General features: G+C 50.0%; 211 protein-coding genes, 1 tRNA gene and 1 pseudogene (1 of these 213 only partly in view). 108 read left to right on the forward strand and 105 right to left on the reverse strand.

The window, feature by feature from the left end; genetic code table 11:
- Positions 1-377 precede the first annotated feature (377 nt).
- The 3 genes from rplS to rimM all read right to left on the reverse strand — a co-directional run bounded on the left by rplS (position 378) and on the right by rimM (position 2,270).
- Positions 378-839, reverse strand: a complete 462-nt coding sequence (rplS, locus tag ACYSNS_RS01740) for a 50S ribosomal protein L19 (RefSeq protein WP_461721399.1) — start codon at positions 837-839, stop codon at positions 378-380.
- Between the two features lie 178 nt (positions 840-1,017).
- Positions 1,018-1,716 (reverse strand): tRNA (guanosine(37)-N1)-methyltransferase TrmD, encoded by a 699-nt coding sequence (gene trmD, locus ACYSNS_RS01745; RefSeq protein ID WP_461721400.1) that lies wholly within the window; start codon positions 1,714-1,716, stop codon positions 1,018-1,020.
- Positions 1,713-2,270, reverse strand: a complete 558-nt coding sequence (rimM, locus tag ACYSNS_RS01750; RefSeq protein WP_461721401.1) for a ribosome maturation factor RimM — start codon at positions 2,268-2,270, stop codon at positions 1,713-1,715. Before rimM ends, trmD begins: the two co-directional genes overlap by 4 nt.
- Before the next feature lie 232 nt (positions 2,271-2,502).
- Between rimM and ACYSNS_RS01755 the strand changes: the two genes are divergently transcribed.
- The 5 genes from ACYSNS_RS01755 to ACYSNS_RS01775 all read left to right on the forward strand — a co-directional run bounded on the left by ACYSNS_RS01755 (position 2,503) and on the right by ACYSNS_RS01775 (position 6,870).
- A complete protein-coding gene (locus ACYSNS_RS01755) occupies positions 2,503-3,306 on the forward strand; it encodes a SapC family protein (RefSeq protein WP_461721402.1) in 804 nt (267 codons plus the stop codon).
- 49 nt (positions 3,307-3,355) lie between these two features.
- Positions 3,356-4,312 (forward strand): tyrosine recombinase XerC, encoded by a 957-nt coding sequence (locus ACYSNS_RS01760; RefSeq protein WP_461721403.1) that lies wholly within the window; start codon positions 3,356-3,358, stop codon positions 4,310-4,312.
- Positions 4,313-4,338: 26 nt separating this feature from the next.
- The gene (locus ACYSNS_RS01765; RefSeq protein ID WP_461721404.1) at positions 4,339-5,205 is read left to right on the forward strand and encodes an arginase family protein; all 867 of its coding nucleotides are present in this window, start codon (positions 4,339-4,341) and stop codon (positions 5,203-5,205) included.
- A gap of 37 nt (positions 5,206-5,242) precedes the next feature.
- Positions 5,243-5,875, forward strand: a complete 633-nt coding sequence (locus ACYSNS_RS01770) for a hypothetical protein (RefSeq protein ID WP_461721405.1) — start codon at positions 5,243-5,245, stop codon at positions 5,873-5,875.
- Positions 5,876-5,970: 95 nt separating this feature from the next.
- Positions 5,971-6,870: a HEPN domain-containing protein gene (locus ACYSNS_RS01775; protein WP_461721406.1), complete on the forward strand. Its 900-nt coding sequence runs from the start codon at positions 5,971-5,973 to the stop codon at positions 6,868-6,870.
- Between the two features lie 25 nt (positions 6,871-6,895).
- Here ACYSNS_RS01775 and ACYSNS_RS01780 read toward each other — a convergent pair whose 3' ends face one another.
- On the reverse strand, positions 6,896-7,177 hold the full coding sequence (locus ACYSNS_RS01780; RefSeq protein WP_461721880.1) for a BolA family protein: 282 nt from the start codon (positions 7,175-7,177) through the stop codon (positions 6,896-6,898).
- A gap of 136 nt (positions 7,178-7,313) precedes the next feature.
- Here ACYSNS_RS01780 and ACYSNS_RS01785 point away from each other — a divergent pair, with 136 nt between their 5' ends.
- From ACYSNS_RS01785 to ACYSNS_RS01805, 5 genes are all read left to right on the forward strand, one after another.
- A complete protein-coding gene (locus ACYSNS_RS01785) occupies positions 7,314-7,928 on the forward strand; it encodes a J domain-containing protein (RefSeq protein ID WP_461721407.1) in 615 nt (204 codons plus the stop codon).
- Between the two features lie 173 nt (positions 7,929-8,101).
- The gene (cobS, locus tag ACYSNS_RS01790) at positions 8,102-9,088 is read left to right on the forward strand and encodes a cobaltochelatase subunit CobS (protein WP_461721408.1); all 987 of its coding nucleotides are present in this window, start codon (positions 8,102-8,104) and stop codon (positions 9,086-9,088) included.
- Between the two features lie 14 nt (positions 9,089-9,102).
- Positions 9,103-10,971: a cobaltochelatase subunit CobT gene (gene cobT / locus ACYSNS_RS01795; RefSeq protein WP_461721409.1), complete on the forward strand. Its 1,869-nt coding sequence runs from the start codon at positions 9,103-9,105 to the stop codon at positions 10,969-10,971.
- 457 nt (positions 10,972-11,428) lie between these two features.
- Positions 11,429-12,739, forward strand: a complete 1,311-nt coding sequence (locus ACYSNS_RS01800) for an MFS transporter (RefSeq protein ID WP_461721410.1) — start codon at positions 11,429-11,431, stop codon at positions 12,737-12,739.
- Between the two features lie 337 nt (positions 12,740-13,076).
- The gene (locus tag ACYSNS_RS01805) at positions 13,077-13,841 is read left to right on the forward strand and encodes an HpcH/HpaI aldolase family protein (RefSeq protein ID WP_461721411.1); all 765 of its coding nucleotides are present in this window, start codon (positions 13,077-13,079) and stop codon (positions 13,839-13,841) included.
- On the opposite strand, the gene ACYSNS_RS01810 is transcribed toward ACYSNS_RS01805, so the two are convergent.
- Complete coding sequence (locus tag ACYSNS_RS01810) at positions 13,829-14,479, reverse strand: queuosine precursor transporter (RefSeq protein ID WP_461721412.1); 651 nt, start codon at positions 14,477-14,479, stop codon at positions 13,829-13,831. The two genes, ACYSNS_RS01805 and ACYSNS_RS01810, sit on opposite strands and share 13 nt — an antisense overlap.
- Before the next feature lie 78 nt (positions 14,480-14,557).
- Positions 14,558-14,851 (reverse strand): 50S ribosomal protein L28, encoded by a 294-nt coding sequence (gene rpmB, locus ACYSNS_RS01815; protein ID WP_461721413.1) that lies wholly within the window; start codon positions 14,849-14,851, stop codon positions 14,558-14,560.
- Between the two features lie 216 nt (positions 14,852-15,067).
- On the opposite strand from rpmB, the gene ACYSNS_RS01820 reads away from it, so the two are divergent.
- Both ACYSNS_RS01820 and yddG read left to right on the forward strand, forming a co-directional pair.
- Positions 15,068-15,838, forward strand: coding sequence for an SURF1 family protein (locus ACYSNS_RS01820; protein ID WP_461721881.1), 771 nt, complete (start codon positions 15,068-15,070; stop codon positions 15,836-15,838).
- Positions 15,831-16,703, forward strand: coding sequence for an aromatic amino acid exporter YddG (gene yddG / locus ACYSNS_RS01825; RefSeq protein ID WP_461721414.1), 873 nt, complete (start codon positions 15,831-15,833; stop codon positions 16,701-16,703). Before ACYSNS_RS01820 ends, yddG begins: the two co-directional genes overlap by 8 nt.
- On the opposite strand, the gene cysQ is transcribed toward yddG, so the two are convergent.
- Entirely contained in the window at positions 16,648-17,475 is an 828-nt protein-coding gene (gene cysQ / locus ACYSNS_RS01830; protein ID WP_461721415.1) for a 3'(2'),5'-bisphosphate nucleotidase CysQ, read from the reverse strand. The two genes, yddG and cysQ, sit on opposite strands and share 56 nt — an antisense overlap.
- Positions 17,476-17,589: 114 nt before the next feature.
- Here cysQ and ACYSNS_RS01835 point away from each other — a divergent pair, with 114 nt between their 5' ends.
- Entirely contained in the window at positions 17,590-18,507 is a 918-nt protein-coding gene (locus tag ACYSNS_RS01835; protein ID WP_461721416.1) for a DMT family transporter, read from the forward strand.
- A gap of 128 nt (positions 18,508-18,635) precedes the next feature.
- Here the strand turns inward: ACYSNS_RS01835 and ACYSNS_RS01840 are convergent, their stop codons facing one another.
- From ACYSNS_RS01840 to htpX, 6 genes are all read right to left on the reverse strand, one after another.
- Complete coding sequence (locus ACYSNS_RS01840; protein WP_461721417.1) at positions 18,636-18,779, reverse strand: DUF1127 domain-containing protein; 144 nt, start codon at positions 18,777-18,779, stop codon at positions 18,636-18,638.
- 746 nt (positions 18,780-19,525) lie between these two features.
- A complete protein-coding gene (gene purH, locus ACYSNS_RS01845) occupies positions 19,526-21,142 on the reverse strand; it encodes a bifunctional phosphoribosylaminoimidazolecarboxamide formyltransferase/IMP cyclohydrolase (protein WP_461721418.1) in 1,617 nt (538 codons plus the stop codon).
- Positions 21,143-21,528: 386 nt separating this feature from the next.
- Positions 21,529-23,226 (reverse strand): heparinase II/III family protein, encoded by a 1,698-nt coding sequence (locus ACYSNS_RS01850; RefSeq protein ID WP_461721419.1) that lies wholly within the window; start codon positions 23,224-23,226, stop codon positions 21,529-21,531.
- A 60-nt stretch (positions 23,227-23,286) separates the two neighbouring features.
- Positions 23,287-24,207 (reverse strand): HEPN domain-containing protein, encoded by a 921-nt coding sequence (locus ACYSNS_RS01855; protein ID WP_461721420.1) that lies wholly within the window; start codon positions 24,205-24,207, stop codon positions 23,287-23,289.
- A 48-nt stretch (positions 24,208-24,255) separates the two neighbouring features.
- Positions 24,256-25,608 (reverse strand): RsmB/NOP family class I SAM-dependent RNA methyltransferase, encoded by a 1,353-nt coding sequence (locus tag ACYSNS_RS01860; protein WP_461721421.1) that lies wholly within the window; start codon positions 25,606-25,608, stop codon positions 24,256-24,258.
- 10 nt (positions 25,609-25,618) lie between these two features.
- The gene (htpX, locus tag ACYSNS_RS01865) at positions 25,619-26,575 is read right to left on the reverse strand and encodes a zinc metalloprotease HtpX (RefSeq protein ID WP_461721422.1); all 957 of its coding nucleotides are present in this window, start codon (positions 26,573-26,575) and stop codon (positions 25,619-25,621) included.
- A gap of 83 nt (positions 26,576-26,658) precedes the next feature.
- On the opposite strand from htpX, the gene ACYSNS_RS01870 reads away from it, so the two are divergent.
- Positions 26,659-26,871, forward strand: coding sequence for a DUF1674 domain-containing protein (locus tag ACYSNS_RS01870; RefSeq protein WP_461721423.1), 213 nt, complete (start codon positions 26,659-26,661; stop codon positions 26,869-26,871).
- Between the two features lie 513 nt (positions 26,872-27,384).
- Here ACYSNS_RS01870 and rpsP read toward each other — a convergent pair.
- Genes rpsP through ffh form a run of 3 tightly spaced genes read right to left on the reverse strand, consistent with a single transcriptional unit; the run spans position 27,385 to position 29,769 of the window.
- A complete protein-coding gene (gene rpsP / locus ACYSNS_RS01875) occupies positions 27,385-27,819 on the reverse strand; it encodes a 30S ribosomal protein S16 (protein WP_461721424.1) in 435 nt (144 codons plus the stop codon).
- A gap of 55 nt (positions 27,820-27,874) precedes the next feature.
- Positions 27,875-28,216, reverse strand: coding sequence for a chorismate mutase (locus tag ACYSNS_RS01880; protein ID WP_461721425.1), 342 nt, complete (start codon positions 28,214-28,216; stop codon positions 27,875-27,877).
- A 5-nt stretch (positions 28,217-28,221) separates the two neighbouring features.
- Positions 28,222-29,769 (reverse strand): signal recognition particle protein, encoded by a 1,548-nt coding sequence (gene ffh / locus ACYSNS_RS01885; RefSeq protein WP_461721426.1) that lies wholly within the window; start codon positions 29,767-29,769, stop codon positions 28,222-28,224.
- Positions 29,770-30,078: 309 nt separating this feature from the next.
- Here ffh and ACYSNS_RS01890 point away from each other — a divergent pair, with 309 nt between their 5' ends.
- Positions 30,079-30,897 carry a lytic murein transglycosylase gene (locus ACYSNS_RS01890; protein ID WP_461721427.1) on the forward strand — a complete coding sequence of 273 codons (819 nt, stop codon included), beginning with the start codon at positions 30,079-30,081 and terminating at the stop codon, positions 30,895-30,897.
- Positions 30,898-30,940: 43 nt separating this feature from the next.
- Here the strand turns inward: ACYSNS_RS01890 and ACYSNS_RS01895 are convergent, their stop codons facing one another.
- Both ACYSNS_RS01895 and pdxY read right to left on the reverse strand, forming a co-directional pair.
- Positions 30,941-31,600, reverse strand: coding sequence for a carbonic anhydrase (locus tag ACYSNS_RS01895; protein ID WP_461721428.1), 660 nt, complete (start codon positions 31,598-31,600; stop codon positions 30,941-30,943).
- Positions 31,597-32,484 (reverse strand): pyridoxal kinase, encoded by an 888-nt coding sequence (gene pdxY / locus ACYSNS_RS01900; RefSeq protein ID WP_461721429.1) that lies wholly within the window; start codon positions 32,482-32,484, stop codon positions 31,597-31,599. The genes ACYSNS_RS01895 and pdxY overlap by 4 nt, the downstream gene beginning before the upstream one ends.
- A 426-nt stretch (positions 32,485-32,910) precedes the next feature.
- On the opposite strand from pdxY, the gene ACYSNS_RS01905 reads away from it, so the two are divergent.
- Entirely contained in the window at positions 32,911-37,707 is a 4,797-nt protein-coding gene (locus ACYSNS_RS01905; protein WP_461721430.1) for an NAD-glutamate dehydrogenase, read from the forward strand.
- Positions 37,708-38,201: 494 nt separating this feature from the next.
- On the opposite strand, the gene ACYSNS_RS01910 is transcribed toward ACYSNS_RS01905, so the two are convergent.
- Entirely contained in the window at positions 38,202-39,221 is a 1,020-nt protein-coding gene (locus tag ACYSNS_RS01910; protein WP_461721431.1) for a DUF2125 domain-containing protein, read from the reverse strand.
- A gap of 148 nt (positions 39,222-39,369) precedes the next feature.
- Between ACYSNS_RS01910 and ACYSNS_RS01915 the strand changes: the two genes are divergently transcribed.
- Positions 39,370-39,906, forward strand: a complete 537-nt coding sequence (locus tag ACYSNS_RS01915; RefSeq protein ID WP_461721882.1) for a gamma-glutamylcyclotransferase — start codon at positions 39,370-39,372, stop codon at positions 39,904-39,906.
- A 300-nt stretch (positions 39,907-40,206) separates the two neighbouring features.
- Here the strand turns inward: ACYSNS_RS01915 and ACYSNS_RS01920 are convergent, their stop codons facing one another.
- The 5 genes from ACYSNS_RS01920 to ACYSNS_RS01940 all read right to left on the reverse strand — a co-directional run bounded on the left by ACYSNS_RS01920 (position 40,207) and on the right by ACYSNS_RS01940 (position 45,629).
- Positions 40,207-40,989 (reverse strand): glutamine amidotransferase, encoded by a 783-nt coding sequence (locus ACYSNS_RS01920; protein ID WP_461721432.1) that lies wholly within the window; start codon positions 40,987-40,989, stop codon positions 40,207-40,209.
- A 14-nt stretch (positions 40,990-41,003) separates the two neighbouring features.
- Positions 41,004-41,474, reverse strand: a complete 471-nt coding sequence (locus tag ACYSNS_RS01925; protein WP_461721433.1) for a tellurite resistance TerB family protein — start codon at positions 41,472-41,474, stop codon at positions 41,004-41,006.
- Positions 41,475-41,904: 430 nt separating this feature from the next.
- Positions 41,905-43,467 carry a heme biosynthesis HemY N-terminal domain-containing protein gene (locus ACYSNS_RS01930; protein WP_461721434.1) on the reverse strand — a complete coding sequence of 521 codons (1,563 nt, stop codon included), beginning with the start codon at positions 43,465-43,467 and terminating at the stop codon, positions 41,905-41,907.
- A 13-nt stretch (positions 43,468-43,480) separates the two neighbouring features.
- Positions 43,481-44,827, reverse strand: a complete 1,347-nt coding sequence (locus ACYSNS_RS01935; protein ID WP_461721435.1) for a COG4223 family protein — start codon at positions 44,825-44,827, stop codon at positions 43,481-43,483.
- Between the two features lie 115 nt (positions 44,828-44,942).
- Positions 44,943-45,629, reverse strand: coding sequence for a uroporphyrinogen-III synthase (locus ACYSNS_RS01940; RefSeq protein ID WP_461721436.1), 687 nt, complete (start codon positions 45,627-45,629; stop codon positions 44,943-44,945).
- Between the two features lie 151 nt (positions 45,630-45,780).
- On the opposite strand from ACYSNS_RS01940, the gene tsaD reads away from it, so the two are divergent.
- From tsaD to ACYSNS_RS01980, 8 genes are all read left to right on the forward strand, one after another.
- Positions 45,781-46,860 carry a tRNA (adenosine(37)-N6)-threonylcarbamoyltransferase complex transferase subunit TsaD gene (gene tsaD / locus ACYSNS_RS01945; protein ID WP_461721437.1) on the forward strand — a complete coding sequence of 360 codons (1,080 nt, stop codon included), beginning with the start codon at positions 45,781-45,783 and terminating at the stop codon, positions 46,858-46,860.
- Positions 46,857-47,843, forward strand: coding sequence for an NAD(P)H-dependent glycerol-3-phosphate dehydrogenase (locus ACYSNS_RS01950; RefSeq protein ID WP_461721438.1), 987 nt, complete (start codon positions 46,857-46,859; stop codon positions 47,841-47,843). Before tsaD ends, ACYSNS_RS01950 begins: the two co-directional genes overlap by 4 nt.
- Before the next feature lie 3 nt (positions 47,844-47,846).
- The gene (locus ACYSNS_RS01955) at positions 47,847-48,137 is read left to right on the forward strand and encodes a YciI-like protein (RefSeq protein WP_461721439.1); all 291 of its coding nucleotides are present in this window, start codon (positions 47,847-47,849) and stop codon (positions 48,135-48,137) included.
- A 4-nt stretch (positions 48,138-48,141) separates the two neighbouring features.
- Positions 48,142-48,570 (forward strand): EVE domain-containing protein, encoded by a 429-nt coding sequence (locus ACYSNS_RS01960; protein WP_461721440.1) that lies wholly within the window; start codon positions 48,142-48,144, stop codon positions 48,568-48,570.
- Complete coding sequence (locus ACYSNS_RS01965; RefSeq protein WP_461721441.1) at positions 48,522-49,208, forward strand: class I SAM-dependent methyltransferase; 687 nt, start codon at positions 48,522-48,524, stop codon at positions 49,206-49,208. The genes ACYSNS_RS01960 and ACYSNS_RS01965 overlap by 49 nt, the downstream gene beginning before the upstream one ends.
- Before the next feature lie 257 nt (positions 49,209-49,465).
- Complete coding sequence (locus ACYSNS_RS01970) at positions 49,466-50,362, forward strand: L,D-transpeptidase family protein (protein ID WP_461721442.1); 897 nt, start codon at positions 49,466-49,468, stop codon at positions 50,360-50,362.
- A gap of 133 nt (positions 50,363-50,495) precedes the next feature.
- A complete protein-coding gene (locus ACYSNS_RS01975) occupies positions 50,496-51,680 on the forward strand; it encodes a L,D-transpeptidase family protein (protein ID WP_461721443.1) in 1,185 nt (394 codons plus the stop codon).
- A complete protein-coding gene (locus ACYSNS_RS01980) occupies positions 51,673-51,894 on the forward strand; it encodes a sulfurtransferase TusA family protein (RefSeq protein ID WP_461721444.1) in 222 nt (73 codons plus the stop codon). The genes ACYSNS_RS01975 and ACYSNS_RS01980 overlap by 8 nt, the downstream gene beginning before the upstream one ends.
- A 164-nt stretch (positions 51,895-52,058) precedes the next feature.
- On the opposite strand, the gene ACYSNS_RS01985 is transcribed toward ACYSNS_RS01980, so the two are convergent.
- Positions 52,059-53,150 carry a CobW family GTP-binding protein gene (locus tag ACYSNS_RS01985; RefSeq protein WP_461721445.1) on the reverse strand — a complete coding sequence of 364 codons (1,092 nt, stop codon included), beginning with the start codon at positions 53,148-53,150 and terminating at the stop codon, positions 52,059-52,061.
- A complete protein-coding gene (locus tag ACYSNS_RS01990) occupies positions 53,147-54,232 on the reverse strand; it encodes a D-alanyl-D-alanine carboxypeptidase family protein (RefSeq protein ID WP_461721446.1) in 1,086 nt (361 codons plus the stop codon). Before ACYSNS_RS01990 ends, ACYSNS_RS01985 begins: the two co-directional genes overlap by 4 nt.
- Positions 54,233-54,592: 360 nt before the next feature.
- Between ACYSNS_RS01990 and ACYSNS_RS01995 the strand changes: the two genes are divergently transcribed.
- Positions 54,593-55,042, forward strand: a complete 450-nt coding sequence (locus ACYSNS_RS01995) for a universal stress protein (protein ID WP_461721447.1) — start codon at positions 54,593-54,595, stop codon at positions 55,040-55,042.
- Positions 55,043-55,129: 87 nt separating this feature from the next.
- Here ACYSNS_RS01995 and ACYSNS_RS02000 read toward each other — a convergent pair whose 3' ends face one another.
- From ACYSNS_RS02000 to ACYSNS_RS02030, 7 genes are all read right to left on the reverse strand, one after another.
- Complete coding sequence (locus ACYSNS_RS02000) at positions 55,130-55,693, reverse strand: biotin transporter BioY (RefSeq protein ID WP_461721448.1); 564 nt, start codon at positions 55,691-55,693, stop codon at positions 55,130-55,132.
- 94 nt (positions 55,694-55,787) lie between these two features.
- Positions 55,788-56,399: an energy-coupling factor transporter transmembrane component T family protein gene (locus ACYSNS_RS02005; RefSeq protein WP_461721449.1), complete on the reverse strand. Its 612-nt coding sequence runs from the start codon at positions 56,397-56,399 to the stop codon at positions 55,788-55,790.
- Positions 56,396-57,070, reverse strand: a complete 675-nt coding sequence (locus tag ACYSNS_RS02010; protein ID WP_461721450.1) for an energy-coupling factor ABC transporter ATP-binding protein — start codon at positions 57,068-57,070, stop codon at positions 56,396-56,398. Before ACYSNS_RS02010 ends, ACYSNS_RS02005 begins: the two co-directional genes overlap by 4 nt.
- Before the next feature lie 97 nt (positions 57,071-57,167).
- Complete coding sequence (locus ACYSNS_RS02015; RefSeq protein WP_461721451.1) at positions 57,168-57,974, reverse strand: lysophospholipid acyltransferase family protein; 807 nt, start codon at positions 57,972-57,974, stop codon at positions 57,168-57,170.
- 118 nt (positions 57,975-58,092) lie between these two features.
- Complete coding sequence (locus tag ACYSNS_RS02020; RefSeq protein ID WP_461721452.1) at positions 58,093-59,394, reverse strand: c-type cytochrome; 1,302 nt, start codon at positions 59,392-59,394, stop codon at positions 58,093-58,095.
- An 11-nt stretch (positions 59,395-59,405) separates the two neighbouring features.
- Complete coding sequence (locus ACYSNS_RS02025) at positions 59,406-61,175, reverse strand: GMC family oxidoreductase (RefSeq protein WP_461721453.1); 1,770 nt, start codon at positions 61,173-61,175, stop codon at positions 59,406-59,408.
- Positions 61,176-61,178: 3 nt separating this feature from the next.
- Positions 61,179-61,895: a gluconate 2-dehydrogenase subunit 3 family protein gene (locus tag ACYSNS_RS02030; protein ID WP_461721454.1), complete on the reverse strand. Its 717-nt coding sequence runs from the start codon at positions 61,893-61,895 to the stop codon at positions 61,179-61,181.
- 181 nt (positions 61,896-62,076) lie between these two features.
- Between ACYSNS_RS02030 and ACYSNS_RS02035 the strand changes: the two genes are divergently transcribed.
- A complete protein-coding gene (locus ACYSNS_RS02035) occupies positions 62,077-62,493 on the forward strand; it encodes a hypothetical protein (RefSeq protein ID WP_461721455.1) in 417 nt (138 codons plus the stop codon).
- A complete protein-coding gene (thiD, locus tag ACYSNS_RS02040; protein ID WP_461721456.1) occupies positions 62,477-63,325 on the forward strand; it encodes a bifunctional hydroxymethylpyrimidine kinase/phosphomethylpyrimidine kinase in 849 nt (282 codons plus the stop codon). Before ACYSNS_RS02035 ends, thiD begins: the two co-directional genes overlap by 17 nt.
- 4 nt (positions 63,326-63,329) lie before the next feature.
- Here thiD and ACYSNS_RS02045 read toward each other — a convergent pair whose 3' ends face one another.
- Positions 63,330-64,343, reverse strand: a complete 1,014-nt coding sequence (locus ACYSNS_RS02045) for a GlxA family transcriptional regulator (protein WP_461721883.1) — start codon at positions 64,341-64,343, stop codon at positions 63,330-63,332.
- 63 nt (positions 64,344-64,406) lie between these two features.
- Between ACYSNS_RS02045 and ACYSNS_RS02050 the strand changes: the two genes are divergently transcribed.
- Positions 64,407-65,105 carry a DJ-1/PfpI family protein gene (locus ACYSNS_RS02050; protein WP_461721457.1) on the forward strand — a complete coding sequence of 233 codons (699 nt, stop codon included), beginning with the start codon at positions 64,407-64,409 and terminating at the stop codon, positions 65,103-65,105.
- Between the two features lie 170 nt (positions 65,106-65,275).
- Here ACYSNS_RS02050 and ACYSNS_RS02055 read toward each other — a convergent pair whose 3' ends face one another.
- The 5 genes from ACYSNS_RS02055 to ACYSNS_RS02075 form a co-directional block, all read right to left on the reverse strand.
- Positions 65,276-66,367: a glycerol dehydrogenase gene (locus ACYSNS_RS02055; protein ID WP_461721458.1), complete on the reverse strand. Its 1,092-nt coding sequence runs from the start codon at positions 66,365-66,367 to the stop codon at positions 65,276-65,278.
- A gap of 88 nt (positions 66,368-66,455) precedes the next feature.
- A complete protein-coding gene (locus ACYSNS_RS02060; protein ID WP_461721459.1) occupies positions 66,456-67,988 on the reverse strand; it encodes a DASS family sodium-coupled anion symporter in 1,533 nt (510 codons plus the stop codon).
- A gap of 412 nt (positions 67,989-68,400) precedes the next feature.
- A complete protein-coding gene (locus tag ACYSNS_RS02065) occupies positions 68,401-68,931 on the reverse strand; it encodes a YagU family protein (RefSeq protein ID WP_461721460.1) in 531 nt (176 codons plus the stop codon).
- A gap of 266 nt (positions 68,932-69,197) precedes the next feature.
- Positions 69,198-69,743, reverse strand: coding sequence for an RNA 2'-phosphotransferase (locus ACYSNS_RS02070; protein ID WP_461721461.1), 546 nt, complete (start codon positions 69,741-69,743; stop codon positions 69,198-69,200).
- 122 nt (positions 69,744-69,865) lie between these two features.
- Positions 69,866-69,940 (reverse strand) — tRNA-Gly (locus tag ACYSNS_RS02075).
- A gap of 188 nt (positions 69,941-70,128) precedes the next feature.
- On the opposite strand from ACYSNS_RS02075, the gene ACYSNS_RS02080 reads away from it, so the two are divergent.
- The 4 genes from ACYSNS_RS02080 to holA are packed head-to-tail and all read left to right on the forward strand — an operon-like array spanning position 70,129 to position 73,875.
- Positions 70,129-71,088: an ABC transporter substrate-binding protein gene (locus ACYSNS_RS02080; protein ID WP_461721462.1), complete on the forward strand. Its 960-nt coding sequence runs from the start codon at positions 70,129-70,131 to the stop codon at positions 71,086-71,088.
- 58 nt (positions 71,089-71,146) lie between these two features.
- Complete coding sequence (locus ACYSNS_RS02085; protein WP_461721463.1) at positions 71,147-72,043, forward strand: ABC transporter permease; 897 nt, start codon at positions 71,147-71,149, stop codon at positions 72,041-72,043.
- Positions 72,036-72,830 carry an ABC transporter ATP-binding protein gene (locus tag ACYSNS_RS02090; RefSeq protein WP_461721464.1) on the forward strand — a complete coding sequence of 265 codons (795 nt, stop codon included), beginning with the start codon at positions 72,036-72,038 and terminating at the stop codon, positions 72,828-72,830. The genes ACYSNS_RS02085 and ACYSNS_RS02090 overlap by 8 nt, the downstream gene beginning before the upstream one ends.
- A gap of 4 nt (positions 72,831-72,834) precedes the next feature.
- Positions 72,835-73,875: a DNA polymerase III subunit delta gene (gene holA, locus ACYSNS_RS02095; protein WP_461721465.1), complete on the forward strand. Its 1,041-nt coding sequence runs from the start codon at positions 72,835-72,837 to the stop codon at positions 73,873-73,875.
- A gap of 308 nt (positions 73,876-74,183) precedes the next feature.
- Here the strand turns inward: holA and ACYSNS_RS02100 are convergent, their stop codons facing one another.
- Positions 74,184-75,029, reverse strand: coding sequence for an aminotransferase class IV (locus ACYSNS_RS02100; RefSeq protein ID WP_461721466.1), 846 nt, complete (start codon positions 75,027-75,029; stop codon positions 74,184-74,186).
- 264 nt (positions 75,030-75,293) lie between these two features.
- Between ACYSNS_RS02100 and ACYSNS_RS02105 the strand changes: the two genes are divergently transcribed.
- The 5 genes from ACYSNS_RS02105 (at position 75,294) to modC (ending at position 79,713) form a co-directional block, all read left to right on the forward strand.
- Positions 75,294-76,238: a 2-hydroxyacid dehydrogenase gene (locus tag ACYSNS_RS02105; RefSeq protein WP_461721467.1), complete on the forward strand. Its 945-nt coding sequence runs from the start codon at positions 75,294-75,296 to the stop codon at positions 76,236-76,238.
- Positions 76,239-76,343: 105 nt separating this feature from the next.
- A complete protein-coding gene (locus ACYSNS_RS02110; RefSeq protein WP_461721468.1) occupies positions 76,344-77,135 on the forward strand; it encodes a TOBE domain-containing protein in 792 nt (263 codons plus the stop codon).
- A 12-nt stretch (positions 77,136-77,147) separates the two neighbouring features.
- Positions 77,148-77,900, forward strand: coding sequence for a molybdate ABC transporter substrate-binding protein (gene modA, locus ACYSNS_RS02115; RefSeq protein WP_461721469.1), 753 nt, complete (start codon positions 77,148-77,150; stop codon positions 77,898-77,900).
- A 2-nt stretch (positions 77,901-77,902) separates the two neighbouring features.
- Complete coding sequence (gene modB / locus ACYSNS_RS02120) at positions 77,903-78,589, forward strand: molybdate ABC transporter permease subunit (RefSeq protein ID WP_461721470.1); 687 nt, start codon at positions 77,903-77,905, stop codon at positions 78,587-78,589.
- Positions 78,586-79,713 carry a molybdenum ABC transporter ATP-binding protein gene (gene modC, locus ACYSNS_RS02125; protein WP_461721471.1) on the forward strand — a complete coding sequence of 376 codons (1,128 nt, stop codon included), beginning with the start codon at positions 78,586-78,588 and terminating at the stop codon, positions 79,711-79,713. Before modB ends, modC begins: the two co-directional genes overlap by 4 nt.
- Here the strand turns inward: modC and ACYSNS_RS02130 are convergent.
- From ACYSNS_RS02130 to metX, 3 genes are read right to left on the reverse strand one after another with little or no spacing between them, the layout of a single operon-like run.
- Positions 79,640-80,677: a phosphotransferase enzyme family protein gene (locus tag ACYSNS_RS02130; RefSeq protein ID WP_461721472.1), complete on the reverse strand. Its 1,038-nt coding sequence runs from the start codon at positions 80,675-80,677 to the stop codon at positions 79,640-79,642. The genes modC and ACYSNS_RS02130 overlap by 74 nt on opposite strands.
- A complete protein-coding gene (gene metW, locus ACYSNS_RS02135; RefSeq protein ID WP_461721473.1) occupies positions 80,632-81,264 on the reverse strand; it encodes a methionine biosynthesis protein MetW in 633 nt (210 codons plus the stop codon). Before metW ends, ACYSNS_RS02130 begins: the two co-directional genes overlap by 46 nt.
- Positions 81,261-82,445: a homoserine O-acetyltransferase MetX gene (gene metX, locus ACYSNS_RS02140; RefSeq protein ID WP_461721474.1), complete on the reverse strand. Its 1,185-nt coding sequence runs from the start codon at positions 82,443-82,445 to the stop codon at positions 81,261-81,263. The genes metW and metX overlap by 4 nt, the downstream gene beginning before the upstream one ends.
- A 133-nt stretch (positions 82,446-82,578) precedes the next feature.
- Between metX and hisC the strand changes: the two genes are divergently transcribed.
- Both hisC and ACYSNS_RS02150 read left to right on the forward strand, forming a co-directional pair.
- Positions 82,579-83,685, forward strand: a complete 1,107-nt coding sequence (gene hisC / locus ACYSNS_RS02145) for a histidinol-phosphate transaminase (protein WP_461721475.1) — start codon at positions 82,579-82,581, stop codon at positions 83,683-83,685.
- Between the two features lie 5 nt (positions 83,686-83,690).
- On the forward strand, positions 83,691-84,632 hold the full coding sequence (locus tag ACYSNS_RS02150) for a prephenate/arogenate dehydrogenase family protein (protein WP_461721476.1): 942 nt from the start codon (positions 83,691-83,693) through the stop codon (positions 84,630-84,632).
- 160 nt (positions 84,633-84,792) lie between these two features.
- On the opposite strand, the gene mnhG is transcribed toward ACYSNS_RS02150, so the two are convergent.
- From mnhG to ACYSNS_RS02185, 7 genes are all read right to left on the reverse strand, one after another.
- Positions 84,793-85,197 (reverse strand): monovalent cation/H(+) antiporter subunit G, encoded by a 405-nt coding sequence (gene mnhG / locus ACYSNS_RS02155; protein WP_461721477.1) that lies wholly within the window; start codon positions 85,195-85,197, stop codon positions 84,793-84,795.
- Positions 85,194-85,475, reverse strand: coding sequence for a K+/H+ antiporter subunit F (locus ACYSNS_RS02160; RefSeq protein ID WP_461721478.1), 282 nt, complete (start codon positions 85,473-85,475; stop codon positions 85,194-85,196). Before ACYSNS_RS02160 ends, mnhG begins: the two co-directional genes overlap by 4 nt.
- Positions 85,472-85,957 carry a Na+/H+ antiporter subunit E gene (locus ACYSNS_RS02165; RefSeq protein WP_461721479.1) on the reverse strand — a complete coding sequence of 162 codons (486 nt, stop codon included), beginning with the start codon at positions 85,955-85,957 and terminating at the stop codon, positions 85,472-85,474. Before ACYSNS_RS02165 ends, ACYSNS_RS02160 begins: the two co-directional genes overlap by 4 nt.
- Entirely contained in the window at positions 85,954-87,576 is a 1,623-nt protein-coding gene (locus ACYSNS_RS02170) for a monovalent cation/H+ antiporter subunit D (RefSeq protein WP_461721884.1), read from the reverse strand. The genes ACYSNS_RS02165 and ACYSNS_RS02170 overlap by 4 nt, the downstream gene beginning before the upstream one ends.
- Entirely contained in the window at positions 87,576-87,917 is a 342-nt protein-coding gene (locus tag ACYSNS_RS02175; protein WP_461721480.1) for a Na+/H+ antiporter subunit C, read from the reverse strand. Before ACYSNS_RS02175 ends, ACYSNS_RS02170 begins: the two co-directional genes overlap by 1 nt.
- Positions 87,917-90,838, reverse strand: a complete 2,922-nt coding sequence (locus ACYSNS_RS02180) for a monovalent cation/H+ antiporter subunit A (protein WP_461721481.1) — start codon at positions 90,836-90,838, stop codon at positions 87,917-87,919. The genes ACYSNS_RS02175 and ACYSNS_RS02180 overlap by 1 nt, the downstream gene beginning before the upstream one ends.
- 241 nt (positions 90,839-91,079) lie before the next feature.
- The gene (locus tag ACYSNS_RS02185; RefSeq protein ID WP_461721482.1) at positions 91,080-91,532 is read right to left on the reverse strand and encodes a BA14K family protein; all 453 of its coding nucleotides are present in this window, start codon (positions 91,530-91,532) and stop codon (positions 91,080-91,082) included.
- 179 nt (positions 91,533-91,711) lie between these two features.
- On the opposite strand from ACYSNS_RS02185, the gene ACYSNS_RS02190 reads away from it, so the two are divergent.
- The 3 genes from ACYSNS_RS02190 (at position 91,712) to ACYSNS_RS02200 (ending at position 95,191) form a co-directional block, all read left to right on the forward strand.
- Positions 91,712-92,809, forward strand: a complete 1,098-nt coding sequence (locus ACYSNS_RS02190; protein ID WP_461721483.1) for a carboxynorspermidine decarboxylase — start codon at positions 91,712-91,714, stop codon at positions 92,807-92,809.
- 60 nt (positions 92,810-92,869) lie between these two features.
- Positions 92,870-94,108 carry a saccharopine dehydrogenase family protein gene (locus ACYSNS_RS02195; protein ID WP_461721484.1) on the forward strand — a complete coding sequence of 413 codons (1,239 nt, stop codon included), beginning with the start codon at positions 92,870-92,872 and terminating at the stop codon, positions 94,106-94,108.
- 108 nt (positions 94,109-94,216) lie between these two features.
- Positions 94,217-95,191 (forward strand): TraB/GumN family protein, encoded by a 975-nt coding sequence (locus tag ACYSNS_RS02200; protein WP_461721485.1) that lies wholly within the window; start codon positions 94,217-94,219, stop codon positions 95,189-95,191.
- A gap of 74 nt (positions 95,192-95,265) precedes the next feature.
- On the opposite strand, the gene ACYSNS_RS02205 is transcribed toward ACYSNS_RS02200, so the two are convergent.
- From ACYSNS_RS02205 to ACYSNS_RS02255, 11 genes are all read right to left on the reverse strand, one after another.
- Complete coding sequence (locus ACYSNS_RS02205; RefSeq protein ID WP_461721486.1) at positions 95,266-95,547, reverse strand: hypothetical protein; 282 nt, start codon at positions 95,545-95,547, stop codon at positions 95,266-95,268.
- Positions 95,548-95,724: 177 nt separating this feature from the next.
- Positions 95,725-97,131: a dihydrolipoyl dehydrogenase gene (gene lpdA, locus ACYSNS_RS02210; RefSeq protein ID WP_461721487.1), complete on the reverse strand. Its 1,407-nt coding sequence runs from the start codon at positions 97,129-97,131 to the stop codon at positions 95,725-95,727.
- Between the two features lie 50 nt (positions 97,132-97,181).
- Positions 97,182-97,820 (reverse strand): LysE family transporter, encoded by a 639-nt coding sequence (locus ACYSNS_RS02215; protein WP_461721488.1) that lies wholly within the window; start codon positions 97,818-97,820, stop codon positions 97,182-97,184.
- A gap of 3 nt (positions 97,821-97,823) precedes the next feature.
- Complete coding sequence (locus tag ACYSNS_RS02220; RefSeq protein ID WP_461721489.1) at positions 97,824-98,219, reverse strand: MAPEG family protein; 396 nt, start codon at positions 98,217-98,219, stop codon at positions 97,824-97,826.
- An 18-nt stretch (positions 98,220-98,237) separates the two neighbouring features.
- On the reverse strand, positions 98,238-99,458 hold the full coding sequence (gene odhB / locus ACYSNS_RS02225) for a 2-oxoglutarate dehydrogenase complex dihydrolipoyllysine-residue succinyltransferase (protein ID WP_461721490.1): 1,221 nt from the start codon (positions 99,456-99,458) through the stop codon (positions 98,238-98,240).
- Positions 99,459-99,491: 33 nt separating this feature from the next.
- Complete coding sequence (locus tag ACYSNS_RS02230; RefSeq protein ID WP_461721491.1) at positions 99,492-102,488, reverse strand: 2-oxoglutarate dehydrogenase E1 component; 2,997 nt, start codon at positions 102,486-102,488, stop codon at positions 99,492-99,494.
- Positions 102,489-102,622: 134 nt separating this feature from the next.
- Positions 102,623-103,525, reverse strand: coding sequence for a succinate--CoA ligase subunit alpha (gene sucD, locus ACYSNS_RS02235; RefSeq protein ID WP_461721492.1), 903 nt, complete (start codon positions 103,523-103,525; stop codon positions 102,623-102,625).
- A 4-nt stretch (positions 103,526-103,529) separates the two neighbouring features.
- Complete coding sequence (gene sucC, locus ACYSNS_RS02240) at positions 103,530-104,726, reverse strand: ADP-forming succinate--CoA ligase subunit beta (protein ID WP_461721493.1); 1,197 nt, start codon at positions 104,724-104,726, stop codon at positions 103,530-103,532.
- A 91-nt stretch (positions 104,727-104,817) separates the two neighbouring features.
- On the reverse strand, positions 104,818-105,780 hold the full coding sequence (mdh, locus tag ACYSNS_RS02245; protein ID WP_461721494.1) for a malate dehydrogenase: 963 nt from the start codon (positions 105,778-105,780) through the stop codon (positions 104,818-104,820).
- Positions 105,781-106,102: 322 nt separating this feature from the next.
- The gene (zapE, locus tag ACYSNS_RS02250; RefSeq protein WP_461721495.1) at positions 106,103-107,263 is read right to left on the reverse strand and encodes a cell division protein ZapE; all 1,161 of its coding nucleotides are present in this window, start codon (positions 107,261-107,263) and stop codon (positions 106,103-106,105) included.
- Positions 107,264-107,338: 75 nt separating this feature from the next.
- Complete coding sequence (locus ACYSNS_RS02255) at positions 107,339-107,872, reverse strand: AprI/Inh family metalloprotease inhibitor (protein WP_461721496.1); 534 nt, start codon at positions 107,870-107,872, stop codon at positions 107,339-107,341.
- Between the two features lie 490 nt (positions 107,873-108,362).
- Here ACYSNS_RS02255 and dapF point away from each other — a divergent pair, with 490 nt between their 5' ends.
- The 7 genes from dapF to ACYSNS_RS02290 are packed head-to-tail and all read left to right on the forward strand — an operon-like array spanning position 108,363 to position 114,716.
- A complete protein-coding gene (gene dapF / locus ACYSNS_RS02260; protein WP_461721497.1) occupies positions 108,363-109,211 on the forward strand; it encodes a diaminopimelate epimerase in 849 nt (282 codons plus the stop codon).
- On the forward strand, positions 109,211-110,494 hold the full coding sequence (gene mtaB / locus ACYSNS_RS02265) for a tRNA (N(6)-L-threonylcarbamoyladenosine(37)-C(2))-methylthiotransferase MtaB (RefSeq protein ID WP_461721498.1): 1,284 nt from the start codon (positions 109,211-109,213) through the stop codon (positions 110,492-110,494). Before dapF ends, mtaB begins: the two co-directional genes overlap by 1 nt.
- A 12-nt stretch (positions 110,495-110,506) precedes the next feature.
- Positions 110,507-111,913 carry a signal recognition particle-docking protein FtsY gene (ftsY, locus tag ACYSNS_RS02270; protein WP_461721499.1) on the forward strand — a complete coding sequence of 469 codons (1,407 nt, stop codon included), beginning with the start codon at positions 110,507-110,509 and terminating at the stop codon, positions 111,911-111,913.
- On the forward strand, positions 111,910-112,584 hold the full coding sequence (locus ACYSNS_RS02275) for a septation protein A (protein WP_461721500.1): 675 nt from the start codon (positions 111,910-111,912) through the stop codon (positions 112,582-112,584). The genes ftsY and ACYSNS_RS02275 overlap by 4 nt, the downstream gene beginning before the upstream one ends.
- A gap of 34 nt (positions 112,585-112,618) precedes the next feature.
- Positions 112,619-113,380 carry a hydroxyacylglutathione hydrolase gene (gloB, locus tag ACYSNS_RS02280; RefSeq protein ID WP_461721501.1) on the forward strand — a complete coding sequence of 254 codons (762 nt, stop codon included), beginning with the start codon at positions 112,619-112,621 and terminating at the stop codon, positions 113,378-113,380.
- On the forward strand, positions 113,381-113,863 hold the full coding sequence (locus ACYSNS_RS02285; protein WP_461721502.1) for a hypothetical protein: 483 nt from the start codon (positions 113,381-113,383) through the stop codon (positions 113,861-113,863).
- Positions 113,864-113,894: 31 nt separating this feature from the next.
- Entirely contained in the window at positions 113,895-114,716 is an 822-nt protein-coding gene (locus ACYSNS_RS02290; RefSeq protein WP_461721503.1) for a PA3715 family protein, read from the forward strand.
- Between the two features lie 165 nt (positions 114,717-114,881).
- Here ACYSNS_RS02290 and ACYSNS_RS02295 read toward each other — a convergent pair whose 3' ends face one another.
- The 8 genes from ACYSNS_RS02295 to hemE all read right to left on the reverse strand — a co-directional run bounded on the left by ACYSNS_RS02295 (position 114,882) and on the right by hemE (position 124,177).
- Positions 114,882-115,763 carry a ParB/RepB/Spo0J family partition protein gene (locus ACYSNS_RS02295; protein WP_461721504.1) on the reverse strand — a complete coding sequence of 294 codons (882 nt, stop codon included), beginning with the start codon at positions 115,761-115,763 and terminating at the stop codon, positions 114,882-114,884.
- Between the two features lie 36 nt (positions 115,764-115,799).
- A complete protein-coding gene (locus ACYSNS_RS02300; RefSeq protein ID WP_461721505.1) occupies positions 115,800-116,594 on the reverse strand; it encodes a ParA family protein in 795 nt (264 codons plus the stop codon).
- The gene (rsmG, locus tag ACYSNS_RS02305; RefSeq protein ID WP_461721506.1) at positions 116,591-117,247 is read right to left on the reverse strand and encodes a 16S rRNA (guanine(527)-N(7))-methyltransferase RsmG; all 657 of its coding nucleotides are present in this window, start codon (positions 117,245-117,247) and stop codon (positions 116,591-116,593) included. Before rsmG ends, ACYSNS_RS02300 begins: the two co-directional genes overlap by 4 nt.
- Positions 117,247-119,115: a tRNA uridine-5-carboxymethylaminomethyl(34) synthesis enzyme MnmG gene (gene mnmG, locus ACYSNS_RS02310; RefSeq protein WP_461721507.1), complete on the reverse strand. Its 1,869-nt coding sequence runs from the start codon at positions 119,113-119,115 to the stop codon at positions 117,247-117,249. The genes rsmG and mnmG overlap by 1 nt, the downstream gene beginning before the upstream one ends.
- 182 nt (positions 119,116-119,297) lie before the next feature.
- Entirely contained in the window at positions 119,298-120,605 is a 1,308-nt protein-coding gene (gene mnmE / locus ACYSNS_RS02315; RefSeq protein ID WP_461721508.1) for a tRNA uridine-5-carboxymethylaminomethyl(34) synthesis GTPase MnmE, read from the reverse strand.
- Between the two features lie 589 nt (positions 120,606-121,194).
- Positions 121,195-122,460, reverse strand: coding sequence for a transcription termination factor Rho (rho, locus tag ACYSNS_RS02320; RefSeq protein ID WP_461721885.1), 1,266 nt, complete (start codon positions 122,458-122,460; stop codon positions 121,195-121,197).
- A gap of 149 nt (positions 122,461-122,609) precedes the next feature.
- Positions 122,610-123,134, reverse strand: a complete 525-nt coding sequence (gene hemJ, locus ACYSNS_RS02325; protein WP_461721886.1) for a protoporphyrinogen oxidase HemJ — start codon at positions 123,132-123,134, stop codon at positions 122,610-122,612.
- Between the two features lie 17 nt (positions 123,135-123,151).
- Positions 123,152-124,177 carry a uroporphyrinogen decarboxylase gene (gene hemE / locus ACYSNS_RS02330; RefSeq protein WP_461721509.1) on the reverse strand — a complete coding sequence of 342 codons (1,026 nt, stop codon included), beginning with the start codon at positions 124,175-124,177 and terminating at the stop codon, positions 123,152-123,154.
- Between the two features lie 295 nt (positions 124,178-124,472).
- On the opposite strand from hemE, the gene ACYSNS_RS02335 reads away from it, so the two are divergent.
- From ACYSNS_RS02335 to coaE, 4 genes are read left to right on the forward strand one after another with little or no spacing between them, the layout of a single operon-like run.
- Complete coding sequence (locus ACYSNS_RS02335) at positions 124,473-125,402, forward strand: pyruvate, water dikinase regulatory protein (protein WP_461721510.1); 930 nt, start codon at positions 124,473-124,475, stop codon at positions 125,400-125,402.
- A gap of 29 nt (positions 125,403-125,431) precedes the next feature.
- Positions 125,432-126,028 (forward strand): Maf-like protein, encoded by a 597-nt coding sequence (locus ACYSNS_RS02340; RefSeq protein WP_461721511.1) that lies wholly within the window; start codon positions 125,432-125,434, stop codon positions 126,026-126,028.
- A complete protein-coding gene (locus tag ACYSNS_RS02345; protein WP_461721512.1) occupies positions 126,021-126,893 on the forward strand; it encodes a shikimate dehydrogenase in 873 nt (290 codons plus the stop codon). Before ACYSNS_RS02340 ends, ACYSNS_RS02345 begins: the two co-directional genes overlap by 8 nt.
- An 8-nt stretch (positions 126,894-126,901) precedes the next feature.
- On the forward strand, positions 126,902-127,501 hold the full coding sequence (gene coaE / locus ACYSNS_RS02350) for a dephospho-CoA kinase (RefSeq protein WP_461721513.1): 600 nt from the start codon (positions 126,902-126,904) through the stop codon (positions 127,499-127,501).
- A gap of 44 nt (positions 127,502-127,545) precedes the next feature.
- Here the strand turns inward: coaE and ACYSNS_RS02355 are convergent, their stop codons facing one another.
- Positions 127,546-130,497 carry an autotransporter outer membrane beta-barrel domain-containing protein gene (locus ACYSNS_RS02355; protein WP_461721514.1) on the reverse strand — a complete coding sequence of 984 codons (2,952 nt, stop codon included), beginning with the start codon at positions 130,495-130,497 and terminating at the stop codon, positions 127,546-127,548.
- A gap of 352 nt (positions 130,498-130,849) precedes the next feature.
- Here ACYSNS_RS02355 and dnaQ point away from each other — a divergent pair, with 352 nt between their 5' ends.
- Positions 130,850-131,554 carry a DNA polymerase III subunit epsilon gene (gene dnaQ, locus ACYSNS_RS02360; RefSeq protein ID WP_461721515.1) on the forward strand — a complete coding sequence of 235 codons (705 nt, stop codon included), beginning with the start codon at positions 130,850-130,852 and terminating at the stop codon, positions 131,552-131,554.
- Between the two features lie 207 nt (positions 131,555-131,761).
- On the opposite strand, the gene ACYSNS_RS02365 is transcribed toward dnaQ, so the two are convergent.
- On the reverse strand, positions 131,762-132,223 hold the full coding sequence (locus tag ACYSNS_RS02365) for a hypothetical protein (RefSeq protein WP_461721516.1): 462 nt from the start codon (positions 132,221-132,223) through the stop codon (positions 131,762-131,764).
- Between the two features lie 455 nt (positions 132,224-132,678).
- On the opposite strand from ACYSNS_RS02365, the gene ACYSNS_RS02370 reads away from it, so the two are divergent.
- The 3 genes from ACYSNS_RS02370 (at position 132,679) to ACYSNS_RS02380 (ending at position 137,997) form a co-directional block, all read left to right on the forward strand.
- Entirely contained in the window at positions 132,679-133,104 is a 426-nt protein-coding gene (locus ACYSNS_RS02370) for a helix-turn-helix domain-containing protein (RefSeq protein ID WP_461721517.1), read from the forward strand.
- Between the two features lie 1,447 nt (positions 133,105-134,551).
- Entirely contained in the window at positions 134,552-137,485 is a 2,934-nt protein-coding gene (gene polA, locus ACYSNS_RS02375) for a DNA polymerase I (protein WP_461721518.1), read from the forward strand.
- 365 nt (positions 137,486-137,850) lie between these two features.
- On the forward strand, positions 137,851-137,997 hold the full coding sequence (locus tag ACYSNS_RS02380; RefSeq protein WP_461721519.1) for a hypothetical protein: 147 nt from the start codon (positions 137,851-137,853) through the stop codon (positions 137,995-137,997).
- 36 nt (positions 137,998-138,033) lie between these two features.
- Here the strand turns inward: ACYSNS_RS02380 and ACYSNS_RS02385 are convergent, their stop codons facing one another.
- The 3 genes from ACYSNS_RS02385 to ACYSNS_RS02395 all read right to left on the reverse strand — a co-directional run bounded on the left by ACYSNS_RS02385 (position 138,034) and on the right by ACYSNS_RS02395 (position 143,176).
- The gene (locus tag ACYSNS_RS02385; protein WP_461721520.1) at positions 138,034-141,330 is read right to left on the reverse strand and encodes an autotransporter outer membrane beta-barrel domain-containing protein; all 3,297 of its coding nucleotides are present in this window, start codon (positions 141,328-141,330) and stop codon (positions 138,034-138,036) included.
- Positions 141,331-141,678: 348 nt separating this feature from the next.
- Positions 141,679-141,882 carry a YgaP family membrane protein gene (locus ACYSNS_RS02390; protein WP_461721521.1) on the reverse strand — a complete coding sequence of 68 codons (204 nt, stop codon included), beginning with the start codon at positions 141,880-141,882 and terminating at the stop codon, positions 141,679-141,681.
- A 277-nt stretch (positions 141,883-142,159) separates the two neighbouring features.
- Positions 142,160-143,176 carry a HEPN domain-containing protein gene (locus ACYSNS_RS02395; protein WP_461721522.1) on the reverse strand — a complete coding sequence of 339 codons (1,017 nt, stop codon included), beginning with the start codon at positions 143,174-143,176 and terminating at the stop codon, positions 142,160-142,162.
- 280 nt (positions 143,177-143,456) lie between these two features.
- Here ACYSNS_RS02395 and ACYSNS_RS02400 point away from each other — a divergent pair, with 280 nt between their 5' ends.
- A complete protein-coding gene (locus tag ACYSNS_RS02400) occupies positions 143,457-145,040 on the forward strand; it encodes a KAP family P-loop NTPase fold protein (protein WP_461721523.1) in 1,584 nt (527 codons plus the stop codon).
- A gap of 63 nt (positions 145,041-145,103) precedes the next feature.
- Here ACYSNS_RS02400 and ACYSNS_RS02405 read toward each other — a convergent pair whose 3' ends face one another.
- Positions 145,104-146,324, reverse strand: a complete 1,221-nt coding sequence (locus tag ACYSNS_RS02405; protein WP_461721524.1) for an argininosuccinate synthase — start codon at positions 146,322-146,324, stop codon at positions 145,104-145,106.
- A 169-nt stretch (positions 146,325-146,493) separates the two neighbouring features.
- On the opposite strand from ACYSNS_RS02405, the gene ACYSNS_RS02410 reads away from it, so the two are divergent.
- The gene (locus tag ACYSNS_RS02410; protein WP_461721525.1) at positions 146,494-147,135 is read left to right on the forward strand and encodes a LysE family translocator; all 642 of its coding nucleotides are present in this window, start codon (positions 146,494-146,496) and stop codon (positions 147,133-147,135) included.
- Between the two features lie 134 nt (positions 147,136-147,269).
- On the forward strand, positions 147,270-147,956 hold the full coding sequence (locus ACYSNS_RS02415; RefSeq protein ID WP_461721526.1) for a fumarylacetoacetate hydrolase family protein: 687 nt from the start codon (positions 147,270-147,272) through the stop codon (positions 147,954-147,956).
- Between the two features lie 377 nt (positions 147,957-148,333).
- Here ACYSNS_RS02415 and ACYSNS_RS02420 read toward each other — a convergent pair whose 3' ends face one another.
- Complete coding sequence (locus ACYSNS_RS02420; RefSeq protein WP_461721527.1) at positions 148,334-148,894, reverse strand: SH3 domain-containing protein; 561 nt, start codon at positions 148,892-148,894, stop codon at positions 148,334-148,336.
- A gap of 146 nt (positions 148,895-149,040) precedes the next feature.
- On the opposite strand from ACYSNS_RS02420, the gene ACYSNS_RS02425 reads away from it, so the two are divergent.
- From ACYSNS_RS02425 to ACYSNS_RS02440, 4 genes are all read left to right on the forward strand, one after another.
- Positions 149,041-150,048 carry a 2-hydroxyacid dehydrogenase gene (locus tag ACYSNS_RS02425; protein WP_461721528.1) on the forward strand — a complete coding sequence of 336 codons (1,008 nt, stop codon included), beginning with the start codon at positions 149,041-149,043 and terminating at the stop codon, positions 150,046-150,048.
- Positions 150,049-150,758: 710 nt separating this feature from the next.
- A complete protein-coding gene (locus tag ACYSNS_RS02430; RefSeq protein WP_461721529.1) occupies positions 150,759-152,039 on the forward strand; it encodes an MFS transporter in 1,281 nt (426 codons plus the stop codon).
- A gap of 2 nt (positions 152,040-152,041) precedes the next feature.
- Positions 152,042-152,908 (forward strand): amidohydrolase family protein, encoded by an 867-nt coding sequence (locus ACYSNS_RS02435; protein ID WP_461721530.1) that lies wholly within the window; start codon positions 152,042-152,044, stop codon positions 152,906-152,908.
- A 235-nt stretch (positions 152,909-153,143) separates the two neighbouring features.
- Complete coding sequence (locus ACYSNS_RS02440; RefSeq protein WP_461721887.1) at positions 153,144-154,295, forward strand: alpha-hydroxy acid oxidase; 1,152 nt, start codon at positions 153,144-153,146, stop codon at positions 154,293-154,295.
- Between the two features lie 219 nt (positions 154,296-154,514).
- Here ACYSNS_RS02440 and ACYSNS_RS02445 read toward each other — a convergent pair whose 3' ends face one another.
- Together ACYSNS_RS02445 and ACYSNS_RS02450 are read right to left on the reverse strand one after the other, a co-directional pair.
- Positions 154,515-155,387, reverse strand: coding sequence for a 3-hydroxybutyryl-CoA dehydrogenase (locus ACYSNS_RS02445; RefSeq protein WP_461721531.1), 873 nt, complete (start codon positions 155,385-155,387; stop codon positions 154,515-154,517).
- Between the two features lie 27 nt (positions 155,388-155,414).
- Complete coding sequence (locus tag ACYSNS_RS02450) at positions 155,415-155,975, reverse strand: cob(I)yrinic acid a,c-diamide adenosyltransferase (RefSeq protein ID WP_461721532.1); 561 nt, start codon at positions 155,973-155,975, stop codon at positions 155,415-155,417.
- A 139-nt stretch (positions 155,976-156,114) separates the two neighbouring features.
- Here ACYSNS_RS02450 and ACYSNS_RS02455 point away from each other — a divergent pair, with 139 nt between their 5' ends.
- Positions 156,115-157,044, forward strand: a complete 930-nt coding sequence (locus tag ACYSNS_RS02455) for a YihY/virulence factor BrkB family protein (protein ID WP_461721533.1) — start codon at positions 156,115-156,117, stop codon at positions 157,042-157,044.
- A complete protein-coding gene (locus tag ACYSNS_RS02460; RefSeq protein ID WP_461721534.1) occupies positions 157,007-157,510 on the forward strand; it encodes a YaiI/YqxD family protein in 504 nt (167 codons plus the stop codon). Before ACYSNS_RS02455 ends, ACYSNS_RS02460 begins: the two co-directional genes overlap by 38 nt.
- A gap of 48 nt (positions 157,511-157,558) precedes the next feature.
- Here the strand turns inward: ACYSNS_RS02460 and ACYSNS_RS02465 are convergent, their stop codons facing one another.
- Entirely contained in the window at positions 157,559-158,263 is a 705-nt protein-coding gene (locus tag ACYSNS_RS02465; protein ID WP_461721535.1) for a TlpA disulfide reductase family protein, read from the reverse strand.
- A gap of 31 nt (positions 158,264-158,294) precedes the next feature.
- Between ACYSNS_RS02465 and argH the strand changes: the two genes are divergently transcribed.
- The 7 genes from argH to grpE all read left to right on the forward strand — a co-directional run bounded on the left by argH (position 158,295) and on the right by grpE (position 167,152).
- Positions 158,295-159,695 (forward strand): argininosuccinate lyase, encoded by a 1,401-nt coding sequence (gene argH, locus ACYSNS_RS02470; RefSeq protein WP_461721536.1) that lies wholly within the window; start codon positions 158,295-158,297, stop codon positions 159,693-159,695.
- A gap of 68 nt (positions 159,696-159,763) precedes the next feature.
- Complete coding sequence (gene lptM, locus ACYSNS_RS02475; protein WP_461721537.1) at positions 159,764-159,943, forward strand: LPS translocon maturation chaperone LptM; 180 nt, start codon at positions 159,764-159,766, stop codon at positions 159,941-159,943.
- A gap of 10 nt (positions 159,944-159,953) precedes the next feature.
- Positions 159,954-161,228 (forward strand): diaminopimelate decarboxylase, encoded by a 1,275-nt coding sequence (gene lysA, locus ACYSNS_RS02480; protein WP_461721538.1) that lies wholly within the window; start codon positions 159,954-159,956, stop codon positions 161,226-161,228.
- 122 nt (positions 161,229-161,350) lie between these two features.
- Positions 161,351-163,795 carry a TIGR02302 family protein gene (locus tag ACYSNS_RS02485; protein ID WP_461721539.1) on the forward strand — a complete coding sequence of 815 codons (2,445 nt, stop codon included), beginning with the start codon at positions 161,351-161,353 and terminating at the stop codon, positions 163,793-163,795.
- A gap of 399 nt (positions 163,796-164,194) precedes the next feature.
- Positions 164,195-164,563: a CopM family metallochaperone gene (gene copM, locus ACYSNS_RS02490; protein ID WP_461721540.1), complete on the forward strand. Its 369-nt coding sequence runs from the start codon at positions 164,195-164,197 to the stop codon at positions 164,561-164,563.
- Between the two features lie 808 nt (positions 164,564-165,371).
- The gene (hemC, locus tag ACYSNS_RS02495; RefSeq protein WP_461721541.1) at positions 165,372-166,325 is read left to right on the forward strand and encodes a hydroxymethylbilane synthase; all 954 of its coding nucleotides are present in this window, start codon (positions 165,372-165,374) and stop codon (positions 166,323-166,325) included.
- Between the two features lie 155 nt (positions 166,326-166,480).
- Entirely contained in the window at positions 166,481-167,152 is a 672-nt protein-coding gene (gene grpE / locus ACYSNS_RS02500; protein ID WP_461721542.1) for a nucleotide exchange factor GrpE, read from the forward strand.
- A gap of 542 nt (positions 167,153-167,694) precedes the next feature.
- On the opposite strand, the gene ACYSNS_RS02505 is transcribed toward grpE, so the two are convergent.
- From ACYSNS_RS02505 to ACYSNS_RS02520, 4 genes are all read right to left on the reverse strand, one after another.
- Positions 167,695-169,014 (reverse strand): SPOR domain-containing protein, encoded by a 1,320-nt coding sequence (locus ACYSNS_RS02505; protein WP_461721543.1) that lies wholly within the window; start codon positions 169,012-169,014, stop codon positions 167,695-167,697.
- Positions 169,015-169,762: 748 nt separating this feature from the next.
- Positions 169,763-170,896 (reverse strand): Fic family protein, encoded by a 1,134-nt coding sequence (locus tag ACYSNS_RS02510; protein WP_461721544.1) that lies wholly within the window; start codon positions 170,894-170,896, stop codon positions 169,763-169,765.
- Positions 170,897-171,649: 753 nt separating this feature from the next.
- Positions 171,650-172,768, reverse strand: a complete 1,119-nt coding sequence (gene aroB, locus ACYSNS_RS02515) for a 3-dehydroquinate synthase (RefSeq protein WP_461721545.1) — start codon at positions 172,766-172,768, stop codon at positions 171,650-171,652.
- 2 nt (positions 172,769-172,770) lie between these two features.
- Positions 172,771-173,346: a shikimate kinase gene (locus ACYSNS_RS02520; RefSeq protein WP_461721888.1), complete on the reverse strand. Its 576-nt coding sequence runs from the start codon at positions 173,344-173,346 to the stop codon at positions 172,771-172,773.
- A gap of 93 nt (positions 173,347-173,439) precedes the next feature.
- On the opposite strand from ACYSNS_RS02520, the gene ACYSNS_RS02525 reads away from it, so the two are divergent.
- The 6 genes from ACYSNS_RS02525 to ACYSNS_RS02550 all read left to right on the forward strand — a co-directional run bounded on the left by ACYSNS_RS02525 (position 173,440) and on the right by ACYSNS_RS02550 (position 178,306).
- Entirely contained in the window at positions 173,440-173,733 is a 294-nt protein-coding gene (locus ACYSNS_RS02525) for a hypothetical protein (protein ID WP_461721546.1), read from the forward strand.
- Positions 173,730-174,668, forward strand: a complete 939-nt coding sequence (locus ACYSNS_RS02530; RefSeq protein ID WP_461721547.1) for a site-specific tyrosine recombinase XerD — start codon at positions 173,730-173,732, stop codon at positions 174,666-174,668. The genes ACYSNS_RS02525 and ACYSNS_RS02530 overlap by 4 nt, the downstream gene beginning before the upstream one ends.
- Positions 174,669-174,767: 99 nt before the next feature.
- Positions 174,768-175,724 carry an acetyl-CoA carboxylase carboxyltransferase subunit alpha gene (locus tag ACYSNS_RS02535; protein WP_461721548.1) on the forward strand — a complete coding sequence of 319 codons (957 nt, stop codon included), beginning with the start codon at positions 174,768-174,770 and terminating at the stop codon, positions 175,722-175,724.
- 202 nt (positions 175,725-175,926) lie between these two features.
- The gene (locus ACYSNS_RS02540) at positions 175,927-176,430 is read left to right on the forward strand and encodes a DUF2938 domain-containing protein (RefSeq protein ID WP_461721549.1); all 504 of its coding nucleotides are present in this window, start codon (positions 175,927-175,929) and stop codon (positions 176,428-176,430) included.
- A gap of 41 nt (positions 176,431-176,471) precedes the next feature.
- Positions 176,472-176,915, forward strand: a complete 444-nt coding sequence (locus tag ACYSNS_RS02545; protein ID WP_461721550.1) for a VOC family protein — start codon at positions 176,472-176,474, stop codon at positions 176,913-176,915.
- A 626-nt stretch (positions 176,916-177,541) separates the two neighbouring features.
- On the forward strand, positions 177,542-178,306 hold the full coding sequence (locus ACYSNS_RS02550) for a hypothetical protein (protein WP_461721551.1): 765 nt from the start codon (positions 177,542-177,544) through the stop codon (positions 178,304-178,306).
- A 138-nt stretch (positions 178,307-178,444) separates the two neighbouring features.
- On the opposite strand, the gene ACYSNS_RS02555 is transcribed toward ACYSNS_RS02550, so the two are convergent.
- Positions 178,445-179,008 (reverse strand): L,D-transpeptidase family protein, encoded by a 564-nt coding sequence (locus tag ACYSNS_RS02555; RefSeq protein WP_461721552.1) that lies wholly within the window; start codon positions 179,006-179,008, stop codon positions 178,445-178,447.
- Between the two features lie 73 nt (positions 179,009-179,081).
- Here ACYSNS_RS02555 and ACYSNS_RS02560 point away from each other — a divergent pair, with 73 nt between their 5' ends.
- Complete coding sequence (locus ACYSNS_RS02560) at positions 179,082-179,765, forward strand: response regulator transcription factor (RefSeq protein ID WP_461721553.1); 684 nt, start codon at positions 179,082-179,084, stop codon at positions 179,763-179,765.
- A gap of 94 nt (positions 179,766-179,859) precedes the next feature.
- Positions 179,860-180,315 (forward strand): Crp/Fnr family transcriptional regulator, encoded by a 456-nt coding sequence (locus ACYSNS_RS02565; RefSeq protein ID WP_461721554.1) that lies wholly within the window; start codon positions 179,860-179,862, stop codon positions 180,313-180,315.
- A 370-nt stretch (positions 180,316-180,685) separates the two neighbouring features.
- Here ACYSNS_RS02565 and ACYSNS_RS02570 read toward each other — a convergent pair whose 3' ends face one another.
- Both ACYSNS_RS02570 and ACYSNS_RS02575 read right to left on the reverse strand, forming a co-directional pair.
- Entirely contained in the window at positions 180,686-181,447 is a 762-nt protein-coding gene (locus ACYSNS_RS02570) for a class I SAM-dependent methyltransferase (protein WP_461721889.1), read from the reverse strand.
- Positions 181,448-181,759: 312 nt separating this feature from the next.
- A complete protein-coding gene (locus tag ACYSNS_RS02575; RefSeq protein WP_461721555.1) occupies positions 181,760-182,023 on the reverse strand; it encodes a hypothetical protein in 264 nt (87 codons plus the stop codon).
- Between the two features lie 308 nt (positions 182,024-182,331).
- Between ACYSNS_RS02575 and ACYSNS_RS02580 the strand changes: the two genes are divergently transcribed.
- Positions 182,332-183,288, forward strand: a complete 957-nt coding sequence (locus ACYSNS_RS02580; protein ID WP_461721556.1) for an aldo/keto reductase — start codon at positions 182,332-182,334, stop codon at positions 183,286-183,288.
- 331 nt (positions 183,289-183,619) lie between these two features.
- Positions 183,620-184,609: a cysteine synthase A gene (gene cysK / locus ACYSNS_RS02585; RefSeq protein ID WP_461721557.1), complete on the forward strand. Its 990-nt coding sequence runs from the start codon at positions 183,620-183,622 to the stop codon at positions 184,607-184,609.
- Positions 184,610-185,090: 481 nt separating this feature from the next.
- On the opposite strand, the pseudogene ACYSNS_RS02590 reads toward cysK, so the two are convergent.
- The 5 genes and pseudogenes from ACYSNS_RS02590 to hrcA form a co-directional block, all read right to left on the reverse strand.
- A pseudogene (locus ACYSNS_RS02590) lies at positions 185,091-185,216 on the reverse strand (transposase); the annotation flags it as partial.
- A 172-nt stretch (positions 185,217-185,388) separates the two neighbouring features.
- Positions 185,389-186,156, reverse strand: coding sequence for an ABC transporter permease (locus tag ACYSNS_RS02595; protein WP_461721558.1), 768 nt, complete (start codon positions 186,154-186,156; stop codon positions 185,389-185,391).
- 172 nt (positions 186,157-186,328) lie between these two features.
- Entirely contained in the window at positions 186,329-187,177 is an 849-nt protein-coding gene (locus ACYSNS_RS02600) for an ABC transporter ATP-binding protein (protein ID WP_461721559.1), read from the reverse strand.
- Between the two features lie 20 nt (positions 187,178-187,197).
- Positions 187,198-188,340, reverse strand: a complete 1,143-nt coding sequence (locus ACYSNS_RS02605) for an ABC transporter substrate-binding protein (protein ID WP_461721560.1) — start codon at positions 188,338-188,340, stop codon at positions 187,198-187,200.
- Positions 188,341-188,368: 28 nt separating this feature from the next.
- A complete protein-coding gene (gene hrcA / locus ACYSNS_RS02610; RefSeq protein WP_461721561.1) occupies positions 188,369-189,439 on the reverse strand; it encodes a heat-inducible transcriptional repressor HrcA in 1,071 nt (356 codons plus the stop codon).
- A 107-nt stretch (positions 189,440-189,546) separates the two neighbouring features.
- On the opposite strand from hrcA, the gene rph reads away from it, so the two are divergent.
- From rph to ACYSNS_RS02650, 8 genes are all read left to right on the forward strand, one after another.
- Positions 189,547-190,266: a ribonuclease PH gene (rph, locus tag ACYSNS_RS02615; RefSeq protein WP_461721562.1), complete on the forward strand. Its 720-nt coding sequence runs from the start codon at positions 189,547-189,549 to the stop codon at positions 190,264-190,266.
- A 12-nt stretch (positions 190,267-190,278) separates the two neighbouring features.
- The gene (locus ACYSNS_RS02620; protein ID WP_461721563.1) at positions 190,279-190,923 is read left to right on the forward strand and encodes a non-canonical purine NTP pyrophosphatase; all 645 of its coding nucleotides are present in this window, start codon (positions 190,279-190,281) and stop codon (positions 190,921-190,923) included.
- Positions 190,924-191,170: 247 nt separating this feature from the next.
- Positions 191,171-192,334 carry a radical SAM family heme chaperone HemW gene (gene hemW, locus ACYSNS_RS02625; RefSeq protein ID WP_461721564.1) on the forward strand — a complete coding sequence of 388 codons (1,164 nt, stop codon included), beginning with the start codon at positions 191,171-191,173 and terminating at the stop codon, positions 192,332-192,334.
- Between the two features lie 643 nt (positions 192,335-192,977).
- On the forward strand, positions 192,978-193,964 hold the full coding sequence (locus ACYSNS_RS02630) for a 2-keto-3-deoxygluconate permease (RefSeq protein WP_461721565.1): 987 nt from the start codon (positions 192,978-192,980) through the stop codon (positions 193,962-193,964).
- Between the two features lie 14 nt (positions 193,965-193,978).
- Positions 193,979-195,235 (forward strand): four-carbon acid sugar kinase family protein, encoded by a 1,257-nt coding sequence (locus tag ACYSNS_RS02635; protein ID WP_461721566.1) that lies wholly within the window; start codon positions 193,979-193,981, stop codon positions 195,233-195,235.
- Positions 195,235-196,227 carry a 4-hydroxythreonine-4-phosphate dehydrogenase PdxA gene (gene pdxA, locus ACYSNS_RS02640; RefSeq protein ID WP_461721567.1) on the forward strand — a complete coding sequence of 331 codons (993 nt, stop codon included), beginning with the start codon at positions 195,235-195,237 and terminating at the stop codon, positions 196,225-196,227. Before ACYSNS_RS02635 ends, pdxA begins: the two co-directional genes overlap by 1 nt.
- A 228-nt stretch (positions 196,228-196,455) precedes the next feature.
- Complete coding sequence (locus tag ACYSNS_RS02645) at positions 196,456-197,211, forward strand: DeoR/GlpR family DNA-binding transcription regulator (protein WP_461721568.1); 756 nt, start codon at positions 196,456-196,458, stop codon at positions 197,209-197,211.
- A gap of 233 nt (positions 197,212-197,444) precedes the next feature.
- Positions 197,445-197,714 (forward strand): hypothetical protein, encoded by a 270-nt coding sequence (locus ACYSNS_RS02650; RefSeq protein ID WP_461721569.1) that lies wholly within the window; start codon positions 197,445-197,447, stop codon positions 197,712-197,714.
- Between the two features lie 17 nt (positions 197,715-197,731).
- On the opposite strand, the gene mce is transcribed toward ACYSNS_RS02650, so the two are convergent.
- Genes mce through ACYSNS_RS02670 form a run of 4 tightly spaced genes read right to left on the reverse strand, consistent with a single transcriptional unit; the run spans position 197,732 to position 203,855 of the window.
- Positions 197,732-198,139, reverse strand: a complete 408-nt coding sequence (gene mce, locus ACYSNS_RS02655; protein ID WP_461721570.1) for a methylmalonyl-CoA epimerase — start codon at positions 198,137-198,139, stop codon at positions 197,732-197,734.
- Positions 198,140-198,164: 25 nt separating this feature from the next.
- Entirely contained in the window at positions 198,165-200,306 is a 2,142-nt protein-coding gene (gene scpA / locus ACYSNS_RS02660; RefSeq protein WP_461721571.1) for a methylmalonyl-CoA mutase, read from the reverse strand.
- Entirely contained in the window at positions 200,306-202,312 is a 2,007-nt protein-coding gene (locus ACYSNS_RS02665; RefSeq protein WP_461721572.1) for an acetyl-CoA carboxylase biotin carboxylase subunit, read from the reverse strand. The genes scpA and ACYSNS_RS02665 overlap by 1 nt, the downstream gene beginning before the upstream one ends.
- Before the next feature lie 10 nt (positions 202,313-202,322).
- Complete coding sequence (locus tag ACYSNS_RS02670) at positions 202,323-203,855, reverse strand: acyl-CoA carboxylase subunit beta (RefSeq protein ID WP_461721573.1); 1,533 nt, start codon at positions 203,853-203,855, stop codon at positions 202,323-202,325.
- A gap of 274 nt (positions 203,856-204,129) precedes the next feature.
- Between ACYSNS_RS02670 and ACYSNS_RS02675 the strand changes: the two genes are divergently transcribed.
- Positions 204,130-205,548, forward strand: a complete 1,419-nt coding sequence (locus ACYSNS_RS02675) for a helix-turn-helix domain-containing protein (protein WP_461721574.1) — start codon at positions 204,130-204,132, stop codon at positions 205,546-205,548.
- Between the two features lie 11 nt (positions 205,549-205,559).
- Here the strand turns inward: ACYSNS_RS02675 and ACYSNS_RS02680 are convergent, their stop codons facing one another.
- Positions 205,560-205,937: a DUF4260 domain-containing protein gene (locus ACYSNS_RS02680; RefSeq protein ID WP_461721575.1), complete on the reverse strand. Its 378-nt coding sequence runs from the start codon at positions 205,935-205,937 to the stop codon at positions 205,560-205,562.
- A 137-nt stretch (positions 205,938-206,074) separates the two neighbouring features.
- Positions 206,075-207,064 (reverse strand): aldo/keto reductase, encoded by a 990-nt coding sequence (locus tag ACYSNS_RS02685; protein ID WP_461721890.1) that lies wholly within the window; start codon positions 207,062-207,064, stop codon positions 206,075-206,077.
- Between the two features lie 99 nt (positions 207,065-207,163).
- Between ACYSNS_RS02685 and ACYSNS_RS02690 the strand changes: the two genes are divergently transcribed.
- Positions 207,164-208,057: a LysR family transcriptional regulator gene (locus ACYSNS_RS02690; protein ID WP_461721576.1), complete on the forward strand. Its 894-nt coding sequence runs from the start codon at positions 207,164-207,166 to the stop codon at positions 208,055-208,057.
- A 123-nt stretch (positions 208,058-208,180) separates the two neighbouring features.
- Here ACYSNS_RS02690 and ACYSNS_RS02695 read toward each other — a convergent pair whose 3' ends face one another.
- Positions 208,181-209,413 (reverse strand): cupin domain-containing protein, encoded by a 1,233-nt coding sequence (locus tag ACYSNS_RS02695; protein ID WP_461721577.1) that lies wholly within the window; start codon positions 209,411-209,413, stop codon positions 208,181-208,183.
- A gap of 203 nt (positions 209,414-209,616) precedes the next feature.
- Here ACYSNS_RS02695 and ACYSNS_RS02700 point away from each other — a divergent pair, with 203 nt between their 5' ends.
- Positions 209,617-209,769 carry a hypothetical protein gene (locus ACYSNS_RS02700; RefSeq protein ID WP_461721578.1) on the forward strand — a complete coding sequence of 51 codons (153 nt, stop codon included), beginning with the start codon at positions 209,617-209,619 and terminating at the stop codon, positions 209,767-209,769.
- Positions 209,770-210,075: 306 nt separating this feature from the next.
- Here the strand turns inward: ACYSNS_RS02700 and ACYSNS_RS02705 are convergent, their stop codons facing one another.
- Complete coding sequence (locus ACYSNS_RS02705) at positions 210,076-212,013, reverse strand: AMP-binding protein (protein ID WP_461721579.1); 1,938 nt, start codon at positions 212,011-212,013, stop codon at positions 210,076-210,078.
- Positions 212,014-212,227: 214 nt separating this feature from the next.
- On the opposite strand from ACYSNS_RS02705, the gene argB reads away from it, so the two are divergent.
- The 3 genes from argB to ACYSNS_RS02720 are packed head-to-tail and all read left to right on the forward strand — an operon-like array spanning position 212,228 to position 214,735.
- The gene (argB, locus tag ACYSNS_RS02710; RefSeq protein WP_461721580.1) at positions 212,228-213,133 is read left to right on the forward strand and encodes an acetylglutamate kinase; all 906 of its coding nucleotides are present in this window, start codon (positions 212,228-212,230) and stop codon (positions 213,131-213,133) included.
- Complete coding sequence (locus ACYSNS_RS02715) at positions 213,130-213,810, forward strand: pyrimidine 5'-nucleotidase (RefSeq protein WP_461721581.1); 681 nt, start codon at positions 213,130-213,132, stop codon at positions 213,808-213,810. Before argB ends, ACYSNS_RS02715 begins: the two co-directional genes overlap by 4 nt.
- Entirely contained in the window at positions 213,803-214,735 is a 933-nt protein-coding gene (locus ACYSNS_RS02720) for a DMT family transporter (protein ID WP_461721582.1), read from the forward strand. The genes ACYSNS_RS02715 and ACYSNS_RS02720 overlap by 8 nt, the downstream gene beginning before the upstream one ends.
- Positions 214,736-214,815: 80 nt before the next feature.
- Here ACYSNS_RS02720 and ACYSNS_RS02725 read toward each other — a convergent pair whose 3' ends face one another.
- Positions 214,816-216,210 (reverse strand): aminotransferase-like domain-containing protein, encoded by a 1,395-nt coding sequence (locus tag ACYSNS_RS02725; protein ID WP_461721583.1) that lies wholly within the window; start codon positions 216,208-216,210, stop codon positions 214,816-214,818.
- 239 nt (positions 216,211-216,449) lie between these two features.
- Here ACYSNS_RS02725 and ACYSNS_RS02730 point away from each other — a divergent pair, with 239 nt between their 5' ends.
- On the forward strand, positions 216,450-217,262 hold the full coding sequence (locus tag ACYSNS_RS02730) for a DMT family transporter (protein ID WP_461721891.1): 813 nt from the start codon (positions 216,450-216,452) through the stop codon (positions 217,260-217,262).
- A gap of 11 nt (positions 217,263-217,273) precedes the next feature.
- Here the strand turns inward: ACYSNS_RS02730 and ACYSNS_RS02735 are convergent, their stop codons facing one another.
- Positions 217,274-217,789, reverse strand: a complete 516-nt coding sequence (locus ACYSNS_RS02735) for a hypothetical protein (protein WP_461721584.1) — start codon at positions 217,787-217,789, stop codon at positions 217,274-217,276.
- A 392-nt stretch (positions 217,790-218,181) separates the two neighbouring features.
- On the opposite strand from ACYSNS_RS02735, the gene ACYSNS_RS02740 reads away from it, so the two are divergent.
- The 4 genes from ACYSNS_RS02740 (at position 218,182) to ACYSNS_RS02755 (ending at position 221,249) form a co-directional block, all read left to right on the forward strand.
- Positions 218,182-218,802, forward strand: coding sequence for a hypothetical protein (locus ACYSNS_RS02740; protein WP_461721585.1), 621 nt, complete (start codon positions 218,182-218,184; stop codon positions 218,800-218,802).
- Positions 218,780-218,932: a hypothetical protein gene (locus ACYSNS_RS02745; RefSeq protein ID WP_461721586.1), complete on the forward strand. Its 153-nt coding sequence runs from the start codon at positions 218,780-218,782 to the stop codon at positions 218,930-218,932. Before ACYSNS_RS02740 ends, ACYSNS_RS02745 begins: the two co-directional genes overlap by 23 nt.
- A 62-nt stretch (positions 218,933-218,994) precedes the next feature.
- Positions 218,995-220,800 (forward strand): translation elongation factor 4, encoded by a 1,806-nt coding sequence (gene lepA, locus ACYSNS_RS02750; RefSeq protein WP_461721587.1) that lies wholly within the window; start codon positions 218,995-218,997, stop codon positions 220,798-220,800.
- Entirely contained in the window at positions 220,800-221,249 is a 450-nt protein-coding gene (locus tag ACYSNS_RS02755) for a lysozyme inhibitor LprI family protein (RefSeq protein WP_461721588.1), read from the forward strand. The genes lepA and ACYSNS_RS02755 overlap by 1 nt, the downstream gene beginning before the upstream one ends.
- A 738-nt stretch (positions 221,250-221,987) precedes the next feature.
- On the opposite strand, the gene dapD is transcribed toward ACYSNS_RS02755, so the two are convergent.
- Entirely contained in the window at positions 221,988-222,836 is an 849-nt protein-coding gene (gene dapD, locus ACYSNS_RS02760; RefSeq protein WP_461721589.1) for a 2,3,4,5-tetrahydropyridine-2,6-dicarboxylate N-succinyltransferase, read from the reverse strand.
- Positions 222,837-222,934: 98 nt separating this feature from the next.
- Here dapD and ACYSNS_RS02765 point away from each other — a divergent pair, with 98 nt between their 5' ends.
- Positions 222,935-223,777 carry an LOG family protein gene (locus tag ACYSNS_RS02765; RefSeq protein WP_461721590.1) on the forward strand — a complete coding sequence of 281 codons (843 nt, stop codon included), beginning with the start codon at positions 222,935-222,937 and terminating at the stop codon, positions 223,775-223,777.
- 73 nt (positions 223,778-223,850) lie between these two features.
- On the opposite strand, the gene ACYSNS_RS02770 is transcribed toward ACYSNS_RS02765, so the two are convergent.
- Positions 223,851-224,144: a hypothetical protein gene (locus ACYSNS_RS02770; protein ID WP_461721591.1), complete on the reverse strand. Its 294-nt coding sequence runs from the start codon at positions 224,142-224,144 to the stop codon at positions 223,851-223,853.
- 545 nt (positions 224,145-224,689) lie between these two features.
- Here ACYSNS_RS02770 and dnaK point away from each other — a divergent pair.
- The 4 genes from dnaK (at position 224,690) to pmtA (ending at position 229,771) form a co-directional block, all read left to right on the forward strand.
- Positions 224,690-226,597: a molecular chaperone DnaK gene (dnaK, locus tag ACYSNS_RS02775; protein WP_461721592.1), complete on the forward strand. Its 1,908-nt coding sequence runs from the start codon at positions 224,690-224,692 to the stop codon at positions 226,595-226,597.
- 319 nt (positions 226,598-226,916) lie between these two features.
- Entirely contained in the window at positions 226,917-228,062 is a 1,146-nt protein-coding gene (gene dnaJ, locus ACYSNS_RS02780; RefSeq protein ID WP_461721593.1) for a molecular chaperone DnaJ, read from the forward strand.
- Positions 228,063-228,158: 96 nt separating this feature from the next.
- Positions 228,159-228,539, forward strand: a complete 381-nt coding sequence (locus ACYSNS_RS02785) for a hypothetical protein (protein WP_461721594.1) — start codon at positions 228,159-228,161, stop codon at positions 228,537-228,539.
- Positions 228,540-229,171: 632 nt separating this feature from the next.
- Entirely contained in the window at positions 229,172-229,771 is a 600-nt protein-coding gene (gene pmtA, locus ACYSNS_RS02790) for a phospholipid N-methyltransferase PmtA (protein ID WP_461721595.1), read from the forward strand.
- Positions 229,772-230,001: 230 nt separating this feature from the next.
- On the opposite strand, the gene ACYSNS_RS02795 is transcribed toward pmtA, so the two are convergent.
- Positions 230,002-230,364, reverse strand: coding sequence for an antibiotic biosynthesis monooxygenase family protein (locus tag ACYSNS_RS02795; protein WP_461721596.1), 363 nt, complete (start codon positions 230,362-230,364; stop codon positions 230,002-230,004).
- Positions 230,365-230,463: 99 nt separating this feature from the next.
- Positions 230,464-230,686 carry the final stretch of a succinyl-diaminopimelate desuccinylase gene (dapE, locus tag ACYSNS_RS02800; protein ID WP_461721597.1) on the reverse strand. The gene runs 959 nt beyond the window's last position, so 223 of the gene's 1,182 nt are visible here — the last part of the coding sequence; the start codon falls outside the window, past its right edge — the gene reads right to left on this strand; its stop codon occupies positions 230,464-230,466.

A 230,686-nucleotide genomic window follows, 5' to 3' on the forward strand; every position in this document is an offset into this window, starting at 1 on the left:
TAAAGTTTTTTGAACGTTTTATTATTCTCGCGCTTTGTCAAAAGTCAATTCGCTATCCATTAGATAGGAAAGCCAAAGCCATTTACAAAGCGCCAGAAAGCAAAACAAATAAAAAGGCGGCATGGAGCCGCCTTATCTCATATTCGCCGGAACTTTTAGTTCCAGTGGATGTCGCTTAATATCGCAATTCTTATCCGATAGAAGCCGGACAAAGAATTGATCCTGTGAATCAATTCTCTGGCGGATGCGGTTCCCACTTTTCGGGAATTGCAAGAATTATTCGTTGTCGCAATTCTTATCCGATAGAAGCCGGATTAAGAATTGATCCTGTGAATCAATTCTCCGGCGGATGCGGTTCCCGCTTTTCGGGAATTGCTTTATTCAGCCGCTTTATCAGCTGCTGGCGCAGGTGCAGCAACGGTTTCAGCGGTAACCGTTTCAGCCTTACCAGTGGTTGGTACGGCAACACCCTTCTTACGATAATCTTTCTTTTCAGCAATACGTGCTGCTTTACCGGTCAGGCCGCGCAGATAATAGAGCTTCGCACGACGGACCTTACCGCGGCGAACAACTTCCACACCTTCAACCAGCGGCGAGTAGACCGGAAATACACGTTCCACGCCTTCACCGTAAGAGATTTTACGCACGGTGAATGTTTCATTGAGACCACCACCCGAACGGGCAATGCAAACGCCTTCATAAGCCTGAACGCGGGTACGTGTGCCTTCTGTCACGCGAACAGAAACACGCAGCGTATCACCAGCCTGAAAATCAGGAAGCTTGCGCTTTTCTTCAATCTTAGCGCGCTGTTCAGCGTCGAGCTGTGCAATAATATTCATGTCATCAATCCTTCATGTTCTTCTCGAACAGTCAGAGCGCTCGACGCTTGCCGCAGAAATCCTTGTTCCTTCGGCTATGCCTTGCGGCAGGAGCGGGTTCACCATCCATTGTTTTCCGGATGCAGAGGGCGTACCTTCTGAAAACGTCGCTTGGCCATACACTATCACAAAAAGTGAATCAAGCTTTCGCGTTATTTTTCTGGTAAAGCGCAAAAAGATCCGGGCGTCTTTCGCGCGTCAACTCTTCTGATTGACGTTTACGCCAATCGGCGATCGCCTTATGATTGCCCGATGTCAAAACATCGGGAATAGATCTGCCCTCAAATATTTGCGGTCTTGTATAATGGGGGTGTTCCAGAAGGCCGGTCTCAAAACTCTCCTGTTCGCCGGAAAGACTGTTTCCCATCACACCCGGCAGTAATCGCACAATGGCGTCAAGCATCACAAGGGCCGCAGTTTCGCCGCCCGAAAGGATGTAGTCGCCGATTGAGACCTCAACAAGATTGCGCGTTTCGATCACGCGTTCATCAACACCTTCAAAGCGGCCGCAAATCAGCGTTACACCATTGCCCTCTGCCAGTTGTCGCGCCATTTGCTGGTCAAAAGGGCGACCGCGCGGGCTCATTAAAAAACGCGGCGCATCATCGGCAACGCTGTCGATCGCCGAGCTGAGAACATCGGCTTTCATCACCATTCCCGCGCCACCGCCGGCGGGCGTATCGTCGACACTATGATGGCGATCTGTGGCAAAATCCCTGATCTGGATGGCATCAAGCGACCATATCTGTTTTTCAAGCGCCCGCCCTGCCATAGAATGCCCAAGGAACCCCGGGAACATCTCCGGATATAAAGTCAGTACGCGCGCGCGAAAGCTCATCGTTGCTCTTCGGCCTCGCATTCATCTTCATCTTCATCGGCAACAAGACCTGCCGCGACAGGATCAATGACAATATAGCCCTCTTTGACAAAAAGCTGCGGCACGGCGGCTTTTGTAAACGGAACGAGAACCGGTTTTTGTCCTGCCAGACGAAGCTCCAGAAGATCGCCGCCGCCAAAATCGAACAGCGCATTGACCTTGCCTAGGTCTTGACCGTCAATATCCTTGACTTTCAGTCCGATCAGATCGGTCTGATAAAACTCATCTTCCGGCAAATCGTCCGGCAATTGCTTGCGGTCTATGTACAGCGCTGTGCCATTGAGCGCTTCGGCCTCGTTGCGCCCTGGAATGCCCGCAAAACGCACAACCACGACGTTTTTCTGGACGCGAATGTCATCAATCTCGAAAGCGCGGCCGTTTTTATCGTGTAGAGTTCCATAGGATGCCAAATCCAACGGATCCGCAGTAAAAGATTTTACCCTCACCTCGCCCTTGGTACCATGCGCAGCACCAATGACTGCAAGCTGTACAGGCGTATCGATCTTCACAGACATTTCATCCAACCGTTCATCCCAACTGTTCAACAAGGTGTTCAATTGTCAAACTTCTGACAATAAAAACTGGAAAATTGCATCAATGCGCTTCATTTGCCACATTCAATGCGATATGAAAAGCGCGCGGCGGTAAAAATGCCGATTGCGTTTTTAAAAACAAGCCGGTTTTCGGGGTCATAACCATCTAAATTCTCGGCAATGATAACACCGATAAGACCAGAAGGACTTTTTTATGACAACGGTTATGCTTTTCTACAAAAATATTCAGCCTATTTCACGCGAAGGCCATAAAAAGCTGAAATTCAACCCGCCATCCCATGCGGCTTTCGCTGCCAATACCCATTGGGTTCCGCTGGCTGGTGAAGAATTCTATCAGGCCGCATTGACCTATCCTATTCTTTTCATGGGAGTCGAAAACGGTGAAGGCAAGATGTCCTATACGTCCGTTGCTTTGCTCGGACTTGCCAATAACAGCAATGATTTTCTGGATAAGGAGAAAAGCTGGCAGGTGGACACTTATATTCCTGCTTTTGTCCGCCGTTATCCTTTCATTCTGGCCGGCGCGCCCGACCAACAGGAATTGTCCGTCTGTATTGATACAGAGTCCGGCATGTTCAACGAATTGACCGGTGTTGATCTGTTCAATAGCGACGGTAGCATTTCGCCATTGATGGAAGAGCGTATCAACTTTCTCAATAGTTTCAAAAACAGCATGGAACAAACATCGCAGTTTGTCGATATGCTGGCAAAAATGGACTTGCTGGTTAAAGAATCGGTCAATATCCGCAACACCGCCGGCCAAAGCGCGCGTCTGGAAGATTTCTGGGTTGTCGATGCCAAGAAATTCAACAAATTATCCGGCGATCAGTTGGCAAAACTGCACAAGCGCGGCTTCCTCGGCTGGATTTTCTCCCATCTCATGTCGATGAATAATCTTCCGCATTTGTTGAGCTTGCGGGTTGCCCATCAGCGTAGCGATGCCAAGCTGAACGAAGATAAACAATCGCCGGAAGCAGGAAAACCGGTCAAGCACTGAACCTTTTGGCTGAAACCGGATGTTAAACTCTGTCATGCTATCGAAAAGCATGACAGAAGCTCCATCCCAACAGGCTGCCCTGCTACCCGCATCAGCGGAAATTTTGGCAGCACGCAAAGACTGGCTTGATCAGCTGCGGCAAACACGGCGAATGGCGGCGCTGACAGTCGAAGCATATGAGCGCGACAGCCGACAATTTCTTATTTTCCTTTCAAACCATCTTGGACAGGCCCCGACACTGGCCGATCTGAATGCCTTAAGAGTGGCTGATTTACGTTCCTATCTTGCTCATCGACGCAATGAAGGCGCGGGCGCACGTTCACTGGGACGCGGATTAGCCGGCGTAAGATCGTTTTTTGGCTACCTGTCGCGACAGGGCTTGGCAGATATTCCGGCAGCGCGAATTATCCGCACACCCAAACAGCCGAAATCCTTGCCGAAACCCCTTGCCGTCGATGATGCCCTGCATCTGGTTGACGAAAAAACCCAGCTTGCCGAAGAGCCGTGGATCGCAGCACGCGATGCTGCCGTTTTGACGTTGCTTTATGGCTGCGGGTTGCGCATCTCGGAAGCATTGGCGCTTACCCCCCAAGACTTTTCCGACAAAACCGCCAACAGCCTTTACATTACCGGCAAGGGTGGAAAAACCCGCCTTGTTCCGCTCATTGCCGCCGTTCATGACGCGGTGGAAGATTATCTGCAGCGCTGCCCTTATGTGTTGAGCGCCGATCTGCCGCTATTTCGCGGCGCCCGTGGCGGAACACTGCAACCCGCCATTATTCAACGTGCCGTGCAGAAATTACGGTCAAGTCTTGGCCTTCCGGACACCGTAACGCCCCATGCGCTTCGCCATTCCTTTGCAACGCACCTCTTGTCTCGTGGCGGCGATCTGCGTACCATTCAAGAGTTGCTCGGCCATGCCAGCCTTTCAACGACACAGATCTATACCGGCGTCGACACGGACAAGCTGCTGGACATCTATCAAAAAGTACATCCACGGGCTTAATGGCAAAGCCCAGACTGTGAGGCAAAATGTCAAAACAAGCAAAAACCATCCGGCTCGTCATGCCGCAATGGCAGGGCGGCAACAATCCGCTCTATCAACTGGGTGCCGAGCTGTTGGCATGGCTTGCTCCACAGACCGACATGCCGACATTCAACATTCCGGTTTCAAACCCGAAAGCACCACTGCAAAATGAGGACGGCATTATGGGCCGCGGCCAGATCGGGCAGCAGCTTGATGCGGCCTATCGGCTGTTGGATGAACAAAAGCCGGACAAAATCGTGATGTTGGGTGGGGATTGCCTTGTTGATCTGGCACCATTTTCCTATCTGAGCACGCTTTATGGCAACGACTTTGGTATTTTATGGCTCGATGCCCACCCCGATGTAATGACGCCGAAAGAATTTGCCCATTCCCATGCCCATGTCCTCGGCGCATTGATGGGCAATGGGGATGCGGCCCTGACACGCGACGTCAAGCATCCCGTTCCTGCCGACAAGATTATGATTGCCGGCATGCATAGCCCCACAGCTTATGAGGCGACGTTTCTGCATGACCACGCGATAAAAACTTTGTCACCGGAAGCATTGAAAGCCGATATGGAAGCGGTGACAGAATGGATAGCACAACAAAAGATCAAGCATCTGGCAATCCACTTTGATCTCGACGTTCTTGACCACCAGCTTTTCCGCGCATTGTTAATGGCGGAACCCGGTGTCGATGCCGCCAGATATGCCGGCATTGCAGAAGGACGTTTGACGATGGATGATGTTGTCAGCTTGATAAAAAAAGTTGATGCGGCAACGGATGTTGTTGGCCTTGGCATAACCGAACACCTGCCTTGGGACGCTCTGAACTTAAAGAACATGCTCGCACAATTGCCACTCATTGGTTGAAACGGGTGATACGGTTTTGTTTATGGGAAACAAATCAATGGCGGAAAAACAACAATTCAATTTTTGCTACAAACCCGATATGAACCAGTTGGATGACTGGGTATATGGATATCAGTACCAGCAGTATGATAATTCTCGGATGATTTATGCTGATAGCTGGTACAAATATCTTCAGGATCGCCGAGGTTTTATATCATTATGCGCGGCGGCGGCAGCCGGTTTGCTTACTTTTATATTCAACCTTTATTTTTCAGCAATAAATAATACGCCATTCTTTATTGTTCTCACGCTTACCTTTGTCATTACCTTTACCGTCTGGGTTGTGTTGAATTATGGTGAAAAGAAAACCAATGCGGTTGTTCTTTCAGCATTTGTGCGATGGCAAATTGAATTTGAGGCAGACCACGCGAAAACCTATAATGTTCATATTAGCGAAGAGGGATTCACACAACGCACCAATTGCGACGAGATTAAATTGTCCTGGCTGCGTTATCACTGTGCTTTGTTGCAACCCGCAAATCTTATTTTGGTTTTCCAAGGCACCATTGTTGTTATTCCCAATGAAGCGTTGGCGCCATTCGATGCCCAAGAAGTTGGCGAGCAGATTAATGCTTGGGTTAATCAATTTAATCAACGGTATACTCTCGAACGAAAAAACGACACGCAATAGCCACGATGAACCAGCTTTGCCAAAGCGGCAAACATTCGAGACTGGTAAAATAACCAGCACTTTTGTTTTTTTGTCTCATCGTTTAAAGCTAAACTATGATGGATGAAAAGCTAGAGCATTTGCCACCTTCCAAACGCCGCACGATTGCGCGAGCCGTGGAAATTATCTTGCGTGAATTTGATGCGCAATTTATCGGCAAGCCTATTCATCAAAACCAGAAGCGCCGTCCGCAAATCGTCAAGATCATCCTGTTTGGCTCCCATGCCCGCGGCGGCTATGTGAATGACAACACATCAGGTTACCATTCCGATTATGATTTCTGCGTGCTGGTCAATTATGCCCGATATACCGATTTTGATTATTGGTTTGACGTGAATGCCAGTCTGGAAAAGATGCGTTTTACCAGCGAGGCCGACCAGTCACGACCGACTTTGGTCGTGCATAGTTTTCCCGACATGAATGGCAAACTACGTGATGGCTGGCCATTCTTTGTCGATATTGTTGAAGATGGCATCACGCTTTATGAGCTGCCCGGTTATGACTTCGGTGCAATAGGCCCAATGACAGCGGAACGGCGCAAGGAAATGGCCACCAAGTGGTATCACGAATGGCTGCATGATGCAGACGAGTTTTTCGTCGTTTATAAATTTCTTCGTGATCGCGACAATCTAAAATTGGCAGCTTTCAACCTGCATCAAACGACGGAATGTCTTTACAACTGCCTGATACTGACATTGTCGCTTTATTCGCCCAAGCAGCATGATTTGCGCAATTTGCACCAGCGGGCTGTTGGTTTTGTACCTGAACTGAAAGACCTTTGGCCAGCCAATGACCGCTTTGCCAAACGCGCCTTTGAGCGGCTGCGCGATGCCTATGTCAAGGCACGCTATTCGCCCAAATATGAAATCACCAATGAAGAATTGGATTGGCTCGAAACCCGTATCAAAATTCTGCGCGAAAAGGTCGTTGCCGCCTGTAGCCGGATCATCGCATAAAGTTTAAGCAAGCGATCGCAATATTTTAAACAGCCTTAGCTTCAATCGCCAGCGCATGAACGCCATTGTCCAGTTCATGTTTGAGCACATGGTTGATGGCGCGGTGGATGTCCACACGTTTCATGCCGTCAAAATCTTTTGCTACGATTTTCACCCGAAAGTGGGTTTCCCCACTGCCGTCAAAAGACCGCCCGTCATCATGGTGATGGCCGGCGTGCAAATGGCTTTCATTGATGACTTCCAACGCTTTCGGTGAAAACGCGGCGTGAAGCTTTTTCTCAATTGTTTCTGCGACTGTGCTGGACATTTTTGCCTTTTCACCCCATATGAGAGCCATAAGTTTGCCCCGAATCTTTCGTAGATCATGGGTGAATAGAAGATGGGAACAAAATTTCCTAAAGTCAATTCTTGTCAAACATGTCTGTTTTGCGTAAGTCGGAGCCATGGCGACCACATCGAAATTATTTGACTCTATCCGTATCAGCTCGAACAAAAAGAAGCAGGCCGAGCCGCAAGCTCAGCAGTGCCAATGGGAAGGCTGTGAAAAACCCGGAACCCATCGCGCACCCGCAGGGCGTAATCGCGAGGGGCAGTATCTGCATTTTTGTATCGACCACGTGCGCGAATACAATAAAAACTTCAATTATTTTTCTGGCTTGAAAGATGAAGACATCGCCAAGTTCCAGAAAGATGCGCTGACTGGCCATCGGCCAACCTGGTCCGCAGGTGTCAACGCGGCTGCCAAAAAGACATCCGCCGATTTTTCAAAAATCCGCTCCGGTTCAGCCGCCTATCAAAACCGCGTCCGTGACCCGTTCAACGTATTCAACCAGCGCCGTACGGCTGCTGCTCCACGCAAGTTGAAAACGCTGGAAGCGAAAGCCTTTGTTACTTTGGGGCTTGAGGCAGGCGCAACGAGTGATGACATCAAGGCGAAATATAAAGCGCTGGTTAAAATGCATCACCCTGATGCCAATGGTGGCGATCGTTCGTCGGAAGAGCGCTTTCGTGAAGTGCTTCAGGCTTATAATCTGCTGAAAACAGCCGGCTTCTGCTGACAGGAAATTGAAGGTTGGTGAATATTTCTTTGCAATAAGGCATTGAATTTCTTCTCCAACAGTTTGATAACAAAACATACAGCCATGTTTTAACATGGGCCGGTTGTGTGCGCTTGACGCATGCAGCAGAGTTTTAATTCAGACAGCGGGCATTTTGCCCGTGTGGAGGCATGATGACAAAGGATAATCTGGGCATCGGGAATATGCCGGATATTACAGTTTCAGCGCGTGAGGTTTTCGGTATCGATACCGACATGCAGGTTCCGGCATTCAGCAAAAGCGATCCTTATGTGCCGGAACTCGACCCTGATTATCTGTTTGACCGCCAAACAACCTTGGCAATTCTTGCAGGCTTTGCCTTTAATCGCCGTGTGATGGTTTCAGGCTATCACGGTACCGGCAAATCCACCCATATCGAGCAAGTGGCAGCACGGTTGAACTGGCCATGTGTCCGTGTCAATCTGGATAGCCATGTCAGCCGTATCGATCTTGTTGGCAAGGATGCAATTGTCGTCAAGGACGGTATGCAGATTACCGAATTCAAAGACGGCATTCTGCCTTGGGCCTACCAGAACAACGTGGCCTTGGTTTTTGACGAATATGATGCCGGGCGGCCGGACGTGATGTTTGTTATCCAGCGTGTTCTGGAATCTTCGGGTCGTTTAACCCTGCTCGACCAAAGCCGTGTCATTGCCCCGCATCCGGCATTCCGTCTGTTTGCCACAGCCAACACTGTCGGCCTTGGCGATACAACCGGTCTTTACCATGGCACGCAGCAAATCAATCAGGCACAGATGGACCGTTGGTCCATCGTTACCACGCTGAATTATCTGCCGCACGACAATGAAGTCGATATTGTTCTGGCGAAAGCCAAACATTTCCAGACCAAAGAAGGCAAAGAAACGGTCTCCCGCATGGTGCGTGTGGCTGATATGACGCGTCAGGCCTTCATCAACGGTGACCTTTCCACGGTTATGAGTCCGCGTACTGTCATTACATGGGCGGAAAACGCAGAAATATTCAAGGATCTTGCTTTTTCCTTCCGGCTTACATTCCTTAACAAATGTGACGAGTTAGAACGCCCGACCGTGGCAGAATTCTATCAACGTGCATTTGGTACGGAACTGCCCGAGTCGGTCGTCAACACCGTATTTGCCTGAAGAAAGCCTGCTCCATGACCGCAGAATCGGGAGATAACAGCCGCGAACGCCCAACCGGGCCGATAGACAGTGAACCGTTCAAGAGAGCGGTTTCTGCCTGTATGCGTGCTGTTTCCGGTGCGCGTGAATTGGAAATTGCCTTTGGCAATGACCGCCCGTCAATGGTTGGAGACCATGCACGCCTGCCGGATTTGCCCCGTCGACCAACGCTGCATGACGTGGCTGTAACGCGTGGTTTGGGCGATTCCATGGCTTTGCGGCGGGCTTGGCATGATGCCCGTATCCACGCCAGCCTGGCCCCGCAAGGGCCGGATGCCCGTGCAGTGTTTGACGCTGTGGAACAGGCCCGTGTTGAAGCAATTGGCGCCTTGGCGATGGATGGCATGGCCGAAAATCTGGATATGATGCTTGCCGATAAATACAGCCGGGCAAACTATCCCTCTATCACAGCCCAGGATGAAGCGCCGTTGCAGGAAGCGATAGCACTTCTGGTGAGAGAAAAAGTTACCGGACGAAAGCCTCCTAAAGAAGCCGGATCGGTACTGGATTTCTGGCGTGATTGGATTGAGGAAAAGGCCGGAAGCGATCTCGATGCTTTGGCAGACAATCTGGACAATCAGGACAAATTCGCCCGCCTCGTGCGCAATATGCTTGTTTCCATGCAAATGGCCGAAGACTTGCAGGAAAACAGCATTGATGAAGACGGTGAGGACGAACAGCAGGACATAGATCCTCAGGATGACGAGGATGGTGAGGCTCAGGATCAGGAAGGTTCTGATTCCGCCGAGAGTGAGTCGTCCGAAGATGCCGGCGACGATGTTGATGATGGGGAAATGGAAGCCGCCGATTCAACAGATGATGATGGTGAGGAGTCCGAGGACATCGATTCCGAGCAGACCCCCGGTGAGACGACGCGTCCCCCGCAACCGTTTTCCGACATGGATCATCTGGGGGATTACAAGGTTTTCACCCGTGAATTCGACGAAGAGGTTGAAGCGACGGATCTTTGTGATGATTCAGAGCTGGAAAAGCTTCGTGCCTTTCTCGACAAGCAGCTTGCCAATCTACAAGGCGTCGTCGGCAGACTGGCAAATCGTTTGCAGCGCCGGTTGATGGCACAACAGAACCGGTCGTGGAATTTCGATCTCGAGGAAGGTTATCTCGATTCCGCACGGCTACCGCGGGTTATCATCGATCCGACACAGCCGCTTTCTTTCAAGATGGAACGTGATACGGATTTCCGCGATACGGTTGTCACTTTGGTTATCGACAATTCCGGTTCCATGCGTGGGCGCCCCATTACCGTTGCCGCCACATGCGCTGATATTCTGGCACGGACATTGGAACGTTGCGGCGTTAAAGTTGAAATACTTGGCTTTACCACCAAAGCGTGGAAAGGCGGCCAGTCGCGCGAAGCGTGGCTTTCGCGTGGGAAACCCGCAAGCCCGGGACGGTTGAACGATCTGCGCCACATCATTTACAAAAGCGCCGATACGCCTTGGAGAAGAGCGCGCCGCAATTTGGGCCTGATGATGCGTGAAGGATTGCTGAAAGAAAATATTGATGGCGAAGCGCTTATCTGGGCCCATCAAAGGCTATTGGGAAGACGTGAACACCGCCGCATCCTGATGATGATTTCGGACGGGGCACCGGTCGATGATTCCACACTTTCTGTCAATCCCGGCAATTATCTGGAAAAGCATCTACGCGCTGTCATTGAAGAGATCGAGACCCGATCACCCGTCGAACTGATCGCCATCGGTATCGGACATGATGTGACCCGTTATTACCGTCGTGCTGTGACAATTGTCGATGCCGAGGAACTTGCCGGTGCCATGACCGAGCAACTTGCCAGTTTGTTTGACGAGAAAAAATCCCGTTAGAATATTTCCAACAAAAACTGACAGACTTTTGTGTCAGGAGAATCCTGATAAAACAAAGCATTAGAGTAAATCCTCGCCTCAATCAAAGACGGATTCACTCTAGAGCAAATCTTCTTTTTGTTGGGGGCATGGATTTGCTCCAGATTTTTTATTTGTCGCATTGTCCAACGAAAAAGCCGATTCAACTTTTTCTGGAAATGCTCCAGAGCGGTTCCCGATCGATGTGAATCATCAAGCCGCGACAGATCAAAAGCTTGAGACGCACCGACCGGATAGCATCTGGTCAAAAAGCGCTCTCATGTAAACATTGATCGCAAAAGCGTCGGCACTCAAATTTTTGTGCGCGTAAAAAATAGATATATCAGTGATCGATCAAATGATATAATCTGTATGCGGTGTCATCGGGCGGCATATTCAACCCGGTGAGCCGCATTGGGATATGTCATTGGAGGAGACCATGACGGAGATAACTGCCACGCCAAAAGTGCGCAAAAGACAACGTATTGCATTAATTCTTCTGGTTTTGATTGGGACTGTCAATTATATCGACCGCTCTACCTTGGCGGTCGGTGGTTCGCTCATCCGCGAGGATCTAGGTTTATCGCTGACCGAAATGGGCTGGCTTCTTTCAGCATTCTTATGGGCTTACGCTTTTTCGCAACTGCCTTGCGGTCTGCTTGTGGATAAATTCGGCTCACGGAAAGTCTTGGGTATCGGCCTTTTTGTCTGGTCGCTGGCGCAAGCAATCTGCGGCATGGTGCACAGCTTCTTCCAATTTATTATAGCGCGCATTTTCTTAGGCGTCGGCGAAGCACCGATGTTTGTTTCCAATGCGCGTACTGTACGGGATTGGTATCCTGTAAAGCAACGTGGCAAGCCGACAGGCATCTATAACTGCGTCTCGACATTGGGGCCGACAATTGCACCACCGCTACTGACCGCGCTGATGTTGGCATTTGGCTGGCGTTGGATGTTTATCATCATGGGTCTTGTCGGCATTGCTGTTTCGCTCATTTGGTTCGCTGTCTATCGTGAACCGAAAAACCTTGATCTAACTGAAGAAGAACAGGCTTATCTGGTTCAGGGTGAAGAAAACCAGGAAGACAAGGACACGACTTTTGCTGAATGGATCAGCCTTTTCCGCTTCCGCGTGACATGGGGCCTGATGCTGGGATATTTCGGCACCATTTATCTGATGTGGCTTTTCATGAGTTGGTTGCCGGGCTATCTCGAAATGGAACGGGGCATGAGCTTGCAAAAGACCGGTTGGGTTGCAGCCATTCCCTATGCGTTTGGCGTTATTGGCAGTATCGGCACCGGATATATCGTCGATTGGGCTTCTTCAAAAGGTGTTGCCCCCATTGAGGCCCGCAGATATCTCGTATCGTTCTGCCTGATCTTGATGTCCGTATTTACCGTTTTGTGCGCATTCACCGCGAGCAATTTATGGGCAGTCATTTTCATTTGCATTGTCATGTTTGGTGTCGGGGCGGCAACGGCGATGGCATGGGCCTTGGTTTCTGTTATGGCCGCACGCAGCGTCACCGGTTCACTGGGCGGTGTCATGAGTGCCTTTGGTTATGTTGGCGGGGCATTGGCACCGGTAATTACCGGCCATATAGCAGATCTGACACACAGCTTTATCCCTGCCCTTCTCACCGGTGCCGGTATCGGCATTGTTTCTGCGTTGATCTATCTCTTCTTTTTACCCAAAAACGCGTTGACGGAAGAAGACATCGACAAAGCTCTGGCAAAAGCCGGTCGTTAAATCACGACCGGCCTTGTGGGGCGGAATGCATATCCGGCAATGTGTATCAACGCGATAGGCGTTCACCCCTTACGAAGGCAGACTTGGTTTGCATTTGACCTATAAATCAAAAAGCATCCAGTCCGCACGGTTTGTGGACTGGGTTTACGAATGATGATAGCGTTTGTGATGTTTTTAGAGCGTTTTCCGAAAAGTGTGAAGCGCATCCGCAGGAAAATTGATTCACCGGATCAATTTTTATCCTGCTCCTATCGGGTAAAACGTTTTGTAAACAACGGATTAGGGCTTGAATATGCACGCTAGTTGCGCGATGCGGCACGCTTCATTGGAGGATAAAATGAGCAAAAGTGTAAAAACTACAATCTCAGAAAACGGCCATATGTTTTCCGGCTGGAGTAATCTTGCCGATCCGGTGGCGGTTTCAACACTGGCCGAAGCGGGTTTCGATGCTGTCGTTCTTGATATGCAACACGGTGCCCATGACGAAGCAAGCATACTTCATGCCATTGATCGTTTGAAAGCCCGCAACAAGGCAGCGATCGTCCGCATACCGGTGGGCCGCTTTGATACGGCAAGCAAAGCATTGGATTTTGGTGCCGATGGCATTATTGCACCAATGATCAATTCACCAGAAGAAGCGCGGCAATTGGTCGATTTTGTAAAATATCCGCCGCTTGGCGGCCGTTCATTCGGCCCGTTACAGCCCAAAACACAATTTGGCGCTGTTGGCTCCCATGAGTATCTCACAGGCTGCAACGAACATATTACGATTTTTGCGATGATTGAAACACGGCAGGCATTTGAAGCTCTTGATGAGATTTTAGAGGTTGATGGATTAGACGGTGTTTTTGTCGGGCCATTCGACTTTTCGGTCGGTTGGAGCAATGGTAAAGAAGCCAATACATCCAGCCCCGACATCATCGAGCCACTGACTATCATCGCGCGCAAAGCGCTGCGTGCGGGAAAGTTGACTGGCGCCTACTGCCCGGATGCGGCCTTCGCCAAACGTTATCGCGCGCTTGGCTACCAATTTATGACACTCGGAAACGATAAGGCAATGATTTTACAGGGTGCCCAAGCCATTCTGGCTCAAATGGCCTGATCACCCTTGTGGTCGCCTTTGCTATTGTAAATAGCCGGCATGAAGATTGCCAGAATAGCGCCATAGGGCAAAAGCATGAAAAGCCCCATGGCGATTTTCACCCAGAAATCGCCAAATGCGAGAGAAAACCATACGGGCACATCAAATCCGAACAAGCTAGCCATGGCCGGAATCGAGCCATCCTGATACCCCATTGCCGTGTCGATAAAAGCGAAATGGGTGGAGAAGGCGATTGCAAAAAACAGCACCGTATCGAGTGCCGATCCTGTCACTGCGGCCGCTAGCGGAGCTTTCCACCAGGTTTTGCGGCGTAGCGGATTAAATACCGCGATATCGAGCAACTGCGCACATAAAAATGCCACCCCAGATGCGATTGCCAATCTCGGGCTTGCCAAAATCCACGATACGACGAGACCTGATACAAAACCGGCATATACTATGCGACGCGCTGCACGCGGCCCATATCGGCGGTTTGTGAGGTCGTTTATCAAAAAAGCGAAGGGATAAATAAAAGCGCCATATGTCAAAAGATGGTCAAGACCAAACCAATGAAATGGATACTGCACCAAAATATTCGACGCGGTGACAGCGATACACATGGCAAGAATTGCCAATAACAAATGTCTATTTTGTTTCATTTTTTTTACCTGGGTGATGGAACCAGAAAAAAGGCCGGTTAAACCGGCCCTTTAACCTAAAACGATGATGCAATATGCTTAAGCAGCTTTTTCAGCCAGCTTTTTAGCAATCTGACGTTTCAACAAACGTGCACGCTGTGACAATTCCTTGTCATCTGCCTTGACGAGGAAAGCGTCAAGACCACCGCGATGCTCAACCGAACGCAAAGCGTTGGCCGAAATACGCAAACGGTAGCTTTGCTCGAGAGTTTCCGAAATCAAAGTAACATTGCAAAGATTCGGCAAAAAGCGGCGACGCGTTTTGTTGTTTGCGTGGCTGACATTATTGCCGTACTGGACCGATTTTCCGGTCAATTCGCAGGCGCGGGACATAGGCTTCACCTTTAAACTCTAATACAACCAATCAACAGGTCTGCGTGCTATCTAAGCATAAATACGCGCAGCCTTAGACCGGCCAAAATTGGATAAGTTGCGTTTCTATAGGGGGCTATAGCGCAAAGGTCAAGAGTTTTTCCATCCTGCTTATTCGCCAAAAACGTCACAAAGCTGCTTTTTTTCAACCACAGCTGTGTTAAAACAGCTTTCATGATGACAAAAGTTGCTTCAAAGTCCACATCCGCCGGCCGACGTTCACCGATCTTTTTGGGCATTTTCGGCTTTTTATGCGTATTCTTTTTCTGCGCGTTTTCTGCGCTCGGCATTTGGCAGGTCGAAAGGCTTGGCTGGAAAAAAGATCTTATCCAGCGTGCCGATACACGTGTACACCTCTCACCCGTGGCAGCGCCGCCAAAAGATACATGGGCCGACGTCAGCTTTGATAAGGATGAATATAGGCCGGTTTTTCTTGAAGGAAAATACCTCAACGACAAGGAAATTCTGGTGACGGCTGTCGCCGAAGAGACGACCGGCTATTGGGTTGTCACACCTTTCGAGACGCGTGATGGCGCCATAACATTCATCAATCGCGGCTTCGTACCGATGGACAAACGTGAAAGAAGCAGCCGGGAATCCGGTGAGATTGCAGGCGAAACCAAAGTCGTCGGCCTTTTGCGCATGGGTGAAGGCGGCGGTTTCTACCCGCGAAAGAATAATCCGCAAGCAGACATATGGTACACACGGCAGTTGCCCGCCATGGCTGCGAAGCTCGGCATTGGCGAGGTTGCGCCATATTTTATCGATGCCGACAAAACACCCAATATTGGCGGGTTTCCGATCGGGGGCCTGACCGTCGTAACATTCCGTAACAACCATCTGAGCTATGCGATCACCTGGTTTACACTGGCGACCGGCGTTTTAGCCGCTTCAATCTTCCTCTTTGTGACCGAAAGACGCAGGCGGCGTGGGCTCATCGATGAATAAGGCCACTGCTGTCGGATTTTTAGCCATTCTCATGTGGGCGCTTCTGGCCACATTGACGACATTTACCGGCAGGGTTCCCTCGCTTCTATTGACTGCAATGACCTTTTTTATTGGGGCGCTGCCGGGCATCATATTATGGATAAAGAAACCGGAAACCTTGAGGGATCTCAAGCAACCCCTCATCGTATGGCTGATCGGTATTGGCGGCCTTTTCGGCTATCATTTTTTATATTTTACAGCATTGCGCAATGCTCCACCGGTTGAAGCCGCATTGATCTGCTATTTGTGGCCTCTTTTTATCGTTTTAGGCTCGGCGCTTATGCCGGGTGAAAAGCTGCACTGGTTCCATGTTGTGGGTGCGCTTTGTGGTTTTGCCGGTATGGTTTTGGTTGTAACCGGTAAAGGCGGTCTGGCGCTTGATGCCAAAAACAGCTTCGGCTATCTGGTTGCTTTGGCCAGTGCTTTTACCTGGGCAACCTATTCGCTTTTATCACGGCGTGTATCGAAAGTTCCCACCACCGTTGTGACAGCATTTTGCCTTGCAACATCGTTTCTGGCTTTGGGGGCGCATTTCCTCTTTCAAGAACCCCGTATCTTGCCCGCAGATGGTGGGCAATGGCTGGCGGTCCTGCTGCTCGGACTGTTCCCGGTTGGAATGGCATTCTATTGTTGGGATTACGGCGTTAAACGCGGCAATATACAATTGTTGGGCGTTGCAAGTTACAGCGCGCCTCTGCTTTCCACCTTACTCATGGTTGCCACAGGCTTGGCAGAACCGACATGGCGGCTGTTGATTGCCTGTTTGCTCATTACCGGTGGAGCCATTCTGGCATCAAAGAATCTGCTTTTGCGCCCAAAGCGATAAAATAATCCTGCGTGAAATCGGCAAGACCGGCCCGATGCCGCTTGCCATATAGCAATGGTTTGCCATCAAGACCACAAACAGCACCACCTGCTGCGCGCAAGAGCGCATCGCCGGCGGCGGTATCCCATTCCATGCATCGTTCAAAACGCGGATAGATAAAAGCACGGCCTTCTGCAAGCATGCAGAATTTCAAAGACGAGCCGACTTTCACCAATTGCTGATCAAAACCGTTCCTATGCAACCAACGCATGGTCTGGTCTGAACAATGCGACCGACTGGAAACAGCGAAACGCTTGTCCAAGCCATCGCAAACGTGCATGGTCTGTATTTCCGTCAAGGCGGTGCAATCGCGGCTGATCGCAGAAAACGAGTTCTGGCCGTCGGTATAATAGATCCTGCCGCTTACAGGATGGAATATAACCCCTAAAACGGCAACCGATTGCACTACCAAAGCAATATTGACGGTAAACTCGCCATTATGCTGGATGAACTCGCGTGTACCGTCCAAGGGATCAACCAGAAAAAACTGTTGACCCAATGGCGTTGGATTAAAACCATTGGCCATGCGCTCCTCTGCAATAATTTCGATATCGGGTGCAGCACGCTGTAAACAGTCCAGTATGATTGCTTCGGCCTTTATGTCAGCCGCGGTCACGGGTGAATGATCCGCTTTTTCGTGGACAGCAAAGTCCTGCCGATAAAAATCCATGATAACCGCACCCGCCTTCAAAGCGGCTTCAATCATGGGCTTTACAAGCGCTTGAAACTTCATTTTGCCCGCCAGCTCTTTTCTTTTTCTAAGCAACCGTCATATTGATAAAAACGATCTGGTTTAACATTGGTTGATAGCGGCCCGTCATCCATACCTATTTGAAAAGGAATCAGTATGATTTACGGCATTTTCCTATCATTCGCATCCTATGCGGCTTACGCCGTGAGTGATGCCTGTGTCAAATTCATTGACGGAAAACTGCCGCCCTATGAAACGGCTTTTTATGGCGCAGTTTTTGGGATTATTGTGATTCCTTTTATGAAAAGCCAAGGTGACACATGGCTTGATATTATCCGCTCGCGCCATTGGCCGCTGTGGTTTTTGCGTACCATTTCCGCCGCATGTGGCGTCATCGGCAGCGTGACGGCCTTTACCCATCTGTCTATGGCCGAAGCATTTACGCTGATTTTCCTACAGCCGCTTTTTGTCAGCATTCTTTCGATGGTATTCTTGAAGGAACACATTGGTTGGCGGCGCTGGCTGGCTATCATTATCGGTTTTATCGGCGTGTTGGTTGTTTTGCGCCCCGGCTTCCGTGAATTGAATATCGGTCACGTCGGCGCAATCTTTGCCGGTTTGAGCGGTGCCATATCCATCATGATTTTCCGCATCATGGGCGGAAAAGAAAAACGCATTACACTTTATTCAAGCGGCATCATCGGGCCGATTGTGATTTGTGGGGCGCTGACTGCACCATCCTACACCGCACCGCATGATATCGAATGGCTGTATCTCGCAGGTTACGGCCTTTTGGCGGCCTTTGGCGCAATTTTGACCATGGCAGCAGCACGTCGGGTGCCCGCAATCGCTATTGCAACACCGCAATACAGCCAGATGGTGTGGGCAATCCTGTTTGGATATTTCATTTTCAATGATCATGTCGATCTGCCAATGGCGATCGGCATCATACTGATTATGGCATCAAGCATCCTGACATTTCTGCGCGAAGAAAAACGTCATGTCGAATTGCCGCGACCGGTGACACCTTCACAAACGGCATTGGCGCAAACGCCTGACAGGGGCGATACATAAACCATAGGCCTGACCATAAAGAAAACGCCCGCTGCGGGAGGGTGCAGCGGGCGCTATAACCAGGAAAACCAATGGGAGGAGAAGTTTTCCTGAACAGGGTCTGGGAGGAGGAAGACCCTGCGAAAAGATTAACGAACGGCGCGACGCGCGATCGATGTGATTTCTGAACGGCTGATGCCCAGATCATTCAACTCGTGAGAGGAAAGACGGCTCAGTTCGTTGACTGTTGTGCGGTAACGACGCCAGTTATTGAAAGAACGAAGAATATTCATGACACTCACCTAGACTGTATTGTTTGATTTCTTACGCACAATATAGTCCTACCCCTTAAAGTTGAGGAGTGACAAGATTGCATAGCTGATGTGCAATCCCTAAGCAATCTGCGTGTTTTTTAGTCATAATTCGTTAATCTTTGACGCTATTTTGCCTCAATTAGCGGCTTTGGCCCGATTATGGACAAAAAAAGAGCCGGACAAAAGTCCGGCTTTAAATTTAGAAGGTGCCATAGGCAAACCTTCAGAGGGGAACACTTGCGGCGCAAAATGGGAGGAGAAGCGCCAGCAAGTGATGTTTATATGGAGGTAACTGTTGGCGATTTCAACCCCTTTACATCGGAAAAAACACTAAATCCGATAAAATTTGTGAGATTTACTTTCAATTCCGTGAGAGTTTCACCCATGGGTTGTCTAGCGCGCTTTATACAACAACAAAAGCCGCTATCGAAACGGATGACAGCGGCTTCATTGATGGATAGGCAGATGAACGTTCATCTGCCCTTGAAACAACTAGAGTAAGGGCCGAGGATCAGGGCCTATTCATTTGTTCAATCGCGTGTTCAACGCGATAGAAAGATAAATATCCATCAGTCCTTGCACTGTTTGACCCGTAGATGCGATTGCCCCTGTTGCCACACACTCTAAAGTGAATCCGTCTTTGATGGAGGCATGGATTCACTTTAACTCCTTGTTTTATCGCATTGTCCTGACACAAAAGTCTGTCAACTTTTGTTGGAAATGTTCTAGTGGCGGAAATGGCGCATACCGGTAAATACCATCGCGATGCCATTGTCATCTGCAGCTTTGATGACCTCATCATCGCGCATTGAGCCACCGGGCTGGATAACGGCTGTTGCTCCGGCTTCGACCGCAGAAAGCAAACCATCCGCAAAAGGAAAGAATGCGTCGGATGCAACGACAGAACCGATGGTTAAGGGTTTGTCCTGTCCTGCAGCCTCGGCCGCATCCATGGCTTTACGTGCCGCTATGCGTGCAGAATCGACACGGCTCATCTGGCCCGCGCCAACGCCAACGGTTGCGCTGTCCTTTACATAGACAATGGCATTGGATTTGACGTGCTTTGCCACCCGAAACGCAAATTTCAAATCCTGCATTTCCTGTTCACTTGGCTGGCGTTTCGTCACAACCTTCAAATCCAGATCATCGACAACGCCATTATCGCGCGATTGGATCAACAAACCGCCTGAAACGGTCTTTGCGGTGATGCCCTGTGCCCGTGGGTCAGGCAGGCCGCCCGTGATCAACAGACGCAGGTTTTTCTTTGCTGCTACAATTTCGCGCGCTGCCGGTGTGGCATCCGGCGCAATAATCACCTCGGTAAAGATCTTCACAATCTCGCTGGCACTTTCCTCGTCCAACGGTCGGTTTAAAGCCACAATACCACCAAAAGCCGAAACCGGATCACAGGCCAAGGCTTTCAAATAAGCCTCTTTCAAGCTTGCACCTTCTGCTACACCGCAAGGGTTTGCATGTTTGATAATGGCAACTGCGGCAGATTTTTGCGGATCAAACTCGGCGACAAGTTCAAACGCTGCATCGGTATCATTGATATTATTGTAGGAAAGCTGTTTGCCTTGCAAAACCTTGGCTGTCGATACGCCAAAACGTTTTTCGCCATTGAGATAAAAACCGGCACGTTGATGCGGATTTTCGCCATAACGCATGACAGAATCAAGCTTGCCAGCCAGCGCACGCCATGTCGGCGTATCAATTTCCAATTCTTCGGCAAACCAATTGGATATCGCAGCATCATAAGCAGCGGTGCGGGCATAAGCGCGTGCAGCCAATTTGCGACGGAACAGAAAATTCAAATTGCCTTCATATTTGTCCAGTTCCGCCAAGACTTGAGCATAGTCATCGGGGTCGGTAACGATGGCCGTATAAGCGTGGTTCTTAGCTGCGGCGCGGATCATCGCTGGGCCGCCAATATCAATATTCTCGACGATTGTGTCGCTGTCGGCGCCCGAAAGACGGGTTTCTTCAAACGGATAGAGATTGACCACAACAAGATCGATCCCCACAATACCATGCTCTTTCATTGCGGCCTGATGGTCTGGATCGTTACGGACAGCCAAAAGCCCGCCATGAATGGATGGATGCAAGGTTTTTACACGCCCGTCCATAATTTCGGGAAACCCGGTAACCTCTGAAACATCCTTGACCGGCAAACCGGCGTCCGCCAAAGCCTTGGATGTCCCTCCGGTTGAGATAAGCTCTACGCCATGGCGGTGCAGACTAGTTGCAAAATCAACCAAACCGGTTTTGTCGGATACGGAAAGGAGCGCACGGCGCACCCGATGAAGATCGGGAGCGGGAATGTGTTTGGATGTCACAGCCATAACAAAGATCCTGATTTTGAATGCGGGAAAACTCGATCACGCAATAACACAGCGGCTCGCAAAATCATACCTTAAGATGGTGAAAACTTGTTGCATGTTGCACAACATTAATCGCGCAACCGCTAGGCCGCGGTGACGCAAAAAGATAGGGGGAATCCATCATTCTATAAAAAGCGGATTCACTCTAGAGCATTTCCAGAAAAACTTGAATTGGCTTTTTCGTTGGACAATGCGACAAATAAACAATCTGGAGCAAAGCCATGCCCCAACAAAAAGAAGATTTGCTCTAGGGTCAGGGGACTTTGAAAAGCAAATGCAAAGTGTCATGGCCAAATGCCGGAAGACGCTGAACGCATCAAGCCTTCATCACCGTTAACGCCAGGCTGTCAGACAGCCCGCGTGATACGGGTAAACCGCCACCGCACCTTTTCCGTCAAAGCAGGGCGAAAATTCAATACGATCTGGCGTGTGCGTTTTGGCCCGTTGAGGTCGGCGAAATCGATCGAATCTTCCAATTGAATGTCGGCATCAGGCGACATAAAGCTCCAGGCGTCACCTCCCATCACTTCCAGCCGCAGACTGTTGCCGTCGTGGCTGACTTCGACATGGGGATGAAGATGAAACCGTACAGCAACATGATCACGTCCATCGCTTTTGACAGCGGTGTTGGCATTTGCGAAAAACCGGTCAAATCCGTCAATCACATTGCCATCGGCAGACAGAACAAGCCCGCGTTCATGCATGAGGTTGAAAGGTGTAACATAACCATTATGGCTGGCAACGAAGCCTATACGTTCAGCACCCTCGACACGCTCGATTTTGACAGCAGTCGGCCCGCTGACCAGTGCGGCATCTTTATGGCTGCTGTTTTTCTGAAACTTGCACGAAGAGGTATCATTCAAGGTCGCCGTGGAATGCGCTGCGGTCGCGCGCGCCAACTGGCGGTAATCAGAAGGCCCGAAAGGATCCATCCCCGCATTGATAATAAAGCGATCAGCACCCGATGACATTTCAAAAGAAAGACAACCCGCCGCCGCCTTATAGGATACGGCGCGCGGTGGCACCGTGCCTGTATCGGCGATAACGGTGGTTTGATTGGCATGCAGACGCTGATATCCTGAATGCGGCGCATGGGAAAAAGGATGGCCGGCAGTTTCATCGAGACCCAAAACCACGCCTAAACGCTCGGGCAACACCGGCCCAACACCGTTGAAATGTGCAAGGGTCTGGTCTTGGTGAACAAAAAACCGTAATGCCGGCAACATCCGCTCTACAGAATCGACCAGCAAACGCGGCGCGGTTTCGCTGCTATGAGCGTATAAATGGCGCAACGCCAATAACTCGGTCAAGAGAGAAAGCAAAACCGCAGGATTGCGCGAAATATGTCCGCCATCAGGAAGGATTTGTCTGGTTAAAGACCTAACAAGCTGAAGCTGCGCTGCGCGTTTCATCGCCGGTGAAACCGGTAGAGCGACAGATGCAAAGCAAAGTGCTGCAGCCGCCTGCAGGCGATGCTCGTTCTCATCCATATTGTGAATGGCAATACGTAAAAAGCGGAATTGGAAACCCAAAGAACGCAGGAAGCGTTTTTCAAAACTGTCGCCTGCGCCATCCAACAACATACGGGCATGACAAAGCCAGGCCACAAGACGCCGCGCGACGACATCTGCTTGCCATGCCGGGCCTTTCATCCGTTTGCCGGATTGATCTATCCAATCATTCATCAAAGAGCGGGCATGTGCATTGGCCAAGGGTGTGCGGGCTGCATCCATATGGCGCAACCAACTGAAATCATGCAATGCCGCTTCCCAAGCCGGCGTTGGCGGCTCGATAGCAAAAGGAGAAATAGAACCAGCCTGCACAATGCGTCCGGCAAGCGCAAACCGTCCGTGATAAAATTCATGGGCCATATCGGGATCTGCCAGATGCAGGTCAACCGGTTCAGCCAGAATACGTTGCGGCCTGAAACCGGAGAACCTCCAGCGGAAAAGCGGGCCGACGCGCAACCGGCGCAACAATTTTGTTGCCGCATAGGCTGCCGACGATGTTTTTAACGGCTGATTGCCTGCAAGTGCGATGGCCACGGCCCAATCTCCATACGTATTTGTCCGTATGTAGTTTCTGCGATTAAGGTGAATGATTGGTTAACTGGCGTGAGGTGTGGCTAAATATTCTTCGCAAGTCACAACGACCTTTTCACGCAATATTTTGATGCGCTCTTCCAGCCAATCCAATTCTTCATTGGTGATTTCATATTTAGGTGAATAGCGTGCCTTGACATAAGCATCGCGCAGCCGCTCAAAGGCGCGTTTGGCAAAGCGGTCATTGGCTGGCCAAAGGTCTTTCAGTTCAGGAACGAAACCGACAGCCCGCTGGTGCAAATTGCGCAAATCATGCTGCTTGGGCGAATAAAGCGATAGCGTCAGCATCAGGCAATTGTAAAGACATTCCGTCGTTTGATGCAGATTGAAAGCTGCTAGGTTCTTATGCTCATCACCTTCGGTTCTATCAAACTTATAATGTTTGAAAAACTTGTCGGATTCTTTGAGTTCGATATGATACCACTTGGTGGCCATTTCCTTACGCCGTTCCGCTGTCATCGGGCCACTTGCACCGAAGTCATAACCGGGCAGCTCATAAAGTGTGATGCCATCTTCAACAATATCGACAAAGAACGGCCAGCCATCACGTAGTTTACCGTTCATGTCGGGAAAACTATGCACGACCAAAGTCGGTCGTGACTGGTCGGCCTCGCTGGTAAAACGCATCTTTTCAAGACTGGCTTTAACGTCAAACCAATAATCAAAATCGGTATATCGGGCATAATTGACCAGCACGCAGAAATCATAATCGGAATGGTAACCTGATGTGTTGTCATTCACATAGCCGCCGCGGGCATGGGAGCCAAACAGGATGATCTTGACGATTTGCGGACGACGCTTCTGGTTTTGATGGATAGGCTTGCCGATAAATTGCGCATCAAATTCACGCAAGATAATTTCCACGGCACGCGCAATCGTGCGGCGTTTGGAAGGTGGCAAATGCTCTAACTTTTCATCCATCATAGTTTAGCTTTAAACGATCACCGGTTAAAACAAAAGCACAGCGACGTTTTATTGGATTTTTCGGAAGCGCGCGGCAAAAAAACCGTCCATGCCGGATAGTTGAGGTGTTTCCCCTTTTAGATTGGCTGGCGTGGTGCGCAAAGTTCCCTGCGGCAAAATAAGTTCCGCCATGCCGCCGATTTCTTCGGGCCGGATCGGTATGATTTCCAGATCATCGCGCATCAATAAAACCTTGTTGACCAGTTCCTCTCCCTCTTGTCGCGCAAGCGAGCAATTGGCAAAAACGATCGTCCCACCAATTTTGACCAGCGCAATTGATGCCAATAGCAGTTCCAATTGCAACTGCGCCAATTTGACAATGTCACTTTGGTCTTTCGTCCATAAAATATCGGGATGTCTGCGGATAGTGCCGGTGGAAGAGCAAGGTGCATCAAGCAAAATCGCATCGAAAAGCGCATCCGGCTTAAAATCCTTCAGGTTTCCTGCCCATGTATCAACTGTCAGGTTAAGCCTCTGCATATTGGTTTGCAGCCGCTTTAAACGATTGGCCGAAAGATCTATTGCGGTCACCTTTGCACCTTGCGCGGCAAGCTGTGCCGTTTTACCGCCCGGTGCGGCACAAAGGTCTGCAATCCTTTTGCCTTCAATATTTCCAAATAGCCTTGCAGGCAATGATGCCGCAACATCCTGTACCCACCACGCGCCATCCGCATAGCCTTCAAGCGCCGAAAGTGGCCCGTCGAGCCCAGCAAGCCGGACCGTACCATTCGGCAATGCAATACCGCCCAGTTTTTCGGCCCAAATTTCCGGCTCCGCCTTGACTGTCAAATCCAGCGGCGGTTCGTGATCTTGTGATTTAAGAATATCTTCTGCAACGTCCTTTGTATAATTTTCGGCCAACAGATCAGCAAACCACACAGGGATGTTTTCAATGCCAAGCGGTTTGCTGCGAATGTCATCGGCCTGACGCGCAAATTTGCGCAATACCGCATTCACAAGCCCGGAAAACCGCTGGTTGCGCGGGTCGCATTTGGCGGCGGTTACCGCAAGATCGATCGTGGCATGGTCTGGTACATCGAGATAAAGTATTTGCGCGGCGCCGACATGTAAAAGATGATTGAGCGAAAGCGCATTTTGCGGCAACGGCCTATCGAGGAACCCTGCCAAGGCTTTTGTGATGTCAGCACGATGGCGCAGCGAGGCGCCCAGTATCGCGCGGCACAAGGCACGATCGCGCATTTCCAATGCGAGATATTGCGGATGCCCATGCTCATTATCGGTCAAACCGTCCAGCGATGTTTTTTTATCGATCACCGCACTCAAAAGACGGGTTGCAGCCTGCCGGACAGCCAGTCCGGGAATGTTCGGGTTGGGCTGCTGCCCGGCTTTTTGCTTTTTCAAAATAATCTCTTTACGACCATGGACCTTTTGGCGTGTTATTGCGCATCCAGCCCGGACGTTCAACTGTGCGGCGCATATTTTCTCGTCCGCTACCGCTCGACATCTGTATATTCATCTCTTCAGCCTGCTGACGCAATGCCGCAATACGATTTTCAGTAGCAGGATGGGTCGAGAAAAGACTATCCGCACCGCTACCATTCAAAGGATTGATAATAAACATATGTGCCGTTGCCGGATTATGTTCGGCTTCTTCATTTGTTACATCATGAGCACCGCGTGCAATTTTATTCAACGCCGATGCAAGCCAAAGCGGATTACCACAAATTTGTGCGCCCCGTTTATCGGCAGCATATTCCCGGGTTCTGCTGATTGCCATTTGCACCAGCATTGCAGCAAATGGGGCAACAAACATTGCAATAATCACGCCGATCATCCCCAGCGGATTGGAATTGCCGTTTGAATCGCGATTACCGTGCCCCATAAACAACGCAAAATTTCCCAGCATGGAAATGGCACCGGCAATCGTAGCGGTGATTGTCATGGTCAGCGTATCGCGATTTTGTACGTGGGCAAGTTCATGCGCCATCACACCGGCAATTTCTTCCGGGCTCAAGCTCTGCAATAAGCCGGTGGTTGCTGCCACAGCCGCATTTTCCGGATTGCGCCCGGTGGCAAAAGCATTTGGCTGTGCATTATCCATAATATAGATTTTAGGCTGCGGCAGCCCGGCCTTCTGTGCCAAATCGCTGACAATGCCGTAATATTCCGGTGCAGAACGGGCATCGACTTCGCGTGCGCCATACATACGCAATACCATTTTATCGGAATTCCAATAGGAAAATATATTCATACCGGCTGCAATCACAAAAGCAATCAACACGCCGCTACCGCCGCCGATAAGATATCCCACACCCATAAACAAGGCCGTCATGAAAGCCAGAAGCATGGCGGTCCGCATGATATTCATTGTCAAAAACTCCAATATAACGCATATTTGTCCATATATGATGGTGCGTAATTGCCTTTTGTTCAATGGAAACGGGCTTAAAAATGACCAATAACGATAGCAAAGATAACAGCAATCCGGCCGATTGTGTCAAACCGGATCTGCCACCGGCTGCCAAACGCGCTCTCGCAGAGGCCGAGGAAAGGCGAAAGCGAGCCGCTTTGCCTGATGGCCCGAAAGAATTGGGTGGACGTGGTGGAAATGACCCAGCGCGCTATGGCGATTGGGAAGTTAAAGGCCGCGCTATCGACTTCTAGGGTCAGGACCTAGAGCATTTCCAGAAAAAGTTGAATCGGCTTTTTCGTTGGACAATGCGACAAATAAAAAATCTGGAGCAAATCCATGCCCCAACAAAAAGAAGATTTGCTCTAAGGCCGATTGATCAAATGCATTCCATGCCGGTTTGCTATTATTTTCGGGCAGCCTCTAGTGCGCTTTCCGATCGGATAGCATCCGCCCGACGCGTCTGAAGCTTTTGATTTGTCGCAGTATCTTATCCGATTGATGATTCACATGAATCGGGAACCGCTCTCATGCATATATCGGTTTGTTGAATTCACACATGATGGATGAACTATTTGTTCTATCGCGTATGTTACCGCGATAGAAGCAGGAATAGCAAACAGTCCCGTGGACAGTTAGTCCCGCGAATACGGTTCCCACTTTTCGGCAGACGCTATAGCGGCGTCTCTGACCAAAGCACCACAAAAAACGGGCGGAAAAACCGCCCGTTATTCAAAGCTTTCAAATAACCGCAAATGCGGCAAGCATTAAGCCTGATTTTCTTCTTCAGCCGGTGCTGCTTCTTCAGCCGGTGCGGCAGCGGCGGCTGCGGCTGCTTCTGCCTCGGCAGCAGCTTTTGCCTTCGCATCTTCTTCAGCCTGCTTTGCAGCGGCAATACGTTCTTGTGCCTTTTTGCCCGGCTCAGCTTTTGTTGGGTTGCTGCGCTGCGGACGCTTTGCAAGACCTGCTTCATCAAGGAAACGCAAAACGCGGTCTGTTGGCTGTGCGCCATGGCCCAACCAATACTGGATGCGCTCGCCGTCAAGCTTCACACGCTCGCCGTCCTTCGGCAACATCGGGTTCCAAGCGCCAACGCGCTCGATGAAGCGGCCATCACGCGGGCTGCGAACATCGGCGATAACGATGTGGTAGTAAGGACGCTTTTTTGAACCCGCACGGGCCAGACGAATTTTTAACGACATATTTTATCTCCTATTGTCGGTTTTGGCTTTTACCAATGGTTTAACTGCTGCATGCCTAAACGGCATCACCACCGGAGGACGCTTGTTCCCCCTTTTCAGGCGATGCTTTTGCAGCGGTATCTTCATGATGACGGATCACTTCCTTGACGATAAAGTTAAGGAACTTCTCCGCAAAATCGGGATCGAGATGGCTTTCTTCCGCAAGTTTGCGCAAACGCGCAACCTGACGCTGTTCGCGTGCAGGGTCTGCCGGCGGTAAATCAAACTGGGCTTTTAAAACGCCGACTGCCTTGGTGCAACGAAAGCGCTCGGCAAGAATATGTACCAATGCGGCATCAAAATTATCAATTGAATCACGCAGGCGCAAAAGCTCGTCAGGGATTTTTATCTCACTCATCATCTTTACCTTTTCTTCGGCAAGCCAGGTAAGCCGGGCAACTTGGCGCCGCTTCCCGGAAGGCCCGGCAAACCGCCGCCCAATCCTGGAAGTTTATTGGCAAGGCCGGCACTTTCGGCCTGCTTTTGCAAGGCTTCCAACTGCTTTGGATCCATTGATGCGAGATCAGGCATACCACCCATTCCGCCGAGACCGCCAAGGCCCATTTTTGCCCCCAAGCCGCCCATCATCTTTTGCATCAGGCCACCTTTGCCTTTGCCACCCATCGCCTTCATCATATCGGCCATCTGGCGATGCATTTTCAAAAGCTTGTTGATGTCGGCTGCATTGGTGCCAGAGCCTTTGGCGATGCGCTGCTTGCGACTATGCTTCAAAAGGTCGGGATTGGCACGTTCAGCCTTCGTCATGGATGAAATGATCGCCAACTGACGATTGAACAGATTATCATCCAGACCCGCAGCGGCAATCTGGTCTTTCATCTTGCCCATGCCCGGCATCATACCCATAATGCCGCCCATACCGCCCAGTTTTTTCATCTGCTTGAGCTGTTCAGACAAATCATTCAGATCGAATTTGCCCGCCTGCATTTTTTTGGCAAGCGCGGCGGCCTTTTCCTGATCAATATTTTCCGCGGCCTTTTCAACCAGCGAGACGATATCGCCCATACCGAGAATACGGTCGGCAATACGGCGTGGATGAAACTCTTCCAACGCATCCATTTTTTCGCCGGTAGCAATCGCCTTAATCGGCTTGCCCGTAATGGCGCGCATAGAAAGCGCTGCACCGCCGCGACCATCGCCATCCATACGGGTCAAGACAATACCGGTAATGCCCACACGCTCATCAAACGAGCGCGCAAGATTGACAGCGTCCTGTCCGGTCAAGCTATCGGCGACAAGCAGAATTTCATGCGGTGTCGATTTGGCCTTGATCTCGGCCATTTCTACCATCAAAGGCTCATCAATATGGGTGCGGCCTGCCGTATCGAGAATAACAACATCATGGCCGCCCAATTTGGCTGCTTGCACAGCGCGCGCTGCAATATCGACCGGTGTCTGCCCGGCAATAACCGGCAACGTTGCGACATGTGTCTGTTCGCCAAGCTGGCGCAACTGTTCCTGCGCTGCGGGGCGGCGGGTATCCAGCGAAGCCATCAGAACCTTCTTGTTCTGCTTCTCCGTCAACCGCTTGGCAATTTTTGCCGACGTCGTCGTTTTACCTGAACCCTGTAAGCCGACCATCATGATGACGACCGGTGCTGGAGCATTCAGGTCGATCGAGATGCCTTCTGTACCCAGCATATCGACCAATTCGTCATGGACGATCTTGACGACCATCTGGCCAGGTTTGATGGATTTGAGAATGTCGGCACCGACGGCTTTTTCACGCACACGGTCGGTAAAGGAGCGTACCACATCCAGTGCAACATCCGCTTCAATCAATGCGCGACGCACCTCGCGGAGCGCGGCCGCAACATCCTGCTCCGACAAGGCACCGCGGCCAGTCAGGTTGTTCAGAATGGAACCAAGGCGTTCCTGCAAAGATTCAAACATCGTCTACCTCATTGATCGTACCGACAAACATGTTGCAAAACCAAACAGCACCCGAGGGCGCATCGCGCTGTCGGATGTTGACCTCCGGGAACATTTTATACCGTTATGGGTCCCGGTCGGTGGCTTCAAGTCATAGCTTGTCGCAGATTTATGCCGCTTTCAAACAGCATAATGCTGCTCTTGTCAAGTTTTATGCGCATTCTATCTGCTCAAACATAATCTTACGCTTGGTTTCTAGCCAAAGTTGTTATATGGGCAAATGAAGCTATTTCGTTCCCACGCGAGGGGATCAGGAGAAGGGAAAACCCAATGTTTTACAAAGCGGCTATTAAAGCTGGAATTATCGGACTGACGTTTTCGGCTTTGGCCGGCACCGCATTGGCAGCACCGAAATGCGGAAACACTTCGGCTGGTTTTGCAACATGGCTTGAAGAAACCAAACAGGAAGCAGCAGCCAAGGGCGTCGGCAAACGCGCGCTTGCAGCGCTCGGCAATGTCCGCTATGCGCAAGCCACCATCAATGCTGACCGTGGGCAAAAAAGTTTCAAGCTGAGCCTGCAACAATTTATGCAAAAACGTGGTTCGGCGACAATTGTAGCCCGTGGCAAAACCATGAAGAAGCAAAATGCCGCCCTGTTTGCCCAATTGGAAAAGAAATACGGCGTTCCTGCCGGCCCTATCATCGCCATTTGGGGCATGGAAACCAGCTTTGGTTCCTATATGGGTAAACAACATACCTTATCGGCTGTAGCCACTTTGGCCTATGATTGCCGCCGTTCGGAATTTTTTACCGATCAGCTCTATTCAGCGCTTAAGCTGATTGACCGTGGTGACTTTGATCCAAATTCCGTCGGCGCCATGCATGGCGAAATCGGCCAGACACAATTTTTGCCTAAAAACGTGTTGCTTTACGGTGCCGATGGTGATGGAAACGGCCATATCGATATGATCCGTTCACGTGCCGATGCACTGGCTTCCACAGCAAATTTCCTGCGTGGCCATGGCTGGCAGGCAGGTGCCGGTTATCAACCGGGTGAACCGAATTTCGCCGCCATCCAAGGCTGGAATGCAGCCTCCGTTTATCAGCAGGCAATTGCCATTATGGGCAAGCAGATCGACGCCAACTAAGTTCAGAACCACCCATGACAAAGCCTGCCATTTTGGCAGGCTTTTATACTTTAAACGGTTGCTCGCAATCGGCACGGATGAAATCTCCGGTTTGCTTTTCCATCACCCATAATTCGCCGGTGGAAATATCAAACCAGGCACCATGCAAGGTAAGCTCGCCCGCATCTTCACGCTTTTTCAACCATGGAAAGGTTCGGAGATTGCCGATAGAATAGCGAATCGAAATCCGTTCAAGGGCTGTTTGACGTTCAGTCGATGTCATCAGCGTATTGGCGGCAACAGCCTCGGCCGCGGGTGCCAGAAGCCCCATCCATTTGCCAATAAAATCATCTGAAGAAAGCGGTTTGCTTTTTAAATCCAGAGCATTGCGGATACCGCCGCAACGGCCATGGCCAAGCACGACGATGTGTTCAACCTTTAATGATTGGACGGCAAATTCCAGTGCTGCCGAAGTTGCATGATATTCACCATCGGGGTGAAATGGCGGAACCTGATTGGCCACGTTGCGCATAACAAATATTTCACCGGGATCGGCATCGAATATCGTTTCAGGTGCAGCGCGCGAATCGCAACACGCTATCACCATGGTTTCAGGCTTTTGCCCCTCGCTGGCCAATTCCTGATAACGGTTGCGCTCATTCGAAAACCGGTTTGCCATGAATGTGCGGTAACCGCTTAAGAGTTTCTCAGGCAAATCTGTCATAGAGGCTTCACTTTCATAAGGTCTGTTTTTTCATGATCTTTAAGATGGCGTATGGCGATATGGTTAACCGCATTGGCAAGAATATGGCGGCCGCTCTCCAACATCAGCTCATAGGCATCGTTTTTTACCGTTTCCTGCAAAAGGGCGTATACTGAAGCAGTCGCAAAGCGCAAAGCCTCTTCCTCGCTATCGCCATCCAACAGACGAGCAATAAACAGGGCGCCCGTCATATCCCCCAAGCCGCTGACCGGATCCTTGACAATGGGATGTTCGGCCAACAAAATCGTGTTACCGCTGACAAGTAGATTACCGGTTGCATTTTTCAATAATGGCCAGGAAGATGTGACCAGTGTTGTATGACATCCAAGCGCACGTATCGCAGAAATGATCGACTGATTATCATCGAGTTTCTTCCCGCTGATCCACTCCAGTTCCGATCGGTTTGGCTTGATGATATCTGCAAGCGGTATCAGATGTTCGACGATATTTCTGGCAATGTCGGCGCCAACATAAAGCCCGCTTTCATCACCAATCACCGGATCGCAGAAATAAATCAGAGACGGATTTTTTTCTTTTAATTTACGGATCAATCCAGCAGCGATGACCACTTGTTCGGCACTGCCGAAATAACCGGTCAAAACAGCGGCGATTTCGTTTGTCCATGCCGATCGCTCTATATCATCGGCCCAAGCTTGAAAGTCTTTCTCTGGCACAATCAACCTATGGGACGGTCCATGGTCGGGCTGCCAAGGCATGGAAACTGTCAGCATCGCCCATACGGGATAGCCCATATGCTCCAAAGCATTAACGGAGGCGCGGGTTCCGACAGAACCGCGAATGACATGACTGGATATAACCAGCACAGATTTTTTGACGTGGGTCATGACAAACAGTGCCCTTGAGAATCTTACCACTATTTAAAGCGCTGCAAAGCATGCAGCAAGTACGAAAAATGAACTGGTTCCACAATGAGCGATCAGGACAAAGACAAGGTTTCGCTTTTTACTTTTGCAATGTTCATCCTGGAAATGGGAATGCTCTTCTCTTCGTGCGAGAATAACATTTCGCCTCATCATCTCTAATAAAGGCATTGTGGGCTATGGGCTGAGCGCTTGGAAAGCGATAACGCTCGGCGCAGCGTCTAAATTTCGCGTTTAAAACCGAATACGGCTTCTAAATCTTGACAAAATAGGCATACAATATCCAAGCTGTTCAATTTTCGGAGAAGAATGAAAATAGTTGACGCTTTTTTTAGCAAACTGCACTAAAGATAGGCATGTTCATTGAACCACAATTCAGGGAGACTCGTGGTGTCTGCAAAATCCAAGGCCGCTCAAAAGGCGCCAAAAGAACTCAACATTTCCACAAAATCAAATGAAAAAGGCATTCTCGGACCACTGCTTTTCGCCCATGCTTCGAGCGAAGATGTCGCAGCCTACCAACCCGACGAGCTTTTAAAGGCCGCGGAACTCGCAGGCGCCGCTTTGTTGCAGCATAAGCCAGGAAAAAGCGTGCTGTCTATCGACCAAAAGGCGGTGACACGCAACAAACAACCCATCACCGTTTTGACACTCGTCAATGACAATAAGCCGTTTCTTCTTGATTCGGTTATGAATGTCATCAATGAACTCAGCAGCCGTATCTATCTTGTAGCGCATCCTGTTGTCGACATTGCCGCCGATGGTAAAAACGCTCTTTCCCTCAAGGCTGAAACAACAGCACAAGAGCCGGCAAAGACTATGCGTCGTGTCAGTCTGATGCAAATCCACATTCAAAACCTCGGAAAAACCCAGGTTAAAAAACTTCAGGAAGATATATCTTTGGTACTGGAGCAGGTTTCAGCCGCGGTGCGCGATTGGAAACCCATGCTTTCCGAAGTACAGAAACTTATGAAATCCTATCAAAAGGATCTTCCTAAGAAGCGCGCGCGCGACGGTGAGAAGGTCGTTGAATTCCTTACCTGGTTGATGGACAATAATTTCACCTTCCTCGGTATGCGTGCCTATGATTTTCGCAAAGGCAAAACACCCACGGAAGCTTTTAAGGCCCGTGGTGTCGAACTCGGAGTTTTAGCCGATTCATCCATCCGAATTCTTGGAGATTCTCGCGTCGAGGAAGCTCCACGTGAAGTGCTTTCATTCATGGAAAGCGACGAATTGTTGATTGTGACCAAGGCAAACAGCCGTTCTATGGTCCATCGTCCTGTCTGGCTTGATTATGTCGGCGTGAAACTGTTCGATAAGGACGGGAAGCTGAGCGGCGAACTGCGTATTGTCGGCCAGTTTACATCCACCGCCTATACAAGTTCTGTGTTGCGCATTCCATTTTTGAAAGAAAAATCACGCACTGTCATCGAGCGTCTTGGGTATAATGCCACGGACCATTCGGGCAAAGCTTTGATCAATGTGTTGGAAAGCTACCCGCGCGATGAAATGTTCCGCGCCGATGTCGAAACGCTTACCCAGAACGCCGGTCTTATCTTGGAGTTGGGAGAACGCCCACGTTTGCGCGTTCTTGCCCATGCGGATCCTTTCGGCCGATTTGTGTCGGTGCTTGTATTCGTTCCGCGCGACCGTTACGACACCGATATTCGCGAAAAAATCGGCGCCTATCTCTTGAAAGCCTATGGCGGGGATTTCTTTGAATTTCACCCCATGTTCATGGAAGGTGCGCTCACGCGCGTTTATTATGTTGTTCACAGAAAGGGTAGCGACGCCGCACCTGTACTGGAACGACTTTCATTGGAAGAAAATGTGGCAGCCATCACCCGCAATTGGGACGACAGTATAGAACTGGCTGCAGCACAAGCACATAGTCCGGTTGAACAGATAGCGCTGGCTAAGGATTTTCCCGATTCCTATCGTGATTCGTTCCAGGCACAAGCGGCTATTGACGATGCCGGTCACATCTTGGCGCTGGACCAGAACCAGCCGCTCAACGTCGTTTTTTACCATCATGAAACCGATGGCGAACATGCGGCGTCGTTGAAATTGTTTCATCGGGGCGATGCGCTTGCTTTGTCAGAACGTGTCCCACTGTTGGAAAATATGGGCTTTCGGGTGATTGCCGAGCAGACATTGGAACTCAAAGACCTTGAGGGCAATGAAGTCTATCTGCATGATATGCAGCTTGAAAATGCTTATGGAAAAGCTGTCGATCTCAGCGACCACGGTGCTTTATTGGCCGAGGCGTTTGAAGCAATCTGGGCAGAAGACGCCGATGATGATGCCTTTAACGCCTTGACGCAAACAGCAAGACTGAATTGGCGCGAGATCATTATTCTGCGCCAATATGGCCGATATTTGCAGCAGGCAGGCATCCCTTATTCGCAGGAACGTTTGGCCAAGGCGCTCAACAGTTATCCTGCCATTGCACGGGATTTGTATGCGCTTTTCCGTTTGAAATTCGATCCTGCACAGAAATCGAAAGACAATGAGCGGAATGAAAAGGCCATTCAGGATCGTATCGAAACCGAGTTGCAAACGGTACCCAGCCTTGACGATGATCTTATCATACGCCGTTACCGCAACCTGATTGCAGCAAGCTTACGCACCAATGCGTTCACGCCGCAAAAAGATGGCAGTGCGCGGCGTATTCTGGCAACAAAACTTAATCCACGCGAAGTGGAAGGTTTGCCGGAGCCGCGTCCTTATCGCGAGATCTTCGTTTATGGACCCGAAGTGGAAGGTGTCCATTTACGTTTCGGCCCTGTCGCACGCGGCGGTATCCGCTGGTCCGATCGTGCGCTCGACTATCGCACTGAAGTTCTCGGCCTCGTAAAGGCGCAACAGGTCAAAAATGCCGTGATTGTTCCTGTCGGCTCAAAAGGTGGCTTCTATCCGCATCGTCTGCCGCAAAGCAATGACCGCGCCGTTGTTGGTGAAGCCGCTCGCCAAGCCTATATCCAATATATCTCGGCAATGTTGTCGATCACGGATAACCTCATCAATGGTAAAGTTGTCCCGCCGAAGGGAGTTATCCGGCATGATGGGGACGATCCCTATTTTGTTGTTGCAGCCGATAAAGGCACAGCCACATTCTCCGATACCGCCAATGCCATCAGCCAATCTTACGATTTCTGGTTGGATGATGCTTTCGCTTCCGGCGGCTCTGCAGGCTACGACCATAAGGAAATGGGCATCACGGCAAAAGGGGCATGGGAAGCGGTTAAGCGCCATTTCCGCGAATTGTTCAGCCGCGATATCCAGACAACACCCTTCACCTGTGTCGGCGTCGGTGATATGTCGGGCGATGTTTTCGGCAATGGCATGCTGCTTTCCAAGCAGACCAAGTTGATTGCCGCATTCGACCATCGCGATATCTTTATCGATCCTGATCCGGATATGGCGAAAGGATTTGCCGAACGTCAGCGTTTGTTCAATCTTCCGCGTTCCAGTTGGCAGGACTATGATGCATCAAAAATCTCAAAAGGTGGCGGTGTATTCTCACGATCATTGAAAACAATCACCTTGTCTGCGGAAGCAGCCAAAGCGATCGGTTTTGATAAAAAAACCGGCACACCATTTGAAATCATCAATGCGATTCTGAAAGCCGATGTCGATCTTCTATGGTTTGGCGGTATCGGCACATATATTCGCTCTTCTGCCGAAACGAATGCCCAGGTTGGTGACCGCGCCAATGATGTCATCCGTATCACGGGTAAAGATGTACGGGCCAAAGTGATCGGTGAAGGTGCCAACCTCGGCATGACACAGCGTGGCCGTATCGAATACGCGATGAAGGGCGGGCGTTGCGATACCGATGCCATTGACAATTCCGCCGGCGTCAATTGTTCCGACATTGAAGTCAATATCAAGATTGCACTGGCATCTGCCATGCGGGCAGAACGATTGACACGAAAAGCCCGTGATAAACTGTTGAAAGAAATGACACCACAGGTGTCGGAACTGGTCCTACGGAACAATTATCTGCAACCGTTGACATTGTCATTGGCTGAAAGCCGCAGCACCATCGATCTGCCCTATCAGATGCGGTTTATGAACGATCTGGAGCGCCGCAAACTGCTAGACCGCAGGGTGGAAATCCTTCCCGACGATCAAGCACTGCGTGAAAGACTTGCACAAGGTCATGGGCTGACACGCCCTGAACTGTCAGTGGTGATGGCTTATGCAAAATTAACGCTGCAAGAAGAAGTAACCAATAGCGCGCTGTCAAATGACAGTTATTTCCAAAATACGCTGTTTGGTTATTTCCCGACGCAGATGCAGAAGAAATATGCGGCCGATATTGAGAGCCACCAGCTGCGTCGTGACATCATTGCGACGATACTGGCAAACGATATTGTCAATCGTGGCGGGCCGACTTTTGTCAATCGCCTGCAGGACAAAACCGGCCAGAGCGTAGAAAATGTTGTACGTGCCTATATTGCGGTACGTGACGGGTTTGACATTCCCGCATTGTATGAGGAACTGGACAAGCTCGACAACAAGATATCGGGCCAGACGCAGAACCGTTTCTATGCGGCTGTGACCCATATGCTGTTTGCGACGACCGGTTGGATTTTACGCAATATCGACCTGACGGCACCGCTTGATGAATTGGTAAAGACCATTACCAATGCAAGGCTGGTGATTGAAAAACAACTTGACCAACTCATGCCGGAATATATGCGGCACAGATTGGGTGAAGTTGCAGATAAATACGTGCAAGAGGGCGCTCCGAAAACGCTTGCCAGACAACTGGCCTTGCTTGATGTGGCAACGATCATACCGGATATCGCACTTGTTGCAAGACAGGCAAAAGCGGATCTGGTTAAAACAGCGCAACTCTATTTCACGCTGGCAGAGATGTTCCGCATCAACCGTATTGAAGAGGCAAGCCACACCATTCCCGTTGTCGATTATTATGATGGCATGGCGTTGGCACAAGCCAATGATACAATCGCTGAAAGTCTACGCGGTATCGTTATGATGGTCTTGAAAACCTATGGCAAAACCAACGATCCGGCAGCTGCCTGGGTCGCTGCCGAAGGTGCACGTATCGAAGATATGACCAACCGTATGAGTGCCTTGATTGAGGGTGACCTCAATATATCGCGCTTTACCTTTGCAGCGGGCATGATGGCCAATCTTGCCGCAAAGCCTTAAACTTAGAGCATTTCCAACAAAAGTTGAAAGGCTTTTGTGTTAGGATAATGCGACAAAACAAAGAGTTAGAGTGAATCCATGTTTCAATCAAAAACGGATTCACTCTTAAGCATTTTCCGAAAAGTGTGAAGCGCATCCGTGGGGAAAACGATTCACAGGATCGTTTTCTTAATCCCACTCCTACCGGACAAAAAATGCGGGAAAACAAAAACTCAGAGCACGTATTTGGTTCATCAAATACCGAACGTGCTCTAGGCGTCATCACAAGTGATAAAGGGAGGGTTTGACCCTCCCTTTTTTAATTTTATAGATGAACTGCGATAAATCGGAAGCTTGAGACGCGCCGGTCTGATGCAATCAGGCCGAAAAGCGCTCTCGAGCGTCGATCTGATCCATTGTTTACGCCGCGTTTTTATCCGATAGGAGCAGGACAAAGAATTGATCCGATGAATCAATTTTCCTGCGGATACGCTTCACACTTTCAAAAAAACGCTCTAAATCGGATCTATACGTCCGAGCTTGAAAAAGCCCAATCGTGCTTCGCCATGCTTCACCGATAACGCCAATACCGGATCTCCATCGGCATTTTTAGGCATCGCACTCAAGGCAAAGAAAATTGTTTGCAAATTGTCTGCTTGGGACGGGAAAAGTGTCCGCGCTGTGCGCAGCATCTCGTTTTGATCGGCTATTGCAATTTCAAATTTCGCTGTCAGATAGCCTTCGTCATCAAAAGCAAAGGGACCGGATAATTTAACCGAACCACCACTTGCAAATGTAATATTGGCTGCTTTCAGCAAGCCATCATGACCACGCAAACGCTCCACCCAATTGCTTTCATTTTGCGGTGCAAACAGGATGCGGGCATTGTTCAACGACCACTCTATATCACCGTCTATCTGCGGCAGAGGCGTGTTTTCACCCGGAATGATCACAGGTAAATTCAGCTCGTCAAATGTCAATCGGGCAGAAAGATCTCCGTTTAAGCCTTTGGCATCGAAACGGAGAAATTTCGCTGTGCTGGTGTCAACAAGTGCTTCCGCCTCTGCTTTCGCACCGATTTCGAAGTTTTCAGCCCTAAGGTTGATTGCATCGGGTATGCGGCGGCTGATATCCGTTTCAACTGTCAGGTCGCTCCATTTCGCAGAAAGCGGAAGAAGCCCGGGCAATTCAAGTGAGGCCGGTGCACGAACCGATAATTCGAGCCATCGCGGCGCGTAAACAGGTGCGCCTGCGGTAAGCTTTTCACTGGAAAACGAAAAGCCCTTCATTGACTGCCGGAGGTTGACCGTGTCGCAAGCCACACCGATGCGCAAAGGATAGCCGGTTTTATGCATATTTTCACACAACACCGCGAAACCACGTTCGTCATAGAGCTGTAATTGGGCAGCAATTTTTTCTTCGACCTTGCCTGCAAGGACGAACCAAACAATTGTATAGATAAGAACAATGAGGCCGATAATCGCGACAATTATAAATTGGCAACGATGGCGCTGCTCTTTTTTCTTGAGCATCATTTCGCTTGACGGCATAACCAGTCTTTCTGCATTTTCCTGTTTGAAGGCCATTTTAGGACAAAAAGAATATCCTTCGTTTCTCTATATACATTTAATATGGCTTTCATGCACAAAACGTTTCACAATATTTCTATATGGCAAAACATGGATTAGGCAAGACATGGGTGATTTTTGGGTATTCGGATACGGGTCTTTAATGTGGAACCCGGGATTTGCCTATGATGAAATGGTGCAAGGGCGCCTTTACGGCTATCATCGTTCTCTATGTATCTATTCCCACCATTATCGCGGCACGCCCGCCCATCCCGGTTTGGTGCTCGGTCTGGACAGGGGTGGCTGCTGTGAGGGTATGGCATTCCATATCCCCGAAAACCATGCACAAACGACCTTCGACTATCTGGTTGAGCGTGAACAGGTGAACGGTGTATATCTCGAAAAGCGCGGTGCCGTGCATTTATGCGATAAGAGAATCGTCAACAGCTTATTTTTCGTCGCCGATCGGGCACATTCACAATATGCAGGAAAACTGGTGCCTGAAACTATGGCCGAAATTGTCAACGAAAGCCGTGGCCTTGCTGGCCCGAACCGCGACTATGTTACCAACACAATTGATTTACTGCGTAATGTCGGCATTCGGGACAATATCCTAGAACGCTTGGAAAAATTGTTACCCGATGGCCGCTAGAGCATTTCCAGAAAAAGTTGAATCAGCTTTTTTCGTTGGACAATGCGACAAATAAAAAATCTGGGGCAAATCCATGCCCCAATTCAAAGAAGATTTGCTCTAGAGCGCTTTTCGACCTGATGCTATCCGCCCGGCGCGTCTCAAACTTTTAATTTGTCGCGGTATATTATCCGATTGATGATTCACATCAATCGGGAACCGCTCTAATGCATGTCGCGATTTATTAGATTTAAACGACGTGCATGAAGTATTTGTTTTACTGTGATAGAAGCAGGATTATGAAACAGTCTTATCGACTGTTTAACCGCGGATGTGGTTCCCACTATCCGCTACACGCTTTGTCGTGTGGTCTGATTTTCCGAAAATCTTTGACAAGGCGTTTTCCAGCCAATTTCGCAAGGCCGGATCATAGATAAAACGTGAATCCAATTGCTCTTTTGCAGATTGTGCGCCCTTAAGGCTCAAACGCTCCGCACCATGCACCACCCAGCGCTGCATCATCACCCGCGTCAACTCAGCATGAAACTGAAGTGCCCAAGCATTTTCGCCATAACGAAAGGCCTGGGTTGGATAGGCATGGCCTTTTGCCAGAATATCAACTTCCGCGGGTAGATCGTAAATACCTTCACTATGGAAATGATAGACCATTTCCGGCCATTCCATAAGGTCATTCCCCTTGCAGGTCGCCTCAATCGGGTACCAACCGATCTCTACCTCACCATCACAACGTGGTTGCACACGTCCGCCAAGGTTGCGTGCCAACATCTGCGCGCCGAGACAAATACCCAGAAACGGCTTGTTTTCTTTCAAAGCCACCGAGATCCAATCTATTTCTTGACGGATGAAAGCCTCATTATCATTCGCACTCATCGGGCCGCCGAAAATAACGGCGCCAGCATGATCTTCCAAAGTTTCTGGAAGACGATCACCCATGACCGGGCGATAGATATCAAGCTCAAAACCGCTCTGCTTCAGGATTTGGCCAACCCGACCAGCGCTTGAGGTTGCCTGATGGAGGACGACCGCGATTTTCTGATTGAGAGGCGGTTTATTCTCATAAAAATTGTCTTCTGCCGCAGACATTTTATCTGACTGACCTATTCTTGATCTGGTTGTAGATTGAGCCTTTGCGCAACCTGTTTTTTCAATGCCAGCCGATCATCACGATCGACTCCGATTAACTCTGCTATGCGCCAGACGAGATTTTCCTCAAGCTCATAGACATGCCCATCGGCGAAAGCTATTTCCCATAAAAGACCGATAAACGCCACACATTGTTGCGGCGTAAGATGGCGTTTTAATGTCGATGTGAATACGAACAGGTCGATCGAATCCCGGTGGGCCTGACGGCCAGCTTCAATCAACGTTTTTAGTTCATCGCCTGCAAGCGCGTATTCACGCGCGACAATATCTTTTAACGCCTGCCGTTCTTCCCCTTGTTCTTCACCATCGGCATCGACGATATAGAACAGCAAGGCAACAACCGCAATCCGGGGATCATCATCGCCGAAATCGTTTTTGTTTTTGCCCAGTGATTGTATAAATCCTGTCAAACGTTGAAAGACCAAAACCCCCTCCTGTTCCGCTTAACCCAAGCAGATGTTCCCTATAGACTATTTCCGCTTCCAAGCAAAACGCCGGAAGCACACTTATTTTACGCTATCATAGGCAAAGTGCCCCGACACGCAAGTGGGCTTATACATATAACATTCACAACACGATAAAAGCCGTGTTACGTGCCGCCGCTGTTTAATTGCGAAAGATGCCATCCATCGGCAAGAAGCGCGGAGGAAGGCGAAAAGCGGGTAATGTAACCGGTTAAGCTTTTCGACAAGGAATATTGATGCTGTTTTTATATCCCTTCGGGATATGGGTGATTTTCCGGTAACTTTTTCGAAGCGGCTTGAAAATATTGACATTTCCAGCGGCCCTCCTCCTCGTTCCCAATACAATTTGTGTCCAAGCCATTCAGCGTCAAGTCTGAATTGTCATTGCGACCTAATGGTCACGTATGCCAGGATCATCGACATTAAGCCGGGTTGTATCGACGGGCTTTTCTTCACGGCGAGGATCAATAGCATCAACAATCGTCACGTGATCAGCTGCGAGCTTTTCACTATTCTGTTTTTCAGCAGATTTCTTTTCCTTAGGTCGCGAAACAGTTTTTTCATCACGGGCTGGCGCGTCATCCTGCGCGTCTATAACCTTGCCTGCATCGGCAATTCTTGGATTGGACGGCATAATTTCATCCGGTTCCAAGGCTAGCCCCAGATGACGCGAGGGCGTCTTCCACTCGTAAACATCCAAACGTCCACTCAAAGGCGATACCGGCGCCCATTCCTCAAATGTAACACCATCGGCAATCCAGACCGGATCACGTTCAGCCCGAACAGCCAATGAAAGCCACTGCCGAACCAATCCCTGATCTCCGCTTTGCGCTTCTTCTATGTCGGCAAGCAAAAGGTAAGCACTCTCACGCGGTTGGATACGCACGGCCTTTTCAGCCTGTTCGCGGGCCAATTTCAACTCGCCAGCATCAAAAGCGGCACGCGCAACAATAAGGCAGGAATCATAATGGTCCGGATTATATCCAGCCAATGTTTTTGCTCTCTTCAAACGCTCAACGGCCGGTTCCTGTCCATCAAGATAGATGGCTGCGAGATCTGGATGAGGTGTTTTCTGCCATAATGCTTCCACCAATTTATCCGATTTGCGCTTTTCATGAAGCTTATAAAGGATATCGGCGGCAACAACTGTCGACGGGATGAACGAAGGATCGAGTTTTTGCGCTTTAAGTGCAGAACTGCGTGCATCGTCAGGATGATTTTCAAACATATCCATCGCTTGTCCGGTGAGCAGCACAGCGCGCCGATGATTGAGATATTTGGTAGACCTTTCAGCCCTCGGCAAAGCTTTTTCCGCACGGTCGAAAAGCGCAATCGCCTTATCCCATGTCCCGTCGGCACTCAATCGATCAAGCATGGCGCGATTGGCCCATTTGACCGAAGGTGAAACGAATGTGGCCTGCTCGGCATATTGACCTGCAGCTTCAAAAGCACCGGATTTAATCGCCTCACGGAAAAGGCCATGCAAGCCGGCCAAGCGTGTCTGCGGCTGCTTGCTCATTTCCTCATAAAGACGAATAGCATTGGGTGTGTCGTTTTCAAGCAGCAACGTTTGTGCTTCCAGATAATTGACCAAAGGCTCATTTCGACTGTCGAGATATTTGCTTACGCGGCTTTTCATCCGTCGTGCCGTATCCAGATCGCCGGAAAGCACAGCAAGTAGTCCGTTTGACAAAGCTTCATGGCCTTTTTCCAGCCTTTGCTTTTCGAAATGTCGTGAAATATTTTTCGGTGTCGAAAACACCATGCGCAAAAGCCATATGACACATAATGCGACGATGATGAAAAGAACGAGCAAGGCGACTGCCGTAAGAACAGAAACTGTCACACGATTGGCCCCAAACGTCATGACAATATCGCCCGGATTATTGGCAACCCAAGCAAATGCGCCACCGACGACTGCTACAAGAAGAATGTAAAGAAGTACCCGAACCATGTCTCTTCCCTTTTTAATTCCCGCCTTGTGGCGCCGGTGCCTGCATGGCCATTGCGATGACTTGTGCAAGAAGGGCGTCAGCATCCTGTTTGACGCGCAGCTTTTGCACGAAATCCTGCGACACGTCCTTGGCATTTTGCGGTAGATTTTGCCACTCGCTCAAGGCTTGCCCATAGTCGCCGGCCTTAATGGCAACTTCCATGCGCGCTGCAATTGCAGCCGGATTAGCACCTTCGACATTTCCGACGGGACGGGACGAGACGAGCCCTTTGGCACCAGCCCAAAGCTGTTCGCCAAAACCTGCATCCGCCGGTGCGAGATTTTCGGTCGCTGCAATGGCATCTGCTACACGGGCAAATTCTGCCGACAACATCGCTTGATTGGCGAGCCCTGTTGCTGCACTTTTCTGTAATCCGTCAAGCAACATCCCCTCAGGAGCAACAGCCTGCAATGTTTTTAACTCGTTGACATAGGAACCACCGCGATCAACGGCGTTTTTCAACGCGTTTGCCGCCATGATAACGGCTATCTCTTTACCTTGCACAGGAGAAGCGAGTTGCGTTTTGAGTGTTTCAATCTGTTGTGAAAGTGCTTTGATCGTTTCGGTGTTCGCCGCTGCAAGTGCCAGAGCCTCGCCAGTCTTTTGCGGCAGATTACCGATCGTTGTCATCCTTTGGTCAAGTGCATCGAACTTCTGCATCAATGCATTCAAAGCTTCAGGATTTCCAGCTTCAGCGCCGATAGAATTGACGGCGTTTTCGAGCGCGCCTATAGCCTGCCTGATGTTCGCCAATTCGGTTGCCATTTCCCCCACCTGCTGGCGCGCTGCCGCAGCAATTTCAGCCGTATCATCCAATGCTTTGCGATCAGCCGGCAGCAATTGCGAAGATTGCGCCATATCATTCGATGATACTTGGCTTTTCAGGCCATTCAATTCACCAGAAACCTGATCAAGCTTTTCTTGGAAACTTTTATCGTTTGAAAAAGATGGTATCACACCTGACCATTGTAGCCCTGCGCCAAGCAGCAGTGCGACAACGCCACCGGCTACACCTGAAAACAAATGGCCGCCAGTGGATTTCTTGCCGTGTGGTGATTGTTGTCCTGAAACCGAAGATATTGACGGGTTGCTTGCTTGCTTGGCACCACCGCCTGCAGCAGTCTTGGCCGTTGCGGTTGTCGTTTCATCTTGCGCAGAATCAGACATTATTTTTTCCTGTTTCTTTTCACTGGCATTGGGTGTGGCAATGGGTTCTGCTTCCGGCGTGGTTTTACGCTGTGGCTCATGGTCGATCACCGGCGGCTTGCGTGTTTTTCCGGCATGCTGTGATTTAGCAGGTGGTTTTGCAGACTGTGCCATTGCTCCTCACTTTCCTTTTCTCTCATGTTACCAGATAAACGAGCGAGGTGAAGGAAAGGTTTATAGATTTTTCACGCTCCACCCTTCACATGGTCGCCACGTTCCCGCATCGTTATCAAACCAGTACCGCTTCAATCCCTTCCAGCATCGCTTCTTCATGCGGCTCATAGGCGATCACCGGTATCTGGGATATCGTTTTTGGTATCGCCTGCGCTATGCGTGTCGATAAACACAACAAGACAGTCGAGGGGTTAAGATATGCACCGATCTGCTCCAGTTCCATGGCTGCCATAGCGGAATAAAGCATCACAACTTCTATTCTTTTCGGCAATGCCGCTAATTGTTGCGCGTTCAATTTTATCGGTTTGGTATCGTAAACTTCAACCACCCTTACATGGTCATATCGTTCAGCCAGAAGTCGTTCCAAATCCGGACCACGGACATGGCCGGCAAGATATAAAAACTGGGTATGTGTTGGACAATCGATTGCGGCAACCAATTGTGCTGCTGTGCCTGCAACAAGGGCGATGTTTGCAAAGCCCGCTTGTTTCGCGGCCTCAGCGGTGCGTGGCCCGACACAATAAAGCGGTTTGCCGAATAAAACCTGTTGAAGCGCGATATCCATTTGCACAAAAACCGTTTCGCTTGTGATGATCAAAGCATCGCCGATCAAAGCTTTCTGATTGATTTGCAAAGGACGTGTTTCACACAGCGGCAATACATAGGGAGTCAAGTTCATATCGCGCAAATGTTGTTCTGTGCGGCGTGCCCCCGGCAGTGGTCGCGTTACCAGAATTGCCATATGAAACTCCTTTTCCTGTGGTGCAGGCTTTGATCAATCCGTCAACAAACCTTTGCCATAACACACTTCTATTTTGATAGAATCGGTTTCCATCTTCGTCTGTCCATGATACCGACACACGAACAATCTTATCAAAAGGGTCTAGCCTGAAATGCGCGTTTTGGGAATAGAAACAAGTTGCGATGAAACAGCCGCCGCCATTGTCGAGCGTGATGATGATGGAAATGCGCGCATTCTATCGAATATTGTCTGGAGCCAGATTGATGATCACGCGCCTTTTGGCGGTGTTGTCCCTGAAATCGCAGCCCGTGCCCATGTCGATATTCTCGATGGCTTGATAGAAAACGCACTCCGGCAGGCCGATATGCAGCTATCGGATGTTGATGGCATCGCTGCAACAAGCGGGCCCGGACTTGTCGGCGGGCTGCTTGTCGGTTTGATGACTGCAAAAGCTCTTGCTTTGGCTGCGAACAAGCCTTTTCTCGGCATCAACCATCTCGAAGGGCATGCCCTGACAGCCCGATTGACAGACAATCTGCCCTTCCCCTACCTATTATTGCTCGTCTCTGGCGGCCATACCCAGATGATCCTCGTAAAAGCGCTGGGCGACTATGAACGTCTCGGCACAACAATTGATGATGCTTTGGGCGAGGCGTTTGACAAAACCGCAAAATTGCTGGGACTGCCATATCCGGGCGGGCCGGCTGTGGAACACGTCGCCCGGTCAGGCGATCGCAAGCGTATTGATCTACCCCGGCCTTTAAAAGGCGAAAAGCGGCTGGACTTTTCCTTCTCCGGATTGAAGACCGCTGTGCGTCAAGCTGCAACAGACATGGCACCGCTTAGTCCGCAGGATGTTGCCGATATTGCGGCAGCTTTCCAATTCGCCGTCACCGACACATTGTCGGATCGCGTTGGTCGCTCCCTTCAGCGTTTCGTTGAACAATTCCCTCAATGTGCGCATCCAGCACTGGTCGTGGCAGGGGGGGTCGCTGCCAATCAGGCTATCCGCACCGAACTGCAGAACCTATGTGATGCCCACGGTTTTCAATTTGTCGCTCCACCTTTGGCACTCTGTACGGATAATGCCGCCATGATCGCCTATGCGGGTGCAGAACACTTTGCCCGTGGGGACAGCTCGACGCTTGATATCGCACCGCGTTCCCGCTGGCCGCTGGATGAAAAATCCGCCCCGTTGATCGGTGCCGGTAGAAGAGGAGCCAAGGCATGACGAAAAGTAAGAAAATTGCTGTAATGGGCAGTGGTGCCTGGGGTACGGCGCTGGCGGCAATGGCACGGCGGCTGGGGCACAATGTAGCACTTTACGGTCGTGATGTTGCCACGATTGACGGGATAAACAACCAGCATATCAATGCCCGTTATCTGCCGGGAATCACATTGCCGGACGATATTCGTGCCACGACAGATCCTGCAAAGGCGCTTGCCGATGCCGATCTGGTGCTGGGCGTCATTCCGGCGCAATCCTTTGGTTCCGCGCTTGCTGAATTTTCCGCCTTTATTCCACGCAATGCCCCGTTAATATTATGTGCAAAAGGTATCGAACGGGAAACAGGGCGTTTTATGTCCGATGTTGCCGAAGATCTGTTGCCCCATCATGACATTGCTGCCCTCTCGGGCCCAAGCTTTGCTGATGATGTTGCACGCGGCCTACCGACAGCCGTGACCATTGCCGCCAGAAATCTTGATCTTGCCCATGATCTTGCCGCATTGCTTTCCGGGCCAGTTTTCCGCTGTTATTCCAGCGATGATCTTATCGGTGTGGAAATTGGTGGCGCATTGAAAAATGTTCTGGCATTGGCGGCGGGTGCTGCAAGCGGGCGCGGATTGGGTGCCAGCGCTCAAGCGGCCCTTGTTACGCGGGGTTTCGCGGAGCTGCGCCGTGTCGGGCAAGCTATGGGTGCAAAAGCTGAAACCATGACCGGCCTTTCTGTCTTGGGTGATCTTATTTTGACGTGTTCATCGCCGCAATCGCGCAATTTCTCTTACGGATCAGCATTGGGCGCGGGCAAACCAACCCAAGGCTTGAAATTGGCTGAAGGTGTAGCAACAGCGCCCATTGCCGCCAAATTATGCCATGACAAAAATATCGATGCGCCGATCATCGAGGCGGTAGCCGCCTTGCTTGACAGACGATTAACCATCGACCATGCTGTGACGGCACTGATAACACGACCCTTGAAACCGGAGGACTGATCCATGCTTTATGCGGTGATCTGCAACGATAAAAAAGACCATTTGCAATTGCGTTTGGATACACGTCCCGTGCATCTGGAATATCTGCAAGGGCTTGGTGCAACGCTGAAATTTGCCGGACCTTTTGTAGATGATCAAGGCAAAGCAAACGGCACATTAATGGTTGTCGAGGCACAGACACTGGAAGAAGCCGCTGCTTACGCTGCTGGCGATCCTTACGCAAAAGCCGGTTTGTTTGCCAATACAGAAATCCGTCCTTGGAATTGGACCATCAACAATCCTCAAGCAGGCTGAATCCATGGCTTACTGGCTGTTTAAATCGGAACCGTTCAAATGGTCTTGGCAAATGCAAAAGGCCAAAGGCGACCAAGGTGAGCAATGGGATGGTGTTCGCAACTATCAAGCGCGCAATAATATGCGCGCCATGCAATTGCATGACAAAGGGTTCTTTTACCACTCGAATGAAGGTTTGGAAGTGGTTGGCATTGTAGAAATATGCGCACGCGCGCACCATGACACAACAACCGATGATCCGCGTTGGGAATGTGTTGATATCCGTGCGGTTTGCGACATGCCGAAGCCTGTTACTTTGAAAGATGTAAAAGCCAATCCCAAATTGGAAAACATGTCTTTGGTCACATCCATGCGCCTTTCAGTACAACCGGTTACAAAAGATGAATGGATAGAAGTTTGCCGGATGGGCGGCCTGCAACCGGCACCAGAATGAGCAGACGTGCGTTCATTCTGGCCAATACCGCACCAGTTCCATGCCTGAACATCCATCGCATCCTGCTTTACCAAGCCAACGAGATTCACGATCTCTGGCATAAGACGCAAGATCAACTTGACGCTATGGCACTTGCACCACCTTTTTGGGCTTTTGCGTGGGCAGGCGGCGAAGGTTTGGCACGTTATATTTTGGATAATCCTGAAATCGTCGCGGGCAAGAGAGTGCTCGATTTTGCTTCCGGCTCCGGCCTCGTCGCCATTGCTGCACGGCAAGCAGGCGCAGATAGCGTTTTAGCCAACGATATTGACCCTTATGCTTGTGACGCTATTGCCCTCAATGCATCCTTGAACAAGGTTTCCTTGGCGGTCGATGCAGATAACCTTGTTGGTCGAGATGATTTATGGGATGTGGTTTTGGCGGGAGATATTTTCTACGACAAATCCATGACCGAACCTATTGTTATCTGGCTGCATGGCTTGGCAAAACGTGGTGCAACGGTACTTGCTGGCGATCCTGGGCGGGCCTATAGACCTTTAAGCGGATTAACCAAAAAAGCCGGCTACCACATGAAGGTTTCGAAGGCCATCGAAGAACAGGATTATAAAGATGTGCAGATCTGGCAATTCTGCGCTTAACGATGATGCCGACATAAAGTGCTCATATCAATCACATTGCGTCTCACCCCTTCATCATTCAGTAATTGTTAACGCTATGTTGCATCAAACATCCATGACAGCGCTGCAAAAGCGAAAATCATCTCCCATATAATGCATGAACGCATGATTGCCGCAATTTATGGTCAAAGACAACGCGGTCGGGCTTCTATGCATAGGGTAGAACTATGATATCGGTCCACCGAAGACCGACTGAATAGGAGGATGAAAGGGCCTTCATGGGAATATTTCAAATCATCCGCGCTGTTTTATCGGTCATTGTGGCATTTCTTGTGATCGTCATCGCTGTCAACTATGCCAACAGTCAAGGTCTCGACAAAGCATCACAGCCTTTGCCGGCAATATTGCTGGAGAAAATGAAGGCTGAAAATATCGACCCACAAGCGCCGATCTATTTGCGTGCCTTTAAAAAGGAAGGCATTGTAGAGGTTTGGAAGCAGGCGCGTGATGGGCAATACCGGCTGATGAAAGCTTATGAGATATGCAAGTGGTCAGGAAAGCTTGGGCCGAAATTCAAGGAAGGTGATTACCAAACGCCGGAAGGATTTTATGAGATCGGCCCGGCGCAGATGCATCCAAAATCCAATTACCATTTGGCATTCAACATCGGCTTTCCCAATGCTTTCGATCGCGCCAATGGACGCAACGGATCGTTTCTCATGGTACACGGTGCCTGTAAATCTGTTGGCTGCTACGCAATGACGGATGCTGGCATTGAAGAAATCTATGCTTTCGCGCGCGAAAGTTTTGATGGCGGTCAAACAAGCTTCCCTTTTCACGCCTTTCCGTTCAGGCTTGATGCGCGAAATATGCAGCTTTATGCGATGGATGATAATATGGCGTTCTGGACACAATTGAAGACGGCCTATGACATCTTCGAGATCACGCATAAACCACCGCGGGTCGAGATATGCGGTAAAAACTACGTTTCGGCGGTCCATGATGATGAAAGACCTCTAGAAACTCTTTGTAAGGCAGGGGATAAAAACCTCATTGCAACATTGGATAAAACATATCAACGCCGTTACATGATGGAGTTTATCCGTCATGCTGCGGCAGGTGAGCAAGAGCAGCTTTTGGAGACGATGAAAAAGCCTATTATGCCAAAACAATGAGAAAACAGTTTTTGCCTTAGGGGAAGTTTAATCTTTTTTGGCAATATGTTATGAAGGATTATCGTCCCGTTATCGTCATTTTGCAATTGGGACATGCGATGTGTCCGGCACACGGTCATTCGGAGCTTTTTGTATGAAATTTAGAACCGTACTTCTTGCATCATTTCTTGCTTCCGCCACGATCCTGACAGGCTGTCAGGAAACGGCAACTTTGCCCCAAGTCGGCAAGGCCACGCAGGAATTGCCTAAAAAAGTGCAAGACAAAATGGTGGCGAAGAATATGGAAAAATATTCGCCTATCGTTGTGCGTGTTTTCAAAGAAGAAAGCACTGTCGAGGTTTGGAAACAAACCCGCAATGGCAAATATGATCTGATTGCATCCTATGACATCTGCAAATGGTCCGGAAAACTTGGTCCTAAATATATGGAAGGTGACCGTCAGGCACCTGAGGGTTTCTACACCATCCGTCCCGGCCAAATGAATCCGAATTCAAACTATTATCTTGCCTTCAACATCGGGTTTCCCAACGCTTACGATCAAGTCAATGGCCGCACGGGCCAGCACCTGATGGTGCATGGTGCATGTTCATCGTCGGGTTGTTATTCTATGAGCGACGAAAACATCGCTCAAATTTATGCCTTCGGTCGCGATTCCTTCAAAGGCGGCCAACGGGAATTTCAGCTGCAGGCCTTTCCATTCCGCATGACGGCCGCCAATATGGCCCGTTACCGCAAGGACCCGAATTACAAATTCTGGACTATGTTGAAAGAAGGCTATGACATTTTCGAAGTCACGCGCAGACCCGCTAAGGTTGATGTGTGTGAAAGGCGCTATGTCTTCAACCGTACAGCGAATGGAGAAAGCCTGTCACCCGCAGGCGCCTGCCCGCCAGCAGCATATGAGCCTTCATTGCAGACAGCCTATTCATCCTATCAGAAGAAATATGATGACGCTTTTTCTTCAGCATCTGAAAAGAAGGCCAAAACGCCTGCTCCAACGATTCAAGGTGTGCAGGAGGCCAAACTGGTCGCCGATTGGAGCCGCAAGCGCGCAGCAGGTGTTAAGGTTTCCCGCGAGCCACCATCTTTGACACCAACGTCCAGCGAAGCGCCCAATGCACCCGATATTGCAGCGCCAACAGCTATTGCCGCCAAATCACCCGTTTCGGTGGAAACCACTGCAAGCACTGTAAAACCAGCACCCAAGCCGGTCACAGGACAGTCTTTGGCAGAAGAGGAAGCCGCAAACACCACAGCTCCGGTTGTGGTTGAACCGGCGGTCGAGAAAAAATCGATCTGGAAGTTATTCGGTGGTTGATACAACCGTCATTTACGACTTGAGCGGGCTTCGCTGCCCGCTACCTCTTTTAAAAACACAAAAAAAGAAAAAGAGCCTGTCCCCAAATGTCAGGCTCGTTGTCTTGAGCGATGACCCTTTGGCGCCGTTGGATATCACCCATTATTGCCGCCAGAACGGTTTTTCTGTCGAGGTGGAAGATAAAGACGGGGTCTATCACATTTCGATCATATGATGATCGCTGTTCATATACCACTCGTTTCGAGAGCATTTCCAACAAAAGTTGACAGACTTTTGTGTCAGGATAATGCGACAAAACAAAGAGTTAGAGTGAATCCATGCCGCAATTAAAAATGGATTTACTCTGACAAAACGTCAAAACCGTTCAAGCATTATCGATTAGAATTTTATTCCCGGTATAGCTAATGGATTATCCATCATGGCATGACGGTCAGCCGTGTCGATAGCCGGTTTGCTCAAAAACGCATCGAACAATTTTTGCACCGTCGCTTCCTCTAAACCGTCGGTAATCATCACCAAGCGGGTCTGCCGATTATCATCGGGCCATGCATCTAACCGTACCGGCGGGTGAAACAAGGTCTGCACACCATGAATGATAACCGGTCGGCCAGGATCTTCAGCCAAAGCGACGATACCTTTCATACGCAGCATTTGCGGGCCATGCAGTCCCCGTAGCAGATCGATAAACGCATCCAGTGCCGCATAGGGTATTGCTTCATCATGGGTGAGTGCAAAAGCGCGGATTGTCCGGCTGTGTCGGTTCACATCATGATGGTGGTGGTGATGGTCGTGCATATGGGCAGCGAGCCAATTTTTTACATCAGACGTTTTGCTTTCCACATCAAATACGCCGATATCAATCAAAGCGAGCGGTTGAAAAGCCGGATCATTAGCCCGAAGAATCGAGGCAGTGGGGTTGAGACAAGACAATTCCTTCAGCAGTGGAAGAGCATCGTCTCCTTCTTGCAGCAGATCCGTTTTGGTTAGAACGATCCTATCGGCGAAAGCGACCTGTTTGCGCGCTTCTTCGTGCTTGAACAATGTTGAAAGTCCATTCACGGCTTCAACCGTTGTAACCACGCCATCGATCACGAAAGACTGTAACATTGCAGGATGACCCATTATTGCCTGTAGGATGGGCGCAGGATCGGCAAGTCCGGTGGTCTCGATGATGATGCGCTTCAATCGCGCTATGCGTCCGGTTTGTAGCCGATCGATCAGATTGGCCAAAGTGTCCATAAGATCACCACGCATGGTGCAACATAGGCAACCGTCCGACAATTCGATAATACCTTCATTGGCCTGCTCGACCAATAAATGGTCTATCCCGACTTCGCCGAATTCATTGACGATAACGGCCGTATCGGCAAGAAGCGGATCATTCAGAATACGATTTAACAGTGTTGTTTTTCCTGAACCGAGGAAACCAGTCACAACCGTTACAGGAATTCGTTGTGGTACATGACTCATTGCATCGTTCCATAAGCGGGGCGTTGAGCAGGGATTGGAACCTTCCACGCCGGAATCTCACCCGGTTTGACAGGTGCAGGCGCTGAAATCAATCGAACTTGCATCACCTGCAATTGACTTGGCATTGCATTGATAAAAGGCGAATTGAAGATCGTTTTGCCTTTTTCATCGCGATATTGCATGCGGACTTTCCAGGCATCTTCATTGCATATCTGATCACGCACATTGGTGATTTGCGCCAATTTCGTCCCATAGGGCTGCAATGTCGCCAATGTTGTTTGTGACGAGCCTTGATTTGCAAAACCATCATTGAGAAGTTTGGCAGCCAGCGCTTCACGCTGATCAATGCGTTCAGCACCTAAAACCACCGCTACAATTGTGCGGCCATTGCGTGTGGCAGATGCTGCAAGGTTGAAACCGGATGCACAGATAAATCCGGTTTTCATTCCGTCAGCACCGGAAAAACGACCAATCAGATTATTGGAATTCTGTTCGATCTTTCTACCATCTCCGAAATCAATAGCCGGAATGGAAAAGTAATGTGCATATTGCGGAAATTCCCGACGGATTTGCACGGCAAGAACAGCGATATCTCGTGCAGTGGAATAATTGTTCGGATCGGGCAAGCCATTGGCATTGGCAAAATGGCTGCCAAACATACCCAAACGTTGCGCCTCGGCATTCATACGGTCAACAAAGGCTGCCTGTGAGCCGCCAACGGTTTCCCCAATGGCCGTTGCAAGATCATTGGTTGATTTGACCATCGTGATGGAAAGCGCCGTATCGAGATCAAGCACAGAACCTGGTTTATACCCTGAATGGCTGGGCGGTGCCTTGGCTGCCGCCGCACTGATTGTCACCCGCGTCTGCGGCGTTACCTCGCCGGCCTGTAGGGCGCGAAATGTGACATAGGCGGTCATCATCTTTGTCAAAGACGCCGGATACCAACGGTCAAACGCCTCATGATGGGCCAATACACGTCCCGTCGCCACATCAACCGCAATGTAAGGATTGGCACGGGCTATCGTACCAATCAACATCAACATTATAAAAACGGCAAAGCCGCCCATTCGTCTAAGCATATTCAATAATCCAAATCTTTCCGGTCTTGCCGATTGTTATCTATTTAACCCAGCTTTGCCAGAAAAACAAAACACAACTGTGTAGGCAGCGCCGCAGATTGAATGTTGATCCCGAAATCCTGAACCAACATATCAACCGTTTGGAAGGAAAACGATCACGATTGATCGCATGTGACCTCATCCGACTTCAAACCCTTTGCCTTGCTTTCACAACCATCCACTCAAAACAAGGATGCCGAGCCTCCCGCAACATGATATAAGTACAAAATGCCGCAGTTTCATGGCATTGAAGCAAGTCAGAAAAAGTCTTATCTGCGGGATATAGCAGAAGGTGCAAATTGAAGAGGGAAGGAAAACATCATGTATGAACGTATTCTTGTCGCAACTGACGGATCAGAATTGGCCGACCGCGGTGTAGATGCCGCCATTGAATTGGCGAAAAAAACCGGTGGTGAAGTTTTTGTGGTTACAGTCACCAGCCTTATGCCTTCTTATGGTATTGTTGTTGGCGCAGAATGGGCGGCAAGCCCCGGCGCATTCGACGAATTCCGTAAGGAAATGGAAGATGGCGCACGCAAAATCCTTGAAGGCGCCTTAAACAAGGCTGAACAGGTCGGCGTAAAAGCCAAAGGAATCCACGCCGAAAATCAGCTGGCAGCAGCCGGTATTGTTGATGCCGCCAACGAGCATGATGCCGATCTTATCATCGTTGCATCGCATGGACGACGCGGCGTCAACCGTCTCATTCTCGGCAGCCAAGCCTCAGAAGTGCTGGCAATGAGCGAGCGACCGGTAATGGTGGTAAAATAAACTATACCAAATCATCAACGGAAAAAGCGGGCTCTAAGCCCGCTTTTTCTTTGAACTTGGTCTATGGCGCTGCCTATCTTTAACGCATCACCGCGGCCTTGGTAGCTGATGTTGCATGAGATCCGGCAGTGCTTTTCTGAGAGCTCTAACAATAAAAAATGCAATAGCGACTTTAACAAGATCGCCGGGGATGAAAATGAGATCGCCAAGAAGCGCCTTGCCATAGCTTATATCAATCATATGCGCCAACCAGATGACGCCAAGACCGTGATCGACGAGGATGGCACCCGTAGCCAAGGCAATGATTTCTTTCACAGGCGTGAGATTATTACGAAACAAAGCGTAGAGCGCACCGATAACCCAAGCCGCTATAGGAAAACCGATAAGATAGCCGGTTGAAGGGCCGAAAAACACGGAAATACCGCCACGGCCACCGGGAAGCAGCGGTAAGCCGGCGGCAACGAGAATAAGCAAAACCAAACAGGCGCAAAACCCCCGTTTTGCACCTAACACTGCACCAGCCAAAATAACCCCCAGAAGTTGCGCCGTTATCGGCACCGGAATAACTGGCACGGGAATGGCGGGTATAAAGCCTAAAGCGGCAATCAATGCTGCAAAAAGGGCTATCGCTACAATATCTTTGATTGTCATTCTCTCTCCGATTTTCTGTTGGACGCGTGCAGGTTTTTTTTCATCAAACGAGCGCTCGGCTTCTTTAGTTTAATTGCATTTTTCGGGAAATACGTTAGTCATGTTTCAAATCACCGGCATCATAACATCGTGCCTCAATGGCGGCTGCAACATCATCCTGCATTTTCATGCTGCGGATAATAACCGGTAAAATCAGTGCCAACAGGTTGTTTTCCAAACCGCGCGCCTTTTGCGCTTCACGCACCTCTTGCGTCAATTGTCTGAAAAGAGGAATGAAACGCAGCGTTAAAGATAAAGCAAGCGAGATTTTGGCTGGATTGACACCGAAAAGTCTCGTGAATGAAAAAATCCGTTCAAGGCTGTCCATCATTTTAATGAACGGTGTAGTCAATGTGACCAAGCCTGCCAGCAGAAATAACGCTGAAAGGCGCAAGCACACCAGAGCGCCATTTTCCCAGTTGCTATTAAAATACTGGATAATGAACAGAGCCAATAACAGCCACCAAATGCCGCGCAAGAGTTGGAAGGGTTTTCTAATCGTGAACCCCGCAATCACATAAAGCGATACAGTGATTATCAGCGTCGCAACACTGGCCGATAGTAACGGCCATACAAATAGAACGATACTGATAGCAAAAATCATGAACAATTTAAAGCCGGTCGGCAAACGGTGTATGAATGAACACCCGTATGACGGATCCATCATGACAAAAGCCTCTGGTAAAAAGCGATCGCTGCCGCCGGAACATCATCACAGACGACTTGACCATGATCGAACACCAACAGCCGGTCAAATGTCTGCAACATATCTAGATCGTGGGAAACAACGATGGCTTGCTGCGGCAGCGCCAAGATCGTCTCGGTGATCTTGCGCTTGTTGCGCAGATCGAGCTGCGTTGTAGGCTCATCGAAAATAATCGTCTCCGGTTCCATTGCCAAAACACCGCAAATCGACAGCAACTGTTTTTGCCCGCCACTTAATTGTTGTACGGGCTGCAACCTTGCATCCTGCAAGCCATAGCGCTCCAATACAAAATCAATACGACGCGCAATTTCCGCCTTATCGAGACCGATATTTTTCATACCGAAGGCAAGGTCTTCTTCGACAACCGGCATGACGATCTGGTTATCGGGATTTTGAAATACAAAGCCGACCTTACGACGAATATGCTTTCCGTCCTTCTGGGTATCAAGCCCGTCGACAAGCACTTTGCCCTTTTGCGGCAGTCGAAGCCCGTTCAACAGACGTGCAAAAGTGCTTTTACCGGAACCATTCGCCCCGATTATCGCGATACGTTGTTCCGAAAGGCGCAAATTGATCGTGTCGAGAATCGAAACTTCACCGGCAATGACACTGACATTCAGGAGCTCTATCATCGCGAGACACCACGGACCGTCAATCTGATAATTTGACCTCCATTGATCATCGTTGCAAACCACCCTTCATGTTGTGTAAAGCCTGCACACAAGACCGTCAGTCCCGAACTGGCCCTGTCCAATTGAGACCGAGCTGCTGCAGTCGTTTTACAGCCGTTGGCGGCATAGGGGGTGGATTGTGGTCGCGGGCTGCGGCAAGCAGCAATTCGTCGCAAGCGGTCTCGGTCAGTTGAACAAGACGGGCCATAAACTCTTTCTTATTCAATCCCGCCTCGATAGGAGGCAGGATGCGTACACGGATCTTTCCGGGGTAACGCCGGAAATTGCCACGCGGCCAATACAGTCCGGCATTATGTGCGATGGGCACAACCTGCAAACCCAACTCGTTATATATTGCCATGATGCCGGGCTTATAGTCTGGTTCTGCACCGGGTTGACGCCGCGTTCCTTCCGGGAAGATGAGAATTTGACGGCCTTGGGCTGCCTTTTCCTTGGCACCATTCAGAACAGTTTTCATCGCTTTCAGCGGTGAACCACGATCGATCGGAATAATCTGGGTTTTAGCCATATACCAACCAAATATCGGTATCCATGTCAGTTCGCGTTTCATAATCAGCGATGGATCATCCAATTGCGGGACAAGACCGAATGTTTCCCATGCAGACTGGTGTTTTGGTGCTATGATATAAGCGCCTTTAGGCAGGTTTTCCCGCCCCTCAACCTCATAGTCGGTGCCAGCGATATATTTTTGCAGAAACAGTGTGACGCGCGCCCAAGTTTTAGGAACAATCCATGCTTTTTTGCGCGGCATTAAAAAATAAAAAGGTGCGTAGATGATCATCTGGACAAATGTTGTCAGATAGAAAGCTGCCGTGAATAAAATCGATCTGAGCGCAAGCACCATGATGTTTCCATTTTGATAGTTCCAAACCAGCATCGCTTATAAAGCAAATTGAAACAAGAAAACACCTCAATAAAAAAACGGCCCGAAGGCCGTTTTCATTTCTGTGAGAACGCTGCTTTTATTCAGCTTTACCGCGAAGTTTTGCAACTTCGGCAGCGTTGACTGCAGGCGCATCATTGGTCCAGCTCGAACGCAGGAAGGTTGCAAGAGCTGCTACTTCATCATCGTTCAACCGCCAGCCAAAGCCAGGCATCGCTATATCTGCCGGTCTCTTCAAGGTTGAAGGCATGCGCGCTCCATCCAGAATAACATGCAGAAGGCCGCTCGGATCTTTGGCATTCACAATTTTTGCACCGTCCAATTCAGGGAATACCCCAGAAGCACCCTTGGCATTCACAAAGTGGCAGGCATTGCAGTTGTCCATGTAAAGTCTCGCACCAAGCGCCATATCGGGATTGGCTTGCGTCAGCATGGCAGTGGTCTTTTGCGGATCACGTACGAGTTGGCTGCGCTGGCCTGGCAATGCAATGTGCTTGAGATAAGCAACGATGGCATCCATATCGTCGTCTGTAGCAAACTGCATCGACTCACCAACGACAAGCTGCATCGGCCCGACAACGGCTGTGTGAGCATTGCGACCTGTTTGCAAATAGGCTTTCAGGTCACTGGGGCTCCACGCTGCAACAGACGAATCCGGGCTGCGCAAATTCGGTCCATACCAGCCATCAATCGTTTCGCCGGTCAGGAACTTGTCACTGGCACTGGTAAGCCCGGATTGACGGAACAGCATATCGCGCGGCGTATGGCAGGCACTGCAATGGCCCAGACTCTCAACCAGATAGGCTCCACGATCAAGTTTTGCATCATTGAAGCGGGGCTGAAATCCAGCCTTGTCAGAAATGGCGAACCAGTTCCACAGGCGAATACCCCAGCGTTGATTAAACGGAAATGTCAGATTGGTTTGCTGCACTTTTTGCGAAACCGGCTTCACCTCGTGCATGAAATAATCATAAAGCGCCACGACATCCGGCTCACTGATTTTACGATAATTTTCGTAAGGCATAGCAGGATAAAGCAGCTGGCCGTTTTTCCCGATACCATCACGCAGTGCCGCGCGGAACTGATCAAGCGACATACCTTTTATACCATTTTCATCCGGTGTTATGTTGGATGAATAGATAATGCCAAACGGGCTTGCAACCTCGCGACCGCCGCCATAAGGCACGCCATCGGGTTTGGTATGACAAGCGGCACAATCAGCCATTTTCGCGAGATACTCGCCACGCCCTTGCTCCGGCTTGAAATCGGGTGTCAGGGCTTCTGTCGGGCCGGTTCGTTGGATGGGTACAAAGATAATGGCGCAAATAGCGACAATTGCCAAGATAACCAATCCGAGAATAAGCTTGAGAAAACGTTTCATCAGGTTCTCTCCTATACCAATGGACGTGGGTTTTTGAGATAATCGGACTTGATCTTGTCAAGCATCCAATAGGTCAGTGCACCAAGCGTGCCGGTAGGGTTATGCTGGATATTCTGCGGAAAAGCGTTGGCACCCGGTACAAAGAGATTGTGGTAATCCCAATGTTGCAAATAACGGTTTAGCGCGGATTTCTGCCGGTCTTCACCCATGATTGCGCCACCAACGGTGTGCGTCGACTGATAGATACGGACATCATATTCCTGCCCTTCTTTCATCGGTGGATTCTGATGGTACTGGTCAGGGCCGATTGCATCAGCAATCTTGTCGATCTGTTTGGTCATATATTGTGACATACGGATCTCATTTTCATGCCAGTTGAAGGTCATGCGCATGAGTGGACGGCCATATTTATCCTTATAGGTCGGGTCGAGATCAAGATAGGCATCGCGATAAGCCATGACCGAACCATGCTGCGATATGGACATAGCGTGCCCATACCACTCACCTATAGCTTCTTTCCAACCGCTGCCCCAGCCCGGCGTACCAGCAGGAAGCGGCATGGAACGGATAGGCTGGCCATTTGTCTGGTTTGTCGCAATACGGCTCCCACCGATAAAGCCTTCTTTGGCAAAGTCGATCTGGTTGAAGCCATAATCGTCAATATAGGCGCCATTACAGCCTGTACCGACAAACGGATTAAACGTCTTGTCATTGAAAAACAGCGTGCCGCCGCCAATCATGGTCTGATATGCATAGTTACGCCCGATCACACCTTCACCGCTATCCGGGTCATAAGGCTGGCCGAGTTCCGACAGGAGCAGCAGATGCACATTGTTAATCATGAAACCGCCAAGGATAACGAGATCGGCCGGCTGGAAGATCTCTTCCTTGGCTTCGTTGATGTAGGTTACACCGGTGACCGTTTTGCCATCGGCTGATTTCTCAATTCTCAGCACTTCTGATTTGACGCGATATTCGAAATTTTTATATTGCTTCAGCGCTGCCAATACATTGACCTGAGGTGAGCCTTTTGAATAGTTCAGGCAACCATAACGCTCGCAAAACCCGCAATAATTACACGGTCCCATCTGCATACCATAAGGGTTGGTGTAAGCTTCGGAAGCGATTGCCGAAGGACAGGGAAACGGATGCAAACCGATGTTTTTTGCCGCTTCACTGAAAATACGACCATTATAGGTCATTGGCAGCGCAGGCATTGGGTATGGATTCGACCGCGGCCCTTCAAACGGGTCACCGCCTTCTTGAATCTTTCCGCGCAAGTTGCCCGCAGTACCGGATACACCGGCGACTTTTTCAAACATGTCAAAATGCTCTTCCAGTTCGTCATAAGTGACGCCCCAGTCCTGCACTGTCATGTTTTCCGGAATGATATTGCCAAAAGTCTCTTCAATATAGGAACGCGTACGCAATTCTTCCGGCTGTGCGCGCCATGTCATGCCGTTCCAGTGGATACCGGCGCCACCTACGCCGATGCCGGGTAGAAACGAACCCAATTGCCGGTAGGGCAAGGCCTTATCCTGCAAACTACGGCGGATCGTCACCGTGTGGTCGTGCGGGCGCACCGCAGTATCAAGGCGAACACCGTATTTGAGTTCATCAGCAGGCTTGGGATAGGCAAAATCCGGTACTGTATCGCGGTCTTCACCGCGCTCAAGGGCCAAAATTTCCAATCCTTCTTTTGCAAGCTCGATACCAGCTATGGCACCGGTCCAGCCAAGACCAATGATGACAACGTCTTTTTTCTTCATGGTAATTGTCATGATTTAAGCCCTTTCACCGGCAAGAGAAACAGGCCCGAGCCGATAAGGAACATTGTCCTTTTCCACCCATTCAAGGAAACTGGCGCGCGCGCCGGGAAAGCCGATATAAACCCATGCGGCCATATCGAAATTGCCACCATATTTAGGATCGGCAAAATAGCCTTCCTTGGTGTTCTGCAACAGGAAGCTGAAGAAATCGCCAGAACGCAATTCTTCAATCGGCACTTCATCCTTCTGCACACGGGTTAAAGCCTCGTCCTGCTTGTCCGCGGAAAGCTCGGCAAAGGTGGCGCCATATTGACCTTTGCACCATTCGTTGATTTTTGGAATGGCAATGCGATAGGCCTCGGCAGGTGATGGCGCTGCCTGATAACCTGTATAGCGCGGGGCATCACGGTCGAATGGTGCCTGCATATACCAGTGGTCGCCCCGACCCCAAGGTGTCGCCATCTGCTTGTCAATAAATACGGGAACGCGCGCTTCCAATGCACCGGGCCCTTTACCATCCGACGGGATGATTCGTGCGGTCGCAGCGAGGATAAACGCCCATTCTTCAGCATTGAAATAAGACCGTTGATAATTTTCCAAAGGCACTGGCCCCTGCGGCTGTGCCATAGCATGACGGGCAGAAAGGGCGACCGCAGCACACGCCGCAGCACCCAACAACAACCCCCGTCGCGTGATAGACAGATCCGATACTGTCAAAGATTTTCGTGTCATGTAACCCTCCACGAACTATATGGAGTTTGATCGTTACACCAATTAGAACCGTGCGTAATCCACCTGCGGCCCGATTGCGAAAAAGTGATAAACCTTCAGTTTTTACTCAAATTTCTTTATCAATAAGGTGTATTCCGGTTTCAAATTATGGAATATATGAATGGTTATTTGGAATTGAGCGATGATACGTACTTACCCTATTTCAGCGTTTGTAAGCGTGGTTGCGCTGATGGTTTCGACCTTTGTGTCAGCCGGTGAGATACAGGCTAACGGCCCTTCCGGCCGATATTGCGGCTTTGTCTACCATGCTGGTTACGAGGTTCGTTCCGAGGTGACAATCACCCCGACCGCGGATGGCCGTATCATCGGCAAAATGATCTATCGTGATGCTGAAAACGTTACCGATGGCACGATAGAAGAATTGGCAAAAGGTCAAGGGACCGAGCGTACCATACAATGGAAAGACAAGTATGGAACGGGCCTTGCTATCTTGAAATTTGACGACAAATTTGACCATTTCGAAGGCCGGTGGGGTTCATCCCTGCAACTTCTGCAATTCCCTTGGACAGGTAAACGCTGCAATGACTTTACAAGTTGAAACAGACAAAGACACTTTCATTCCGCATATCTTGTCGATTGCCGGCACGGATCCGTCTGGCGGTGCCGGCATGCAAGCCGATATCAAAACATTTTCAGCCATGAAAACCTATGCAATGAGCGCTGTAACGGCTGTTGTTGCACAAAATACCAGCGGGGTCCGGTCCTTCAGGCCGATGGATGCGGGCTTTGTAGCGGACCAGATCGATGCGGTGTTTGAAGATGTCAGAGTCGATGCGGTCAAGATTGGAATGGTTGCCAATGCAGCTATTGCCGATATTATCGCTGATCGTCTTGTCCACCATCAAGCACGCAATATTGTCGTTGATCCGGTGATGGTGGCAAAAAGTGGTGACCTTTTGCTGGAACAGGACGCAATAGAGCTTATCCGTGATGTGCTGGTGCCCATGGCGGCTATCATCACACCCAATCTTCCTGAAGCTGCCGTGTTGCTGAACAGTAAACCTGATTGGTCTTTGCAGGAAATGCGTATACAGGCACCCGACCTTCTCGATCTTGGATGTCGTTCCGTGTTATTGAAAGGTGGTCATTTGAAAGGGCAAACCAGCCCCGATATCTTTTGCGATAAACACGGCGTTGTCGAACTGGAAGCCCAGCGCGTTATAACCAAAAATGATCATGGAACGGGATGCACAATTTCCGCTGCCATAGCTGCTCTGCTGCCAACCACACCCCTCGTCGATTCCGTCAGATTTGCGAAGAATTATCTGACGGGTGCACTTGCAGCGTCTGACGAATTGCATGTCGGTCATGGGCATGGACCGGTACACCATTTCTATCAGATGTGGAAGAATGGACAAATACCGGAATAATCTTTCAAGACGTATCGGCTATTGCGGCAAAACGCTCCCGATACGCTTGCGGTGATATGCCCATGTGACGATGGAATACACGGCGCAAGGTTTCTTCGCTGCCAAAACCGCATTGTCGGACAATTTGTTTGATCGTGCCGCCCTGCTCCAGAAAACGCCGTGCTGCTTCCAGTCGCAACCGTTCAATGGCCTTTGCTGGCGCCTGACCTATGGCTTCACGGTAACGTCGGGTGAAATTGCGCTCGCTCATACCCGCTTTTTCAGCCAGAATGCCAACGGTTAGGGGCTTTGCCAAGTTTTCTATGATCCATTGGTTCAGCCTATTGAAGCGCTCATCGGCACAAAACAAGTCCAACATGGTGCTGAATTGGCTCTGCCCACCCGGGCGGCGCAAGAATACGACCAAATGCTGTGCAACCGCCTTGGCGATAGAGAATCCAAGATCCTCCTCGACCATTGCCAAAGCCATGTCGATACCGGACGTTATACCCGCTGATGTCCAGATCTTGCCCTCACGCACGTAGATCGCATTCTGTTGCCATTGAACATCGGGATAGTCTTCACGGAACTGCGCGATCCTGTTCCAATGGGTCGTGGCTTTCTTTCCATCCAGCAAGCCCAACTTTGCTAAAGCAGATGCCCCGCTGCAAACAGAGGCTGTTCGCCTTGTTAATTGGTGGAGCGAGGATATCCAGTCGAGAACAGGCTGATTCTCGCAGACCGCGTTGATTCCGAAACCACCACTGATCATCAATGTGTCGATGTTAAGCGGCGTAGTCTCTAGTGGAAAACAATTCAGCATCACACCACTTGATGTCGTAATCATGGCGGTTTGTGCCGCAATCTGCAGTTGATAGGCTGGTTTTCTTGGATCGCCCAACTCGTTGGCGCTGGCGAACACCTGAAGCGGTCCGGTGATATCCAAAAGCTGCGCATTATCGAAACCGAGAAATACGATCAGCCGCGGTGATCGCGCGTTTTCCATAACATTTGGCGTAATCTGTGGGGTCTTTGTCATAACAGACATTAGATAATCATTAAGATGTCTTCAAATCAACACGTTTCCAGAAAGGATAAGCTTATGCCCATCAAAGTCGGATTTATCATCTTCCCGGATATGCAACTTCTGGATCTCGCGGGGCCCTATGAACTCTTCACATCCTCATCACAGATCGAGGTGCACCTGATCGGTGAAACACTTGAGGCAGTAACAACGACAAGCGGCATCACCTTCCAGCCGACAATGAATTTCAATAGTGCATGTCAACTGGACATTTTATGCGTACCGGGTGGCAAAGGCGTCAATGCCCTTCTGGAAAATCAGGCTGTTTTGAACTTTGTCATCAATCAAGCCAAAACTCTCCGCTGTATATCGTCTGTTTGTACTGGCGCACTGGTATTGGGTGCAGCGGGACTCTTAATGGGTAAAAAAGCCACGACACACTGGACTGCTTTGGAGTTTCTTGCTGATTTTGGCGCGATACCAAGCAAAGAACGGGTGGTTTTAGACGGCAACATCATGACCGCCGGTGGCGTTACTGCCGGAATAGATTTCGGGCTGGTTATGATTGCGCAATTGTTGGGAGAGGAAGCGGCCCGGACTATCCAGCTATTCCTGCAATATGACCCACAACCACCATTTGATTGCGGCACACCGGAAAAAGCACCGCAAAAGCTGGTTGAGAATGTCCTGCGACAGGGCGAAACCTATCTGCCAAGAAAACAGATTGTCGAAAGGTGGAAACAGGCTAGAGTGAATCCGTTTTTGATTGAGGCATAGATTCACTCTAACTCTTTGTTTCACCGCATTGTCCAGACGAAAAAGTCATTCAACTTTTTCTGGAAATGCTCCAATCTGCTCCTTTCACATTAAAAGCAAGACAGACAAAAAAGTGCCGGTTTGCGACCACCGGCACTTTTCACCCCTGTAAGAGATAGCCTTGTTTAATGCTATCCGTCCAATCCCTTCCGTGCCAGACCGATGGCGTCGGCTGCACGCAAGGCCGCAAAAACTGCCTCGGCTGTGATAGTCCCGCACTCATTGTGAATGGTTTCACCTTCCACCGTTGCCGCTTTTGCAGCTTTCATCAGATCCTCGTCACTGACATCACCAAGCCCGATTTCAGCAAGCGTTGTCGGCAGATTTACCGATTCGCAGAAGTCATAAATCATGTTGATCATGTCAGCATCCTTATCGGTAAGGATCAAAGATGCGAGAACCCCAATAGTGACCTTTTCGCCATGCCAGTAATGGTGTGTTTGCGGCAGCACCGTCAAACCATTATGGATAGCATGGCAGGCTGCCAAACCACCACTTTCAAAGCCCAGCCCCGAGAGAAGAGTGTTGGCTTCGATGATTTTTTCCAATGCTGGCGAAGTGATACCCGCAGCGCAGGACTGATAGCCCAATTGCCCGTATTCAAGCAAAGTTTCAAAGCACATGCGTGCAAGACCGTAAGCTGTTGCCGAGCCGGGACGACCGGTCATATTGTTGGCTCTTGATATCCGGCAAGACTCGGCTTCAAACCACGTTGCCAATGCATCGCCAATACCTGCCGCCAGAAAACGAACCGGCGCCTTGGCTATAACAGTGCTATCGACGAGAACAAGATCAGGATTTTTGGGCAGAAAAAGATACCGGTCGAACTCGCCTTTCGGCGTATAGATAACCGAAAGCGCACTGCAAGGCGCATCAGTGGATGCAAGCGTGGGCACAACCACGACAGGCACTTTAAGAGCATGGGCAACCGCTTTGGCAGTATCGAGTGTCTTGCCTCCGCCGATACCTGCCACAACGTCAATGCCATCCGTAGCAGCCAAACGGTTGATTTCATCGTCACAGCATTCGCCGGTAAAAACTTCAACAACGGCTGCAATCTTGTCTCCAAGCCCGTCTTTGACTTGCTTGTCCAAATTCTTTGCAACAATAGGGTCTTCCAGCAGAAGTACCTTTTTACCCAAACGGGCCAATTCTTCACCAAGCAGCGACAGTGCTTCGGGACCTTGGATATAGCGGGAAGGGAAGATGGTTGTTGTAATCATTTTTGGATCCTCTTCATTTAAAAAACTGTTTCTAGACTGTTTTGAATACGCAATGATGACAGTGTGGCGGCGTGCAATTGCCTCACACTCACCAATATCCAAGAATTTTCCACCAGACGCCGCCAACAATCGCGAAAACCAGCAGATTAACGACACTCATAACAAGCCCGACACCCCACCATTTTCCAAGGCTTACAAAGCCAGAACCAAAGATAATCGGCGACGTACCCGTGGCATAATGGGTTAGACACATCATGATCGACGCGGCAGATGCCATGAGCAACATGAACAAATTAACATAGTCGGCAGGAATGAGATGTACGCCAACCATCAGGAAAGCCAGCATCATGGCGCTGATATGTGCGGTTGTGCTGGCAAAAGCGTAATGGGCATACATAAATGTCAGGATCAGCACGGCCATGGCGACCGGCCAGCTCATGCCACTATTTTCAATGGCCACACGCAACCCGTCAGAAAACCATGCGACAATGCCCAATTTATTGAGCTGGCCTGCCAACATAACCAGCGCACCGAACCAGATCAGCGTGTCCCATGCGCTCTTTTCTTTCAGCACATCGTCCCAGCTCAGTGTGCCGCATAAAAGCAGAATCACCAAGCCGATAAAGGCAACAGCTGTTGGGTCGAACACAAAGGATGGACCAAAAAGAAACGCTGGAAGACCTGCCCACAATAAGAGCATTACACAAAAAGTCAGCAGCATGACGATTTCTGATCCCTTGATGCGTCCAAGGTTTTTCAATTCCGTATGCGCAAACGTAACGGCATTCGGTGTAGCCTTCAATTCAGGCGGGGAAATGAGATAAATCACAAACGGCATCAAAAGCATGGCAACAACACCGGGCAGCAACATGCACAAAGCCCAAGAACTCCAAGATAGGCTTAGATTCTGATTGGTGGCTTCAGCGATATAGTTGACCACGAGCGGATTTGGTGCGGTTGCCGTAATAAACATGGCCGAGCTGATCGGATTGGCATGATAATTCACAAGAGCGAGATAGGTACCGACTTTACCTTCCGTGCCTTTTTCCGGCTCAGATTCGTAAGCATGAGCGATAGAGCGCATCACTGGATGGATAATGCCGCCACAACGCGCTGTATTGCTCGGTGTAAAGGGAGCCAGCAACAATTCGCAAAGTGCCAGACCGTAACCAATACCAAGTGTTCTTTTGCCGAGCAAGCGGATGAAATAATAGCCGATACGCGATCCCAGACCGGTTTTAATAAGGCCACGTGACACCATAACAGAAATCACAATCAACCAGATAAGGGCATTATTGAAGGAACTAAGCGCATCAATAACCGCGTTTTTTGAGCCTTCGGCAGCCTTCAATGGATCTTGTGATACAGACGATGTGACTTTGGAAAGGACAACCACCGCAATGGTGATCATCGACATAACGCCAATCGGCATAACTTTGAGAATAATACCCAAAATAGCTGCAACAAAGATGGCAACAAAGTGCCAGGCTTCTGGTGTCAAACCATCTGGTGTGGGCGAAAGATACAGACCCCAATAAATCAGGACACATAAAATGCCCGGAACGATGCGGAAAGGAACAAGCTGCGATATTTTGTTATAGAGATTGCAAACCGATTGCACGATAGAACCCTTTTTATGAGTTCCTCCCATAAATTCATATAGGCTGTTCAAATTTCCGTTACAACGAAAATTTGCAATTTTGCCGGCAAACGAAAACCGACTATTGACCACTTAAAAACCATCGACTGAAACTTGAAAAACTGACAATCTAAAAAAGGGTTTAGACGAACGTATTTTCCTTTTGGCTGCACATGGCAGTTCAGTTTAGACGTTATATTTCAGTGCTTTCGCACGCATCGAAACACGTTGGATGAACATCGGTATAAGTGCGAAACACCGCGGACAGGCCAACGTTTTTGATAGTATTCCACTATCATTTTAACACGCTGTTGCACACGCCAGGCGCATAGGCATGACAAAGTGCCGCACCAATAGGCGCGACACAATCATAGCACCAAGTGAAGATGCCGTATCAAGCAAATTCCGGATCTGGACGATTCGTCATGCGATTTCTCAGATCCCGACGGACAATTTCTATTGTCCATGCCCAAATCAAGTGCCCGAAGCTTTCAGAAAACAATTCGTCAATAGGGAGTTTCCAGATTGGTGGTGCCCAACCACCGACCGGCAGAACGATACCATGGAAGCCGATCGTAACGAGAACGCCGAAAGCAAGTCCCTGCCATAGTTTGATACGCGGAAATATCTCTGCCGCAACGCAATAGAACAGGGCAAAGACGACGGAAAAAAGATAGTGCACACCCGATATGCCCCAATTCACAACATGATCGGAATATTGATAGACCATGTTTTGCACATCTATTCCGAAACTTTGCAAGACTTCGGCAGGCGGTATAGCCCTATCGGGAGTGCGTGGAGGAAGGATGCCTTCGGTCCCTGCCTTGACGAAACCCGAAATCATTCCACCGGCAAAGCCCGCGACAATTGCTGCAAAAAAGCGCCGGTTGGCTGTTTGTGTTTGTACAAATAACTGTTTGATCACGATTGTTTATCCATGTTGCTGACAAGACGCAGAGATTAAACTTGAGTAATCGAGACTACAATACAATTTTTATTTAACATTTTGTGATTAGACGCGATCAGGCTATCGCTCCGACACCATTAGAGCACATTCAGTGTTCGATGAATCGAACACGTGCTCTAGGTCTCCTTTTTGCAGCATTTTTTGTCCGATAGGAGTGGGATTAAGAAAACGATCCTGTGAATCGTTTTCCCCACGGGTGCGCCTCACACTTTTCGGGAAATGCTCTAGATTTTAATGTATTGCACCGGTACCCTTTCGGTGAGCCAAACGCCATTCTTTGACTGAAAAAACCGATAACCTTCAACGAACATCATATGGGCATCGACAGTCAGTACAACGGGGTCACCATAGCGTTTACCGACATCGTTAGCCGTTGCTTCATCAGCAGATAGATGAACATGATGACGGGACATAGGCGATAAGCCGTCTTTTGCTATCAAATCCAGAAAACGCCTGGCTGTACCGTGATAAAGGAGCGCCGGCGGAGATTTTGGTTCAAACACCCGCGCAACAGTTTTTGTAGAATGGCCCTGAACGGTGCGGATAAAATCACCGTGGTCAGATAATTCAAAACGTCTTTTATCGTTGCTATTGACCACATCTCTTATCAGATTCAACGTAAGGGATTTTCCGTACACGGCAGCTTGCTTAATGAGAATGTCGATATCCGTCCACCCTTCCCGATCAAGCGAAATATTGATGGCTTCCGGCTGATGCCGCAAAACGAAACTCAGAAACTTGCTGATATTTTCCCGCTCGATCTTATTCATGACATCCTGCCGTCCACCGATAGAACGATAAGCGCAACGGTATCTGGTTTCAATGTCACAGACATCATCAGACCTATTACTGGAAAATATCAGGGGAAGAAGATAAATATTGAAAGATAAATTGGAGCGGGCGAAGGGATTCGAACCCTCGACCCCAACCTTGGCAAGGTTGTGCTCTACCCCTGAGCTACACCCGCTCACAATCCTGATGCTCATCTCTTCGCCTCAGGCGGTGCCTATATGGCGCAACCTTGAACCGAATGCAACATAAAAAATTATTTTCTTGCAAGATTCATAATACAAAGGCGAAAAAAGCCGAGAAATGTTGCTTTCCGCGCTCTGCTCCAATAAAGCAGTATGTGTTTTTATCATGGGAGAAGTGAATATGCGTCGATTGTTGATGGCTGCTGCTGCTTTTTGTGCAATGACGGCTCTTTCTGCTGCTGCAGACAAGGTAAAAGTCGATATCACCCAGATCGTTGCCCATCCTGCTCTGGATGCCGTGCGCAAAGGGGTTGAAGACGAGCTGGCCAAGCAAGGTTACAAAAAAGACGATAATCTGATTCTCACATTCCAATCAGCACAAGGTAATATTTCGACCGCAACACAGATTGCCCGACAATTCGTCGGTGACCAGCCAAATGTGATTGTGGCAATTGCAACACCATCGGCTCAAACAATGTTGGCCGCGACCAAAAACATTCCCATCGTATTTTCCGCTGTTTCAGACCCGGTCGAGGCAAAGCTCGTACCTTCTATTGAAAAACCCGGCGGTAACATTACCGGCGTATCCGACCGGTCGCCTATCGAAGAACATCTTAAGCTCCTAAAAGAGATCAAGCCTGATCTGAAAAAGCTCGGCTATCTCTATAATTCCGCTGAAGCCAATTCAGTATCGACGTTAAAGGTTCTTCAAGAGCTTGCCGCGAAGGACGGCATCGACGTGATTCCCTCTGCTGCACCTAAATCGTCAGATGTACAGGCTGCCACGCGGGCGCTTGTTGGCAAAGTCGACATTATTTATGTTCCGACCGACAACACTATCATTTCTGTTTTAGAAGGTGCAACCAAGGTTGCCGCCGAGACAAAAACGCCTCTTTTCACCGCTGATGCAAGCTCCATAGGCCGTGGCCCCTTCGCCGCGCAGGGCATTAATTATTACGATGCCGGCATTGAAACGGGCAAGCTTGTGGTGCGTATCCTGAAAGGTGAAAAGCCGGGAGATATCGACGTTGTCACCCCGCCGGCCCGCAATATATCGGTCGACGTCAAAGCTGCTGACAAGATGGGCATCATCATTCCGCAATCAATATTGGATCGCGCTGTCAAAATTAATGAAAAGTAACAAGGTGTAATGTGACAAATCGGACGTTTGAAAAAACCACGAGCGAGGTTTTTGCTGGATGAGTATGTTTGCGTTTACCGGCGCTATCGAGCTCGGATTGGTCTATGCGTTTGTTGCTATTGGCGTTTATCTTTCATTTCGAATCCTTGATTTTCCAGATCTAACGGTTGACGGATCATTTCTGCTAGGATCAACCGTTTGCGGTGTGATGATCTTGAGTGGTTTCAATCCGTGGGTGGCGATGGTCTGTGCTTTGATCGCCGGCATGGCTGCCGGTCTTGTCACGGCAATGCTCAATCTGAAATTCGGTATTCTCAACCTTCTCGCATCTATTCTCACCATGTCGGCGCTTTATACGGTTAATCTGCGCATCATGGGGATCATGGGTGTTTCAAATGTTAATCTCGGGCTTGCAGATACCGCTTTGACACCCTTTTACGGCATATTTGGCTTACCCGATATGTTGGTAAGGCCGTTATTTGTCGGTATCATTGTGCTGGTCGTTGCATTTCTCGTATGGCGGTTTCTGGAAAGCGAAACCGGCCTTGCGATGCGTGCAACCGGGACCAATCCGCGGATGGCTAAAGCGCAGGGTGTCCGCACCGCACTCTTGATCTATTTCGGCATGGGTTTGTCCAACGCACTCGTAGCACTTGGCGGTTCGCTTTATATCCAAACTGCTATTGCAACCGATATTACCGGCGGTGCAGGGACTATTGTTTTTGGTTTGGCGGCGGTTATTATCGGCGAAACCTTATTCCGGACGCGCAATCTTTTGCTGATTATCATCAGCTGCATTATCGGCTCGGTGCTTTATCGTGTGGCCGTTCAATTTGCCTTCGAAGGCAGCGGTTTGGGCATCGATACCTCCACCGATTTGCAACTGATCACATCGTTGCTGGTCGTATTGACCCTTGTGCTGCCACGCTATTTGGGAGCAAAGAAACATGATTGAGCTCGTTCACATCGGCGTAACGTTCAAACAGGGAACACCGTTGGAAAAACAGGCTTTGATCGATCTCAATATATCGATTGAGCGGGGAAGTTTTATCACGGTTATCGGTTCCAATGGTGCTGGCAAATCGACCATGTTGGGCGTCATGGCGGGCGATATCCTGCCAAGCGAAGGTAAAGTGGTTATCAACGGTCAGGATGTATCACGCAAATCAACAGCGGAACGCGCTGGTATGATTGCCCGTGTTTTTCAGGATCCACTGGCAGGAAGCTGCGGCTCATTGACTATAGAAGAAAATCTTGCGCTTGCGGCCCGTCGTGGCAGACGGAGAGGTCTGCGTTCAGCTTTGACGCGTGCCAATCGGGAATTATTCCGCCATCGCATCGCAGAATTAGGGCTTGGTTTGGAAGATCGTATCCATAACCGTATGGACAGTCTTTCCGGCGGACAACGCCAGGCTGTGTCATTGGTCATGGCCACCCTTTCAAATGCCGATGTGCTATTATTGGACGAACACACCGCAGCACTTGATCCGGGCATGGCCGATTTTGTCATGGAACTGACGGAAAAGATGGTTCGGGAAAATAATCTGACAACGCTTATGGTCACCCATTCCATGCGGCAGGCGCTGGATTATGGCGAACGCACATTCATGCTGCATGGCGGCAAAGTTGTTCTGGATGTCCATGAAGAGGAGCGTAAAGGTTTGGATGTTGCCGACCTCGTAGGCATGTTCCAGAAAGTTCGCGGCGAGGCACTGGATGACGACAAGCTACTGATGGATTGAAATTGTGGCCCAGAAAAAAGCACATGAAGTTGACGGTTATCTAACACGACTGCAACAACAGTTTCCCATCGTGCTGATTTATGGCCCCGATAAGGGGCTGGTATCCGAACGGGCAACGACCTTTGCAAAACTGACCGGCATCGCTTTGGACGATCCTTTTGCCAATATCCGTTTGGAAGCAAGTGATATCGATAAGGATTCGGCTCGACTGGATGACGAGGCACGAACCGTTTCGCTTTTTGGCGGCGACAGGCTTATCTGGATCCGCAATGCCGCGGGCCAAAAAAGCCTTGTTGATTCGGTCAAGCGATTGATCAAGCAGCCACCCGAGCAAGCATTCGTGCTCATCGAAGCCGGTGATTTGAAAAAAGGCGTAGGATTGCGTGCTGCGGTGGAAACAGCACCGACTGCAATGGCTCTACCCTGTTTTGCCGATGATGCGCGTGCGCTTGATGGCTTGATTGATCAGGTCTTGGGTGAATTCAAACTTTCAATCTCGCTGGATGCACGCAAATGGCTACGCGAAAGTTTGGGCGGCGACCGACTGGTTTCTCGCGGCGAACTTGAAAAGCTCTGTCTCTATGCCCTTGATAAGGGCGAGATTACCATGGAGGATGTTAAAGAGGCGGTGAGCGATGTCAGCGCGCTTTCTCAAGATGAAATTATCGATGCGGTGCTGATAGGCGATTTGAATAATTTCAACGATAGTTTTGACCGACAGGTGGCAACAGGCAGTGCCCTGTTTCTTATTTTGAGCGCTGCCCAACGGCAATTCCAGCAGTTGCAGCTTTTACGCTATCAGGTGGAAATTGAAGGCAAAACACCATTTTCTGCTGTAGCAGCGGCAAAACCTCCGGTATTTTTCCGCCGCCAAAAACTTATTGAACGCGCAGTGACGCATTGGACGCTCGAACAAATTGCGGCAGCAATGGAGCGGTTACAAAAAGCGGTGTTAGAAAGTCGCAAAAATGCGGGCCTCGGTGAAGCCATTATCCGCCAGACGCTGTTAGCGCTGGCGGTCATGGCAAAGCGCCACCGTAGCTAGAGCATTTTCCGAAAAGTGTGAATCGCATTCGTGGGGAAAACGATTCATAGGATCGTTTTCTTAATCCCACTCCTATCGGATAAAAAATGCGGAAAAACCAAAAATTTAGAGCACGTATTTGGTTCATCAAATACCGAACGTGCTCTAGTCAGAACCTCGAGCGCTTTCAGCGAAAGGGATCACCATTTGCGCGTCTAAAATGCTATTAGACGAGGATGCAATACAATCTCCGACAGGTCGAGGCCATTGTGCCGTCGATAAAGGATGAACGAGCACGGCTAGCTCATCCTGTTAAATCGAAAACCGTGCTAAATTCTCTTAACATTATCGAGATAAAGCTTCCGCAAACGCAGTGTGACGTCACCCGGTTTTCCGGTTCCGATCGTTTTGCCGTCAAGGGTGACGACAGGAGTGGCAAAACTTGTTGCCGATGAAATAAGTGCTTCTTGCGCAGCGTAGGTTTCTTCTAAGGAAAACAAACGTTCCTCGACAGCAATACCGTTCTGGCGCGCAAGTTCCAAAACTGTCGCACGGGTAATACCAGGTAAAATCGTACCGTCCAGCTGACGTGTAATAAGGGTGCCCTCTTTATTGACGATATAAAAATTCGATGAGCTCGCTTCGGTCAAGTAACCGTCTTCAACATAAACGACGTCATTGACACCTTCCCGATAGGCTTTTGTCTTTTCAAAGGAGGAATAAAGAAGTTGCGTCGTTTTAATATCGCGACGGCTCCAACGGCCCTCTGTGACCGATATCATTTTCAACTCTGGCATTTTTTGCAGATTTTTGACGACACCGGTTTGCGTAAACATGAAAAGAGTAGGTTTTGCAGTGTTGTCATAAATAAAGTCACGATCAACACATCCACGAGACACTTGGAGATATACGGTACCGTTTTCCAATGCATTACGCTTGATAATCTCGCGGTGGATCGCCAAGAATTGTTCAGCATCGACATCAAATTGGATATCAAGCCCCTTCAAGGAGTTTTTGAGCCGCTGGATATGGCCGTCAAAATCAAGAAACTGACCATTAAGAAAGGTGGTTACTTCATAAACCGAATCGGCAAACAACACCGATCGATCGAAGACGGAAACGCTTGCGGCCTTTTCATCCAGCCATTCGCCATTGACATAGACGGTGCGTGTCATTGTATTCCCTTTCAAGGTTCTTCGGTTTCAGCGGCCATCTGCACAGATAAGACACGCCTATAAAATTTGCATTTGATTTTGCTGTGTATGCGGTGGGGGTCATGATGAACAATATGTGTTGAACGCCCGCCTTGCAGTTTTGAAAAATCATTTTACAACTTTACGTTAAATTACGGCAGATTTGTATGTCCAGCAAGAGAAGAGATTGAAGGTTTGCCAATTTCGTTCGCACTTTATTTTGACCCCGAATAACAGGATCATACGATGCATTCTCCGATAGCTTTTTTGAGTCGTTATGCCGAACCAGAGGCGCAAAAGTGGATCGCAACGCTTTCCAAGGTCATGCCAAACGAAAAAATTGTGTCTTTCAACGGCTTGCAACCGAATGAACGTGAACAGGTGGAAATCGCTGTCGTCGCAAACCCTGATCCGGCCGAGCTTGGTGCACTGACGAATTTGCGATGGATCCACGGCGTGTGGGCGGGCGTAGAGCGTATGGTTGGGGAACTTCCACTTGATGCCCCGCCGATCGTTCGGCTGATCGACCCTTCCATGACGCATGCCATGGCGGAAGCTGTACTGGCATGGTGTCTTTATCTTCAACGCGATATGCCAACCTATCAGCGGCAACAACTTGCCAAAGAATGGCGGCCGCAACCTTATCGCCCTGCTACGGAATGGACCGTCGGCATATTGGGCATGGGTGAATTGGGACAAGCGGCTGCAAAACTTTTGCAAGCGCCTGGTTTCAAGGTTGCCGGCTGGTCGCGCACGCTGAAAAATATATCGGGGCTTGATAGCTATCATGGTGCTCAAGGATTGCAGCAGATTTTGGCGGCAAGCGATATTGTCGTTTGTTTGATACCGTTAACCGAGGAAACGCGCGGCCTGATGGATCAAAAACATTTCGCCATGATGAAAAAAGGCGCAAGCCTGATCAACTTTGCCCGCGGCCCCATCGTAAATGCCGAAGCGATGTTGGCAGCGCTAAAGACACGTCACCTCAATCACGCTGTGCTTGACGTTTTCAACATTGAGCCGCTTCCCGAAACCTGCCCCTATTGGCATAATCCGCATGTAACTGTGCTGCCACATATTGCTGCATTGTCGAACCCTGAGACCGCTGCCAAAATTGTCGCTGACAATATCAAGCGCTGGCGCGATACCGGAAAGTTGCCCCAAACAGTCGATCGCCAACGCGGCTACTGATCAACAATGCTAAAATGGCGCTGTCGGCGACGCACGACAGCAAAAACCTTGCTTTCTCGCTTTTCGTTATGTAGGTATTCTATATAGCGGTTGAGAGGATAAGCAATGGCCGTTGAAGCGACATTGGCTTTGCGTGAGCAAAATTTGGGTTCGGTCGGACGTGAACGCATCAAGTTGCTTGAAGCGGTCGGGCGAGACGGCTCTATATCTGCGGCCGCGCGTTCTATTGGCCTCAGCTACAAGGCAGCTTGGGATGCATTGGATGCGATGCAGAATCTTGTTTCACAACCCTTATTGGAAAAAAGCGCCGGTGGGCGTAGTGGCGGCGGAACTGTTTTGACACCAGCCGGCGTTCGGCTGATCGAGACCTTTCATCGGCTTGAAGGTGGATTGGCCGCAATGATGAATGAAGCTTCCGCTGATTTGGCTGAAATAGGCCTGACATCAACAGGATTGTTTCAAGGTTTTATGATGCGGACATCGGCACGCAATGTGTTGGCAGGGGCGATCGAAAACATCGTGTCTGATTTTGTTTCCGCATCCATCGACATCCGGGTTTCACCGGATGTCATGATCCGCTCCGAGATTACTGCAAAAAGTGTTACGACATTGGGTTTGGTCACGGGACGGCAGGTTGCAGCACTTATCAAAGCACCTTTCGTCAAGGTTTCACCGATTGATACCCTCAGCGATGACTCACTGGAAAATCAGATCCAAGGCATTTTACGAAGCATCGCTGTTGGCGGAACCAGTATTGAATTGGTGGTCGATGTAGGGTCGGGTAAAACGCTGGTGGCAACCGCACGTCCGGGCGATGCCATGCTCGACAATCTATTGGTCGAGATGCCGGTGATCGCATCTTTCAAAGCAGAACATATCATAATTGCGACAAGCTAAGGAGAGTAAGCTATGAAATTGAAACTCGCATTATTGACCGGCATTTTTTTGGCTGGCACATCATTGGGCTATGCTGGTGAAACCGTTGTAGCTGTTGCCGCAAATTTCACGGAACCGGTCAAGGAAATTGCAGAACAATTCAAAGAAAAAACCGGTCATACGGCAACTCTGTCATTTGGTGCGACCGGCAACTTTTACAACCAGATAAAAAATGGTGCCCCATTTGAAGTATTTCTGGCTGCTGATACAGAACGTCCAACCAAAACTGTCGAAGAAGGTTATGGTGTTAAAGGCACGCAATTTACCTATGCTATCGGGACACTCGTTCTATGGAGTTCGAAGCCGGATTTAATCAAAGGCCCCGAAACTCTGACGGATGCATCCATCAAGCACATTTCGTTTTGCAATCCCGATGCTGCCCCCTACGGAAAAGCCTCTGTTGAAACAATGGACGCTCTAAAAGTCCATGACGAGATTAAACCCAAGCTTGTCGAAGGACAAAATATTTCACAAGCCTTTCAATTCGTAAAAACCGGCAATGCAGAAATTGGCTTTGTTGCACTTTCGCAAGTCATCAATGAAAAGGGTGGCTCGCAATGGATTGTGCCGCAACAATATTACAATCCGATCAAACAGGATGCCGTACTGTTGAAAACGGGCGAAAACAATGAAGCGGCGAAGGCATTTCTAGAGTTTTTAAAAGGGCCTGAATCAGCAGCGATTATCAAAAAATACGGCTACGCGCTGGCAAACGCTGCCAACTAAACATGGGGTTTCTATCTGCCCAAACCTGGTCAGCCATATCCCTGACAGCGCAACTGGCTGCCGTGACCACGCTTTGTTTGATGGTCATCGGTACGCCGGTTGCTTTATGGTTGGCACGTTCCAGATCACGATTTAAAGAAGTGGTCGCATCGCTCATTTCTATACCGCTGGTTCTGCCGCCAACCGTCTTGGGCTTTTATCTTTTGGTGTTGCTGGGGCCAAACGGTCCCGGCGGTTTTATAGCACCATGGTTTGGTATGGATAAATTCGCCTTCACTTTTGAAGGTTTGGTTATCGGATCCATCATCTACTCCCTGCCTTTCGTTGTCCAACCTATCCGCAATTCATTTGAAGCCATGGGCACAAGACCTATGGAAGTCGCGGCAACTTTGAGAGCGTCGCCATGGAAAGCTTTCTGGAAAGTGGCTTTGCCGATCGCAAGCCCCGGCTTTATGACAGCGGCGGTACTGGGTTTTGCCCACACAGTCGGAGAATTTGGCGTTGTCCAGATGATTGGCGGTAATTTACCCGGCAGGACCGCTGTCATTTCAACGACAATTATGGGCTATGTCGAAGCTGATCAAATGCGCGAGGCAAATATCTTGTCGGCTATCATGGTTGTCTTCTCATTTGTTATTATTTTGACCGTTACCTTGATTGAAAAAACCATGCGGCGGCGCGCTCTATGACAAATGGCATCAATATCCGCTTTTCAGGTCAGTTAGGAAACTTCACCATTGACTGCGCATTTCAGGCACCATTGCGCGGCGTTACTGCCATTTTTGGGCCGTCTGGCTGCGGAAAAACAAGTATTTTGCGCGCGATAGCAGGCTTGAACCGGCTGGCAGGGCATGTCTTTATCGGCGACGAGTGCTGGCAGGATAAAGATGTCTTTATCCCCGTCTATAAGCGTCCTATTGGTTATGTTTTTCAGGAAGCCAGCCTGTTTCCACATCTGTCGGTACGAAAAAATCTCACCTTCGGTTCCATTAAAGCGGAACGTCAACAATCTCCATCTTTTGCAGAGGTGATCGAGCTGTTGAACATTGCACATCTTGTCGATCGTGCGCCGCATAATTTATCGGGGGGCGAACGCCAGCGCGTCGCTATCGGTCGGGCACTTCTATCCCATCCGAGGGTTCTTTTAATGGATGAACCGCTATCGGCCCTCGACAAGCGTACGCGTGATGAGATCCTGCCCTTTCTTGTAAGATTGCGTGAACAGCTCGCATTGCCGATTTTCTATATTACCCATGACATGTATGAAGTGGAGCGCCTCGCCGACCAACTTGTCCTGATGGATCAGGGCAGCGTTGTTGCAGCCGGCCCGCTGGAAGAATTGCAGTCAAACCCGGACCTGCCGTTGGCCGACACACGGGAAGCAGCCGTCAGTCTGGATGGAGATATCGTTGCATATGATGATCAAACCGGACTTTTAAGCATTGCGGTTGCAGGCGGCATTTTCATAGCGCCATCAGTCAAGATGCAGACAAACCGGAAGATGCGCATCAGGATTGGTGCAAATGATGTCAGCCTTGCCATTGAAACGCCCGCGGCAAGTTCAATTCTGAATATTCTACCCGCGCGCATCAAAGCGGTACGCGCGAAGGGCGCATTCGAAATGCTGGTTTTATTGGAATTAGGGTTTGAAGGAGCAGGCGCGCAAATCCTTTCCCGTTTGACGCGTCACTCCTGGCAGCAACTCGGTCTTCAGGAGGGTATGCCGGTCTACGCGCAGATCAAAGGCGTGGCAGTTGTCGACCGTCAGGGCAATCATGCTGTTGCAGATAAAGGGTTGCAAGCGCAACAGTAACCTTTGCATAGGTTGGTTGCAGCGCAATCGCTGTTGGCACTTCGCTATGACTGGCCAACCATGCCGTCAGTTGCAGACGGCGCATCATGATGAGGTGCGGCAGCATCAATCGCATTTGCGGGGATACAGGCGCTACTTTTTGATATCCCTCAAACCAAGCCTCGATAAGATCGGGTACGATTGGATCATCTTCGATGAAACTGATGGCGTTGGCAAGATCCAGTCCGAACCATGAAAATCCGCAGTCGTCAAAGTCAATCGCCACCAGCCTTTCATCGTCGACCAGTAGATTGGCCAAACGCAAATCACCATGGATAAGACCATAGTGACGGGGATCGCGCGGGAAATTTGTCGTTGTTTGCGCAAGTTTATCGTCGCAACATTGCAAAATCTTGCGATCGTCATCGCTCAAACCTTCAGCGCATCGCCAGTCGCCCCAATAAGCTCCTTCGCCGATCATTGTCTGATACGTCCAATGTTTGCGGGTGAAGTTGTCAGGCTTCTGCCAATGTATCGACTGGTGGTGAAGCCGTGCCGATATTTCGCCCAATTTTGTAAACCAGCGCACGAGATCACGTCCGGGAACGGGTTCATAACCCGCCATAAAGCTGAAACAGGCAAATCTTTGCGTCCCGGCATGAATAAAAAGGTCGCCTGATGCCGATGTAAAGAGATGTGGGACAGGCACAATTGCAGAATTCTCGATAGCCTGAAGCCACAAAAGTTCAGAAGTGATTTCCGCATCACTATGATAATCAGGGCGATAAGCCCGGACAACTTTGTGTTGTTTTCCGTCTTCAACAATAAAAGTTGCATTTTCCGATCGTGTCAAAAGCTTGATCGATGCGGCTTCCGCTACGCCCCATTGATAAAGGTTGCTGCGGATAAGAGCAATCAGCACCTCTGTATCATAATCTTTCATCGGTGGAGAAGAAACACGGCTTGCTGGCCAAACAAGTTCCATGCCCCCCAAGGAAGCTTCCAAGCAACACGCTGACCTTGTCTGTTCAGCGCTACGGCATTTTCAACCTTGGCACCGACTTCTTTGACAAGATCGATAAAATCTTCAATCGTGCAGAAATGGATATTGGGGGTATCATGCCAACTATAGGGCAATTCTTTGGTCACCGGCATACGGCCGCGGAAGAGCAGATGGGCGCGGGCGCGCCAATAGCCAAAATTGGGTATGGAAATCACCACGCGTTCGCCGATACGCAGCAGCTGTTCCAGCACGGCTTTTGGATTACGCGTTGCCTGCAATGTCTGAGATAGAACGACATAGTCGAAGCCCGAATCCGGATAGTAGATCAAGTCACTATCGGCATCGCCCTGGATGACAGACAGTCCTTTAAGCAGGCATTGGTCAACGCCGGCCTGCGATAATTCGACACCGCGGCCATCCACGTTGCGCCGGGTTTGCAAGAGGTGAAGAAGTTCGCCATCGCCGCACCCCACATCCAACAGACGACTGCCGGGTTTGATAAAATCGGCGATCACTTCAAAATCAGTACGGGATTTTAAAGCCGAAGCGCGTTCATAATGTTCATTCATGCGTCTAGCCCCCGTTGCTGCGCTGCCGCATGCAAGAAACCCTGGATTGCTGAAAACATAACCGGCTCATCAAGCAAAAAGGCATCGTGGCCTTTATCGGTTTCAATCTCGACAAAGGAAACGGCTGCACCCGCAGCGTTTAGCGCGTGAACAAAGGTGCGGCACTGCTCGGTGGTAAACATCCAATCACTGGAAAATGATGCGACAAAGAAACGAGCGCGCGAACCGGTAAAGGCATTTGACAATCGTCCGCCATGCTCGGCCTCCAGGTCAAAATAATCCATTGCGCGCGTTAGATAGAGATAGCTATTGGCGTCGAACCTTTCGACAAAGGTCATGCCTTGATGCCGCAGATAGCTTTCTATCTGGAAATCTGCATCAAAACCAAAGGTAATCTGGTCACGATTTTGCAGATTGCGGCCAAATTTTCGATGCAAGGCCGCTTCTGACAGATAGGTGACATGGGCCGTCATCCGGGCGACCGCCAACCCCTTTTTAGGCCTTTTACCTGCCGCAAGATATTGACCGCCCAACCAATCGGGATCGGCCATGACCGCTTGTCGGCCGATTTCGTCAAAAGCGATGTTTTGCGCAGAGTGTCGCGCGCCGGTTGCCAGAATGACCGACGAAAACACCTTTTCCTTATAGGCGGAGGCCCATTGCAATGCCTGCATGCCGCCCATTGAACCGCCAATGATGCAAAACAAGGTGTCTATGCCCAGTCGTTCGACCAACATAGCCTGCGCCCGCACCATATCGCCAATGGTGATAACTGGAAAATCCAACGCATAAGGCTTGTCGGTTGCCGGATTGATGGATGCCGGACCGGTCGAACCGAGACATCCACCAAGGACATTGGAGCAGATGACATAATATTTATCGGTATCGATAATTTTACCCGGGCCCACCAGAATATCCCACCAACCCGGTTTGCCGGTAACGGGATGAATATTGGCGACATGTTGATCCGCAGTCAAAGCGTGACAGATCAAAACCGCATTGCTTTTATCGGCATTGAGAACGCCATAGTCCTGATATGCTATTTGAAACGGCGTAAGCACCACACCGCTATCGAGCTGTAATGGCTGGTCGGGGCCGAAAACGGCCACTTTACTGTCAGGCGCAAATGCCTGCGATTTCTTTTTGCCGGACGAACCTCCGGAAGGCATTGTCTGTGTCATATCGGTTGCACCGTCTGGAAAGAGAAAGGATAGCTAGTCGCCTCTCGGCCTAAAAGTCAAGAATTTCTCTCGACTTGTCTTGAAAGCAGAGGTATTTCCTTATGCTAGACATAACAAACCGGATAAAACACCGATGAAAACAGATGTAAGCACAGTCCGTCCACAACCCCGCAAAGGTATTCTGGATATTGCTGCCTATGTGCCCGGCTCAAGCGAAGCTTCAAATGGCAAAAAAACCTATAAACTTTCTGCCAATGAATCACCGCTTGGCCCATGTTCCGCTGCAATCGATGCCTACCGGCAGGCAAGTGCGCATCTGGAGCTTTATCCCAATGGTTCCGCAACGCCTTTGCTGGATGCCATATCGGAAGTGACGGGTCTGGCTGTTGGAAATCTGATGGCAGGCAATGGTTCCGATGATCTCTTGGGGCTTATATCCAATACCTATCTTGCTGCCGGTGATGAAGGTATCATGACCGAGCACGGTTTCAATGTTTATGAAATTCAGATACGAGGCACCGGTGCCACGCCGATTATCGTGAAGGAAAAAGACTGCCGCATTGATGTCGATGCAATATTAGCGGCAGTGACCGACAAAACAAAAATCGTGTTCATTGCCAATCCGGGCAATCCGACCGGTACCTATTTGACGACATCGGAAGTCAAACGGCTTCATGCCGGCCTGCCAAAAAGTGTATTGCTGGTTCTCGACGGCGCTTATGCGGAATTCGTCACCGAAAACGATTTTGAGGCGGGGATAGAACTCGTCTCTGCAAACGACAATGTCGTAATGACCCGTACTTTTTCGAAAATCTATGGTCTTGCCGGTTTGCGTATCGGCTGGATGTATGGCCCGAGCCACGTCATTGATGCGGTCAACCGTATACGCGGTGCATTCAATGTCAGCGTACCCGCGCAGGCCGCCGGCGCAACGGCTATCCGTGACCGTGATTATCTCGCCAAATCCATAGCCTACCACGCCGAATGGCGTGAATGGCTCAGCCAGGAGCTGACCGCACTGGGACTGAAAGTCACCCCATCGGTTACAAACTTTCTACTTATTCATTTCCCCGCCGATAAAGATAAATCGGCAGCGCTTGCCGACGATTATCTGAAAGCCAATGGCTATATTGTGCGCCGCGTTACCGGATACGGATTTCCGAACGCGTTGCGCCTTTCTATTGGATCCGAGGAAGCAAACCGCGGCTTTATTGCCGTATTGAAAGATTTTTTGAAGTAGAGAAAATGTCTGAAGTAAAATTCGAAAAAATTGCACTGATCGGCATCGGCCTGATCGGTTCATCACTCGCCCGCGTGATCAAGCAAAAAAAGCTTGCCAACCACATTGCAATTGCCACACGCAGCGAAGAAACGCTTGCACGTGCTGCTGCATTAAATCTGGGTGACAGTTACACAACCAGCAATGCGCAAGCCGTGCAGGACGCCGATCTCGTCATCGTCTCGGTACCGGTCGGTGCATCTGCCAGTGTTGCAAAGGATATTGCGGGTTCGCTGAAACCGGGCGCCATCGTTACCGATGTCGGCTCGACAAAAGCATCGGTTATCAATCAGATGAAACCGGAATTGCCCAACACAGTCTCTTTCATTCCCGGGCACCCGATAGCGGGAACAGAATGTTCCGGCCCGGATGCCGGCTTTGCCGACCTCTTTATCAATCGCTGGTGCATTCTTACACCGTTGCCGCATACCAATGACGAAGATTTGGCCAAGCTTACCCGTTTCTGGGAAGCCTGCGGATCCCGCGTGGACCGCATGGATCCGGAACACCATGACCTTGTTCTGGCAATTGTATCCCATCTGCCGCATCTTATTGCCTATAATATTGTTGGCACGGCGAGCGATCTAGAAAAGGTGACAAATTCCGAAGTCATTGCCTATTCAGCGTCCGGTTTCCGCGACTTCACGCGTCTTGCGGCATCTGACCCGACGATGTGGCGTGATGTCTGCTTGCACAACAAGGATGCTATTTTAGAAATGCTGGGGCGGTTCACTGAAGACTTGGCATCCTTGCAACGGGCTATCCGTTGGGGTGATGGTGACGCACTTTTCGAATTGTTTACGCGCACCCGCGCCGTACGTCGCGGTATTATCGACGCCGGACAAGAAGTGGATGCACCCGACTTTGGACGTCAGGTGGTCAACAAACATCCTGAAGATCTTGGCTAAGCAGTGAACTCTGAATGAAAAAAGCGAATGCCGGTTTGTCTTGACCTGACAAACCGGCATTTCTTTAGACTATCGCTTATATAACGATTTATCTTGGAGTGAATGCCTTAAACGATAGGGCTTTTTTGGAACGTTCGATGGAAAGCTTCATCAAGTCTTATCAGTCGTCTTTATGATCGGCCTTTATCTCTGCAATTTTCGCTTTAATATCTTCCGGTCGGTGCGGTAAAACCTCGCGTGGCATTTCACGCCAATCTTCCGACTGGTCACGATGCATGGATGCACGCGATAGCAGCATCAACGTTACCGGCGTTGTTACAATGAGAAAGATTGTCAACAGAAGTTCATGAACGACCAATTTATGGTCGACCAACGTTGAATAAATGATCGACGCAATGATGATCCCGCCTACCCCCCAACTTGTACCAAGAGTCGGCATATGCAGACGCTCATAGAAGCTCTTGGCGCGAGTCAGGCCTATCGTACCGATCAGGGTCAGACCAGAACCCCATAATAAAAATGCTACGATTGTTATAGACAACCAAAGAGGGATTTCTTCGCTCATTCTATCACCTCCCCCCGCATCAGGAATTTAGCCAATGCTGCACTGGAAACAAAACCCAGAAGTCCGATAACCAGGGCCGCCTCAAAATATATCGTTGTGCCTGAACGCATGCCGAAAGTGAGAAACAACATCATCGTGGTGACATAAAGCGTATCAAGCCCCACCACCCGATCTTGCGCCCGCGGGCCGCGCAACAAACGCAGAAATGCCAGCATCATCCCAAGCCCTAAAAAGATTTGAGACAGATTTATCCCCCAATACAGTATGACGGTACTCATTGGAAAATCTCCAGAAGCAAGGTTTCATAACGACGTTTGATAAGCTGCTGCCAATATTCTTCATCGGTCAAATCCAGCACGTGAACCAGCAACTCACTGTTTTTGCTATTATAGGATACCCAGGCTGTACCCGGTGTCGCAGTCATGACGCATGCCAATACTGCAAGGCCCGTTCGGCTTTTCAGTTCCAGCGGAATGATGATGAAACCTGAACGATGCCCCTTGCGTCCGCCAAAAAGTATATAGCGCGCAACAGCAAGATTGGACGTGGTTACATCGACAACCACACGAAAGAAGAGAACGATGATCGCCCCCCAGCTATGGATATGGACTTTCTCCGGTTGCAGAAGCTGCATTAAAATACCGCCAAATACGCCAACGATCATGCCGATAATGCATTGGCCCAGCGAAAAACCGCTGAGTACCAACCACATGATAACGATGGAGAAACTCAAAAGCGGGTAAGGCAATATACGTCTCATGGCGCAACTCCTCCGCTTTTGGCCATTGTGCCGGGTAAAACACTGCCAATGTAATCACGGGGGTTATGCAATTCCGCGGCCGCTTCGGCCATATAATCAGCCACCGGCCCGGCTGCCAGCGTCAGCATAAGACAAAGAGCAAGAAGCCCGGCAACAGGCGCAAATTCAATGACCTGAACCCGCGGAACCTTACCCTCGATCGATGCCCAGAACGTGCGGATGCCTGTGCGGGTCATCGAGACAAGGGCTGCAAATCCCGACAGAATAACAAAGGTTACAAACACCCAATCACGAACGACCGGCATATAGCCATCTGCATCCAGTCCGTTTGGATTAAACACACCGGTTATCATCATAAATTTGGCGATAAAGCCGGAAAAAGGCGGCATGCCGATAATCAGAATCGCGGAAATACCAAAACATGCCCCTAAAATTGCCAAGGTTGCGGGAAGATAGGTACCAACCTCATCTTCCTCCTCTTCCTCTTCGTCGCCATAAACTTCCATGGTCACAGCCAGAACATTGGCTGCGGTATCCTGACTGCGTTCAACGAGTTCGACCAACAGAAAAAAAGCGGCCAGTGCCAATGTGGAAGATACAATGTAAAAAAGCGCCCCCGCGGTGAGCGATGCATTCCCAGTGCCAATGGCTGCCAGCAAGGTTCCCGATGACACCAAGACACTATATGCCGCCAAACGACCAAGCGCCTGACTGGCCAAGACGCCGATAAACCCGAAGATCAACGTTGCAAGACCACCATAAAACAAAACGTCATTGCCAAAGTCTTCCAAAACACCGCTTTCCGGCCCGAACAACAACAATGTCAAGCGCAAGATGACATAGATGCCCACTTTGCTGAGTATAGCAAATGAAGCCCCAACGGGCGCTGCTGCGGAACTATATGTGGGTGTGAGCCAGAAATTGAGCGGCCACATCCCAGCCTTCACAACAAAGGCCAGACCAAGAATGGCCGCACCGGCCTCGAAAACAATGCGATCCTGGGTGGGGATTTGCGCAATCTTTGCTGCAAGATCGGCCATGTTCAACGTACCGGTAACACCATAGATCAAGGCCGCGCCAATCAAAAAGAATGACGATGCAATCAGGTTGATCACCACATAGTGCATACCCGAACGCACACGGGCTTGACCGCTTCCGTGCAAAGCCAATGCGTAGGACGCCGTCAGCATCACTTCGAAAAACACAAACAGGTTGAAAAGATCGCCGGTCAGGAAAGCACCATTGACGCCTACCATAAGAAACTGCATGAGCGAATGAAAATGTGGCCCGGCTTTGTGCCAATGCGCCAGCGAAAATACCAGCGCTGCAGCTCCCAATATGCTCGACAACAGAACCATCATGGCGCTCAACCGGTCAAGAACCAGCGTGATACCGAACGGCGCAGGCCAATTACCCAGCGAATAGACATCGGCACTGGGCGATACTTCCACTGCACGAGCAACCAACATCAAAGCGATAAGAACCAGAATACCGGCAGAACTCAGACTGATGATCGACTTCAACTTCCGCCGACGTTCATCATAGAATAGAAGAAGCGCACCCACTGCCATTGGCAGAAGAATAGGCAATATCATGATGTGGTGCATAAACTCGCCCATCATTTCGGCTCCCGCCCATCGACGTGATCCGAACCGGTCAAGCCGCGTGAAACCAACAATATGACAAGAAATAATGCAGTCGTCGCAAATCCGATGACGATAGCCGTCAGTACCAATGCCTGCGGCAGAGGGTCAGCATAATTGCCCGGATTGATAGGGCTGGATGGATCGACAATGGGTGCAGCATTTGTACGCGGCCTGCTCATCGAAAAGATGAATAGATTGACCGCATAAGAAATCAAGGACAGGCCAAGAATGACCTGAAAGGTACGCGGCCGCAAAATGAGCCATATGCCAGAACCGGCAAGGATGCCGATACCGAGAGAAAGCACGACTTCCATCAGCGTTCCTCCTCTTTCGCAGCAGTGGTTTTTCCAACGCGATAGCGACGGATAGATTGGTGGGCAATAGCAATTAACATCAACACGGTTGCGCCGACCACAAGTGAGAATACACCAAGGTCAAACAGCAAAGCAGATGCGGTCGGCATTTTGCCGATAAAAGGAATATCGGTATATTGGAAATAGGATGTCAGGAACGGATAGCCGAAGAGCCAGGAGCCTGCACCGGTGGCAAGCGCCATAAGCAATCCAAAACCGATCCAACGCAGGGGAAGGACTGTCAGGTGGCTTTCCACCCAGCGCGTTCCCGAAGCGACATATTGCAGAATAAACCCGATGGCCATGGTGACACCGCCTGCAAAGCCGCCGCCGGGCAAGTCATGCCCGCGCATGAACAAATAAACGGCAAATGCCATAATGACCGGGAACAACCAGTGCATGATGATGCGCGGAATGGCAAGATAATCAGAAATCGTATCGCCCACCTCACGGTCAGGCTGTGCTTCATCAAAGGCGGACTGTATACGCTGTTGCGTCGGTGCCTCAACACTTTCCGCAGCCGGACGAAAACGACGCAACAAAGCAAATACCGTGAGCGCCACAATGCCCAATACGGCAATTTCACCCATCGTATCGAAACCGCGGAAATCGACCAGCAAGACATTGACGACATTGCGCCCGCCAGCATCCGAATATGCATGGGTAAGGAAGAAATCCGAAATCGTCGGCCCTTGCGGACGCGTCATGACAGTATAAGAAAGCCACGCAAGCCCACCGCCGCCGATGATCGCTATAACCAGATCGCGACTGCGACGTATCCAAGCCGATATTCCGGCTGGCATCGGGTCGGGATCCTCCCAACGTTTGGGCAGCCAACGTAATCCCAATAGCAACAATACCGTGGTGACAACTTCAACCACAAGCTGCGTCACTGCCAAATCAGGGGCAGACAACCATAGGAATGTTGCACATGTCATCAAACCAGCGCCACCAAGCAGCATCAAAGAGGCAAGTCGATGGAACTTGGCTTGCCACGCCACAGCAATTGCGCATGCTGCACCAATAAGCCAGATAACAATAAAGGGTAAATCCAAAGGAAATAACGGCAAGGGGCCTGCCGAAATGCGGCCATTTTGCCAGATCAACAAACCAATCACCACAACGGCAGCCAAGACAACCCAACGCACTTGAACCTGCAAACGCCGTGTTGAAAGGAACGCCTCCGCCGTGCGAGCCCATTTCCACGAAATAGTAACAAGGACACGCTCAAAGATACGTTGCCCCTTCAAATGGCGGAAGAAGGGCGGACCTTCATCGCAGGATTTGAGATATTTGCGCGCCATAATGTAAAGCAGAATACCGCCGAACAACGCAATCATACTCATGATCAGCGGTGTATTGAAACCATGCCATAAAGCCAGACTGTATGTCGGCGTTGACGGCCCGAGAACAGCAACAACGGCATTATCAAGAATGTGCCCGATTGTAAAATTTGGGAAAATACCGACAAGAAGGCAAAGGAAAACCAATAATTCTATCGGCAGACGCATAAAATGCGGCGGCTCATGCGGCGTTTTGGGCAAATCGCGTGGCTTGGCACCAAAAAACACGCCGTGTATAAAGCGTACAGAATAGGTCACGCTGAACAGGCTGGCGAGCGTTGCAACATAAGGGGTGATCCAGTCGAGCCATGATTCCATGTGGGTCTCGACGGCTTCGGCAAAAAACATTTCTTTTGACAGAAATCCATTGAGCAACGGCACACCCGCCATTGCCGCGCTGGCAACCAGCGCCAACGTTCCCGTTATCGGCATATATCGAAATAGCCCTGAAAGTTTGCGCATGTCGCGCGTGCCGGTTTCATGATCGATGATACCGGCGGCCATAAATAAAGACGCTTTGAACGTCGCATGATTGGCCATATGAAAAATGGCAGCGACACAGGCAAGCGGGCTCCCCAGACTCAATAATGTTGTGATGAGACCGAGATGGCTGATGGTTGAATAGGCCAAAAGACCCTTCAGATCCTGTTGGAACATGGCAAAATAGGCACCGGTCAACAATGTCGTCAAGCCAGCCAGACCAACAATCCAGAACCAGGCATCGGTGCCTGCAAGCACAGGCCAAAACCTTACCATCAAAAAGACGCCGGCCTTAACCATGGTTGCCGAATGAAGATAAGCAGAAACAGGAGTTGGTGCTGCCATTGCATTGGGCAGCCAGAAATGGAATGGAAATTGCGCACTCTTGGTCAAGGCACCCAAAAGGATGCAGATAAGCGCTGGTATGTATAGGGGACTTGCTCTGATGATTGCGCCGGATTTCAACACAACATCAAGATCGTAACTGCCGACAATATGGCCGATAATCAACATACCGACGAGAAGCGCAAAGCCACCGAATCCCGTTACAGTCAGCGCCATGCGCGCACCATCGCGGGCGCTGGCATTATGATACCAATAACCGATCAGCAAAAAAGAAAAGATGCTTGTCAATTCCCAAAAAATGACCAGCAGAACGATGTTGCCCGACAGGATCATTCCCATCATCGATCCCATAAAAGCAAGGAAGAATGAAAAGAAGCGAGGAACGGGATCAGCCGGGTCCATATAGTAACGGGCGTAGATAACAACCAATAAGCCAATGCCGGTAATCAACAAGGCAAATAACCACGATAGCCCATCCATGCGCAATGTCAGGTTCAAGCCCCATTCGGGCAGCCAGGCAATGTCCATGCGAACCGTATTGCCACCCGAGATAGCGGGATAGAGCATGATCGTGAAGAGAAGACCGGAAAGGGCGACTGCTCCGGCAAACCAGGCTTCATTGTTTTTTGCTGTTGAACGAAAAAAACCGATAACAGCGCTACCGACAAAGGGGAGTAAAACCAGCAATATCAACATTGCTTCCCGTGTTGTCATGTTTTGCGCACCATCCTGCTTTTTGGGGTCTCTTCGATATGTAGGTCAATGAATCGGCATCGGAAATACCCACATGACCATATTGAACGGCTTAAAGCATAATGCGCAAGCCCTTTCAAAAGCTTAACAGCAGAAATTTGTCCTTTTTTTTACATAAATCGAAAAAATATTAAAATTGGCACCTGAATATTCATAGTGCCGAATCCTCTGTTTTTCGTGATGGTATGATGACGACTGCGCATCATCCCTTATAGTAGCGCGATACACATTGCTTGCGCGGGCCTTCGAATGGCTGATAGCTGTTGTCGGCGCTGGTATAGGATTTATATTTGGCCGCGCAATAGTCGAGATGGTTTTTCAATTGCCATGGTTTATCATCAGCGCTGCGCGTTTTTTGATTGGCTTTCTTCGGTTTGATGATAGCAGGTGCCGCTTGCGCTCCAGGTTGAAAAGCCGCCTCAGGATACCACCAACCATCACTGTGTTTGCGATAGCCGCTGCGATGATGGCGATAGCCTTTGAAACCGTTCCATTCACCGCGGCTTTTACTGGTAAGCGCACCATCTTGTTGTGTGACTTTTACAACGACTGCTGATTGATCTTCCAGATCAGCAGCAGAAACCGGCAAAACCAAAAGGCATCCGGCAATGATTATAGCCGAAAAAACACGAAGCAATTCCACCGGATAGCGCATTCTACACCTTTAAAAAATCCCTACACGGTCATGACTATAGCAAACACGGAATTCAGAAATCGCACTGTTTTAAGCTATGGTTAATGAAGAACATATTTGCGCTTGGGGCATTCTGTTTCTATATGTGTCGTGCAATTAGCGGATCAAGACGCATCCGTTCAAACCTTCAGGACAAAGCCATGCTACAAACGCCATACTATCTGATTGATAAATCCAAGTTGATGCGCAACATGGAAACAGTCGCACGGCTTCGTGAACTATCCGGTGCCAAAGCCCTGCTTGCGTTGAAGTGTTTTGCCACTTGGGGTGTCTTTGACTTCATGGCCGATTACATGGATGGCACAACCTCGTCATCCCTTTATGAGTTACGCTTGGGACATGAAAAGTTTGGCAAAGAAACGCACGCTTATTCTGTCGCTTGGGCCGACTATGAAATCGATGAGGCTATCGGTTATGCGGATAAAATCATTTTCAATACCATTGGTCAGCTTGAACGCTTCGATGAAAAATCCAAATCAATCCAGCGCGGCTTAAGGCTTAATCCCGGGATAAGTTCCTCCAGCTTCGACCTTGCAGATCCGGCTCGCCCGTTCAGCCGTCTGGGCGAATGGGACCGTGAAAAAATCGAAACGGTCTTGCCGTCGGTAAGCGGCTTTATGATACACAATAATTGCGAAAATGGTGACTTTGCTCTTTTTGATCAAATGCTGGGTGATATCGAAACGAAATTCGGCGGATTGTTCAAGCATGTCGATTGGGTAAGTCTAGGCGGCGGCATTCATTTCACCGGCGAAAACTATCCACTTGAAGCCTTTGCCGATCGTTTGAAACGCTTTTCCGATGACCACGGTGTCACTGTCTTTCTTGAGCCTGGCGAAGCATCGATAACCAAAAGTACAACTTTGGAAGTGACGGTTTTGGACACGTTGCATAATGGCAAGGATCTGGCGATTGTGGACAGTTCCATAGAAGCGCATATGCTCGATCTTCTTATTTACCGTGAAAGCGCGAAACTTAATCCTGATGCTGGCCCGCATGAAATTATGATTTGCGGAAAATCTTGTTTGGCGGGAGATATTTTCGGCACATTCCACTTTCCGCAGAAACTGCAAATTGGCGATCGGCTATCCATTCAGGATGCCGCTGGCTACACCATGGTTAAGAAAAACTGGTTTAACGGTGTCAATATGCCAGCCATCGCGATAAAAGAATTGGATGGAACCACTCGTGTTCAACGCGAATTCGGGTATAAGGACTATAGAGACAGTCTTTCTTAACAAGGTTGTCATGTAAACAGCATAGATTGACGTGAAGAGTTAAAAGGAGACAAACCGGGAATGAAAAAGAATGTCCTGATTATTGGTGCGGGCGGCGTGGCACAGGTCGTGGCCCATAAATGCGCTCAACATAACGATATTCTCGGTGATCTTCATATCGCTTCACGAACGCTGCAAAAATGCGAGGCGATCATCGCTTCCGTCAAAGAAAAGAAGTCCATGAAGGTGAAAGGCGTGTTCGACACCCATCACCTCGATGCCATGAATATCAAGGCCACCACCGACCTCATCCGTAAGACCAACAGTCAGATCGTCATCAATGTCGGATCGGCCTTTTTGAACATGTCTGTTTTAACAGCCTGTATCCAAACCGGCGCTGCTTATATCGATACGGCGATTCATGAAGATCCGCTGAAAATCTGCGAAACACCACCATGGTATGGCAATTACGAATGGCCGCGTCGGGAGGAATGTGAAGAGGCTGGCGTGACCGCAATTTTGGGTGCGGGCTTCGACCCCGGCGTCGTCAACGCCTACGCTGCTTTGGCACGTGATGACTATTTCGATAAGATGGCTGACATTGATATCATTGATATTAATGCAGGCGATCATGGCCGGTGGTTTGCAACGAACTTTGATCCGGAAATCAATTTCCGCGAATTTACCGGGCAGGTCTGGTCCTGGCAAAATAGCAAATGGACGTCAAACAAGATGTTTGAAGTGGGCCATGAATGGGACCTACCCGTTGTTGGCAAGCGCACCGCCTATATGACTGGCCATGACGAAATTCATTCCATGTCTAAAAATCTAGATGTGCCCAATATCCGTTTCTGGATGGGCTTTGGCGAACGCTACATCACCGTGTTCAATGTGCTGAAAAACCTCGGGCTTCTTTCAGAGCAGCCGATTAAAACAGCCGAAGGGCAGGAAGTCGTTCCGTTGAAGGTAGTCAAAGCCGTGCTGCCCGACCCCTCATCATTGGCACCCGATTACACCGGTAAAACGTGTATTGGTGATCTGATCAAAGGTGAAAAAAACGGCAAACAGCGGGAAGTTTTCATCTATAACATCGCAGACCACAAGGATGCTTATAATGAAACCGGTGCGCAAGGCATATCCTACACTGCCGGTGTTCCTGCCGCCGCTGCTGCACTCTTGGTAGCAAGCGGGGACTGGGACGTGAAGACGATGGCCAATATCGAAGAATTGCCACCCAAACCTTTCCTCAAGCATCTCGATAAAATGGGTTTGCCAACGCATATCCGTGAAGGCAAGGATGATAAAAAACTAAGTTTCTGATCGATGCAAAACCGGCTTATAGCATTCGTTTTTCTAGTTCTATCGGGTCTAATCAACCCGGCCCTATCTGAAACGACGTCTACGGAACCATCTAAAGTTTTTGAAACCTTGTTTGGACCGTCGTACGGAACAATCATTATCAACAAAGTGCCTGCTTGTAGCGGGCGCGATTTGATTGAAATGCTGTCACCGGAAAAAAAACAGATTCTGCAACAAAAGGCGCAGGCGATCGTCAATGGTCAAGGGCGGTTTTGGAAAATCGACAGACCGGGAAAAGCGACATCTTGGCTTTTCGGTACAACGCACGTTACCGATGATGATGTGAACAAACTGACCTCGCAAGAGCAGAAGGCGCTTGAGAAAGCCGATAGGGTTGTGCTCGAATTAGCAGAGATCGGCACGGAAGGCGATAACCCGCTATTGGCGGAAGTCTCGGCCGATCCAACCTTGTTCAAGGTTGCTGAGGGAAACACAATTGAGGACCAACTGACTGACGAGGAGTTTGCGCATTTTCGATCAAAATTGCGCAAGCGCGGCCTGAATTATCGTCTTATTTCGAATATGCAGCCTTGGATTATATGGACAACCCTCAGCATACCTTCTTGCGAAACGCTGCGGATACAAACCGGATTAAAGCCGCTTGATCAAAGAATTGCCTTAACCGCTCAAAGCGCGGGAAAACCTGTCATCGGACTGGAAACCATTCCAGAACAACTGGCCGCGCTACAGAACCTACCAATTGCATTTCATGTGCATGCAATTTTGGATAGCATCGCTGATCCGACTTTTAACCGCGATTTGTTTTACACGCAGACAAAGCTTTATCTGCAAGGCAATATTGCAGAAATCATGTCACTGGATGAAGTGTTTGAGGGTGAAACCACAAAGCGGGATATGGCAGTTTTCAAAACAATTCTTATCGATCAACGCAATGCCCGCATGGCCCAGCGCGCAGCTCCGCTATTAGAAAAGGGTGGAAGTTTTATCGCTGTTGGTGCGGCCCATCTTCCCGGTAAGAATGGCTTAATCGAGAAATTTCGTAAAATGGGTTACCATGTCACCCGTGTGGACCAGAAATCATAAAAGCCACAAAAGCTTCTATTAAAAAAAGCCACGCTTGGTCGCGTGGCTTTTTCATTTTTATCGACGGGGAAAGATTAGGCTTTTTTGGCCATTGCATTGCGGATGAAGCCGATAATCGCCGTTAAAATAATACCGCCGCCGCCGCCAGCTGCGACTTGGCCCAATACACCGTTCATCATCGTTTCTGCGCCACCATTGCTTAACCACGCCATTGCCTGGCTAAGAATAAGGCCGCCAATACCACCAGCAATAGAATTGCCTGTGGCACCTAAGCTGATTTTCTTAATCGCACCGGCGATGTTACCGCCGACCGCACCTGAAACGATCTGTATAATCAGTGGAACCAATGCTTCCATTTCGACTCTCCTGTCTGGTTTAGGCTTTGCCTGATTGCAGCCTATATGGAACAGGCTTCGTCGCTGACAAGGCAATCTGTCCGAAAAACGAACATGTCGCGTCGAGAAGCTGCGATACCGAAATAAAAAAGGCTGCCAAAAACATGGCAGCCCTTATTAATCTAAAGATATGTCGGTCTACATATGCAACGGCTTGGCAAAAGTCGCCAATGCAGCTTCCCTTACGGCTTCCGACATGGTCGGATGCGCATGGCATGTGCGTCCCAAATCTTCCGATGAACCGCCAAACTCCATCAAAACGGTAATTTCGTGGATCATTTCACCAGCACCAAAGCCAAGAATATGGCCGCCTAGCACCTTATCTGTTTTCTTGCAGGCAAGGATCTTGACCAAACCATCGGTTTTCTGCATTGCGCGGGCACGACCGTTAGCTGTGAATGGGAATTTGCCCACCTTATACTCAATACCGGCCGCTTTCAGCTCTTCCTCGGTTTTACCAACAGAAGCAACTTCAGGCTGGGTGTAAACAACACTCGGAATAACATCGAAATTGACATGACCCTTTTGACCCGCGAGAATTTCTGCAACCGCCACGCCCTCATCTTCAGCCTTATGCGCGAGCATAGGGCCTTTGACAACATCGCCAATAGCATAGATTCCAGGGACATTTGTTTGCCAATAGGCGTCAATATCAACACGTCCACGCTCATCCAACTTCACACCAGCTTGCTCCAAACCCAAGCCATCGGTGTAGGGACGCCGGCCCGTTGCAACCAATACGATATCGGCTTCCAATGTTTCAGCCGCTCCACCCTTGACCGGTTCAAACGTCACTTTGGCGCCAGAACCCGTCTTTTCAACGCCTGTTACCTTGGCACCAAGCTTATATTCGATACCCTGTTTTTCCATGAGCTTCTGGAACTGTTTGGAGATTTCACCATCCATCGGCCCCAAGACCTTGTCGAGAAATTCGACAATCGTCACCTTGGCGCCAAGACGGCTCCATACCGAACCCAATTCCGAACCGATAACGCCCGCACCGACAACCACCATACGCGCTGGCACTTTTTCCAAAGCAATAGCACCCGTTGAAGAAACGATGACCTTTTCATCGATTTCAACATTCAATCCCGGAATACCCGAAACATCCGATCCGGTCGCAATCACGATATTCTTGGTTTCCAATGTTTGTTTGGCACCGTCATTGCCTGTAACTTCAACTTTTCCTGCAGCGAGAATTTTAGCTGTACCGTAAACGGTATCAATCTTGTTTTTCTTCATCAGAAAAGCAACGCCACCGGTATTGGCATCAACCGTTGTCTTTTTGTGGTTCATCATCGCGTTGAGATCAAGCGTAGGCTTGGAAACCGAAACACCCAAGGTCTCAAAACCATGATTGGCTTCGGCAAATACTTCTGAGGCATAAAGCAACGCCTTTGACGGGATGCAACCGACATTGAGGCAGGTGCCGCCTAATGTTTCGCGTTTTTCAACGATGGCGGTTTTCAAACCGAGCTGTGCCGCCTTGATTGCTGCTACATAACCACCGGGTCCGGCCCCAATCACCACTACATCATACGACATTATTTTTCCTTTCATTCAGGCCATAGAGGCCCATTCAAAAATTCAAGCTTTCAAGAGGCTTTTTGAAACATCAACCGCACACCAAGCGCGATAAACACTGCACCACTTACCCTGTCGATCCATTTTGATGCTTTATAGAAAGCTGCCCTGACCAATGGCGCTGTCATAAAAACACTGACCAATGTGAACCAGATAATCAACAAGAATGACATTGACAAACCATAACCGAATTTTACCGACATTGGTGTCGTAGCGGCAACCAGTGTTGAAAAAATGGAGAGGAAGAAGAAAACCGCTTTGGGATTAAGCACGTTGACGACAAAACCCAGCAAAAATGCTTTCTTCAAGCTTTGCGGTAGAGGCTTTACCGCACCACTTTCTGCAATCGTGGCTGTCGATCCGCCAGAGGTTAAAGCCCTGAAACCGATATAAAATAGATAGGCAACACCCAGCCATTTGACCACATTGAACAAAAAGATCGATTTCGAAATAATCAATCCCAATCCCAAGATTGTATAGCTTACATGAAACAGCAACGCCGAACCAATCCCAAAAGACGTTACAATTGCATTTTTACGTCCATGCACCAGCGATTGGCGCAACACCATTGCGAGATCGGCACCGGGCGTTATTGCCGCTATGAGGAATATAGCCATGAGCGTTGCCCATTCGGCAAAATAATAATGCATGGACTATCTCCACAACGCAGCAAGCATAATGACGAGACCGGCAATAGATGCCAGCCAAATGAGAGAGCGGATATAAGGAATGCCCGCTAGATAAAGTGGCAGATAGACAAGTCTGGCAACCAGCCAAACCGTTCCTCCTGCGACTGTCAGCATGACATCGACCGGTTGAAATTCAGCCATCAGCATCAGTGCTATAAAAGCGGGATAGGTTTCACGAAAATTGGCACTCGCTCGCCCAGCTCTGCCGGCAAGAACCGACTGTGGCTTTTCATTTCCGTCACGCGGACCGGCATTCCATGTGCGTCCCAAGTCTTTTGTGGCGAAAAAAGCCTGCAAAAAAATATGCACCAACAGCAGGATGACACTGAGAGCCAAGAGTGCTGTTGGTGCATTGATCATGCCAAGACTGCCTTCCAATTAGAGATCAAGAACCAAACGTTCTGGATCTTCGAGGCTTTCTTTAATGCGGACGAGGAATGTCACGGCTTCCTGACCATCGACAATGCGATGATCGTAGGAAACGGCAAGATACATCATCGGGCGCACAACGACCTGCCCGCCAACAACCATCGCACGTTCTTTGATCGCATGCATGCCCAAGATACCGGACTGCGGCGCGTTAAGAATAGGTGTCGACATCAACGAACCATAGACGCCGCCATTCGTAATTGTGAATGTGCCGCCCTGCATATCTGCAACTGCAAGCTTGCCATCACGAGCCAAACGTCCCAAACGGCCGATCTCTTTTTCAATCTCGGCAATGGACATCTGGTCGGCATCACGCACAACAGGAACAACCAGGCCTTTCTCCGTACCGACAGCGATGCCGGCATTGACATAATTCTTATAGATAATGTCTGTACCGTCAATTTCGGCATTCACTGCCGGAATTTCTTTCAGTGCATGACAGACTGCCTTGGTGAAAAAGCCCATGAAACCGAGCTTGACGCCATGTTTCTTTTCGAAAACGTCCTTATAGCGTTTGCGCAGATCCATAACAGCCGACATGTCAACTTCGTTAAAGGTGGTCAACATGGCTGCTGTGTTCTGGGCATCTTTCAAGCGACGGGCAATTGTCTGGCGCAGTTTGGTCATCCGTACGCGTTCTTCGCGTGCTGCATCCTGTGGTGCGGAAGCAGCACGTGGAGCTGTTGGTGCGGGCGTCGAAGCGCTGGTGCCTTTTGACAAGGCGTCGAGAACATCACCTTTGAGGATTTGTCCACGTTTGCCCGAGCCGTCAACCTGATCGGTTGAGACATTGTTTTCCGCCATCAATTTTGCAGCGGAAGGTGCAGGCTGCATGGTTGAGGAAGACGCTGAAGCGGCCGGTGCAGCAGCGGGTGCTGGTGCGGCGCTTGCGGGTGCGGCAGGTTTTGGAGCAGAAGGTGCCGCGCCTGCAGCTCCTTCCTCAACCGAAGCCAAAAGCGCATTGACCTCAACTGTATCGCCTTCTTTTGCGACGATTTCAGACAATTTTCCAGCAACAGGCGAGGGAACTTCAACTGTTACCTTATCGGTTTCAAGTTCCACCAGCGGTTCGTCCATAGCAACAGAGTCGCCAGGTTGTTTGAACCATTTGCCAATGGTTGCTTCAGTAACGGACTCGCCCAGAGTAGGAACGCGGATTTCAGTAGCCATAATATTTTTCCATACGTCAGAGTGATAAGATAATTAAGCCAACGCGTCTTCAAGAAACGCTGCAAGCTGTTCAAGATGTTTGGACATGAGCCCCGTTGCCGGCGAAGCGCTGGCAGGACGACCGGCATAACGGGCACGCGGATATTTCGCGCCAATATGTGCAAGCACCCATTCCAGATAAGGCTCGATAAATGACCATGCACCCATGTTTTTCGGCTCTTCCTGACACCAGACAATTTCAGCCTGCAGGAAGCGCGAAAGAACATTGACCAAAGCCTTTGCCGGGAATGGATAAAGCTGTTCCACGCGCAGCAGATAAACATCGTCTAAGCCGCGCTTTTCACGCTCTTCATAAAGGTCGTAATAAACCTTGCCCGAACACAAGACAACGCGGCGGATCTTATTATCCTTCTGCAGCTTGATCGGCTGATCTTTGAGATATTGTGCATCATCAAGCAACAAGCGGTGGAATGTCGTATCCGCCCCCATTTCGCTGAGTGAAGAAACCGCACGCTTATGGCGCAAAAGCGATTTCGGTGTCATCAGGATCAATGGTTTACGGAAATCGCGTTTGATCTGACGACGCAGAATATGGAAGTAATTTGCCGGTGTCGTGCAGTTTGCAACCTGCATATTATCTTCCGCACAAAGCTGCAGATAACGCTCAAGGCGTGCCGATGAATGCTCTGGTCCCTGGCCCTCGAAACCATGCGGAAGCAGACAGACAAGTCCCGACATTCTGAGCCATTTACGCTCACCCGAAGAGATGAACTGGTCAAAAACAACCTGCGCACCGTTAGCGAAATCGCCAAATTGTGCTTCCCATAGGGTCAAACCGCGTGGCTCTGCAAGAGAATAGCCATATTCGAAACCCAATACGGCTTCCTCGGACAGCATCGAGTTGACGACTTCATAAATCGCCTGTCCCTTTTGCAGATTATTCAACGGAATGTAACGGTTTTCGTTTTCCTGGTCATAGAGCACCGAATGGCGCTGACTGAATGTGCCACGTTCCACATCTTCACCCGACAGGCGAATTGGTGAGCCTTCGACACAAAGCGAACCAAAGGCCAAAGATTCGGCTGTTGCCCAATCAATACCCTCGCCCGTTTCAAACATTTTTGCACGATTGTCGAGAAAACGCTGAATGGTTTTATGGACATGGAAGTCTGCAGGAACTTCAACAAGCTTCTGACCGATTTCCTTCAAGGTCTTGGCTGCAACACCCGTGGCTCCACGACGCTGCTCATCTGCATTGTCAGCAGCCTTCAAACCCGTCCAAGTGCCATCAAGCCAGTCAGCCTTGTTTGGCTTATAGGACGAACCAGCCTCAAACTCGACTTCAAGCTTGTCACGCCAGCTATGCTTCTGCGCATCAAGCTCTTCAGTCTTAATCAGACCCTCCGCTTCCAACTGTTCGCCGTAAAGCTGCAAGGTCGTCTTGTGACCGCGGATAGCCTTATACATTAGCGGCTGCGTGAATGAAGGCTCGTCACCCTCATTATGGCCATAACGACGGTAGCAGAACATGTCGATGACAACAGGTTTGTGGAATATCTGGCGGAACTCTGTTGCTACCTTAGCGACAAAGACAACCGCCTCCGGATCGTCTCCATTGACATGGAAGATCGGTGCATCAATCATCTTCGCCACGTCAGAAGGGTAGGGTGACGAACGAGAGAAACGCGGATTGGTGGTGAAGCCGATCTGGTTGTTAATAATCACATGAATGGAACCGGCAACCCGATAGCCCTTCAAACCGGACAGACCCAATGTTTCCTGAATAACGCCTTGACCAGCAAAAGCGGCATCGCCATGAATGAGAAGCGGCATGATCTTGGCACGTTCGCTCAGCGGTACGAGGTCGGTACGGGTAGGCCCAACCAGCTGATCTTGCTTGGCACGTGTTTTACCAATGACAACCGGGTCAACAATTTCCAAGTGAGAAGGGTTTGGCAGCAGTGACAAATGCACCTTATTGCCATCAAACTCACGATCGGACGATGTACCCAGGTGGTATTTCACATCGCCTGAACCTTCAACATCGTCAGGCTTGTAAGAACCACCCTTGAATTCATGGAAGATAGCACGGTGCGGCTTGGACAACACCTGTGAAAGCACATTCAAACGACCACGGTGGGCCATACCGAAAATAATCTCTTCAACACCAAGCGCGCCACCGCGTTTGATGATCTGCTCCAAAGCCGGTATCAGCGCTTCGCCGCCATCAAGACCGAAACGCTTCGTGCCCTTGTATTTGGTGTCGAGGAATTGCTCGAAGCCTTCAGCTTCAACCAACTTGTTCAAAATGGCTTTCTTGCCTTCAGGGGTGAAAGCCACCTGTTTGTCGGGTCCTTCGATACGTTCCTGAATCCAGGCTTTTTGTGCTGGATCAGAGATATGCATGAATTCGACACCGATGGTTGAACAATAGGTGCGATTAAGGATTTCCAACATTTGCGGGATCGTTGCATATTCGAGCCCTAAAACATTATCGATGAAGATTTTGCGATCATAGTCTGCCGGTGTGAAACCATAAGTCTCGGGCGACAATTCGTTGTAATCTTCCGGCTTTTCAGCCAGCTGCAAAGGATCGAGCTTGGCGTGCAAATGACCGCGCATGCGGAATGCACGAATCATCATGATAGCCCGTACGGAATCGCGTGTCGCTTGAATGATATCGGCGTCACTAACCGCCGGAGCACCCTTTGTCGTAGCTTCTGCGGCTTTGCCCTTGAGCTTGTCACCCATATGTTTTTCAACAACGGGCCAATCACCATCAAGGGCCGAAACAAGTTCTCCGCTTTCCTTCAATGGCCAGTTATCACGCTGCCAGGATGCACCTTCGGCGTTTTTCAGCACGTCTTCTTTATTATCGTGAAGAGCCTCGAAAAATTCACGCCATTGCGGATCAACGCCGGCCGGATTTTTTTCATATTCGGCATAAAGCTGATCAATATAATCCGCATTGCCACCGTATAGAAACGAGGTCTGCGCAAAAAGATCGTTTGACTGGTCCTGCCTTGCCATTTGTTCTGCCGGAACGCCTGTTCCGTCTCCTTAAAATCCGCGGAAAAAACCACTGGAATATTGCTGAAGAAGCTTGCGCTTCTGTTAATCATTTGGCCACCCGGAGAAAAATCCGGGTGGCTTTTATTGAATTATCAACCTTTGAGAACCTCGACGAGGGTCTTGCCAAGTTGTGCCGGTGACGGTGAAACGCGAATGCCTGCTGATTCCATTGCGGCAATCTTGTCTTCTGCGCCACCCTTGCCGCCGGAAATCACAGCGCCTGCATGACCCATTGTGCGTCCGGGAGGGGCTGTACGGCCAGCGATGAAACCAACCATCGGCTTTTGACGGCCCTTCTTGGCTTCATCCTTCAAGAATTGCGCAGCATCCTCTTCAGCTGAACCACCAATTTCACCGATCATTACGATAGACTTGGTTTCATCATCTGCAAGGAACATTTCCAACACATCAATAAATTCTGTGCCCTTGACTGGATCGCCGCCGATACCGACTGCTGTTGTCTGGCCCAAACCTTCATTGGTTGTCTGAAACACGGCTTCATAGGTCAAAGTTCCCGAACGAGAAACAACGCCAACGGAACCCTTCTTGAAGATAGAACCGGGCATAATGCCGATCTTGCATTCATCAGGGGTCAAAACGCCGGGGCAGTTTGGTCCGATCAGACGTGATTTTGACTTGTCGAGCTTGGCTTTGACGTTGACCATGTCGATAACCGGAATACCTTCCGTGATACAGACGATCAGTCCGATTTCAGCCTCGATAGCTTCAATGATAGCGGCTGCGGCACCTGCTGGCGGTACATAGATAACAGATGCATCGGCGCCGGTTTTCTCTTTACCTTCGGCAACCGTTGTAAAAATCGGCAGCTTTTCGCCCTTGGAACCTTCCCAGGTTTCGCCGCCCTTTTTCGGATGAACACCGCCAACCATCTGGGTGCCGTGGTAAGCCAAAGCCTGCTCGGTGTGGAATGTACCGGTCTTACCGGTCAAACCCTGTACGAGAACTTTCGTATCCTTGTTGATCAAAATCGACATGACTTCAAGCTCCCTTCACGGCTGCGACGATTTTCTGCGCGGCGTCATCCAGATCGTCCGCAGAAATCACATTCAGACCACTTTCATTGATAATGGTTTTACCCTTATCGACATTGGTTCCTTCAAGACGAACCACAAGCGGCACCTTCAGGCCGACTTCCTTGACAGCTGCGATAACGCCTTCAGCGATAACATCACAGCGCATGATGCCGCCAAAGATGTTGACGAGAATGCCCTTCACATTGGGATCAGCTGTAATGATCTTGAATGCTGCCGTAACCTTTTCCTTGGAAGCACCGCCACCAACATCAAGGAAATTGGCAGGTTCTGCCCCATAAAGCTTGATAATGTCCATGGTTGCCATGGCAAGGCCGGCACCATTGACCATGCAGCCGATATTGCCATCAAGTGCGACATAGGCAAGATCATGCTTGGAAGCTTCGATTTCCTTCGGATCTTCTTCTGAAGTATCACGCAATTCCAAAATGTCGGGGTGACGGAACAAAGCGTTATTGTCGAAAGACACTTTCGCATCCAAAACGCGCAAATGACCGTTTTTCATCTCGATAAGCGGATTAACCTCAAGAAGGCTCATGTCCTTCTCGGTGAATGCTTTATAGAGAATGGGGAAGAGCTTCAAACCGTCTTCACGTGCGGCATTCTTCAACTGCAAAGCATCACAAAGCTTTGCACCGTCTTCAGCTGTCACGCCCTTTTCAGGATCGATGGCCAAAGTCAGAATTTTTTCCGGTGTTTCTTCAGCAACGGTTTCAATATCCATGCCGCCTTCGGTCGAAACAACAAAAGCAACCTGACCGACGGTACGATCAACAAGAATGGACAGATAGAGTTCACGCTCGATATCGGCACCATCTTCAATGTAGAGACGGTTAACCTGTTTTCCAGCAGGGCCGGTCTGCTTGGTTACCAATGTTTTGCCAAGCATTTCCTTAACGTTGGAAACCACTTCTTCAATCGACTTCGCCAGCCGAACACCGCCCTTAGCATCGGGACCAAGTTCCTTGAACTTACCCTTACCGCGGCCACCAGCGTGGATTTGGCTTTTAACCACATAAAGCGGTCCGGGCAATTTCTTTGCCCATTCTTCAGCCTGCTCTACAGAATAGACGGCAACGCCATTGGCAATGGGCGCACCATATTCATGAAGCAGACGCTTGGCCTGATATTCATGGATATTCATTCATTTTTCCTTTTCTCTTATGGGCCGGTCATCCGGTCCCGGAAAAACCGGAATATCCCGCCTTATGTTTATAAAGCGGGATTGTTCCGACTTATTTCAAATTCGGTGCGATAGCGACACAAGCGTCACATAGACCCTTCACAGCGCCTACTGATTTCTCGAACGCAACCTTTTCATCCTTATCAAGATCAATCTCGATAATACGTTCCACACCACCGGCACCCAATACGACCGGAACACCGACATACATATCCTTAACGCCATACTGGCCGGAAAGATGGGCTGCCACCGGTACAACGCGCTTCTTATCCTTCAGATAGGCTTCAGCCATCGATATTGCCGATGAAGCCGGAGCATAGAAAGCAGAACCGGTTTTAAGCAGACCAACGATTTCTGCGCCGCCATCACGGGTACGCTGAATAATCTGATCGAGCTTGCCTTGCGTTGTCCAACCCATTTTGACGAGATCGGGCAAAGGAATACCTGCAACCGTCGAATAGCGCACTGATGGCACCATCGAGTCGCCATGGCCGCCAAGAACAAAGGCCGTGACATCTTCAACCGAAACCTTGAATTCTTCTGCAAGGAAATAACGGAAACGGGCAGAATCAAGAACGCCGGCCATACCGACAACCTTGTTGGCCGGAAGGCCTGAGAATTTCTGTAAAGCCCATACCATCGCATCAAGTGGGTTCGTGATGCAGATGACAAATGCGTTGGGCGCATATTTCTTAATGCCTGCACCAACCTGCTCCATGACCTTCAAGTTGATACCCAAAAGGTCGTCGCGGCTCATGCCGGGCTTACGGGGAACGCCTGCGGTTACAATGATAACGTCCGCGCCTTCAATGGCAGCATAATCATTGGCGCCGGTATATTTTGCATCAAAACCGTCAACCGGTGAAGATTCTGCAATATCCAGCCCCTTACCCTGCGGTACACCTTCTGCAATATCGAACAAGACAACGTCGCCAAGTTCTTTCAAGCCGATCATGTGCGCAAGAGTGCCACCGATCATGCCTGAACCAATGAGAGCTATTTTATTGCGTGCCATTTTGGTTTCTTCCCTAAATTGCTGCCGGAAAGAAGCCAAATGCTGATCCTCGCCGACATTAAACCCAAAAACTCCCTTACACGTTGAATACCCTATCAATAAGACATTCAGATGATCGGGATTGTTGAAACTCCCGTGTAGACTGAACCCCGACATCAAGCCGTTGAATAATCTACCGCCTTATCGTCGATAGGCTGAATCGGGAAAAAACACAACTGATTATTCTAAATCGAATAAATTCAATCGGTTATATTGGTGTCAGTTTACGTAAACGTCAATTATTATCGGTGGCAATGCGCTAAATAGCCACATTTTGACCCTATTATATGTTTTTGTGCGGGATATCGGGGTTATTTTCGGCCCAGATCTGCAAATATTCTTCGCTTTGCATTTCAAAAAGACGTGATGCGGTCCGTTCAAATTCGAAGGTTTCAGTTGTTTGGTTGCGTCCTTGATAGAGCTTTTCGGGCGTTTCCGCCGCCGATATGAACAAGCGCGCATGCCGATCATAGAGCGTATCGATAAGCAGAATAAATCGCTTCGTTTCATTGCGGTGTTCATCATCCATGATCGGTACATTGTCGATGAAAAACGTATGATAACGGGCCACCAACGCCAGATAATCGGCAGCGGCAAGGGGTTTGGCACATAGATCCAGATAGTCGAAACGCACTGCATGAGATGTTGCATGCGGAATGTGAACAGGATGGCCGCGAACATGGATATCCAGTGCAACGTCCTTTTCACCCTCGGTGACGATTGCCCATGCCGAATCCATTTTTTCGCGTGTATCGCGCCCCAATGGTGAAACATAGACCGGTCTACGGTCTGCTTTCTCAAGGCGATAATCGGTCTTGGCATCAAGATTGACCACTTCGACATATTTTTTCAAAATGGCAATAAAGGGTAAAAAAAGCTGCCTATTGAGGCCGTTGCGATAAAGGTTGTCCGGCGCAACATTGGACGTTGCGACCAGTGTGACACCTTGATCGAACAGCGCGGTAAACAGACGCGACAAGACCATGGCATCGGCAATATCTGTCACAGTAAATTCATCAAAACAAAGAATCTTCGCTTCCCGTGCCAAGCTTTCCGCAACGGGAACGATCGGATCGTTCTGCTTTGTTTCGCCCCGATTAAGTGCTTGGCGATGCTGGTTGATCCTATCATGGACATCGGCCATGAAGTCGTTGAAGTGGGCACGCCGTTTATTGCCCTGAGGGAGACAGGAGAAAAACAAATCCATTAACATGGTTTTGCCGCGACCGACTTCACCATAAATATAAAGCCCTTGCACCGGCTCTTTATTTTCCTTGCGCTTTCCGAACAGCCAACCCAAGGGTGAACTTTTTTGTGAAAGGCTTTTTTCTGAGATATCCGACAAAAGCCGGTCGAAACGTGCCGTTAGTGCAACTTGTGCAGGATCAAGAGTGATTTCACCGTTCTCGACCAGTGCATCATAACGCTCACGCATCAAACCCATTAAAAAATCCTTTTGAAAAAACCCGCATATAAAAAGAAACGGGCTGTTCAAAAAAACAGCCCGTTATCTTGAATGTTAACGGCTCAGAACAACTGTCTGTCCGCTTGTGGTACGGCCTTCAAACCGGCTGGCACCGGTTGAATAAAGCGTTGCAACAGAACTACCCGACGCATCATAGAAGCTTAACTGCTTGCCATTGACTGCCCAGGAGCTAACACCGGTAAAAGCAGCCGGGCAATGCAGTGGGCCAGCACGGTATCCCTGACCGAATTTGGTCTGCGGTGTCGCAATCTGGCAGCTCATTCCGCCGACAGAGGCCTTCCAAACGCCGGCTACACTTGCCGGAGTAAGGTCTGAAGCATTGCTTGGCGGCTCCAAACTTGCAACCTGTGTCTGCTCCATATCGCCACCACTATTGGGCGCAGCAGGAAAAGATGCTGCCGGTGGCGGCAAGGTCGATTGGGTTACCGTGCCCGAACCTGCGGGGCCTGGCATAACCACCTGAGGCGGCTGCCCGCCACCATTATTGCCAAAGCGTGATGTCGAACAACCGGCAAGAACAACAGCCATGGCTGTCAATGCCAGAAGTGATTTTTTCGAGATTGTCATATCCTTGCTCTCTCCATCGCGATAAAACGCCGTTATCGACTGCAGATATCCTACAAATTGCGTGACGAATTATCTTTCCTGAAACCATAAATAGCAAAAAGACGGCAGAAAAAAAGTAAAAACCGAACAAATGGCCCGCAGCCGAGCTTGCGAAATAATATTGGAAATCTAAATTCATGGAATTCGAGCGGGACACAACCTTTACAAAATCTTTCAACTATCTGATTTATATTAATAATTTTAGTTTTCTCAATTTCTCTTTTCGTCAATTTACCTTATTGTGAGAAATCGATTCTGCAAGACGTGGTACGAGGCTCTGGCACAAGCGATGAGCCAACCTTGGTGCATTTGAAAGTTCGATAGATCCGGAACTTCATCTTGTCGCCGTCCGTACGCGCCGATGTTATTGCTTTTTATCGCGTCATCACTGGTATTTTTTGCACTTTTCGGCCATATATAGCGTGAAGAACCACGAATAAAGACGGCGAGAATGATCCCTTTCAGCAAAATGAATGGCCTTGGCAATGAAATTATCGTTGCCGATATGCGCGCTGCAGGCAGCAATATCACGCCGCAGGCGGCTATTGCCTTAGCCTCTCAAGCAGAAACGACGTTCGACCAGATCATGGCAATCCACCCGGCAAAAAAAGCCGATACCGATTTTTATATTGAGATATGGAATGCTGATGGATCAATGGCCCAAGCATGTGGCAATGGAACGCGATGTGTTGTTGAATGGCTTTATCAAAGACAACTAGGCTCGCATTTCACCTTTGATACGGCAGGTGGAATAGTCACGGCTGAAAGGCTTGAAAACGGGCTTGTATCCGTCGATATGGGTAAACCGCATTTACGCTGGAACGAGATCCCTGTTTCATACGAGATTCCCGATACCAACCATGCCGACATCGGGAGCGGACCGCTCGGCGATGCTTCGCTGGTTTCCATGGGCAATCCCCATGCGATCTATTTCGTCGGTGATGATATTCAGGCGATCGCCTTGGATATCTATGGCCCGAAACTGGAAAATGATCCAATTTTTCCACAACGATGCAATATCTCTATTGCCCATGTCACCTCAAGCAAGTCGCTGACTTTGCGCACTTGGGAACGGGGGGCCGGTTTAACGCGTGCCTGCGGCACTGCTGCCTGTGCATCAGCGGTTGCAGCGCATCGGCGCGGCAAGACCGAACGCGCTATCACAATCACTGTGCCCGGCGGCAATCTGGAAATTCTTTTGCGTCATGATGATCATGTCATCATGACTGGTGCAACCGAGTTCGAATTTGATGGATTTTTAGAACCGACAAGCGGTGACTATCAGCGGGTTGCCTGTTGATGGCAACAGAAATTGTAACCTTTGGATGCCGTCTCAACGCCTATGAGTCGGAAGTGATGCGCGAGGAAAGCGCCGCAGCCGGTCTTGATGACTTGCAACATGGCGCCGTCATTTTCAATACATGCGCTGTTACATCAGAGGCGGTGCGTCAAGCGAAACAGGCGATTAGAAAAGCACGACGGGAGAACCCGCAAGCTCGGATCATCGTCACCGGTTGCGCGGCACAAACGCTTGGCCAGGATTTTGCCGCGATGGATGAGGTTGATCTGGTCTTGGGCAATGAAGAAAAACTTCATGCCCACTCCTATCGGCAATTGCCGGATTTCGGTGTTAACAATTACGAAAAATTACGGGTCAACGATATTATGGAGGTCCGTGAAAACGCACCCCATATGGTCGATTCCATTGAAGGCCGTGCGCGCGCATTTGTGCAAGTTCAAAACGGCTGCGACCATCGTTGTACCTTTTGTATTATTCCTTATGGACGCGGTCCATCACGGTCGGTGCCGATGGGCGCTGTTGTTGAACAGATTAAACATCTCAATGCCAACGGCTATCAGGAAGTTGTGCTGACCGGTGTCGACCTGACCAGCTATGGCCCCGATCTCCCCGGCAAAACAACCTTGGGCAAACTCGTCAGCTCCATTTTGCGCAATGTTCCCGATCTTGCGCGTTTGCGCTTATCATCAATTGATTCCATTGAAGCCGATGAAGAACTTATTGAACTTCTGGCTTATGAAAAACGCATCATGCCTCATCTCCACCTTTCACTGCAGGCAGGTGATGATATGATACTTAAACGCATGAAGCGTCGCCATCTGCGTGACCAATCCATCCGTTTTTGCAACGATCTGCGCGATAAACGGCCGGAGATGATCTACGGTGCTGATTTGATCGCCGGTTTTCCGACCGAGACGGATGAAATGTTCCAGAACAGTCTGGCGCTTGTTGAGGAATGCGGTCTTACGCATCTACACGTCTTTCCGTTCAGCCCGCGCGAAGGCACACCGGCAGCGCGAATGCCGATGGTTGAACGCCAAATTGTAAAACAGCGCGCCGAAAAGCTACGTCGCGCTGGCGAAAAATCATATCAAAACCACCTCCTCCGTTTACAAAACAGCGAACACATGATTCTTGTGGAGCGGGATGGAATCGGTCGCACGGAAGATTACACCTTAACGCAAATTGACGGTGGCATTGCTGGCACAATTGTCAGAGGCCGCGTTGTTGGACATGACGGCAACAAGCTGATTGCTGCCTTAACCAATCGCGATGCTGCTTGAACAGGAAAAAAAATGGCTAAGGGTCTTTTTAAAAAGGTTTTTTCTTTTGGTTCCAAACCAAAGGACGACGAACAGCAGGCTGATGTAACTGCGCAGGAAACTGCCACTCTTTCCCCTTTTGAAGCCTATCAGGCAGCACAGGCAAAGAAAACTCAGTCAGCGGTCGCGGTTGAGGAAGTTGCAATAGAGCCAGAGCCAGAGCCAGAGCCAGAGCCAGAGCCAGAGCCAGAGCCAGAGCCAGAGCCAGAGCCAGAGCCAGAGCCAGAGCCAGAGCCAGAGCCAGAGCCAGAGCCAGAGCCAGAGCCAGAGCCAGAGCCAGAGAAGAAAAAAGCGGATAGGCCAAAAGCGCAAGTAAAAAAAACGGTCAATGCTGAAAAAGCTTCATCGTTGAACGCTGAAGCCATGCCGCAGAGAGCTGCGAACAAAGTGACCGTTAGCGATGTCGTTGCGGTGAAGAAGGATGTTGCAGAATCCGCGCCTGCTACTGCTGCCCCGAAAAAGATGTCGTGGTTTGAGCGTTTAAAAAGCGGTTTATCACGCTCCTCTCGCCAACTTGGTGATTCCATCACCTCAATCTTTACCAAGCGCAAGCTTGATGAAGAAACATTGCAGGATTTGGAAGACGTTCTCATCCAGGCGGATCTCGGGATTGAAACCGCCATGCGCATCACCGATACGCTGGCGGCAGGCCGGTATGGCAAGGATATCTCCACCGACGAAGTCCGCACAATCATGAGCGACGAGATCAAGAAAGTTCTCGAGCCGGTTGCCATGCCTTTGGAACTGGATCTAAGCCATAAACCGCACGTCATTCTGGTCGTCGGTGTCAATGGCACGGGTAAGACAACAACCATCGGCAAACTTGCTGCAAAGCTGACTGCCGGCGGCATGAAAGTGATGTTGGCGGCGGGCGATACATTCCGCGCCGCTGCCATCGAGCAGCTACACATTTGGGGTGAGCGTACGGGCGCACCTGTCGTCTCGACGCGTCTTGGTGCGGATGCGGCAAGCCTAGCATTTGAAGCTTATGAAAAAGCGCGAGAAGCTGGCAGTGATGTTTTGATTATCGATACCGCCGGACGATTGCAAAACAAAGCCGAGTTGATGGAAGAACTGGCGAAGATCGTGCGTGTTCTTGGCAAGCATGACCCTGAAGCGCCCCACACTGTATTGCAAACACTGGATGCCACAACGGGGCAAAATGCGCTCAGTCAGGTTGAAATATTTAGAAACATTGCCGGTGTAAACGGACTTGTTATGACAAAACTCGACGGAACCGCACGCGGTGGTATTCTTGTAGCGATCGCTGCGAAATATAAACTGCCGGTCTATTTCATTGGCGTCGGTGAAGGAGTTGATGACTTGGAACCCTTTGCCGCCACCGACTTTGCCGAAGCCATTGCAGGAAAGCACGAATGAATCAATCTATTTTTGAACCAGACCCGCAGGATACAAAGGCCGTCAGAGACATGCATATGTCACCGACGCTGAAACTTATTCTTGAAATGGGGCCTCTGGTCGTATTTTTCTTTGCCAACTACAAAGGCGAATGGCTCATACAAAATATCGGCATCTTTAAAGGTTTTGAAAAACCGATTTTTCCGGCGACAGCAATTTTCATGGTTGCTATTGTCGTCGCACTTGTCGCATCTTGGCTGATTGCCCGCAAAATCCCTATCATGCCGCTCATATCGGGTATTTTTGTTTTGATCTTCGGGTTTCTGACGCTTTGGCTGCATAATGATACATTCATCAAAATGAAACCAACGATCATCAATACGTTGTTTGGTCTGATATTATTTGGCGGTCTTTTGTTCAAAAAAGCACTTCTTGGTTATGTTCTTGATTCCGCTTTCCAGTTGGATGCCGAAGGTTGGCGCAAACTCACCTATCGTTGGGCTTGGTTTTTCATCTTTCTGGCCGTTATCAACGAGGTTGTGTGGCGCAATTTCAGTGATGATTTCTGGACAAGTTTCAAAGTTTTCGGTGTAATGCCTATCACCATCATCTTCATGGTGGCTCAAATGCCCATGATCATGAAACATGCAACTGAGCCATTGGGCGGCAAACAAAACAAACGTGATCAATAGTTTAAAGTCTTAAGCGGAATGATCGGAGGCATATATGCGTGTAACCCAATTTATCTGTCGGAGCGACAATTTCGGTGTCTTGCTTCATGATGAACAAAGCGGACTGACAGCATCGATTGACGCCCCCGATGCACAAGCTATTGAGGAAAAACTGAAACAGCTGGATTACCGACTGGATTTTATCTTCATCACGCATCATCACTTGGATCATGTCGAAGGCATTGCCAATTTGAAAAAGCGGTTTAATGCCAAAGTTATCGGACCAAAGGCGGAAGCCGCCAAGATAGCCGGTTTAGACCTGACAGTGTCAGAGGGCGATCCGTTGGAGTTTGCCGGCAGGAAAGTAGAGATTATCGCCACGCCAGGTCACACTGCTGGAGAAATATCCTATTACTTTCCTTTAGAAAAATTGGTCTTTACAGGGGATACATTGTTCTCGCTAGGTTGCGGGCGTTTATTTGAAGGCACACCTGCGATGATGCTATCCTCACTGCAAAAACTCCGCAATTTACCCGATGAAACCCTCCTTTATTGCGGTCATGAGTATTCGCAATCTAACGCCCGCTTCGCTTTGACCATCGATCCAGATAACGTTGCTTTGCGTAACCGTGCTGCGGCTGTTGACCGTTTAGTTGCTGTGGGCGAAGCCACTTTACCAAGCTCTATTGGTTTAGAAAAAGCCACCAACCCATTTCTGCGTTGGGATGATCCGGCAATTCGCCAAAATCTTGCCATGGAAAACGCTACAGATGAAGCGGTTTTTGCTGAAATTAGAAAACGTAAGGATCAGTTCTAGATGTTTTTAAAACGTGCTTTCATCGCCGTCAGCCTCATTCTGTTGCCTGCGGCAGCCATTGCTGAGGACAACCAGCCGGATGCAAAAAAAGATTCCTTTTTTCTCGCACCAGTTACCAATCCCGCAATCGTTGCCACTTATCCGCTTACAGAAGACTTTTTGTCGAAAATGGAAGCGGTGCAAACGGATATGGCGGAAAAATCCATGACGCTTACAGCGGCAGATACTGGCAATGATGGAAGCATTGATGGCCTTGTTGATGCGATCTCCAAGAACCAATCTATCGTCGCTATCTTGAAAAAGCATGCGCTTGAACCCAAGGATTATGTCGTCGGTTATATGGCGCTGCAGGCATCGCTTGCCGCCGCCGCATCCCTTGATGACAAGGATGCAATCTTTGATGAAAGCACCACGGTTTCCAAAGAAAACCTGGAATTCGGGCAAAAGAATGCGGATAGGATCCGTGTATTTCTTGAAAAATAGGATCGAACTCGAAAGATGCGGATAATCGTGTGTGTCTTTGAAACGCCATAGCAAACCAGCAAACATCATTGCGCTGGCAATATTTGTACTTTGCCTTGTCGGCTTTTATCCCGCTTTGTCCCAAGAAACCGTTTGTCAGAATGATGCGTTTGTTGATACACAACTGCCGCTTATCCAAAACATCGAGAAAACGCTTGGTCTTTCCAAAAGCGCCTTTGCTGCCTGTAAGCGCTCCCCTCAGGATAAGGGTGAGCTTCTTGTCGTCCTGTTAAGTCGAAGCGTTGAAAAGATAGCAGAATGTGATGGCTGCGCGCTGTATGATCTGATTTTTGCGACGACTGATGCCACCGGTGAAGCGACGAAAGTTCGTTATCAACGCAAATCCGCATTTTTATCTGATGCGTTAGAGATTGATAATATATCCCTTGATACCGGCCTATATCGGTTGGCCGATGGCATAAGGGCCTTGGGATTCAGGCTAGAACGCAGTACGCATTCCGCCTCGGGCTACCAGCGCAGCGAACTATTTCTATACGTTAGAAACCAAGAGTCGTTGACGCCCATATTCCGATCGACCGGACAGGACGAAACGGGTTCACTGAATGGCCTTGTGATTAATTCGCGCGTAGCAGAAGTCGGCTTTAACAATTGCATTGATGACTCTATATCCGAAATGACATCCACGATCGATTTCGGTGCTGTTCATCAAAAGTTTCGCGATATTGTCGTTAGAGCAAAAACGGTAACACGCAACGGCGTGTTGAATGGAGGAGCTTGCGAACACGAAATATCTAGTACATCACTCTCAGAAACTACTTACACTTATAACGGGCGATATTACAGAATAGACTGATAAGACAATCTGTCGAATGATGCGCGTCCGAAAGTGATTCCGTTTTCATAGAGTCATGGATTCACTTTATCTCTTTGTTTGGTCGCATTTTCCAGACAAAAAAGTCTATCAACTTTTGTTGGAAATACCCTAAGGATCAAATATTCGCAGTCAATCCAGCCCCGCTCAGCTTTGCAAGCGACGACAAATATCGTCCAACTGTTCCAAAGATGCGTAGTGAATCTTTACATCCCCACCCTTCTTACCATGTTTGATCGCCACTTTCATGCCGATGACATCAGCCAAAAGTTTCTCAAGCGACTTGGTATCGGCATCTTTTTCTGATGGCGTGCGCTTTTTTGCCTTTGGATTGTTTTGATCATTGGCCAAGGCTTCTGCCTGACGCACCGATAAACCATCACGAATGATCTGCTCCGCCAGACTTTGAGGATCATCCACTGTGATCAGACAACGGGCATGTCCCGCTGAAAGCTGGCCCTCATTGAGAAATTGTTGCACCTTGGGCGGCAACTTCAACAAACGCAACGTATTGGCAACATGACTTCGGCTTTTCCCGATGACCTGTGCCAGATCAGCCTGAGTGTAATCATGGTCATCAATCAACAGCTGATAGCCCATGCCCTCCTCAATCGGATTAAGGTCGGCGCGTTGAACATTTTCGATGATCGCCAATTCAAGCGCGGTACGATCGTCAACATCGCGTATAATGACCGGCAGCTCGTTCAAATTGGCGCGCTGCGCCGCACGCCAACGGCGCTCGCCGGCTATCAGTTCAAAACGGTTGGGATGATCAGGTGATGGACGAACAACAACCGGTTGGACAACACCATGCTCCCGGATGGATTGGGCGAGATCATCCAATTCTGAATCGGTAAAGTGACGACGCGGATTGCGCGGATTGCGCGAAATAAACTCGATCGGGACATGTCGCTCAGAGGCTGTCTGCGTGACATTTGTCGCAGCCGGTTTATTGATGCCTAGATCAATATCACCAATCAGCGCTGCCAAACCACGGCCTAGTCTTTTTTTCGATTGATCGTCACTCATACTTATTTCTCTTTATTTTCAATAGGTTAATAAGTTTCACGCGGCGCGGAGCTGGCGTTCGCGCTGGATCACTTCCGAGGCTAATTGTAGATATGCCTGACTGCCTGCACATTTAAGATCATACAACAGCGCAGGTTTGCCGAAAGATGGTGCCTCTGACACACGCACATTGCGCGGTATGACCGTGCGATAAACTTTGTCCCCCATGAATGAGCGAACATCATCAACCACCTGGTTAGACAAATTGTTGCGACCATCATACATGGTCAACACAATGCCTTGTATTTCTAAAGCCGGATTGAGCGAACCACGCACTTGCTTGACTGTTTCAAGTAGCTGGCTCAAACCTTCCAATGCCAAAAATTCGCATTGTAACGGCACGAGAACTGAATCAGCCGCGCCCATGGCATTCAATGTCAAAAGGTTGAGCGATGGAGGACAATCAATCAGCACATAGGTGAATTTTTCTGCCACACGTTGATCATGCCTCAAAGCCTTTTGCAGGCGCTGTATGCGGTCTTGTGCAGGCGCGATTTCCATTTCAACACCCAGAAGATCAAGTGTTGAAGGAACAACATAAAGGTTGGGTACTTCTGTTTCCAGTGCTGCATCGGCGACTGATGATCCCGATACCAACACATCATAGGATGAGAGAGGGCGATTGTTGCGGTCAATCCCTAGTCCGGTACTGGCATTGCCCTGGGGGTCAATATCCATGACAAGAACTGTTTCACCAATGGCAGCCAAGGCTGTTGCAAGATTAATGGCTGTTGTTGTTTTACCAACCCCACCCTTCTGGTTTGCAATGGCGATAATACGCGTGTCGCTCATTTCACTTCACCCTTTAATGAACGAAGATCGGTAATTTCAAGAATAACCGACTGTTCGTCTATTTTGCTGTCATGTTTTATCAGATTGAAGGTCCAATTGGCATTGGCTTCAGCAACTTCCGAAGCGTAATCCCGCCCTTTTTGAAACAGTGCTGTGCTGCCATGCATCAACCATGGCGCCGAGAGGCTTAAAAGTTGATCCAACGATGCTAAAGCGCGTGCTGTAATCACTTCCGGCTCACCGAATTCACTATAAGAGTCTTCAATACGGCATTGATGGACGGTTGCCGGTAAATCCAGCTCGGCAATCACGGTACGTAAAAACGCAACCTTCTTGCCATTACTTTCGACAAGATCGATATGGGATCCACCGCTTTGCTTCAGAAAAATCGCCGTTACGATACTTGGAAATCCTCCACCGGACCCAATGTCGCACCATGTTTTTGCGTTGCTCTTCAATGGATATATCTGCGCACTATCCAAAATATGTCTTGTCCATAATTTCGGCAGTGTCGCATTAGCAACAAGATTAATCTTTGCCTGCCACTTCACCACCATCGCTTCAAATGCCAGCAACCGCTCTGTCGTTTCACGTGAAACAGATGGAACGATCTGGCTTAGTCGGGCTATCTTGAGACGACGATCCTCTGACATTAGGCGCTCTTTTTCCTGTCACGGCGCAAGCGCTGGATATGGGTGACGATAAGCGAGAGTGCCGCCGGTGTCATACCGTCAATTTTCTGCGCGTCGGCTATTGAACGCGGTGCACGCTGTTTAATCTTTGCCTTCAACTCATTCGACAATCCCGATATGGAATCCAGATCAAGTTCTACTGGTATGTGGAGCTGTTCATCACGCTGCAATGCCGCTATATCCTGAGCCTGCCTTTCCAAGTAAACCGCATATTGTGCTTCAATTTCAATGGCTTCTGTGGTTTTACTGTCGAATGAAACCAACTCTGGCCAGATGCCAGAAAGTCTATTCACTGACATGTCGGGATAAGCCAACAAGTCATAGGCAGTTCTACGAACACCATCACGGTTGATCAAAAGCCCATGTGCCGCGGCCTCGTTAGGTGTGATCTGCAATGACTGGCAGACCATACGCGCATGATCGAGCTTCTTACGCCGCTTCTCATAAACACCTCGCCGTTCGGTACCTATCAAACCCCAATTTTCACCGAGCGGTGTTAAGCGTTCATCGGCATTATCGGCACGGAGCGAAAGCCGGAATTCGGCGCGCGAAGTGAACATACGATAGGGCTCGCTGACACCGCGTGAAATAAGATCATCGACCATCACGCCGATATAGGCTTGCGAACGGCTAATAATGATCGGCACGCTGCCGGCCGCTTTACGCGCAGCGTTCAAACCGGCTAAGAGTCCTTGTGCACCAGCCTCCTCATAGCCAGTGGTGCCATTGATCTGACCAGCAAGAAACAAACCGGGCAGGGAACGCAACTCCAGCGATGCCGAAAGCTGACGGGGATCAACAAAGTCGTATTCAATGGCATAACCGGGCTGTAACACCACGACATTTTCCAAACCTTCAATTGTCTTTAGCAAATCAATCTGTGCATCTTCAGGCAGCGAGGTCGAGATACCGTTGGGATAAACCGTATCATCGTCCAAACCTTCCGGCTCAAGGAAGATCTGATGACCGTCACGATCACCGAACTTCACGATTTTGTCTTCAATTGAAGGGCAATAACGCGGCCCGATACCCTCAATCGCCCCCGAATACATCGCGGAGCGATGCAAGTTCTCCCTTATGACAGCATGGGTTCGTTCATTTGTACGCGTAACTGCGCAGTCGATTTGCGGCTGCTTGATGGTTTCAGTCATCAAAGAAAAAGGTACCGGCTGTTCATCAGCACTTTGCTTTGGCAGATTATCCCAATCGATAGATTTTTTACTTAAGCGGGCAGGGGTACCTGTTTTTAATCGTCCAAGCGTAATGCCATAGGATGCCAAGCGTTCGCCGAGTTTCAGGCTCGGCTCTTCGCCCATACGGCCAGCCGGCCAGGTTTTTTCGCCTATATGAATCAATCCGCGTAAAAATGTGCCTGTTGTCAAAACAACAGCACGCGCTGTTATGGCACCGGACTGTTTAAGCACCGCTCCGGCTATCTCATGATCTTTTACGATGAGATCGATAGCTTCGTCCTCCAAAACGGTAAGATTGCACTGTTGTGAAATCAGGTTTTGCATTGCTGTTTTATAGAGCTTGCGATCGGCCTGTGTTCGCGGGCCGCGTACAGCAGGTCCTTTACGCCGGTTTAGCAGACGAAACTGGATACCTGCTTGATCAGCGGCAAGCCCCATGAGCCCGTCCAACGCGTCAATCTCGCGAACAAGGTGGCCTTTTCCAAGACCGCCAATCGCCGGATTACAGGACATTGTACCGATTGTTGAAAAATGATGCGTCACGAGCGCGGTTTTCGCACCAGTGCGTGCAGCAGCAGCTGCTGCTTCACATCCCGCATGGCCACCACCGACCACAATCACATCGTATTTTTCCATTTAACTATTTCCAAATGAACCCATCGGAGCGGCGTTTCACGTGAAACAGCCTTTGAAAGCGATAATTCTTTCGTCAATGATTATTCTCTTCTCATGAATCATGCGTTTAACACAAGAAGTGTTTCACGTGAATCACTATTTAAATATTCTTGATCCATAAACCGATTTATGTTTCACGTGAATCATTTTCCGATGCAGAATTCTGAAAAAATAACATCAAGAATGTCTTCCACATCAATGTCGCCAGTAATTCGAGCAAGCGCATCAGCTGATCGACGTAAATGTTCGGCCCTAAGTGTCAGATCTAACTGTACCCCTTTAATGGCGTTATCAATTTCATTCAATGCCTTTTGTAAAAGTTCCAACTGGCGTTTGCGGGCTGGTATCGCATCGCCTATTTCACCAATAAAGCGTGAACAAAACTCCGTAAGTTTTACGATAAATGCATCAAAACCCTCGCCAGTATCGGCTGAAAATTCAATCGGCCAGCTTTTTGTGCGGCTTTCAATCAAATCAAGCTTGTTGCCAACATGCCAGATTACGGCGTTGGTTTGAGGGAGCGATACAGGGCCGGGCATAACCATATCATCGACCATAACCACCAAATCGGCTTCGGCGACACGCCTGTGGGCTGCTTCAATGCCGAGCTTTTCAACCCGATTATTCGTCTCACGCAGGCCGGCAGTATCAGTCAGCAATACCGGCAAGCCTGATAAAACCAATCGCACCTCCAAGACATCACGCGTGGTACCAGCTTCATCTGTTACAATAGCAACATCCCGTCCGGCTAACCTATTGATAATACTAGATTTTCCAGAATTTGGTGCACCAGCAAGCACGACTTTGATGCCGTCACGCATTGTTGCTGCACGTTCACCCTCTGCAATATGATTTTGAATGGATGCGGTTAATATTGCCAGATTATGCCAAACCTGCTGTGACACAGCCCCCGGCACATCATCTTCATCGGCAAAATCCAATTCGGCCTCAATCAGCGCCCGTGCTTTTATCAGCTGCTTACGCCAATCACGATAAAGCGCCGCCAAAGCGCCGCTCGCACCCATGACAGCGAGACGTCTTTGACTTTCCGTTTCAGCTTCAATTAAATCAGCCAAACCTTCTGCCTGAGTGAGGTCTAGTTTACCTTCTGCAAATGCTCTGCGCGAAAATTCACCCGGTTCAGCCAAACGACAACCGCCAAACTTCGCCAACTCATCAAGAAATCTGTTAACGACGGCTTTGCCGCCATGGATGTGAAACTCGGCACAATCCTCTCCGGTAAAACTGTTGGGCGAGGGGAAATACACCGTCAAAGCAGAATCAAGAAATGCACCGTCTTGGCTGGTTAAGTTGCCATAGGCCATAAAACGCGGTTTAGGCAACCGGCCGTAAAGTGTAGTGACAACATGTTGAACCTGAGGGCCCGATAGTCGGATAACCGCTACACCTGAGGGTAAAATACCGCTTGAAACGGCAAAAATAGTATCCAACCTTCTTCCTCCAGCTTGCTGCAATGACGTTAACGCGATTCTTTGCAATGCATGTATAACATATGCTTAGAAATGAAAAACAATCCGTCTTGATACCCTATAGATCGCGCTTAGCAATACACTCTTACTATCCTTATACCAAGGGATAGGCCTATGTTCGATGGTCATTGAACCAACACGCGCTACAGCGTGTACTAGATCAATTTTCGATCTGATTGGACCAGATCAAAACTTTAATCGGTTGTTTAGGCCGCGTTTATTATCCGATAGGAGCAGGATAAAGAATTGATCCGGTGAATCAATTTTTCCTGCGGATACGCTTCACACTTTTTGGAAAACGCCATAAAAGTGCTGATCGCATATGCCGGTAAAACAGTTTGGGCACCTGTTTTTCTAGCCCTCGCCTATTCGATCAATATGGGTGATAGAACAGGGAAAAAGCGTTTAGCCTGACGCCGATAAAATGCTGAACACTGTAGCGGGCAGACCACCGATATTGAGTAAATCTAATCTGCAACAACATAATGAATAAACCGTCCGATTTGGCAACCGGACGGTTTATTCATTTTAAATGATTGTGATCTTCAGATCAGGTATTCATCGAGTCGAAGAATTCACCATTTGTTTTGGTTTGCTTCAACTTATCAATAAGGAATTCGATAGCATCGGTTGTTCCCATCGGTGCCAGAATACGACGCAGCACAAAGATTTTCTGCAGATCCTGACGGGCAACAAGAAGATCTTCCTTACGCGTACCGGATTTCAGAATGTCCATTGCCGGGAATATACGCTTATCAGCCACTTTGCGATCAAGCACAATTTCGGAATTGCCTGTACCCTTGAATTCTTCAAAGATCACTTCATCCATACGGCTACCCGTATCAATCAAGGCCGTTGCAATAATGGTGAGTGAACCGCCTTCTTCAATATTACGGGCGGCACCAAAGAAACGCTTCGGGCGTTGCAATGCATTGGCATCCACACCACCGGTCAAAACCTTACCTGATGACGGAACAACCGTATTGTACGCGCGACCAAGACGAGTGATCGAATCCAGCAGGATGACAACATCACGCCCATGCTCAACCAGACGTTTTGCCTTTTCAATAACCATTTCCGCAACCTGCACGTGGCGAGTGGCAGGTTCGTCAAATGTCGAAGAGACAACTTCGCCCTTCACCGAGCGCTGCATATCCGTCACTTCTTCTGGACGTTCATCAATCAAAAGAACGATGAGATAGCATTCCGGATGGTTGGCAGTAATCGAATGGGCGATATTCTGCAACAGAACGGTTTTACCGGTTCTAGGAGGTGCAACGATTAGGCCGCGCTGCCCTTTTCCAAGCGGTGAAACAAGATCAATGACCCGTGCCGACATATCTTTGCCAGTTGGATCTTCCAACTCCATACGCAAACGTTCATTGGGGTAAAGCGGGGTCAGATTGTCAAAATGAATTTTATGGCGGATTTTTTCCGGATCTTCGAAATTGATCGTATTGATCTTGAGCAGGGCGAAATAACGTTCACCCTCTTTCGGGCCGCGGATTGGACCTTCGACAGTATCACCGGTCTTTAATGAAAATCGACGGATTTGCGAAGGCGAAAGATAGATATCATCCGGGCCTGGAAGATAATTTGCATCCGCTGAACGCAGAAATCCAAAACCGTCGAGCAGAACTTCAACGACACCCTCACCGATAATTTCAACGTCTTGTAAAGCCAGTTTTTTCAGAATTGCAAACATAAGCTCCTGCTTACGCATCAAGGAAGCATTTTCAACTTCCAGCGTTTCAGCAAAAGATACCAATTCAACGGGGGTTTTGCTTTTGAGTTCTTGTAGTTTCATTTCTTGCATATTGTGCATCAATTATAAGCTCTTTTAAAAAGGGAGAGCTATTTTCCAATTGAAATAACCGGCTTCAACGCAAAGGGTTTTGGAAAATAGAAAAAAGGTGGGTCTGGCGCTCTATACCGCCAAACCACAATTATTGCAAGTCATTTTATCTAGAACGGTTTTACGATAACCGCTATCACCGCAATGATCATCAAAACGGTTGGCACTTCATTCATGATACGCCATGTTTTTTCAGAGAAATTGTTACGATCTTCGGCAAAATGCCGTGTACCACGTGACAAAACACCATGAAAACCCGATAGAATAACCACAGCGGCAAGTTTCAAATGGAGCCAGCCCCCATGAAACTGATAGAGCTCCCAAGCCATCCAAAGACCGGTAATCCAGGCGACAATCATAGCCGGATTAATGATGGCGCGCAGTAAACGCCGTTCCATGATCTTGAATGTTTCGGATTGCACCGAACCAATTTGCGCACGACAGTGATAAACAAACAAACGCGGCAGATAAAGCATACCCGCCATCCAGCTGATAATAGCTATGACGTGGATAGCCTTCATCCACAATGGAAAGTTGGGATAAGTATCCAGATTCACGTGAAACAATGCCCATAAAACAATCGCAACAACCAGAATTGCTATGATGGCACGCGCCCATATTTTACCGGTTGTCATGGACTTTTTCGGCTCTGTCATGGTTGAAATCTCCTAACTTGCCTGATCATCTGTTCGACATGTTCAATTGGTGTCTGCGGTGTAATGCCGTGACCAAGATTGAAAATCAATGGTCCCGCGCCGAGGGATTGTAAAATATCGTTAACACCATCTTCCAGTGCTTTTCCACCGGCAATCAGCCGCAGCGGATCAAGATTTCCTTGAACGGGCGTTTTTTGTTGCAGCGTCCGGGCGAAGGAAAATGGCACAGACCAATCAAGCCCGATGGCAGTTACACCGGTCTTTTCAGCATAATCGGCATAAAGCGCGCCCGCACCTTTTGGAAAACCGATTATCGGTATGTTTGGATAAGATTGGCGGATACGTTTGACCATACGTTTGACAGGTCGGATGCAATAGGCTTCAAAACTCGATTCGTCGAGAACACCTGCCCAAGAATCAAAAATCTGAACCACTTCCGCTCCGGCCTTGATCTGGTTGATAAGATAATCGGCCGAAACGTCAGCCAGGATGTCCAACAATTTCGTCATTGCTTCAGGATGGGTAAAACCGAAAATACGGGCAGGGGCCTGATCTGGAGTACCATGACCTGCAATCATGTAAGTAGAGACAGTCCAAGGAGCACCACAAAAGCCGATAAGGGTTGTCTCCTGCGGTAAACCTTTTTTCAGTAAGCGCAAAGTTTCGAAACTGGGTTCCAAACCATCCTGAGCCCTTTCGACGTTTAAATTATCAATATCGTCAACCGTAATGGGATCAAGAAGTGGGCCTCGTCCTTCTTCAAAGCGAAGATGACGTCCTAACGCATGGGGGATAACCAGAATGTCCGAAAAGAGGATGGCTGCATCAAAACCAAATCGTCTGATTGGCTGCATAGTGACTTCATAGGCCATATCGGGATTGTAGCAAAGATCGAGGAAACTTCCGGCTTTTTTGCGCGTTTCACGATATTCCGGCAAAAACCTTCCGGCTTGCCGCATCATCCAGATTGGAGGGGGCGTGATCGTTTTTCCATCTAGGACATCGAGGATTTTTTTTGTCATGGCCTATGCTCGCTTTTCCAACAGCTCTTTTCAATTAAGAAATGTTTTTAAATGGGATTCTATTTCTTAGAGTCTGTGTTTACTGTTAATTATTTATTAACCAATTTTTTTCCACAATTTCTCTTATCGTTATGACAGGATGACACAAAAAGATTCATGATATGTGAATGACGGGGATAAGCACTAAAAATCTTTATAAAACAAATCGCTTAAACAATGCCTGATTTGTGCATAAGATTTTCATAGATTTGCACAATGAAAAGTTTTCCCCATAACCCGAACAGGCTCAATTTGATTGCGCACAGCGTTCGCGCTTGTGTATAAACTCACGGAGTTATCCCCCGTTTTGCACATATGTGGAAAAGGTGGTTGGGCTTTGCACACTTATCAACAAGGGACTGTGAATCCTGTGACAAAAACGAAATCGGCCTTTCATTTACATATGATTTCTGATGCGACCGGTGAGACACTCATATCGGCTGGTCGGGCTGCAGCCTCGCAATACGGGGCTTCTCAGGCGATTGAACATGTCTATCCGATGATTCGCAATGCCGCACAATTGCGGCGTGTACTCGACCAAATAGATCAAGAACCGGGAATTGTTCTTTATACCATTGTGGATGAAACCATTGCGCGTGAACTGGATTCGGCTTGCGCAGCGATGGGGGTGCCTTGCGTTTCGGTGTTGGATCCGGTGCTCAATGTGTTTCAATCCTATCTTGGAACACCGGCCAACCGCCGCGCCAGTGCCCAGCATGACCTCAACGCCGATTATTTCAGGCGAATCGATGCACTGAATTACACGATGGACCATGATGACGGCCAACTACCCGATGGTTTACCACAGGCAGATGTTATTCTGGTCGGTATATCCCGTACCTCGAAGACACCAACCAGCATCTACCTCGCCAATCGCGGTATAAAAACGGCAAATGTACCGCTGGTGCCATCAATCGAGTTGCCGCAACAGGTTTATGAAGCGAAGAAACCATTGATTGTTGGCCTGGTGGCGTCGGCAGAACGAATCAGCCAGGTGCGCCAAAGCCGCGAAATCGGTGGCGGACTGATGACCGAAAGCTACACCGACAGGGCAGTGATTGCGCAGGAACTCATCCATGCCAAAAGGGTCTGCGCCCGCCATAACTGGCCGGTGATTGATGTGACCCGCCGTTCTATCGAGGAAACGGCTGCTGCCGTGCTTGAATTGTTAACACGCGAGCGATAGGCATTGCTTGTCTTTAGAGAGAGGGAAATATGTCCGCAGACTCGTTAATCCTTGCATCGCTTAGTCCGTTTCGTGCCGAACTTTTAAAAAATGCCGGTCTGCATTTTCGAGTGGAAGGTGCAAACATAGATGAGCGCCTTGTCGAGACCAACCTTGGCAGCATGACGCCGGTTGATACTGCTAGCGCTTTGGCTGCCGCTAAAGCCTGTGATGTCTCTTCACGCTTTTCCGGCGCGCTTGTGATCGGCTGTGACCAGACCCTTGATCTTGAAGGAACGGTTCTACACAAAGCAGCGAATATGGAAGAAGCGCGACAACGTCTTTTGGCTTTATCGGGTAAAACCCACTATCTCCATAGTGGTATAGCTTTGGCGAAAAACGGCACAACAATCTGGTCTGATGTCTCGAGCGCCGCCATGACCATGCGGGTGCTTGCACCGGATTTTGTCGGTCGCCATCTGGCGCGTGTTGGCCAGAAGGTTTTGGGCAGTGTCGGCGCTTATCAGATAGAGGGCGAAGGCATACAGCTATTTGATCGTATAGAGGGTGACAATTTCACCATTATCGGCTTACCTCTCTTGGTATTATTGAAGAAACTGCGCGCCATGGGGGTTATAGATGGTTGATAAGGGCGTTCTGCCAGAGGAAAAAGGGCCGAGAGCGTTTGTCACCGGATATCCGGTGCGTCACTCGCGTTCGCCGCAAATCCATCGTAGCTGGTTGCAGCAATATGCTATTTCAGGCCAGTACGACCCGATCGAGGTTGCGCCAGAGAATTTTGCCGGCTTTATAGGCTCGCTAGCCAAGGATGGTTTCTGCGGCGGCAATGTGACTTTGCCACATAAGGAAGAGGCCTTCCGGTTGGCTGATCAAAAAGATAGCGTTGCAACCATGATCGGAGCGGCCAATACGCTGTGGTTTGAAAATGGCAGGCTTTGTGCCAGCAACACCGACGCCTATGGTTTTGCTGCCAATCTTGATGATTTTGCTCCCGGATGGGCAGGCGGAATAGCTTTGGTACTGGGAGCGGGCGGGGCATCCCGCGCTGTTATTTACGCCCTTAAGCAACGTGGTTTCGAACGTATCTGCCTGTTGAACCGAACCAGAGCGCGGGCTGATGATCTTGCAATGCATTTCGGTCAACCGGTAGAGGCCCACGATTGGCAGGATGTGAATAAGCTTGTCCATGCGGCAGATTTGATCGTCAATACGACATCGCTTGGCATGGAAAACCACATGGCGGAGAAATCCGACACTTTGTTTCTCAATTTTGACAAAGCAAAATCGACGGCCCTCGTGACCGACATTGTTTATACGCCATTGATAACACCGGTTTTGCAGCAGGCGCGCGATAGTGGGCTGAAGATTGTAGACGGCATAGGCATGTTGCTGCATCAGGCCGTGCCGGGGTTTGAACGCTGGTTCGGCGTGCGCCCACATGTAGATGAAGCTTTGCGGCTGAAAATTTTGCGCGACATGGGCGAGGCATGAGGTGAAACATGATCAGACTTGGCCTGACAGGTTCTATCGGTATGGGAAAGTCGACAACGGCCGAATTTTTCAAAGCCGAAGGTATACCGGTCTATAGCGCCGATGAAACGGTTCACGCTTTGTATAGAAGTGAGCCTGCTCTGTCTCTGGTGGAAGCAGCCTTTCCCGGCAGTGTTGTCAATGGCCAGATTGATCGCCGGAAACTGTCGCATTTCGTTGTCGGAAATCCTGAACAGCTGGCAAAATTGGAGAAAATCGTTCATCCTTTGGTACGACAAAAAGAAAATGCCTTTATCGAGATGTCGCGCGATCAGGGGCAATCGCTTGTTGTGCTGGATATCCCGTTGCTTTTTGAAACCGGCATTGACGGGCGAGTAGACAAAATAGCGGTGGTTTCCGCACCTGCCGCTATTCAACGGCAACGTGTGCTGGCGCGCGAAGGCATGGACGAGGACAAATTCAATAGGATTCTGTCACATCAATTGCCGGATCAGGAAAAACGCCAAAGGGCGGATTTCATCATTGAAACCGGACGCGGGCTTGCGGATGCAAAGGCACAAGTGCACGCTCTGATCGTTCAACTCAGCCAAACCGAAGGTGGAGCTTAAAGACAGCGCCGGTAAAAACCGGCGCTGCAATTGCGGCATGGTGTTTACCACTTGACCTTGAAGCCTGCTGAGGCTTTCAGTGCATAGCTGTCACCGATATTTTCAAGACTGCTATTGATGGCACCTTCACCATAGAACGTATATTTGCCATCGTTCCATTGCTGGGAAACACCAGCTCCGACACCACCCCATAAACGGTCATTGCGGCTTTCGAAGCGTTCACCATTCAAATCCACACGCGCGCCGTCACGAAATTCGTGAAACAGATTGGCAATGCCATAAAGCCCGGTTTTTGAGAGGGTGCCGTTTTCAGCTTTTTTGATGGTTTCTTTTTCAAAACTCAAGCCAAGCCGCCCACGCAGACTATCGGCCCTGTCGAGCGCGACATCAACATTATACGAGCCGGTAAAATCATCGAAATCCACAGAAGACCAGCTCAATTGGGCTTGCGGCGTCATAATCCAGCCATTGGAAAGCTCCATGCGGCGGCCCAATTCGCTCGAAAGCGCATAGCCTGTGCCATCTTGCGAGGATGCAAGCCCACCAATGACCGAAGAGTCGAGATCGGAATTGTACCAACTGCCGCGAAGCTGGTTGTCGATGTAGAAGCCGTTATTGCCGTACCATGTCAGCGTTGCGCCGAGGCTGTAACCATCGGTGTCGATCTTGCCATCGCCATAAGGCGAGGTAATATCGGATGAACCGTTAATGTAGGACACAACAACGCCGCCAATAAGCTGGCCGGATTCGTTTTCCATGATACGACCATCAAGGCCGGCTTCCATTTTATAGATTGTGGATTTGTAATCCGAGCTGCTGGTGCTTTCATCCGGCTTGAATTCGCCGTAACCGCCAGTAACCTTGCCCCAAAAAGCGGTTTTTTCTCCATTGCTGCTATCCTGCCCTTCGATGTTGACAGCGTTGTTCCAGTAACGGTTGCCAACGCGTTCTTTCAATGTACCGAGTTGATTAAGCTCAAGCAGGGTTTGGCCATAGGCCTCGTAGACAGGAACCGCCGGTTGGTAATGCGAACGTAGATACCAATCTCCGTCATTGGGAGTTGTTATGCCGTTCTGGTAAAGCGAGTAGCCATAGATGCCCTGGATCACTGATTTCTGGCCGCTTCTTGTGGTATAATCACCATTGGCAAGAATGAAATCGGCGTTTGAATTGCCGTCAATCTCGATGAGCTTGATACCATCGCCCGTTGCCGCACCATAGCCGCCTGCTTTGACAAGCTGCACCAGACTGGTGCCTGTTGCATCGCCGGTAATATGCAATTGATCGCTCTTTGATGTATCGCCATTCAATTCTGCTGCCAGAATGACAGTGCTGTTTTGCCCGCCTTGATAGGAGCCGACTTTTAAAACATGGCCGGGATAGGGGTTGAAGGGCGATGTTGTTGCCACCGTTGCATTGTTGACCAATGCGCCGGCAAGATCCGCCTGTCCGGTAAAGACCAGTGCGCCGTCATTGATGGTTGTGTCGCCTGTCCAATGACTAAACCCTGCAAGTTCAAGCGTGCCACTGCCATTTTTTACCAGCGAGCCTTGGCTGACTGCACCGTTTGACGGGCTGATATAGTCGCCAATATCATTATACCATGTGTCATAGGCGTTGAAGCCGCCTTTCGCAGCATCCATGGTCAGTGTGACCTTGCCATTAAAGGCTCCATAGCCATCGGTGGCGTTGAAAAGGTTCAACCGCGCCCATCCGCTGCCATCATCAAGCGGCATGCCGGATTGTTGTTGTGTTGTTGCCAGCACTTCACGCAATTGGTCTTTGCTTAGATACGGGAAACGCGTTGCGATGAGTATTTCCGCACCTTCAGGGACGACCGGATCAAGATTGGTCGGGCCGACAGCGGAAAGACCATAGGTCAACCAGTAATTATATTTGCGTTTGTTTTCCATATGGTCGGCGAAGCGGTCATCCGGTGATTGTGCGCTGGTGCAAATGGTCAGATCGCCATAGCATCCGGCATTGAGCATGGTGCGCAGGTCGGATTGTGCGGCAAGAAACAACGCATAAAAATCCGATGTTGTGGTAACCGGTTGCCCGGTAAGACTGGTAATGTTCTGGTTCGTATATTCAGGGTTGTTATTCAGCATTTGTGCAAGCGCATAGGTTGTCTGGATACGCGCACCCATGACATCCAGCGCGTAATGGGCACCCAGCACCACACGACTATTGCCGTATTCACCGCCACGAGTCAGAAATTCCTGATAACGCTCAGGCACCATCATTGCCATCAACATGGTTGTAGCAAATCCAGTTGCCGAGTGACCGCTGGGAAAGGAAGCGTTGGTGATCAGGCCGGGCAAGATATCCTTGGTGTTGTTTTTGTCGCGTCCAAAATAATCTTTGCCGTTGAAACTTTCTATCTGGTCGGGTGCCACCTGAATAGGACGACTATTGCCAACTTTGTTGGCATTGGCCGGATCCGGATTGTATGCGGCATCATAGACATTATAGATACCATCTTCCGGCATCGTAATGCCTTCGGCCATTTCGGTTGTTTTGCCGTGAACGCTGCCATTGGCAAAAAAGTTTTTTGAAAAAGCGGAGTCGCCCCCCACTGTCAAGGCACCGATCTGGCTCATCAATGCGCTGAAATTGTCCGAAAAAGTGGTGATTTTATAATCTGGCGAAATCGTATTGTTCTGCTTGTAGACAGCGGCAAGCTGCGGGCCCAATGCATCGGCTGCCAGAAGGCCATTGGCGAGCGATCCCAAAAGATATCCGCCGGTGTCATCATAAATGGCCTGCTGCCTTTCAGCGGCAGTGGCATTATTGTTGGTGGCGATGGAAACGCTCAAGTTCTGGTCAAGGACAGCGCGCCCTTGTTCTGTTGCATTCAGCTGGCTGAAACCCATCAGCAGATTGGCTGCTTTGATGTTGGCGGCTGTTTGTGCCGAAGCCCCGGCAATGAGAAATGTAGATAGTGCTGTGGAAAGCGTGAGAGCGCCGATAAAAGACCGTGTTGTTTTGTGCATGATACCGCCATTTGTAGTGAGTAAGAATGGCGTTGCTCATGACTGGGTTACTTTACGCCAAAATGACGGTTTTATGAAAGTTTGATGACATAGTGCCGATACGGATTTGAGCATCGTGAAATGCTTATCAAAGCTTTATCGACAGTTTTGATCGATCATGCGGTTTGTGTTGAATTTTGCCATGGCATTCAAATGCTGTCTCACCGGCTACAACGCGCGGTTACTAATAACATTTTTCCGTGTTTCCTGTTTATTATTAGCTGACCTGGGTGGATAAGCCGCTTTTTACTGGAACATGGACAGCCAATGGCTATAACCGGTTATCAGGGAATTTGAGCGAAGGTTTTTTCAAATGCGCGAGATCATTTTTGATACCGAAACAACCGGCCTGCATAAAGATAGCGACCGCATAGTTGAAATCGGTTGTGTGGAAATGATTGACCGTTATCTCACCGGCAAGACCTTCCATGTTTATCTGAATCCGCAGGGTGTCATCATTCCCGACGAGGTTGTGGCGGTTCACGGGTTGACCAATGAACGGTTGAAAGACGAACCGAAATTTGATGCCATCGCCGACGACTTTCTGGCCTTTACCGAAGGCGCGATGATGATTGCCCATAATGCGAGTTTCGACCTTGGGTTCTTGAATGCGGAGCTTGGGCGTATCAATAAGCCGCTCATCAGCGTAGACCGTATCATTGATACGCTGGCCATGGCGCGGCGTAAATTTCCTATGGGCCCCAATTCACTTGATGCATTGTGTAAGCGTTTTGGCATTGATAATTCACACCGTACTTTGCACGGCGCGTTGCTGGATTCGGAAATTCTGGCAGATGTCTATATCGAGCTTGTTGGCGGCAAGCAGGGCGCTTTGGGCTTTGGCGGTGCCGATGGCAATGGCAGAAACGGCTCGAATGGCAATGGCGGGGAAACCCGTTTGCAACCGCGGCCCACGCCGCTGCCAAGCCGCGTGAGTGAAGCAGATAAAGAAGCCCATGCCGCATTGGTGCAGAAAATTGGCGAAAAGGCGCTTTGGAACCATATGCGCAGCTCATAGCCGTCGTTTTGATAGACCGCAATGCCCGACATGGTGTCGAGCGCATCCGCAGGCGAATTGAGCCGGTGGATCAATTGTTCATTCTGCTCCTATCGGATAAGAATTGCGGTAAAACAACCTGTTAGAGCAAATTGATGGCTTAACATTTAAATAATTTGGTCTGGATAGCCATTCATAACAAACGGTTTGGCGTCACCATCAAGCTTCTCAAACAGCTTTGCCATTGGTTGCCATATCACCATGGCGTGGCTTGCCAATCCGTATTTTTGCCGGTTTTTTCTTTTTCTTGCGATTGAGTTTAGGCACATAGAGCTTTTCAAACTCCGCAGCTTTGGCAGCAAACAGGGCGGTATCAATACCAAGACCCTTGCAAAAGGCTAATATCTCGACATCGCTGATAATGGTTTCACCGTTTTCGATAAAGCGATACCGTTGATTGGTTGTGGGAATAAGATTGGAAGCGGTACGCTTTTTCATGTCAAAACGCAGACGAAAAAAATGAAAGGCACGGCCAATACCAAAAGCTGCTAACTTTTGTGCATCGCTCATCATGGCATAATCGGATAAAGTTCTATTCTGTTTGGTGATTTCACCCGTTACAGAGTCTTTTTTACCGGTTTTTTGGTGTTGTGCTTGTGAAAATTCGACCATTGCCGCCACTTTATTCATGCTTGTCCTAAAACAACATAACGCAAGCGTGTTGAAAGCCAAACAAAAGTTTTCATAGATTTTTCCCGCTGCTCATTTATATTAGCGGTTGAGAAATGGGTGCGCATGACCATTTCTTGCGCTTTCAAAGGTGCTCACTTGATGCGTTAGACTGTTCAGGACAACGCATGTTTTGCGTCTGACCGACATGTCTGCCGATGATGCTGACCGTACTTGTGGTGCGGGCGGTGTTTTGGCTGCTTGGAACAATCTAACTCCCCAATCCTTTCTAAAAGGGGGCGGGGAGCGTCTGTGTGTTCAGGTGGTTTCTCAGCCCGCAAGGGTGGGGAGGCTGTTTCGCCTTAACGGTGGAAGAGTCAACACTAAAAGCAACGACCATTTCAAGTGAGTGGCTTTGAACTCTCCGCCTATTAAAGTGTCTGCGACATGCGCGGCAGACCAGCGGGAGAAACACCATGAAAAATCGTCCTCCATATGATGCCGGAGAAACCGGCCCTATTGACAAAGAAGTCGGTGCAAATCTGCAGAGATTGCGCGTTGAAAGCGGTTTATCCCCCGCAGACCTTGGCGCTAAGCTGCATTGCAGTGCCGAGCAGATTGAAGCCTATGAGGCAGGAAAAATCAGGATAGGCGCCATAGCGCTTCAGGATTTATGCGAGATTTTCAGCGTTTCGGTGTCGTGCTTTTTCGACAATCATCTGACAAGCAAACAGCAGGTATTGGGCGACCTCATCCACGCTTATGTGCATGACGATATGCCCCTGCCCGACGATGTCAGTGCCACAGAAATGTTGGCACATATCCGCTGCTATCTTAAGCTTTCGCGTGAAAACCGCGCCTATGTCAATAAAACAACGCTTCTTTTAAATGCCGGTTTTTAGAGCGGCGCCCGATTGAAGTGAATCATCCATTGGATAAGATACCACGACAAATCAAAAGCTTGAGACGCGCCGGCCGGATAGCATCAGGTCGAAAAGCGATAAGTGTCGCGTTGGGAACTTTTGTTTCGTGAATAGTTTGTTTCATACATCGCATGAACAGCAAAACACGACACAAGGCGGCGGCCGGTTTATAGTAAGCCGACTATTATTTGTAACAAGAAGATTTTTAAACAAGACATTGGCTGTCAAGTAAAGCATGTCGATAGGGATAGGGCAAAGATTATTACAATAAGCAGTGCGTGAGAAGCGAGAACGTCATTTTTGGGCTGTATATTATGAAGATTGTTAAAGAATCGGTCGATTTTCGGCCAAAAATACCGCATTTTATACTATGAACACTTGCATTGGCCATGGTTCATGGCATAGATAGTGACTTGAGATTTTAGCATGCATTGCCGGTGATATGTTCGAACTACTTTCGGACTCAATGCATGAAATTAATTGCTGTCATCTTTGTGATAGCCAAACGAAAAAGCATTTCCCCCTATTGCCGTCTTTGAGGTGGGGTCGCTCGTGATTGTTGCAGGCGAAGGGGTTGTGCGGGGGTAAAACCCATTCGCACGGGGGAAATGGTGGCCGGACAAATATTGGGTCATGTCCGGTCACCATATTATTATAAAAATCATCATTGCATATCTGCTGAGTGTCTAATCCTAGATCCCGATAGGGGCCCAAGCTTTGCCGCCTTGGGCGAAGATTAGAGCCGTTCCCGATTGATATGAATTATCACCCCGATAAGATACCGCGACAAATCAAAAGCTTGAGACGCGCCGGGCGGATAGCATCAGTTTGAAAAGCGCTATAGAGCAAATCTTCTTTATGTTGGGGCATAGACTTGCTCCAGATTTTTTATTTGTCGCATTGTCCAACGAAAAAGCTGATTCAACTTTTTCCGGAAATGCTCTAACGCCCGCCATTGCAAAACCAGCCGTATCATACACAGTTTTTATCCAAGGTTGCTGTGGTCTGGATTAAACCGTTAAAATTATGGAATTGCCGGTTTTAGAAGCAGTTAGGCCGTTGTGGAGAGGGGGAAACCACAACGGCCTTATCACTGCACTCTTGCAACAACCCGGAGAGGGGATGGAGGCTGTTGCATCCGGTAACGGCGGGGACAATGCCGGAAACCCGGATATATCGACGCAGCGTCGATGGGTCTAATAAAAGACTTCAAAGATGGCTTTTCAAGGGCAATTAGATTAAGCTTTTGTAACGAATGCGTGAGAGCGCGAACGGACGGGCTTTTCGGCCATTGTTCTAAGATAGAGCGTTTCCCACAAAAGTTGATAGACTTTTGTGTCCTGACAATGCGATAAAAAAAGGGTCAGAGCAGGTCTGCGACCCTACATCAATTGAATCTGGCTAGTGAAGACAATCGGGATTGACGATGCAAAAAAATGATCACCTTTTTCTGGTGGACGGTTCGGGATACATCTTTCGCGCTTACCATGCTTTGCCGCCGCTAACGCGCAAGAAAGACGGGTTGCCCGTTGGTGCCGTGGCCGGTTTCTGTAACATGTTGTGGAAACTGCTTTGCGATGCGCGCAACACCGCCGTGGGTGTGGTGCCGACGCATTTTGCCGTTATTTTCGATTATTCATCCGATACATTCCGTAAGAAAATCTATCCGGAATATAAGGCGAACCGCTCCGCGCCGCCTGAAGATCTTATTCCGCAATTCGGGCTGATTCGGCAGGCAACGCGTGCTTTCAATCTGCCCTGTATTGAAAAAGAAGGTTTCGAAGCCGACGACATTATTGCCACTTATGCCCGTCTTGCCAGCGCAAAGGGTGCGCAAACCACTATCATATCGTCAGATAAGGACTTGATGCAGCTCGTTACCGATCAGGTGGCGATGTATGATGGGATGAAAGACCGGCAGATCGGCATTGCCGAGGTGATAGAAAAATGGGGCGTAGCGCCTGAAAAAATGATCGACCTGCAATCGCTGACGGGTGATTCGACCGATAATGTACCAGGTATTCCGGGGATCGGCCCGAAGACTGCCGCGCAATTGCTGGAAGAGTTTGGCGATCTTGATACATTGCTTGCCCGTGCAGGCGAAATAAAGCAGCAGAAGCGGCGTGAGAATATCCAGAATTTTGCCGAGCAAACCAAAATCTCCCGCGAGCTTGTTACTTTGAAAACAGATGTCCCGATGGATGTCGGGCTGGATGAGCTGGTTTTGGAGCCGCAAGACGGGCCGAAGCTTGTCGGCTTTCTTAAAGCGATGGAATTCAACACGTTGACACGACGCGTTGCGGAGGCGACAGACTGCGATGCAGCCGCTATCGAACCGGCCGATGTGGTGGTCGAATGGGGCGAAAGCGCCCATGGTCCCGACCTTGACCTTGAACCAAAAACAGCGGATGCCGCAAAACCGGACGCTACGTCCAAGGCAAAGGGTGCTGCGCCGTTGAATACGCCGCAGGCTTTGGCCGAAAAGCGCAAGGCCGAAGCTTTGGGACAAGTCATTGATACATCTGCCTATGTGACGATAACGGACGAGGCTGTCTTGAAACGCTGGCTGGATGAGGCGCTTGATCAGGGCTATTTTGCTTTTGACACCGAAACCACGTCTCTCGATCCTATGCAGGCAGAGCTTGTCGGCTTTTCGATTGCGTTGGCCGCCGGCAAGGCTGCTTATATTCCGCTCAACCATGTCGAAGGCAATGGCGATCTTTTGGGCGGCGGTCGTGTCAGCCCGCAGATTCAACCAGCAAAGGCTTTGGCCCTTTTAAAACCGCTTCTGGAAAATTCAGCGGTGTTGAAGATTGCCCAGAACATGAAATATGACTGGCTGGTGATGAAGCAGCAAGGCATCGTAATCCAATCCTTTGATGATACTATGTTGCTTTCCTATGTGCTTAATGCGGGAACGCTGACCCATGGCATGGATGCCTTGTCGGAACGTTGGCTTGGCCATAAACCCATTACCTATAAGGAAGTAACGGGCAGCGGCAAGGCCGCTTTGAGTTTTGCCGAAGTCAGTCTTGAACGGGCAACGGCTTATGCCGCTGAAGATGCGGATGTGACCTTGCGTTTGTGGCAGGTGCTGAAACCACAACTGGTTGCCCGCGGCATTTCGCGTGTCTATGAGCGTCTGGAGCGGCCTTTGGTCGAGGTGCTGGCGCGCATGGAAGAGCGCGGCATTTTGGTTGACCGGCAGATATTGTCGCGTCTTTCGGGCGAGCTCGCCCAGTCGGCAGCAGCTTTGGAAGATGAAATCTATGCGTTGAGTGGTGAAAAATTCAACATCGGATCACCAAAACAATTGGGTGATATCCTGTTTGGTAAAATGGGTGTCCCCGGTGGCTCCAAAACAAAGACCGGCCAATGGTCGACTTCTGCGCAAGTTTTGGAGGATCTGGCTGCCGAGGGCCATGAGCTGCCACGAAAAATTGTCGATTGGCGACAGCTGACAAAGCTCAAGTCCACCTATACGGATGCGTTGCCAAACTACATTCTGCCATCCACTGGCCGCGTCCATACCAATTATTCAATGGCGGCAACGTCAACGGGACGGCTTTCGTCTTCAGAGCCGAATCTACAGAACATTCCTGTGCGCACGGCCGAGGGCCGAAAAATCCGTACGGCCTTTATTGCCGGCCCCGGCAATCTTCTTCTCTCTGCTGATTATAGCCAGATTGAATTGCGTGTTCTGGCACATGTGGCAGATATTCCTGCCCTGAAAAAAGCTTTTGCCGAAGGGCTTGATATTCATGCCATGACGGCCTCGGAAATGTTCGGTGTGCCGATTGAAGGGATGCCATCGGAAGTGCGGCGCAGGGCCAAAGCCATCAATTTTGGCATTATCTACGGTATTTCCGCCTTTGGATTGGCCAACCAGCTTGGCATATCACGCGAGGAAGCGGGGCAATATATCCGCACCTATTTCGAGCGTTTTCCCGGCATCAAGGATTATATGGAAGCGACAAAAACCTTCGCCCGTGCACATGGCTATGTTGAAACAATCTTTGGTCGGCGGGCGCATTATCCCGAAATTACTGCATCCAATCCGCAGATCCGCGCCTTCAATGAACGTGCCGCCATCAACGCCCCTATTCAGGGTTCGGCCGCTGATATCATCCGCCGCGCCATGATCCACATGGAAGGCGCACTGAATGAAGAAAAGCTTTCCGCACAGATGTTGTTGCAGGTGCATGACGAATTGATTTTTGAAGTGGCGGAAGACGAGGTGGAAAAAACAACCGCCTTGGTTAAACGTGTGATGGAAAATGCAACCATGCCGGCACTGTCTCTGTCCGTTCCGTTGCAGGTCGATGCGCGGGCCGCCAAAAACTGGGATGAAGCGCATTAGAGCGGTTCCCCATTGATGTGAAACATCAATAGGATAAGATACCGCGACAAATCAAAAGCTTAAGACGCGCCAGCCGGATAGCATCAGGTTGAAAAGTGCTCTAAAGCTTGCCGGCAAGGCGTTTGCGCTTTGCGTTACGCACCATAGCACTGCGCAGGCAGCGTTTGGCCACTAGAGTGCGTCCGTTTTTGATTGAGGCAATGATTCACTCTAAGTTTTTGATTTGTCGCATTATCCAGACACAAAAGTCATTCAACTCTTGTTGAAAATGCTCTAAACGAGACGTTAAACGCCGCCTGCCCTTGAAACCGGAATTTCTGCTCCATATTGCTTAGGATTGACGAGAGATAGCAGGGAGTCATTAAATGAACCGGAATTTTCTTTATATGCTGATTGGCGCTTTAATCGTGGTTGTCGCTGGTTTTGGTTATTACACCTACAAGCAGGAAACCAAGCCGTCGGGCGTAGAGTTGAAGATCGACAAAAACGGTGTTTCAGTCGATCAGAACTAATTTCAACAACACATCAGACTTAATCCGCTTTTATTGCTAAAAGCGGATTTTCAAGCTGGCAGAGCCACGATGGGCCTGGCTGTTTTCGCCGAAATTACCTTGATATTCAGCGTTGAAAGATGCAGCCTTATTAAAGCTCACTTGTAAGCCACTCTGTATCTGCGCCGTATTTTCATCCATAGGCAGACCTTGCGCGTTGAATCGTGCAGTATCGGTAAAGCGCATATCCAGCGTTTGGCGTTGGCCGGAATAGCCATGCTGCCAGCCAATATCGATAAAGGGTTTGAAACCTTTGCCCGCCCATTCAAGATCGGTTGAAAACCGCATTCCCAAAAGTGAATAGACCGATGTATCATTGTTTGCGTCAACCGTGAGTGCGCTTAACGGAGCGTTGCCTTCAACAAACCGGTCGCTTTGCAATTTCATAACATTGACGCGGGCATAAGGCTGGCTCTGCCATGTGTTATGCCGCATGGTCAAAGACAATTCGCCAAAGGCCGAAGCGGCATAGCCGTCAAAATCTGCGGTTGGCATTTCATCGATACCGGCACCATAGACACGGCGTTTGGCGTCGAAAGTGTTCCAACTGTAATTTGCACCAAAGCTGAAATGCAACGGCATGGTTGCCAATTGGCCAAGCTGTGTCTGCCCGTAAGCCGCCACGCGATAGGTTTTGCTATCCATGCGGTTGTAACTGCCGTCTTCCCGCACAGTATTTTCGCCAAAGCTGAAAGCACCGCCAAGCAGAAGATTTCCCGTGCGCTTCTCGGCTCCGAATATAAAACCGCCGCCGCGCGCCGAAATGCCCGCCAGTTCACGATTGCCGTCGAGTGACGCGTTTTGTCCGGTTCCCGTCATCCAGAACCGTATCTCTTCGGTATTTACGCTATCGGCCGCTTCGCGGGCCATATGGCTGAGGATCTGGTCACTGAATTGTAGCTCGTCCATAGCCCGCAGTTTGAAATTTGTGGCGTAGAAATTGCCTGAAAGCTGCGACAATAGGTTTGGAACTTCGGCCGTTTCAGCCATAACCACCGCACCGTAGAGCGGTGAATATGTGTCAAGCCGGTCAAGCGCCTGCCCCACTGTGCGCTGGTTATAGCTTTGGCCGAAACTTTCGAAACTGGCAGCATTGCGGTTAAAATAAAGGCGACCCGTTGTGGCTGTATAATCAATGGTCGGGTTGAGAAAAGCCAGATTGCTGACAAGCGCGAATTCTCCATTGATGCCATTCTTCGCGGAAAGGATCATGCAGCCTGCGCCGGTATGGCAGCCGACAGTGCCTTGCAACACCAGTTTGGCACCGGATGCAATGGTCATCGTCCCCTGACTGTCGATTGCCGGTATCGTCGAATTTCCCGACAAGACAATGCGCGACTGGCCGTCAACCTTAAAATCACCCATGGCTTTAAAGCTTGCATCGGCTGCAAGGCTTCGGTTGGTTCGGCCATTGCGGTCAATTAACAAAGTGGCATTGTTGAGGTTGATATTGGCGAAGGTGCCTGTGCCGCTTGCGACACTGCCGTCAGAAAGCATAAGATCTGTGTTTTGCATGACGATATTGTCGGCATCAAGCTGTGCATTGGCAACGATAAGGGCACCTTCATTGGCGCTTTCACCCGATAGTTGCCATTGCGACCCCGCTTTGACAACAAGGCTTTGGAAGTTGCGATAGGTCGCGTTATCCCCGAGCGCTGACACAGAAAATCGGCCAACGCTATCGCCAAGTTCCAAGATATTGTTGCCATTGCCGCCATCAACCGTGCCGTCAACCACCGAACCTGTGTGATAGATAAAGCGGTCATTGCCATCGCCAAAAATCACAGCCTGTCCATTGGTGCCGCGGATCGTGCCAAAATTTTCAACACTGTTGTCATCATTGCTGATAATGCGGATGCCGTAGCCGTCCAATCCTTCGATAATACCGTAATTGACGATATCCATCGCAGCAAAGGCCGGCCCCTTATTGCTGTCATCAACCAGAATACCGTTATCGATGCCGCTTATGCGTGCCAACCGGTTTGCGGTACTGCCATTGACAAGGCTGCCGCCGCCAATAGCGATGGCTTCGCTGGTGGAGCCATCTTCACCTTCTTTGGCACCGATTGAACCAAGCCCTTCTATAGTGCCGTAGTTTTCAATAATGCCGGTGCCGTCAATATCAATACCATCGCCGTCGCCATAGACAGCATCGGGGTTGAAACCACCGCGGATTGTGCCGTAGTTGACGACATGCATCGGCTCTGCATCGGCTGCGGTATCAAAGTTGATACCGGAACCGTTTTTGCCCTCTATAAGGCCGCCCGCTTCATTCACGATAAAGCTTGCCACCTTGCCGGTGATACCGTGGCGGGCGCCGGTGATACTGCCTCCTGCATGGTTGATAACCTCGCCAGTGTTGATATCCTGAAAGTCGATACCATCGGAGGATGCATCGGGAGAAATCCCCGCCGCGGTAATACTGCCCCAGTTTTCCACACGCCCGTTCATACCCGGTCGGACAGCATCGGCATCGGTTGTTTCAAGCTGGCCATAGTTTTGGATAAGGATGGAATTGGCTTTGGTTTTGTCAAAATCGATCGCTTGTCCGCCCGCATCGCCTGTGCCGGTTGTGCGGATAAGCCCATAATTGACTATGCGGATATCTCCGACAACCGGTTTATCACTGAAGCGGATGCCATCATCAACCGATTGCAACACCCCATCGCTGCGATTTTCGAAGGTAAATTGGGCAATTTCACCCGCTTCATCCATATTGATACCGCGCTTGGCAGCGTTGATCTTGCCGGCATTGCTGAAGCTTATATTGCCTGCACCAAAGCGTATGGCATCATGATCATCGGCCCGTATCTGCCCGCTATTTTGAATGTTGATCACCGCATTGGCCGAACGCATAGAGGCAAAATCCAGCACCTGACCTGTTTGGGACGACATGGTGCCCGAATTGTTGAGTGTGATTGTGCCTTGCGTTATATCGCCATTGATGCGGAATGTATCATTGCCGGACTGGATAAGCCCGTTATTGACAACCGAGATCGTGCGGTTGGTTTCTGCGCCCGATGTGTCGATAGCGCGCGTACCGGCCTTGATGGTGCCGCTGTTTTCAATGACCACGCCCGTGGCTGCGCCTTTTTGTGTAATGGCCGTCGCTGTTACATCCAGCGTGGCATTGGTTTCCACCACGCCCTTTTCGGCACCGCTTAACGTTTTGGCGGTTTTATCGGTCGTGGTTTGCGTTACTTTAAAATCGGCAGCCTCGACGGCGGGTGCCAGACATACAGTGGAAACCAGTAAACCGGCTTTTAATAGGCGATAAAAAGATGTTGGCTGCACAGCTCATTCCCATAATCCAGATTTTAGACTTCCGGAAACCCAATGATGTCACCGGCGCTGACGCCGCGCTTATTAGAACTTGCTTATGACAGGCAAATGACAAGTTAACGTATAGGCACACGAACAGGAAAATGAACTGACCGGCAGGTGCTCTCCATCGGGTATGGGTAAGTTTATGGGAAACAGCTAGAGCATTTCCAACAAAAGTTGATAGACTTTTGTGTCAGGAGAATGCACTAGAGCGGTTCCCGATTGATGTGAACCATCAATCGGATAAGATACCGCGACAAATCAAAAGCTTGAGACGCGCCGGCCGGATAGCATCAGGTCGAAAAGCGCTCTAGAGTTTTACGATTTTTTCTTCAACGGACAGCTTGAAAGGCCGAAAAGCTTGTAGCCGGGGCAATAGCCAATGGCAGCTGTAAACAGTGGTATCAACCCGATAAGGCCAAGCCAGCGGGCATTCCCGTCGATAAAGAAGATCAGGGAAAGCAGAACCAGCCCGAGGATGATACGGATCGTGCGATCAGTGGGGCCTACATTGCGTTGCATAAGACGAGCCTTTCAACATTGATGGTGAAAGCTTCATGTTACGCTTTAAATGAACAGAAACAATGCGACATATTGGTCGAAACGCCAAAGGGAAACGCTGGGCCTTTCGCCTTGTTTTTGCAGATTTGGTTTTATGCCATTGCGTTTGAATGCATAGAGCATTTCCAACTAAAGTTGATAGACTTTTGTGTCGGAATAATGCGATAAAACAGCGAGTTAGACTGAATCCATGCCTCAATCAAAAACGGTTTCACTCTATGTGGCGATCCTGAAAAGCTTAACTTTCGGCTGTATTATGGGGCAATTGTTTTTTCCGCTTTTTACGGCCTTTGCCCTTACTTTTCTGGTAAACCGTAAATTCTTTGGTTTCCAATGTTTCTTCGCAGGCGGCTTTCACCAGTTTTTGCAGCACTTCGATGCGCTCGAACAGCCATTCCAACTCTTCGACCTTGATCGTATATTGTGCCGAATAGCGCGCTTCCACATATGCACGGCGCAATTTCTGAAATTTGCGGCGGGTCGAACGTCCTTCACGCGGCCACGCTGCTATCAACTCCGGTGCCACCGTTTCTGCCAATGAACGCAGTTTTTCCAAATTATGGATTTTCGGGCTGTATAATGTCCGCGTCAGCAGAAGGCAGACGTAAATTTGCTCAGTTGCTTGGTGAGCAATAAAAGCTGCGTATTTCATATAGCTATCAACATCACCTGATGACTTCGCTAGAAATGATCGCGCACCTTCTAAGCCTGTAAGCGATAGTGGGTAATAGTCATTGAAATTTTTTTGCGCTTCAGCAAATTTTGCATCTTCGGGCATTCTTCCCGGTTTTACAAAAGGTTGTGCTTCGCTTTCATAAAGCACGATACCGTCTTGGAGAATGTCCATGAAAAACGGACGCCCCACGGCAAGTTGTTCATCGACGAAATTCTGGCTATGAACGATCAGTTGCGTTGGTGTTTTCAAGCGCTCTTGGGCAATCCACTCTGCGGTGAGGCGCTCTTCGGCTTTTTCAAAAAACACGAAATCTTCAAATCTGCCTTCATTGACCAGCACCAGAAGGTCATAGTCTGAAAAATAACCGCCTTCTGGGTCTTCCACCCAATCACCGCGCGCATAGGAGCCAAACAGAACAATTTTGACAATGCGGCCATGATTGACCTTTTTGGAATATTTATCGCTGGTTTTCTTGGCAAATTCTTCCAGCACGACCTGCAAGACAAATGCAAGCTCATCCCGCTTATTCTGCGGCAAGTGCTGCAATTTTTCATGCCATTGCGGAATATCCAAATCCATCAAAATCCCTGCTGTCTTTCCAGTATGTTTTTTAAAGGAAGTCAGACCTTAAAACAATATCGTATAAATTTGCGATGTTTGATGCTCTGGGCCAGCACCGTGATGATGATGCACTTCTTTGACAATGTCAGCGCTGACTACGCTTGAGCGCTTTTCGGCCTGATTGCACAGGCTGGCGCGTCTCAAGCTGTTGATTTGTCGCGGTATCCTATCCGATTGATGATTCATATCAATCGGGAGCCGCTCTAAGGCGTTATTTTTAGCCAATGGCCAACCAATTGTGCTTGAATTGAATTGGACCACCGCCCACTTTGAGCATAAAATGCATCACAGCAATTCAAGTGGGGCTTTTATGTATTATTCATTGCCGGAAAAAGAAATTAAACTTTATGAAGTTGGGTTTGAGACAGATCCAGACGACAAAGATATACTTGAGCGTGCCGCTTTTGGAAAATCCTTGTCGGCTTTTTTGGAAAGGGTCCAAGACCCGCTTGTCGTTGCAGTGGATGGCAAATGGGGTACGGGCAAAAGTTATTTTCTTAAAAAATGGGTCGGCGCCCACACGCTTGAAAATGACGGTCAAGCCACAACGGTTTATTTCGATGCCTTCGCCCACGATTATTTCGATGATCCTTTGGCTGACCTTATCTCGACCATCACTGAACGGTTGATGCAAATTGATGCCGTAAAATATAAGCACGTTATTGATGAATTGAACGCTGCCACACGCCAATTGGCACAAAGTACTGCAATTGGTGCTTGGGCTTTCATGTCTGGTGCTGCTTCACTTTTCACGAACGGCGCATCAGATGTGACACAAAAAGGCCTGAAGAAAGCTTATGAACAATATCAAGAAAATGTAGAAAAACTCTGGGCAAACTGTTTCGAACGCGACCTTGATAAACATAAAATTATTAAAAACTTTCACAATACACTTAGAAAGTTTACAGAAATCACTTCTCCAGAACCGACACCCTATGAAATATTAAAGGCTGAAAAGTCAGCGGATTCAGATAAAGAGCCACCAACCTATCCGCTCATCATCGTCATTGATGAGCTAGACCGTTGCCGCCCAGATTACGCCCTTGCCATACTTGAAATCATCAAACATTTCTTCAATGTGCCGAGAGTGCAATTCGTATTGGGGGTCAATCTTGAATCGCTGGAACACAGTGTCAAAGCCCGTTATGGCGCTGATATTGATGCCAACGGTTATCTTAAACGCTTCATCAATCTGATTTTTGAATTACCGGAAACGATCGGAAAAAGCCTAGCCGATAAACCCGAAAACAGCGTATTGCTAAAATTCTTTCAAACTAAAGCAATAGAAATGAAGATTTGGAATATCATCGGTGAAGATATTCAAACGGAATTACAATGCGTATCTAGGAATAAAACTATTTCGCTGCGCGATGCCGGAAAGATTTTATCCTATACCTCATTGGTGCCTCTAACTGAAGAAAAAGCCAAAAACATGCCGGTTGGTTGGAAAATTGTCATAGCTGCATTGGTTGTCGCTTCAATTATATCACCCGAAACATATAAAAAACTTGTCACATCAACAATTGATGAAAAAGAACTATTAAATTATTATGGCTCAAGTCCTTTAGAAATAACTGACCGTATACATGATGAATATAATACTCACTTTAACCATACAGTTGCTCTAAGAATTATGATTTGGGAATTTATACGTGAAAATGGAAAACCCAATAATTTATTATCAGAGGAATTGTGTGGACGTGTGGCCCAATTATTAAATGCATTCGGTATGTCACGAGATTACAAACTTACACTTATCAATACGAATAGAGAATATCTCAACCTTATCAACATCCTCAAAAAAGACGACAGCAACGCCTAATCCAACAAAAAACCACCCCGCTGGTTTTCAACGGGGTGGTTCGCATTTCAGTGAAATTTTTGCTTATTTGCGGTCGCGGGCGGCAAGCGTGCGCAGGCGCAATGCGTTAAGCTTGATAAAGCCTGCGGCGTCCTTTTGGTCATAAGCGCCCTGATCGTCTTCAAAGGTTACCAGCGCGTCGGAATAAAGCGACTTGTCGCTCTTGCGGCCTTCCACAATGACATTGCCCTTATAGAGCTTCAATGTGACTTCACCCTCAACATTTTCTTGCGATAGGTCGATTGCCGCCTGCAACATTTTACGTTCAGGCGAGAACCAGAAGCCGTAATAGATCAGCTCGGCATAACGCGGCATCAATTCATCTTTCAAATGCGCAGCGCCACGATCCAGTGTGATCGATTCCATGGCGCGGTGGGCTGTCAGAAGAATGGTGCCACCCGGTGTTTCATAAATGCCGCGCGATTTCATGCCGACGAAACGGTTTTCCACCAAGTCCAGACGGCCAATGCCGTTATCACGGCCAAGATCGTTCAATTTGGCAAGCAAGGTTGCCGGTGACATATGTTCGCCGTTAATGGAAACAGGGTCGCCCTTTTTAAAGCCGATGGTGATAATGGTAGCTTTATCGGGTGCGGCTTCCGGTGAAACCGTGCGCATATGCACATATTCCGGTGCGGGAACAGATGGGTCTTCCAGCACTTTGCCTTCTGATGATGAATGCAGCAGATTGGCATCGACAGAAAACGGTGCTTCGCCCTGCTTATCTTTCGACACAGGAATCTGATGCGCCTGTGCAAAATCAATCAGATCGGTACGGCTTTTAAACTTCCAGTCGCGCCATGGCGCAATGATTTTAATGTCGGGATTGAGGGCATAGGCCGAAAGCTCGAAGCGCACCTGATCGTTGCCCTTGCCGGTTGCGCCATGGGCGATGGCATCGGCACCGGTTTCTTTGGCAATTTCAATCAAGCGCTTGGAAATAAGCGGACGCGCAATGGATGTGCCAAGAAGATAGACACCTTCATAAACAGCATTGGCGCGGAACATCGGGAAAACGAAATCGCGCACAAATTCTTCGCGCAGATCTTCAATATAAATCTGTTTGATGCCCATCATTTCCGCTTTGCGGCGTGCTGGCTCAAGCTCTTCCCCCTGGCCGAGATCGGCGGTGAAGGTCACCACTTCCGCGCCCAACTCGGTTTGCAGCCATTTCAAGATGATTGAAGTATCAAGGCCGCCTGAATAGGCCAACACTACTTTTTTAACGTCTTTCCACTTTTCCATTTTTTCTGTCCGATATCTTTGGGCCAACTGGTTTTGTTTTTCCTGTTTTATCAGGAGATCGCAACCATGCAAGCGGTCAAACAACTTTCCTATCCTTAGACGATCAAAAAATGGATGCAAACTGTCGCAAGACCCAATAAAACAGAGTGGTTTATTATGGGAGACGGTGATGTCATTTCTGCCTGATTGGCATGTTTTCGTGCAATTTGCCGGTGCTGCAATCATCCTCACACTCATTCCGGGACCAGATATGGCGCTGTTTGTCGGCCGCAGTATTGCGCAAGGAAGAATGGCGGGATTCGCTTGTATTCTGGGTTGTTCGACAGGCATTATGATTCAGGTGGTTGCTGTTGCGATAGGGCTTTCTGCGCTGATTGTCGCTTCGCCAACGGCATTCTTTCTGCTGAAAATCATAGGTGCAATTTACCTTTTATGGTTGGCCTTCCAGGCCATACGGAAAGGATCGCGCTTTGCGCTCGACAATCAGAAACAGGCGCGTCAAAGCTTCAAGCGCAACTATCTGACCGGCCTTGGCATCAACCTTCTCAACCCCAAAGTCATTTTGTTCAACATGACGTTTCTGCCGCAATTTGTGCAGGCGGCCGATCCTTCCGCACCGGAAAAAATCCTGTTTCTTGGTTTGGCATTTATTCCCATTTCGCTGCCATTTACCGTGACAATGGTTTTGGCCGCCGATCGTTTTGCCAATCTTCTTAAGCAGAACCCGCTTTATGTGCGCATCCTGGATTGGTTGATGGCGGGCATATTCACCGCCTTTGCCATCCGTCTACTAGCCACACAGGCAAAATAGCGTTTGCGTGATGCTTGGAGGTCGGGTGTTACACTCAAAAGTGAAGCGGGCATCTTGCTTCAAGGTTTCCATTGCTGCGGGATGTTTTATAGTTGCGGCTGACAGATTATTTTGTTCTATGATGGGATTCAGCCATGAGCGCTTATGTTTTTACCCCTTCAACACAACCAAGCCTGCCGATCAAAGGCACCGATAAACTTTTTCCGGTGCATCGTATTTATTGCGTGGGCCGCAATTATGCCGATCATGCCATTGAAATGGGGCATGATCCTGCCAAAGAAGCGCCGTTCTTTTTCCAGAAAAATCCGGATAACCTTGTCGTGGATGGCCGTTTTCCATATCCACCGCAAAGCCACGATGTTCACCATGAAGTCGAGTTGGTGGTAGCGTTGAAAAAAGGCGGAAAAGATCTATCGGTTGAACAGGCTGCGGATTGTGTTTTTGGCTATGGCATCGGGCTGGATATGACACGGCGCGACCTTCAGGCCGAAATGAAAAAGGCAGGCCGCCCTTGGGAAATTGCCAAGGCGTTTGAACATTCGGCACCGTGTTCTCCACTTATTGAAGCGGGCAAAGTCAAGCCGATGGGGGAAGGTGTCATTTCTCTCAGTGTGAATGGCGAGACGCGTCAATCGGGTAATCTCAACCAGATGATTTGGAAAATACCGGAGATGATTGCTTATCTCTCACAGCTTTTCGAGTTGCAAGCCGGTGATGTTATTATGACGGGCACGCCTTCGGGTGTCGGTGCTGTACAAAAGGGCGATCGGCTTGTCGGCCATATTGATGGTTTGGATGACCTGACGGTCACGGTTGTTTGAGTATACCGCAGCATCCCAAAAAGTGCGTAGCGGTTTTTGGATAAGATGCGCGGGAAGAAAAGCAGCATCCCAAAAAGTGCGTAGCGGTTTTTTGGACAAGATGCGCGGGAAGAAAAGCAGCATCCCAAAAAGTGCGTAGCGCATCCGCCGGGAAAACAGTTCACTGGACTATTTTCTTATCCGGCTCCTATTGGATAAGATGTGCAGTGGTAAAAAAAATCGCGTCGCGTTGAACTGCGACACGATTTGGCTTTCAAGCCGATCGTTCAATGATGTTAGAGTGAATCCGTTTTCGATATCGTCAGGGCGTCACTTTAACGCTCTATTTTAGTGCATTTTCCTGATAAAAAAGTCTATCAACTTTTGTCGGAAATGCTTTAATCGGCAATTTTCTCACCCGGATAAGCGCCCCATAGCTGGTTCTGGTTGACCCAGCCGCGTGCCCTGCCAATATCAAGCTCGCACCAATTGCCATCGCATTGGCGGATGCTGCCAATAACACCGGGTTCTATTTCTGCGGCCAGCGCGGCATTGTCGCCGGGCTGGCGGCGCAAGGCGGTTAATTTCGTTTTGTCCTTTTGCCACGGTGCAATCATAGCGGTGCGGCGTCCTGAAAGCAGTGATTGGTAGACCCAACCTTCGTCACCATCGGAATCGCGAATTTTACGCCATTGGTCGTATTCCTGCGTGATTTCCACCGGCAGACCCTGTTTTTGATAGGCATAAACCACCGAATAGTTCCGCCCCGGCCCGACACGCACATTAACACGAGCCGGTTTGATCGACACAAAACGCGGTAGCGGCAGACCGCTTGGGCCTAAGTTTTCCGTTGCTTCCTGCGCATGAGCCGGCATGACGCCATTGGCTGCAACAAGGAAAAAGCAAAGTGCCAGGCTGCTTAAAAGGGTTGAAAATCGGCACCAGCCAGAACTGTCCACTGTAGACCTCTCTTCTTTGTGTTTTTTGTACGCTTTTCTTCTGCTATAAGCAGGACAGACTCGACAGTCCAACCAAGCTATGGCACATCGCTGGTTAAAGAGGTCTCAACGGGCGGGAAAAACGTTGAAAAAATCCGAGGATAGGCATGCAGGGCAAGAAAAAACCACTGGTTATTCTGACACGTAAGCTCCCACAGCCTGTGGAAAACCGTATGAGCGAGCTGTTTAATACGGTGTTGGCCGATGATGACCGCCCTATGTCCAAACAGGCCCTGATAGCCGCTGTTCAGCGCGCCGATGTGCTGGTTCCGACAATTTCCGACCGTATCGATGCAGAACTTTTGGACTATGCCGGGCCGAATTTGAAACTCATCGCCAATTTCGGCAACGGCACCGATAATATCGACGTGAAAGCAGCCACCAGTCGTGGCATCTTGGTAACAAATACGCCCAATGTGCTAACCGAAGATACGGCGGATATGACATTGGCGCTTATTTTGGCCGTGCCTCGCCGTTTGGTGGAAGGCGCAAATGTGCTGAACGATACCGGCCAATGGCCGGGCTGGTCGCCGAACTGGATGTTGGGACGGCGTATTTGGGGCAAAAAGCTGGGTATTGTCGGCATGGGGCGCATTGGCATCGCCGTGGCGCGGCGGGCTAAAGCCTTTGGCCTGTCTATCCATTATCATAACCGTAACCGCGTCAGCCCGAAGATTGAAGAGCAGCTTGGTGCGGTATATTGGGACAAGCTTGACGACATGTTGGCCGAAATGGATATTGTATCGGTCAATTGTCCGTCAACGCCGGCAACCTATCATCTCTTATCCGCGTCCCGCCTTTCTCTGATGCAGCCGACCGCCTATATCGTCAATACGGCGCGGGGCGAAATCATCGATGAAACTGCCCTTGCGCGCCAAATCGATGACGGCAAACTGGCGGGCGCTGGTCTTGATGTTTTTGAGCAGGAACCGGCGGTCAGTCCGGCGCTGCTTGATCTCGCACGTAAGGGAAAGGTCGTGCTTTTGCCGCATATGGGGTCTGCAACGATCGAAAGCCGTGTGGATATGGGCGAAAAAGTCATTATCAATATCCGCGCATTCTTCGACCATCACCGCCCGCCCGACCGCATCATTCCCGAAAAGATCAGGGTTTGAAAGACACTGTCTAAAAACCGGACGTGATTTTAACCTATAAGGTGTCGGCAATAAAAACCATATTGGCTAGAAGCAACGGGGCCTTATGGGCGATATTGCTGGTAGGTGACGGTTTTCGCCTTTGTTAGGACGCCTCCTTTGTCATGAGCTTCATTCCGCATTGTCTACACGATTGCGTGAAGCTTATAGCGTGTACCAAAGAGCTGGCACCGTACCCGCCGGTAAAACAGTCCGAGCGCTTGTTTCCTTAATCCTTCTGCAATCGCCGAAATAGACGCGATAGAACAGAGGATGAATGCCTTTCGTCTAGAGCTGATAAAATGCTTCAGACATGAATTTTGTTGACGCAAAAAACAATTGTCGTAAAAAAATTTGTATGATAACCATCTGACATTATTAATTGTCGGGAGCGGCAAATATCTTTTCTTCAATTTCATTGCTCTATAGCATGGTCGAAGGAAGGTGTTTTGATGAGGCTGACAATATCCAACGGCTGACCAGAATGATGGGTTGCATTGGGTGTTGTCGGAATTGATCGGGAGTGAGGATCAACCGTTTGCTTGAAACGCGCATGGGGCGGATTTTTCCGCTTCGCGTCATTTTTCGCACGGGCTGGATGCTGAAACAAACGGTTCGACCCGTCATCTCCACGCTTTGCCAGACAGTTTTTATTTGGGACAAGGTTATTCCGACAGGAATAAGGAGGCAAAATGCAAAACAAAACCATAAAGACTATTGATGTCGAGGATACGAGCCTTTCGGCTTTTTACCGTGACATGAACACGAGTGAAAGACGCACATTCTGGGCTTGTGCTGCGGGTTGGGCATTGGATGGGCTGGATGTGATGATCTATCCGCTGGTGATCGGCACGATTATTGCCATGTGGCAGATTGAGGCCGGTATGGCGGGTATGGCCGTCACTATCACGCTTCTGGCGTCTGCGGTAGGCGGTTGGCTTGCCGGCTTTATCGCCGACCGTATCGGTCGGGTTGTGACGCTGCAAATTACCATTGTCTGGTTTTCATTTTTCTCGTTACTTTGTGCATTTGCGCAAAATTTTGAACAATTGATGATCTTTCGCGCTTTATTGGGATTGGGTTTTGGTGGCGAGTGGGCAGCCGGCGCAGTTCTGTTGGGGGAAACCATTCGCGCTCAATATCGCGGTCGGGCGGTTGGCTGTGTTCAGGCCGGTTATGCTGTTGGCTGGGGTGGTGCGGTGCTTTCACAAGCCATCTTGTTCACGCTTTTTGAGCCTGAAGTCGCTTGGCGTTACATGTTTGTTGTCGGCGCCTTTCCGGCCCTGTTGATTTTTTATATTCGCCGTCATGTGAAAGAACCTGAAATTGCCGAGAAAAGCCGTTTGAAAGCCAAGAGTAGTGGCGATCGACCAAAAATCTGGGAAATCTTTAAAAAAGACATTCTACGGACCACTATTTTTGCTTCGCTGGCTTCGGCCGGTTGTCAGGGCGGATATTACGCCATTACAACATGGGTGCCGCGTTATCTCACGACAGAGCGCGGTCTATCAGTCATTTCTTCAACCGGTTATCTGTTTACCCTTATTGTCGGTTCATTCATCGGCTATCTGGTGGGAGCATGGATGGCAGACCGCTTTGGCCGCCGCATGTTGTTTCTCGTGTTTTCACTGGGTGCCATCATTATCGTGCTGGTCTACACACTTGTGCCTTTCTCCAACACGCTTTTATGGTTTTTGGGCTTTCCTTTGGGCTTTTTCTCATCCGGTTATTTTTCCGGCATGGGGGCGTTTCTAACCGAATTGTTTCCTACTCGTCTGCGTGGTTCGGGCCAAGGGTTCTGCTACAATTTCGGCCGCGGCATGGGTGCGCTTTTCCCAACCCTTGTCGGTTATCTTTCGGCCAGCGTCGGCTTGGGAAATGCGGTTGCTGTTTTTGCAACCGGTGCCTACTGCCTGTTTTTCGTTGCAGCGTTCATGCTGCCTGAAACACGTGGACGGATATTGGAGGAATAGCCATGGATGTCATACGCGATTGCCCGGGGCCTGATCCAAAACCGCATGGCCCGAAACGCTTCAAACTGCCCCACGGGGCAGTTGATACCCATGCGCATGTGATCGGTTTGCCGCCAGCCTATCCATTTGTCAGTCATCGCAGCTATACGCCGCCTGAAGCGACAGCTGAAAGCTACCTTCAGATGTTGGATCAGACGGGTATGGATTACGGTGTTCTGGTGCAGGTTTCGGTGCATGGCACCGACAACCGGCTTTTGGTGGAAACATTGCAACGACACCGGCAACGTTTGAGGGGCATTGCAGTGATTCCGCTTGATCTGCCAGAACGCGATTTATTGGCTTTGAAAGAAGCAGGCGTGGTGGGGCTGCGGCTTAACGTGCTTTATGGGGGTGGTATCGGTTTTGATGCAGTGGAACGTTATGGAGCGCTTGCCAAGGAAATGGGCTGGCACCTGCAGTTTCTCATTGATGCGCGTGATTTGGTACCGCTGAAAGACCGTCTTAGAAAATTGCCTGTTGATTATGTCATCGACCATTGGGGACATTTTCCTGTTTCTCGCGGGCTTGATGATGACGGTTTTCAAACCATGCTTGGTTTGCTGCGCGATGGGGCATGGGTCAAGCTTTCAGGAGCCTATCGCAACAGTGTAGAAGGGCCGCCTTATGCCGATACGGTCGAATTCGTCCGGCGCATTCACGCTGCTGCACCCGAACGCTGTGTCTATGGCTCGGATTGGCCGCATGTTTCGCATTGGGGCAAGATGATGAATGTCGGCGATCTACTTGATCTCATGGCGGATTGGGTTCCCGATGAAGCAAGCCGCAACCGTGTGTTTGTTGATAACGCCCATCGCCTTTACGGCTTTTGAAAGATGACTAGAGCAATTCCCGAAAAGTGTAACGGCTTTTCGATAAGAATGTCGGTAAAACAAAGAGTTAGAGCCGATCTATGACCCAACACAAAATGGATATGCTTTAACATCGCATCTGACAAAGACGTTTGCAAAGCCACTGGAAGAGAAAATGTCTGATAAAATCGCACCGGCGGCGCAGGCTGCCACGCAGAAAAAACGCAAACAGACTGCAACGCCACGCCGTTTACGCATGATGCTTGCGCTTGATGATTTTGAAGTGAAGGCGAAGAATATATTGCCGCGCCAGATCTATGGCTATTATAGCGGTGCGGCTGAAACCAACCAGTCGCGGGATGAAAACCGGGCCATTTTCCGCCAATATTCGTTTGAACCACGCGTGTTGAGTGATGTCTCACGCCGTAAAACAACGGCGTCGCTGCTGGGCACGCAGCATGCTTATCCCTTTGGCATTGCACCTATGGGACTTTCAGCACTCGCGACGTTCGATGGCGATGCGGTGCTGGCACGCGCTGCTGCGGCTGAAAATATCCCGATGGTGATGAGCGCGACATCGTTAACGCCATTGGAACGAATGGCATCGCAAGAGGGCGGAAAATGGTTCCAGCTTTATCTGCCCGGCGATAATGGCCGGATTGAAAAAATGCTCGATCGTGTTGAAGCCGCAGGATTTGAAAACATCGTCCTGACTGTGGATGTCAATGTGCCTGCCAATCGCGAGAATAATGTCAGAACCGGTTTTTCTTCACCGTTGAAACCGTCTCTCAGGCTATTTTATGACGGTATGATCCATCCGAAATGGTCGATCTGCACATTTATGCGCACCATGTTGCGGGGAATGCCGCATTTTGAAAATATGGATCATTTCCGCGGCCCTGCGATTATTTCACGCAATTTCGAGCGTGATATCGGGCCGCGTGACCAGTTGGATTGGAGCCATGTGGAATTGATCCGAAAACGCTGGAAAGGCAAATTTGTTGTCAAAGGTATTCTTACGGCGGTGGATGCATTGCGTGCCAAAGCGCATGGGGTGGATGCGGTGTGGATTTCCAATCACGGCGGTCGCCAGCTTGATGGTGCGGCCAGCCCGATGGCGGTTTTGCCTGCCATACGGCGTGCTGTGGGCAACTATCCTTTGTTGATTGATAGCGGTATCCGCCGTGGCAGTGACATCTTGAAAGCGCTGGCGCTTGGAGCAGATTTTGCGTTTATCGGAAGACCTTTTTTATATGCGGCGGCGGTTGGTGGCGAAACGGCGGTACGCCACGCGATCAAACTTCTGGGTGAAGAGGTCAATCGTGATTTGGCGTTATTGGGGTTGAATGCTGTTGGTGAATTAACGCCGGATTTCGTTCGCGATAATCGTTTACCGGTGACGGTCTAAAGCATGTTGCCAAAAAGTGGGCACCGGTTTTTGGATAACAACATGCTTGGAAAAAGCCATGTTGCCGAAAGTGGGTACCGGTTTTTCGTGAGAACGTCCGATAGAAAAGCCTGTCCACAAAACCGCTTGGTTTTTGCCGCTTCCAGAATGCGTATAGCATTATAGCGCGTGGATCCATTGCATATGGCCTGCATGGGATGCGCGACGTTTTTTCCTCGATCAGCGGGTCGGGACGGGTTCTGTGCCGGTATAGTCGTAGAAGCCGCGGCCGGTTTTGCGGCCAAGCCAACCGGCTTCAACATATTTGACCAGAAGCGGACAGGGCCGATATTTTGAATCCGACAAGCCATCATGCAAGACTTGCATGATCGACAGGCATGTATCAAGCCCGATAAAGTCGGCCAATTGCAACGGCCCCATCGGGTGGTTGGCGCCAAGCTTCATCGCCGTATCAATCGCATCGACGCTGCCCACACCTTCATAAAGGGTGTAGATTGCCTCGTTGATCATCGGCAACAGCACGCGATTGACGATGAAGGCGGGAAAATCTTCGGTAACGGTGCAGGTCTTATCAAGCGAAGTCACAAAATTGCGGATCGTGGCAAAAGTATCGTCGCTGGTTGCAATGCCGCGAACCACTTCCACAAGCTTCATTTGTGGTACGGGATTCATGAAATGGGTGCCGATAAATTTATCGGGCCGGTTGGTTGTCGCAGCCAACCGTGTGATGGAAATGGTTGATGTGTTGGTGGCAAGCAAAGCCGATGGTTTAAGGTTGCGCGAAAGCTCGATGAAAATATCCCGCTTGATATTTTCGTCCTCGGTGGCGGCCTCGATAACCAAATCGGTTTCATTGAATTGGTTAAGCGATGGCGTTGTGGTGATACGCACCATCCCTTCACGCCGCTCACTATCCTGTAGTTTGCCGCCGGCCACCTGGCGCGCCATATTGCCGTCAATCGTGGCCATGGCTTTTACCAGCCTGTCGGGCGAAATGTCATAAAGCGTTACGTGATAGCCGGCCAGTGCCGCCACATGTGCAATCCCGCCACCCATTTGGCCTGCACCGACAATTCCGATTGTTTTGATCATGACAAACTCCCTGATAGGCTTAAAGTCTCAGCGGTTTTTTCCCGGTATCCATAAAACGTCCTGCTTGCCATCATCATTGGCGTGGCGGGCCGCAACAAACAGAAAATCGGAAAGACGGTTTATATAGCTGAGCGCGCTTTGGCCGACATCCTCATGTTGATGCAATGCCACCATAACGCGTTCAGCGCGCCGTGCAATGGTGCGGGCAAGATGGAGCGCTGCAGAAGCGTCGGAGCCACCCGGAAGCACAAATGATGTCAGCGGTGCAAGCGCGTTGTTGAGCGCATCAATGTCGTTTTCAAGCCGCAAAACCTGATCCGCCACAATACGCAGACTTTCATAATCTGCACTGTCTTGCGGTGTGGCCAGATCTGCGCCCAGATCAAACAGGTCATTTTGGATATTTTCCAGCATAGCATCCAATGTGCCGCTTGTACGAAGCCGCGCAACACCGATCGCGGCATTGGCTTCGTCCACCGCGCCATAGGCTTCCACCCGCAAATCGGCCTTTAGGCGGCGCGGGCCGTTGACCAGACCCGTGGTACCATCGTCGCCGGTTCTTGTGTAAATCTTGTTTAGCTTGACCATTTTTCCACTGAAATTCCAATAAATTGCTTTGTGCGTGATTTATTTCTATATCACTGCCAATATATTTCTATACCAATGTAAGATAGTTTTAAAGTTACACCATTATGGAATATAAGGGCCATCGCGAGAGACGTGACATTTGAGAGTTAGACCATTCCGCTATTGCTGGCGCATCTTTTATAATGCCGTCAGCCATTATTTCCGCGACAGTGGCAGCGCATTTGCCAGTCATGTCGCTTTGTCTGGTCTGTTGGCACTCTTTCCGTTTTTGATTTTCGCTACATCTTTGGCAAGTTTTCTTGGCGCCCGCGCCTATACCCAGCAAAGTGTCAATGCCCTGCTGAAAATGCTGCCTGATGCCATTGCAGCGCCGATTGTACAGGAAGTCATCAATGTGATGACCATCCAGCGCGGCGGACTGTTGACCATCTCAGTTATCGGCACGGCCTATTTTGCGTCCAATGGTGTCGAGGCGTTAAGGACAGCCTTGAACCGCGCTTACCGCGTGGTAGACCGGCGCAGCATTTTCTTCTGCCGTTTCCAAAGCCTGTTTTTCGTCATGGTCGGCACGATCGGGCTGATGGTTATCAGCCTTTTGCTGGTTCTGGCACCATTGGTTATCAATATTGTGCAGCATGACTATCCCATTATCGCGCAATATGTCGGCACTATCCGTATCTGGCGCTATGCCATTGCCGTTGTGGTCTTATTTATAAGTCTTCTGGTTGCCCATAAATGGCTTCCTGCCGGTCGGCGCAAACTGGTAGATATACTGCCGGGTATTGCAGTCACCATGGTGGTGTGGTTTGTCGCATCCATGCTTTTTGCCCAATATCTGGCAACCTTTGCCAACTATGTTTCGACCTATGCGGGTCTGGCTTCTATCATGGTGGCGATCATCTTCCTTTATATGTTGAGCGCCATTTTTATCCTAGGTGCGGAAATCAACGCGGCGATCATGTTTTACCGCAACCGCCAGCAGCAGCCCGGCCAGCTTGTCCGCTCACTTGAACAGGAACAACAAAACGAAAATGACGATGCCGAAACCGACGATAACCCTTTACATTGATGCCGATGCTTGTCCGGTCAAGGCTGAAGCCTATCGGGTGGCAGAACGCTACAATATGAAAACTTACGTGGTGGCCAACAGTTTCATTCAGGTGCCGCGTGAGGATTTCATTGAACGGGTACAGGTCGGGCAGGGGTTGAACATTGCCGATGACTGGATTGCCGAAAGAGCAAATGAAGCAAGCATTGTTATTACCAATGATGTGCCTTTGGCCGACCGTGTCGTGCAAGCCGGCGGTGTTGCGATTGCGCCGACGGGGCGGTTGTTTGATGTTGCCTCCATCGGGCAGGCGCTTGCCACCCGCAATCTGATGGAAAATCTGCGCGAAGGCGGTATGATCACCGGCGGCCCACGGCCTTTTTCCGCCCGTGACCGTTCGGCATTTCTGTCTGCACTTGATCTGGCCGTCCAGCGGCTAAAGCGGCGCGGCTATACAACCTCAAGCCAACCGACCCAAGCCCCATAATAGCAGGAGCAAGGTCAGAGCGGGCGGTCAAAGCCTGTTGCAACCTTTCTATTGCTGGGCATCGGCTTTGACGGCGGCTTTCATCAATGTTTGCGAATCCGCATCGCCCCATGGAGCAGAGCCGTTAAAGGACGCGATCAGGCAGCCATTCTTATCGATCAACATGGTAACAGGCAGGCCAAGCGCTAAGCCGTCCCTGCGTAACTGGTTGAATATATCCATTGTCTGGTCGCGATGGAAAACCAGATTATCGGCTTTCACATCGTTCAGAAATGCCTGCACCTTTTCGCGTGAAGCGGCCTTGTCGATATTGATTGCCAGAACATCGAAGTTTTCACCGGCCATGTCGCGCTTCAGATTGGCAAGTTCGGGCATTTCGGTGCGGCATGGGATACACCAGATGGCCCAGAGATTGACGAGCAGTGTTTTGCCGGCAAACTCGCCAAGTGTGCGGTCTTTGCCATCGGCATCCTTGAAGCTAAGTTTTTTTGCGTCATAGGCTTCGTCGGCAAAACGCAGATTTTTGAAAAAACCATCAGCCGATTGTTTCACTGTTTGGATCTTCTGGCTATCGAGTGCGCAGTGCTTTGCCTCTTGCGCATTGGCCGATGAAATCAATGAAGGAAAATAGCGATGCTGGTTGTCATGACCTATCATTATCGCGTATATGCTGAGAGCGCTTATGCAGGCAGCGGCGAAGATCTGCCGGTATTTGCCGGTTGTTTTTGCGCGCTGTAAAAAATTTGCAACCATTTTTCCGTCCTTTCGATTGGGGCTAACATATATGAATAACGACAAATCAAGCAACCAAATGTGGGGCGGACGTTTTGCCTCAGGCCCGGCCGCCATTATGGAAGAGATCAACGCATCCATCGGCTTTGATCAAAAACTCTATCGGCAGGATATAGAGGGTTCGCTTGCCCATGCCGCGATGTTGGCACAACAAAATATCATCACTGCCGCCGACCATGATGCGATTGCAAAAGGTTTGAAAACCATTCTTGCCGAGATCGAAAGCGGCAAATTCACCTTTTCGCGCAAGCTTGAAGATATCCATATGAATGTCGAGGCACGCCTTGCTGAATTGATCGGCCCGGCTGCCGGCCGCTTGCATACGGCGCGCTCGCGCAACGATCAGGTGGCTGTCGATTTTCGCCTTTGGGTGCGCGAAGAAACAGCCCGAACCGCGCAAGCCTTGAAACGCCTGATTGAGCAATTGCTTATTCGTGCGGAAAGTGAAGCATCGACGCTGATGCCCGGCTTCACCCATCTGCAAACTGCACAGCCGGTGACATTCGGCCATCATATGATGGCTTATGTCGAAATGTTTGGCCGCGACCTGTCGCGCATGCGCGATGCGGGTGAACGGATGAATGAATCGCCACTTGGTGCTGCGGCACTTGCCGGTACCGGTTTCCCGACCGATCGCTTCATGACAGCCAAGGCACTTGGTTTCCGCGAGCCGACACGCAATTCGATTGACAGCGTGTCTGACCGCGATTTTGCGCTTGAGTTTTTAAGTGCGGCAGCCATTTGCGCCACCCATCTTTCGCGTATGGCAGAAGAAATTGTGATCTGGTCCACGTCGCAATTCAATTTCATCCGTTTGTCGGATTCGTTTTCGACCGGCTCGTCAATTATGCCGCAGAAGAAAAATCCTGATGCAGCCGAGCTGGTCCGTGCCAAAGTGGGGCGGATCAACGGGGCGCTGGTGGCGCTTCTGACGGTGATGAAAGGTCTGCCGCTGGCCTATTCCAAGGACATGCAGGAAGACAAGGAACAGGTATTTGATGCAGCCGAATCGCTTGAACTGTCGCTTGCGGCCATGACCGGCATGATAAGCGACCTTGAAGTGAATGCGGCCGCCATGAAAAAAGCCGCCGGTTCAGGCTACTCTACTGCAACCGACCTTGCCGATTGGCTGGTGCGCGAATTGGGGCTGCCCTTCCGTGAAGCCCACCATGTTACAGGCCGCGCCGTGGCCTTGGCGGAGCAGAAAAAATGCGATCTTGGCCGGTTGACATTGGATGACCTTAAATCCATCCACCCTGACATTACCGACGAGATTTTTGATGTGCTGACGGTTGAAAAATCGGTCAAAAGCCGCAAGAGCTTTGGCGGCACCGCCCCGCAGGAAGTGCGCCGCCAGATACGCTATTGGAAAAAACGCCTTGCCAAAGCTTGAAACTGGGCGTTACACACATAGAGACCGCGACAGGAACTGTCGGCAATAAATTGGAAAGATACGGGATCATGAAAAAAACTCTTACCGGTTTGATGATTGTCACGATCTGTGGCGCGGCTTTGGCCGGTTGTGGACGTAAAGGGCCGCTTGAACCGCCGCCGTCCAGCATGATCGAAAATTCCGAAGGGAAAATGGTAGAGAAGCCCAAGGAAGATAAGCCTTTTATTCTCGACCGCCTGATTAAATAGAGGCTCTGAAGTGAACGCTTTCCACTATCGTAACGGTATCCTTCATGCCGAAGGTGTCAGCCTGCCTGCCATAGCGCAAAAGGTCGGAACGCCGTTTTATTGCTATTCTGCAACGGCAATCACCTCGCGCTTTGACGAATATAGTCAGGCGTTCAAAGGCACGAATGCATTAATTGCCTATGCGTTGAAGGCAAATTCCAATCAGGCGATCTTGAAGCTTTTGGCAAAAAAAGGTGCCGGTGCCGATGTGGTTTCCGTCGGAGAATTGCGCCGCGCGCTTGCCGCCGGCATACCGGCCAACCGCATTGTCTATTCCGGTATCGGCAAAACCGTTGAGGAAATGGATTTTGCCTTGGGGCACGCCATACGCTGTTTCAACGTCGAATCGGAGCCCGAGCTCGAGCAATTGTCGGCGCGTGCCGTGGCGCTTGGCAAGGTGGCAACGGTATCGTTGCGTATAAACCCCGATGTCGATGCCAAAACCCATAAGAAGATTGCCACAGGAAAATCGGAAAACAAATTCGGCATTCCTATCGCGGTCGCCCGCGATGCCTATAAACGCGCCGCCGAATTGCCGGGTATCGATGTCCATGGTGTGGACGTGCATATTGGCAGCCAGATATGCGATTTGCAGCCCTTTGAGGATGCTTTTGCCATTATTGCCGACTTTGTCGGGCAGTTGCGTGCCGATGGCCGCACCATTAGCCATGTTGATGTCGGTGGTGGTCTTGGTATACGCTATCGCGCCGACAACAGCCCCCCACCTACGCCGTCTGAATATGCCGCAGTGGTGAAAAAACATATGCAGCCACTGGGTGTCGATGTCATTCTGGAGCCGGGTCGCAATATTATTGGCAATGCCGGTTTGCTGGTCACGTCGGTGATTTATCTCAAGCAAGGAGCGAGCCGCAATTTTGTCATTGTCGATGCGGCGATGAACGATCTTATCCGCCCGACACTTTATGACGCTTGGCATAATATCATACCGGTGAAAGAGCCGCACCCCGACCAGGATCCCATCCGTGCCGATATTGTCGGGCCGGTCTGTGAAACGGGCGATTATCTTGGCCTTGAACGTGACCTGCCGGAACCGCAAAGCGGCGACCTTTTGGCGGTTTGTGGCTCTGGTGCTTATGGCGCGGTCATGGCGAGTACATACAATACGCGGCTTTTGGTACCGGAAGTTCTGGTCAAGGATGATGATTTTGCCGTCATCCGTCCACGTCTTGATTATGAAAGTCTGATTGGTCTGGACCATGTGCCGGAATGGGTTGAAAATTCTTAACGGCTTTTTGGTATTTGATTCACCGTCAAAATAGCGCTGATTTGGCAAATGGCCTCGCCTTTGCCATGATCCCTGCTATGATGGCGGCCGAGATTCAGTGAACGCGGAAACAAGACACATTGATGAGTGATGAAAACCCTTCCCGTTTTCAAGTGCCAAAGCTTGTACCGGCCAGAGCGCGTGCTTGGTGTGTCCTGACGTTCGAGCGGCTATGGCCGCGTCTTTTGCCATCTGTGCTTGCTTTGCTGCTATTGGCTGCTTTGGCCTGGTTCGGCATTTTCAATCGGATGTCTTACTGGGTTCATCTTATCGTGCTGTGGGCCTTGTTGTTTGCCGCAGTCGGCAGCCTGTTTTTGCTGGCAGGTTTCAGGCGTCCCACAAACCGCGACATCGACCGGCGGATTGAGCAGGCAAGCAGTCTTGCAAACCAGCCCTTGGAAGCGCTGAATGACATACCGGTCAATCCTGCTGACAATGCCTACGCGCAAGCGCTATGGGCCGAGCATCAACGCCGTATGGCGGCGCAGTTGCAAAATTTGCAGGCCGGTTTGCCGAATACCGCCATAGCGCGTAAGGACCCTTTTGCCCTTCGTTCTCTGGTTGTTTTGCTGGCGATAACGGGCTTTGCCTTTTCCTATGGTTCAAATGGCGGTCGCCTATCGGATGCGTTCGACTTTCGCGCACCGGTCAATCTTTCAGCCATGCGGGTGGATGCATGGGTGACACCGCCGGCCTATACCGGTGAAGCACCAATCTATCTGACACAGGCCAATATAAGCAGCGTCAAGGTTGCCGAGGGCAGCAAGGTCTCCGTGCGGGTGGTGGATGGCGGCGGTGCAGTGTTGAAACTGACCGATAGTGCCGATGGGAAAGTGTCCTACCCTACGCAAATTGCCGACAAAGCTGTCAAGCACAACAATGCGATCTCGTTTGAAACGGTCCTGAAAACATCCGCCAATCTTTCTCTTTCAGCACGTCGATATGAAAAAAACTGGCATTTCGATGTCGTAGCCGATGGGCCGCCAAGCATCCGGCTGGCCAAGGAGCCGGGGCGTATCTTGGGTGGTTCGCTGGAACTCAATTATGCTTTGGATGACGATTATGGTGTCGAAAAAGCCTATGTCGAGATAAAACCAACTGCCGATATGCCGGAAGCCGGTCACCCGCTTTATGCAGCGCCCGAAATCAAGCTGTTGATCCCGCGCGGTGGCAAAGGCGAGGGGCGCACGGTGCAGGATGTTACCAATCATCCTTGGGCGGGATCGGAAGTGACCATAACATTGGTGGCGGAAGATGGTGCCGGTCATATTGCCAAAAGCGAAAGCCGCACCATGACCTTGCCGCAGCGGATTTTTGGCAATCCATTGGCGCGCGCCGTGGTGGAGCAGCGACGCCTTTTGGCGCTTGATACCATGGCACGCGATCGGGTGTTGGACATGCTTTCGGCCATTACCCTGCGTCCAGAAGACACGATTGAAAATTATACGCATTTTCTGACCCTGCGCAGTGCGTGGACAAGACTTTCATTGGCGCCCGATGATGACGCATTGCGTGATGTTGCCGATTATATGTGGCAGATTGCTTTGGGTATCGAAGGCGATGCGGTTGATCAGGCAGAAAAAAATCTCAAACAGGCGCAAGCTGCACTGCGTGATGCCTTGCGCAATGGCGCTTCACCCGAAGAGATCGAGCGGTTGAGTGAAGCTTTGCGTCAAGCGATGAATGACTATATGGCAGCCTTGGCCGAGCGGGCGCAAAATGGCGGGCTTGAGCAAAAGCCGTCCGAAAATGCGCAGACGCTTTCTCCAAACGAGCTGGAAGAAAAGCTGAAACAACTGGAAGAAATGGCCAAGACCGGCAATCGCGCTGCTGCTGAACAGCTTTTGTCTGAACTTGAGAATATGATGGACAATTTGCAAATGCAGCCGGGCGGTCAGGGCAGCGGGCAAGCGGGCAACAAGACCGACCAGATGCAGAAGCAAATGGATAAATTGGGTGATTTGATGCGCCGCCAGCAGGAAGCGTTGAACGACACCCATAGGCTGGAAGATGAAAAACAGCGCGGTGAAAAAACACCGGAACAGTATCAAAACGAGCTTGATAAATTGCGCGAAAAACAGGACGGCTTGCAATCGGAGCTGAACCAGCTGCAAAAAGACCTGAGCGAGCAAGGGCTGAAACCGGGTGAGGAGCTGAAAGACGCCGAAAACAAGATGGCGCAGTCGGGCGAGGCAATGGGTCAAGGCGAAGGCCAATCGTCGGCGCAAAATCAGGCCGATGCATTGGAGGCGATGCGCAACGGCGCACAAGGCTTGATGAAGCAGATGCAGGAAGCCATGAAAAAGGATGGCGAAGGGCAGAAGGGTGAAGGCGAGGCCGCGCAGGATCCTTTGGGGCGCAAGCTTGGTTCCACCGGTTCCAGCCGTCAGGAAAACGGTGAGCTGCCGCAGGAAAGCGACATGCAGCGGGCGCGCCGTATCCTGGATGAAATCCGCAAGCGGCTTGGCCAGTCTTTCACACCCGAGATGGAAAAAGACTATCTCGAGCGGTTGTTGAAATTCGATTGATTGCGTTGCCGTGAAAACCTATTCGTTTGAAGAGAATGGTATGAGGAAACTCCGTTGAAAACGAGAAGAGGAGCCGAAAAAATATAAATATTTTCAAGGTGCTTCGAGTTTAGTCTAGACAAAATTACCGTATCCCTAATCGAAGCAAAACTAGCCTCAATCTGTATGTTGGAAGAGCTCAACCGGTTATACCATCCGTTTTTTGGTGTTTAGTGTGCCATAAGATTTAAATGAATAGCCCCTGACGCTAGATTCTGCATGTTTCGCCTTGGGCGTTTGGCAAATTGTCCGGCGTATTTGGTATGGGGCTTTGGGCAATATTGGCAAGCGACTTGACCTTCCCCCCATGGGAACCTTTATCTTGACTTGGAATTGAGTCGGTCATGAAAGGAAAAAACCATGAAAAAACTTATCAGCGCCATGTGCATCACCCTTGCGACAATCAGCTATACCGCGAGCTATGCCGGTGCGCAGAGCCACGATCATTCCATGGCGCCTCAAGGCGAAGTTTCCGCCTCGACCAAGGCCTATGAAGCTGCCAATGAAAAAATGCACAAAAACATGATGGTCGGAATGACCGGTGATGCTGACACCGATTTCGTCAAGGGCATGATCCCTCACCATCAGGGCGCTATCGACATGGCCAAGGTGGTCTTACAATATGGCAAAGATCCAGAAATCAAGAAACTGGCTGAAAATGTCATCACTGCGCAAGAGCAGGAAATCAAAGAAATGCAGGATTGGCTGAAAGCCCACGGAAAACAATAAGCCGTTTGCCTTTAGGGCGTTTTCCGAAAAGTGGAAACCGCATCCATGGAGAAATTGATCCGTTGGATCAATTCTTTATCCTGCTCCTATCGGTTAAAAACGCATTGTAAATTATGGATTAGGGCGTCGATTTGATTCAATCAGATCAAAATGCGCTCTAATCCGATTTTCCTTGCGAAAATCTCTTCGCAAAAGAAGCCCAAGGTCTCCTTTAAGAATCAACGCTCTGATTTGGCTGGATGCCAAGGGTATTTGGGTAAATTCGAGCGAGTTCTGTAGGTGTTTTTATGAATATAATATCACGCGACTCATGTGCTTAAGCTTGGGAAACAGGTTTTTGCTGATGCGGTTACAAACACTCCCATTGTTTATTCATTCTTAAATACAAGCTAGGGGCCGGATACGGATCAAATTGGCACAAATATGCGGTTTTTCTAAAGCAATTTACGAAAAGTGGAAACTGAATCCATGGGGAAAACGATTCACCGGATCGTTTCTTTTCCCACGACTATCGGACAAAAGATGCCGCAAAAACAAACTTAGAGTGCGCGCTTGATTCCGCGAATACTCAATGCGCTGTAGGCGATGATGACTTTTTTGCCAATGTGCAACAATTTGCCACATGTCGGGCTTTTTGCCCGTAAAAGCGTGAAAAACGGTGGTATGAGCGCTGTTTCGCCATCGCTTTTGGGACAAATTAAGGTGATGGAACTTTCTTTTGGGGCGAAGTTGGAGTAGATAGTCTGGAAATGCTCTAAAGAGCGATGAATGATCACAAGACGAAATCAGACAAAGTGAGCGTATAATCATGCGGATAAGGCTTGGAACACGGAAAAGCGCATTGGCGCGCGTGCAAGCGGATAAAGTGGCCAGCCTCCTGCGTGCTGTTGATCCCACCGTAACAATCGATATCGTTTTGCTTGGCTCTGTCGGTGATGCGGATAAACGCACCTGTTTTCAGGATATTGGCAGCGTTGGTGTTTTCACCAAAAGCGGTGAGGATGCCCTGCAAAATCGTGAGGTCGATATTGTCGTCCACTCCTTGAAAGACCTGCCAACCACTCAACCCGACGGTTTGGTGCTGGCTTGCGTGCCGCAGCGTGAAGACCCGCGCGATGTGTTATGTGGTTTGAAGCTGGAAGAGATTCGCAGCCAACGCCACAAAATCGGTACCGGCTCTATCCGTCGCGCAGCACAGATGCGCTCGATCTTTCCCGATCTTGCCATTGTGCCCGTGCGTGGCAATGTACCGCCGCGTCTGCGCCGTGCGGTTGAAAAAGACGGTATCGATGCGACAATTCTGGCAGCGGCCGGTCTGAAACGCTTAAACCTTATCGACGCGGAGATGGAATTCCTCAACCCGCAGATTTTCCCTTACGCAGTGGCGCAAGGTGCACTCGGCATTGAATGCCGCATGGCCGATCAGGACATTATCCGGCTGTTGAAAAAGATCGAATGTGAAAAATCGCGCGCTGAAGCCGATGCCGAACGCTCATTGATGAAACATCTGGGTGCCGGTTGTAACCTGCCTGTAGGTGTGTGCAGCACATGGAAAAACACCATGCTGCACGTCAAGGCCACCGTTACCGGGATTGATGGTCTGCAGCAGATCACCGACCATGCATCCACCTGCACTTATGGCGTGGAAGAAATCGGCAAACGTCTTGCCCAACGCCTGCTTGATAAAGGTGCGGGCGAATTGTTGCGCGCTTGCACAAACAATACCGATCAAGCCAAAGTGGCAAGCCTGTTGAAGCTATAAATTCAGCGGGCACAGCGTCTTCAAACAATGAGACCGGAACAGTTGTTTTGCATCGTTTGTGGTGCAAATCGTTGCTTTTGCCGTTTACCCCTTGATTTTTACGCTTAAAATTTCGATATCGGTGACAACAAATCTCATCAAGAAATGGAAATCCTATGTCTGACGAAAAGAATAAGACTGGCGAGAGCGAATATGACAATCGCGATCTGAAAAATCCGGCCGACCGCGAAGCGTTAAAGCGTGCTGCCGACGATTTTTTAAAAATGCGCAAGTCGGAAGCTGCTGCCGAAGTGCAGGATGACGATATAACCGATGAAGGCGCCGACACAGTCGCTGCTATGGCGGCTGAAAATGAAGAGCTGAAAGACCAGCTCTTGCGGCTTGCGGCCGATATGGAAAACCTACGTCGCCGCACCGCGCGCGATGTCGCTGATGCCAAGGCCTATTCCGTGGCAAATTTTGCCCGCGATATGCTTTCGGTATCTGATAATCTTAACCGTGCCCTGGAAGCTATTCCTGAAGGTGCGCGCGACCATGATGCAGGCTTGAAAGCCCTTGCAGAAGGTGTTGAAATGACCGAACGCGCGATGATGTCGGCATTGGAACGCCACGGCGTGAAAAAGATTGAGCCGCAGGGCCAGAAATTCGATCCGAATTTCCATCAGGCCATGTTTGAAGTTCCCAATCCCGATGTTCCAGCCAATACGGTACAACAGGTTGTGCAGGCAGGCTATGTCATTGGCGACCGTGTTTTACGGCCGGCAATGGTGGGTGTGGCCAAAGGCGGCCCCAAAGATGCACCCGTTGAAGGCGAAGCTTCCGAATAAAATAAAGGCGGGTTTTTCCCGCCTTTTTTATTATTTGAAGGCCATTTTGTCTCCGCGCTCTATCGCGTTTTAAAAAATACACATTTGATGCCGGATTATCTCACTATTTTGCCGCAGCAAGCGCCGCTGAAAACACTGAAAGTTTAGCCGTCTCTAAAGCAGACAGGTGCAGGATCCATGCATCCATTGGCAAGCACCTTCTGAATGCCGGCTGTAGGAGCATTTCTAACAGACATTGATAGATTTTATGCCGAGAAAACACGTAAAAAGACAAGCTGACAGCGAACTGTGACTTTATTAAAAACAAAGTCACTTTATGGTCAGGACTTATCACTTTGAACGAAAAGGCACAAAAACAGCTGAAGTCTGCTGTGTCAAAAAGCTCATACCTAACTATACCACCCGATTTTCGCTATCCTTCGCGCATTTCTTTGCTGTTAGAGCACTTTTCGACCTGATGCTATCCGCCCGGCGCATCTCGAGCGTTTTGATTTGTCGCGGTATCTTATCCGATTGATGATTCACATCAATCGGGAACTGCACTAATTGGCGGTAACAAAGCAGGAATAGGCTTGCGCCTTAATGGCATTGCAGACATCGACGGCCGCCGCCTGATCAGTGAAGCTTCCCAGCCGCACGCGGTATACCTGTTTAGCATCGACCGTTGCCGGTTCGACATAGGCCAGAGAGGCCACCTTTGCATCGCCGAGAGCCTGCTTGATATTTTTCAAGAAACTATTGGCCGACTGCGCATCCGGTAGGGCTGCAACCTGCACAACGAAATTGCCCGCCAATTGGTTTCTCAAAACGTCTTCCACCGTTTTTGCGCCCGTATCGGCATAAGCCATGGCGGTCGGGGCAGATGCCGGCTTTCTCGTCGGCGTTATGGCAGCTGGTGCAGCAGCTCTCGGCGTATTGACCGATGCTGTCACAACGTCGCCCTGCGGCACGACAACGGTTTTAGGCGCGGGCTGGCCACGCCAAACGGATTGCGCAACCGTCCAGCTTGAAAACAGACGTTTCTTACCAAACCGGCTTGCCTGATCGAAATAGGCATTGGCCAATAACACCACCAGATCGTCACGCTGGCGGGTAGACTTGCCACCAAGCACCACAACAACAATTTTCTTGCCATTTTTTGCAACGGTTGTGGTGATTGTAAAACCTGCCAGATTGGTAAAGCCGGTCTTCAAACCGTCGGCGCCGTCAATGCGGTCGAGAACACGGTTGTGACCTTTGAAAACCTGACCGCGATAGCTGAATTGGCGTTGGCTGAACAGGTTGTAATATTGCGGAAAATGTTCGCGCATGGCGATAGACATCAATGCAATATCCCGCGCGGTCGAGACATGCCCCGAAGCGGGCAGGCCATTGGCATTTTTAAACGTAGTGTTGCGCATGCCCAGACTACGGGCCTTCAATGTCATGACCTGCGCAAAACGTTCTTCACTTCCAGCCAGATATTCAGCCACAACAACAGCGGCGTCATTGGCAGAAACAACCACCAGCGCGTTGACGGCCTCGCGCACACTCAATGTCGAGCCTGCCGGCGCGCCCAGTTTCATGCGCGGGCGGCTGGCAGCATTTTTTGACACCGGCATTTGCGTATTCCAGTTGATGCGGCCGCTCTGCAATGCATCAAAAACCAGATAAAGTGTCATAACCTTGGTGATGGAAGCCGGTGCCCGCACTTCATCGGCACGGTTGGCAAAAAGCACTTTGCCATTGTTGGCATCCACGACAATGGCGGGAAGCTCTACAGCGGTCTGCTGCGCCTGCACAGGCGCCAATGCAAAAAACAACAGGCTGACCACCGCCAAAAGAATGGCAACACAAAACCGTAAAACCGTATAGATCCGCATCCTCAACCCTGCCCGAAAACCGCACAATGAAAAATTGTCAAATGAAAACGATTCGACCATGCGGCATCTCAACGCCAAGGTTAAGCCCTTGGCCGTCAACAGCGTTAATTTTGGGTAAATACTCACGCCGTTTTGCCCCTCATGCCTTGCTCCCACCAACACCCTTATACAGCTATTGGCACAGATTTCAAGGCTTTTACGCATTTTACGTAATTTTATTGACAAAATGCGTAAAATGCTTTATGGCCTATCCCCGCAGTGACAGGGTGCAACTCCCTGCTGACGTTAAACTGCAAGCGCGGGTATCGAAAGTCCTCCGGTGCTGTCAGAAACAGAGGACGGGTTAGCCGAAAGGCGCTCTGGCTTTGTCCCCCCTTTTTGATACGGGACTTATGGGTTTTGTCCCATGGCTATGGATGCCCCTGCTTCATGGTGTGTTGTCTCAAAAGAGATGACCCCATGGGGTAGGGGGTATCTATGGCTTTTTTCCCCCGGAAACCGCCATTTCGTGTTGTGACTATCCTTTAAAAAAAAAAGAAAATAACACGTTGCAAGCAACAGGCACAAACGGCTGATGTCCAAGCGCAAACGGATAACAGCACCACCGTTGCAGAACTTGGCACTAGCATTGGTTATTTTTTAATTCTTTTTGAAAAATACATTAAATGTGAAATATTGTGATCGAAATTCAAATTAATATTGTGAGTTATTTATGATTGATCTCCGTTTGTATGAGCTGCTTTCAACTCTATTCACGTACTATCTGTAGCAAAGGTTCGAAGCTGTACAGTGCGGGACGTCGACCAGAAGCCAATTGTATTGGCTTTAAATAATTTTTTTCCACTAAAACACGGGTAAATCGGTGAGCACTGGCCTCCGGAATACCAGAATTCCGCGTAAAAACATTATTTCTGAATACTGGACGCGAAAATAAGAAGTCCAACGCAGCCGTGCTCCATTGAGAAGCCAAAAGATTAGGAAATTCCTTTTTTAGATGCTCGTAAAGATCCCGTATACGTTCGGCTGTACTTAAGTTCTCGTTAGCCTGCGTTTCTAAGGCTTCAAGAAAAAATATACACCATTGATCCCATGCATTTGACTTCGAGACCTCACGCATACGATCTATATATTCATCACGACGATCTTCAAAATAACGGCTGATATAAAAATGTGGCGCTGATATTACACCATACTTCCACAACATTAATGTGATCAGCATACGCCCTATACGGCCATTACCATCACTGAAGGGGTGTAAAGCTTCAAACTCCAAATGGGCTATGGCTGTCTTTAAAAGGATTTGTTGGTCATCATTCTGAATGAACGAAAAAAGTGAATCCATTCCAGATTGAAGATGGTCAGGGCTGATCGGTACGAAAAGAATTTTCCTCTTTGATCTGTCTGCTAAATAATTCTGTTCAGCTTTGTATTCACCTGGTTTTAGATGGGCACCACGGCCTAGCCTTAATAAAACCCGATGAGCATTTCGTATTGAAAAGCTTGATAACGCTGCTCCCTGTTCAATTTCCTTTTGTATAGAAGAAAGTGCGCGTCCGTAAGAAAAGACCTCAATCGTTTCATTTCTATGCGGCTCTGAGATTTTTACACTGTCTTCTTGATCAGCTTCATATCGCAGAACTTCATCCAAGGTTGATACAGTACCTTCCATCCGAGACGAGACTACCGCTTCTTGATTTCGCAGCGGTGCTAGTAAGATTTCGCTATTATGCATCGTTTTTAGCATCTGATCATATCTTGCGATTGCAGCGGACGCAGAGGCTAGTGGTTTCATAATTAAATTGGCATTGAGAGAAGTGGGAGGAAAATTTCCATAATGATATTGGACAGCTTCAGTCAAATCATACTGTTTGGGTATTAGCATATTTGTATCTCAGATTAACGTTTTTTTGCAAGTCAACTTGCTTTGAGTTGCATATATGTATCTTAACATTATTTGTCTATCAAATCCTGATATAATTGATAGACAAACCTCGTTGACACTTATGGATGATAATCAAATCGCTTTGATAATCAAATCGTGCGTTTTTTGCTTCTTAATATGAGACATATCCACGCAGATGGCCAATTGGTCACTGCACCGGATTTTTGCAAACCACGAACATGTATCGTGAATTAATAACCTACATATGAATGTTATTAACTTCGAAGTTTTCAAGCGATGGAGAATAGACGGCGAGAGGAAGCATGCTTGCAAAACAAAACCGCTCTAAAAACATAGGGCAGCCTTGGCTTTTTGCCGGAAAGGCAGGATATGCGATGGTGTCCGCGGCGGGATTCGAACCCACGACCCCAGGATTCATACCACTTCGACTTTCGCCGCCGAACCACGCATCAAAGCATGGTCGTTTGTGGTCTGGACTGTCCCTTCACCATAGGAAAAAACCCTTTAGGTGCTGCCCGTCCAGTCTCTACACCTTCCCTTGAATTTTCATCAGGGCTTGGCTCGGGATCGGCATATGGCAAGAAGCCATGAAGCTTTCCCCGACTTTGAGCAGATCCGCTTGCGGAGTTTCCCCCATAAGCGCCCAATTTGATTTAGGAATCCTGTGCTCTATCCTGCTGAGCTACGCAGACCCGATCGCATGGGTTTCATTAAACAATAAGCCGGTCGGGATCAATCTTTTTCGCCAAGTTTTTGTTTCAGGAACGACAAGACCGATTGCGGCGGCACATCCTTTGCAATGAAGGACTGGCCAAGACCCCGCGTTAGAATGAAGGTCAATGCACCGCGTGACACCTTTTTGTCCTGTGCAATCGTGGCCATCAGCGTTTCCGCATTTGGCAGACCGCCCGGCACATCCTGAAGGCAGGTGGGCAGGCCGACATCGCTCAGATGGGCTTCCACCCGCGTGGCAATATCGGGGCTGCACAAATTCATATAGGCAGAAAACTGGTGCGCCAGCACCATGCCGATCGCTACACCTTCGCCATGCACCAAGCGGGTCGAATCATAACCGGTGGCCGTTTCGAGCGCATGGCCGAATGTATGGCCGAGATTGAGCAGCGCACGGTCGCCGGTTTCGCGCTCGTCGCGGGCTACAACAGCGGCCTTGGAACGGCAGGAACGCGCAATCGCCGCAATGCGCGCATCACCACCGGCAAAGACTTCCCGCCAATTATTTTCCAGCCAGGCAAAAAAGTCCGGCTGGTCGATGAGGCCGTATTTGGCAACTTCGGCATAACCGGCGCGAAATTCGCGCACCGAAAGCGTGTCCAGCGCCGTACTATCGGCAATGACCAGCCGCGGTTGATAGAACACACCGACGAGATTTTTACCGTGACGGGTATTAATACCGGTTTTTCCACCAACAGACGAATCGACCTGCGCCAGAAGCGAGGTCGGCATCTGGATAAAATTCATTCCGCGGCGCACAATTCCAGCAGCAAAACCGGCCAGATCGCCAATGACGCCGCCGCCCAACGCAATGACAAAATCGCCACGCTCGAGGCGGGCAGCCAGAATATCGTCAACCACCTTTTGCAACGTGTCGAAGCATTTGGACTTTTCGCCCGCTTCAACAATAATCGGCACCATGTCGATGCCGGCTTCCTGCAAGCTTGTAGACAAGGTTTGCAAATGGGCATAGGCGACGTTTTTGTCACTGACGACGGCCACGCGGGCACCGGGAAACCGTTTGGCAATTTCCTGTCCTGCATTGGCGATAAGCCCTGAACCGATGATGATATCGTAACTGCGCTCACCCAGTGTCACGGCAACGATTTCAGATTTCATGGTCAGGCTCCTTTGTGTTTATCCTGCTTGGTCAGGTGACGCTCGACAGTGCGCACCACGTCACGCGCCACCACATCGCGCCGTGCCTTGCGGCTGTTGATGGTCAGATCGGCCTTGGCATAAACGGGATAGCGGTCGGCCATCAATTTTTCCATCACGCCACGCGGATTGTCGTTTTTCAGCAAAGGCCGGTTTTGACGGCGCAAAACACGCTCCATCAACACTTCCAGATCGGCATTGAGCCAGATTGAAATGCCGTGTTCGGCAATGGCCTTGCGGGTTTCTTCATTCATATAAGCGCCGCCGCCGGTGGCCAGCACCATCGGCCCTTGGCGGATAAGCCGCAGGATCACCCGCCGCTCCAGATCACGAAACTCCGGCTCACCATAGGTTTCGAACAATTCCGGCACCGACATTTGCGCCGCTTTTTCAATTTCATGGTCGGCATCGTGAAAAGGCAGCTCCAGCATACCGGCCACCCGTTTGCCGATGGTGGATTTGCCCGCCCCCATTAAGCCGACAAGCACCAGCGACCGACCACCCAGATTTGACGTCAGGCGGGCAGCGGTGCGTGCCATAGGGGCATTTTTGGACAGACTGCTTTTCATGGTTTCGTTTCGACATTTATCTGCTGCGAAGTCAATCCCTGTTAATCTTTATAAGGCATGATAATGTTGAAAGTCATTCATCTTCAGGAAAAATTCTATCATATTATGCCCACTTTAACCCGTTTGCTTCTGGCTATTGTTGTTTTGGTTGCCCTTGTCTATGGCGCCATGGTGGGGCTAGTGGCCCTTGTCAAACCCGTCACCACCGATATGACAATCGACATTGCACCAAGCGAGCTGCATTTGCGCGATTGGCCCTATGACCCGCCCATCGCGGCAGAACCGGCAGAAAAACAGCAAAATGGCGATGATAGCCCGCAGGCACCAAAGCCGAACAGCGCGGGGCCGGCACGGTGAAACTTTCTGCAACTATAGACAATTTTCTCGAAATGATGAGCGCCGAACGCGGTGCCGCCTTGAACACGCTTGAAGCCTATCGCCGTGACCTCGATTGGGCGGATGCGCAATTACAAGCCCAAGGGGTGACATTGCTTTCAGCCGGACGCGACGCGTTGACAAAAATATTGGCAAATATGCAAAGCGAAGGCTTTGCCGCCACCTCGCAAGCACGCAGGCTTTCCACATTGCGGCAGTTTTTCCAGTTTCTTTATGCCGAAGGTTTGCGCGCCGACGACCCTTCGGGCGACATTGACGCACCGCGCAAACAGGCCGGTCTGCCCAAAATTATCAGCGAGGCACAGGTTACAAAACTTCTAGATCTGGCCGAGGCCGAGGCAAAGCGGACAGACCTTTCGCCAGCCGAGCATAAAAAGGCCGTGCGCCTGCACACGATTGTTGAATTGCTTTATGCCACGGGCCTGCGCATTAGCGAGGCTGTCAGCCTGCCGGTGCGTATTGCCCGCGGGGCCCCGCGTTTTTTAATGGTGCGCGGCAAAGGCTCCAAGGAGCGCATGGTGCCGCTATCGGAAAAGGCAAAAGACGCCTTGGCCGCTTGGCTGCTTATCCGCGATAGCGGTAAAGACCAGCAGAGTCCCTATCTTTTCCCCGCCAATGCCGATCAGGGTTTTGTGGCCCGCCAGTTGGTGGCGCGCGACCTGAAAATTCTGGCGGCGGCAGCCGGTATCAATACAAAAGGGTTTTCCCCGCATGTTATCCGCCATGCTTTTGCCAGCCACCTGCTTCAACATGGGGCGAATTTGCGCGTTGTGCAGCAATTGCTCGGCCATTCCGACATTGCCACAACGCAAATTTACACCCATGTGCTTGAAGAAAGGCTGCAACGTCTGGTAAATGAGCATCATCCGCTTGCCGAGCGGGCTCATGCAGAGTAAAGAAAATATATAAAGCAAATGAAAATTGGGCCGTCATGAAAAAGACGCCTTTAAAACTGAGTGTCAGCCGCCGCATGGCGCGATAAAAAGTTGGATCCGATGTATAATTATCTTGATTTTGAAAAGCCGGTTGCCGATTTGGAAGCCCAGATTTTTGAGCTGAAAAAAATTGCCCAGGAAAAAGGCAGTGTGGATATGGGCGACGAGATTTCGCGCCTTGAGGCCCGTTCGCAAACCGCCTTGCGCGATCTTTACAAGAAATTGTCCCCTTGGCAGAAAACGCAGGTTGCGCGCCATCCCGACCGTCCGCATTTTCTTGATTATTCGGCCCAGCTTTTCACCGATATCACACCTTTGTCGGGCGACCGTAAATTTGCCGATGATGAGGCGATACAGGCCGGTTTTGCCCGCTTTAAAGGTGAAGCGATTGCCTATATCGGGCAGGAAAAGGGCAATGATACACAATCGCGCCTGCGCTATAATTTCGGCTCGGCCCGCCCTGAAGGCTACCGTAAGGCCGTGCGCATTATGGAAATGGCCGACCGTTTTGGCCTGCCCTTGATTACGCTTGTCGATACAGCGGGTGCCTATCCCGGTGTCAGCGCGGAAGAGCGCGGACAGGCAGAAGCGATTGCCCAGTCAACGGCCCAGACCTTGCGCCTGAAAGTGCCGGTTGTATCGGTTATTCTGGGCGAAGGCGGGTCGGGCGGCGCCATTGCCATTGCCGCTGCCAACAAGGTCTATATGCTGGAACACGCCATCTATTCGGTGATTTCGCCGGAAGGTGCAGCGTCGATCCTGTGGCGTGATGCAACCCGCGCCAAGGATGCGGCCAGCAATATGCGCATTACGGCGCAAGACCTTTATGAATTGAAGATTATTGACGGTATCATCCCCGAGCCTTTGGGCGGCGCGCACCGCGGCAAACAGGCGGCAATTGATGCGGCAGGCAATATTATTGCGGCTGCATTAAAAACCATGGCCGGAAAAGATGGCGAAACGCTGAAGCAAGAGCGTTGGGACAAATATCTGCAGATTGGCCGTTCACTGGCCTAGGGGCAGGATCTAAGCATTGAAAGATATGGCACAATAGAGCGCTTTTCGATTTGATTGCCGCTGTTTTTGTGTCCCTTCGGGATAGGCTTGAAGTGTTCAGCCGGAAGCGTGTCGCGATAGCAAAACCGGCTCCGCGCTCTTCGCAATGCGCCTGTAACCCGCTTTTGGTATCTTCAATCCATAGCGCAATCTGGAGCTTGATATGAATTCCTTCCATGAAATGTGGATTCTATCCGCCAACATCCTATTTGTCGGGATTGGTGCGACTTTGATTATGGACATATGGGCTTGGCTACAACTCAAGTTGTTTTCAGTTAAGTCGTTGGATTATGGGCTGGTCGGTAGATGGGTATGCCATTTTTCCAAAGGAACATTTAAGCATCATACCATCAAGGATGCACAAGCGGTTCCAATGGAACGCGCTTTAGGGTGGTTTTTGCATTATGCTATAGGCGTTGTTTTTGCCGCTGTACTTTTCTTTATCCTTGGCGAGAATTGGCAGCAAAAGTCGTTATTTATTCCATCCATGTTGGTAGGTATTGGCAGTGTCGTTATGCCGTTTTTTGTATTGCAACCATCTTTTGGATTGGGTCTGGCCGGATCAAAACTACCTAAACCTTGGATTGGCCGTATCAAAAGCCTGATTGCTCACACGTCTTTTGCACTTGGCCTATATGCATCTGCCAATATCTTAAAACTTGTATGACCGTATTTTTTTGTGCTGGCTAAAAACAGGCAATTCATCTTATGAATGCTGTTGGCTTAAATTTCAGAAATAAAGATAACTTAGAGCCTCGTGTCAGAATTAAAACTTCAATGCACCAAGAAAGCACCGAAATGTCCAATAACAACTTTACAAGCGTTATCTCCGTTCTCCATGTAAATGACTTTGACGGTGCCATTGAGTGGTATTCCAAATGGCTTCAGCGCAAACCGGATATTTCGCCTGTTGAAGGTGTTGCCGAGTGGAAGCTTGTAGAGAACGCTTGGATTCAAATTTCAGTTGCGCCGGATCCAAGCCTTGCAGGTAAATCATCTGTAGTTTGCGGTGTCCGCGATATCGAGTTACAGCGCGCTATCTTTCAAGACTTGGATATTGCCGTTAGTGAAACACAAGACCTAGGATTCATCAAGCTCGCGCAAGTCAGCGATCCGGCAGGAAATACAGTGGTGTTCGTCCAGGAAATGTAGAATAATCTTGAAAGCTCGTGCTGTGGCAGAGCTGAAAGACATGTTGGAGCGCGAAAGCATAACGAAATGAATTAAAATCCATTTCATCTTTGGTCGGGGAGCATGGTGTTATAAAATAGGTGTCTGCCGCTTTTAAGCGGGGCAACGCTCAACAAGCTGAGTTGGCACCAAAGGCACCGTGGCTGTTAGCTTGACGACAGTTTTGAACTCTCCCGATAGAAGCCCTCTGACACCAGCCACTTTATTTTACAAAAAAAACGTCTATAGTAGACAGCGGAATGGATGAAAGACAGTGCATCCCCATTCCCTCGGTTAAGAACGAGTAGTCAAGCACTGGAATAGGTATCTTACACTGTCACACTCTGGGTAAAACCAGAGTGCGATAGCGCTGGAACCTTATTGCCTCCCGATCATTCCTATTCGGTCGGGAAAGCTTGGTGTCATACCATAGGTGCTTACCGCTGCATAAGCGGGGCGACGGTGGAAGCCCCCAGCGCAAATGCTGGGTGTGTGAAAAGCCTAAGTTGGCACCAAAAGCACCATAGCTGTTAGCTTGACTACAGTTCTTAACTTTCCCGATAGAACCCTGTGCGGGATGCACCGCAGGCACTGGAAAGGACTAAGCAATGGCGCAACGCGCAAAAAACAATCTTAGCCCGCAATGTAGGAGTGCCAAGCGCGACAACGCTGCGGATGCGGATGACATAGAACAATACATCACCCGTATAAAACGTGATCTCGCCCACTTGACAGCGCTTGTCGGCGATGATGGAACGGATCAACCAAGCGACACCGACCAGAGCCAGAACGCGCTCCTTATGGCGCAATCATCGATTGATCTATTCGCCGATCTTATCCATGGCGATGATTTATCCGACGATGGTGAAGATGCTTATGAGGCGCAAGCGCTCAACGATGCGTTGGATGCGCTGGATGATGGTGACAGGCTGCGCATACTGACCATCGCGGCGGGTGGTGAGCCGCTGGATGCCGACCAGTTGCAAAATATGAAAGCGGAACTGGACAAAGACCGGCTTTACCGCACCGTCATCGGGCGGGCAGTGGTGGCCAAGATGGCTGAACTCAACCTTTTACCTGCCGATATCGCACCGCAGATTGGCCTGACAACCGCACAATTGCAGCGCATGATTGGTGGTCACATATCTTTCACCGCTGAAAAGCTTGTGCGTTTGTTTGCGTTTTTTGCCAGCGATCTTCCCTCTGCCTTTGCCGGCATTCACGCAGCCACGCGGGCAGCCACGCAGGCGGCCCCAACAGTGCCGCCCATGGCAAAACACCCCCCAGCCATGAAAAAAACCACGGGCGCGGATTGGCCGGATGGCGATGTGACCAGCGACGAAGAGACAAAGGAGCGCAACCTTTTGCATTAGAGCGCTTTTCGACCTGATGCGAACGGCCAAGTAAGAAATTTGCGTTCAACCCAAGGGCAATATTGCCTGTGGTAAGGCGCAATAGGCGCGGCAGGGTGGACCCGCACCCACCCTGCCGTGTTGACTTCCTTCATGGTATTATCGCGAAATCCTGATCTTTGTTGCACGTGAAACATGGGGCAAAAGCCGCTCCATATCACGGCGTGACAGGGCTATACACCCTTCCGTCGGCTGGTAATTTTGCCGTGCAAGGTGCATAAAAATCGCACTGCCTCTGCCCATTATTCTTCGGGATATGTTCCAATCGGCAATCATTCCCACATCATAAAGGCTATCGCTGCGCTGCATATGTTCTGCACTGGCCCGATAGGGCAACCTCACAGGCCGGTTATAATTGGCATCCCCCACCGCATCGCACCAGCCATCACGCTTGCCAACACGTTTCAACGCAATGCCGCCCGCCGGCAATGCACGCAGCCCCTGCCGCCGAAATCCCCCCAAAAGCGCCATTGTGGCCAAGGGCGTTGCCCCGTCGCCTTCGCGCTTTTGGGCGCTGATACCGCCACGCCCCAGCGCGCAGATAAAACGCTGTTGTCCGGCTGCCAAAATCCCCTGCGATTTCTGGCCGCAGCGTTTACGCACCATAATAAATGCGACAAATTGTTGTTTTTTTGTTGGTTTTTTCTTCAAATGCACTTGCATGAAACCATGTTTTTCGTGATGGTGAGTTGAAATGATTTATAGCGCAGACTTGCGTTTTTCATAAGGATAAAAAATGACCGGTCGTACCCTTTTGATTGTAGACGATGATGACGATCTACGCTCCATTCTTGTCGAGCAGCTGCAAATGCATGAAGAATTCAACGTTTTGCAGGAAAGCACAGCCGTAAAAGGCGTGGAAACAGCCCGCAAGGAAAACGTCGATCTGGTGATTATGGATGTCGGTCTGCCTGATATTGACGGGCGTGAAGCCGTTAAAAAATTGCGGCAGGACGGCTTTCGTGCCCCCGTCATCATGCTGACTGGACATGATACCGATTCAGACACCATTCTGGGTTTGGAAGCCGGCGCCAACGATTATGTCACCAAGCCTTTCCGTTTTGCAGTGCTGCTGGCACGTGTACGTGCGCAATTGCGCCAGCATGAGCAAAGCGAAGATGCAACATTCCAGGTCGGGCCTTATACTTTCAAACCCGGCCAAAAGCTGCTGCTTGACGAAAAGGGCGGCAAAATACGCCTGACCGAAAAAGAAGCCGCCATTATCAAATATCTCTACCGCGCAGGTGATAAAGTTGTCAGCCGCGACACTTTGCTGGAAGAGGTTTGGGGCTATAATTCCGGCGTGACCACCCACACATTGGAAACCCATGTGTACCGGCTGCGCCAGAAAATTGAAAAAGACCCGTCCAACGCGCAAATTCTGGTCACCGATAGCGGCGGCTATAAGCTTATTCCATAAGGCTGGCAGCCAAAAGCTGCCCGTCTTCTATCCTTCCGGCGGCCGCATTGCAGTTTGGCAATCCGGCAACCGGAACCACTGCGAGGGGTTTTATTTGGCAATCGATGACGACATTGCAATGTTGCAGCAGCTGGATTTTTTCCACGCTATGACACAAGAGCAGTTGCGTTTGCTTGTCTTCGGCGCACAGCGCATTCATATTGGCCGTTCCAAACCGCTCTTCCGCGAAGGCGACATTGCCGATTGCGCCTATGTGGTTTTATCCGGCAGCATCAATCTTTACCGCCAACAAGGGCAGAATGAGCGCCTGATCGACACCGTCACCCGCGGCACGCTGTTAAGCGAGCTGGCCATGGTCACAGAAATCTATCGCCCGATGAGCGCCATTGCGGCCATGGAAAGTTTTGTTTTGCAAATCAGCCGTGCCACATTTGCGCGCTTGATGGAAGAATTCCCCGAAATCGCCCATCACATCTACGATTATGTCAGTGGCCGCATGCAGGAACTGGTTCGGGATATCACCCGCCTACCGGGATTCTCTGAACAATAGTTCTTCGAAGCTGTTTTGCATGGCGATAAAAAAGCAATACGCCATTCTGTCTGCCTTTCCTGCACTGCCTCTAGAGCGGTTCCCGATTGATGTGAACCATCAATTGGATAAGATACCGCAACAAATCAAAAGCTTGAGACGCGACGGCCGGATAGCATCAGGCCGAACAGCGCTCTAAGGCATTTGCACCATCTGCATCGTGATTTCTCTTACGCATAAAGGCAGCAGCTTGTTACCCCGGTGGCTACTGTTCCCGACTTCGGGCAACACGGTTTTTATCAGCTTGTCTTATGCCATAGGAGCAGGGAAACTAAACAGTCCAGCGGCCTGTTTAGCCTGCGGATGCGGTTCCCACTTTTGGGGACACGCTCTAACCTTCATCACCCAATGTATTGGCTGTACGAAACGATTTACGGTTCGTCGCCTGTGGCGACAATGCCGGCATAAACACCCGCCGCGATTGACGCTTTTTAACCGGCAGCCCCTGATAAAGGCGTTTTTGCGCCTCGCAAATCATGATACCGCCGAAATAGGGGAAAAACCGCCGGGCCAAAGGTTCGTAAACCGCTGAAAACAACCGTGCAATCCACCGCCGCGATGGCGAAAAGTGCAATGCTTCCTGTAATGTCCCAACGGTAAAATTGGCCTCGTGCAGTAGTTGCAACAACTGCCCGCGGCTATAAGGCTGGCCGCTGCCAAACGGGGTATGGTCATTGCGCGCCCAAAAGCCGCGCCGGTTTGGCACCACCAGCACAATGCGGCCATTAGGGGCCAGAACACGCCACATTTCATTGAGCATTTCGCGGGCATTCTCGGCAAATTCCAGCGAATGCACCAGCAATATCCGGTCGATAGAGGCATCGGCAAGCGGCAGATCTTCTTCAAAAACCAGCGCCGTGGCAACCTTTTCCGCCGTCGGCCAAACCGAAGCGCCCTGCCGCGCAGGCATGAAAGCAAAACAGCGTTCCGCCCGTTCGCCAAAGCGCGAAAGATAAGGCGTGGCATAGCCAAGACCCACCAGACGCTCGCCCGAGAGATCACGCACTGCGACATTCAACCGGCTGGCAATGCTCACCAGAACACGGCTTCCCAAAGGGGTAGCATAAAATGATCTGAGTTTTAAAATATCCAAAAATTCACCATTTGGCCTCTGCCCATGTGCAGCGATGATTTGCATTTATCAAACCAACCGTTCCAACTTTCAATCTTAACGCGCTTTATCCTTTGATCGAAGCGGAAAATTTGAAAATAATCCCGTGACACCTGATGGCCGCATAGCGTTTATCTATGTTGCTGCACACGCTTTGGCGATGCTAGAGCGGTTCGCGATTGATGTAAATCATCAATCGGATAAGATACCGCGACAAATCAAAAGCTTGGGGTGCCTGCCTGCTGCAATCAGATCGAAAAGCGCTCTATAAGGCCTGCATTGTGCAATCTGCGTTTATTGCCAGCAGCCAAGGTTTTTACCGCGCAAATTATGCGCATCGATGTCCACCAGCGCACGCTGGTCTTCACGCATCATGTAATAACGTGTGCGGGTTTTTACCTCGATCTGTTGCCAACCGGTACATTCTGTCGGCAATTCCACCTTTTGGGTGGTCAATTTTTCTGTCCACGCCGTGGCCTGCGTCGCACAGCCCGCCATGGATAGCAGACATGGCAAAAGCACCATTTTTAGAGACATAAAACCATTCAATCTACGCATAACTTTACATCCGATCATTCGATATGGCGTTCTGCCCTCTCGCGTGTTGCTTGCCAAAAGCGGATATTAAGATTGGAAAGCATCATGCTAACGCAGCAATACCAAATTTGGTGCCCAAAGAAAAAGCATTCGTTAATTTAAGGTTAAAATCTGACAGAAGCATGACAGGTCAAAACCATGTGATGCGGTTTGCACAATATACGTTTCGCGTTACATTGGCCGCATGCCGGAGCACCGTTTGAGGGTCATGACCCAAAGTGGATGCATACCGGTGACCTTGAATACCCCCCTCAATGAAAGGACATCCCATGAAACTGCGTCCATTAGGAAAAACCGGCCTTTATATTGCGCCATTGGTGTTTGGCGGCAATGTTTTTGGCTGGACACTGGATGAAAAGCAATCCTTTGCCATGCTGGATGCCATCGCCGAAAGCGGGCTGAATGCCATCGACACCGCCGATGCCTATTCGACCTGGGTTGAAGGCAATAAAGGCGGTGAGTCGGAAACCATTATCGGCAAATGGCTGAAAGCCAATCCGGCAAAACGTGACAAATTGCTGATTTTCACCAAAGTCGGCTCCGATATGGGGCTTGAAGGCCATAAGGGCCTTTCCGCACGCTGGATAGAGCAAGCGGTGGAGGATTCACTGCGTCGGTTGCAGGTGGATGTGATCGATTTGTACCAATCGCACTGGTTTGATCCTGAAACACCCTTCGAAGAAACGCTGGGTGCTTATGACAAGCTGTTGAAAGCCGGTAAAATCCGTGCAATTGGCTGCTCCAATGTCACCGCGGCGCAGTTGGATGCCGCCATGATGGTGGCGAAGGAAAATCATCTGCCTGCCTATCAAACCTTGCAGCCGGAATATAACCTTTATGACCGCGCCTCGTTTGACGGTCCGCTTTGCGACGTCGTGACCCGTTACGGCCTGGGCGTCATTACCTATTTCAGTCTTGCTTCAGGTTTTCTCTCGGGCAAATACCGCTCGACTGACGATCTAGCCGCGCATAAGCGTGGTTCACGCGTGGAAAAATATCTCAATCCGCGCGGGCAGCGCATTTTGGCGGCACTGGATGAAGTTTCGCAAAGCAAGGGCGCAACACAGGCCGAAATCGCCTTGGCGTGGGTAATGGCCCGCCCCGGCGTAACAGCGCCTATTGCCAGCGCCACCAAGGTTGACCAGTTGCATAGCCTTGTCAAAGCCGCTGAAATTGCGCTAACCGCCGAGGATATGGCAAAGCTTGATAAAGCCAGCGCCTTATAGGGCCAACCATGCCGGTTGAACGATAACAGCCTGCCGGATGTGCAAAAAACGCATCTGGCAGTTTTTTTGCTTCAGGTGTGTTTTCTACTAGAAAATATTTTCGTAATTATGCAATTTTTGACATAGAATCGCTATGTTTTTTCCAAAACACACCCTATCTTAAACAGCAACACCAGAGCAATTCTTATCCGATAGGAGTGGGATAAGAAAACAATCCTGTGAATTGTTTTCTCCACGGATGCGTTTCACACTTTTCGGGAATTGCTCTAACGATTTTGCCCGTCCGCAACACGCGCAAACGATAGCAACCGAACTGCAAGAGGAGACCGGCATGCCAGATCAAGTAAAGCAAACCCAACCCGGCCAGACCAACGGACGCGGATTTATCTATGACTCGGTTCTGGATACGATCGGCAATACGCCGCTTGTGCGGATAGACCGTTTTGCCAAGCAAAAAGGCGTCGGCGCCAATCTTTTGGCCAAGTTGGAGTTCTTCAACCCGCTGGCCAGTGTCAAAGACCGTATCGGTCTGGCATTGATCGAGGCGCTGGAGCGGCAGGGCAAAGCCGTGCCCGGTAAAACCGTATTGGTCGAGCCAACTTCGGGCAATACCGGTATCGCGCTTGCCTTTGCGGCAGCTGCCAAGGGTTATCGGCTGATTTTGACCATGCCGGAAACCATGTCGGTTGAACGGCGCAAACTGTTGAAATTCCTCGGGGCGGAACTGGTGCTGACCGAAGGTGCAAAAGGCATGAAAGGCGCAATCGCCAAAGCCGAAGAACTGGCCGCTGAAAATCCGGATGCCGTTATTCCGCAGCAATTTGAAAATCCCGCCAATCCGGAAGTACACCGTAGAACCACTGCGGAAGAAATCTGGAACGACACAAAGGGTGATGTTGATTTTCTGATTTCCGGTATTGGTACAGGCGGCACGATTACCGGTGTCGGTCAGGTCATCAAGCAGCGCAAGCCTGATTTCAAGGTGATCGCGGTGGAACCAAAAGATTCTCCGGTGCTTTCGGGCGGACAACCCGGGCCCCATAAACTTCAAGGTATTGGTGCAGGCTTTGCCCCCAAAACACTTGATACGCATGTGTATGACGAGATCATCACCGTCGCAAATGAAGATGCCTTCCAGAATTCGCGTGATTTGGCGCGTATAGAAGGCATACCGGTGGGAATTTCTTCGGGTGCCGCCCTGCAAGCCGCCATTGAAGTGGGCAAACGGCCTGAAAATGCCGGTAAAAATATCGTCATTATCATTCCTTCATTTGCCGAGCGCTATCTCTCAACAGCACTCTTTGACGGTTTAGACGACTAATCGACTCCTCCCACAAGCATATCCGGCAAAATAGCGCCGGATATGCTACCGTTTTTAAGCCCGCATTTGTCCGACATCTTATAAGCCAAAAATGCATTCCATAGCGTGCACCGAAAAGTGGGAAGCGCACCGCAGGAAAATCGATTCACTGGATCAATTCTTTATCCTGCTTCTATTGAATCAATACACGCGATAAAATAAATGGTTCACGCGTGTAGTCTGAATTTGATAAAACACCACACGCAGCATAGACCCCAAGTCAAAAAGCCCCAAAGCGTCACACGCAACATGGGTTTTGCTCGTTAGTCCGACTTCGGAGCGACCAAGGCCCTGAGCTCCAGGCCCCTTTTTTATGGCGCGTTCCCAAAGCCTGTGCATGGGCGCGAATGATTGTGCTGTCAATCCTTGTCCAACGAAGATCACATTCCTCACATAAAGCCGCCAGCAGGTGAACAAGAGTGCCCGCTTCTATGCGCCGGTATTAAAGGCGTTTAACTGTCTGATCATAACCAAAACATTGCGGAATATTCTGCCAACGACCATCCGAACGCGCAAACCAGATCAAAGCGCTGATGAAGCGGCGATTATCACTTCGTGGTCCGCCTTTACCTTTGCTACCCCGGCGATTTGAGACTTAAGGGGTACCCATTGATCGTCACGCGATACATCAATATCCATCCAATCCTCTATTCAGTTATCCTTACCGTGTTGGGTGAACTGAATTTGATTTACGCAAATTTGAAAAGGGTTGAATTGTTGCCGCGCCCTAATGCTTGCTTTTAATGCCCGCCATGCCAGAAGACGATTCGGCGTTTGGCATAACCGACAATCAGGTGCATCAACACGCCGATGACGGCCAATATCACCAGAATTGCGAACATGCCGGCAATGTTGAATTGCTCGTTGAATTGCAGCAGCATTTTGCCCAGACCCTTTTGTGCGCCGACAAACTCAGCCACGATGGCGCCTATAAGCGCAAAAATGATGCCAAGGCTTAAACCGGCAAAGACAAATGGCAGGGAATTTGGAAATTTTACTTTCACCAATATTTGAAGAGGTGTTGCGCCAAACGCCTTGAGCATTTGGATTTCATCGCGCCCGGCCGATTGCAAACCGGCAATGACATTGATGAGCATGGGGAAAAACGAGATGAGCGCCGCCATGACAATTTTTGAGGCAATGCCATAGCCGAACCACTGGAGAAAAATAGGCGCCAGCGCAACGGTGGGAATGGTCTGGAACGCCACGATATAGGGCATCAAGCCCAGTTGGAACAACCGCACCTGCGATATGGCGATACCCAACACAAATGCCAGTACCATGCCGCAGAGGTAGCCCAGCAGCACTTCAGCCATGGTTACACGCAGATTATCCCAAAAAAACCAGGATTGCAGCAATTTGACCAATTGGTTGAAGATGGCTCCCGGTGCCGGCAGGATATAGGGCGCAATGCCGCCCAGCCGCACGCCGATTTCCCACAAGCCGACAACCACGATAAAAACGATGACAACGAGCAGTGCCTGAAGTGTTTTTTCACTGTTGAACATGACAGGCTTTCCCGACCTTGCTAGAATGGTTTGCTGCGTTGCTAAAGTATTTCCAGAAAAAGTTGAATGACTTTTTCGTTCGGAAAATACGATTAAACAATGTGTTAGAGTGAATCCATGTTTCAATCAAAAACAGCTCTACTTTATTAGGGCGGTATGCGACGTTCATCGTTCAATTCATACCGAAATTATTGAAATGCCGCCGGATATGCCCCAATATTTTGCCAGCATCGGCATGGGCAAGCGTATCGAGCGCCCGCGGGCGTTTCAATGTCACGTCGATGATGTCTTCAATATGGCCGGGGCGTGGGCTCATCACCACTACCTTATCGGCTAAAAAAACCGCTTCCGGAATGGAATGGGTAACAAACAGAACGGTTTTCTTGCTATCCAGCCAGATCTGCTGCAATTCGGCATTAAGAAATTCCCTTGTCATGGCATCAAGCGCACCGAAAGGCTCGTCCATTAAGAGCACTTTGGGATCGCGGATCAATGCGCGGCAGATGCCGGCGCGCTGGCGCATACCGCCCGATAGCTCATTGGGATATTTGTTTTCAAAACCTTTCAAGCCGACTTTTTCCATCAGCTCCAAGGCACGCTGGCGATAATGGTTTTTGTCCAGATGTAGCAGCTCCACCGGCAGCAGGATGTTTTGCAAGATCGTGCGCCAGGGCAGCAAAGTCGGCTCTTGAAACACAAAGCCGACATCGGGCGATGGACGGGTAACATTGCTGCCATTCAACGAAACCTCGCCTTGAAAACCGGTTACCAGACCGGCAAGAATTTTCAGCAATGTGGTTTTGCCACATCCAGAAGGACCGACCAAAGCGATAAAGGCGCCTTCGGCAATATCAAGCTCCACGTCGTGCAAGGCGACAATGTCATTGCCTTTTTTGCTGGTATAGCTTTTTTGCAGTCCCCTGATTTTGATAAGGGGCTCGGTGGCAGGCGGCATCGGCATTATATCCAGTCTTGAAGCTTTGTGTTTGGCAGGCACCCAACCGGTCTTTTGAGCGGCCATGCGTTTTTGATCGGTATCGGTCAGTTTTCCGGTTTAATCGTGTTGATGTCGAAATCGTAGATTGCAGGCATAAGCGTGCTATCCCACACATCATCAACCTGAAGCTGTTTTTCCGTAGAGCCTGTTTCGTAAGCAAAGGCAAGAACCGCCTGCCAACGCTGCGGTGGAATGTTCAACCATTGCCCCCATGTTTTGGGGTCGGGCTTATCAGCAGGAACGGAGTCGGCCAAAGCGATCGCCATGGCTTCTGCCGTGTTTTGGGCTTGTTGTCCATCGGGGTCATCGGCACCGGCCAATTGTGGAAATTCGGCAAAAGCAAGTTTCAACGCGCTGTCTGGATAAAGCTTCGTATAGATCATGCCCTTGTAAGCGGCACGGGCGAAAGCTGCCAGTTGTTGCGGATTTTGACGCAGCATTTTCTCGCTCGTCACCATGGTGACACTGAAAAGCTTGTCCATTTCAGCCGGGCGGGGGAGCATTTCAAGCGCGATACCGTTTTGCTGCATAACGGTGAAGCTGTCGGAATAGCTGTCAACGGCATCCACATCACCGGCATTGAGTGCTGCCGCTGCACGCGCACCGGCACCAACGGGCACAATGGTGACATCGCTTTCCGTAAGACCTGCCAGTTTTAAATTGGCCCGCAAATCGGCATAGGACGCCGATGCGAGGCTGATCACGCCCACGCGTTTGCCCTTAAGGTCGGCCAAGCTATGGATAAGCGAGCCTTTGGGCACGCCGATGAAATAGGGCCAGCGTATGGTGATACCGGCAAAAGCCTTGAGCGGCACACCCTTGTCGATTGCCGCTGCAATATTGGCTGAAGATGCATAGGCAATGTCGGCAGAGCCGCTGGCCACCGCTTGCAAGGCCGCTGTCGAACCGTCCGTCTGTAAAATTAAAGGTTCAATATTTTCAGCAGAGAAATAACCAAGCTGTTTGGGAATGGCATAGGTAAAGGTTTCTTCCGCCGCTGTCAGCGTATTGCGCGCCAATGCCAGCGTCAGGCGGGTTGGCACTTTATCGGTGTTCTGCCCATTGTCGGCAGGCGTTGCGTTTGATTGGGCACCGGCGGGAAGAAGAATGGCCGCCAGTCCGCCTGTCAGCAGCACGGCAGCAAGAAGCGCTTTTTTTATCAATAATGCTTTTTCATAAAATCGCATGATTTGGCTTTCTGCTTTCCCGATATTGTTACTTCAAAAGACGCGATACAAGCTGCGCCGTATAATCCACCATGGGCACAATACGCGCGTAATTGAGCCTTGTCGGGCCGATAACACCCAAAGCACCAATGACACGTTGTTCCGAATCGCGATAGGGCGCCACCACCAGCGAAGACCCCGAAAGCGAAAATAACTTGTTTTCCGAACCGATAAAGATCCGCACACCCGAACCATCTTCTGCCAGGTCAAGCAGTTGAACCATGCTTTCGCGCGTTTCCAGATCGTCGAACAAATGGCGCAGGCGCTCCAGATCGTCGGCTGCCCTGACATCTTCCAGAAGGTTGCCACGGCCACGCACAATCAGCTGGGTTTTCTGGTCAAGGCCGCCGCCACCCCAGATAGCCAGCCCCGCATCGACAAGATGCTGCGACAACTCATCCAGTGCCGCCTTTGTTTCTTCCCGCAGGCGCGATATTTCGGTTTTTGCCTCGCTCAGGGTTCTGCCTTGAATATGCGCATTGAGATAGTTTGTTGCTTCACTCAACTGGGCGTGGGTGACGCCTTTCGGCAATTCGACAATGCGGTTTTCCACATCACCCTTTTGCGTCACCAGGACAGCCAGTGCACGGTCCGGGTCGAGCCGCACAAATTCGATATGCTTCAGTGTGCCTTCACTTTTGGTGGCAAGAACCAGTCCCGCCCCGCGTGATAGACCAGACAGGATCTGGCTTGCTTCGGTAAGAAATTGTTCCACGGATTGAGCGTGTCCGGCCTCTTGTACCTGTGCTTCAATGGTTTTTCGCTCGTCAGGCGGCAGGTCGCCCACTTCCATGAAAGCATCGACAAAAAACCGTAATCCCGACTGCGTCGGCATACGACCGGCAGAAATATGCGGCGAATAGATAAGGCCCAGATGTTCCAGATCGCTCATCACATTGCGGATGGTGGCGGGCGAAAGGGTCTGCGGCAGCAGGCGGGAAAGATTGCGCGAGCCGACAGGATCGCCGTCACTCAGATAGGTTTCCACAATGCGGCGGAAAATATCGCGCGAGCGTTCGTCAAGGCTTTTCAGTTCATCCGGAATGGTTGTGCGCTTCATCGGTTTCAATCAATCATACAAACTCTTCTGTCTATATATAAGTTTTGCCAAAGCTGGGTCAAATGGTCTAAAGATTTGGGAAGCAAATCATCAGGAAAGGAAATTCCATGCGTCCATCCAACCGTGCCGCCAACCAGATGCGGGCCGTTTCTTTCGAGCGCAATGTCAATAAACATGCCGAGGGTTCTTGTCTGGTCAAGTTCGGGGATACGCATGTGCTGTGCACTGCCAGCCTCGAGGAACGTGTTCCCGGTTGGATGCGCAATTCCGGCAAAGGCTGGGTGACAGCCGAATATGGCATGTTACCGCGTTCCACCGGCGACAGGATGCGCCGTGAAGCATCATCGGGCAAACAGGGCGGGCGCACCATGGAAATCCAGCGCCTTATCAGTCGTTCATTGCGTGCGGTGGTGGATTTGAAAGCGCTTGGCGAAATGCAGATCACCATTGACTGCGATGTCATCCAGGCCGATGGCGGCACCCGTACGGCCTCCATTACCGGTGCGTGGATTGCCCTTTATGATTGCCTTTCATGGATGGAATCGCGCCAGATGGTGCTGCGCGACAAAGTATTGAAAGACCATGTGGCAGCTGTTTCCTGCGGTATTTATGAAGGGACACCGGTGCTTGATCTCGATTATGCCGAGGATTCCAATGCCGAAACCGATGCCAATTTCGTCATGACCGGCAAAGGCGGCATTGTTGAAATTCAAGGCACAGCCGAGGGCGAGCCTTTCAGCGATGAAGAATTTGCTTCCTTGATGGCGCTTGCCAAGGCCGGCATCGGCGAACTTGTCGATTTGCAGAAAAAAGCGGTGGGCGCTTGAAGGTTTGAAATCATGAGAAAGCTTGAAGGAAAAAAGCTGGTCGTTGCAACCCACAATGCCGGCAAGCTGCGCGAAATTGCTGACTTAATCGGCCCTTTCGGGTTCGAAACCAGCTCTGCCGGTGAACTGGGTTTGCCTGAGCCTGAGGAAACCGGCACGACATTTGAAGAAAACGCCTACATCAAGGCCTTTGCTGCTGCAAAGGCCACCGGCCTGCCAGCACTGTCTGATGATTCCGGTATGGAAGCCGATGCCCTTGACCGCGCCCCCGGTGTTTACACCGCCGACTGGGCCATTCAGTCAGATGGCAGTCGCGATTTCGCCAAAGCCATGCAGCTTGTCGAAGATCGGTTGCAGGAAATCGGTGCTGTAGAAAAAGCCAAACGGCATGGGCGTTTTGTTTCCGTCCTTTGTCTGGCATGGCCCGACGGGCATGCGGAATATTTCCGCGGCGAAATTGAAGGCGATCTGGTCTGGCCACCCCGCGGCGATGACGGTTTTGGTTATGACCCGATGTTTCAGCCGCAAGGGTATGAAAAAACCTTTGGGCAAATGAATGCACAAGAAAAGCATGGCTGGAAACCGGGTGATTCGACCGCGCTTTCCCACCGTGCCCGTGCCTTCAAACTGTTTGCAGAAAGCCTTTTGGCCGGCTAGAGCATTTTCCGAAAAGTGTGAAGCGCATCCGTGGGGAAAATGATTCACAGGATCGTTTTCTTAATCCCACTCCTATCGGACAAAAAATGCTGCAAAAAGGAGACCTAGAGCACGTATTTGGTTCATCAAATACCGAACGTGCTCTAGAGCCTTTCCAACACAAGTTGAAGACTTCTGTATCCGGACAATGCGATAAAACAAAGAGTTAGAGTGAATCCATGCCCCAACAAAAAGAAGATTTTCTTTAATGGAAAAACCGTTCGGCATTTATGTGCACTGGCCGTTTTGCGCGGCCAAATGCCCGTATTGCGACTTTAATTCACATGTGCGGATGCAAGGTGTTGATCAGCAGCGCTTTGTTGCCGGTTTTGCCCGCGAAATGGCAAGTTTGCGTCAACGCACCGGCCCGCGTCAGGTGTCCAGCATTTTTCTTGGCGGTGGTACGCCCTCCTTGATGGAGCCCAGCACGGTTGATGCTGTTTTACAGGCCATTAACCGGAACTGGACAATCAAGCCCGATGCTGAAATCACCATGGAAGCCAACCCTTCCAGTGTGGAGGCCGAGCGGTTTCGCGGCTATCGCGCCGCGGGCGTCAACCGGCTTTCGCTGGGTGTACAGGCATTGGACGACGCCGAGCTGAAACGTTTAGGGCGCTTGCATGACGTTGCTCAAGCGCTTTCTGCCATTGGCCTTGCGCGCGAGATTTTCCCCCGCCTGTCATTCGACCTGATTTATGCCCGCCCCGGCCAAACGCTGGAAGCGTGGCAAAGCGAGCTGCATCGTGCCATTGATCTGGCCGCCGACCATCTTTCTCTCTACCAATTGACGATTGAAGAGGGCACCGCTTTCCATCGCCTCTATACTGCCGGAAAACTTACCCTGCCCGAGCCGGAAGTGGCTGCCGATCTCTATGATCTGACGCAACAGGTTACAAAGGCGCGCGGCCTGCCTGCCTATGAAATTTCCAATCATGCGGTACCGGGGGCAGAATCGCAGCATAATCTGCTTTATTGGCGCTATGATGAATATGCCGGTTTTGGCCCCGGTGCCCATGGCCGTTTTATTCCCGATCAGGCCGATAGGGCCGAACAAACACGTCTTGTAACAATGACGGAAAAACTTCCCGAGCGCTGGCTTGAACTGGTTGAAAGCCGCGGCCACGGTGTGGTTGAAGAAGAAAAGCTGACGCTGGATGAGCAAGCCGACGAAATGTTGCTAATGGGTCTCAGACTTTACGAAGGTTTGGATCTTCATCGTTATGAGGCGTTGGCCGGTCATGCACTGGATGGGCAAACGCTTGCGCGGTTGCAGCAACAAGGCTTGATCGAGCCGGTGGGCAATGCAAGGCTGCGGGCAACAGCTTCCGGCCGCATTGTGCTTGATCACGTCATTACCGCTTTGGCGCGTTAGAGCGCATTTCGACCCGATGCTATCCAGCCGGCGCTCTAGGGTCGGGAGCTATTCATTTGAACAAAATGGTATGAGGAAATTTTGTTGAGAACGAGGAGAAGGGTGGCAGGAAACATGAATATTTCCAAGGGGCTTCGATAAAATTATCAGCAAAATTGACCATATCCCGAAGGGACACAAAAACAGCTTCAATCTGCATGCTAGAAAAGCTCACCCGGATATACCACTTGGCTTTCGCTTTCCTTCGCGCATCTCTTTGCTGTTTGTTGTGCTATGCCTTTTGAAGAATGCGTCTTGATCCTCAGCCTGTTGCGCACTGTACATGAAGGTAAAAATCAGCGTGCCTGGTTGGATGTGGACGAGGGAGCGCTTTTGCGCATAATTTCATTGCTTACATGACTTTCCATCGTGATATGTCGGCGTTTTACCATAGCTGAAGCAATAACAGCTCATAGGTTTTGACGGTAAATATGCATGAAATGCGCAGCAATACCGCCGATAACTTGCGTATATTGCGCATTAAATTGCGTATTCTGATTATTTTATTTGACTCTATGGCTAAATTGAGCAAACAATGGCCATTATTTGGCTGGTTTGCGCAAAAAGTTTGGGGGCATGCGCAACCTTTCCCGGAGGAACTGATATGCAAATACCGATTAAGCGTGGGATTGAAAAAGTACCGGGCGGCATGATGGTTGTGCCCCTGTTGATCGGCGCGCTAATTGCCACATTTTTCCCCACCGCACCAAGCTATTTCGGTTCTTTTACCGGTGCGTTGTTTACCGGCTCTTTGCCCATACTTGCGGTCTTTTATGTTTGCATGGGTGCCAGCATTAATTTTAAGGCCGCACCCTATATTGTTAAAAAAGGCGGCACATTATTTATCGTCAAGGTTGGGATGGCCATTCTTGTCGGTGTCATCGCCGGCCGCTTTCTGGGTGAATCGCCCGTTACTGCCGGTATCTTTGCCGGTATCTCCACCTTGGCTCTGGTTGCGGCATTGAATGATACCAATGGCGGTCTTTATATGGCGTTGATGGGGCAATATGGTCGTCCGCGCGATGTCGGTGCCTACACAATCATGTGCCTTGAATCCGGCCCATTCCTTACCATGGTTACCTTAGGCGTTGCCGGTCTTTCTGCTTTTCCGTGGCAGGCTTTGGTGGGCAGTATCCTGCCATTGGCAATTGGTATGATTTTAGGCAATCTCGACAAGGAAATGCGTGAGTTTCTGGGTAAAGCCAGCGGCGTGATGATTCCGTTCTTCGCTTTCGCTCTGGGTGGTTCTCTTGATCTGTCAAAGGTTTGGCAGGCAGGGCTCCTTGGTCTTGCCATGGGTGTGGGCGTTGTCATTATTACCGGTATTCCTTTGTTCTTTGCCGACCGGTTAACCGGTGGTACGGGCGTTGCCGGTGTGGCTGCGGCCTCGACCGCCGGTAATGCGGCGGCCGTACCGGCCATTGTTGCGGCTGCCAATCCGGCTTATGCCGAGGCGGCGGTTCATGCCACCATGCTTGTCGCGGCATGTGTTGTTGTCACCACTATTCTGGTGCCGTTTTTGACGGCTTGGACAGCCAAGAAATTCGGACAGCCGGAATCAGAGCCTGACGAAGAAACCGGCTTGGTTTAAGGGGCGGTGCGGTCATGAGAAATTGGTTGATCATAGCAGACGACCTGACCGGTGCCGCAGATTGTGCCATTGCCTTTGGCCGTCATGGGCCAGAGGCAACCGTGGGGTGGGGTGATGCCTATCCGGCCATGTCGGACCGTACGCAAATATTCTCCTATAATGCTGACAGCCGCGAGCTTGAGGCCGAAGAAAGTGCACAACTGCAAAGCCGGTTGATGCAAAATCTGTGGTCCGGCGAGGCATATTTGTTTCGTAAGATCGACTCCACCTTGCGCGGTCAACCGGCTGCAGACATTGCCGCAACAATTGCGTTTCTAAAGCAGCAAACCGGACGCGGTATCGGCGTTTTTGCACCGGCTTTTCCTGCAACAGGCCGTGTCACGCGGGATGGCAAGATTTTTGTCAATCATGTTGAATTGGAACAAACGGAGCTTTGGCAACGCGACCATACCTATCCGACATCCGATCTTAAACGCATCGTAGAAGAATTTGCCGGTGTGGACTGTTTTGTTGTCGGGTTGGAAGAGATCAGGCAGCCGCACGACAAGCTTGCAAGCTATGTGGCGGATCTGGAAAGCCGTTCGGATGCAGCGGTTCTGGTTTTTGACGCACAAACCGAAGAAGATCTTCAGGCCATTGCGCGGCTGTATACCAAAGTCGATCCATCGCGTTTCTTTATTGGCAGTGCCGGCTTGGCACATGCCTTTGCAGCCAATTGTCCCTCAAAGCCGAAGTCAGATGCAACTGCGGTCAAAGACCGTGGCGGCATCATGATTGTGGTGGGTTCTCTCGCTTACGCCTCACGCTCATCGGCCCGTGAATTGGTTGCAACACGCGATGTCGAGCATTTTCTGGTTATTCCTGAAATCTTGCTGGCAGGTGGAGCAGAGCTTGACGCCATGGCTGGCGATATCGTGCAAGCCTTGAAGAACGGCGGTGATGTGCTGATAGAAATGGCGATGGGCAAAGAGCTTGATATGTCGTTGGGGCCGAAGCTTGCGCAAAATCTTGCTCATGCCTTGCAATTGGCAGCACCCCACCTTGCGGGTTTTGCGGCAACCGGTGGTGAAACCGCCAGTGTTTTAATGGATGCCTTCGGCATTAACGGCATTTGCCTGCGCGATGAAATAGAAGCCGGTGTTTCCTTGGGGTTGACCCGTGGCAGTGTGGAAATTCCGGTCGCAACCAAAGCCGGTGCATTTGGCGATGAAAATAGTCTGGTGCGTATTTTTGACCGGCTGACCGAGATTAGAAAAGAAGGAAAACTTTAATGCGTGTACCGAAAATCGTCATCACCATGGGTGATCCGTCAGGTATCGGGCCGGAAGTGATTATGAAAGCGCTTGCCAATCCGGAAGTCTATAAGATGTGCCAGCCGGTGGTCATTGGCGATGCCGAACGCTTGCGCAAAGCCGGTGAAATTGTCCATTCGACATTACGGGTCAATGGGGTGGACGATATCGACATGATCACGCCTGAAGCCGGCGTTGTCGACTGTGTTGATCTAAAGCTCGTTCCTGCCGATCATCCTTTTGGCGCGGTGTCGGAGCTTTCGGGTGAAGCGGCCTATCAATACATTAAAAAAGCAGCTGAAATTGTTTCTGCAGGCAAGGCGCAGGCCATTTGCACAGCGCCCATCAGCAAGGAAGCGCTTCATGCGGCAGGGCATAAATTTCCCGGTCATACCGAGCTTTTGGCCCATCTGACCAATACGCCGGAAGTATCCATGATGCTGGTTTCGCCGAAATTGCGCGTGATCCACGTCACAACCCATATCGGCCTGATTGATGCCGTGGCCAAGATCGAGCCGGGTTTGGTAGAGCGCGTCATTACGCGCGGTCATGATGTGCTGGTCAAGCGTGGCATGGAAAACCCCAAGATCGCCGTTTGTGCCATCAATCCCCATGCCGGTGAAAATGGCCTGTTCGGCTATGGCGAAGAAGATGCCAAAATCGTTCCTGCTGTCAAAGCCTGTCAGGCAAAAGGCTGGAATGTGGTTGGCCCGCTTCCCGGTGATACATTATTCTATCTTGCCGGTCGTGGCGATTATGACATGGTGGTGGCCATGTATCACGATCAGGGGCATATTCCCGTCAAGGTATTGGGCTTGGAAGATGGTGTAAACATCACCGTCGGTCTGCCGGTGATCCGCACATCTGTCGATCATGGAACAGCCTTTGATATTGCCGGTAAAGGCATTGCCGACGAACGCAGTCTGGTGGAGGCACTACGCCAGGCCGCAGATTTGGCACCTAGAACATAGCCGACCTTTCCAATTGCCTTGTTCTGTTGGGTTTCTGCTTTGGGCAGCTGCTTGATCACAGGGGCTTAAATCAATGTCCACGGCGATCTTTTTCGCCAACACTTTGATTGTGTTTTGATATGGTATATTGGGTTACACCAGTCGAACACGGCAGAACAAAGCAAAGAGCGTTCCGGGTCACCCCCCGCATAAGCCCGGGACGCTCTTTTGACATAGGGAAGAGTTTTGATGAACAGCAAGGAACGTCGGGCGCTTTTGGTCAACGATCTGGCTATGGGCGCCGTCAATGTTGAGCAATTGGCCGAACGCTTTGCCGTTTCTGCTTCGACGATCCGGCGTGATCTGCAATATCTTGCAAAAAACGGCCATGTGCAGCGGACGTATGGCGGCGCCGTTCTGAACCACGCAGTGCCGGAAATGTCGTTCATGGAGCGTATGGAACGCAATGGTGAGAAAAAGCGTGCCATTGCCCGCCTTGCCTGCGATTTGATCCAGGACGGTGACACCATCATGCTTGATGCCGGTTCTACCGTTTGTGCCTTGGGCCGGATGCTGGTTGGGCGCAAGCTGCGCATCATTACAAATAATCTGATGCTCATTCCCATTCTGGATGGCGCGCCTGATCTGGAGCTGATCATTCTGGGTGGGAAATGCCGTAATACCAGCATGGGGATATTCGGCTCGCTGGCGCTGGAAAATCTTGAACATATGACTGCCGATCTGCTGTTTACCAGTGCAGATGGTGTTGTGGCAGGCAAGGGGCTTTGTGAAGCAAGCCTTGAACAGACAGTCTTGAAGCGCGCCATGATTATGCGGGCAGGGGAAACCATTGTCCTAGCCGATTCACGCAAGATCAATCGTGCCGAGCAACATGCCTGGGCAAAGCTTCCCCAACATTGGACGCTGATCAGCGACAGCGATATGAGCGATTGCGATAAAGCGGCTTTCGAGGCGCAAGGTGCAAAAGTATTCCGCGCTGACTGACCCTGGCAAGTGTTACAATGGTCATGGCTATTGATCCCGGACGTTTTGACGATCGCTCGATCTCACAAACAATGGTGGATGACGCTTTATTTGGAATGTAAGCCTTGGGCCCGTCGCCTTTTTTGAGTGAGACCGTTATACTTTGTGCCTGACGGGATCGACGGAGGGTAGGTGGATTTCAATTCCACAGGAACCTGCGTTCAGTAAAATGAGACGTTATGGGAGATGGATTGATGGCAAGGTTATTTTTCGCATTATCGGCCTGTTTTTTGCTTGCGTCATGTGCTGAAACACCGCGCTTGAGTGCGCATCAGCAGACCGCCGACTTCAATGCACCGGCAATTGCGGGCGAAAAGCCGGATAAAGATGTAACGGATAAGGCGGCGCAAATTGCCGTCGAGCATCAACGTGATATATTCACGGTTTATAAAATCCGCTCAAATTTCAAAAATCCCGATCAACCCGATAGCCGTCTCGATCGCTGGCGTGTCTTGATGCCTTAATCGACAGGTTCACAGGTTCAGATTTCTTCAATCTCGATCAGGGTTCCGTCAAAATCCTTGGGGTGCAGAAACAGAACCGGCTTGCCATGGGCACCGATCTTCGGTGTGCTATCACCCAAGATACGCACGCCATCGGCCGCCAGCCTATCGCGTGCTTTCATAATATCATCAACCTCGAAGCAAAGATGATGGATACCACCGGTAGGATTTTTTGCCAGAAAGGCCGCGATGGGGGATTGGTCGCCAAAGGGGTGCAACAATTCGATCTTGGTATTGGGCAGTTCGACAAACACCACACTGACACCATGGTCCGGCAGATCCTGAACGGCGGAAACAGTACCACCCATCATTTGATAACGCCGAGCCGCTTTGCAAAGATCAGGCACAGCAATGGCGACATGGTTGAGACGGCCAAAATGGGACATGAAAAACCCTTGAGATGTTGAACGATCAAATATTGCGCAATTTCCCTTGTAGAAGATCCAGAATACGCGATGCTGCTTCCACGACATTGGTGCCCGGGCCGAAGACGGCCGCGACGCCATGGTCTTGCAAAAAAGCATAGTCCTGCCGTGGCACCACGCCACCGCAGACCACGATAATATCGTCGGCACCGCGTTGTTTCAAAGCTGCCACCAGTTGCGGCAACAGCGTCTTATGGCCTGCCGCCAGTGATGAAACGCCAATGAGTTGCACGTTTTTGGCAATGGCCATATCGGCAGCCTCATCTGGAGTTTGAAAAAGCGGTCCGGCAATCACATCAAAGCCCATATCACCAAAGGCTGAAGCAATGATTTTTGCGCCGCGGTCATGGCCATCCTGCCCAAGCTTGGCCACCATAATGCGCGGTTTTGTCTTCATAGCGGCGGTGATCTCGCCAATGCGGGTTTGCAACGTCTGATATTCAGGCTCGTTGCCATAGGCTTTGCCATAAATGTCCTTTACCACAATCGGGGTGGCCGAATGGTCGCCGAATACCTTGCGCATGGCATCGGATATTTCGCCAACCGTGGCACGCGCCCTTGCCGCTTCGACGGCTGCAGTGAGAAGATTGCCCTTCCCGCTTCTTGCAACGCTTTCCAAAGTTTCCAATGTGGCGGCAACCTTGCTGCTGTCGCGGTTGCGGCGGATTTTCTCCAGTCTGGCGATTTGGGCAGCACGTACCTTGGAATTATCAATCTCAAGAATGTCCAGCGTGTCTTCATTTTCAAGCCGGTATTTATTGACGCCGACAATCACTTCTTCACCCTTGTCTACGGCCGCTTGTCGTGCGGTTGCGGCTTCTTCAATCAGGCGTTTGGGCAGCCCGTCATGGACAGCTTTTGTCATGCCGCCCAGACTTTCCACTTTTTCAATCAGCGCCCAGGCTTTGCTTGCCAACGCGTCGGTCAGGCTTTCAACATAATAGGAACCGGCCAGCGGATCCACCACCTTTGTCACGCCTGTTTCATGTTGCAGGATCAATTGGGTATTGCGGGCAATGCGGGCGGAAAACTCCGTCGGCAGGGCAATCGCTTCGTCGAAGGAATTTGTGTGAAGCGATTGCGTGCCGCCCAGCACTGCGGCCATGGCTTCATAGGCGGTGCGTACAATATTGTTATAGGGGTCTTGCTCCTGCAACGAGACACCCGATGTCTGGCAATGGGTGCGCAACATCAAAGACGACGCTTTTTTAGGGGCAAATTCATGCATGATGCGCGACCATAAAAGCCGCGCTGCGCGAAGCTTTGCCGCTTCCATGAAAAAGTTCATACCGATAGCAAAAAAGAATGACAGGCGACCGGCAAACTGGTCAACATCCAGCCCCTTTTGCAAGGCGGCACGCACATATTCCCGTCCGTCTGCCAATGTAAAAGCCAGTTCCTGCACCAGCGTGGCACCGGCTTCCTGCATATGATAGCCGGAAATGGAAATGGAGTTGAAACGCGGCATTTCCTCAGCCGTATATTCAATAATATCGGCTATAATGCGCATAGACGCTTCAGGGGGATAAATATAGGTATTGCGTACCATGAATTCTTTTAGAATATCATTTTGAATGGTGCCGGATAAGGCTGCCCGCGACACACCCTGTTCCTCGCCCGCCACGATGAAATTCGCAAGAATGGGAATGACCGCCCCATTCATGGTCATGGAAACCGACATGTCACCAAGCGGGATGCCTTCAAACAGAATCTTCATGTCTTCGACCGAATCGATGGCCACACCGGCTTTGCCGACATCGCCGACCACCCGCGGATGGTCGGAATCGTAGCCGCGATGGGTGGCCAGATCAAATGCCACAGAAAGGCCTTTTTGCCCCGCCGCCAAACCTTTTTTATAAAAGGCATTGGATTCTTCCGCTGTTGAAAAACCGGCATATTGACGGATTGTCCAAGGCCGTCCCGTATACATGGTGGCACGCGGCCCGCGCAAAAACGGGTCGATCCCCGGCAAGGTGTCCAAACTGTCAATGTTTTGCAGATCATCCTTGGTATAGACAGGCTTGATATCAATGCCTTCCGGCGTATGCCAGATCAGGTTTTCGGGCGCTGCCTTCAACTCTTTTTCTGCCAATGACTTCCATTCATCCAGTGTGGCTTTTTGGGTCATCAAGCAAACTCCATGATGATCTGGTCAACGGCAAGGCTTGCGCCCACTTCAACCGCAATGGCGCTGACAATGCTTTTCTTTTCCGCCCGCAACATGTTTTCCATTTTCATTGCTTCAACAATCGCCAAGGGTTGTCCCGCTTCGACGGCTTCGCCTTCAGCCACCAAAAGCGATGTGATGACACCGGGCATCGGGCATAATAAAAGTTTCGATGTATCAGGCGGCAATTTTATCGGCATGAATTGCGCCAATTCTGCCACGCGTGGCTCGCGCACATGCGCGACCACATCCATTCCGCCGCAACGCAACCGGATGGCCGTACCCGAAATATCGATCTTCACTTGCATGATTGACGTTGTTGAAACGCAAAAACGCGCCATGGTCATGCCCGGCAACCATTTACTTTCAAGCGACATCACCGTGCCATCGGCAAACTCAACCTCGCTGCCGCCCGTAGCGGTTTTGAGCACCAGCTGAAAGCGCTCATCGGCAAAGGTAACGACCCATTCATCGCCAACGATGCGGCGGTGATTATCCAGCGTGCCGGAAATCATCGTGGCGCGGTGTTGCAATTGATGGTTGATAAAAGCGGCAATGGCGGCAAGCGCGCGCGCCTCTTCCGGTTCAGGTGTGACACCATGGAAACCATCGGGAAATTCTTCTGCAATATAGGCGGTGGTGAGTTTGCCATCCTGAAACCTTTTTTGCCGCATGACAGCTGAAAGGAAAGGCAGGTTGTGGCCAATCCCTTCAACCTCGAAACCATCCAGCGCATCGCGCATGGCGTCGATGGCGGTGAGGCGGTCTTTGCCCCATGTCACCAGTTTTGAAATCATCGGATCATAATAGATTGATATCTCACCACCTTCATACACACCGGTATCATTGCGCACTTTCGCGCCATCCAGCCGGTCGAGGCTTAAAGGCGGGTTATAACGCGTAAGCCTGCCGGTCGAGGGTAAAAAGTTGCGAAACGGGTCTTCGGCATAAAGCCGGCATTCCATGGCCCAGCCATCCAGCTTCACATCGTCTTGCGCAAGCGGCAAAGCCTCGCCGTCGGCAACACGGATCATCAACTCCACCAGATCAAGGCCGGTGATCATTTCCGTTACCGGATGTTCCACCTGCAAGCGGGTATTCATCTCCAGAAAATAGAAATTGCGGTTGCCATCGACGATAAATTCCACCGTGCCGGCTGATGTGTAACCAACGGCGCGGGCAAGCGCGACCGCCTGCGCACCCATGGCTTTGCGCGTTTGCGCATCGAGGAAGGGCGATGGTGCCTCCTCGATCACTTTCTGGTTGCGGCGCTGGATCGAGCATTCGCGCTCTCCAAGGTAGATGATGTCGCCATGCTTGTCGCCCATGATCTGTATTTCGATATGGCGTGGTTCGGTAACGAATTTTTCTATAAAAATGCGGTCATCACCGAAGGACGATTTCGCTTCATTTTTGGATGCCTGAAAACCTTCGCGCGCTTCTTCGTCATTCCATGCAATGCGCATGCCTTTGCCGCCACCACCGGCGGAAGCTTTAATCATCACCGGATAGCCGATTGCGCCCGCAATGGTAACCGCCTCGTCGGCATTTTCAATCAGGCCCATATGGCCGGGCACCGTCGAAACGCCGGCCTCAGCAGCCAGTTTTTTCGACGTGATCTTGTCGCCCATGGCGCGCATGGCTTGTGCGGGCGGGCCGATAAGGATGAGACCTTCTTTATCCAGCCTTTCGGCAAATAGCGGGTTTTCCGATAGGAAGCCATAACCGGGATGGATAGCATCTGCCCCTGTTTGTTTGGCAGCCTCGACAATTTTGTCAATCACCAGATAGGATTGTGCCGATGCCGCAGGGCCGATATGGACAGCCTCATCCGCTTCACGGACATGAAGCGCATTGGCATCGGCGTCGGAATAGACAGCAACGGTTGCAATGCCCATACGCTTGGCGGTGCGGATGACACGGCAGGCAATTTCACCACGATTGGCAATCAGAATTTTTTTAATCATTTCGGTGCCCTCAAAGTGGAATAGTGTCATGTTTGCGTGGACGGCTTTCCACCTTTTTGTTGCGCAGCGCAGCAAAGGCGCGCGCTACGCGTTTTCGGGTGGAATGCGGCATAATCACCTCGTCGATGAAGCCGCGTTCAGCCGCAACAAACGGGTTGGCAAACCGGCTTTCATATTCGGCTGTGCGGGCGGCAATTTTTTGGCTATCGTCAAGCTCCGAACGGTAGAGAATTTCCGTTGCGCCCTTGGCGCCCATGACGGCAATTTCGGCCGTTGGCCAGGCATAGTTGACGTCGGCACCAATATGTTTGGACGCCATCACATCATAGGCCCCGCCATAAGCCTTGCGGGTGATGACCGTCACCATAGGCACCGTGGCTTGCGCATAGGCAAACAGCAATTTGGAACCATGGATGATCACACCATTATATTCCTGTGCCGTACCGGGCAGAAATCCCGGTACATCGACAAGCGTCAGGATCGGAATATTGAAAGCATCGCAAAAGCGCACAAAACGCGCGCCCTTTCGTGCGGTGTCGATATCGAGACAACCGGCCAGCACCATAGGCTGATTGGCAACCACGCCAATGGTTCGACCTTCCATACGGATAAAACCGGTGATGAGATTTTTGGCAAAATCGGCTTTGACTTCAAAAAAGCTGCCTTCGTCGGCAATCGTTAAAATCAGCTCTTTCATATCATAGGGCGTGGTGGATGAATCGGGTATGAGTGTATCAAGCTTCATATCCAGCCGCAGCGGGTCATCATGGAAAGGCCGCACAGGCGGATTTTCACGGCTGTTAAGCGGTAGATAATCAAAAAGCAGGCGGATATTCTCCAAGGCTTCGATATCATTTTCAAATGCGCCGTCCGCCACCGATGATTTTTGCGTGTGGGTGCGTGCACCGCCCAATTCTTCCGCGGTAACAATTTCATTGGTCACGGTTTTGACCACATCAGGGCCGGTCACAAACATATAGGATGAATCACGCACCATGAAGATAAAGTCGGTCATGGCGGGAGAGTAGACAGCACCGCCGGCGCATGGCCCCATAATGACGGAAATCTGCGGAACGACGCCCGACACATCGACATTGCGGCGGAATACTTCTGCATAACCGGCAAGCGAAGCCACACCTTCCTGAATACGGGCGCCACCTGAATCGTTAAGGCCGATAACCGGAGCACCGTTGCGTGCAGCCACATCCATGATTTTGCAAATTTTTTGCGCATGGGTTTCCGACAGCGAGCCGCCAAGCACGGTGAAGTCCTGCGAGAAGACATAGACTTGCCGGCCGTTAATCGTGCCCCAACCGGTCACCACGCCATCACCGGCAAATTTCTGCTTTTCCATGCCAAAGTCGGTGCAGCGATGGCTGACAAACATGTCATATTCTTCAAACGAACCGGGATCAAGCAGCACGTCAAGCCTTTCGCGTGCCGTCAACTTACCCTTGCCATGCTGGGCCAAAATACGTTTTTCGCCACCGCCCGCTTTGGCATTGTCACGCAGTTCTTCCAATTGTTGCAATATAGCGCGCATGATTTCTCCGTCGGTTTGTGCAAACCGATTTCCTGCCAGCCTATGATGGCGGCACTTCAAAAATTTCAGCAGATAGCGGGACAAAAAGAAAAGGGCGCGTTTTCAAAGACGCAGCCCTTTTCCCCACCTCCCGCGTGTGTTCCTTCAGTGAAAGGCTGAACCTTTCTTCTCCCGAAAATGAACCTATCAGATTGTTTGCAATAATAAAGCTTGATCGCGTGCGAATGCATAAGTTATAAAAATGCAAATTGTAAATTGCAAAATTGCGAAAATCATGGCTATCGGAAAACTCTATATCGGGCGCAAAGTGCGCAAACTGCGTGAGGATAACAATCTTACCCAAGCGCAATTTGCTGAACGTATCGGCATATCCACGTCCTATCTCAACCAGATTGAAAACAATCAGCGTCCCGTTTCCGCTGCGGTTCTTCTTTCCTTGGCAGAAAAATTTCATATCAACATTTCCACCCTGTCTTCCGGGGAAGACGACCGGCTGCTTTCCGCCCTAAGCGAAACCTTGGCCGACCCGCTCTTTGAAAATAACCGCGCCGGCGTTCAGGAATTGCGTTTGATCACGCAAAATGCCCCCGGTCTGGCCCGCGCGCTGATATCGTGTCATCAGGCCTACCGGCTGGCTTCGGAGCAATTGGCCAGTACCGACGTCCGTTTGCAAGCCAGCGGCATGTCGGAAATCTTGCCTTATGAGGAGGTGCGCGATTTTTTCCACTTCGTCGATAATTACATCGATACGCTGGATCAATCTGCGGAAATATTGGCTGCGAGCATCGGTATCGGCGAAAGTGACAACCATGCAGCGCTTATTCGCACATTGGAAGAGCGATATCAGGTACTTGTGCGTTGGGGCAGCGCCGATGACGGTATGGTGCGCCAATATGACAGTGCAAGCCGGACATTGACTTTAAACCCTTATGCAACACCGCAAAAGCGCACCTTTCAGCTTGCGGTGCAATTGGCGCAATTTGAGGCCGATGATCTTTGTGACGAAATTATCGAAAAGGCCGGTTTCAAATCAAGCGAGGCCAATGAGATATGCCGGATCGGGCTGCATAACTATTTCGCCGGTGCGCTGGTTCTGCCTTATAAGCCGTTTTTACGCACGGCTGAATTGCTGCGGCACGATATCGAGCTGCTTGCAGCGCGCTTTGGTGTGTCGCTGGAACAGGTCTGCCATCGCCTGTCGACGTTACAACGGCCGGGTATGAAAGGTGTGCCGATATTTTTTGCCCGCGTTGACCGTGCCGGCAATATTACCAAACGCCATAGTGCAGCAAAACTTCAATTTGCCCGCTTCGGTTCTGCCTGTCCGGTATGGAATGCCCATCAGGCATTTGAATCGCCCGGCCGCATCATCCGCCAGCTTGCCGAAACACCTGACGGTGTGCGCTATTTGTGCCTTGCCGTTCAGGTCGTCAAGGGCAATGGCGGTTATCGCAGTGCCCATCCGCACTTCGCACTGGCCTTCGGTTGTGAAATTTCCAATGCGTCAAGCTTCGTCTATTCCGATGATCTCGACCTTGCCAATCGCGCTGCCTATGAAGCCATCGGCATTTCCTGCCGCATTTGTCCACGCACCCGTTGCCCAAGCCGCGCTGTTCCGCCGCTCAAGCACCGCCTGACAGTCAATCATAATCTGCGCGATGTCGTGCCCTATACGTTGGAGCAGATTGGTTAAACCTCTGCGCGTCAGCTTTGCTTTTTCCCCATCATGCCTAAATGCGTATGATTGAAACCGTCCGGCAATTTCAGACCGAACCCGAGCATGCGGTCAAAAGCAATGTGAGCAGCCCAAATCAGGCCGATGCTCAGGCAGGTTTCATTGTTTGCAAACCAACCCAAAAGCGCCAAAATCGCGGCAAAGCTGCTGGTGTGGAAAATATTGTATAGAATGGTTCCGGTGCGAACCGAAGCCAGATAGCCGAAAATGCTGACATCCGGCACGAAAAACAAAATGGCAAACAGCAGCCAGGACGCTTGGCAGTTCCAATAGATCAAAAGGATAATCACAAGCGCACACAGTGCTTCTATCCTGAGAAGTACTGCCGGTTTTGAAAAAATCAACATGATGTCCGCCTAAAGCTTGTAAGAGACACGCATATCTATGCGGAAAGTGTCTATAGAGAAAATCGGGGCAGCAGACAAATGTTAAAACACTACCATGCCCCGATATCATTCATGCCAAGCATTGGATTTTCGAAGGTTTACAAGTTGACCATTTGTAATTGGTCGTCACTGTAACGTTCGCCCGTTACTTTGTCCGGTGTTACCATCGCAGCCAGTGTTTCACATTCTTCATCCGTCAGAACAATGTTTGCCGCGGCAACATTTTCTTGCAAATGTGGAATGGTGCGTGCTCCGGGTATCGGAACAATAAAATCTCCTTGATGCAGAACCCATGCCAGCGCCAATTGCGCAACCGTGGCATTTTTTGGTCCTGCCATTCTTTCAAGATCGAGAAGCAATTGGCGGTTTTTTTCCAATGCCGCTTCCTGGAAGCGCGGCAGGTTGCGGCGCATATCGTTTTCTGCCAGCTCGGAAAGCTTGAACTGGCTTGAAAAGAAGCCACGCCCTAACGGACTGAATGGGACAAAGCCGATCGACAAAGCTTTGCACGTGGCTAAAACATCATTTTCTGGTTCGCGGCTCCAAAGCGAATATTCGCTTTGTACGGCGCTGATCGGATGGATTTTATGGGCACGCCGTATGGTGGCGCTACTTGCTTCGGAAAGGCCGAGTGCGCGCACTTTTCCCTCTTGAACAAGGTCAGCCATGGCGCCCACCGTCTCTTCGATCGGGACATCGGGATCCACACGATGTTGGTAGAGAAGATCAATTACCTCAATGCCCAAACGCTTCAATGAGGCTTCTGCCACATCACGCACATGCTCTGGTCGGCTATCCACGCCATCGGCTTTGAAACTGCCATCGGCCTGTTGCACCAGTTTAAAGCCGAATTTCGTCGCAATTGTTACTTGGTCGCGATAGGGCTTCAACGCCCTGCCGACGAGAATTTCGTTGACGAAAGGGCCGTACATTTCAGCAGTATCAAAAAGCGTGACGCCGAGTTCTACCGCGCGCTGCAAAGTTTTGATCGAGGCCGTTTCTTCCTGTCCGCCGTAAGCGTGGGAAAAACCCATGCAACCAAGCCCGAGGGCTGAAACTGTCAATTCACCAAGTGTTCTTTTTTGCATCATCTATCTCCGAATCTGGCGCTAGCATACAACAAAGGGCAGCCCTTGTTTATCGTGTTTAATTGGATATATTTGTTCTAAAATTGAGAACAGTGAGCTATGGACCGCCAGCAACTTTCCTATCTTCTCATATTACAGCAGGTTGTTGAAGAAGGCAGCTTCCGCGCAGCCGCGCGCCGGTTGAATGTCGCACCTTCGGCTGTTTCCTATGCCGTCAAGCAGTTGGAAGAAAGCCTTGGCGTGCAATTGCTGCACCGTACCACCCGCAGTATCGGCTTGAGCGAAGCGGGAAAAGTTTTGATACGTCAAACCGCTTCGGCGCTGCGGATGATCGAAGATGGTTTTGTTGAAGCCCGCACCACCCGTTATGCGGTTTCGGGAGTTTTACGGATCAATATGGCCTATTCGGCCGCACGATTTTTGATCATGCCGTTTTTGGGAGATTTTACCCAAACCTATCCCGAAATCATACTGGATCTGGCGATCAATAATCGCTTCGTCGATATTGTGAGCGGGGGGTTTGATGCCGGCATCAGAGTGCACGAGCATGTGGAACGGGATATGATTGCTGCAAAAATCGGCGGGCAGCTGCGCAGCGTTCTCGTTGGCACGCCGCAATATTTCGCGCGTAATCCTGCCCCTGCCCATCCGCGCGATTTGGCACGGCATAAGGGCATTCTCTACCGGTTCGATGAAAAGCTCCCCTATATATGGGAGTTTGAAAAGGGCACTAAGAAATTGACCGTAATTCCGCCGGAACGGCTGGTTGTCAACCACAATGAGATGGTTATCGAAGCGGCATTGCAGCATATTGGCTTAGCCTATGTTTTTGAAAATTATGTTGCCGAACATCTGCAAGCAGGCCGCTTGCAACAGGTGATGCAGGATTGGTCCCCCGCCTATCCGGGGTTTCATATCTATTATCCGCAACAAAAAATGCGACCGGCCTTACGCGCTTTTATCGATTTCTTCACCGAAAAGAACCGCATTTAAAAACCACGCCTTCCCGCGCAAACGCAGCCAATTCTCGAATTGCTTAGGTTGGCGTAAAATTCATTCGTACCATGATCGAAGATCATACTGTCTGATCTCCGATCGTGTTGTTGAACCGCTTTGTTATTTAACAATAGGTGTTTTCTTGCCGCTTTTTAACGAGGCCATGAATTCAGGCCCTAGTTTCAAATGGTCTTGCACCAATTGCGCCGGTGTCAATGACAGCCATTGTTTGAACGATACATCGGCATAATAGTCGCTTTTGAAAAGCTCGAAAAAGCGTAAAGGCGTATTTCCGGTGTTCTGGACATAATGGCCCATGGCGAAGGGGACATAGCCGACATCCCCCGCTTTGAAATCAAAGGTACGGGCCTGCCCTTTGGCAGCAAAAACGCCCATGCGCCCCTGTCCCTCAAGGTAATATTGCCATTCGTCATTATTGGGGTGCCAATGCAATTCGCGCATGGCACCAGGGTCGAGCTCCACAAGTGCTGCTGCAATGGTTTTTGAAACACCGAAGCTTTGTGAATCCGCTATCCAAATGCGTCCGCCTTCGATCTCGATGTGATCTTTTTCCAGCAAGCGATAGGAATAGCTGACGGGGGTCTTAGGCATATCGAAGTTGACGGGCGCTTTTTCGTCCACCGGTGTCCCGGCAAAGATATACTCGGAGTCTGGCGATGGTGTCGGCCCGACGGCGCTTATAGGAACACCGAAATTTTTTGCTAAAACGTCCGGTGGAATATGCTTGAACCAGTCGCTGACAAGAAAAGTGCTGTCCTCGTCAAAGTCACCATCGTCAAAAGCGAGCAAAAACTCGCAGCCGTCCGGCCCAAGTCCTTGGATCGAATGCGGGTAACCAGCCGGAAAATACCATAGATCACCCTGTTTTACTTCATCGACAAACCAGCGGCCTTGCGGGTCGACCATGGTAATGCGGGCGCGGCCATAGGTCATAACCGACCATTCCGCTTCCTTATGCCAATGCAATTCCCGAATGCCGGCATTGTTCAACCGCATGTCAACTCCGGCAATGGTGGTCGCCACGCCCAGCTCGCGGTGGGTAACTTGTCGTGTCCAGCCGCCGGATTGCTGACGGACATGGGCATCGGAAAACGAGAATTTCAGATTGGGCAATGTTCCAGCATCTGTTGCCGGCGGATTGAGCATGTCGGGGTTTTCACCATCACGCAGTGCATCATGGGGGCCGGGGTCATCGCCGCCAAAGCCCTTTCCGCGGCTGAGCATCGGCCTGTCAGGCCGTGTTTCAGCAAATGCACCATTGGCCAGAGCGACCGATCCGGCAAAAGCCAGTCCGGCGGCAGTAAAAAAATCTCTACGTGTTTTTTCAACCATGATAAACCTCCTCGGATGAATAAGGCATTATTCAATGGGTAAAGTATAACAGGGATGTTGCTTGCAATATCTACAAGTATTGGTGAATGCCAATAATGTGACTACCAATTGCAAGACTTTGGTTTTTTTTTATTTTTTGTGCTTACGACCATGATCGCAAAAAGCGCAGATCTCTCCGGCGATCGGTATTCAAGGTTTGGGGATTGCGAAAAAGAATCTTGACGCTCATTGCTGGCGCGCAAAACGCCCTTGGTATGGCAAGCGTTGGCAAAAGCCGCGAAACGACAACTGTGAATAAGACGATCAATAACAGCCGTCAGGCTTTGTCCGCTTGGCTAGAGCAAATCTTCATTTAGTTGGGGCGTGGATTTGCTCCAGATTTTTTATTTGTCGCATTGTCCAGCGAAAAAGCCGATTCAACTTTTTCTGGAAATGCTCTAGGGTGCGTAGAGCATTTTGCTATGCATATTAGAGCGGTTCCCGATTGATGCGAAACATCAATCGGATAAGATACCGCAACAGATCAAAAGCTTGAGACGCGCCGGGCGGATAGCATCAGGTTGAAAAGCGCTCTAAAACAAGCTGGATGGAATAGGTTCTGCCCCCAGGATAGGGAAAGGCGGGGCCTGCCTGTCGTCATTGTCAGGCAGACACCTTAAAATTCAGCCTGCGGCATCGGCCCGTTGGCGGATGCGACGCTCGGTCAACAGCTGTTCTATTTCAGATAAGGTGGCGGGGTCTTCTATTGTGCTTGGTATACTCCAATCTTCCCCGTCAGCAATTTTGCGCATCATGCCACGCAGTATTTTGCCCGAGCGCGTTTTGGGCAATTTCTGTACTGTTACCACCAATTTGAATGCTGCCACAGGCCCGATGACATCGCGGATACGCTCGACGCATTCTTTTTCGACGCTGGCTATGGAGCGGCTGACATCATGCTTCAACACAATAAAGCCACAAGGCACTTGCCCTTTAAGCTTGTCACTGATGCCGATAACGGCACATTCAGCCACATCCTGATGACCGGATATAGCCTCTTCCATGCCACCGGTAGACAGGCGATGACCCGCCACATTGATGATGTCATCGGTACGGCTCATGACAAATATATAGCCGTCTTTATCAATGTAACCGGCATCGGATGAGTTGTAATATCCGGGAAACCGTTCGAGATAGGTTCTGGCAAATTGTTCATCGGCCTGCCATAGTGTGGGAAGGCAACCGGGCGGCAATGGCAGCTTGAAAGCCAGATTACCAAAGGTGTCTGCCGCAACTTTTCGGCCGTTATCGTCAAGCACATCAACCGCATAACCGGGCATGGGGCGTGCGGGCGAACCGGGTTTGATTTTCATCAGGCCAAGCCCAACCGGATTTGCGGCTATCGGCCAACCCGTTTCTGTCTGCCACCAATTGTCAATCACCGGCACTTTGAACAGGCTTGTTGCCCATTCCAGCGTATCAGGGTCGGCTCTTTCACCGGCAACAAACATGGCTTGCAAATGCGGTAAAAGATATTGTTTGGCATAGTCGCCATGCGGGTCTTCGCGCTTGATCGAGCGAAAGGCGGTTGGCGCCGAGAAAAACGAGCGCACGTCATATTCCGCACATACGCGCCAGAAAGTACCGGGATCGGGCGTGCCTACGGGCTTTCCTTCAAACAAGACGGTGGTGGCACCGATGAGCAGGGGCGCATAGAGAATATAGGAGTGCCCCACAACCCAACCTACATCGGATGCGGTAAACATCACTTCGCCGGGTTTGACATTGAAGATCGCGCCCATAGACCATGCAAGCGCTACCATATAGCCACCGACATCGCGCATGACGCCTTTGGGCTTTCCGGTGGTGCCGGACGTGTAAAGGATATAGAGCGGGTCGGTTGCATCGACCGCGACGCAATCAACCTTGCGGCCCATATTTTCTTTCAAAACAACCGCAAAGTCGAAGTCCCGCCCCTGCTTGAGCTCGAAAAGACCTTCCGGTTTTTCCTGGATGATCGGCCTTTCGTGAACGATACAATGTTCCACATGGTGTTCAGCCATTTCAATGGCCTGATTAACCATGGATTGATAAGGAACGATGCGGTTCGGCTCGATGCCGCAAGAGGCGGCAAGGATGATCTTCGGCTTGCAGTCATCAATCCGGATAGCCAATTCCTTGGCAGCAAAACCGCCAAAAACGATCGAGTGGATCGCACCGATACGGGTGCATGCCATAACCGAGGTAAAGACCTGCGGGATCATCGGCATATAGATGAGGACACGATCGCCCTTGCTAACGCCAAGATCCTGCATGAACGCTGCCAAGGCCTGAACCTCATCCAGCAATTCCTGATAGGTGATTGCCCGTTTGCCATGGCTCACAGGACTGTCATAATAAATGGCGACCTGTTCGCCCCGGCCATTTTTGACATGGCGGTCTACGGCATTGTAACAGGCATTGGTTTTGCCACCGGCAAACCAGCGGCCATATACGCCTTGTGTCTGATCGAATACGCTGTCGTAAGGTTTGAACCAATCAACCAGTTTTGCGGCCTCCCCCCAAAAAGCCTCGGGGTTTTTCTGCCAGTCGTGATAAATGCTATCATATGATGTTGTCATGCAATCCTCCCAGTTTGCAAACGCCTCCAATTTTTGAGTGTTAACGACGAATTGGGTCTTGTCCAGTCCCATAATGACGCAGGCTGAAATTGTCGCAGAAAGCCGCCACGAAATGCCAACACCGAGAGAAAAATAAAAATTGTTGCAAAGCCGGTTTTCAGTTGCCGAAAACTGCATTAAAAAGGCTTTGAACCAGTTCGAGGAGACCCGTTTCATGACCGACGCGACATCAAGTGCAGCCGACATTGCTGAAAGACAGGCCGCGCTGCTTTCTGCGGCTCTGCCTTATATGCAGAAATATGAAAACAAGACGGTTGTGGTCAAATATGGCGGTCATGCCATGGGTGACCCTGAACTTGGACGCGCCTTTGCACGTGACATTGCGCTGCTCAAGCAGTCGGGTATCAACCCCATTGTCGTGCATGGCGGAGGGCCGCAAATTGCCAAGCTTTTGGGTAAAATGGGCATCGAGTCGAAATTCGAGGGCGGGTTGCGGGTTACTGATGAGAAAACCGTCGAAGTGGTCGAGATGGTATTGGCCGGATCGATCAACAAGGAAATTGTTGCCATGATCAATGCCGAAGGCGAGTGGGCTATCGGGCTTTGCGGCAAGGACGGCAATATGGTCTTTGCCGAAAAGGCCCGCAAGACCGTGGTTGATCCTGACTCCAACATTGAACGCGTTTTAGACCTTGGCTATGTCGGGGAACCGGTCGAAGTCGACCGCACCCTGCTTGACCTTTTGGCGCGCTCGGAGATGATTCCGGTGCTGGCACCGGTTGCGCCCGGGCGCGACGGCCACACCTATAATATTAATGCCGACACATTTGCCGGTGCTATTGCCGGTGCGCTTGCCGCCAAGCGGTTGCTGTTTCTAACCGATGTGCCGGGTGTGCTGGATAAGGATGGCAAACTTTTAAAAGAGTTGACCGTTGCCGACGCTAAAAAGCTTATCAAGGAAGGGACCATTTCCGGCGGTATGATACCCAAGGTTGAAACCTGCATTGAAGCGATACAGCGCGGCGTTGAAGGTGTTGTTATCCTGAATGGCAAGACAGCCCATTCGGTGCTGTTGGAATTATTTACCGAGCGCGGTGCCGGTACGCTGATTGTCCCATGATTGGGGTTGATATTGCCGCGCGCCTTGGCGCGGCCGACTGTTGGGTGTTTGACCTTGATGACACGCTTTATCCGCGTGAAAGCGGCCTCTGGGCGCAGATCGACACGCGCATCAGTGCCTATGTCAAAAAGCAGCTCGGCCTGTCTGACGATGCGGAAGTGGCGCGTCTGCGCCGGTATTTCCGTCAAACCTATGGCGGCGCGCTCAAAGGATTGATGGAAGAATATTCGGTGGATACGGGCGACTATCTGGCCGATGTCCATGATATCGACTATTCACCCTTGCAACCAGATGCTCAATTGGCGGGCGATATTGCCAATCTGAATGGTCGTAAATATGTGTTTACCAATGGCGACCGCCCGCATGCCGAAAGGGCTTTGGATCGCCTTGGTCTTTCCCATTGTTTTGAGGATATTTTTGATATTGCGGCGGCAGGTTTCATTCCCAAGCCCTATGCACAGGCCTATGACCGGTTTCTCAACCATTTTTCCATCAATCCGGCAAAAACCGTGATGTTGGAAGATAATCTGGCCAATCTTGCCACCTGCAAGGATCTGGGTATGGTGACGGTGCTGATCGGGCATGAAGATGCGGCGCATGTGCCCGATCATGTTGATGTCGATGCTGCGAATGTCGGTTCATTCATGCAGGCATTCAAAGGGCAGCTTCATGGATAGCCATCCATCCACCGGGCAGGCACCCGACCGAAAGCGCATGTGGCTTAGCAAGCAGGAATTGGCCCTTATCGGTATTACGGTGCTGTGGGGGGCGACATTTCTTATTGTCCATATTGCCATGCGCCATAGCGGCCCGTTATTTTTTGTCGGTTTGCGATTTGTCACGGCGGGCACTCTCTGCGCGCTTATTTTTTGGCGCAGTTTGAAAGATTTGACACGCCATGAACTTTTTGCCGGCATGGCCATCGGTGTCGGTATTTTCCTGGGCTATAGTTTACAAACGGCGGGGCTTAAAACTGTATCCAGCAGCCAATCAGCGTTTATTACAGCGCTTTATGTGCCGATGGTGCCGATGTTGCAGTGGGCTTTTTTTCGCAAACCGCCCGGTTTGACAAGCTGGATCGGTGCCGCATTGGCCTTTGTCGGCCTTATGCTCGTTTCGGGTCGAGGGGCGCAGGGTTTAAGCTTTTCTATCGGAGAACTTCTGACATTGGCTGGTGCCTTGGCCATCGCCGCCGAAATTGTTTTGATCGGTTTGTTCGCCGGCGGTGTCGATAGCCGCCGCGTGACTGTTGTGCAGCTTTATTTTGCGGGCATATTATCCTTTGCCTTCATGCCGGTGACAGGTGAAGCCATTCCAGCCTTTTCATGGATATGGCTGACTGCCGGTGTTGGTCTTGCCGTTATGAGTGCATTGATACAATTGACAATGAATTGGGCACAAAAATCGGTATCACCAACAAGAGCCACAATCATTTATGCGGGTGAGCCGGTCTGGGCAGGCATTGTCGGCCGTATTGCCGGTGACAGGTTGCCTGCGATCGCGCTTCTTGGCGGATTGTTCATCTTGATTGGTATATTGGTTGCCGAATTGCAGCCGTCAAAATGGGGAACAGGCAAAAAACGCTCCCGTAAAGAACCCTAGAGCACGTTCGGTATTTGATGAACCAAATACTTGCTCTTAGTTTTTGGTTTTTCATCGGAAACGGTACTACTTTGGTGAATTCAGCCGTCCAGCGCTTTTTCCAGAAACTTGAAAATACGGCTGTCGGTGGTTTGCGCAATGTTGAAACGCATGGCGTCAGCGGCTGTCTGGCTGACACTGAAAATATTGCCCGGTGCCAACAAAATGTCATGGTCCAAGGCCTGCATGGCGATATCGGCAGCATTGGTGTTGCGGGGCAGCCGGGTCCATAGAAAAATACCTGCTTCCGGTTGGACAATCGGCTGAATATCAAGCCCCGCAAGGCGATGACAAAGCTGCGCCATGGTTTTTGACAAACGCTGGCGTAATTGTTCCAGATGTTTACGATAGCTGCCATCGGTCAAAACCGCATAAACCAGTTTCGCCGACATTTGCGCACCGCCGAAACCGGTGGCAATGCGTAAATCGGTCAGGCTCTCGATCCAATCCCGCGGCATGGCGATGTAGCCACAGCGCACCGAGGCGGATAAGGTTTTAGAAAAGCTGCCAACCTGCACAACACGCTCCAAACCGTCGAAACTTGCCAGACGGGCGGCAGGCTCAAGCTCGAAATCGGCAAAAATGTCATCTTCGATAATCGTCAGTTGGTGGTCTTCTGCAAGCCGTAAAAGACGGTGGGCCGTCATGGCAGACAAGGTTGCTCCGGTGGGGTTGTGAATTGCCGAATTGGTCATGTAAAGTTTTGGCTTAGAATGCTGTAATATTTTTTCAAATGCCGCAATATCCGGCCCGCCTTGATCATAAGATACAGAACAAACGTCAACCCTATGCGCGCGCAACAATGCCAGAAAGTTGAAATAGCAAGGATCATCGACCAAAACCGTATCGCCGGGCTGCAAAAGAAACCGACATAGCAGATCCACCGCCTGCGTACCCGATTCCGTTAACAAGATTTGTTCAGGCGAAATATCGATACCCTGCTGTTCCACACGTCTGGCCAGTAAACTGCGCAATGGCTGATAACCGGCCGCCGCGCCATAATCCGACAATTCTGCATGCGGTGCGCGCGCCAGTTGGCGCAGCGATTTGCGCAAGGTTTCATCAACCATCCAGTCATCGGGCAACCAGCCGCAACCGGGTTTTAACATGTCGGGACGGCTATCAAGCGACTGGCGCGAGACCCATAAGGGATCAATGGCACGATCAAGCCTTGGGGTCATGGCTGAAAGCTTAAGCGGGGCCGAGATTGATGCCACATAAAAGCCTGACCCCGCACGGGATATGATCACGCCTTCAGCGGCCAACCTGTCATAAGCTTCAACCACGGTCGATTTAGACACCTGCATGATTTCAGCAAAGGCGCGGATGGAAGGCAATTTCATGCCCGCCACAAGCGTACGCGCCGCGATCCGGCGCGTGATTTCCGCCTTAACCCGACCAACCAATCCAACCGTGGGTCGCGATGTCTTCATCATCTGTATTGCCCTTTGTACCAGTACAGTTTTATGAAATTGTATTGCATTGTCTCTGTCTTTTCCAGCCCGCTTGGCCGACAAAAATGGAAATTTAAGGATATCGCATGACAGAACAGACATCACGATCGACAGACACAACACCATCGGCAAGCACCATAAAGGCAATCAGCTCAGTGGCCGCTCCGGTTTCTCAAAGACGCAACTTGTCGGGCTTTGTGCATGGCGGCATCGGCGTGTTGATGTTTTCCGCCACCCTTCCTATGACGCGGTTGGGTGTTATGGAAATGAGTGCTTTTTTCCTGACTTTTGGCCGTGCAACGATTGCGGGATTATGCGCCATTGTATTTCTAATGCTGTCGCATGCGCCGTGGCCAAAGGCGGAACAATGGCGCAGTCTTGTGCTGGTTGCGCTGGGTGTGGTGGTCGGCTTTCCTCTTTTTTCCTCGTTGGCAGTACAGCATGTCAGCGCTGCGCATTCTCTGGTCTTCACAGCTCTATTGCCGCTATCCACGGCAATCTTTGCTGTGTTGCGTGCCGGTGAACGGCCAACAACACCCTTCTGGCTGTTTGCCGGCATCGGCAGTTTGCTGATTGTCTTTTACGCCTTGCGTCAAGGTTTTACGGCATCGCCCGCCGGAGATCTCTATATGGTTGCAGCCATTGTCCTTGGCGGGCTCGGCTATGCGGAAGGCGCATTTCTTGCCCGCCGTATGGGTGGCGCACGGGTCATATCATGGGCATTGATATTGGCCTTGCCTGTCATGCTATTGGCAATGCTGGCCGTTTTTCCAAGCCACCCCGCATCGATCAGCATGGCCGGTTGGGGCGCGCTTGCCTATGTCAGTTTCTTCAGCATGTTTATCGGCTTTTTCTTTTGGTATCGTGGTCTCGCTGAAGGCGGTATTGCTGCCGTCGGGCAATTGCAGCTTCTGCAACCGTTTTTTGGCTTGGCTTTAGCGGCTTTTGTATTTCACGAGCAAATTGACCCGTTGATGCTGGTCATTTCTCTTTTGCTGATTATTTGTGTTTTCGGCGCGCGCAAATTTGCCTGAGATATCAAAGATCAAAGTTTGCGGGATGCCTTATCAAAAATAATGATGACGATGGCAAAGGCAAATATATAGCCCAAGATGAAAGATGTTCCATGTGGTACCGCCATATGGATGCAATAGCCGATACCGTAACCGCCGAAAATGATAAAGCTTCCCGCTAATATGGCAATGCGCCCAGCCACATGGGTCACAAAGGGGGTCAGCATAGCATTAAGCATGGCTATGAGGTGATAGAGGCCAAAATTGAAGCCCATTTTCTGCGGTAAAAGCGGTAGTGGATCGATTTCAGGTTCGTATGTTTCGACAACAGGGTCGTGCGTATACCGCAAAAGTGGCAGGCCCGACGCTACGGCTTGGTATCCGCAGTAAAATAATGCTTCCATCATGGTACTATCGTGGACAAAATCATCACGATAGCTGCGTTTGATGTTGGCCACCTCGAGACGCAACCGTTCTGCCTCTTCCGGTGTTAATTCTTTGTGGATGTGTCTATCGACGTCAAATCCCAGTACAAGCAATATAATCATCGCCTCCACGCGTCCGTTTCTGCTTTTCCGGTCAGCGGTGTTTGGCAAGGATGTAACCGGCGGTAACTTTGCCAGTTTCTCCATTAATAAGGGAAATGCCTTTTGGTAACGCGATATCTGCAATAACTGCTGCGGATCCTTGCAAGGTTGCGTCTTCCGCGCTTCAAATTGTGTAGAGGCTTTTGACGCCGTTATATCGCGATTTCGCAATAAGCGTTTATCGGAGCGCAGCAAATGGCGGCCAATGCCGCTGCGTTCGATGACCTGTTTCTTTCGGCCTCGTCCAAACCTGCAATCCACCCGCATTGTGCCTTAGGCGTAGACTGGGTGCTCATTAAGGAACCAATCTGCTTCTCAGGCTTTTTGTTCTATTCAGATAGAAAGGAAATCCCATGCAGATTGTCAATGCGCTTTTCGATGATCGTCACGAAGCCGAACAGGCTTTCGAGGCTCTTCTTGCCAATAAGTTTGATCGGTCAGATATCAGCCTGATTGCGCAAGGCGATGATAACAGTGTCAGCAAACTTCTCGCCGAAGACGATAAGACCAATGGTGTTTTAAAAGGGGCCGCAACCGGTGCGGGCTTGGGCGTTGCCGCCGGACTGGCACTGATGATTATCCCAGGTATTGGCCCTGTGACGGCGTTGGGATGGTTTGCAGCAACATTGGGCGGCGGTGCTGCAGGCGGCGCGCTTGGTGCGTTCACCGGCAATATGGCTGAAGTGATGTCCAAGGCCGGTGTAGATCAGAAGCAGGCCGATTTTTATGCCGAGGCCGTACGACGCGGTGGAAATTTGCTGGTATTGCGCGTCAAGGACGGCGAGGCAAACAATGCCCGCGCCGTACTCAACGACTTCGATCGCATTGACCCGCAAGACCGCATGGCAGAATATGTGCAGCAGGGTTGGAAGAAATTTGACAGCCACGACACGCCCTACACACCAGACCAGATTGAAGCGGAAAGGCTGCGCTATTCAGGAGGTGTCTCAAATGACAACGCGTTGGGACGCTGAAACGCCCGCAGGGAATGGCAATGTGCATGGTATAAAACACGCAAGCCGGGTCTTTCCTTTCCAGCGTTATTTCTCAGCCACGAATATTCCGGTCACGATGCGGCGAGAAAAACGGCAAATGCCGGATTGAAAACATGCGCCCACTGAATTTGGGCTTTGCCTTTCTTCAAGTTCCTTGCTAAATCGCTGTTTATGACAATAGATCGCGATCATATACGTAACTTTTCCATCGTGGCCCATATCGACCACGGCAAATCGACCTTGGCTGACCGTCTCATTCAGATGACGGGTGGTCTCGACATGCGGGAAATGAAAGAACAAGTGCTTGATTCAATGGATATCGAGCGCGAACGCGGCATCACCATCAAGGCGCAAACAGTGCGTCTGCACTATAAAGCAAAAAATGGTGAAACCTATGTGCTCAATTTGATTGACACACCCGGCCATGTCGATTTTGCCTATGAAGTATCGCGCTCGCTTGCCGCCTGTGAAGGGTCGCTCCTTGTTGTTGATGCCAGTCAAGGGGTGGAAGCGCAGACCTTGGCCAATGTCTATCAGGCAATCGACAATAATCATGATCTGGTCGTGGTTTTGAACAAGGTCGATCTGCCCGCTGCGGAACCGGAACGTGTGAAAGAACAGATCGAAGAAGTCATCGGCATTGATGCGACAGATGCTGTCGAAATATCGGCAAAAACGGGTGTCGGTATTGATCTGGTTCTTGAAGCCATCGTTGACAAGCTTCCTCCACCCAAAACCGGTGACGCTTCCAAGCCGCTTAAAGCTATGCTGGTGGATAGTTGGTATGACGCCTATCTCGGTGTGATCGTTCTGGTGCGCATTATCGACGGTGTTCTTAAAAAAGGCCAGACAATCCGCATGATGGGGACTGGCGCCAAATATCCGGTTGAGCGCGTTGGTGTGTTTACACCGAAAATGCTTGCCATGGACGAACTCGGCCCGGGCGAACTCGGCTTCATCACAGCCTCGATCAAAGAAGTTGCCGACACACGCGTCGGCGATACGATTACAGAAGAGCGTCGCCCTTGCGAGGAAGCTCTTCCCGGTTTCAAACCGGCGCAACCCGTGGTTTTCTGCGGACTCTTTCCTGTCGATGCGGCAGATTTCGAAGATTTGCGCGCCGCTATGGGCAAATTGCGCTTGAATGATGCCAGCTTCTCTTTTGAAATGGAAACATCGGCAGCGTTGGGCTTTGGTTTTCGTTGCGGCTTCCTCGGCCTCCTGCATCTTGAAATTATTCAGGAGCGTTTGGAGCGCGAGTTTAATCTTGATCTCATTGCCACAGCCCCATCGGTTGTCTATCGCATGAATATGAATGACGGTTCGGTCAAAGAGCTGCATAATCCAGCGGATATGCCCGATATCGTTAAAATCGCATCGATTGAAGAGCCATGGATCCGCGCAACAATTATGACACCGGATGATTATCTGGGGGCTATCCTGAAATTATGTCAGGATCGCCGCGGCTTGCAGATTGATTTGTCCTATGTCGGCAGCCGCGCCATGGTGACCTATGATTTGCCGCTAAACGAGGTCGTCTTCGATTTCTATGACCGGTTAAAGTCGATTTCCAAGGGTTATGCTTCATTTGACTATCAGATTACCGATTATCGCGAAGGCGATCTGGTCAAAATGTCGATTCTGGTCAATGCCGAGCCAGTCGATGCATTGTCGGTGTTGGTACACCGCACCGCTGCGGAAAAGCGCGGTCGTTCCATGTGTGAAAAGCTCAAAGATCTCATACCGCAACACATGTTTCAGATCCCTATCCAGGCAGCGATTGGCGGCAAAATTATCGCCCGCGAAACAATCCGTGCGCTTCGCAAGGATGTGACGGCAAAATGTTATGGTGGTGACGTCACCCGTAAACGCAAACTTCTGGAAAAACAGAAGGAAGGTAAAAAGCGTATGCGTCAGTTCGGCAAGGTTGAAATTCCACAGGAAGCTTTCATCCATGCGCTGAAGATGAGCGATTGATGTTTTTTGGCCGGCAGATTATTGCCCTCATCTTTTTTGGGGCAATGTTTTGCTGGCGTCCGGCTTTTGCTGACAAAGCCTATGATCAATGTGTTGACGGCGTTGTTGAATTGAAAGAGATGAATTGGCAATTCCAGAAATGCGGCATTGCCTATATTGAACGTGTCGACAAGCAATTGAATGAAACTTGGCACGTCATCAATGCTATGTTTGATGAGTCGGCTGACGATGACATGAAGCGGGCAAAAGATATGCTGCTTTCAGAACAGCGTAATTGGATAAAGTTTCAAGATTCCGCCTGCCAATCACTTATGCTTCCGAGCTTTGGAAGAGAAGCACAGGTGCTGAGCTATTATTCCTGCAAGGGACGCGGTATCGAAGATCGGATAAAGCAGCTGCAAGCTTATTGCTACACGTTCAATCAGGAAGAATGCGGCCAATTCGATTAGACCTCCCCGAGCTTTAACCTTTGGCGATCATTCAATGTAGGAGACAATAGGCCTTGAGTTTCCGCGTGCCAGGCAAAAGAATGAGAAGTGACGCAGGGCTGCCTATTTTTTTAGATCGTGCCTTGGTGTTTGATGATTTTTGCATGCGGTTGAAATGTTTATAAATGCCTTGCGTGCAAAAGCACATCGAGACAAACATAGAATCACTTGTTATTGAAACGCGATGCATCGACAAAGGCACTGAAACCGATAAAAATGCACGCTTGATTTGATAGTGCGCCCGCGGTTTGGATGCATTGTGTTCTTAACTTCGAGGGAAAATACAATTGCTGTTTTGTTATTTCCTGACAATGCAATCGAGGCGTGTAAAATCGGGTCGATTTAATCAAATTCATTTCAATCGGGTGGTTGACGAATAAAAATAAGCCGAATAATAATATCGACAACATACGGGTCGGAAGGCCCGTATTTTTTCAGACCTCTGGGGTCTGAGCAGAACCGGGCTTCGTTTTTCATGAAAACCCCGCCCGGCGCAGCAGAGTTATACCCCCGCATACTCTGCTGCACTCTTTTCGTGTGTTACACAAAAAAGGTGAAGGCGTTTTTTCGGCTTCACCTTTTTTATTTGTCAAACAACATAAAATCTTTTGTAATCAATCGGTTACGATGTTTGCTATCGGACAGCGTAAACCGGGGTGTCATTTTTCCGAGCATGACAACCCGATACATCTTTATGTTTTAGTCGCGCAAAAGCTCGTTGATTGAAGTTTTCGAACGTGTTTTTTCATCCACGCGTTTTACAATGACAGCGCAGTAAAGGTTCGGGCCAGGCTCGCCATTTGGCAATGGTTTTCCGGGCATGGTGCCCGCCACAACCACCGAATAGGCCGGTACTTCACCATAGAAAATCTCGCCAGTTGCACGATCAACAATTTTCGTGGATTTGCCGATAAATACACCCATTCCGAGTACTGCACCCTCGCGGATAATGCAGCCTTCAACCACTTCCGAACGCGCACCAATGAAGCAATTGTCCTCGATGATGGTTGGCCCCGCTTGTAGCGGTTCGAGCACGCCGCCAATGCCAACGCCGCCTGATAGGTGGACATGCTTGCCGATTTGCGCACAAGACCCGACCGTGGCCCAGGTATCGACCATTGTACCTTCACCGACATAGGCACCAAGATTAACGAAGGAAGGCATCAAAATGACATTCGGCGCAACATAGGCAGAACGACGCACAACGGCATTCGGGACCGAGCGAAAAGCAGCTTTTTCAAAGTCAGCCGCCTGCCAGCCATCGAATTTGGAAGGTACTTTATCCCACCAGCCGGAGCCATTCGGCCCGCCGGAAATCAACCCCATTGGATTGATACGGAATGACAAAAGTACAGCTTTTTTCAACCATTGGTTCACTTTCCAGTTGCCGTCGCTTTGGCGTTCGGCAACACGCGCTTCGCCTTTGTCCAGCAGGTCTAAAGCGTGGTCAATAGCCTCGCGCACCTCGCCTTTGGTTGTCGTATCAATCGCATCACGTTCGTCGAACGCCTTTTCTATGATGGTTTCCAGTTGGGATAGGTTCGTCATGGCAATGGGTCTCCGTTAAGCAAGTCGAAAGCATCAGGGATTATCTTATCCGACCTAATGCAAGAAACCAGCACGGTCAATGAAAAGGATATGCCATTATGGCTAAAGACGAAAACAACGGCTGGACACCCTTTCCCCACTCCGGTGAGGATGCGCGCATTGTGCATGAGGTGCCCGATACAGCACAAACCCGTTCGCCTGCCTACCGTTTGGCCTATACAGACGAAGATTTTATGATGCGGCGCGAATTGCGTTCCCTGCGCATCGGTTTGGAGCTGATGAAGCCGGAACTCGGCTTTGTCGAGCGTGGCATAAAATCAACGGTGGTGCTGTTTGGCGGTGCCCGCATACCCGAACCGGGAAAACCGGCATGGGCTGCCAAAAACGATGTTCAAAAGAAAAACCTCGAGGCCGCTTCCCGTTATTATGAAGAGGCGCGGCAATTTGCACGTTTGTGTTCACAATATTCGGCGACAACCTACCATCGCGAATTTGTCATCGTAACCGGAGGTGGCCCTGGTGTCATGGAGGCAGGAAACCGTGGTGCAGCCGACGTCGGTGCGCCCAGTATCGGCTTGAATATCGTTTTGCCGCATGAACAGGCACCCAATGCGTATGTGACACCTGAACTATGTTTCAATTTCCATTATTTCGGCATGCGTAAAATGCATTTCTTGATGCGTGCAAAAGTGCTCGCTATCTTTCCCGGCGGCTTTGGCACGCTGGATGAGCTGTTCGAGGCGCTGACATTGATCCAGACAGGACGGATGAAACGTGTACCTGTTTTGATGTTCGGGCGGGAATTTTGGAAAAACGTGTTGAATGTCGATTATCTTGCCGAACAAGGCACAATATCGCCATCGGATGTCAACTTATTAAGCTTTGTGGACAGTGCCGACGAGGGCTGGGATGTCATTCGCGATTTTTATGATCTTGCCTGACCGCTGTGTAAGGCCGCTTTGACATAAAAAAAAGGTGGGCAAAGCCCACCTTTTTCCTCCATCCAATCGCAATTTATTCGGCTGGAGAACCGTCACCAAAACTGCCTTTTTCGCTGTCTTGGATCGTTGTTTTGGATTCAGGTGATTTCTTTTCCTGACCCGGTACATACTTATCTTCACGGGCACCATCACCAAAATGTTTGCCTGTGCCGGTTTCGGTTGTATCAACCGGTGAATTTTTTGTCTGGCCTGGAACGTAGCTATCTTCCATGGAGCCATCGCCTGAACTGTTACGACGGCCTTCTGCTGCCATAACGGTGCTAACGGACATCAAGCTAATCATAGCAACTGCAAGAATCTTTTTCATTTTACTTCTCCTGTTTTGTGAAGCTTTCGCTTCTGTCATCAATTCAACGCTTTCACGTTTCGAACTCTGTCATTACATATCGTACAAGAAACGCATTTGTTCCATTCACGAAGCCGTGCCTTGATCACGCGTTTTGTGATCGATAACAAAGGTAAAAGCCCGCAAACCGCGATGTTTCTTGCACTTTTCCATTAATGGTAAAGCTTGAATATGCCTGACTTCACATGGTTGTGACCGGGTTTTGACTGAAAAAACTACTTTTTGACCGGTTTTTTGCAGCATTTTGCAAAGATGTGGGCATGGATTTGGCAAGGCGGGGCGCTCAAAAGGCCGCAAAACGGTTGTTTTTGCATAAAATATCTGTTTCCGTGTTGATTCTGTCGCTCATCCCTTGCACGTCGAAAAAGCCGCCCTTATATACGCCTCAACGAAGTTCGTTATGGTTGTTGTTTCTCGGCAGCCGTTGCGGACTTTTCATATGAAAGGAGCTGTCTTTAAGGAATGCTCGGTAGAGGTCCAGACAGCTTGCTGAACGGAGAGTAGATATGGCAAAAGTAATCGGTATTGATTTGGGAACGACCAATTCCTGCGTTGCTGTCATGGATGGCAAAAACGCGAAGGTCATTGAAAATTCGGAAGGTGCGCGTACAACCCCTTCTATCGTAGCATTCACAGATGGCGGAGAACGTCTTGTCGGTCAGCCCGCCAAGCGTCAGGCTGTCACCAATCCTGAAGGCACCATTTTCGCTGTTAAGCGTTTGATCGGTCGTCGCTTTGATGATCCGACAGTCGCGAAGGACAAGGCACTTGTTCCATATAACATTGTCAAAGGCGACAATGGTGATGCATGGGTTGAAGCTGAAGGCAATAAATATTCGCCATCACAGGTTTCTGCAATGATCTTGCAGAAAATGAAAGAGACCGCAGAAGCCTATCTTGGCGAAAAGGTTGAGCAGGCTGTTATTACTGTTCCTGCCTACTTTAATGATGCACAGCGTCAGGCAACCAAGGATGCCGGCAAGATTGCCGGTCTGGATGTTCTGCGTATCATCAACGAGCCGACAGCAGCAGCGCTGGCTTATGGTCTCGACAAGAAGGAAGGCAAAACCATTGCCGTTTATGACCTTGGCGGTGGTACATTCGATATTTCTGTTCTTGAGATCGGCGACGGCGTTTTTGAAGTTAAGTCGACCAATGGTGATACTTTCCTTGGTGGTGAAGACTTTGATATGCGTCTGGTCAGCTATTTGGCCGACGAGTTCAAGAAAGAACAGGGCATTGACCTGAAGAACGACAAATTGGCTTTGCAGCGTTTGAAAGAAGCCGCAGAAAAAGCCAAGATCGAGCTTTCGTCTTCGCAGCAGACCGAAATCAACCTGCCCTTTATTACGGCGGACCAGTCTGGTCCTAAGCATTTGACCATGAAATTGACCCGTGCAAAATTCGAGTCTCTGGTTGATGACTTTGTCCAGCGTACCATTGAGCCATGTAAGGCTGCATTGAAAGATGCCGGACTGAACGCTGCCGAGATCGATGAAGTTGTGTTGGTCGGTGGTATGACACGTATGCCGAAAATTCAGGAAGTTGTTAAAAACTTCTTCGGTAAAGAACCGCATAAGGGTGTCAACCCGGATGAAGTTGTGGCCATGGGTGCCGCTATTCAGGGTGGTGTCTTGCAGGGTGACGTGAAGGATGTGTTGTTGCTTGACGTAACACCGCTTTCATTGGGTATTGAAACATTGGGCGGCGTTTTCACCCGCCTGATCGAGCGTAATACGACCATCCCGACGAAAAAGTCGCAGACTTTCTCGACCGCAGACGACAATCAAAGTGCCGTGACTATTCGTGTGTTCCAGGGTGAACGCGAAATGGCCGCTGACAACAAGATGCTCGCGCAGTTTGATCTGGTTGGCATTCCGCCAGCACCACGGGGTGTTCCGCAGATTGAAGTAACATTCGATATTGATGCTAACGGTATCGTCAACGTATCTGCCAAAGATAAGGGTACAGGCAAAGAGCACCAGATCCGTATTCAGGCTTCTGGCGGCTTGAGCGATGCCGATATCGAGCAGATGGTTAAGGATGCTGAAGCCCATGCGGCTGACGATAAGAAGCGTCGTGAAAGTGTTGAAGCCAAAAATCAGGCAGAAGCTCTTGTTCATTCTACTGAAAAATCCCTTGCCGATTATGGTGACAAGGTTTCGGCAGAAGACAAGTCGGCTATTGAGACCGCATTGGCTGATTTGAAGACAGCACTTGAGGGCGATGATGCGGAAGATATCACTGCCAAGACGCAGAAACTGGCTGAAGCCAGCATGAAGCTTGGTCAGGCGATGTATGAGGCATCACAGGCAGAAGCGGAAGCCGATGCCGCCGCTGACGCTGCCAAAGATGCACGCAACGACGATGTTGTCGATGCCGATTTTGAAGAAATCGACGACAACAAGAAATAAGCATGGTGCATTTAGCGTGAATATACAAAGCCCGGCCTTTCAAGCAAAGGGCCGGGCTTTGGTGTTTAAAGGGCTGATCTGGTTCTCCGGTATCTGCCCCATACAGAGCATTTCCAACAACAGTTGATAGACTTTCGTGTTGGGAACATGCGGTAAAACAAAGAATGAGAGCAGATCCATAACCCGACATCAAGTGGATATGCTCTTGCGTAAAGTGTAACGGCATCGCCTTTTTCCCGCCAATCATTATCTCGATGAAGCTGGAAAATGGCATAGGGTGTCTTGGATATGAAGCAAAGACAATCCGCAGGAATAAGTGATGAAGGTTGATTATTATGAAATGCTCGGCGTAACGCGCGAATGCGACGATAAAACGCTGAAATCCGCCTTTCGCAAGCTTGCGATGCAATACCATCCCGATAAAAATCCGGGCGATCATAGCGCTGAACAAAAGTTCAAAGAAATTGGCGAAGCCTATGAAATCCTGAAAGACCCGCAAAAACGCGCGGCCTATGACCGTTTCGGCCATGCCGCTTTCGAGAATGGCGGGCGCGGTGGTGGCGGCCCATTCGGCGGTGCTGGCTTCGGTGGGGCTGGCGGTTTCTCGGACATTTTTGAAGATTTTTTCGGCGAGATGATGGGTGGCGGCCGTCGCAAGCGTTCTGATGGACGCGAGCGTGGTGCCGACCTGAGTTATAATATGGAGGTTTCGCTGGAAGAAGCCTTTCATGGTAAAACGGCGCAAATCCGGGTTCCAAGTTCGATTACCTGTGACGCATGTGATGGTTCGGGCGCAAAAAAAGGCTCGAAACCGCAAACCTGCTCAACCTGTAACGGCACGGGACGTGTGCGTGCCGCGCAAGGTTTTTTCTCTATCGAGCGCGCTTGCCCGACGTGTCACGGGCGTGGCGAAATTATCAGTGATCCTTGCCCGAAATGCCATGGTCAGGGACGTGTCGAGGAAGACCGCACCCTTACGGTCAATATTCCAGCCGGCATAGAAGATGGAACCCGTATTCGTCTGGCAGGTGAAGGCGAGGCAGGCAGCCGCGGCGGGCCTTCGGGGGATCTCTACATTTTCCTCTCGATCAAGCCGCACGAGTTTTTCCAGCGTGATGGTGCCGATCTTTACTGCCGTGTGCCGATTTCCATGACGTCTGCTGCTTTGGGTGGCGAGTTCGAGGTTTCAACGCTGGACGGGGTAAAAACCCGGGTGAAAGTGCCGGAAGGTACCCAGAATGGCAAACAATTCCGTTTGAAGGGCAAGGGCATGCCGGTATTGCGTCAGCAAGCTGTGGGTGATCTTTACATTCAGGTGGCCATTGAAACACCGCAGAAACTCAACAAGCGACAACGTGAGCTGCTGGAAGAGTTTGACAAGCTTTCAAGCCATGAAAACTCGCCGCAAAGCCACGGTTTTTTTGCCCGCATGAAAGAATTTTTCGAAGGCATGGGCGGCAGCTGAATTCTGCGCATGAGGTGAAAAAGCGGGCTTGAAAGAGCGTTGAATTTGTGAACTTTAATAACTTGATTTAAAACATCAAGTTATTAGGAGGCGAATTTGACTTATTTCGATGCATTGGCACCTTCGATTTATTTTGCAAAAAATGCTGACGGTACGGATGACGCCGAATTCCGTGGCTTTATCGAAGAATATGCCGCTTTGATCGAGGATACGGCACCATTTGTGCTGATCGTGGATATCCATGATCAAAATGATCACAAAGCGGCTAAAGCCATGGCGCTTTTTTTCAAACAATATAAGGAGAAAATGGCCAGCAAGATTTTGGCGATGATTTACATTGCCTCCAACGCTGAGGAAATGGCCGAGTTTCAAAAAAGAGCGGACAAATCGGCAAAAGCGTTTCCTTATCCCATCCATATTGCCGAGAGTGTCGAGCAGGCAAAAACTTTTGGTTTGGACGTGTTACGACAGGCATAGCGATTAATGCTTGAACGGCATGCCGTGTCCAATTTAGAGCGGTTCCCGATTGATGTGAATCGTCAATCGGATAAGATATAGCGACAAAACAAAAGCTTGAGATGCATCGGCCGGATAGCATCAGGTCGAAAAGCGCTCTTGGCCGCGGTGACAATTTAACTTTTCATCGCGTTGATGCGAAAATTTTGGCTGAATAGGAGAAAAATCGCAAACGGTGTAGCCCACCGTCAAGAATTTTCGACGCATTCAGGCAAGATTTTTGCCCAACCCTTTCAGGGCCTTGCCAAAATGGCCCTGTTTGTTGTCGTTCATCGTCAAATATGCACCACATGTTTTCCTCTTCACTCCTAAAACATGGCCATTTTTGCTATGGCGCAATAAATAGTTAAATTGTCACCGCGGCCTAGAGCAAATCTTCTTTTCGTTGGGGCATGGATTTGCCCTAGATTTTTTATTTGTCGCAATGTCCAACGAAAAAGCTGATTCAACTTTTTCTGGAAATGCTCTAGTGGATAAAGGAGCACTAGCTTTTGGCAGGCAGGCTTTCCCTGACGTAAATTTTATGCAACCTTATATCGACACAATTATGCTTAGGGTGGGAGCAGGCAAATTTTTGCCATAAGGGAGCGATCATGTCGGAAACACTGAAGGCGAAATTCACCAAAAAATTCGGCGAAGAAATACGGTTCCTCAAGGGAATGATTGACGGTCCGAAAAAGGTCGGCGCGATCTTGCCGACGAGCGCTATCACATCGCGACGTATGGCCAGCGTGATCGACATGACCTCTGGTCTGCCGGTTCTGGAACTGGGGCCGGGCACTGGTGTAATTACCAAGGCCATATTGGCACGTGGGGTTTTGCCGCAAAACCTTTATTCTGTTGAATATAGTGAGGATTTTGCCAAACTGCTTTCTGGTAAATTCCCCGATGTGAATATCATCCATGGCGACGCCTTCCGCCTTGATGAAACATTGGGCGATAAAAAACATTTGGTGTTTGATTGTGTGGTCTGCGCCATTCCGCTGACATTGATGCCTGTAGCACAACGCATTGCTTTGGTGGAGGACCTGCTGAATCGCATTCCATCGGGGCGCCCTATTATCCAGATTACCTATGGGCCGAAATCACCTGTTCCTGCGCATAAGGGAAATTATGAGGTGCAGCACTATGATTTCGTCATGCGCAATGTCCCGCCGGCACAATTATGGATCTACCGGCGGAAAAGCAGCTGATATTCTGCTGAAACTTTTGTAGTTTTTAATGACATGCCAAGAGCAGAAGGATGCCGATATCATTTTCCGCCCGTTGGTTTTATCGCCTAGAGCGCGTAGCGAAAAGTGGGGACCGGTTTTCGCGGTAAAATACAAGATAAAACAAATACTTAATGCATGTCATATGAATACTTTAAACCACGACATGCATTGAGATAATTGCAACTGTTCGTTTCCGGCGTTCTGTACGGTCACCTTTCTACGTCGACACTGTAGTCACGTTCTACCTTTGCAATGCGCACCTGATAGTGCGCGTAAAATTTCTCGCGACCATATTTCTGTGCCAGTTGATGGTCGATATGGGCCTTCCAAGCCTTAATGCTGGCTTCATCCATCCAGAACGAATTGGTGATGCCAAATCCGTTGGCGTCACGCACGCTTTCTGTCCCTAAACATCCAGCTTGTTGCTTTGCCAGTTTTTCCATTGCGACTGCCATTGCTGCATAGCCATGATCACTTTCAGTGCGTTGCGAAGAAAAAGCGACGATGTAATAAGGCGGTGGGGGTGTTTTACAAAAACTATCGCATGTTACTTCATTGCTGTTCTGAACCATTGCTTTTTCATCCTCTCAACGGCACCGGACTCATGTTCTGGCTGACACGATGATGTTGTACGATGCCCGGTCAATCGAATATGATGGACGATCAGGCTATCAAGTTTCGCTTTTGAAGTAGTTTTCAATGAAAACCTCATAGATTCGGGTGAGCTTTTCGAGATCATCAAGCGCAACGCACTCATCCACCATATGCATGGTTTGGCCCACAAGCCCGAACTCTACAACCGGGCAATAGTCCTTGATAAAACGGGCATCGGATGTACCGCCCGACGTTGACAGTTGCGGCGTATGTCCCGTGACTGCGTGGATAGCATCACTC

The organism is Bartonella sp. LJL80 (assembly GCF_054871565.1).

Coding starts and splice junctions, on each gene's coding strand:
- rplS (WP_461721399.1), bottom strand. CDS start 839: ATGAATATTATTGCACAGCTCGACGCTGAACAGCGCGCTAAGATTGAA.
- trmD (WP_461721400.1), bottom strand. CDS start 1,716: ATGAGCTTTCGCGCGCGCGTACTGACTTTATATCCGGAGATGTTCCCG.
- rimM (WP_461721401.1), bottom strand. CDS start 2,270: ATGTCTGTGAAGATCGATACGCCTGTACAGCTTGCAGTCATTGGTGCT.
- ACYSNS_RS01755 (WP_461721402.1), top strand. CDS start 2,503: ATGACAACGGTTATGCTTTTCTACAAAAATATTCAGCCTATTTCACGC.
- ACYSNS_RS01760 (WP_461721403.1), top strand. CDS start 3,356: ATGACAGAAGCTCCATCCCAACAGGCTGCCCTGCTACCCGCATCAGCG.
- ACYSNS_RS01765 (WP_461721404.1), top strand. CDS start 4,339: ATGTCAAAACAAGCAAAAACCATCCGGCTCGTCATGCCGCAATGGCAG.
- ACYSNS_RS01770 (WP_461721405.1), top strand. CDS start 5,243: ATGGCGGAAAAACAACAATTCAATTTTTGCTACAAACCCGATATGAAC.
- ACYSNS_RS01775 (WP_461721406.1), top strand. CDS start 5,971: ATGATGGATGAAAAGCTAGAGCATTTGCCACCTTCCAAACGCCGCACG.
- ACYSNS_RS01780 (WP_461721880.1), bottom strand. CDS start 7,177: ATGTCCAGCACAGTCGCAGAAACAATTGAGAAAAAGCTTCACGCCGCG.
- ACYSNS_RS01785 (WP_461721407.1), top strand. CDS start 7,314: ATGGCGACCACATCGAAATTATTTGACTCTATCCGTATCAGCTCGAAC.
- cobS (WP_461721408.1), top strand. CDS start 8,102: ATGACAAAGGATAATCTGGGCATCGGGAATATGCCGGATATTACAGTT.
- cobT (WP_461721409.1), top strand. CDS start 9,103: ATGACCGCAGAATCGGGAGATAACAGCCGCGAACGCCCAACCGGGCCG.
- ACYSNS_RS01800 (WP_461721410.1), top strand. CDS start 11,429: ATGACGGAGATAACTGCCACGCCAAAAGTGCGCAAAAGACAACGTATT.
- ACYSNS_RS01805 (WP_461721411.1), top strand. CDS start 13,077: ATGAGCAAAAGTGTAAAAACTACAATCTCAGAAAACGGCCATATGTTT.
- ACYSNS_RS01810 (WP_461721412.1), bottom strand. CDS start 14,479: ATGAAACAAAATAGACATTTGTTATTGGCAATTCTTGCCATGTGTATC.
- rpmB (WP_461721413.1), bottom strand. CDS start 14,851: ATGTCCCGCGCCTGCGAATTGACCGGAAAATCGGTCCAGTACGGCAAT.
- ACYSNS_RS01820 (WP_461721881.1), top strand. CDS start 15,068: ATGACAAAAGTTGCTTCAAAGTCCACATCCGCCGGCCGACGTTCACCG.
- yddG (WP_461721414.1), top strand. CDS start 15,831: ATGAATAAGGCCACTGCTGTCGGATTTTTAGCCATTCTCATGTGGGCG.
- cysQ (WP_461721415.1), bottom strand. CDS start 17,475: ATGAAGTTTCAAGCGCTTGTAAAGCCCATGATTGAAGCCGCTTTGAAG.
- ACYSNS_RS01835 (WP_461721416.1), top strand. CDS start 17,590: ATGATTTACGGCATTTTCCTATCATTCGCATCCTATGCGGCTTACGCC.
- ACYSNS_RS01840 (WP_461721417.1), bottom strand. CDS start 18,779: ATGAATATTCTTCGTTCTTTCAATAACTGGCGTCGTTACCGCACAACA.
- purH (WP_461721418.1), bottom strand. CDS start 21,142: ATGGCTGTGACATCCAAACACATTCCCGCTCCCGATCTTCATCGGGTG.
- ACYSNS_RS01855 (WP_461721420.1), bottom strand. CDS start 24,207: ATGATGGATGAAAAGTTAGAGCATTTGCCACCTTCCAAACGCCGCACG.
- htpX (WP_461721422.1), bottom strand. CDS start 26,575: ATGAATATCATGCGGACCGCCATGCTTCTGGCTTTCATGACGGCCTTG.
- ACYSNS_RS01870 (WP_461721423.1), top strand. CDS start 26,659: ATGACCAATAACGATAGCAAAGATAACAGCAATCCGGCCGATTGTGTC.
- rpsP (WP_461721424.1), bottom strand. CDS start 27,819: ATGTCGTTAAAAATTCGTCTGGCCCGTGCGGGTTCAAAAAAGCGTCCT.
- ACYSNS_RS01880 (WP_461721425.1), bottom strand. CDS start 28,216: ATGAGTGAGATAAAAATCCCTGACGAGCTTTTGCGCCTGCGTGATTCA.
- ffh (WP_461721426.1), bottom strand. CDS start 29,769: ATGTTTGAATCTTTGCAGGAACGCCTTGGTTCCATTCTGAACAACCTG.
- ACYSNS_RS01890 (WP_461721427.1), top strand. CDS start 30,079: ATGTTTTACAAAGCGGCTATTAAAGCTGGAATTATCGGACTGACGTTT.
- ACYSNS_RS01895 (WP_461721428.1), bottom strand. CDS start 31,600: ATGACAGATTTGCCTGAGAAACTCTTAAGCGGTTACCGCACATTCATG.
- pdxY (WP_461721429.1), bottom strand. CDS start 32,484: ATGACCCACGTCAAAAAATCTGTGCTGGTTATATCCAGTCATGTCATT.
- ACYSNS_RS01910 (WP_461721431.1), bottom strand. CDS start 39,221: ATGATGCTCAAGAAAAAAGAGCAGCGCCATCGTTGCCAATTTATAATT.
- ACYSNS_RS01920 (WP_461721432.1), bottom strand. CDS start 40,989: ATGTCTGCGGCAGAAGACAATTTTTATGAGAATAAACCGCCTCTCAAT.
- ACYSNS_RS01930 (WP_461721434.1), bottom strand. CDS start 43,467: ATGGTTCGGGTACTTCTTTACATTCTTCTTGTAGCAGTCGTCGGTGGC.
- ACYSNS_RS01935 (WP_461721435.1), bottom strand. CDS start 44,827: ATGGCACAGTCTGCAAAACCACCTGCTAAATCACAGCATGCCGGAAAA.
- ACYSNS_RS01940 (WP_461721436.1), bottom strand. CDS start 45,629: ATGGCAATTCTGGTAACGCGACCACTGCCGGGGGCACGCCGCACAGAA.
- tsaD (WP_461721437.1), top strand. CDS start 45,781: ATGCGCGTTTTGGGAATAGAAACAAGTTGCGATGAAACAGCCGCCGCC.
- ACYSNS_RS01950 (WP_461721438.1), top strand. CDS start 46,857: ATGACGAAAAGTAAGAAAATTGCTGTAATGGGCAGTGGTGCCTGGGGT.
- ACYSNS_RS01955 (WP_461721439.1), top strand. CDS start 47,847: ATGCTTTATGCGGTGATCTGCAACGATAAAAAAGACCATTTGCAATTG.
- ACYSNS_RS01960 (WP_461721440.1), top strand. CDS start 48,142: ATGGCTTACTGGCTGTTTAAATCGGAACCGTTCAAATGGTCTTGGCAA.
- ACYSNS_RS01965 (WP_461721441.1), top strand. CDS start 48,522: ATGGATAGAAGTTTGCCGGATGGGCGGCCTGCAACCGGCACCAGAATG.
- ACYSNS_RS01970 (WP_461721442.1), top strand. CDS start 49,466: ATGGGAATATTTCAAATCATCCGCGCTGTTTTATCGGTCATTGTGGCA.
- ACYSNS_RS01975 (WP_461721443.1), top strand. CDS start 50,496: ATGAAATTTAGAACCGTACTTCTTGCATCATTTCTTGCTTCCGCCACG.
- ACYSNS_RS01985 (WP_461721445.1), bottom strand. CDS start 53,150: ATGAGTCATGTACCACAACGAATTCCTGTAACGGTTGTGACTGGTTTC.
- ACYSNS_RS01990 (WP_461721446.1), bottom strand. CDS start 54,232: ATGCTTAGACGAATGGGCGGCTTTGCCGTTTTTATAATGTTGATGTTG.
- ACYSNS_RS01995 (WP_461721447.1), top strand. CDS start 54,593: ATGTATGAACGTATTCTTGTCGCAACTGACGGATCAGAATTGGCCGAC.
- ACYSNS_RS02000 (WP_461721448.1), bottom strand. CDS start 55,693: ATGACAATCAAAGATATTGTAGCGATAGCCCTTTTTGCAGCATTGATT.
- ACYSNS_RS02005 (WP_461721449.1), bottom strand. CDS start 56,399: ATGATGGATCCGTCATACGGGTGTTCATTCATACACCGTTTGCCGACC.
- ACYSNS_RS02010 (WP_461721450.1), bottom strand. CDS start 57,070: ATGATAGAGCTCCTGAATGTCAGTGTCATTGCCGGTGAAGTTTCGATT.
- ACYSNS_RS02015 (WP_461721451.1), bottom strand. CDS start 57,974: ATGGTGCTTGCGCTCAGATCGATTTTATTCACGGCAGCTTTCTATCTG.
- ACYSNS_RS02020 (WP_461721452.1), bottom strand. CDS start 59,394: ATGAAACGTTTTCTCAAGCTTATTCTCGGATTGGTTATCTTGGCAATT.
- ACYSNS_RS02025 (WP_461721453.1), bottom strand. CDS start 61,175: ATGACAATTACCATGAAGAAAAAAGACGTTGTCATCATTGGTCTTGGC.
- ACYSNS_RS02030 (WP_461721454.1), bottom strand. CDS start 61,895: ATGACACGAAAATCTTTGACAGTATCGGATCTGTCTATCACGCGACGG.
- ACYSNS_RS02035 (WP_461721455.1), top strand. CDS start 62,077: ATGATACGTACTTACCCTATTTCAGCGTTTGTAAGCGTGGTTGCGCTG.
- thiD (WP_461721456.1), top strand. CDS start 62,477: ATGACTTTACAAGTTGAAACAGACAAAGACACTTTCATTCCGCATATC.
- ACYSNS_RS02045 (WP_461721883.1), bottom strand. CDS start 64,343: ATGACAAAGACCCCACAGATTACGCCAAATGTTATGGAAAACGCGCGA.
- ACYSNS_RS02050 (WP_461721457.1), top strand. CDS start 64,407: ATGCCCATCAAAGTCGGATTTATCATCTTCCCGGATATGCAACTTCTG.
- ACYSNS_RS02055 (WP_461721458.1), bottom strand. CDS start 66,367: ATGATTACAACAACCATCTTCCCTTCCCGCTATATCCAAGGTCCCGAA.
- ACYSNS_RS02070 (WP_461721461.1), bottom strand. CDS start 69,743: ATGAATAAGATCGAGCGGGAAAATATCAGCAAGTTTCTGAGTTTCGTT.
- ACYSNS_RS02080 (WP_461721462.1), top strand. CDS start 70,129: ATGCGTCGATTGTTGATGGCTGCTGCTGCTTTTTGTGCAATGACGGCT.
- ACYSNS_RS02085 (WP_461721463.1), top strand. CDS start 71,147: ATGAGTATGTTTGCGTTTACCGGCGCTATCGAGCTCGGATTGGTCTAT.
- ACYSNS_RS02090 (WP_461721464.1), top strand. CDS start 72,036: ATGATTGAGCTCGTTCACATCGGCGTAACGTTCAAACAGGGAACACCG.
- ACYSNS_RS02100 (WP_461721466.1), bottom strand. CDS start 75,029: ATGACACGCACCGTCTATGTCAATGGCGAATGGCTGGATGAAAAGGCC.
- ACYSNS_RS02105 (WP_461721467.1), top strand. CDS start 75,294: ATGCATTCTCCGATAGCTTTTTTGAGTCGTTATGCCGAACCAGAGGCG.
- ACYSNS_RS02110 (WP_461721468.1), top strand. CDS start 76,344: ATGGCCGTTGAAGCGACATTGGCTTTGCGTGAGCAAAATTTGGGTTCG.
- modA (WP_461721469.1), top strand. CDS start 77,148: ATGAAATTGAAACTCGCATTATTGACCGGCATTTTTTTGGCTGGCACA.
- modB (WP_461721470.1), top strand. CDS start 77,903: ATGGGGTTTCTATCTGCCCAAACCTGGTCAGCCATATCCCTGACAGCG.
- modC (WP_461721471.1), top strand. CDS start 78,586: ATGACAAATGGCATCAATATCCGCTTTTCAGGTCAGTTAGGAAACTTC.
- ACYSNS_RS02130 (WP_461721472.1), bottom strand. CDS start 80,677: ATGGAACTTGTTTGGCCAGCAAGCCGTGTTTCTTCTCCACCGATGAAA.
- metW (WP_461721473.1), bottom strand. CDS start 81,264: ATGAATGAACATTATGAACGCGCTTCGGCTTTAAAATCCCGTACTGAT.
- metX (WP_461721474.1), bottom strand. CDS start 82,445: ATGACACAGACAATGCCTTCCGGAGGTTCGTCCGGCAAAAAGAAATCG.
- hisC (WP_461721475.1), top strand. CDS start 82,579: ATGAAAACAGATGTAAGCACAGTCCGTCCACAACCCCGCAAAGGTATT.
- ACYSNS_RS02150 (WP_461721476.1), top strand. CDS start 83,691: ATGTCTGAAGTAAAATTCGAAAAAATTGCACTGATCGGCATCGGCCTG.
- mnhG (WP_461721477.1), bottom strand. CDS start 85,197: ATGAGCGAAGAAATCCCTCTTTGGTTGTCTATAACAATCGTAGCATTT.
- ACYSNS_RS02160 (WP_461721478.1), bottom strand. CDS start 85,475: ATGAGTACCGTCATACTGTATTGGGGGATAAATCTGTCTCAAATCTTT.
- ACYSNS_RS02165 (WP_461721479.1), bottom strand. CDS start 85,957: ATGAGACGTATATTGCCTTACCCGCTTTTGAGTTTCTCCATCGTTATC.
- ACYSNS_RS02170 (WP_461721884.1), bottom strand. CDS start 87,576: ATGGGCGAGTTTATGCACCACATCATGATATTGCCTATTCTTCTGCCA.
- ACYSNS_RS02175 (WP_461721480.1), bottom strand. CDS start 87,917: ATGGAAGTCGTGCTTTCTCTCGGTATCGGCATCCTTGCCGGTTCTGGC.
- ACYSNS_RS02180 (WP_461721481.1), bottom strand. CDS start 90,838: ATGACAACACGGGAAGCAATGTTGATATTGCTGGTTTTACTCCCCTTT.
- ACYSNS_RS02185 (WP_461721482.1), bottom strand. CDS start 91,532: ATGCGCTATCCGGTGGAATTGCTTCGTGTTTTTTCGGCTATAATCATT.
- ACYSNS_RS02190 (WP_461721483.1), top strand. CDS start 91,712: ATGCTACAAACGCCATACTATCTGATTGATAAATCCAAGTTGATGCGC.
- ACYSNS_RS02195 (WP_461721484.1), top strand. CDS start 92,870: ATGAAAAAGAATGTCCTGATTATTGGTGCGGGCGGCGTGGCACAGGTC.
- ACYSNS_RS02205 (WP_461721486.1), bottom strand. CDS start 95,547: ATGGAAGCATTGGTTCCACTGATTATACAGATCGTTTCAGGTGCGGTC.
- lpdA (WP_461721487.1), bottom strand. CDS start 97,131: ATGTCGTATGATGTAGTGGTGATTGGGGCCGGACCCGGTGGTTATGTA.
- ACYSNS_RS02215 (WP_461721488.1), bottom strand. CDS start 97,820: ATGCATTATTATTTTGCCGAATGGGCAACGCTCATGGCTATATTCCTC.
- ACYSNS_RS02220 (WP_461721489.1), bottom strand. CDS start 98,219: ATGATCAATGCACCAACAGCACTCTTGGCTCTCAGTGTCATCCTGCTG.
- odhB (WP_461721490.1), bottom strand. CDS start 99,458: ATGGCTACTGAAATCCGCGTTCCTACTCTGGGCGAGTCCGTTACTGAA.
- ACYSNS_RS02230 (WP_461721491.1), bottom strand. CDS start 102,488: ATGGCAAGGCAGGACCAGTCAAACGATCTTTTTGCGCAGACCTCGTTT.
- sucD (WP_461721492.1), bottom strand. CDS start 103,525: ATGTCGATTTTGATCAACAAGGATACGAAAGTTCTCGTACAGGGTTTG.
- sucC (WP_461721493.1), bottom strand. CDS start 104,726: ATGAATATCCATGAATATCAGGCCAAGCGTCTGCTTCATGAATATGGT.
- mdh (WP_461721494.1), bottom strand. CDS start 105,780: ATGGCACGCAATAAAATAGCTCTCATTGGTTCAGGCATGATCGGTGGC.
- zapE (WP_461721495.1), bottom strand. CDS start 107,263: ATGGGTTTGATGCGTGAGCGTTATGATGCACTGGTCGAGAACGGTGAA.
- ACYSNS_RS02255 (WP_461721496.1), bottom strand. CDS start 107,872: ATGACAATCTCGAAAAAATCACTTCTGGCATTGACAGCCATGGCTGTT.
- dapF (WP_461721497.1), top strand. CDS start 108,363: ATGATCCCTTTCAGCAAAATGAATGGCCTTGGCAATGAAATTATCGTT.
- mtaB (WP_461721498.1), top strand. CDS start 109,211: ATGGCAACAGAAATTGTAACCTTTGGATGCCGTCTCAACGCCTATGAG.
- ftsY (WP_461721499.1), top strand. CDS start 110,507: ATGGCTAAGGGTCTTTTTAAAAAGGTTTTTTCTTTTGGTTCCAAACCA.
- ACYSNS_RS02275 (WP_461721500.1), top strand. CDS start 111,910: ATGAATCAATCTATTTTTGAACCAGACCCGCAGGATACAAAGGCCGTC.
- gloB (WP_461721501.1), top strand. CDS start 112,619: ATGCGTGTAACCCAATTTATCTGTCGGAGCGACAATTTCGGTGTCTTG.
- ACYSNS_RS02285 (WP_461721502.1), top strand. CDS start 113,381: ATGTTTTTAAAACGTGCTTTCATCGCCGTCAGCCTCATTCTGTTGCCT.
- ACYSNS_RS02295 (WP_461721504.1), bottom strand. CDS start 115,763: ATGAGTGACGATCAATCGAAAAAAAGACTAGGCCGTGGTTTGGCAGCG.
- ACYSNS_RS02300 (WP_461721505.1), bottom strand. CDS start 116,594: ATGAGCGACACGCGTATTATCGCCATTGCAAACCAGAAGGGTGGGGTT.
- rsmG (WP_461721506.1), bottom strand. CDS start 117,247: ATGTCAGAGGATCGTCGTCTCAAGATAGCCCGACTAAGCCAGATCGTT.
- mnmG (WP_461721507.1), bottom strand. CDS start 119,115: ATGGAAAAATACGATGTGATTGTGGTCGGTGGTGGCCATGCGGGATGT.
- rho (WP_461721885.1), bottom strand. CDS start 122,460: ATGCAAGAAATGAAACTACAAGAACTCAAAAGCAAAACCCCCGTTGAA.
- hemJ (WP_461721886.1), bottom strand. CDS start 123,134: ATGACAACCGGTAAAATATGGGCGCGTGCCATCATAGCAATTCTGGTT.
- hemE (WP_461721509.1), bottom strand. CDS start 124,177: ATGACAAAAAAAATCCTCGATGTCCTAGATGGAAAAACGATCACGCCC.
- ACYSNS_RS02340 (WP_461721511.1), top strand. CDS start 125,432: ATGTCCGCAGACTCGTTAATCCTTGCATCGCTTAGTCCGTTTCGTGCC.
- ACYSNS_RS02345 (WP_461721512.1), top strand. CDS start 126,021: ATGGTTGATAAGGGCGTTCTGCCAGAGGAAAAAGGGCCGAGAGCGTTT.
- coaE (WP_461721513.1), top strand. CDS start 126,902: ATGATCAGACTTGGCCTGACAGGTTCTATCGGTATGGGAAAGTCGACA.
- ACYSNS_RS02355 (WP_461721514.1), bottom strand. CDS start 130,497: ATGCACAAAACAACACGGTCTTTTATCGGCGCTCTCACGCTTTCCACA.
- dnaQ (WP_461721515.1), top strand. CDS start 130,850: ATGCGCGAGATCATTTTTGATACCGAAACAACCGGCCTGCATAAAGAT.
- ACYSNS_RS02365 (WP_461721516.1), bottom strand. CDS start 132,223: ATGAATAAAGTGGCGGCAATGGTCGAATTTTCACAAGCACAACACCAA.
- ACYSNS_RS02370 (WP_461721517.1), top strand. CDS start 132,679: ATGAAAAATCGTCCTCCATATGATGCCGGAGAAACCGGCCCTATTGAC.
- polA (WP_461721518.1), top strand. CDS start 134,552: ATGCAAAAAAATGATCACCTTTTTCTGGTGGACGGTTCGGGATACATC.
- ACYSNS_RS02380 (WP_461721519.1), top strand. CDS start 137,851: ATGAACCGGAATTTTCTTTATATGCTGATTGGCGCTTTAATCGTGGTT.
- ACYSNS_RS02390 (WP_461721521.1), bottom strand. CDS start 141,882: ATGCAACGCAATGTAGGCCCCACTGATCGCACGATCCGTATCATCCTC.
- ACYSNS_RS02395 (WP_461721522.1), bottom strand. CDS start 143,176: ATGGATTTGGATATTCCGCAATGGCATGAAAAATTGCAGCACTTGCCG.
- ACYSNS_RS02405 (WP_461721524.1), bottom strand. CDS start 146,324: ATGGAAAAGTGGAAAGACGTTAAAAAAGTAGTGTTGGCCTATTCAGGC.
- ACYSNS_RS02410 (WP_461721525.1), top strand. CDS start 146,494: ATGTCATTTCTGCCTGATTGGCATGTTTTCGTGCAATTTGCCGGTGCT.
- ACYSNS_RS02415 (WP_461721526.1), top strand. CDS start 147,270: ATGAGCGCTTATGTTTTTACCCCTTCAACACAACCAAGCCTGCCGATC.
- ACYSNS_RS02425 (WP_461721528.1), top strand. CDS start 149,041: ATGCAGGGCAAGAAAAAACCACTGGTTATTCTGACACGTAAGCTCCCA.
- ACYSNS_RS02430 (WP_461721529.1), top strand. CDS start 150,759: ATGCAAAACAAAACCATAAAGACTATTGATGTCGAGGATACGAGCCTT.
- ACYSNS_RS02435 (WP_461721530.1), top strand. CDS start 152,042: ATGGATGTCATACGCGATTGCCCGGGGCCTGATCCAAAACCGCATGGC.
- ACYSNS_RS02440 (WP_461721887.1), top strand. CDS start 153,144: ATGATGCTTGCGCTTGATGATTTTGAAGTGAAGGCGAAGAATATATTG.
- ACYSNS_RS02445 (WP_461721531.1), bottom strand. CDS start 155,387: ATGATCAAAACAATCGGAATTGTCGGTGCAGGCCAAATGGGTGGCGGG.
- ACYSNS_RS02450 (WP_461721532.1), bottom strand. CDS start 155,975: ATGGTCAAGCTAAACAAGATTTACACAAGAACCGGCGACGATGGTACC.
- ACYSNS_RS02460 (WP_461721534.1), top strand. CDS start 157,007: ATGACGATGCCGAAACCGACGATAACCCTTTACATTGATGCCGATGCT.
- ACYSNS_RS02465 (WP_461721535.1), bottom strand. CDS start 158,263: ATGGTTGCAAATTTTTTACAGCGCGCAAAAACAACCGGCAAATACCGG.
- argH (WP_461721536.1), top strand. CDS start 158,295: ATGAATAACGACAAATCAAGCAACCAAATGTGGGGCGGACGTTTTGCC.
- lptM (WP_461721537.1), top strand. CDS start 159,764: ATGAAAAAAACTCTTACCGGTTTGATGATTGTCACGATCTGTGGCGCG.
- ACYSNS_RS02485 (WP_461721539.1), top strand. CDS start 161,351: ATGAGTGATGAAAACCCTTCCCGTTTTCAAGTGCCAAAGCTTGTACCG.
- copM (WP_461721540.1), top strand. CDS start 164,195: ATGAAAAAACTTATCAGCGCCATGTGCATCACCCTTGCGACAATCAGC.
- hemC (WP_461721541.1), top strand. CDS start 165,372: ATGCGGATAAGGCTTGGAACACGGAAAAGCGCATTGGCGCGCGTGCAA.
- grpE (WP_461721542.1), top strand. CDS start 166,481: ATGTCTGACGAAAAGAATAAGACTGGCGAGAGCGAATATGACAATCGC.
- ACYSNS_RS02505 (WP_461721543.1), bottom strand. CDS start 169,014: ATGCGGATCTATACGGTTTTACGGTTTTGTGTTGCCATTCTTTTGGCG.
- ACYSNS_RS02510 (WP_461721544.1), bottom strand. CDS start 170,896: ATGCTAATACCCAAACAGTATGATTTGACTGAAGCTGTCCAATATCAT.
- aroB (WP_461721545.1), bottom strand. CDS start 172,768: ATGAAATCTGAAATCGTTGCCGTGACACTGGGTGAGCGCAGTTACGAT.
- ACYSNS_RS02520 (WP_461721888.1), bottom strand. CDS start 173,346: ATGGCACGCACCGCTGCCCGCCTGACGTCAAATCTGGGTGGTCGGTCG.
- ACYSNS_RS02525 (WP_461721546.1), top strand. CDS start 173,440: ATGTTGAAAGTCATTCATCTTCAGGAAAAATTCTATCATATTATGCCC.
- ACYSNS_RS02535 (WP_461721548.1), top strand. CDS start 174,768: ATGTATAATTATCTTGATTTTGAAAAGCCGGTTGCCGATTTGGAAGCC.
- ACYSNS_RS02540 (WP_461721549.1), top strand. CDS start 175,927: ATGAATTCCTTCCATGAAATGTGGATTCTATCCGCCAACATCCTATTT.
- ACYSNS_RS02545 (WP_461721550.1), top strand. CDS start 176,472: ATGAATGCTGTTGGCTTAAATTTCAGAAATAAAGATAACTTAGAGCCT.
- ACYSNS_RS02550 (WP_461721551.1), top strand. CDS start 177,542: ATGGCGCAACGCGCAAAAAACAATCTTAGCCCGCAATGTAGGAGTGCC.
- ACYSNS_RS02555 (WP_461721552.1), bottom strand. CDS start 179,008: ATGCAAGTGCATTTGAAGAAAAAACCAACAAAAAAACAACAATTTGTC.
- ACYSNS_RS02560 (WP_461721553.1), top strand. CDS start 179,082: ATGACCGGTCGTACCCTTTTGATTGTAGACGATGATGACGATCTACGC.
- ACYSNS_RS02575 (WP_461721555.1), bottom strand. CDS start 182,023: ATGCGTAGATTGAATGGTTTTATGTCTCTAAAAATGGTGCTTTTGCCA.
- ACYSNS_RS02580 (WP_461721556.1), top strand. CDS start 182,332: ATGAAACTGCGTCCATTAGGAAAAACCGGCCTTTATATTGCGCCATTG.
- cysK (WP_461721557.1), top strand. CDS start 183,620: ATGCCAGATCAAGTAAAGCAAACCCAACCCGGCCAGACCAACGGACGC.
- ACYSNS_RS02595 (WP_461721558.1), bottom strand. CDS start 186,156: ATGTTCAACAGTGAAAAAACACTTCAGGCACTGCTCGTTGTCATCGTT.
- ACYSNS_RS02600 (WP_461721559.1), bottom strand. CDS start 187,177: ATGGCCGCTCAAAAGACCGGTTGGGTGCCTGCCAAACACAAAGCTTCA.
- ACYSNS_RS02605 (WP_461721560.1), bottom strand. CDS start 188,340: ATGCGATTTTATGAAAAAGCATTATTGATAAAAAAAGCGCTTCTTGCT.
- hrcA (WP_461721561.1), bottom strand. CDS start 189,439: ATGAAGCGCACAACCATTCCGGATGAACTGAAAAGCCTTGACGAACGC.
- rph (WP_461721562.1), top strand. CDS start 189,547: ATGCGTCCATCCAACCGTGCCGCCAACCAGATGCGGGCCGTTTCTTTC.
- ACYSNS_RS02620 (WP_461721563.1), top strand. CDS start 190,279: ATGAGAAAGCTTGAAGGAAAAAAGCTGGTCGTTGCAACCCACAATGCC.
- hemW (WP_461721564.1), top strand. CDS start 191,171: ATGGAAAAACCGTTCGGCATTTATGTGCACTGGCCGTTTTGCGCGGCC.
- ACYSNS_RS02630 (WP_461721565.1), top strand. CDS start 192,978: ATGCAAATACCGATTAAGCGTGGGATTGAAAAAGTACCGGGCGGCATG.
- ACYSNS_RS02635 (WP_461721566.1), top strand. CDS start 193,979: ATGAGAAATTGGTTGATCATAGCAGACGACCTGACCGGTGCCGCAGAT.
- pdxA (WP_461721567.1), top strand. CDS start 195,235: ATGCGTGTACCGAAAATCGTCATCACCATGGGTGATCCGTCAGGTATC.
- ACYSNS_RS02645 (WP_461721568.1), top strand. CDS start 196,456: ATGAACAGCAAGGAACGTCGGGCGCTTTTGGTCAACGATCTGGCTATG.
- ACYSNS_RS02650 (WP_461721569.1), top strand. CDS start 197,445: ATGGCAAGGTTATTTTTCGCATTATCGGCCTGTTTTTTGCTTGCGTCA.
- mce (WP_461721570.1), bottom strand. CDS start 198,139: ATGTCCCATTTTGGCCGTCTCAACCATGTCGCCATTGCTGTGCCTGAT.
- scpA (WP_461721571.1), bottom strand. CDS start 200,306: ATGACCCAAAAAGCCACACTGGATGAATGGAAGTCATTGGCAGAAAAA.
- ACYSNS_RS02665 (WP_461721572.1), bottom strand. CDS start 202,312: ATGATTAAAAAAATTCTGATTGCCAATCGTGGTGAAATTGCCTGCCGT.
- ACYSNS_RS02670 (WP_461721573.1), bottom strand. CDS start 203,855: ATGCGCGCTATATTGCAACAATTGGAAGAACTGCGTGACAATGCCAAA.
- ACYSNS_RS02675 (WP_461721574.1), top strand. CDS start 204,130: ATGGCTATCGGAAAACTCTATATCGGGCGCAAAGTGCGCAAACTGCGT.
- ACYSNS_RS02680 (WP_461721575.1), bottom strand. CDS start 205,937: ATGTTGATTTTTTCAAAACCGGCAGTACTTCTCAGGATAGAAGCACTG.
- ACYSNS_RS02685 (WP_461721890.1), bottom strand. CDS start 207,064: ATGCAAAAAAGAACACTTGGTGAATTGACAGTTTCAGCCCTCGGGCTT.
- ACYSNS_RS02690 (WP_461721576.1), top strand. CDS start 207,164: ATGGACCGCCAGCAACTTTCCTATCTTCTCATATTACAGCAGGTTGTT.
- ACYSNS_RS02695 (WP_461721577.1), bottom strand. CDS start 209,413: ATGGTTGAAAAAACACGTAGAGATTTTTTTACTGCCGCCGGACTGGCT.
- ACYSNS_RS02705 (WP_461721579.1), bottom strand. CDS start 212,013: ATGACAACATCATATGATAGCATTTATCACGACTGGCAGAAAAACCCC.
- argB (WP_461721580.1), top strand. CDS start 212,228: ATGACCGACGCGACATCAAGTGCAGCCGACATTGCTGAAAGACAGGCC.
- ACYSNS_RS02715 (WP_461721581.1), top strand. CDS start 213,130: ATGATTGGGGTTGATATTGCCGCGCGCCTTGGCGCGGCCGACTGTTGG.
- ACYSNS_RS02720 (WP_461721582.1), top strand. CDS start 213,803: ATGGATAGCCATCCATCCACCGGGCAGGCACCCGACCGAAAGCGCATG.
- ACYSNS_RS02725 (WP_461721583.1), bottom strand. CDS start 216,210: ATGATGAAGACATCGCGACCCACGGTTGGATTGGTTGGTCGGGTTAAG.
- ACYSNS_RS02730 (WP_461721891.1), top strand. CDS start 216,450: ATGTTTTCCGCCACCCTTCCTATGACGCGGTTGGGTGTTATGGAAATG.
- ACYSNS_RS02735 (WP_461721584.1), bottom strand. CDS start 217,789: ATGATTATATTGCTTGTACTGGGATTTGACGTCGATAGACACATCCAC.
- ACYSNS_RS02740 (WP_461721585.1), top strand. CDS start 218,182: ATGCAGATTGTCAATGCGCTTTTCGATGATCGTCACGAAGCCGAACAG.
- ACYSNS_RS02745 (WP_461721586.1), top strand. CDS start 218,780: ATGACAACGCGTTGGGACGCTGAAACGCCCGCAGGGAATGGCAATGTG.
- lepA (WP_461721587.1), top strand. CDS start 218,995: ATGACAATAGATCGCGATCATATACGTAACTTTTCCATCGTGGCCCAT.
- ACYSNS_RS02755 (WP_461721588.1), top strand. CDS start 220,800: ATGTTTTTTGGCCGGCAGATTATTGCCCTCATCTTTTTTGGGGCAATG.
- dapD (WP_461721589.1), bottom strand. CDS start 222,836: ATGACGAACCTATCCCAACTGGAAACCATCATAGAAAAGGCGTTCGAC.
- ACYSNS_RS02765 (WP_461721590.1), top strand. CDS start 222,935: ATGGCTAAAGACGAAAACAACGGCTGGACACCCTTTCCCCACTCCGGT.
- ACYSNS_RS02770 (WP_461721591.1), bottom strand. CDS start 224,144: ATGAAAAAGATTCTTGCAGTTGCTATGATTAGCTTGATGTCCGTTAGC.
- dnaK (WP_461721592.1), top strand. CDS start 224,690: ATGGCAAAAGTAATCGGTATTGATTTGGGAACGACCAATTCCTGCGTT.
- dnaJ (WP_461721593.1), top strand. CDS start 226,917: ATGAAGGTTGATTATTATGAAATGCTCGGCGTAACGCGCGAATGCGAC.
- pmtA (WP_461721595.1), top strand. CDS start 229,172: ATGTCGGAAACACTGAAGGCGAAATTCACCAAAAAATTCGGCGAAGAA.
- ACYSNS_RS02795 (WP_461721596.1), bottom strand. CDS start 230,364: ATGGTTCAGAACAGCAATGAAGTAACATGCGATAGTTTTTGTAAAACA.